The 225,014-nt window shown below is 70.6% G+C and carries 220 protein-coding genes, 1 tRNA gene, 3 pseudogenes and 1 riboswitch (1 of these 225 running past the window's edge); of the genes and pseudogenes, 85 read left to right on the top strand and 139 right to left on the bottom strand.

Features of this window, described 5'->3' with window-relative positions; genetic code table 11:
* The first annotated feature begins 416 nt into the window (after positions 1-416).
* From LPW41_RS00005 to thiD, 4 genes are all read left to right on the top strand, one after another.
* Positions 417-1,082: an SDR family oxidoreductase gene (locus LPW41_RS00005; RefSeq protein WP_230703801.1), complete on the top strand. Its 666-nt coding sequence runs from the start codon at positions 417-419 to the stop codon at positions 1,080-1,082.
* A 150-nt stretch (positions 1,083-1,232) separates the two neighbouring features.
* A riboswitch (TPP riboswitch) is annotated at positions 1,233-1,324 on the top strand.
* Positions 1,316-2,113, top strand: coding sequence for a hydroxyethylthiazole kinase (thiM, locus tag LPW41_RS00010; RefSeq protein WP_230703802.1), 798 nt, complete (start codon positions 1,316-1,318; stop codon positions 2,111-2,113). It overlaps the preceding riboswitch by 9 nt.
* Complete coding sequence (gene thiE / locus LPW41_RS00015) at positions 2,113-2,757, top strand: thiamine phosphate synthase (protein ID WP_230703803.1); 645 nt, start codon at positions 2,113-2,115, stop codon at positions 2,755-2,757. Before thiM ends, thiE begins: the two co-directional genes overlap by 1 nt.
* Entirely contained in the window at positions 2,754-4,193 is a 1,440-nt protein-coding gene (gene thiD, locus LPW41_RS00020) for a bifunctional hydroxymethylpyrimidine kinase/phosphomethylpyrimidine kinase (RefSeq protein WP_230703804.1), read from the top strand. The genes thiE and thiD overlap by 4 nt, the downstream gene beginning before the upstream one ends.
* Before the next feature lie 40 nt (positions 4,194-4,233).
* Here thiD and LPW41_RS00025 read toward each other — a convergent pair whose 3' ends face one another.
* The 5 genes from LPW41_RS00025 to LPW41_RS00045 are packed head-to-tail and all read right to left on the bottom strand — an operon-like array spanning position 4,234 to position 7,978.
* Complete coding sequence (locus LPW41_RS00025) at positions 4,234-4,416, bottom strand: DUF5302 domain-containing protein (protein ID WP_144831654.1); 183 nt, start codon at positions 4,414-4,416, stop codon at positions 4,234-4,236.
* Positions 4,417-4,474: 58 nt separating this feature from the next.
* Positions 4,475-5,413, bottom strand: a complete 939-nt coding sequence (locus tag LPW41_RS00030) for a DnaJ domain-containing protein (protein ID WP_144831651.1) — start codon at positions 5,411-5,413, stop codon at positions 4,475-4,477.
* A gap of 42 nt (positions 5,414-5,455) precedes the next feature.
* Complete coding sequence (locus tag LPW41_RS00035) at positions 5,456-6,061, bottom strand: hypothetical protein (RefSeq protein WP_144831648.1); 606 nt, start codon at positions 6,059-6,061, stop codon at positions 5,456-5,458.
* Positions 6,058-6,900: an LssY C-terminal domain-containing protein gene (locus tag LPW41_RS00040; RefSeq protein ID WP_144831644.1), complete on the bottom strand. Its 843-nt coding sequence runs from the start codon at positions 6,898-6,900 to the stop codon at positions 6,058-6,060. The genes LPW41_RS00035 and LPW41_RS00040 overlap by 4 nt, the downstream gene beginning before the upstream one ends.
* Before the next feature lie 13 nt (positions 6,901-6,913).
* Positions 6,914-7,978: an enoyl-CoA hydratase/isomerase family protein gene (locus LPW41_RS00045; RefSeq protein WP_230703805.1), complete on the bottom strand. Its 1,065-nt coding sequence runs from the start codon at positions 7,976-7,978 to the stop codon at positions 6,914-6,916.
* A gap of 108 nt (positions 7,979-8,086) precedes the next feature.
* On the opposite strand from LPW41_RS00045, the gene LPW41_RS00050 reads away from it, so the two are divergent.
* From LPW41_RS00050 to LPW41_RS00060, 3 genes are all read left to right on the top strand, one after another.
* Positions 8,087-9,319, top strand: coding sequence for an ABC transporter ATP-binding protein (locus tag LPW41_RS00050; RefSeq protein WP_230703806.1), 1,233 nt, complete (start codon positions 8,087-8,089; stop codon positions 9,317-9,319).
* On the top strand, positions 9,316-10,134 hold the full coding sequence (locus tag LPW41_RS00055; RefSeq protein ID WP_144831636.1) for an ABC transporter permease: 819 nt from the start codon (positions 9,316-9,318) through the stop codon (positions 10,132-10,134). The genes LPW41_RS00050 and LPW41_RS00055 overlap by 4 nt, the downstream gene beginning before the upstream one ends.
* A gap of 85 nt (positions 10,135-10,219) precedes the next feature.
* Positions 10,220-11,038 carry a TSUP family transporter gene (locus tag LPW41_RS00060; RefSeq protein WP_144831633.1) on the top strand — a complete coding sequence of 273 codons (819 nt, stop codon included), beginning with the start codon at positions 10,220-10,222 and terminating at the stop codon, positions 11,036-11,038.
* Positions 11,039-11,062: 24 nt separating this feature from the next.
* Here LPW41_RS00060 and LPW41_RS00065 read toward each other — a convergent pair whose 3' ends face one another.
* Complete coding sequence (locus tag LPW41_RS00065) at positions 11,063-11,452, bottom strand: hypothetical protein (RefSeq protein WP_144831630.1); 390 nt, start codon at positions 11,450-11,452, stop codon at positions 11,063-11,065.
* 117 nt (positions 11,453-11,569) lie between these two features.
* Here LPW41_RS00065 and cofG point away from each other — a divergent pair, with 117 nt between their 5' ends.
* The 4 genes from cofG (at position 11,570) to cofC (ending at position 17,169) form a co-directional block, all read left to right on the top strand.
* Entirely contained in the window at positions 11,570-13,924 is a 2,355-nt protein-coding gene (gene cofG / locus LPW41_RS00070; protein WP_230703807.1) for a 7,8-didemethyl-8-hydroxy-5-deazariboflavin synthase CofG, read from the top strand.
* Positions 13,921-15,390: an NAD(P)/FAD-dependent oxidoreductase gene (locus LPW41_RS00075; RefSeq protein ID WP_230703808.1), complete on the top strand. Its 1,470-nt coding sequence runs from the start codon at positions 13,921-13,923 to the stop codon at positions 15,388-15,390. The genes cofG and LPW41_RS00075 overlap by 4 nt, the downstream gene beginning before the upstream one ends.
* Before the next feature lie 44 nt (positions 15,391-15,434).
* On the top strand, positions 15,435-16,445 hold the full coding sequence (gene fgd / locus LPW41_RS00080) for a glucose-6-phosphate dehydrogenase (coenzyme-F420) (RefSeq protein ID WP_144831622.1): 1,011 nt from the start codon (positions 15,435-15,437) through the stop codon (positions 16,443-16,445).
* A gap of 88 nt (positions 16,446-16,533) precedes the next feature.
* Positions 16,534-17,169 carry a 2-phospho-L-lactate guanylyltransferase gene (gene cofC / locus LPW41_RS00085; protein ID WP_144831619.1) on the top strand — a complete coding sequence of 212 codons (636 nt, stop codon included), beginning with the start codon at positions 16,534-16,536 and terminating at the stop codon, positions 17,167-17,169.
* Between the two features lie 13 nt (positions 17,170-17,182).
* Here the strand turns inward: cofC and cofD are convergent, their stop codons facing one another.
* The 11 genes from cofD to hemE form a co-directional block, all read right to left on the bottom strand.
* Entirely contained in the window at positions 17,183-18,148 is a 966-nt protein-coding gene (gene cofD, locus LPW41_RS00090) for a 2-phospho-L-lactate transferase (RefSeq protein WP_230703809.1), read from the bottom strand.
* A 279-nt stretch (positions 18,149-18,427) separates the two neighbouring features.
* Entirely contained in the window at positions 18,428-19,768 is a 1,341-nt protein-coding gene (hemL, locus tag LPW41_RS00095; protein WP_230703810.1) for a glutamate-1-semialdehyde 2,1-aminomutase, read from the bottom strand.
* Between the two features lie 103 nt (positions 19,769-19,871).
* Positions 19,872-20,855: a porphobilinogen synthase gene (gene hemB, locus LPW41_RS00100; protein WP_144831610.1), complete on the bottom strand. Its 984-nt coding sequence runs from the start codon at positions 20,853-20,855 to the stop codon at positions 19,872-19,874.
* The gene (locus LPW41_RS00105) at positions 20,852-21,667 is read right to left on the bottom strand and encodes a uroporphyrinogen-III synthase (RefSeq protein ID WP_144831607.1); all 816 of its coding nucleotides are present in this window, start codon (positions 21,665-21,667) and stop codon (positions 20,852-20,854) included. Before LPW41_RS00105 ends, hemB begins: the two co-directional genes overlap by 4 nt.
* Positions 21,664-22,662: a hydroxymethylbilane synthase gene (hemC, locus tag LPW41_RS00110; protein WP_144831604.1), complete on the bottom strand. Its 999-nt coding sequence runs from the start codon at positions 22,660-22,662 to the stop codon at positions 21,664-21,666. The genes LPW41_RS00105 and hemC overlap by 4 nt, the downstream gene beginning before the upstream one ends.
* Entirely contained in the window at positions 22,659-23,330 is a 672-nt protein-coding gene (gene hemQ / locus LPW41_RS00115; protein WP_230703811.1) for a hydrogen peroxide-dependent heme synthase, read from the bottom strand. The genes hemC and hemQ overlap by 4 nt, the downstream gene beginning before the upstream one ends.
* A 127-nt stretch (positions 23,331-23,457) precedes the next feature.
* Positions 23,458-23,736, bottom strand: a complete 279-nt coding sequence (locus LPW41_RS00120; protein ID WP_154097156.1) for a hypothetical protein — start codon at positions 23,734-23,736, stop codon at positions 23,458-23,460.
* On the bottom strand, positions 23,726-24,136 hold the full coding sequence (locus LPW41_RS00125) for a phage holin family protein (protein WP_144831596.1): 411 nt from the start codon (positions 24,134-24,136) through the stop codon (positions 23,726-23,728). The genes LPW41_RS00120 and LPW41_RS00125 overlap by 11 nt, the downstream gene beginning before the upstream one ends.
* Before the next feature lie 4 nt (positions 24,137-24,140).
* Positions 24,141-24,542 (bottom strand): hypothetical protein, encoded by a 402-nt coding sequence (locus tag LPW41_RS00130; protein WP_144831593.1) that lies wholly within the window; start codon positions 24,540-24,542, stop codon positions 24,141-24,143.
* A 111-nt stretch (positions 24,543-24,653) separates the two neighbouring features.
* A complete protein-coding gene (gene hemG, locus LPW41_RS00135; RefSeq protein WP_230703812.1) occupies positions 24,654-26,159 on the bottom strand; it encodes a protoporphyrinogen oxidase in 1,506 nt (501 codons plus the stop codon).
* The gene (gene hemE / locus LPW41_RS00140) at positions 26,156-27,193 is read right to left on the bottom strand and encodes a uroporphyrinogen decarboxylase (RefSeq protein ID WP_154097153.1); all 1,038 of its coding nucleotides are present in this window, start codon (positions 27,191-27,193) and stop codon (positions 26,156-26,158) included. The genes hemG and hemE overlap by 4 nt, the downstream gene beginning before the upstream one ends.
* 100 nt (positions 27,194-27,293) lie before the next feature.
* Between hemE and LPW41_RS00145 the strand changes: the two genes are divergently transcribed.
* The 3 genes from LPW41_RS00145 to LPW41_RS00155 all read left to right on the top strand — a co-directional run bounded on the left by LPW41_RS00145 (position 27,294) and on the right by LPW41_RS00155 (position 29,721).
* Positions 27,294-28,625: a glutamyl-tRNA reductase gene (locus LPW41_RS00145; protein WP_230703813.1), complete on the top strand. Its 1,332-nt coding sequence runs from the start codon at positions 27,294-27,296 to the stop codon at positions 28,623-28,625.
* Between the two features lie 26 nt (positions 28,626-28,651).
* A complete protein-coding gene (locus LPW41_RS00150) occupies positions 28,652-28,933 on the top strand; it encodes a hypothetical protein (RefSeq protein WP_230703814.1) in 282 nt (93 codons plus the stop codon).
* 212 nt (positions 28,934-29,145) lie between these two features.
* Complete coding sequence (locus tag LPW41_RS00155; protein WP_154097152.1) at positions 29,146-29,721, top strand: HhH-GPD-type base excision DNA repair protein; 576 nt, start codon at positions 29,146-29,148, stop codon at positions 29,719-29,721.
* A gap of 64 nt (positions 29,722-29,785) precedes the next feature.
* Here LPW41_RS00155 and LPW41_RS00160 read toward each other — a convergent pair whose 3' ends face one another.
* From LPW41_RS00160 to menC, 3 genes are all read right to left on the bottom strand, one after another.
* A complete protein-coding gene (locus LPW41_RS00160) occupies positions 29,786-34,429 on the bottom strand; it encodes an SCO7613 C-terminal domain-containing membrane protein (protein ID WP_230704538.1) in 4,644 nt (1,547 codons plus the stop codon).
* 171 nt (positions 34,430-34,600) lie between these two features.
* A complete protein-coding gene (locus tag LPW41_RS00165) occupies positions 34,601-35,989 on the bottom strand; it encodes a glycine--tRNA ligase (RefSeq protein WP_230703815.1) in 1,389 nt (462 codons plus the stop codon).
* Positions 35,990-36,088: 99 nt separating this feature from the next.
* Positions 36,089-37,222: an o-succinylbenzoate synthase gene (gene menC / locus LPW41_RS00170; RefSeq protein WP_230703816.1), complete on the bottom strand. Its 1,134-nt coding sequence runs from the start codon at positions 37,220-37,222 to the stop codon at positions 36,089-36,091.
* Between the two features lie 212 nt (positions 37,223-37,434).
* Here menC and LPW41_RS00175 point away from each other — a divergent pair, with 212 nt between their 5' ends.
* From LPW41_RS00175 to LPW41_RS00185, 3 genes are read left to right on the top strand one after another with little or no spacing between them, the layout of a single operon-like run.
* A complete protein-coding gene (locus tag LPW41_RS00175; RefSeq protein ID WP_230703817.1) occupies positions 37,435-38,250 on the top strand; it encodes an SDR family oxidoreductase in 816 nt (271 codons plus the stop codon).
* Between the two features lie 5 nt (positions 38,251-38,255).
* Positions 38,256-38,465 carry a multidrug transporter gene (locus LPW41_RS00180; protein WP_144831564.1) on the top strand — a complete coding sequence of 70 codons (210 nt, stop codon included), beginning with the start codon at positions 38,256-38,258 and terminating at the stop codon, positions 38,463-38,465.
* 53 nt (positions 38,466-38,518) lie between these two features.
* Complete coding sequence (locus LPW41_RS00185) at positions 38,519-40,195, top strand: FAD-binding dehydrogenase (protein WP_230703818.1); 1,677 nt, start codon at positions 38,519-38,521, stop codon at positions 40,193-40,195.
* A gap of 3 nt (positions 40,196-40,198) precedes the next feature.
* On the opposite strand, the gene LPW41_RS00190 is transcribed toward LPW41_RS00185, so the two are convergent.
* From LPW41_RS00190 to LPW41_RS00200, 3 genes are read right to left on the bottom strand one after another with little or no spacing between them, the layout of a single operon-like run.
* Positions 40,199-40,885 (bottom strand): GNAT family N-acetyltransferase, encoded by a 687-nt coding sequence (locus LPW41_RS00190; RefSeq protein WP_230703819.1) that lies wholly within the window; start codon positions 40,883-40,885, stop codon positions 40,199-40,201.
* A 43-nt stretch (positions 40,886-40,928) separates the two neighbouring features.
* Positions 40,929-42,251 (bottom strand): nitrate/nitrite transporter, encoded by a 1,323-nt coding sequence (locus LPW41_RS00195; protein WP_230703820.1) that lies wholly within the window; start codon positions 42,249-42,251, stop codon positions 40,929-40,931.
* Positions 42,252-42,308: 57 nt separating this feature from the next.
* A complete protein-coding gene (locus LPW41_RS00200; protein WP_230703821.1) occupies positions 42,309-42,869 on the bottom strand; it encodes a TetR family transcriptional regulator in 561 nt (186 codons plus the stop codon).
* 80 nt (positions 42,870-42,949) lie between these two features.
* Between LPW41_RS00200 and LPW41_RS00205 the strand changes: the two genes are divergently transcribed.
* Entirely contained in the window at positions 42,950-44,068 is a 1,119-nt protein-coding gene (locus LPW41_RS00205; RefSeq protein ID WP_230703822.1) for a zinc-binding alcohol dehydrogenase family protein, read from the top strand.
* A gap of 138 nt (positions 44,069-44,206) precedes the next feature.
* Positions 44,207-45,088, top strand: a complete 882-nt coding sequence (purU, locus tag LPW41_RS00210; protein ID WP_144831546.1) for a formyltetrahydrofolate deformylase — start codon at positions 44,207-44,209, stop codon at positions 45,086-45,088.
* A 183-nt stretch (positions 45,089-45,271) separates the two neighbouring features.
* On the opposite strand, the gene LPW41_RS00215 is transcribed toward purU, so the two are convergent.
* On the bottom strand, positions 45,272-46,165 hold the full coding sequence (locus tag LPW41_RS00215; protein WP_230703823.1) for an FHA domain-containing protein: 894 nt from the start codon (positions 46,163-46,165) through the stop codon (positions 45,272-45,274).
* A 14-nt stretch (positions 46,166-46,179) separates the two neighbouring features.
* The gene (locus tag LPW41_RS00220) at positions 46,180-46,455 is read right to left on the bottom strand and encodes a hypothetical protein (protein ID WP_144831543.1); all 276 of its coding nucleotides are present in this window, start codon (positions 46,453-46,455) and stop codon (positions 46,180-46,182) included.
* A 155-nt stretch (positions 46,456-46,610) separates the two neighbouring features.
* Here LPW41_RS00220 and LPW41_RS00225 point away from each other — a divergent pair, with 155 nt between their 5' ends.
* Positions 46,611-47,135: a helix-turn-helix domain-containing protein gene (locus LPW41_RS00225; protein ID WP_144831540.1), complete on the top strand. Its 525-nt coding sequence runs from the start codon at positions 46,611-46,613 to the stop codon at positions 47,133-47,135.
* Positions 47,132-48,337: an MFS transporter gene (locus LPW41_RS00230; protein WP_230703824.1), complete on the top strand. Its 1,206-nt coding sequence runs from the start codon at positions 47,132-47,134 to the stop codon at positions 48,335-48,337. Before LPW41_RS00225 ends, LPW41_RS00230 begins: the two co-directional genes overlap by 4 nt.
* A 3-nt stretch (positions 48,338-48,340) precedes the next feature.
* On the opposite strand, the gene LPW41_RS00235 is transcribed toward LPW41_RS00230, so the two are convergent.
* Both LPW41_RS00235 and LPW41_RS00240 read right to left on the bottom strand, forming a co-directional pair.
* Positions 48,341-49,303: a serine hydrolase gene (locus tag LPW41_RS00235; protein WP_154097203.1), complete on the bottom strand. Its 963-nt coding sequence runs from the start codon at positions 49,301-49,303 to the stop codon at positions 48,341-48,343.
* A 48-nt stretch (positions 49,304-49,351) separates the two neighbouring features.
* A complete protein-coding gene (locus LPW41_RS00240; protein ID WP_230703825.1) occupies positions 49,352-51,331 on the bottom strand; it encodes a M13 family metallopeptidase in 1,980 nt (659 codons plus the stop codon).
* A 105-nt stretch (positions 51,332-51,436) separates the two neighbouring features.
* Between LPW41_RS00240 and LPW41_RS00245 the strand changes: the two genes are divergently transcribed.
* Positions 51,437-52,765 (top strand): MATE family efflux transporter, encoded by a 1,329-nt coding sequence (locus tag LPW41_RS00245; protein WP_154097142.1) that lies wholly within the window; start codon positions 51,437-51,439, stop codon positions 52,763-52,765.
* A gap of 21 nt (positions 52,766-52,786) precedes the next feature.
* On the opposite strand, the gene LPW41_RS00250 is transcribed toward LPW41_RS00245, so the two are convergent.
* Positions 52,787-53,461, bottom strand: coding sequence for an RNA methyltransferase (locus tag LPW41_RS00250; RefSeq protein ID WP_144831528.1), 675 nt, complete (start codon positions 53,459-53,461; stop codon positions 52,787-52,789).
* Between the two features lie 86 nt (positions 53,462-53,547).
* Here LPW41_RS00250 and LPW41_RS00255 point away from each other — a divergent pair, with 86 nt between their 5' ends.
* Together LPW41_RS00255 and LPW41_RS00260 are read left to right on the top strand one after the other, a co-directional pair.
* The gene (locus tag LPW41_RS00255) at positions 53,548-54,879 is read left to right on the top strand and encodes an Nramp family divalent metal transporter (RefSeq protein ID WP_230703826.1); all 1,332 of its coding nucleotides are present in this window, start codon (positions 53,548-53,550) and stop codon (positions 54,877-54,879) included.
* Between the two features lie 9 nt (positions 54,880-54,888).
* Positions 54,889-55,524 carry a metal-dependent transcriptional regulator gene (locus tag LPW41_RS00260; protein ID WP_144831522.1) on the top strand — a complete coding sequence of 212 codons (636 nt, stop codon included), beginning with the start codon at positions 54,889-54,891 and terminating at the stop codon, positions 55,522-55,524.
* Between the two features lie 15 nt (positions 55,525-55,539).
* Here the strand turns inward: LPW41_RS00260 and LPW41_RS00265 are convergent, their stop codons facing one another.
* Complete coding sequence (locus tag LPW41_RS00265; protein WP_144831518.1) at positions 55,540-56,487, bottom strand: SDR family NAD(P)-dependent oxidoreductase; 948 nt, start codon at positions 56,485-56,487, stop codon at positions 55,540-55,542.
* A gap of 192 nt (positions 56,488-56,679) precedes the next feature.
* Between LPW41_RS00265 and LPW41_RS00270 the strand changes: the two genes are divergently transcribed.
* The 3 genes from LPW41_RS00270 to LPW41_RS00280 all read left to right on the top strand — a co-directional run bounded on the left by LPW41_RS00270 (position 56,680) and on the right by LPW41_RS00280 (position 57,946).
* Complete coding sequence (locus LPW41_RS00270) at positions 56,680-56,850, top strand: CsbD family protein (RefSeq protein WP_144831515.1); 171 nt, start codon at positions 56,680-56,682, stop codon at positions 56,848-56,850.
* 97 nt (positions 56,851-56,947) lie between these two features.
* Positions 56,948-57,778 (top strand): HAD-IIA family hydrolase, encoded by an 831-nt coding sequence (locus LPW41_RS00275; RefSeq protein WP_230703827.1) that lies wholly within the window; start codon positions 56,948-56,950, stop codon positions 57,776-57,778.
* Positions 57,779-57,796: 18 nt separating this feature from the next.
* Positions 57,797-57,946 carry a hypothetical protein gene (locus LPW41_RS00280; RefSeq protein ID WP_186325453.1) on the top strand — a complete coding sequence of 50 codons (150 nt, stop codon included), beginning with the start codon at positions 57,797-57,799 and terminating at the stop codon, positions 57,944-57,946.
* Between the two features lie 148 nt (positions 57,947-58,094).
* Here the strand turns inward: LPW41_RS00280 and pyrE are convergent, their stop codons facing one another.
* Entirely contained in the window at positions 58,095-58,673 is a 579-nt protein-coding gene (gene pyrE, locus LPW41_RS00285) for an orotate phosphoribosyltransferase (RefSeq protein ID WP_144831508.1), read from the bottom strand.
* A gap of 83 nt (positions 58,674-58,756) precedes the next feature.
* Between pyrE and LPW41_RS00290 the strand changes: the two genes are divergently transcribed.
* The 4 genes and pseudogenes from LPW41_RS00290 to LPW41_RS00305 all read left to right on the top strand — a co-directional run bounded on the left by LPW41_RS00290 (position 58,757) and on the right by LPW41_RS00305 (position 60,801).
* A complete protein-coding gene (locus LPW41_RS00290) occupies positions 58,757-59,602 on the top strand; it encodes an exodeoxyribonuclease III (RefSeq protein WP_144831505.1) in 846 nt (281 codons plus the stop codon).
* Between the two features lie 240 nt (positions 59,603-59,842).
* Positions 59,843-60,268, top strand: a complete 426-nt coding sequence (locus LPW41_RS00295; RefSeq protein ID WP_154097135.1) for a YciI family protein — start codon at positions 59,843-59,845, stop codon at positions 60,266-60,268.
* Positions 60,269-60,274: 6 nt separating this feature from the next.
* A pseudogene (locus LPW41_RS00300) lies at positions 60,275-60,502 on the top strand (sigma factor); the annotation flags it as partial.
* Between the two features lie 86 nt (positions 60,503-60,588).
* Positions 60,589-60,801, top strand: a complete 213-nt coding sequence (locus LPW41_RS00305; RefSeq protein ID WP_230704539.1) for a hypothetical protein — start codon at positions 60,589-60,591, stop codon at positions 60,799-60,801.
* Between the two features lie 98 nt (positions 60,802-60,899).
* On the opposite strand, the gene LPW41_RS00310 is transcribed toward LPW41_RS00305, so the two are convergent.
* On the bottom strand, positions 60,900-61,472 hold the full coding sequence (locus LPW41_RS00310) for an NADPH-dependent FMN reductase (RefSeq protein ID WP_144831497.1): 573 nt from the start codon (positions 61,470-61,472) through the stop codon (positions 60,900-60,902).
* A 137-nt stretch (positions 61,473-61,609) separates the two neighbouring features.
* On the opposite strand from LPW41_RS00310, the gene LPW41_RS00315 reads away from it, so the two are divergent.
* The 4 genes from LPW41_RS00315 to LPW41_RS00330 all read left to right on the top strand — a co-directional run bounded on the left by LPW41_RS00315 (position 61,610) and on the right by LPW41_RS00330 (position 65,849).
* Positions 61,610-62,869 carry a sensor histidine kinase gene (locus LPW41_RS00315; RefSeq protein WP_230703828.1) on the top strand — a complete coding sequence of 420 codons (1,260 nt, stop codon included), beginning with the start codon at positions 61,610-61,612 and terminating at the stop codon, positions 62,867-62,869.
* Entirely contained in the window at positions 62,862-63,584 is a 723-nt protein-coding gene (locus tag LPW41_RS00320) for a response regulator transcription factor (RefSeq protein ID WP_230703829.1), read from the top strand. The genes LPW41_RS00315 and LPW41_RS00320 overlap by 8 nt, the downstream gene beginning before the upstream one ends.
* Before the next feature lie 238 nt (positions 63,585-63,822).
* Positions 63,823-64,707: an ABC transporter ATP-binding protein gene (locus LPW41_RS00325; protein WP_144831489.1), complete on the top strand. Its 885-nt coding sequence runs from the start codon at positions 63,823-63,825 to the stop codon at positions 64,705-64,707.
* Positions 64,704-65,849 (top strand): ABC transporter permease, encoded by a 1,146-nt coding sequence (locus LPW41_RS00330; protein WP_154097133.1) that lies wholly within the window; start codon positions 64,704-64,706, stop codon positions 65,847-65,849. Before LPW41_RS00325 ends, LPW41_RS00330 begins: the two co-directional genes overlap by 4 nt.
* Positions 65,850-65,922: 73 nt before the next feature.
* Here LPW41_RS00330 and LPW41_RS00335 read toward each other — a convergent pair whose 3' ends face one another.
* The 3 genes from LPW41_RS00335 to LPW41_RS00345 are packed head-to-tail and all read right to left on the bottom strand — an operon-like array spanning position 65,923 to position 68,905.
* Positions 65,923-66,303 carry a VOC family protein gene (locus LPW41_RS00335; RefSeq protein WP_230703830.1) on the bottom strand — a complete coding sequence of 127 codons (381 nt, stop codon included), beginning with the start codon at positions 66,301-66,303 and terminating at the stop codon, positions 65,923-65,925.
* A 46-nt stretch (positions 66,304-66,349) separates the two neighbouring features.
* Positions 66,350-67,108, bottom strand: a complete 759-nt coding sequence (locus tag LPW41_RS00340) for a hypothetical protein (RefSeq protein WP_230703831.1) — start codon at positions 67,106-67,108, stop codon at positions 66,350-66,352.
* A gap of 9 nt (positions 67,109-67,117) precedes the next feature.
* On the bottom strand, positions 67,118-68,905 hold the full coding sequence (locus LPW41_RS00345; RefSeq protein ID WP_230703832.1) for a glycoside hydrolase family 15 protein: 1,788 nt from the start codon (positions 68,903-68,905) through the stop codon (positions 67,118-67,120).
* A 113-nt stretch (positions 68,906-69,018) separates the two neighbouring features.
* Between LPW41_RS00345 and LPW41_RS00350 the strand changes: the two genes are divergently transcribed.
* Both LPW41_RS00350 and LPW41_RS00355 read left to right on the top strand, forming a co-directional pair.
* The gene (locus LPW41_RS00350) at positions 69,019-70,380 is read left to right on the top strand and encodes a glucose-6-phosphate dehydrogenase (RefSeq protein WP_230703833.1); all 1,362 of its coding nucleotides are present in this window, start codon (positions 69,019-69,021) and stop codon (positions 70,378-70,380) included.
* Between the two features lie 157 nt (positions 70,381-70,537).
* Complete coding sequence (locus LPW41_RS00355; protein WP_144831470.1) at positions 70,538-71,122, top strand: nitroreductase family protein; 585 nt, start codon at positions 70,538-70,540, stop codon at positions 71,120-71,122.
* Between the two features lie 100 nt (positions 71,123-71,222).
* Here the strand turns inward: LPW41_RS00355 and LPW41_RS00360 are convergent, their stop codons facing one another.
* Together LPW41_RS00360 and LPW41_RS00365 are read right to left on the bottom strand one after the other, a co-directional pair.
* Positions 71,223-73,439 carry an ATP-dependent Clp protease ATP-binding subunit gene (locus tag LPW41_RS00360; protein ID WP_230703834.1) on the bottom strand — a complete coding sequence of 739 codons (2,217 nt, stop codon included), beginning with the start codon at positions 73,437-73,439 and terminating at the stop codon, positions 71,223-71,225.
* 372 nt (positions 73,440-73,811) lie between these two features.
* Positions 73,812-74,798: a GlxA family transcriptional regulator gene (locus LPW41_RS00365; protein ID WP_154097126.1), complete on the bottom strand. Its 987-nt coding sequence runs from the start codon at positions 74,796-74,798 to the stop codon at positions 73,812-73,814.
* Between the two features lie 87 nt (positions 74,799-74,885).
* Between LPW41_RS00365 and LPW41_RS00370 the strand changes: the two genes are divergently transcribed.
* The gene (locus tag LPW41_RS00370) at positions 74,886-75,110 is read left to right on the top strand and encodes a hypothetical protein (RefSeq protein ID WP_154097125.1); all 225 of its coding nucleotides are present in this window, start codon (positions 74,886-74,888) and stop codon (positions 75,108-75,110) included.
* 57 nt (positions 75,111-75,167) lie between these two features.
* On the opposite strand, the gene LPW41_RS00375 is transcribed toward LPW41_RS00370, so the two are convergent.
* The 4 genes from LPW41_RS00375 to LPW41_RS00390 all read right to left on the bottom strand — a co-directional run bounded on the left by LPW41_RS00375 (position 75,168) and on the right by LPW41_RS00390 (position 82,029).
* The gene (locus tag LPW41_RS00375) at positions 75,168-76,391 is read right to left on the bottom strand and encodes a glycosyltransferase (protein WP_230703835.1); all 1,224 of its coding nucleotides are present in this window, start codon (positions 76,389-76,391) and stop codon (positions 75,168-75,170) included.
* 4 nt (positions 76,392-76,395) lie between these two features.
* Positions 76,396-77,610, bottom strand: a complete 1,215-nt coding sequence (locus LPW41_RS00380) for a glycosyltransferase (RefSeq protein ID WP_230703836.1) — start codon at positions 77,608-77,610, stop codon at positions 76,396-76,398.
* 517 nt (positions 77,611-78,127) lie between these two features.
* Positions 78,128-80,305, bottom strand: a complete 2,178-nt coding sequence (locus tag LPW41_RS00385; protein ID WP_230703837.1) for an ABC transporter ATP-binding protein — start codon at positions 80,303-80,305, stop codon at positions 78,128-78,130.
* Complete coding sequence (locus LPW41_RS00390; RefSeq protein ID WP_144831455.1) at positions 80,302-82,029, bottom strand: ABC transporter ATP-binding protein; 1,728 nt, start codon at positions 82,027-82,029, stop codon at positions 80,302-80,304. Before LPW41_RS00390 ends, LPW41_RS00385 begins: the two co-directional genes overlap by 4 nt.
* A gap of 159 nt (positions 82,030-82,188) precedes the next feature.
* On the opposite strand from LPW41_RS00390, the gene LPW41_RS00395 reads away from it, so the two are divergent.
* Positions 82,189-82,782, top strand: a complete 594-nt coding sequence (locus LPW41_RS00395) for a hypothetical protein (protein WP_144831452.1) — start codon at positions 82,189-82,191, stop codon at positions 82,780-82,782.
* A 144-nt stretch (positions 82,783-82,926) separates the two neighbouring features.
* Here LPW41_RS00395 and LPW41_RS00400 read toward each other — a convergent pair whose 3' ends face one another.
* The 5 genes from LPW41_RS00400 to LPW41_RS00420 all read right to left on the bottom strand — a co-directional run bounded on the left by LPW41_RS00400 (position 82,927) and on the right by LPW41_RS00420 (position 89,333).
* Complete coding sequence (locus LPW41_RS00400) at positions 82,927-83,364, bottom strand: heat shock protein transcriptional repressor HspR (protein ID WP_144783965.1); 438 nt, start codon at positions 83,362-83,364, stop codon at positions 82,927-82,929.
* A 91-nt stretch (positions 83,365-83,455) separates the two neighbouring features.
* Positions 83,456-84,436: a DnaJ C-terminal domain-containing protein gene (locus LPW41_RS00405; RefSeq protein WP_144831449.1), complete on the bottom strand. Its 981-nt coding sequence runs from the start codon at positions 84,434-84,436 to the stop codon at positions 83,456-83,458.
* An 8-nt stretch (positions 84,437-84,444) separates the two neighbouring features.
* Positions 84,445-85,080, bottom strand: coding sequence for a nucleotide exchange factor GrpE (locus tag LPW41_RS00410; RefSeq protein ID WP_144831446.1), 636 nt, complete (start codon positions 85,078-85,080; stop codon positions 84,445-84,447).
* A gap of 9 nt (positions 85,081-85,089) precedes the next feature.
* Positions 85,090-86,961, bottom strand: coding sequence for a molecular chaperone DnaK (gene dnaK / locus LPW41_RS00415; RefSeq protein ID WP_230703838.1), 1,872 nt, complete (start codon positions 86,959-86,961; stop codon positions 85,090-85,092).
* 617 nt (positions 86,962-87,578) lie between these two features.
* Positions 87,579-89,333 (bottom strand): DEAD/DEAH box helicase, encoded by a 1,755-nt coding sequence (locus LPW41_RS00420; RefSeq protein WP_144831440.1) that lies wholly within the window; start codon positions 89,331-89,333, stop codon positions 87,579-87,581.
* A 128-nt stretch (positions 89,334-89,461) separates the two neighbouring features.
* On the opposite strand from LPW41_RS00420, the gene LPW41_RS00425 reads away from it, so the two are divergent.
* Positions 89,462-90,832 carry an MFS transporter gene (locus tag LPW41_RS00425; RefSeq protein ID WP_230704502.1) on the top strand — a complete coding sequence of 457 codons (1,371 nt, stop codon included), beginning with the start codon at positions 89,462-89,464 and terminating at the stop codon, positions 90,830-90,832.
* Between the two features lie 209 nt (positions 90,833-91,041).
* Here the strand turns inward: LPW41_RS00425 and LPW41_RS00430 are convergent, their stop codons facing one another.
* Complete coding sequence (locus LPW41_RS00430; RefSeq protein ID WP_144831438.1) at positions 91,042-91,569, bottom strand: MarR family winged helix-turn-helix transcriptional regulator; 528 nt, start codon at positions 91,567-91,569, stop codon at positions 91,042-91,044.
* A gap of 108 nt (positions 91,570-91,677) precedes the next feature.
* Here LPW41_RS00430 and LPW41_RS00435 point away from each other — a divergent pair, with 108 nt between their 5' ends.
* Positions 91,678-92,628, top strand: coding sequence for a MarR family winged helix-turn-helix transcriptional regulator (locus LPW41_RS00435; RefSeq protein WP_230703839.1), 951 nt, complete (start codon positions 91,678-91,680; stop codon positions 92,626-92,628).
* A gap of 88 nt (positions 92,629-92,716) precedes the next feature.
* Here LPW41_RS00435 and dcd read toward each other — a convergent pair whose 3' ends face one another.
* A complete protein-coding gene (dcd, locus tag LPW41_RS00440; protein ID WP_230703840.1) occupies positions 92,717-93,322 on the bottom strand; it encodes a dCTP deaminase in 606 nt (201 codons plus the stop codon).
* A 257-nt stretch (positions 93,323-93,579) separates the two neighbouring features.
* Here dcd and LPW41_RS00445 point away from each other — a divergent pair.
* Together LPW41_RS00445 and LPW41_RS00450 are read left to right on the top strand one after the other, a co-directional pair.
* Positions 93,580-93,650: transfer RNA gene (locus tag LPW41_RS00445), tRNA-Gly, on the top strand.
* A gap of 282 nt (positions 93,651-93,932) precedes the next feature.
* Positions 93,933-95,870 carry an exo-alpha-sialidase gene (locus tag LPW41_RS00450; RefSeq protein WP_144831430.1) on the top strand — a complete coding sequence of 646 codons (1,938 nt, stop codon included), beginning with the start codon at positions 93,933-93,935 and terminating at the stop codon, positions 95,868-95,870.
* A 55-nt stretch (positions 95,871-95,925) separates the two neighbouring features.
* Here LPW41_RS00450 and LPW41_RS00455 read toward each other — a convergent pair whose 3' ends face one another.
* From LPW41_RS00455 to LPW41_RS00500, 10 genes are all read right to left on the bottom strand, one after another.
* Positions 95,926-97,080, bottom strand: a complete 1,155-nt coding sequence (locus LPW41_RS00455; protein ID WP_154097117.1) for an N-acetylglucosamine-6-phosphate deacetylase — start codon at positions 97,078-97,080, stop codon at positions 95,926-95,928.
* Positions 97,077-98,021 carry a DUF4862 family protein gene (locus tag LPW41_RS00460; protein ID WP_186325451.1) on the bottom strand — a complete coding sequence of 315 codons (945 nt, stop codon included), beginning with the start codon at positions 98,019-98,021 and terminating at the stop codon, positions 97,077-97,079. Before LPW41_RS00460 ends, LPW41_RS00455 begins: the two co-directional genes overlap by 4 nt.
* A complete protein-coding gene (gene nagB, locus LPW41_RS00465) occupies positions 98,018-98,794 on the bottom strand; it encodes a glucosamine-6-phosphate deaminase (protein ID WP_144831421.1) in 777 nt (258 codons plus the stop codon). The genes LPW41_RS00460 and nagB overlap by 4 nt, the downstream gene beginning before the upstream one ends.
* Positions 98,794-99,552, bottom strand: coding sequence for an N-acetylmannosamine-6-phosphate 2-epimerase (locus tag LPW41_RS00470; protein ID WP_230704503.1), 759 nt, complete (start codon positions 99,550-99,552; stop codon positions 98,794-98,796). Before LPW41_RS00470 ends, nagB begins: the two co-directional genes overlap by 1 nt.
* 128 nt (positions 99,553-99,680) lie before the next feature.
* Positions 99,681-100,625, bottom strand: a complete 945-nt coding sequence (locus LPW41_RS00475; protein WP_144831414.1) for an ROK family protein — start codon at positions 100,623-100,625, stop codon at positions 99,681-99,683.
* The gene (locus LPW41_RS00480; protein ID WP_144831411.1) at positions 100,625-101,572 is read right to left on the bottom strand and encodes a dihydrodipicolinate synthase family protein; all 948 of its coding nucleotides are present in this window, start codon (positions 101,570-101,572) and stop codon (positions 100,625-100,627) included. The genes LPW41_RS00475 and LPW41_RS00480 overlap by 1 nt, the downstream gene beginning before the upstream one ends.
* Positions 101,573-101,594: 22 nt before the next feature.
* Entirely contained in the window at positions 101,595-102,386 is a 792-nt protein-coding gene (locus LPW41_RS00485; protein ID WP_144831408.1) for an ABC transporter ATP-binding protein, read from the bottom strand.
* Complete coding sequence (locus LPW41_RS00490) at positions 102,383-104,431, bottom strand: dipeptide/oligopeptide/nickel ABC transporter permease/ATP-binding protein (RefSeq protein WP_230703841.1); 2,049 nt, start codon at positions 104,429-104,431, stop codon at positions 102,383-102,385. The genes LPW41_RS00485 and LPW41_RS00490 overlap by 4 nt, the downstream gene beginning before the upstream one ends.
* A gap of 4 nt (positions 104,432-104,435) precedes the next feature.
* Positions 104,436-105,392: an ABC transporter permease gene (locus tag LPW41_RS00495; protein ID WP_230703842.1), complete on the bottom strand. Its 957-nt coding sequence runs from the start codon at positions 105,390-105,392 to the stop codon at positions 104,436-104,438.
* Between the two features lie 60 nt (positions 105,393-105,452).
* Positions 105,453-107,051, bottom strand: coding sequence for an ABC transporter substrate-binding protein (locus LPW41_RS00500; RefSeq protein WP_230703843.1), 1,599 nt, complete (start codon positions 107,049-107,051; stop codon positions 105,453-105,455).
* A 166-nt stretch (positions 107,052-107,217) separates the two neighbouring features.
* Between LPW41_RS00500 and LPW41_RS00505 the strand changes: the two genes are divergently transcribed.
* Positions 107,218-107,913 (top strand): FadR/GntR family transcriptional regulator, encoded by a 696-nt coding sequence (locus LPW41_RS00505; RefSeq protein WP_154097113.1) that lies wholly within the window; start codon positions 107,218-107,220, stop codon positions 107,911-107,913.
* Positions 107,914-107,918: 5 nt separating this feature from the next.
* Here the strand turns inward: LPW41_RS00505 and LPW41_RS00510 are convergent, their stop codons facing one another.
* The 3 genes from LPW41_RS00510 to LPW41_RS00520 all read right to left on the bottom strand — a co-directional run bounded on the left by LPW41_RS00510 (position 107,919) and on the right by LPW41_RS00520 (position 109,650).
* Positions 107,919-108,467: a cysteine hydrolase family protein gene (locus LPW41_RS00510; protein WP_154097112.1), complete on the bottom strand. Its 549-nt coding sequence runs from the start codon at positions 108,465-108,467 to the stop codon at positions 107,919-107,921.
* Positions 108,468-108,543: 76 nt separating this feature from the next.
* Positions 108,544-108,954 carry an MFS transporter permease gene (locus LPW41_RS00515; protein WP_154097111.1) on the bottom strand — a complete coding sequence of 137 codons (411 nt, stop codon included), beginning with the start codon at positions 108,952-108,954 and terminating at the stop codon, positions 108,544-108,546.
* Positions 108,955-109,164: 210 nt separating this feature from the next.
* Positions 109,165-109,650, bottom strand: coding sequence for an Asp23/Gls24 family envelope stress response protein (locus LPW41_RS00520; RefSeq protein ID WP_230703844.1), 486 nt, complete (start codon positions 109,648-109,650; stop codon positions 109,165-109,167).
* A gap of 318 nt (positions 109,651-109,968) precedes the next feature.
* Here LPW41_RS00520 and aqpZ point away from each other — a divergent pair, with 318 nt between their 5' ends.
* Together aqpZ and LPW41_RS00530 are read left to right on the top strand one after the other, a co-directional pair.
* Positions 109,969-110,787 (top strand): aquaporin Z, encoded by an 819-nt coding sequence (gene aqpZ, locus LPW41_RS00525; RefSeq protein ID WP_154097109.1) that lies wholly within the window; start codon positions 109,969-109,971, stop codon positions 110,785-110,787.
* 126 nt (positions 110,788-110,913) lie between these two features.
* On the top strand, positions 110,914-111,627 hold the full coding sequence (locus LPW41_RS00530) for a TetR/AcrR family transcriptional regulator C-terminal domain-containing protein (RefSeq protein WP_154097108.1): 714 nt from the start codon (positions 110,914-110,916) through the stop codon (positions 111,625-111,627).
* Between the two features lie 3 nt (positions 111,628-111,630).
* Here LPW41_RS00530 and LPW41_RS00535 read toward each other — a convergent pair whose 3' ends face one another.
* From LPW41_RS00535 to LPW41_RS00545, 3 genes are all read right to left on the bottom strand, one after another.
* Complete coding sequence (locus LPW41_RS00535; protein WP_154097107.1) at positions 111,631-112,392, bottom strand: SDR family NAD(P)-dependent oxidoreductase; 762 nt, start codon at positions 112,390-112,392, stop codon at positions 111,631-111,633.
* A 50-nt stretch (positions 112,393-112,442) separates the two neighbouring features.
* Positions 112,443-112,613, bottom strand: a complete 171-nt coding sequence (locus LPW41_RS00540; RefSeq protein ID WP_187358443.1) for a hypothetical protein — start codon at positions 112,611-112,613, stop codon at positions 112,443-112,445.
* Positions 112,614-112,797: 184 nt separating this feature from the next.
* A complete protein-coding gene (locus tag LPW41_RS00545; protein WP_154097106.1) occupies positions 112,798-113,157 on the bottom strand; it encodes a hypothetical protein in 360 nt (119 codons plus the stop codon).
* Between the two features lie 122 nt (positions 113,158-113,279).
* Here LPW41_RS00545 and LPW41_RS00550 point away from each other — a divergent pair, with 122 nt between their 5' ends.
* On the top strand, positions 113,280-113,858 hold the full coding sequence (locus tag LPW41_RS00550; protein WP_230703845.1) for a YdeI family protein: 579 nt from the start codon (positions 113,280-113,282) through the stop codon (positions 113,856-113,858).
* A 38-nt stretch (positions 113,859-113,896) separates the two neighbouring features.
* Complete coding sequence (locus LPW41_RS00555) at positions 113,897-114,601, top strand: SGNH/GDSL hydrolase family protein (RefSeq protein ID WP_230703846.1); 705 nt, start codon at positions 113,897-113,899, stop codon at positions 114,599-114,601.
* Here LPW41_RS00555 and LPW41_RS00560 read toward each other — a convergent pair.
* The 4 genes from LPW41_RS00560 to LPW41_RS00575 form a co-directional block, all read right to left on the bottom strand.
* The gene (locus LPW41_RS00560; RefSeq protein WP_154097104.1) at positions 114,596-115,231 is read right to left on the bottom strand and encodes a Pr6Pr family membrane protein; all 636 of its coding nucleotides are present in this window, start codon (positions 115,229-115,231) and stop codon (positions 114,596-114,598) included. The two genes, LPW41_RS00555 and LPW41_RS00560, sit on opposite strands and share 6 nt — an antisense overlap.
* Before the next feature lie 27 nt (positions 115,232-115,258).
* Positions 115,259-115,696: a BLUF domain-containing protein gene (locus LPW41_RS00565; protein WP_154097103.1), complete on the bottom strand. Its 438-nt coding sequence runs from the start codon at positions 115,694-115,696 to the stop codon at positions 115,259-115,261.
* A complete protein-coding gene (locus tag LPW41_RS00570) occupies positions 115,693-115,977 on the bottom strand; it encodes a hypothetical protein (RefSeq protein WP_187358442.1) in 285 nt (94 codons plus the stop codon). The genes LPW41_RS00565 and LPW41_RS00570 overlap by 4 nt, the downstream gene beginning before the upstream one ends.
* A 121-nt stretch (positions 115,978-116,098) precedes the next feature.
* Positions 116,099-116,488, bottom strand: coding sequence for an ester cyclase (locus LPW41_RS00575; RefSeq protein WP_154097102.1), 390 nt, complete (start codon positions 116,486-116,488; stop codon positions 116,099-116,101).
* A 129-nt stretch (positions 116,489-116,617) separates the two neighbouring features.
* Between LPW41_RS00575 and LPW41_RS00580 the strand changes: the two genes are divergently transcribed.
* Complete coding sequence (locus LPW41_RS00580) at positions 116,618-117,937, top strand: cytochrome P450 (protein ID WP_154097101.1); 1,320 nt, start codon at positions 116,618-116,620, stop codon at positions 117,935-117,937.
* A 174-nt stretch (positions 117,938-118,111) separates the two neighbouring features.
* On the opposite strand, the gene LPW41_RS00585 is transcribed toward LPW41_RS00580, so the two are convergent.
* The 8 genes from LPW41_RS00585 to pcaH all read right to left on the bottom strand — a co-directional run bounded on the left by LPW41_RS00585 (position 118,112) and on the right by pcaH (position 124,681).
* The gene (locus LPW41_RS00585; RefSeq protein ID WP_230703847.1) at positions 118,112-119,278 is read right to left on the bottom strand and encodes a thiolase family protein; all 1,167 of its coding nucleotides are present in this window, start codon (positions 119,276-119,278) and stop codon (positions 118,112-118,114) included.
* A 2-nt stretch (positions 119,279-119,280) separates the two neighbouring features.
* On the bottom strand, positions 119,281-119,928 hold the full coding sequence (locus LPW41_RS00590; protein WP_144831351.1) for a 3-oxoacid CoA-transferase subunit B: 648 nt from the start codon (positions 119,926-119,928) through the stop codon (positions 119,281-119,283).
* On the bottom strand, positions 119,925-120,668 hold the full coding sequence (locus LPW41_RS00595; protein ID WP_144831348.1) for a 3-oxoacid CoA-transferase subunit A: 744 nt from the start codon (positions 120,666-120,668) through the stop codon (positions 119,925-119,927). Before LPW41_RS00595 ends, LPW41_RS00590 begins: the two co-directional genes overlap by 4 nt.
* Positions 120,665-121,081 (bottom strand): 4-carboxymuconolactone decarboxylase, encoded by a 417-nt coding sequence (gene pcaC / locus LPW41_RS00600; RefSeq protein ID WP_144831346.1) that lies wholly within the window; start codon positions 121,079-121,081, stop codon positions 120,665-120,667. Before pcaC ends, LPW41_RS00595 begins: the two co-directional genes overlap by 4 nt.
* On the bottom strand, positions 121,081-121,869 hold the full coding sequence (locus LPW41_RS00605) for an alpha/beta fold hydrolase (protein WP_144831343.1): 789 nt from the start codon (positions 121,867-121,869) through the stop codon (positions 121,081-121,083). Before LPW41_RS00605 ends, pcaC begins: the two co-directional genes overlap by 1 nt.
* Entirely contained in the window at positions 121,866-123,236 is a 1,371-nt protein-coding gene (locus tag LPW41_RS00610; protein ID WP_230703848.1) for a lyase family protein, read from the bottom strand. The genes LPW41_RS00605 and LPW41_RS00610 overlap by 4 nt, the downstream gene beginning before the upstream one ends.
* Positions 123,226-123,783, bottom strand: coding sequence for a protocatechuate 3,4-dioxygenase subunit alpha (pcaG, locus tag LPW41_RS00615; RefSeq protein WP_230703849.1), 558 nt, complete (start codon positions 123,781-123,783; stop codon positions 123,226-123,228). The genes LPW41_RS00610 and pcaG overlap by 11 nt, the downstream gene beginning before the upstream one ends.
* An 88-nt stretch (positions 123,784-123,871) precedes the next feature.
* Positions 123,872-124,681: a protocatechuate 3,4-dioxygenase subunit beta gene (gene pcaH, locus LPW41_RS00620; RefSeq protein ID WP_144831334.1), complete on the bottom strand. Its 810-nt coding sequence runs from the start codon at positions 124,679-124,681 to the stop codon at positions 123,872-123,874.
* Between the two features lie 90 nt (positions 124,682-124,771).
* On the opposite strand from pcaH, the gene LPW41_RS00625 reads away from it, so the two are divergent.
* Both LPW41_RS00625 and LPW41_RS00630 read left to right on the top strand, forming a co-directional pair.
* Positions 124,772-125,524: an IclR family transcriptional regulator gene (locus LPW41_RS00625; protein ID WP_144783919.1), complete on the top strand. Its 753-nt coding sequence runs from the start codon at positions 124,772-124,774 to the stop codon at positions 125,522-125,524.
* A 143-nt stretch (positions 125,525-125,667) separates the two neighbouring features.
* Positions 125,668-126,849, top strand: coding sequence for a 4-hydroxybenzoate 3-monooxygenase (locus LPW41_RS00630; RefSeq protein WP_230703850.1), 1,182 nt, complete (start codon positions 125,668-125,670; stop codon positions 126,847-126,849).
* Positions 126,850-127,012: 163 nt separating this feature from the next.
* Here the strand turns inward: LPW41_RS00630 and LPW41_RS00635 are convergent, their stop codons facing one another.
* The 5 genes from LPW41_RS00635 to LPW41_RS00655 all read right to left on the bottom strand — a co-directional run bounded on the left by LPW41_RS00635 (position 127,013) and on the right by LPW41_RS00655 (position 132,250).
* A complete protein-coding gene (locus LPW41_RS00635) occupies positions 127,013-128,521 on the bottom strand; it encodes an amino acid permease (RefSeq protein WP_154097097.1) in 1,509 nt (502 codons plus the stop codon).
* Positions 128,522-128,581: 60 nt separating this feature from the next.
* A complete protein-coding gene (corA, locus tag LPW41_RS00640; protein WP_144831326.1) occupies positions 128,582-129,580 on the bottom strand; it encodes a magnesium/cobalt transporter CorA in 999 nt (332 codons plus the stop codon).
* 81 nt (positions 129,581-129,661) lie between these two features.
* Positions 129,662-129,991 (bottom strand): DUF3140 domain-containing protein, encoded by a 330-nt coding sequence (locus tag LPW41_RS00645; protein ID WP_144831323.1) that lies wholly within the window; start codon positions 129,989-129,991, stop codon positions 129,662-129,664.
* A gap of 71 nt (positions 129,992-130,062) precedes the next feature.
* Positions 130,063-130,971 (bottom strand): DMT family transporter, encoded by a 909-nt coding sequence (locus LPW41_RS00650; protein WP_154097096.1) that lies wholly within the window; start codon positions 130,969-130,971, stop codon positions 130,063-130,065.
* A gap of 7 nt (positions 130,972-130,978) precedes the next feature.
* The gene (locus LPW41_RS00655) at positions 130,979-132,250 is read right to left on the bottom strand and encodes a serine hydrolase (protein ID WP_144831317.1); all 1,272 of its coding nucleotides are present in this window, start codon (positions 132,248-132,250) and stop codon (positions 130,979-130,981) included.
* 186 nt (positions 132,251-132,436) lie between these two features.
* On the opposite strand from LPW41_RS00655, the gene LPW41_RS00660 reads away from it, so the two are divergent.
* A complete protein-coding gene (locus LPW41_RS00660) occupies positions 132,437-133,090 on the top strand; it encodes a heme oxygenase (biliverdin-producing) (protein ID WP_144831314.1) in 654 nt (217 codons plus the stop codon).
* A 3-nt stretch (positions 133,091-133,093) separates the two neighbouring features.
* On the opposite strand, the gene LPW41_RS00665 is transcribed toward LPW41_RS00660, so the two are convergent.
* A complete protein-coding gene (locus tag LPW41_RS00665; RefSeq protein ID WP_144831311.1) occupies positions 133,094-134,467 on the bottom strand; it encodes an ATP-dependent RecD-like DNA helicase in 1,374 nt (457 codons plus the stop codon).
* A 9-nt stretch (positions 134,468-134,476) separates the two neighbouring features.
* Entirely contained in the window at positions 134,477-134,956 is a 480-nt protein-coding gene (locus LPW41_RS00670; RefSeq protein WP_144831309.1) for a MerR family transcriptional regulator, read from the bottom strand.
* Positions 134,957-135,006: 50 nt separating this feature from the next.
* On the opposite strand from LPW41_RS00670, the gene LPW41_RS00675 reads away from it, so the two are divergent.
* Positions 135,007-135,837, top strand: a complete 831-nt coding sequence (locus LPW41_RS00675; protein ID WP_144831306.1) for an NAD(P)/FAD-dependent oxidoreductase — start codon at positions 135,007-135,009, stop codon at positions 135,835-135,837.
* A 42-nt stretch (positions 135,838-135,879) separates the two neighbouring features.
* Positions 135,880-136,965, top strand: coding sequence for a hypothetical protein (locus LPW41_RS00680; protein ID WP_144831303.1), 1,086 nt, complete (start codon positions 135,880-135,882; stop codon positions 136,963-136,965).
* Positions 136,966-136,971: 6 nt separating this feature from the next.
* Here the strand turns inward: LPW41_RS00680 and LPW41_RS00685 are convergent, their stop codons facing one another.
* Complete coding sequence (locus LPW41_RS00685; protein WP_144831300.1) at positions 136,972-138,957, bottom strand: cytochrome c oxidase assembly protein; 1,986 nt, start codon at positions 138,955-138,957, stop codon at positions 136,972-136,974.
* Between the two features lie 77 nt (positions 138,958-139,034).
* A complete protein-coding gene (locus LPW41_RS00690) occupies positions 139,035-139,322 on the bottom strand; it encodes an HU family DNA-binding protein (RefSeq protein WP_013584778.1) in 288 nt (95 codons plus the stop codon).
* Positions 139,323-139,732: 410 nt separating this feature from the next.
* Here LPW41_RS00690 and LPW41_RS00695 point away from each other — a divergent pair, with 410 nt between their 5' ends.
* On the top strand, positions 139,733-141,190 hold the full coding sequence (locus LPW41_RS00695; RefSeq protein ID WP_154097094.1) for a response regulator transcription factor: 1,458 nt from the start codon (positions 139,733-139,735) through the stop codon (positions 141,188-141,190).
* Between the two features lie 61 nt (positions 141,191-141,251).
* Here LPW41_RS00695 and rpsN read toward each other — a convergent pair whose 3' ends face one another.
* The 11 genes from rpsN to LPW41_RS00750 all read right to left on the bottom strand — a co-directional run bounded on the left by rpsN (position 141,252) and on the right by LPW41_RS00750 (position 149,451).
* Positions 141,252-141,557, bottom strand: coding sequence for a 30S ribosomal protein S14 (gene rpsN / locus LPW41_RS00700; RefSeq protein WP_022878196.1), 306 nt, complete (start codon positions 141,555-141,557; stop codon positions 141,252-141,254).
* 4 nt (positions 141,558-141,561) lie between these two features.
* The gene (rpmG, locus tag LPW41_RS00705) at positions 141,562-141,732 is read right to left on the bottom strand and encodes a 50S ribosomal protein L33 (RefSeq protein ID WP_013584775.1); all 171 of its coding nucleotides are present in this window, start codon (positions 141,730-141,732) and stop codon (positions 141,562-141,564) included.
* Complete coding sequence (rpmB, locus tag LPW41_RS00710) at positions 141,732-141,968, bottom strand: 50S ribosomal protein L28 (protein WP_055832508.1); 237 nt, start codon at positions 141,966-141,968, stop codon at positions 141,732-141,734. Before rpmB ends, rpmG begins: the two co-directional genes overlap by 1 nt.
* Before the next feature lie 352 nt (positions 141,969-142,320).
* Positions 142,321-143,007 (bottom strand): DNA-3-methyladenine glycosylase, encoded by a 687-nt coding sequence (locus tag LPW41_RS00715; protein WP_230703851.1) that lies wholly within the window; start codon positions 143,005-143,007, stop codon positions 142,321-142,323.
* Positions 143,004-144,437 carry a hypothetical protein gene (locus tag LPW41_RS00720; protein ID WP_144831292.1) on the bottom strand — a complete coding sequence of 478 codons (1,434 nt, stop codon included), beginning with the start codon at positions 144,435-144,437 and terminating at the stop codon, positions 143,004-143,006. The genes LPW41_RS00715 and LPW41_RS00720 overlap by 4 nt, the downstream gene beginning before the upstream one ends.
* Positions 144,427-145,284 carry a DUF1980 domain-containing protein gene (locus LPW41_RS00725; protein WP_144831289.1) on the bottom strand — a complete coding sequence of 286 codons (858 nt, stop codon included), beginning with the start codon at positions 145,282-145,284 and terminating at the stop codon, positions 144,427-144,429. Before LPW41_RS00725 ends, LPW41_RS00720 begins: the two co-directional genes overlap by 11 nt.
* Positions 145,277-146,305, bottom strand: a complete 1,029-nt coding sequence (locus LPW41_RS00730) for a permease (RefSeq protein ID WP_144831286.1) — start codon at positions 146,303-146,305, stop codon at positions 145,277-145,279. Before LPW41_RS00730 ends, LPW41_RS00725 begins: the two co-directional genes overlap by 8 nt.
* Positions 146,292-146,705 (bottom strand): Fur family transcriptional regulator, encoded by a 414-nt coding sequence (locus LPW41_RS00735; protein ID WP_144831283.1) that lies wholly within the window; start codon positions 146,703-146,705, stop codon positions 146,292-146,294. The genes LPW41_RS00730 and LPW41_RS00735 overlap by 14 nt, the downstream gene beginning before the upstream one ends.
* A gap of 75 nt (positions 146,706-146,780) precedes the next feature.
* Positions 146,781-147,641 (bottom strand): metal ABC transporter permease, encoded by an 861-nt coding sequence (locus tag LPW41_RS00740; RefSeq protein WP_144831280.1) that lies wholly within the window; start codon positions 147,639-147,641, stop codon positions 146,781-146,783.
* Positions 147,638-148,453, bottom strand: a complete 816-nt coding sequence (locus tag LPW41_RS00745; protein ID WP_144831277.1) for a metal ABC transporter ATP-binding protein — start codon at positions 148,451-148,453, stop codon at positions 147,638-147,640. The genes LPW41_RS00740 and LPW41_RS00745 overlap by 4 nt, the downstream gene beginning before the upstream one ends.
* On the bottom strand, positions 148,450-149,451 hold the full coding sequence (locus LPW41_RS00750; RefSeq protein ID WP_154097089.1) for a metal ABC transporter solute-binding protein, Zn/Mn family: 1,002 nt from the start codon (positions 149,449-149,451) through the stop codon (positions 148,450-148,452). Before LPW41_RS00750 ends, LPW41_RS00745 begins: the two co-directional genes overlap by 4 nt.
* Positions 149,452-149,606: 155 nt before the next feature.
* On the opposite strand from LPW41_RS00750, the gene LPW41_RS00755 reads away from it, so the two are divergent.
* Positions 149,607-151,121: a CoA-acylating methylmalonate-semialdehyde dehydrogenase gene (locus LPW41_RS00755; RefSeq protein WP_230703852.1), complete on the top strand. Its 1,515-nt coding sequence runs from the start codon at positions 149,607-149,609 to the stop codon at positions 151,119-151,121.
* A 315-nt stretch (positions 151,122-151,436) separates the two neighbouring features.
* Here the strand turns inward: LPW41_RS00755 and LPW41_RS00760 are convergent, their stop codons facing one another.
* Positions 151,437-152,942, bottom strand: coding sequence for a PucR family transcriptional regulator (locus tag LPW41_RS00760; RefSeq protein WP_144831262.1), 1,506 nt, complete (start codon positions 152,940-152,942; stop codon positions 151,437-151,439).
* A gap of 84 nt (positions 152,943-153,026) precedes the next feature.
* On the opposite strand from LPW41_RS00760, the gene LPW41_RS00765 reads away from it, so the two are divergent.
* Positions 153,027-154,352 (top strand): aspartate aminotransferase family protein, encoded by a 1,326-nt coding sequence (locus LPW41_RS00765; RefSeq protein ID WP_154097087.1) that lies wholly within the window; start codon positions 153,027-153,029, stop codon positions 154,350-154,352.
* A 126-nt stretch (positions 154,353-154,478) separates the two neighbouring features.
* Here LPW41_RS00765 and LPW41_RS00770 read toward each other — a convergent pair whose 3' ends face one another.
* Complete coding sequence (locus LPW41_RS00770; RefSeq protein WP_144831256.1) at positions 154,479-155,363, bottom strand: 3-hydroxyacyl-CoA dehydrogenase family protein; 885 nt, start codon at positions 155,361-155,363, stop codon at positions 154,479-154,481.
* 97 nt (positions 155,364-155,460) lie between these two features.
* Here LPW41_RS00770 and LPW41_RS00775 point away from each other — a divergent pair, with 97 nt between their 5' ends.
* Together LPW41_RS00775 and LPW41_RS00780 are read left to right on the top strand one after the other, a co-directional pair.
* Complete coding sequence (locus LPW41_RS00775; RefSeq protein WP_144831253.1) at positions 155,461-156,222, top strand: acetoacetate decarboxylase; 762 nt, start codon at positions 155,461-155,463, stop codon at positions 156,220-156,222.
* A gap of 10 nt (positions 156,223-156,232) precedes the next feature.
* Complete coding sequence (locus LPW41_RS00780; RefSeq protein ID WP_230703853.1) at positions 156,233-156,853, top strand: TetR/AcrR family transcriptional regulator; 621 nt, start codon at positions 156,233-156,235, stop codon at positions 156,851-156,853.
* A 144-nt stretch (positions 156,854-156,997) separates the two neighbouring features.
* Here LPW41_RS00780 and LPW41_RS00785 read toward each other — a convergent pair whose 3' ends face one another.
* The 5 genes from LPW41_RS00785 to LPW41_RS00805 all read right to left on the bottom strand — a co-directional run bounded on the left by LPW41_RS00785 (position 156,998) and on the right by LPW41_RS00805 (position 161,691).
* Entirely contained in the window at positions 156,998-158,422 is a 1,425-nt protein-coding gene (locus LPW41_RS00785) for a DUF1524 domain-containing protein (protein WP_154097085.1), read from the bottom strand.
* A 212-nt stretch (positions 158,423-158,634) separates the two neighbouring features.
* Positions 158,635-159,045 (bottom strand): hypothetical protein, encoded by a 411-nt coding sequence (locus LPW41_RS00790; RefSeq protein WP_144831248.1) that lies wholly within the window; start codon positions 159,043-159,045, stop codon positions 158,635-158,637.
* A 65-nt stretch (positions 159,046-159,110) separates the two neighbouring features.
* Positions 159,111-159,770 carry a methionine ABC transporter permease gene (locus tag LPW41_RS00795; RefSeq protein WP_154097084.1) on the bottom strand — a complete coding sequence of 220 codons (660 nt, stop codon included), beginning with the start codon at positions 159,768-159,770 and terminating at the stop codon, positions 159,111-159,113.
* Positions 159,767-160,792 carry a methionine ABC transporter ATP-binding protein gene (locus LPW41_RS00800; RefSeq protein WP_230703854.1) on the bottom strand — a complete coding sequence of 342 codons (1,026 nt, stop codon included), beginning with the start codon at positions 160,790-160,792 and terminating at the stop codon, positions 159,767-159,769. Before LPW41_RS00800 ends, LPW41_RS00795 begins: the two co-directional genes overlap by 4 nt.
* Entirely contained in the window at positions 160,789-161,691 is a 903-nt protein-coding gene (locus LPW41_RS00805; RefSeq protein ID WP_187358441.1) for a MetQ/NlpA family ABC transporter substrate-binding protein, read from the bottom strand. Before LPW41_RS00805 ends, LPW41_RS00800 begins: the two co-directional genes overlap by 4 nt.
* Before the next feature lie 163 nt (positions 161,692-161,854).
* On the opposite strand from LPW41_RS00805, the gene LPW41_RS00810 reads away from it, so the two are divergent.
* Positions 161,855-163,294: an MFS transporter gene (locus LPW41_RS00810; RefSeq protein ID WP_230703855.1), complete on the top strand. Its 1,440-nt coding sequence runs from the start codon at positions 161,855-161,857 to the stop codon at positions 163,292-163,294.
* Between the two features lie 68 nt (positions 163,295-163,362).
* Entirely contained in the window at positions 163,363-163,539 is a 177-nt protein-coding gene (locus tag LPW41_RS00815; protein WP_230703856.1) for a DUF1508 domain-containing protein, read from the top strand.
* An 86-nt stretch (positions 163,540-163,625) separates the two neighbouring features.
* Here the strand turns inward: LPW41_RS00815 and LPW41_RS00820 are convergent, their stop codons facing one another.
* From LPW41_RS00820 to LPW41_RS00845, 6 genes are all read right to left on the bottom strand, one after another.
* Positions 163,626-164,870 carry a type II toxin-antitoxin system HipA family toxin gene (locus LPW41_RS00820; RefSeq protein ID WP_230703857.1) on the bottom strand — a complete coding sequence of 415 codons (1,245 nt, stop codon included), beginning with the start codon at positions 164,868-164,870 and terminating at the stop codon, positions 163,626-163,628.
* Positions 164,854-165,198: a helix-turn-helix transcriptional regulator gene (locus tag LPW41_RS00825; protein ID WP_144783855.1), complete on the bottom strand. Its 345-nt coding sequence runs from the start codon at positions 165,196-165,198 to the stop codon at positions 164,854-164,856. The genes LPW41_RS00820 and LPW41_RS00825 overlap by 17 nt, the downstream gene beginning before the upstream one ends.
* A gap of 69 nt (positions 165,199-165,267) precedes the next feature.
* The gene (locus LPW41_RS00830; protein ID WP_230703858.1) at positions 165,268-166,623 is read right to left on the bottom strand and encodes a dihydrolipoamide acetyltransferase family protein; all 1,356 of its coding nucleotides are present in this window, start codon (positions 166,621-166,623) and stop codon (positions 165,268-165,270) included.
* A 114-nt stretch (positions 166,624-166,737) separates the two neighbouring features.
* Positions 166,738-167,703: an alpha-ketoacid dehydrogenase subunit beta gene (locus LPW41_RS00835; protein ID WP_230704504.1), complete on the bottom strand. Its 966-nt coding sequence runs from the start codon at positions 167,701-167,703 to the stop codon at positions 166,738-166,740.
* Between the two features lie 8 nt (positions 167,704-167,711).
* Complete coding sequence (locus tag LPW41_RS00840; protein ID WP_230703859.1) at positions 167,712-168,842, bottom strand: thiamine pyrophosphate-dependent enzyme; 1,131 nt, start codon at positions 168,840-168,842, stop codon at positions 167,712-167,714.
* A 371-nt stretch (positions 168,843-169,213) separates the two neighbouring features.
* Entirely contained in the window at positions 169,214-170,302 is a 1,089-nt protein-coding gene (locus tag LPW41_RS00845; RefSeq protein ID WP_144831227.1) for a histidinol-phosphate transaminase, read from the bottom strand.
* Between the two features lie 60 nt (positions 170,303-170,362).
* Between LPW41_RS00845 and LPW41_RS00850 the strand changes: the two genes are divergently transcribed.
* The 4 genes from LPW41_RS00850 (at position 170,363) to LPW41_RS00865 (ending at position 173,949) form a co-directional block, all read left to right on the top strand.
* Complete coding sequence (locus tag LPW41_RS00850) at positions 170,363-170,767, top strand: phage holin family protein (RefSeq protein WP_144831224.1); 405 nt, start codon at positions 170,363-170,365, stop codon at positions 170,765-170,767.
* A 34-nt stretch (positions 170,768-170,801) separates the two neighbouring features.
* Positions 170,802-171,308, top strand: coding sequence for a low molecular weight protein-tyrosine-phosphatase (locus LPW41_RS00855; RefSeq protein ID WP_144831221.1), 507 nt, complete (start codon positions 170,802-170,804; stop codon positions 171,306-171,308).
* A gap of 26 nt (positions 171,309-171,334) precedes the next feature.
* Entirely contained in the window at positions 171,335-172,714 is a 1,380-nt protein-coding gene (gene purB, locus LPW41_RS00860) for an adenylosuccinate lyase (RefSeq protein WP_230703860.1), read from the top strand.
* A gap of 194 nt (positions 172,715-172,908) precedes the next feature.
* Entirely contained in the window at positions 172,909-173,949 is a 1,041-nt protein-coding gene (locus tag LPW41_RS00865; protein ID WP_230704505.1) for a zinc-dependent alcohol dehydrogenase family protein, read from the top strand.
* Between the two features lie 12 nt (positions 173,950-173,961).
* Here the strand turns inward: LPW41_RS00865 and LPW41_RS00870 are convergent, their stop codons facing one another.
* Together LPW41_RS00870 and LPW41_RS00875 are read right to left on the bottom strand one after the other, a co-directional pair.
* Positions 173,962-174,342 carry an amino acid transporter gene (locus LPW41_RS00870; RefSeq protein ID WP_144831216.1) on the bottom strand — a complete coding sequence of 127 codons (381 nt, stop codon included), beginning with the start codon at positions 174,340-174,342 and terminating at the stop codon, positions 173,962-173,964.
* Complete coding sequence (locus tag LPW41_RS00875; RefSeq protein WP_187358440.1) at positions 174,339-174,971, bottom strand: acyl-CoA synthetase; 633 nt, start codon at positions 174,969-174,971, stop codon at positions 174,339-174,341. The genes LPW41_RS00870 and LPW41_RS00875 overlap by 4 nt, the downstream gene beginning before the upstream one ends.
* A 115-nt stretch (positions 174,972-175,086) precedes the next feature.
* On the opposite strand from LPW41_RS00875, the gene LPW41_RS00880 reads away from it, so the two are divergent.
* Complete coding sequence (locus LPW41_RS00880; RefSeq protein WP_230703861.1) at positions 175,087-175,494, top strand: NUDIX domain-containing protein; 408 nt, start codon at positions 175,087-175,089, stop codon at positions 175,492-175,494.
* 105 nt (positions 175,495-175,599) lie between these two features.
* On the opposite strand, the gene LPW41_RS00885 is transcribed toward LPW41_RS00880, so the two are convergent.
* The 3 genes from LPW41_RS00885 to LPW41_RS00895 all read right to left on the bottom strand — a co-directional run bounded on the left by LPW41_RS00885 (position 175,600) and on the right by LPW41_RS00895 (position 178,576).
* Positions 175,600-177,099, bottom strand: a complete 1,500-nt coding sequence (locus tag LPW41_RS00885) for an SDR family NAD(P)-dependent oxidoreductase (protein ID WP_144831211.1) — start codon at positions 177,097-177,099, stop codon at positions 175,600-175,602.
* Positions 177,100-177,268: 169 nt separating this feature from the next.
* A complete protein-coding gene (locus LPW41_RS00890) occupies positions 177,269-177,415 on the bottom strand; it encodes a hypothetical protein (protein ID WP_187358439.1) in 147 nt (48 codons plus the stop codon).
* 9 nt (positions 177,416-177,424) lie between these two features.
* Positions 177,425-178,576: an acyltransferase gene (locus LPW41_RS00895; protein ID WP_230703862.1), complete on the bottom strand. Its 1,152-nt coding sequence runs from the start codon at positions 178,574-178,576 to the stop codon at positions 177,425-177,427.
* 230 nt (positions 178,577-178,806) lie between these two features.
* Here LPW41_RS00895 and LPW41_RS00900 point away from each other — a divergent pair, with 230 nt between their 5' ends.
* Entirely contained in the window at positions 178,807-178,980 is a 174-nt protein-coding gene (locus LPW41_RS00900; RefSeq protein ID WP_230703863.1) for a hypothetical protein, read from the top strand.
* A 33-nt stretch (positions 178,981-179,013) separates the two neighbouring features.
* Here the strand turns inward: LPW41_RS00900 and yicI are convergent, their stop codons facing one another.
* The 6 genes from yicI to LPW41_RS00930 form a co-directional block, all read right to left on the bottom strand.
* A complete protein-coding gene (gene yicI / locus LPW41_RS00905; protein ID WP_230703864.1) occupies positions 179,014-181,245 on the bottom strand; it encodes an alpha-xylosidase in 2,232 nt (743 codons plus the stop codon).
* A complete protein-coding gene (locus tag LPW41_RS00910; protein ID WP_144832006.1) occupies positions 181,245-182,072 on the bottom strand; it encodes a carbohydrate ABC transporter permease in 828 nt (275 codons plus the stop codon). Before LPW41_RS00910 ends, yicI begins: the two co-directional genes overlap by 1 nt.
* 80 nt (positions 182,073-182,152) lie before the next feature.
* Complete coding sequence (locus LPW41_RS00915; protein WP_230703865.1) at positions 182,153-183,115, bottom strand: carbohydrate ABC transporter permease; 963 nt, start codon at positions 183,113-183,115, stop codon at positions 182,153-182,155.
* A 55-nt stretch (positions 183,116-183,170) separates the two neighbouring features.
* Positions 183,171-184,496, bottom strand: a complete 1,326-nt coding sequence (locus tag LPW41_RS00920; RefSeq protein WP_154097073.1) for an ABC transporter substrate-binding protein — start codon at positions 184,494-184,496, stop codon at positions 183,171-183,173.
* 147 nt (positions 184,497-184,643) lie between these two features.
* Positions 184,644-185,660 carry a LacI family DNA-binding transcriptional regulator gene (locus tag LPW41_RS00925; protein WP_154097072.1) on the bottom strand — a complete coding sequence of 339 codons (1,017 nt, stop codon included), beginning with the start codon at positions 185,658-185,660 and terminating at the stop codon, positions 184,644-184,646.
* 175 nt (positions 185,661-185,835) lie between these two features.
* The gene (locus tag LPW41_RS00930) at positions 185,836-186,495 is read right to left on the bottom strand and encodes a HEAT repeat domain-containing protein (protein ID WP_230703866.1); all 660 of its coding nucleotides are present in this window, start codon (positions 186,493-186,495) and stop codon (positions 185,836-185,838) included.
* Between the two features lie 138 nt (positions 186,496-186,633).
* Here LPW41_RS00930 and LPW41_RS00935 point away from each other — a divergent pair, with 138 nt between their 5' ends.
* Genes LPW41_RS00935 through LPW41_RS00950 form a run of 4 tightly spaced genes read left to right on the top strand, consistent with a single transcriptional unit; the run spans position 186,634 to position 188,816 of the window.
* Positions 186,634-187,395 (top strand): hypothetical protein, encoded by a 762-nt coding sequence (locus tag LPW41_RS00935; RefSeq protein ID WP_144831189.1) that lies wholly within the window; start codon positions 186,634-186,636, stop codon positions 187,393-187,395.
* Positions 187,396-187,400: 5 nt separating this feature from the next.
* Entirely contained in the window at positions 187,401-187,715 is a 315-nt protein-coding gene (locus LPW41_RS00940; protein WP_144831186.1) for a hypothetical protein, read from the top strand.
* Between the two features lie 10 nt (positions 187,716-187,725).
* The gene (locus tag LPW41_RS00945; protein WP_144831183.1) at positions 187,726-188,430 is read left to right on the top strand and encodes a hypothetical protein; all 705 of its coding nucleotides are present in this window, start codon (positions 187,726-187,728) and stop codon (positions 188,428-188,430) included.
* Positions 188,406-188,816, top strand: coding sequence for a hypothetical protein (locus tag LPW41_RS00950; protein ID WP_230703867.1), 411 nt, complete (start codon positions 188,406-188,408; stop codon positions 188,814-188,816). The genes LPW41_RS00945 and LPW41_RS00950 overlap by 25 nt, the downstream gene beginning before the upstream one ends.
* A 222-nt stretch (positions 188,817-189,038) precedes the next feature.
* Here the strand turns inward: LPW41_RS00950 and LPW41_RS00955 are convergent, their stop codons facing one another.
* Positions 189,039-190,226 (bottom strand): ROK family transcriptional regulator, encoded by a 1,188-nt coding sequence (locus LPW41_RS00955; protein WP_230703868.1) that lies wholly within the window; start codon positions 190,224-190,226, stop codon positions 189,039-189,041.
* A gap of 150 nt (positions 190,227-190,376) precedes the next feature.
* Here LPW41_RS00955 and LPW41_RS00960 point away from each other — a divergent pair, with 150 nt between their 5' ends.
* The 8 genes from LPW41_RS00960 to nagA all read left to right on the top strand — a co-directional run bounded on the left by LPW41_RS00960 (position 190,377) and on the right by nagA (position 198,465).
* Positions 190,377-191,147 carry an amino acid ABC transporter ATP-binding protein gene (locus tag LPW41_RS00960; protein ID WP_230703869.1) on the top strand — a complete coding sequence of 257 codons (771 nt, stop codon included), beginning with the start codon at positions 190,377-190,379 and terminating at the stop codon, positions 191,145-191,147.
* 61 nt (positions 191,148-191,208) lie between these two features.
* Positions 191,209-192,162, top strand: coding sequence for a glutamate ABC transporter substrate-binding protein (locus tag LPW41_RS00965; RefSeq protein WP_230703870.1), 954 nt, complete (start codon positions 191,209-191,211; stop codon positions 192,160-192,162).
* 79 nt (positions 192,163-192,241) lie between these two features.
* Positions 192,242-192,886, top strand: coding sequence for an amino acid ABC transporter permease (locus LPW41_RS00970; RefSeq protein WP_144831171.1), 645 nt, complete (start codon positions 192,242-192,244; stop codon positions 192,884-192,886).
* Positions 192,883-193,749 carry an amino acid ABC transporter permease gene (locus tag LPW41_RS00975; protein WP_230703871.1) on the top strand — a complete coding sequence of 289 codons (867 nt, stop codon included), beginning with the start codon at positions 192,883-192,885 and terminating at the stop codon, positions 193,747-193,749. Before LPW41_RS00970 ends, LPW41_RS00975 begins: the two co-directional genes overlap by 4 nt.
* Before the next feature lie 36 nt (positions 193,750-193,785).
* Positions 193,786-194,793, top strand: coding sequence for an asparaginase (locus tag LPW41_RS00980; protein ID WP_230703872.1), 1,008 nt, complete (start codon positions 193,786-193,788; stop codon positions 194,791-194,793).
* On the top strand, positions 194,757-196,574 hold the full coding sequence (locus LPW41_RS00985) for a copper homeostasis protein CutC (protein WP_230703873.1): 1,818 nt from the start codon (positions 194,757-194,759) through the stop codon (positions 196,572-196,574). Before LPW41_RS00980 ends, LPW41_RS00985 begins: the two co-directional genes overlap by 37 nt.
* Complete coding sequence (locus LPW41_RS00990) at positions 196,571-197,341, top strand: glucosamine-6-phosphate deaminase (protein ID WP_230703874.1); 771 nt, start codon at positions 196,571-196,573, stop codon at positions 197,339-197,341. Before LPW41_RS00985 ends, LPW41_RS00990 begins: the two co-directional genes overlap by 4 nt.
* A complete protein-coding gene (gene nagA, locus LPW41_RS00995) occupies positions 197,338-198,465 on the top strand; it encodes an N-acetylglucosamine-6-phosphate deacetylase (protein ID WP_230703875.1) in 1,128 nt (375 codons plus the stop codon). The genes LPW41_RS00990 and nagA overlap by 4 nt, the downstream gene beginning before the upstream one ends.
* On the opposite strand, the gene LPW41_RS01000 is transcribed toward nagA, so the two are convergent.
* The 3 genes and pseudogenes from LPW41_RS01000 to LPW41_RS01010 form a co-directional block, all read right to left on the bottom strand.
* The gene (locus LPW41_RS01000) at positions 198,452-199,609 is read right to left on the bottom strand and encodes a GTPase family protein (protein WP_230703876.1); all 1,158 of its coding nucleotides are present in this window, start codon (positions 199,607-199,609) and stop codon (positions 198,452-198,454) included. The two genes, nagA and LPW41_RS01000, sit on opposite strands and share 14 nt — an antisense overlap.
* Before the next feature lie 170 nt (positions 199,610-199,779).
* Positions 199,780-200,121 (bottom strand): annotated as a pseudogene (locus LPW41_RS01005) (UBP-type zinc finger domain-containing protein); the annotation flags it as partial.
* Positions 200,121-200,837 (bottom strand): alpha/beta hydrolase, encoded by a 717-nt coding sequence (locus LPW41_RS01010; RefSeq protein ID WP_230703877.1) that lies wholly within the window; start codon positions 200,835-200,837, stop codon positions 200,121-200,123. The pseudogene LPW41_RS01005 and the gene LPW41_RS01010, both read right to left, overlap by 1 nt.
* 185 nt (positions 200,838-201,022) lie before the next feature.
* Between LPW41_RS01010 and LPW41_RS01015 the strand changes: the two genes are divergently transcribed.
* On the top strand, positions 201,023-202,015 hold the full coding sequence (locus LPW41_RS01015) for a GlxA family transcriptional regulator (RefSeq protein WP_230703878.1): 993 nt from the start codon (positions 201,023-201,025) through the stop codon (positions 202,013-202,015).
* Here the strand turns inward: LPW41_RS01015 and LPW41_RS01020 are convergent.
* A complete protein-coding gene (locus LPW41_RS01020) occupies positions 202,012-202,911 on the bottom strand; it encodes a helix-turn-helix domain-containing protein (RefSeq protein ID WP_230703879.1) in 900 nt (299 codons plus the stop codon). The two genes, LPW41_RS01015 and LPW41_RS01020, sit on opposite strands and share 4 nt — an antisense overlap.
* 73 nt (positions 202,912-202,984) lie before the next feature.
* Here LPW41_RS01020 and LPW41_RS01025 point away from each other — a divergent pair, with 73 nt between their 5' ends.
* Complete coding sequence (locus tag LPW41_RS01025; protein ID WP_230703880.1) at positions 202,985-203,575, top strand: TetR/AcrR family transcriptional regulator; 591 nt, start codon at positions 202,985-202,987, stop codon at positions 203,573-203,575.
* A gap of 4 nt (positions 203,576-203,579) precedes the next feature.
* Here LPW41_RS01025 and LPW41_RS01030 read toward each other — a convergent pair whose 3' ends face one another.
* From LPW41_RS01030 to LPW41_RS01060, 7 genes and pseudogenes are all read right to left on the bottom strand, one after another.
* Entirely contained in the window at positions 203,580-204,614 is a 1,035-nt protein-coding gene (locus LPW41_RS01030) for a helix-turn-helix domain-containing protein (protein WP_230703881.1), read from the bottom strand.
* A 150-nt stretch (positions 204,615-204,764) separates the two neighbouring features.
* On the bottom strand, positions 204,765-205,601 hold the full coding sequence (locus LPW41_RS01035; RefSeq protein ID WP_230703882.1) for an alpha/beta fold hydrolase: 837 nt from the start codon (positions 205,599-205,601) through the stop codon (positions 204,765-204,767).
* Between the two features lie 315 nt (positions 205,602-205,916).
* Positions 205,917-206,696, bottom strand: coding sequence for a hypothetical protein (locus LPW41_RS01040; protein ID WP_230703883.1), 780 nt, complete (start codon positions 206,694-206,696; stop codon positions 205,917-205,919).
* 282 nt (positions 206,697-206,978) lie between these two features.
* Positions 206,979-207,827, bottom strand: coding sequence for a shikimate 5-dehydrogenase (locus tag LPW41_RS01045; protein WP_230703884.1), 849 nt, complete (start codon positions 207,825-207,827; stop codon positions 206,979-206,981).
* 112 nt (positions 207,828-207,939) lie between these two features.
* Positions 207,940-208,727 (bottom strand): annotated as a pseudogene (locus tag LPW41_RS01050) (DUF4839 domain-containing protein).
* A 198-nt stretch (positions 208,728-208,925) separates the two neighbouring features.
* Positions 208,926-209,441: a GIY-YIG nuclease family protein gene (locus LPW41_RS01055; RefSeq protein WP_230703886.1), complete on the bottom strand. Its 516-nt coding sequence runs from the start codon at positions 209,439-209,441 to the stop codon at positions 208,926-208,928.
* 435 nt (positions 209,442-209,876) lie between these two features.
* Entirely contained in the window at positions 209,877-211,733 is a 1,857-nt protein-coding gene (locus LPW41_RS01060; protein WP_230703887.1) for a DUF262 domain-containing protein, read from the bottom strand.
* 66 nt (positions 211,734-211,799) lie between these two features.
* Between LPW41_RS01060 and LPW41_RS01065 the strand changes: the two genes are divergently transcribed.
* Entirely contained in the window at positions 211,800-212,237 is a 438-nt protein-coding gene (locus LPW41_RS01065) for a hypothetical protein (RefSeq protein ID WP_230703888.1), read from the top strand.
* An 82-nt stretch (positions 212,238-212,319) separates the two neighbouring features.
* Here LPW41_RS01065 and pdxH read toward each other — a convergent pair whose 3' ends face one another.
* Positions 212,320-212,967, bottom strand: coding sequence for a pyridoxamine 5'-phosphate oxidase (gene pdxH, locus LPW41_RS01070; RefSeq protein ID WP_230703889.1), 648 nt, complete (start codon positions 212,965-212,967; stop codon positions 212,320-212,322).
* 160 nt (positions 212,968-213,127) lie between these two features.
* Here pdxH and LPW41_RS01075 point away from each other — a divergent pair, with 160 nt between their 5' ends.
* A complete protein-coding gene (locus LPW41_RS01075; protein ID WP_230703890.1) occupies positions 213,128-213,733 on the top strand; it encodes a hypothetical protein in 606 nt (201 codons plus the stop codon).
* 79 nt (positions 213,734-213,812) lie between these two features.
* Positions 213,813-214,889 carry an alkene reductase gene (locus tag LPW41_RS01080; protein WP_230703891.1) on the top strand — a complete coding sequence of 359 codons (1,077 nt, stop codon included), beginning with the start codon at positions 213,813-213,815 and terminating at the stop codon, positions 214,887-214,889.
* Between the two features lie 179 nt (positions 214,890-215,068).
* Here the strand turns inward: LPW41_RS01080 and LPW41_RS01085 are convergent, their stop codons facing one another.
* On the bottom strand, positions 215,069-215,656 hold the full coding sequence (locus tag LPW41_RS01085) for a hypothetical protein (RefSeq protein ID WP_230703892.1): 588 nt from the start codon (positions 215,654-215,656) through the stop codon (positions 215,069-215,071).
* 188 nt (positions 215,657-215,844) lie between these two features.
* Positions 215,845-216,408, bottom strand: a complete 564-nt coding sequence (locus LPW41_RS01090) for a dihydrofolate reductase family protein (protein ID WP_230703893.1) — start codon at positions 216,406-216,408, stop codon at positions 215,845-215,847.
* Between the two features lie 127 nt (positions 216,409-216,535).
* Here LPW41_RS01090 and LPW41_RS01095 point away from each other — a divergent pair, with 127 nt between their 5' ends.
* Entirely contained in the window at positions 216,536-217,480 is a 945-nt protein-coding gene (locus LPW41_RS01095; RefSeq protein WP_230703894.1) for a restriction endonuclease, read from the top strand.
* Between the two features lie 234 nt (positions 217,481-217,714).
* Here LPW41_RS01095 and LPW41_RS01100 read toward each other — a convergent pair whose 3' ends face one another.
* From LPW41_RS01100 to LPW41_RS01120, 5 genes are all read right to left on the bottom strand, one after another.
* Positions 217,715-219,133, bottom strand: a complete 1,419-nt coding sequence (locus tag LPW41_RS01100; RefSeq protein WP_230703895.1) for an SPFH domain-containing protein — start codon at positions 219,131-219,133, stop codon at positions 217,715-217,717.
* 158 nt (positions 219,134-219,291) lie between these two features.
* Complete coding sequence (locus LPW41_RS01105; RefSeq protein WP_230703896.1) at positions 219,292-220,230, bottom strand: 5'-nucleotidase; 939 nt, start codon at positions 220,228-220,230, stop codon at positions 219,292-219,294.
* Positions 220,231-220,390: 160 nt separating this feature from the next.
* Positions 220,391-223,594, bottom strand: coding sequence for a type I restriction endonuclease subunit R (locus tag LPW41_RS01110; RefSeq protein ID WP_230704506.1), 3,204 nt, complete (start codon positions 223,592-223,594; stop codon positions 220,391-220,393).
* The gene (locus tag LPW41_RS01115; RefSeq protein WP_230703897.1) at positions 223,591-224,922 is read right to left on the bottom strand and encodes a hypothetical protein; all 1,332 of its coding nucleotides are present in this window, start codon (positions 224,920-224,922) and stop codon (positions 223,591-223,593) included. The genes LPW41_RS01110 and LPW41_RS01115 overlap by 4 nt, the downstream gene beginning before the upstream one ends.
* Before the next feature lie 28 nt (positions 224,923-224,950).
* A protein-coding gene (locus LPW41_RS01120) for a hypothetical protein (RefSeq protein WP_230703898.1) crosses the window boundary here: on the bottom strand, positions 224,951-225,014 show its 3' portion. The gene runs 566 nt beyond the window's last position; 64 of the gene's 630 nt are visible here — the last part of the coding sequence; its start codon lies off the right edge, out of view; its stop codon occupies positions 224,951-224,953.

The raw sequence follows: 225,014 nt of genomic DNA on the forward strand, positions 1-225,014 counted from the left end.
GCACACCCCCACCCTTCTGACACACGCACCACCCCGCACCCACGCCTCCCTGCGCGCGCTCCTCCCCGCGCGCGCTCCTCCCTCCCCGCACGCCTCGAGCAGGCGCACCCGCATCGAACACACGCCCTCGCCTCGAGCAGGCGCACCCGCGCCCGCGCCGATGCGCTCGCCTCGAGCAGACGCGCCCGCGCCCGCGCCCGGCAGGCGCGCCTGCGCTGAGCAGCGGCACCCGCGGCCTCGCGCTCGCCTCGCCATCACACCCGCCAACGCCCGCCCGCATTCGTGCCCGGCAGCTGCGTCAGCGCTGGTGAGCGGCGCCCCCCGCGCTCGCCTCGCCATCGCCCTCGCTCCCCCACGCCCGCACCCGCCCGCACCCGCACCCGCACGCGCACGCGCACGCACCGTACGCTCGACGCATGCCTCTCGCCCTCGTCACCGGCGCCGCACGCGCGAACAGCATCGCGGCCGCGATCGTTCCGCGCCTCCGCGACGAGGGGTGGGATGTCGTCACGAGCGAGCTCGCCTCCGGCGACTACCCGTGCGACCTGGCCGATCCGGCGGCACCGACCGAGCTGATCGAGCGCATCGCCCGCGAGCGTGGCCCCCTGCACGCGCTGGTGCTGAGCCACGCCCACGACATCGAGAGCGGCATCCTCGACACCAGCGCCGAAAGCTTCGACACCCACGTCGCCGTGAACGCCCGGGCGTCTCTGCTGCTCATCGCCGCGTTCGCGCGGCAGGTCGACGAGACGGGCGGTGCCATCGTCGCCTTCACCAGCGACCACACCACCGGCAATCTGCCGTACGGCGCGTCGAAGGGCGCGCTCGATCGCATCGTGATCTCAGCGGCTCGAGAGCTCGGGCCTCGCGGCATCTCCGCGAACGTCGTCAACCCCGGCCCCATCGACACCGGCTGGATGGACGATGAGACCCGCGACGCCCTGACGCCCCATCACGCGCTCGGTCGCATGGGAACCCCGCGCGACATCGCCGGGATCACGGCGTTCCTGCTCTCCCCTCAGGGGCGCTGGATCAGCGGTCAGCTGCTCCACACCGACGGCGGGTTCTCGGCGCGGTTCTGAGGCCCGCGCCCGCTCCCGCGCGGGGCGGCGGTGGCCACGTCGCTCCGTTCCGGGGCGCAGCCGCCCCTGCCCCAGCACGTCCGACCCCTTCGGTATTCCTCACGTTCCGGCGCACGCGATCGCGGCCGCGGCCTTCGTGCTAGCGTCGCCCGCAGTGACACGGGGTGCCCGCCAGGGCTGAGAACACACCCGTCGAACCTGATCTAGTTCGTACTAGCGAAGGGATGTCGCGAATGGTCGTTCGCACGTCGTCGTCTCCGTCCACCCCCGCAGAGGCCCTCGAGGCCGTGCGCCGAGCCGCGCCGCTCACGCAGTGCATCACGAATGCGGTGGTGACGAACTTCACCGCCAACGCACTCCTGGCTCTCGGCGCGGCTCCCGCGATGTGCGACATCCCCGGCGAGGCCGGGATGTTCGCCGGGATCGCCGGGGGCGTGCTGGTGAACCTCGGCACCCCGACTGCCGAGCAGCGCGACGCGGCACGCGAGGCCGTCGTCGCCGGCACTCCCTGGGTGCTGGATCCGGTCGCCGTCGGAGCCCTCCCCGTGCGCACGGCGCTGGCGCACGAGTTGCTCGCGGCGCGACCGGCGATCATCCGCGGCAACGCCTCCGAGATCCTCGCCCTCGCGGGAACAGGGGCGGGCGGCCGCGGAGTCGACGCGACCGACTCCCCCAGCGACGCGCGTGACGCGGCCGTCGCCCTCGCAGGACGCACCGGCGCGACGGTCGCGGTGTCGGGAGAGATCGACCTGATCGTGGATGCCGATCGCGAGGCGCGGATCGTCGGGGGCAGCGCCCTGCTCACCCAGGTCACCGGAGGGGGATGCGCCCTCGGCGCGGCGATGGCCGCGTTCGCCGCCGTCACCGCACCGTTCGAGGCCGCCGTCGCTGCGAGCACCGTATGGGCGGCGGCGTCGGAACGCGCGGCCCGCTCCTCACGGGGGCCCGGCTCGTTCGCGGCGGCGTTCCTCGACGAACTCGCCGCCCTCAGCCCCGACGATCTCGAGGCACGTACCGGAGGCGGTCGATGATGCCCGACCTGCCGCTGCACCTCGTCACCGACCACCGCGTGCCTTTCCCCCGTCTGCGCGACATCGTCGATGCCGCGGTCTCTGCCGGAGTCACGGTCGTGCAGTTGCGCGACAAGATCGCGACGGGCGGCGAGCTCTTCGCCCGCACCCTCGACCTCGCCGACGTCATCGCCGGGCGCTGCGCCTTCGTCGTCGACGACCGCCTCGACGTGGTGCTCGCCGCACGCTCGCGCGGTGCGCAGGTCGACGGTGTCCACCTCGGCCAGAGCGACCTGCCCGTCGACGCCGCGCGAACCCTCCTGGGTCCCGCCGCCCTCATCGGCTGGACCGCCAACACCCCCGCGCACCTCTCGGTGGCACATTCCCTGCCCGCGCGGACCGTCGACTACCTCGGCGTCGGCGTGATCCGCGCCACGCAGACCAAGCCCGACCATCCCACTCCGCTCGGCATCGAGGGATTCGCCGAGATCGCGGCATCCACCCCTCTTCCCTGCGTCGCGATCGGCGGCATCGGCGAGGGCGACGTCGCGGCGCTGCGCGGGGCCGGAGCGGCGGGTGTGGCCGTCGTATCGGCCGTGTGCGCAGCAGACGACCCGGGATCGGTCGTCCGCGCCCTGCGCACCGCGTGGGCGGCCGACGCATGAGCGTGCGTGTGCTGAGCATCGCCGGCACAGACCCGACCGGCGGTGCCGGCGTGCAGGCCGACCTCAAGTCGATCGCCGCGTTCGGCGGATACGGCATGGCCGTGGTCACCGCTCTGGTCGCCCAGAACACCCGCGGCGTGCGTGCGGTGCACGTTCCTCCGACGGAGTTCCTCGAAGCGCAATTGCGAGCGGTGAGCGACGACGTCGAGATCGACGCCGTGAAGATCGGCATGCTCGGCTCGGCTCCGATCGTCGCGGTCGTCGATGCCTGGCTCGCGCAGGTCCGACCGCCCCTCGTCGTTCTCGACCCCGTGATGGTGGCCACCAGCGGCGACCGCCTGCTCGACACCGACGCCGAAGACGCCGTTCGGTCGCTCTGCCGTCGGGCCGATCTCGTCACCCCGAACCTCGCCGAATTGGCCGTGCTCGTGGGCGAGCCCCGCGCGACGACGTGGGACGCCGCCGTCGCTCAGGCCCGATCGTTGGCTGCGAGCGCGCAGACCCGCGTGCTGCTGAAGGGCGGCCATCTCGCGGGGGCCGAGAGTCCGGATGCCATCGTCGACGCGACCGGCGTGCACGAGGTCGCAGGGGTCCGCGTCGCCACCCGCCACACGCACGGCACCGGGTGCTCGCTGTCGTCGGCGATGGCCACTCTCGCCGCGTCCGGCCTGTCGTGGCCGGACGCGCTGACCCGCGCGAAGCGCTGGCTCACGGGTGCGCTCGAGAACGCCGAGCACCTGCACGTCGGACGCGGCAACGGCCCCATCGACCATCTGCACGAGCTGCGTCCGCACATCGACCTCGAGGTGTCGTTCAGCGCCGAGCGGTGGCGGGCGACGGCAGATGTGCGGACCGCTGTCGACGCGTGCGGATTCGTGCGCGGCTTGGCATCCGGATCCCTCGACCGAGACGCCTTCGCCTGGTACCTGGGTCAGGACCTTCTGTACCTGCGCGAGTACTCCCGCGTGCTGGCCCGGGTGGCGGCCCTCGCTCCCACCGTCGACGAACAGCGTTTCTGGGCGACCGCGTCGGTGTCCTGCCTCGACGAGGAGGCGGCACTGCATCAGGCGCATGTCGATCCGCGAGAACTGTCACCCGCGGCGTCGACCCTCGCGTACACCGATCACCTGCACACGGCCTCGACCACGGGCTCCTACGCCGTGCTGGTCGCCGCGATCCTGCCGTGCTTCGCGCTGTACACCGACATCGGGGCGCGCTGGCGCGGCACCTTCGACGCCGATCACGCCTACGCCGATTGGCTCACGGCCTACGGCGACGAGGAGTTCGCGGCCTCATCGGCGCGCGCGTCGACGCTCGTGGATGCCGCCGCACGGTGCGCCTCGCCGGCCGAGCGCGCGGCGATGGCCACGGCCTACGACCGCTCGATGGCGCTCGAGAGGGACTTCTTCGAGGCCCCGCTCTCGCGCGGGAGATGACGGAATCGGCATCCGCCCCCTCCCGCGCCGAGCGTGGTGCTCAGCCGCTCTTGCGTCGGAACTCGCGCTTGGTGACGGCTGCGTGCGTGCCCTGCACGGCCGAGTGGCCGTCGAGGTGCGCCTGACCCGACTGCTGGGCGCCGTTCTTCTTCGCGAGCGCCTCTTTGAACTTTCGCTTCATCTCGTCGGATGCCGAGGCACCCGAGGTCTCGTCGGTACTCATGCCCCCACCCTAGGCATGCCCACGGCGTCGGCGCACCGCCGGGGCCGGGTCGCGACGCTCAGACGTGCCGCACGCGCTGCTGCAGCCGGGTGCGGATGTCGAACAGCTCCGTGCCGCCGACCTCCCGCGCTCCGGTGATGCCGCGGCGCAACAGGGTCGTCAGGGCGCTGCGGGTGACCAGGGCGACGGGGGTGCCGCGCACCTTGCCGAGGTCGGTGACGGCGTCGAGCACGTCGTCGTCGGGCAGCACGATCATCGCCCCGCTGAACCGCACGCCGGCCGACCGGGCGATCACGCGTGCACGAGAGACGAGCTGGGTCACGGGCGAGCCGAACACGTTCGGACCGGTGATCTCGCCGCGACGCACGCCGACCGGGCCGCCGAAGTCCTCGCTCAGCATCGCGTAGAGGCCGCTCGGACCGAGCACGAGGTGGTCGAGCTTCTGCTCGGGATCGCGCCCGTCGCGATCCGCGAACACGTCGTGCCACACGGTGTAGCCCATGCCGAGCTCCGAGACGAGCCGCGCGGTCTCTTCCTCGGCGAGCGCATCGGCCAGGATGTGCCGGATCTCGGGGGGAGCCGAGCGCACGAGCGCGGGATCATACGGATCCGCGATGTCGACCCCGCGGCCCACCCATTCGCGGATCAGATCGAGGTAGCGCTCTCGTCGCCAGCCACCGGGCTGCCCGTGCGACCGCGCGCGCGGGCGGGTGTCGGCGGGGCGCGAGGGGGCGGATGCCGAGGAGCCGGCGCCCCATTCGGTCGCACCCGACCCTGAGCTCGATCCGCGTCCCCGGTCGTACGCATCGCGCGCCTCGGGGGTGCCGATGAGCTCCCAGGCGCGCTGCACCTGCACGAAGAGGGCGGCGTCTCCCCCGGTGTCGGGGTGGGTTTCGCGCAGACGCACCCGGTAGGCGCGGCGCAGTCCTTCGTCGTCGACGTCGGCGGCCACGCGGAGCACCTCGTATGCCGAAAGCGACATGGGGCTGTCGAACACTGGCGTCATCCGTCCTGCCGCACGGGCGCGGCATCCTTCAGGCTATCCCGCCGAGTCTGAGGGAGCCCCGACCGCCCGCCGAGAAGATGGAGTGCGCGACCCATCGCGCCGCCGCTCGCGCCGTCGCCGCCGCAGCCGTCGCGCGTACGCCGCCGCGTCGCGGCTCGACAGGGCGAGCAGCACGAGGATGTCGAGGCTCAGCGTGAGCAGGGTCGTGCGCACGGTGATGTCTTGCCCGAACTCCCACCAGCCGATGAACGACCCGATGATCGACAGCGTCGAGATGACCATGACGACGACGCGCGCGACGTTTCCACCCGCCAGCACGAACGAGCCGAAGACCACCTGCACCAACGCGACGAAGCCGAGCACGCCGAGGAACACCCCGGGCGTCGTGTCGAAGTCGGCGAGGGTGAGGGGGCTCGAGCCGTCGGACGCGTCTCCGGATGCCGCGGCCACCGCCTGCAGCCACGGCGGCAGTTCGAACGCGACGCCGAGCGCCCACAGCATGCCCGCGGCGGCACGCAGGAACACCAGCACCGCCCCGGCGACGGTGGCCGCGGGCCGGTGCATGTCGGAAGCACCCGTGACGGCCGGGGCGAGCGGCTCGAACGCGGCGCGCTTGTGCGGGGCCCGCCGGGCGCTCACGTGCCCGCCTCCGCCGCCGCGACGTCGACCGCCGAGACGCCGACCGCCGAAACATCGACGATCGGCAGATCCCCGTCGGTCGTGATGCTGTCGCCGCCGCCGTTGCGCGAGTGATAGCCGGTCGAGAAGTCGCGGATCACGTCGACCGTCACCCCCGGCACCGCGCGGACCGAGCCGACGATGTGGTCGCGCTCGATGTCGGTGTCGGCGTCGATGCGGTGGGTCACCTGCAGGGTGAACAACGACAGACCGACCGCACGGTCGAAGGTGCCGGCCGCGAGCCAGTCGACCCGACGCCCGCCCGGCAGCAGCCACCCGTCGGGGCACTTCCACAGCCGCACGTGATGGCGCTGGGCCGGCGACCCGGCGACCTCCTGCTGGTAGGCGAGATCCTGCATCCGCCCGAACAGGAACAACGGACTCACCGGAGCCCGCGGGTAACTGCGCCGACGAAGCGTCGACGTGATGATGCGCCACGACGAGCGCAGGCTGACGGGGTCGGCGGCGATCCACCCGGCGGCGGCCATCACCGCCTCGATCGCCTCCCGCTCGCCCTGGAACGCGAGGTTGACGGGATCGCCGAGCAGCCCGTCGGAGGTGCGGGTGCGCCCCATGAAGTAGTCGGGCACGTACACCGCGGTCAGGATGCGATGCAGCCGCGGCAGGACGAGATACGCCAGCAGCACCCAGAAGGCGATCACCATCGCGATCCCCGCCCAGCCGAGCGAGAACGACGCGGTGAAGCTCAGGTAGGCGAGCCAGATGGCGGCGAGGCCGGCGAAGACGAAGAAGAACCCGTCGAGGGCCCGACCGATCGACCAGCGTCGCCGCGCGGTCATGACCGCCCCGGCCTCACCACAGCTCCGGCTCCGGCTGGTACGCGAACGCCTCGGCGACGCGGTCGGCGGGAAGGTCCTCGTGCCGCGCAGGCGACCACGACGGCGAGCGGTCCTTGTCGACCACCTGCGCGCGGATGCCCTCGACGAGATCGGGCTGCGTGAACGCGAACCACAGCACGAGGCCGTACTCCTGAGCGAGCGCCGCGCGCAGCGACGGCAGGGCACGGGCCCGGCGCACCGCCTCGAGCGTGACGGCGAGGGCCGTGGGAGCCGAGGCCGCCAGCAGCTCGGCCGTCTCGTGCGCCTCGGTCTCGGGGCGGGCGCGCAGCCGCTCCACGATTCCCGCGACGTCGTCGGCGGCGAAGGCGTCGTCGATCCACTCGCGCGCGGTCTCGAAGCGCGACGGCTCGGGCGTCTCGTCGAACAGCAGCACGAGTTCGGTGGGGCTCGAGGGGTCGGCGCGATTCTCGAGCGCCTCGTACAGCGCCTCGAGGTGCGCGGTCGGGACCATGTGGTCGGCGAAGCCGGCGTAGAGGGCGTCGGAGGCATCCATCGTCCCCCCGGTGAGGGCGAGGTATTCGCCGAGTCGGCCGGGAGCCCGGGCCAGCAGCCACGATCCGCCTACGTCGGGGGTGAACCCGATGCGCGTCTCGGGCATGGCCAGTCGTGAACGCTCGGTCACGATGCGGATCGCCGCGTGACCGGCGAGACCGATGCCCCCGCCCATGCAGACGCCGTCGGCGATGGCGACCACGGGCTTGGCCGACGTGGCGATGCGGTGGTCGAGCGCGTACTCCTCGCGGAAGAACGCGTGCACCTCGTCGACCCGGCCGCCCACGACCATCTCGTGCAGCGCCCGCACGTCGCCGCCGGCACAGAAGCCCCGGTCACCGGCACCATCGAGCAGGATCACGTCGACGTCGGTGTCGCGCTCCCAGCGGTCCAGCGTCACGTTCAGCGCGCGGATCATGTCGAGATCGAGGGCGTTGATCGCGCGCGGCCGGTTGAGCGTGAGGTGACCGAGGCCGCCACGACCCCCCACGAGGACGCTGTCGTCGTCGGTTCGCTGTGCGTGCACGATGCCACGTTACACAGACCGATCTCGGCGGTCCCGACCCCCGATGACGGTTTTTCCGCCTCCGATCGGGGAAGATGGTCTGAACACCCGCGGAATGAAAGGTGCCGTATGCCCGACGGACAGGTCCTGGAGCTCGCCGGGCTCACCAAACGGTTCGGCGCGGTCTCGGCGGTCGACGACCTCACCGCGCGCATCGAGCCCGGCCAGGTCACCGGCTTCCTCGGCCCCAACGGCGCCGGCAAGACCACCTCGCTGCGCATGCTGCTCGGTCTCTTGCGCCCGACCTCGGGCACCGCGACCATCGGCGGCAAGCGCTACGTCGACCTTGAGAACCCCCTGCAGAGCGTGGGCGCGGCCCTCGAGGCCTCGAGCTTCCACCCCGGCCGTTCCGCCGCCAAGCACCTCACCGCCTACGCGCAGGCCGCCGGGCTCCCCCGCGCCCGCGTCGACGAGGTGCTGGGTCTGGTCGGACTCGCCGACGTCGCCGGGCGCCGCGTCGGCGGCTTCTCGCTCGGCATGCGTCAGCGCCTCGGGCTGGCGACCGCCCTCCTGGGCGACCCGGGCGTGCTCGTGCTCGACGAGCCCTCGAACGGACTCGACCCCGAGGGCATCCGCTGGATGCGCTCGCTGCTGCGCCACCTCGCCGAAGAGGGGCGCACGGTCCTGATCTCGTCGCACCTGCTCGCCGAGGTGCAGCAGACCGTCGACGCGCTGCTGATCATCTCGCGCGGCCGCCTGGTCTTCCAGGGCGGCATCGAAGACCTCGCCGACCCCGACGAGTTCTCGACCGTCGTCGACTCGACCGACCGCCCCGCGCTCTCGCGCGTGCTCGACGAACAGGGCATCGAGTACCAGCTGCTGCGCAACGGCTTCACGATCCGCCACCACGACCCCATCGGAATCGGCGCGCTGGCGGCGTCGAACGGCGTCGCCCTGTCGAACCTGCAGAGCAAGGGTGCGAGCCTCGAAGACATCTTCCTCGAGCTGGTCAGCGGGGTGCGCGTGCACGCGAGTGCCGGCGCACCGACCTCGCAGGACGAGGTTCCGGATGCCGCGACCCCGAACGACCCGTCGGCCGTCACGGAGCCGCCCGTCGCGCAGCCCGTGGTCGCCGAGTCCGCGGCATCCACCCCCTCGGACGACCCCGACGACGCCGACGACCCCCGTCCCTCCACCGCCCTCGTCGCCGTGATGGCCCCGCCGCGCGCGACGACCCGCGTGGCATCCGCGCCCGCTGCCGAGAGCCCCCGGCGCTCGTACGCGGTCGCCTCGACCGGCGTGATCGACATCGTCCCGCGACCCGACGCTCCGGCGCACGAGAACGAGGAGGGGCAGCGATGACGCTCCTGGCATCCACCCGCTCCGAGTACACGAAGCAGTTCTCCACCGCCGGATGGTGGGTGCTCGCGATCGTGCTCGTCGCGTACGTGGCCTTCACGGCGGGTGTGCTCGCCTTCGTCTTCGGCGGCGTCGCATCGGGACAGCTCGGCGGCGCGACCGGCCCGGCCCTCGCCGCCGCGGCCGTCCCGCGCCTCGTCTACAGCTCGGCGACCGCCGTGGGCTACGTCTTCCCCCTTCTCGTCGGCACGCTCATGGTGACCACCGAGTTCCGCCACAAGACGCTCACCCCCACGTTCCTGGCCACCCCTCGGCGCGGCGTCGTGCTCGGCGGCAAGTTCGCCGTGGGCATCGTCGTGGGCCTGCTCTACGGCATCCTGGGCGTCATCGCCTCGGTCGGCGCGGGCGCCGTCGTGCTGGGGATCTTCGGCATCGACACGCAGCTCGGCTCGTCCGACACCTGGGTGCTCGTGGGCCGCATGATCCTGGCGTTCATGCTGTGGGCCCTCGTGGGCATCGGGGTGGGCACGGTCGTGCGCAACCAGGTCGCCGCGATCGTGATCGTGCTGGCCGTGACGCTGTTCATCGAGCCGATCGTCCGCACCGTCGGCGGTGTCGTCGAGGGGTTCGGCGACATCGTCAAGTGGTTCCCGAGCGCGGCGAGCGACGCGTTGGTCGGCGAGACGATCTTCGCCACGATGTCGGCCGCCGGAACCGCGACGCTCGAGTGGTGGGTCGGCGGGCTCGCCCTGCTCGGCTACGCCGTGCTGTTCCTCGTGATCGGGCTCTTCACCACCTGGCGCCGCGACATCGACTGAACCCCGCAGGCTCGCGCCGGTCGAACGTCCGGCCGCGCCGCGCACCCGCATTTGGCAGGCCCGCCGGGGTCGGCGACAATCGAGCGTGCTCGATGGACCGGTGATCGCCGAGTGGCTCCCCGTTTCGGTCGGAGCCCTCGTGCTGCTGCTGGTCGCCGCCGGCGTCGCCGGCTGGGTAGACGCGGTCGTCGGCGGGGGCGGGCTCATCCAGCTCCCCGCACTGGTGATCGCGGTCCCCAAAGACGTTGCGACGCCCTTCATCCTCGGCACGAACAAGCTGTCGTCGTTCTTCGGCACCCTCTCGGCGAGCTGGGTGTACCTGCGCAAGATCAGGGTGCAGCTGGTGCTTCTCGCGCCCCTCGTGATCGGCGCCTTCGCCGGATCGACGGTGGGCGCGGCCCTCTCGCGCTACGTCCCGCGCGAGGTGCTGACACCGATCGTGCTCGTCGCCGTCGTCGCCGTGGGCCTCTACACGCTGTTCAAGCCGAAGATGGGCCTGCACCACGAACCACGCCACACGGCGGCGCGCGCCATCGCCTGGCGCGCCGCGGCCATCGGACTCGCGGTCGGGTTCTACGACGGCATCCTGGGCCCCGGCACCGGGTCGTTCTTCGTCATCCTCATCGTCGGCGTGCTCGGCTACGGCTTCCTGCAGGCGAGCGTCAACGCCAAGATCGCCAACCTCACCACGAACCTCGCCGCCCTCGCGGTGTACGGGGTGCACGGCGAGGTCATCCTCGTGCTGGGCCTCGCGATGGCCGTGCTCAACGTCACGGGCGGCTTCATCGGCGCCCACATGGCCACGCGTCGCGGCAGCGGCTTCGTGCGCATCGTGTTCCTGGTGACGCTGTCGCTGCTCATCGTCAAGCTCGCGTGGGACACGATCGCGCAGTTCACGTCGTAGCTTCCGGCCGGAGCCGGACGGAGGTCAGGCGACGATGTCGGCGACGTCTTCGGGCTCGGATGCCACGTCGAGACGCAGCGCCTTCAGCAGCGCCACGCCGTGCTTGGTGGTGAGTACCAGACGCTCGAATTCGTCGTGACCGACGAGGTCGACGACCACGCTGGGCTTGCGCCCGCGGATGATGACGAAGTCGTTGCCCCCGGCCGACTTCCACGTGCCCGCGCCCACGGCGACCGGCAGGTTGATCCCGGGGTTCGGCACGCCGCGGATCCACGTCCACGCGTCGTCGGTCAGCTGCACGCGGTCGATGCTCTCACGGGGCACGACGATGTTGCTCTTGCGGAAGGAGAGCGCTCGCTCGGTCGCCGACAGCACGACCTCGAGCTGCGTCGAATCGAGCAGCAGGGTCACCATGCATCCATCCTGCCAGCGGTGAGCGCGCCCCATCGGCGTGGCACCTCACAGGAGCACAACGATCACCCGCCCGCACCCCGCGACCCCGATGTCGGAGGTGCGGGATAGCCTTGACCAATGAGCACGGGCAGCGTTGCGCCGCGAGTCGCACCGGCCCGAGGCGCGTCGATCGACGATCTTCTGGCGGCGATCTCCACGGGGTATCGCCCCGATGTCGACGAGACCGAGGCGCTCCTCCACGCCCCGCTCCCCGCGCTCTTCCGCGTGGCCTCGGCACTGCGCGACGAGGGGCTCGAGAACGCCGGTCGTCCCCGCGTCATCACCTACTCGCGCAAGGTGTTCGTGCCGCTCACGACCCTCTGCCGCGACCGCTGCCACTACTGCGTCTTCGTCGACACCCCCGGCCAGCTCAACCTGCTGCGCAAGCCCGCGTACATGAGCCCCGAGCAGGTGCTCACCGTCGTGCGCCAGGGGCAGGCGATGGGCTGCAAAGAAGCACTGCTGACCCTCGGCGACCGCCCCGAAGAGCGCTGGCCCGAAGCCCGCGCGTGGCTCGACGAGCACGGCTTCGCCTCGACCATCGACTACGTCGCGCACATCGCCCGACTCATCACCGCCGAGACGGGCATGCTCGTGCACGCCAACCCCGGCGTCATGCACCCCGATGAGCTCGCCGCCCTGCGACCCGTCTCCCCGTCGATGGGCATGATGCTCGAGACCACCTCGCGCCGCCTGTTCGAAGAGCCCGGCCAGGTGCACTTCGGCTCGCCCGACAAAGACCCCGCACTGCGGCTAAAGGTCATCGACGACGCCGGGGCCGCCGGCATCCCGTTCACCACGGGCATCCTCGTCGGCATCGGCGAAACGGTGCGCGACCGCGCCGAGTCGCTGGTCGCCCTGCGCGAGAGCGACGACCGCCACGGCCACGTGCAAGAGGTCATCGTGCAGAACTTCCGCGCGAAGCCCCGCACCGCCATGCAGGGGGCTCCGGATGCCGACATGCACGACTATCTGGCAGCCGTCGCCGTCGCGCGACTCGTGTTCGGCGCCGACATGCGCATCCAGGTGCCGCCGAACCTCTCCGACCCGCGCGAACTGGGGCTGCTGATCGACGCGGGGATCGACGACTGGGGCGGGGTGTCACCCCTGACCGCCGACCACGTCAACCCCGAGCGCCCGTGGCCGCAGATCGACGACCTCGCCGCGCAGACCGCGGCGCAGGGATACGTCCTTCTCGAGCGCCTGACCGCGCACCCCGAGTACGTGGGCGACGCCGATCGCTGGATCGACCCGGCCCTGCACGCTCCGCTCCGCGCCCTGGCGGATGCCACGGGACTCGCGGCCGATGTGAAGCCCGCGGCCGCACCGGCTGCCGCGGGGGCGCCGGGCGCGAGTGTCGTCGACCCCGGCGTGAAGCGCCTGGCCGAGCGGGCGGCATCCGCCCCTCTCGACCTCGGCGACGACGACTGGGCCAGGCTGCTTCGCGCCACCGGCGCCGAGCTCGACGAGCTCACCGCCGCCGCCGACGACGCGCGCCGGTACACCGTCGGCGAGCCCATCACCCTCGTGCAGAACCGCAACCTCACCTCGAGCGGGTTCCGTCGCGCCGGCCGCACCGGCGCGGGAGAGTTCGACCTCGACGACGCCGCCGAGATCGCACGGGATGCCGCCGACCTCGGTGCGACCGAGATCTGCATCCAGGGGGCGCTCCGACCCGACGAAGACGCCTCGGGCTATCTCGACCTCGTGCGGGCGGTGAAGCGCGGGGCTCCCGGCATCCACGTGCACGCGTACCGACCACTCGACGTGCGCGACCTCGCCGACCGCGGCGGGCTCGGGCTCGACGGCGCGCTCGCAGCCATGCGCGAGGCCGGCGTCGACACCGTCCCCGGCACGGGCGTGAAGATCCTCAGCGAGCGCGTGCGCGCCCTCGTCGCCCCGGGCGACCTCGAGATCGAGCGCTGGGTCGAGGGCATCACCGCCGCCCACCGCGCCGGTTTCCGCTCGACCTCGGTGCTGTTCTACGGGCACGTCGAGACCGCCGCGGAGCGCATCGCGCACCTGCGCCGCCTGCGCGAGATCCAGGCCGAGACCCACGGCTTCGCGGAGTTCGTGCCGATCCCCCTGCCGGGTGGAGACGTCGCCCTCGTCGAGGGTCGCAGCCCCCTCGACGAGCATCGCGCGATGGTCGCCGTGTCGCGCCTCGCGCTGTCGGGGAGCATCTCCCACGTGCAGATCCCGTGGACCCGCGTCGGCCGCGAGGCCGCGGCCGTGCTGCTGCGCTCCGGCGGAGACGACCTCGGCGGCACCCTTTCCGACGGTCGCGTGCGGCCCGACACCGGCATCGAGCAGGGCCTCGAGCTGCCGGTCGCGGCAGCCGAACGCATCGCGCGGAGCCTCATGCGTCCCTTCCGCCTGCGGACCACCGACTACCAGGTCGCCCCCCGACCGGGCGACGGACATCCCGCATGAGGATCATCGACACGGTCGTGGTCGGGGCCGGGTTCGCGGGCCTCGCGATGGCCGGTGCCCTGCGACGATCGGGCCGCGACGACGTGATCGTGCTCGAGCGCGCGACCGACGTCGGCGGCACCTGGCGCGACAACACCTACCCCGGCGTGGCGTGCGACGTGCCCGCGCACCTGTACAGCCTCGCCGCGCACCCCAACGCGGGTTGGTCGCGCACCTTCGCGCCGGGTGGCGAGATCCAGGCCTACCTGCGCGACGTCGCCGCCCGCGAAGGGCTCGGCGACAAGCTGCGACTGCGCACGCCGATGCTCGGCGCCGCGTGGGACGCCGAGACGTCGGTCTGGCGCATCGACACCGGCAGCGAGGAGCTTCTCGCCCGCTCGCTCGTGCTCGCGTGCGGGCGCCTCACCGAGCCGTTCGTCCCCACGATCCCCGGGCTCGAGTCGTTCGCGGGGCCGCTGTTCCACTCCGCGCGGTACGACCACGACGTCGACCTCACGGGCAAGAGGGTCGCCGTCGTCGGCACCGGGGCCAGCGCCGTGCAGCTCGTGCCCGAGCTCGCGCGTCGCGCCGCGCACGTCACGCTCTTCCAGCGCACCCCCGCGTGGATCGTCCCCCGCGGCGGGGGCGACATCCCCCTCGCCGAGCGCGAACGCCTCGCCGACAACCCCGGCGCCCTGGCCCGCCTGCGGGCCGAGCTCTACGCCGAGGGCGAGCAGCGTTTCGCCTCGCGGTCGGGTGACGCCGTGGCATCCGCCGCCGCTCGCGACGCCGCCCTCGCGCACCTGCACGCGCAGGTCGCCGACCCTGCGCTGCGCGCCGCGCTCACCCCCGACTACGCCTTCGGCTGCAAGCGCGTGCTGCTCTCCGACGCGTTCTACCCGGCGGTGGCGTCGGATGCCGTGACCCTCGAACCCACGGAGCTCGCCTCCGTCGAGGGCTCGACGCTGACCGCCGCGAGCGGCGAGCGATACGAGGCCGACGTGCTCGTGCTCGCGACGGGGTTCGCCTCGGCCGAGCAGCCGTACGCCGACCTCGTGCGCGGCGACGACGAGACCCTCGCCGAACACTGGTCGGCGGGTATGACCTCGTTCGGCTCCACCGTCGTCTCCGGCTTCCCCAACCTCTTCGTGCTCAACGGCCCCAATGCGAGCCTCGGCCACAACTCCGCCGTGCTCATGGCCGAAGAGCAGGCCGCCTACGTGGTGCGCGCCCTCTCCGAACGCGATCGCCGCCCCGAGCGGGTGCTGCGCGTGCGCCCCGAGGCCGAAGCGGCCTACACCGTGGAGATCGATGCCGCCGCGGCATCCACTCCCTGGATGACCGGCGGATGCCGCAACTGGTACGTCGACGCCCGCTCGGGCCGGCTCACCCTGCTGTGGCCGGGCACCGTGCAGTCGTTCCGGGAGCGCCTCACCGGCGCCGACGGGTCGGAGTTCGAACCCGCGCACACCCCCGTGCGCAGCTGACCACCTCGCGCACGCCCGTGCGCGCGTCACGCAGAAGGAGACTCATGAGCGTTCCCCTAAGATTCGGCTACAAGGCCTCGAGCGAACAGTTCGGGCCCAACGAGCTGCTCGAGTTCGGCGTGCTGGCCGAGGAGGTCGGCTTCGACTCCGTCTTCCTCTCCGACCACCTGCAGCCGTGGATGCACGACGGCGGTCACGCCCCCAACGCCCTCCCCTGGCTCGGCGCCCTGGGCGCGCGCACCGAGCGCGTCATCATCGGCACGAGCGTTCTCACCCCGACCTTCCGCTACCACCCCGGCGTCATCGCGCAGGTGTTCGCGACCCTCGGCGTGATGTACCCCGGCCGCGTCGTGCTGGGCGTCGGCACCGGCGAGGCGCTCAACGAGGTGACCCTGGGTCTCGAGTGGCCCGAGCCGCCCGAGCGCTTCCAGCGCCTCAAAGAGGCCATCACGATCATCAACGAGCTGTGGGCCGGCGAGCGCGTCACCTACGAGGGCACGTACTACTCGGTCAAGGACGCCACGATCTACGATCGCCCCGAGCAGAAGGTGCCGATCTACATCGGCGCCTCGGGACCCGCGGCCACGCGTCTGGCCGGCCGCATCGCCGAGGGTTACATCACCACGAGCGGCAAAGACCCCGAGCTCTACACCGAGAAGCTGCTGCCCGCCCTCGACGACGGCCTGTCGAAGGCCGGCCGGTCGCGCGACGACGTCGACACCCTCATGGAGGTGAAGGTGTCGTACCACCCCGACCACGACACCGCGATGGAGAAGACCCGCTTCTGGGCCCCCCTCGCGCTCACCGCCGAAGAGAAGATGAGCGTGCACGACCCGATCGAGATGCAGCGCCTCGCGAACGAGCTGCCGATCGAGCGCGCGGCCTCGCGCTTCATCGTCTCGACCGACCCCGACGAGCACGTCGAGCGCATCGCGCGGTACGTCGACCTCGGCTTCCGCCACCTCGTGTTCCACGACCCCGGGCACGACCAGAAGGAGTTCCTGCACATGTACGGCGAGGAGATCCTGCCCCGCCTGCGCAAGCGGTTCGCGTGAGGCGCCGGGGTGGCGCGGGGCTGCACATTTCGCGGCACCCCGCCACCCCCGCACGCGAATGTCGGACGGTCGGCACACAATGGAGCCGATGAGCATTCCTGACACCTCCGGCTGGACGATCGTCGTGCCGGTGAAGCCCGCCGCGGTCGGCAAGACCCGACTCACCGACGTCGGCACCGACCGCGAGACCCTCGCGCGCGCCATCGCGCTCGACACCATCGTCGCCGCGGCCGCCGCCGATCTGGTGTCGCGCGTCATCGTCGTGACCGACGACGAGGGCGTCCGCTCCGAGTTCCGCCGCTCGCGCACCGTCGCCGTGGTGCCCGAGGGCGACACCCGCGGTCTCGACGCCGCCATCGCCCTCGGCGCCGAGGCGGCCGGGGTCGGCGTCCCGCGGGCCGCGCTACTCGGCGACGTCCCCGCCCTGCGCCCCGCTGATCTCGACGCCGCGCTCGAGCTCGCCGCATCCGTCGAACGGGGTCTGGTGACGGATGCCGAGGGCACGGGCTCCACGCTCGTCACCGCCCGCGCCGGGGCGGTGTGGGTCTCGGCCTTCGGCCCCGATTCCGCCGCCCGTCACCGGCTACTCGGCTGCACCGATCTGGCCGTGGAGCGCGACTCGACGCTGCACCGCGACGTCGATACGGCGGCCCAGCTGTCCGAGGCCGTGGCGCTCGGCGTGGGTCCGCGGACGTCGGCGGTGCTGTCTGCGGCTGCGGCCTGACCGGGCCGGAGCCTCAGGCCCCGAGCGCTGCCTCCGCGATCGCGGCCGAGGTCGCCTCGTCGCGCATCCACAGCGGGGTGACGACGGCGCGGATCCCCGCGGCCTCCACCTCGGGTGCCCCCGCCGCGTCCTCCTCAGCCAGCAGCCACGCGTCGAGCACGCCGTCCGCCGACCGCGCGCCGTAGTGCCGGGCGACGGCCGCGGCGGAGGTCTCGACCCCGATCGCGGTCAGGCAGACGTCGGCCATGCCGCGCACGACCCGCCCGCCGATGATCGGCGAGACGCCGACCACCTTCGCCGACGTCTGCCGCACGGCATCCCGGATCCCTGAAACCGCCAGGATCGGACCGATCGACACGACGGGGTTCGACGGTGCGATCAGGACGACATCGGCCGCCGCAATGGCCTCGGCGACGCCCGGCGCGGGCACGGCATCCGCGATCCCGGGGTTCTCGAAGGCACGGGGGGTGAGCTTCGCGCGGTGGCGCGTCCACCACTCCTGGAAGTGCAGGCGCCCGCCGTCGTCGAGCAGCACGTGGGTGTCGACCTCGCTGTCGGTCATGGGGAGCATCCGGATGCCGAGCGGCCACCGCTGCGCCATGCGCGCGAGCACCTCGGTCGGGGCGAGTCCGTCGCGCAGCCACCCCGTGCGCGCCAGGTGCGTGCCGAGGTCGAGATCGCCGAGCGTGAACCACGGCCAGCCCGCGCCCCACGCCTGGAGTTCTTCGTTGACGCGCTCGGTGTCGCCGGCCCGACCCCAGCCGCGCTCCGTGTCGTTGACGCCGGCCAGGGCGTACGTGATCGAATCGACGTCGGGCTGCAGACGCACACCAGACAGCCACAGGTCGTCGCCCGTGTTGACGACGACGGTGGCCTCGGGGGCGTTCAGCCGGCGGAGGGCCGCGCGGACGCCGAGGGTGAACTTCGCCCCCCCGACTCCACCGGCGAGGACGACGACACGGGGCTGGGGAGGAAGCATTGGTTCAGTCTTCCAGCCGCACGGAGGGCGATCGACCGGAACCGGTGTCGCTCAGCTCGACCGGGCATCGACCGCGGCACCACCACGCAGCGGCCGCCACGTCGCGCGACGCCGACGCGGGGCCATCGACGTCGGCCACCACGCCGCGAGCCGCGACAACAGCGACGAGAGGGCGGACGGTGCGGGAGGTGCGGGAAGCATGGTTCCAGCCTCGCCGCACGGCATCCGTCGCACATCATCGCAACGGACGAAACGGGTCCTCCTCGAGGATGATCCCGGCTACTGCGCGAGCAGCGTCGGATCCAGCGCCTCCGCGGCAGCCTTCGCCGCGACCGGCAGCGCCTCGAGCACGCGCTCGAGGGCGACCTCGTCGTGGGCGGCGGTGAGGAACCAGGCTTCGAACACGCTCGGGGGCAGCGAGACCCCGGCATCCAGCATCGCGTGGAAGAAGGGCGCGTACCGGTACGACTGCTGCGTGAGCGCCGTGGCGTAGTCGAGGGGCACCTCGGGCAGGAACGCGACCCCGAACAGCGAGCCCGCCCGCGGCACGGCGTGCACGACGCCCTCGGCCGTCAGCGCCGCGTTCAGCGCATCGGCGACCTGCGTGGCCGCGGCGTCGACCGCGGCGTAGACCTCGGGCGTCGCGAGCCGCAGCGTCGCGAGGCCGGCGGCCACCGACAGCGGGTTCCCCGACAGCGTGCCCGCCTGGTACACGGGGCCGAGGGGCGCGAGGTGGTCCATGATCTCGGCGCGACCGGCGAGGGCCGCCAGCGGCATGCCGCCGCCGATGACCTTGCCGTACGTGAGGATGTCGGGCAGGTAGCGCTCGCCCTGCGAGGCCTGCAGACCCCAGAAACCGGCCGGGTGAACGCGGAATCCGGTGAGCACCTCGTCCATGATCAGCAGGGATCCGTGGCTGTGCGCGATGTCGGCGAGGGCGGCGTTGAAGCCGGGGAGCGGCGGGACGACGCCCATGTTGGCCGAGGCGGCCTCGACGATGATCGCGGCGATGTTCTCGCCGTGCACCTCGAACACCTCGCGCACCGCATCGAGGTCGTTGTAGGGCAGCACGAGCGTCTGCGCGGCGATGGGCGCGGGAACACCGGCCGACCCGGGCAGGGCGAGGGTCGCGACGCCCGATCCGGCGGCGGCCAGCAGGCCGTCGGAGTGGCCGTGGTAGTGCCCGGCGAACTTGATCAGCAGGTCGCGACCGGTCACGCCGCGCGCGAGACGGATCGCCGTCATCGTCGCCTCGGTTCCGGTCGACACCAGACGCACCTTCTCGATCGGCTTCAGGTCTCCGACCTGCACGCGCTGCGCGACGAGATCGGCCAGTTCGACCTCGGCCCCCGTCGGAGCACCGAACGACAGACCGCGGGATGCCGCGGACTGCACCGCCCCGACCACCTCGGGGTGCGCGTGGCCGAGCAGGGCCGGACCCCACGAGGCGACGAGGTCGACGTACTCGCGACCCGCGGCATCCGTGATCCGAGGGCCGGACGCCGACTGCACGAACCGCGGCGTGCCGCCCACGGAGCCGTACGCGCGCACGGGCGAGTTGACTCCGCCCGGAATGACGTCCTTGGCGCGAGCGAACCACTGGTCGTTGAGATCGGTCATGGCATCCATTCTTCCGGGCGCCCCTGAGTGAGGGGTCGAAAAGTGTCGCTTCGACGCCGTCCAGGCGACGAGAAGGGACCCCTCACGTGTGAGAGGAGACAGCTCAGAGCTCGGCGCGGAGCCAGCGGGCGGCCTCGACCGCCCAGTACGTCAGGATCGCGTCGGCGCCGGCGCGACGGATGCCCAGCAGGCTCTCCATGATCGCGCCCTGGCGGTCGATCCAGCCGTGGGCCGCAGCCGCCTCGACCATCGCGTACTCGCCCGACACCTGGTACGCCCACACGGGCACGTCGACCGAGGCCTTCACGTCGGCGAGCACGTCGAGATACGGCAGCGCCGGCTTGACCATGACGACGTCGGCGCCCTCTTCGACGTCGAGCAGCGCTTCGCGGACGCCCTCGCGGCCGTTGCCGGGGTCGAGCTGGTACGAGCGGCGATCGCCCTTCAGCTGCGAGTCGACGGCCTCGCGGAACGGGCCGTAGAACGCCCCCGCGTACTTCGCCGAGTAGGCGAGGATCAACGTGTCGGTGAAGCCCTCGGCGTCGAGCGCCTCGCGCACCGCGCCGACCTGGCCGTCCATCATTCCCGACAGCCCCAGCATCGCCGAGCCCGCGCGCGCCTGGGCGAGGCCCATCGCGGTGTAGCGCTCGAGGGTCGCGTCGTTGTCGACGGCCCCGTCGTCACGGAGGACGCCGCAGTGCCCGTGATCGGTGAACTCGTCGAGGCACAGATCGGTCTGCACAACCACCGCATCGCCAACCTCGGCCACCACGGCCTCGGTGGCGCGGTTCAGGATGCCGTTCGGGTCGTCGGCGCCGGAGCCCACCGCGTCGCGCACCTCGGGCACGCCGAAGAGCATCACCCCGCCGATGCGCTGCTCGGCGGCCTCGGCGACCGCGCGGCGGAGGGAGTCCATCGAGTGCTGCACGATGCCGGGCATCGAACCGATCGGGCTCGGCTCGGTGATGCCCTCGCGCACGAACATCGGCAGCACGAGCTGCGAGGGCACGAGGTGGGTCTCGCGAGCGAGACGACGGACGGCGGGGGTGCGGCGCAGGCGCCGCGGGCGGTGCTCGGGGAAGCTCATGAGGTCGATTCGTCGGAGTGCAGGGGGAAGCGGGCGACGGCTTCGATGAGGGAGTCGACGGTCTGGGTCTCGGCCACCACGTCGACGCTCAGACCGGCGCGCTTGGCGTCTTTGGCGGTGCGGGGGCCGATGGCGGCGATGACGGTGGATGCCGGGATCTCGGGGAACTGGTCGACGACCTGCTCCGCGACCGAGCCACTGGTGACCAGGATGGCGTTGATGCGACCCGAGGTGACGTCGGCCGCGATCTTCTCGGTCACGGGCACGCCCACCGTGCGGTACGCGACGACGCTGCGCACGTTGTGCCCGGCCTCGATGAGCAGGCGCGTGAGCACGGGCTTGGCGATCTCGCTGCGGAGGGTCAGCACGTTGCGCGGCTCGGTCTCGATCGCGATCATCTGCTCGGCCATGCCCTGTGCGGAGTTGTCACGCTCGGGCACGAGGTCGACGTGGTAGCCGACGGCCTGCATCGCCGCGGCCGTGGTCTCGCCCACGACGGCGACCTTGGTCTGCGCGGGGATCACGGCCTTGTAGGCGTAGAGCACGTCGACGGTGGTGGCGCTGGTCAGCGTCAGCCAGTCGAAGGCGCCGTCGGCGAGGTCGGCGAGCGCCTGGTCGAGGGTGGCCTGGTCGTTCGTCGGCGCGAAGTTGATCAGCGGAGCGATGACCGGAACGGCTCCGAGCTGACGCAGGCTGGCGGCGACGCCGTCGCCCCAGGGGCCTCCGCGCGGCACGAGCACGCGTCGACCGGACAGAGGTTTGGGCACGCCGCCCGTCGAGGGGTTCGGCGTGTTCCAGTGGCCTTCATTCATGTGGTCGACTCTCGTGGTACCAGGTCGGCCGCCCCACGTTCGAGCAACCGACGCGCGGCTTCTCGGCCCGCTCGCGCCGCTCGCGCGATCGTTCCCCCGTCGTCGGCAGCATCCGCTCCATTGCCACTGCCCGTTTCCCCACCATACCCCGGCGAGAGACGCACGGTTCGGTCGATGCCGATCCGTTGCGTTCCATCGAGCGCGTAGACCACGGCCCGCAGCCGCAGATCACCCTCGGTGAGCGAGGCGTGCGTGCCGACGGGGGCGCTGCACCCGGCGTCGAGCGCCGAGAGCACCGTGCGTTCCGCGGTGATCGCGACCCGGGTGTCCTCGTCGTCGAGCTGCGCGAGGGCCGCGAGGATCTCGGGGTCGATGTCGGTGCGCGTCTCGACGGCGAGCGATCCCTGGCCGGGAGCCGTGGGCCACTCCGACAGGCCCAGGGCCTCGGCCTCGAGACCGCCGAGGTCTCCCCCGAGCCGCGACAAGCCGGCGGCGGCGAGGATCACGGCATCCAGTTCGCCGTCGCGCACGCGCGCGAGGCGCGAGTCGACGTTGCCGCGGATGTCGCGGATGTCGAGGCGCGGGTTGTGCCGCGAGGCCTGAGCGATGCGGCGGGGCGAACCCGTGCCCACCCGCGCGCCCGGGGCGAGAGAGCCCAGGGGAACACCGTCGCGCGTCACGACGACGTCGCGAGCGTCTTCACGCGTCGGGGTCGCGGCGATCACCAGGCCGTCGGGCTGCTGCGTCGGCAGGTCTTTCAGCGAGTGCACGAGGAAATCGCATCGATCGGCGGCGAGCGCCTCGCGCAGACCGTTGGCGAAGACGCCGCGCCCGCCCAGCTGAGACAGCGACGCGCGATTGACGTCGCCCTCCGACACGATCGGGACCAGTTCGACGGGGCGACCGGATGCCGCGGCCACGGCGTCGGCGACCATCTGCGACTGCGCCATCGCCAGGGTGCTGCGGCGGGTGCCGAGGCGCAGAGGCGCGCTCACTGGAGGATCTCGGGGATCTCGTCGAGGGAGACCAGACGGCCCGTGTAGAACGGCACCTCCTCGCGCACGTGACGACGGGCCTCGGTGTAGCGGAGGTCGCGCATCATGTCGACGAGGTCGGTGAGCACGTCGGCCTCCATCGGCAGGAGCCACTCGTAGTCGCCGAGGGCGAACGAGGCCACCGTGTTGGCGATGACGCCCTTGTAGGCGGAGCCCTTCTTGCCGTGCTCGATGAGCATCTCGCGGCGCTCCGCCTCGGGCAGCAGGTACCACTCGTAGCTGCGCACGAAGGGGTAGAGGCACAGCCACTGCTGCGCCTCGATGCCGCGGAGGAAGCCGGGCACGTGCGAGCGGTTGAACTCGGCGTCGCGGTGCACGCCCATCGCGTTCCACGTGGGCAGGAGGTTCTTCAGCAGCTCGGTGCGGCGCAGGCGGCGCAGATCGCGCTGCAGCGCCTGGGGGTCTTCGCCGTGCAGCCAGACCATGAGGTCGGCGTCGGCGCGCAGGCCGCTGACGTCGTAGAAGCCGCGGACGGCGACGCCGTCGGCCTCGATGAGCGAGACCAGGTCGGCCAGCTCGGTCGCCTCGGAGGCGACGACGGGGTTCTCGGGGTCGCGGCGGAACACGGCCCAGAGCGTGTAGACGGAAGAGCAGCTGTCATCGGACATGCTCCTAGTCTCGTCTCGTCGGGGCAGGGGTCCAAACCCGTTGACTCGGCGGTGAACCACCGCAGGACTCCCCGCGCGAACGCCGAAGCGGCCCGGTCCGGGAGGACACGGGCCGCTTCGAGACGGATCAGCGTGTGTAGGCGCGCACGAGACCCCAGACGGCGAGGCCGACGAGGGCCGCCGCACTGGCGACGGCCGCGATGGCCACCTCGGGGTTCTGCTGCGCCTTGGTGCGGAATTCCTGCACCTTGCGCTCGACGGCTTCGCTCGCGCGACGCGGGGCGTTGGCCTTCACTTCGATCGCTGCCAGGGCCGCGCGGAGTTCGGCGCGAGCCGACTTCACGGGGTCGGTGATGCCCAGCGGGACCGCGGTGCGGGGAACGGGGACGGGGCGATCAATACTCATCGCGGGCCTCCTTCACGATGCGGACGTCTTCGGAGATGGCCGTGCCGGGGTTCTCGCGGTTCGCGAGTTTCTTGAACCGCAGGTATCCGAGCAGAGCGAGGATCGCCGTAATCACGATCATCACCGCGAACACGACGAGCGCCGACAGCCACACCGGCCACCACGACGAGAGCCCGGCGATGACGAAGGCGAAGAACACCGGAATGGCCCAGAACACCACGATGAGGGCGCCCACGAACCAACCGGCGCCGATCCCGGCGTCCTTCGCCGTGCGCTGCGCCCAGGCCTTGGCACCGTTGATCTCGGCGACGACGAGGTTGCGCACGAGCTCAGGGATGTCCCCGATCAGCGTGAACAGGCTGTCGTCGGAACGATCGCGGAATCCGCGGGGAGTGGTCATGCGGTCAGCTCCCGGACGCGCCGGAACCACCCTGAGCGGCCTTGGCGCGCGTGGTGGCGGACTTCTCGGCGCGCTTGGCGTCGTCGACGGAGTCTTCGACCACGTCGGCGACCTCGTGGGCCGACTGCTTCGCGGCGCGACCGGCGCGCTCGGCGCGCTCCTGCACGGTGCCCGAGCCGCTGGCGGCACCGGTCACCGACTTCGCGCCCTTCCACACCACGCCGGGGACGGACTTGAGGGCCGAGACGCCGAACGCCTTGACCTTCTCCACCTGTCCCTGCACGACGGGCTGGTCCCAGACCTTGCCGGCCTGCGTCTTGATCTGCTCATACCGCTGGCGGCCGGCGCGTGCTCCGAGCACGTAGCCCGCCACGAGTCCGACGACGAGTGCTGCTTTGCCCCTCATGGGGTCTCCTCACGCTCGATCGAGTGCTGGTCGACTCTCACAGTAGTCACGTATGCCGCGTCCGGCATCCGCCCTTGACAGCACGACGCCCATGCACGAGGGCGCGGGCGCTCAGGTGCGCCAGAGAGCGGCGCTGCGCACGCGGTCGGCCTCGTCGCGCGCGTCGGGGATGACCTGCGCCAGCCCCGTGCCCGACACCCACGCACCCGTGACACCGAGGCCGTCCACGGCGCGGACCGCGGCGCGCGCGGCCGACGTCGCGGCGGCGCGCCCGATCGTGGCCGCGGGTTGCGACTGCACGTACCGCACCCGGTGGGAGTCGATGAGGGCGGATGCCGGCAGCTCCACCCCCAGCATCGCCGCGGCCTCGGTGCGCGCCAGGTCGGCGGCGGAGGCGTCGTCGAGTGCCGCCGTGGCGGGCTCCTCGCCCTGCGCGCCGAACGAGACGCGCACGACGTGCACGCCGGGCTCGGCCGCGTCGCGCACCCAGTCCCACTTGGCGCTGGAGTGCGTCATCGCCTTGGCGACGTGGCTGCCGGGCACCGTGAGCACTCCGGTTCCGCGCGGAGCGGTGTCGAGCACCGGAGCGTTCACCACCAGCGTCACCACCTCGACGACGGGAGCGATCGGGTCGCCGAGCTCGAGGCCCGTCACGACGGGGGCGAGCAGTTCGCGGGCCGGGCCCTCGGGGAGGGCGACGAGCACGGCGCGCGCCGCGAGCGGCTTCTCGTCGACCGAGGTGACGACCGCCCAGCCGTCGCTCGTGCGCTCGAGCTTCTCGGCGGCCACACCGCGGCGCAGCTCGACCCCGGCCTCTTCGAGCACCTCGACGAGCCGGTCGACCAGGCGCGACATGCCCCCGACGATCCCCTGCACGGCGCCGCCCGGCGCGGGAGCCTTGCCCGCCCCCGTCGCGACGGGCACGTCGGATGCCGGAGCATCGGCCGGGCGCGCGGCGGGGCGGCTCGCGCGGAGCTCGGCCACGGCACCGGTGAGCGACCCGACGCGCGTGAGCGCGGCGTTGAGGCCGGGAGCGGCGAGATCGACGTCGATGTCGTCGGGCCGCGCGGAGTAGACCCCACTGGTGACCGGCGCAACGAGACGGTCGAGCACCCGCGCGCCCAGGCGCGAGCCCACGAGCTTGCCGAGGCTGTGCGTGTGGCCGATCGTGAGCGGCGGACGCAGGCGATCGAGATAGGCGCGCCACGCACCCGGCCAGCCGATCACGCGTCGCACGTCGGGGGCGAAGGGATTGTCCGGGATGCCGAGCACCCCGCCCTTCGGGAGGGGCGCCGCCCCGACCCCGGGCACGCCCGCGACCCACGCACCGGCCGGGTTCGGCGAGACGACCTCGCCCGCGAGACCGAGCTCGTCGAGGAGCCCGCGCACGATCCCGCCGCGCGTCGCGAAGCTCTCGGCACCGACGTCGAGCGTCATTCCACCGACCTCGGCCGAGCGGACGACGCCGCCGAGCACGTCGGTCGCCTCGAGCACCGTCACGCGCAGCCCGACCTTCGCGCACTCGCGCGCGGCGACGAGGCCCGAGACGCCGCCGCCGATCACGACGACGTGCGTGTCGTGGGCCTGACGGACGAGCCGGTCGAGGGACTCGCTCACGCGTCTTCTCCGTGGGCCCGGGCGACGATGCGCGTCAGCACCGTGGGGTCGGTGTCGGGCGGGACGCCGTGACCGAGGTTGAGCACGTGGGCACGGGCCGCACGTCCGCGGGCGAGCACGTCGTCGACGTGGGCGGCCAGCACGGGCCACGGCGCCCCCAGGAGCGCGGGGTCGATGTTGCCCTGCAGCGTCACGTCGGGGCCGACGATCGCGGCCGCTTCGTCGAGCGGCATCCGCCAATCCACGCCGACGGCGTCGGCCAGGCCCCCCAGGCGCATGTCGTCGAGGAAGGCGCCCGTGCCGACGCCGAAGTGGATGCGCGGCACCTCGATGCCCTCGAGCGCCTCGGTGGAGTGCGGCGCGATGAACTCGCGGAAGGTCGCAGTCGAGAGGGATCCCGCCCACGAGTCGAACAGCTGCACCGCCTGGGCGCCGCCGTCGATCTGCGCGTCGAGGAACGCCCGCGACACCTTCGCCAGCCACCCCGCGAGACGGTGCCACGACTGCGGATCGGCGTGCATCATGCCGCGGGCCCGCAGATGCTCCTTCGAGGGACCGCCCTCGACGAGGTACGCGGCCAACGTGAACGGAGCGCCGGCGAAGCCGATGAGCGGCACCTGGTCGCTCAGCTCGGCCGTCACCCGGCGGGCGGCCTCGCGGATCGGGTCGGCCGCGGCGGCGACCTCGGCCGGATCGATCGAGGTGACGCGCTCGACGTCGGCGGCGGTGCGCACGGGATCGGCGAACACCGGACCGCGCCCCGGCTCGATGACCACGTCGACCCCGGCCAGTCGCAACGGCACCACGATGTCGCTGAAGAAGATCGCGGCATCCACGTCATGTCGACGGATCGGCTGCAGCGTGATCTCGGCGGCGAGGTCGGGCGTCAGGCACGCGTCGAGCATGCGCGTGCCCACCCGCAGCTCGCGGTACTCGGGAAGGGAGCGACCCGCCTGGCGCATGAACCACACGGGCTGGCGCTCGGGACGGTCGCCGCGGAGGGCACGGAGAAGGGGCGCGTCGGGTGTGGCCATGGCATCCATCCTCCCATCCGACCCCTGAGCGCGAGGGGGATGCCTTGACGTCGAGAGGCCACCCGGAATACCCCGAGGAGGCCGGGCGTAGAATATCCACGTGTTGTTGTGCGTCAGCGCGAGTCACAAGACCGCGCCCTTCGAGCTCCTCGAGCGGCTCAGCGTACCCAGCACCCCCGTCGCTCCCTTGATCGCCGCGCACGACGATCTCGTGCAGGGTGCGGTCGTCGTCGCGACCTGCAACCGTTTCGAGGCCTACGTCGACATGGACGAGCCCGTCACCGCGGCCGTCGCCCTCGGCATCGACGCCACCCTGAGCGCGATCGAAGCCGCCACCGGCGTGCCCGCGAGCGAGCTCGAGGGGTCATACACCGTGCTCGGTGGTGACGACGTGGCCGAGCACCTGTTCTCGGTGGCATCCGGTCTCGAATCCGTCGTCGTCGGCGAGGGCGAGATCGCCGGTCAGGTGCGTCGCGCACTCACCGAGTCACGTCAGCTCGGCACCACCTCCGCCGAACTCGAGCGCCTGTTCCAGCGCGCCTCCGAGGCGCAGCGCGGCGTGAAGAACCACACCGCGATCGGTCGCGCGGGCCGCTCGCTCGTGCGCCTGGGCCTCGAGCTCGCCGACAGCCGCATCGCCGACTGGTCGACCCTGCGCGTGCTGCTCGTGGGCACCGGCGCCTACGCCGCCGCCACCGTCGCCGCCCTGCGCGACCAGGGCGCCGAAGACATCTCGGTGCACTCCCCCTCGGGCCGCGCCGCGAAGTTCGCCGCGAAGCACGGGCTGCGCGCGATCTCGGCCGAGACCTTCCCCTCGGCCGTCGCGCACGCCGACCTCGTCATCACCTGCACCACGAGCGAGCACCACGTCGTGAGCGCCGCGACCTTCGCCGCCGGACGCGGGGCCTACGAGACCGCCGTCGACGACAGCACCGGCGTATGCCCCGTCGACCACACCGCGCGTCGCCTCGTGATCGACCTGGGCCTGCCCCGCAACGTCGACCCCGACGTGGCCACCGTGCCCGGTGTCGACCTGCTCGACCTCGAGACCATCCGCCTGCACGCCCCGCTCGAGGAGCTCCAGGCCACGGATGCCGCGCGCGACCTCGTTCGCGACGCCGCCCGCCGCTTCACCTCGGTCGGCGAGCGCAAGAACATCACCCCCGCCGTTGTCGCCCTGCGCGCCCACGTCTTCGGGGTGCTCGACACCGAGGTCGCCCGCGTGCGCGCCCGCGGCGACGAGAACGGCCAGACCGAGCAGGCGCTGCGCCACCTCGTCGGCGTGCTGCTGCACACCCCGACCACACGGGCGCACCAGCTCGCCGAGACCGGTCGCGCCGACGAGTACATCGACGCGCTGTCGGCCTTGTTCGGCATCGAGGTGGCCGAGCCCGCCGCTCCCGCGCGCGGCGAGATCGCCGACGCGGGCTGACTCCCCCCTCGGGCAGGATGGATGCCGTGAGCACTCCGGCATCCGAGGTCTACGTCGTCGCGGGCGAACCCCGCCGGGGCAACGCGCTGCGCTGGGTGGCGACGTTCGCCCTGGGCCTGCTGCACATCGAGGACGACGCGCCCTCGGTGACCGAGACGGTCATCCGCCGCGTCGACGGCTCGCTCGTGAAGCGGCTGAAGCCGGGGAGCGTCGCGCACTTCGAGGTGCAGATCAGCGAGGCGACCGAGGATCTGCTCGAGATGGATGCCGTGCCCTTCGCCCGCAAGTGGATCGCGGAACCCGCCTGAGCGCACAACCGGGGGCGCGGGGTGCCGGGTCACGGGAGCGCGAGGTCGCTCAGAGCGCGAGACTGCATTTCGCTGACATCTCCGCTGCAGGCTGACGCCCCCTTTGTCAGCGAGTTGCAGTCTCGGCGATTTCGGGCACAGTCGACTCCCCCCGAGCGCGCCGTCGAGCGCGCGAGCGCCCCGCGCGCTCGGGTGCGCGGGAGAATGAACGCATGAGCCTGCGCATCACCGACGACCCGGCCGCCGACGAGCTGCTGTCGACCAATCCGCTCGCCCTGCTGATCGGCATGCTGCTCGACCAGCAGGTCGCCATGGAGACGGCGTTCGCGGGCCCGCTGAAGATCCAGGAGCGCACGGGGTCGGTCGACGCAGGTGCGATCGCTCATCAGGATCCCGACGAGTTCGCCGCCGCGTTCTCGCAGTCGCCCGCCGTCCACCGCTACCCGGGATCGATGGCGGGGCGCGTGCAGGCGCTCTGCGCGGCGATCGAGCAGGACTGGGACGGCAAGGCCGAGAACCTCTGGACGCGCGACGACCCCGACGGAAAGACCGTCCTGAAGCGCCTGAAGGCCCTGCCGGGCTTCGGCGAGCAGAAGGCGAAGATCTTCCTCGCCCTGCTCGGCAAGCAGCGCGGCTTCGACGGCGCCGGGTGGCGCGAGGCCTCCGCGCCGTACGGCGAAGAAGGGTCGTTCCGCTCGGTGGCCGACATCGTGAGCCCGGAGTCACTGACGAAGGTGCGCGAGCACAAGCGCGCCGCGAAGGCCGCCGCGAAGGAAGCGAAGGGCTGATTCCCTCCCCAGGCGATGAAGCTGCGGTCGACCGATCCGGCTCATTCCTCGGCGGCCCGCCGGCTCAGCGCAGCGACCGGATCGCCAGAGCCACCGCCTTGAGCTCGCGGATGCGCCGTTCGTAAGTGGCCGCCACGAAGATGAGCACGGCTCCGGCGATGCCGATCCAGACCCACAGCAGGCCGGACGCGCTCACGTAGAGAGCCGAGATCCACGGCCACAGCTGCGCGACGGCATGCACGATGAGCACGATGCCGGCGAGCAGCACCGGCGCTTGCCACCGAAGACGCACCCCCGCCAACAGCACCGCGAGGGCCACGACGCCGAGGGCGATTGCGCGCCACAGCGCGTTGTCGGCCGTGAAGTCGAACAGCAACGAGGGCACCAGCAGCAGAACGAGCCCGGGGCCGAGGGCCGGCCAGGTGCGCAGGGCCGGACGGCTTCGAAGCGAACGGATGCCGTGGACGACCAGGGCGATCGCGAGCGGAGCGGTGGCCGTTTCGACGGGGTCGGCGGCACCGATCGCGAACGCCGCGACGGCGAGGACCGCGGCCACGCCGAAGGTCGCCCAGAAGACGAGCGTCGCCGAGGAAGCGCGCCAGCACAGCCCGACGGCGAGCACGGCGGCGAGGGTGACGACCAGCCGCAGCGAACCCTCTCCGGTCGCCGAGAGCCGGAGGACGGAGAGCACGACCGTGACCGCCGGAGCCGCGATGATCAGGGCGGTCGGCACCGTGCGCGTGACATCGGGGCGACGCAGCACGACCAGCACCGCGATTCCCACCAGGGGCACGGTGGCGACGAGCATCCAGACGTCGAAGAGAGGGGTGGTGAGCTCTCGCACGGAGCGCAGGGAGGCCGCGAGGGCGAGGGCGAGTGAACCGACCGCGACGACGGGCACGACGAGCGGCGCGAGAGCGCCGCGCAGCCGCAGCGCCGCGCCGAGAACCGCGACCGCCGCGACGACCACGATGAGGGTGCGCACCAGCGACGAGTCCGCCAGCGCGGCCGAGGGCAGGAGCCCGACGGCGAGGCCCGCCGCTGCCAGCCCGACGAGCACGGGCGGGAGCGGGCGGGAGCGCGACAGCAGCGCACCGGCGACCCACGCCAGGGCGAGGGGCACCGTCATCCACTCGATCGGCCGGACGTCGGCAGCGACGCCGACCAGGGCGACGAGGGCCGCTCCCCCCAGAGCCGCACCGGCGAGCGGAGCCCCCAGCACGGGGCGAGCGAGACGAAGGCAGACGACGCCGAGCGCACCCAGCAGCGCGACGGCACCGACGGCGCGGACGACCGCCCCCTCACCGGCCGCGACCAGCACGGTCTCACCGAGCGCGAAGACGATCACCGCCGTCACCGCTACGGCTCGCGCGAGCCTCGGCGCCCACGCCGACGCGCGGCGGGCGAGCCCCGCAGCGGCGGCCAGGATCGCCGCGGCCGTGACGAGCACGATGAGGTCGACGAGGCCGAGGTCCGGTCGAATCACGGCGTGCCCGATCTGCGAGACCGTGAGCAGCACGAGGGCGAGCGCCCCGGCGGCGCCGACCGCCACGGGGAGCTCGTCGGGAGTGCGCGGCAGCCGCAGCCAGGCTCCGAGCACCAGGACGGCGACCGAGACCAGGGCGATGACGACCGCGCGGGTCGGATCGGCCGGGTCGGCGAGAGCCGTGGGCACGAGGGCCAGCGTCGTACCCGACGCGGCGATGACCGCGGGGACGGCGGCCGAGCGCCCCGCGACGAGGCGCCGCGCGCGTTCGTGTCCCGCCGCGAGGGCGAGCAGCGCGAGGCCGACGGGAAGCGTGTAGAGCTCGACGGGTTCGGCGTCCGCCCAGAACAGGCGCGTCCACAGGGCGACGGCCCCGAAGACGAGCGCGAGCCAGACGAGGTGCCGACGCGCTCCGGGCGAGGTGAAGAGGCCGTCGGCATCCGTCGCCCACAGCACGGCGGTCACGGCGGCCAGCAGCAGCGGAATCCAGCGGACGCCGTCGGAGGGGACGCCGACGATCGAGAGGAGCACCACGATCGCGGTGCCCGCGTCGAGGAAGACGCGCACCGGCCGATCGTCGCGGAGGGCCCGCAGGGCCACCGCCGCCGCGATCACGGCGATCGCCCCCAGCACGACCGCCCGCGCGAGGGGATCCGCGTCGACGAGTCGGAGCACGGCGCCGGCGGCCGTCGCGACCAGCAACGGCACCAGCACGGCGGAGGCGGGGCGGGCCACGCGCCACGACCGATACGGCGGCGAGACCACCACCGCGCACGCCGCAGCCGCGACGGCGGCGGAGGCGAGCAGCCACACGTCGATCGCGCGGGCGGCGGGGACGATGCCGGCGAGATCGAGTCGCCAGTCGTCCGCCGCCGCGACGAAGCGCGTGAGCAGGGCGAGGGCACCCGCCACGACGACGACCGCGAGAGCGGTGAGCGCCCCCGCCTCGCGCTGGGCGGAGTCGAGACCGAGTCGGCGAGCGAGCGGGACCACCCCGATGAGCAGCGCGAGGGTGCCCACGGCGAGGGCGACCGTGAAGGGAGAGGCGCCCTCGATCACCACTCCGGTTCCGGAACGGAGCGCCGTCGGTGCGAACAGAGCGCTGACCGCGGCGAGCAGCACCACGGCGACGGTCGAGGGCACGCGCAGCGTCGGGTGCGCCCCCGCGACGGCGGCGAGCACTCCCAGGGCGACGACCGTTGCGAGGGCCCAGGCGAGAGGAGACGAGAACGACAGCAGCCACCCCGTGCCGAGAGCCAGGGTGCCGACCACTGCCGCGAGGCCGATGTCGCCGCGCCGACGCCGCAGCACGACGACAGCCGTGACCGCGATCGCGAGGTACCAGACCACGACGAGGAGCAGCACGCGCAGCTGCGGCCCCGCGAGCAGCGCGACGGTCGCGGCCATGCCGAGCACGAGGCCGCGACGCTCGGCCCAGCCCCCGAAGATCCGCCACACGAGGATCGCGAGGGCGACCAGCGCCACGAGGGCGATGACGGCGGCGGTCGACGTGGCATCCGGAGCATCGGCCTCGAGGGCGGATCGCCCGAAGATCGCGATGACCCACCGCAGCGGAGCCCCGAACGACAGCAGCGCCCAGCCGAGGGGCACGAGAGCGGCCAGGCCCGCGGCGACGGCGGCCGACAGAGCGGCCGAGTGCAGGGTCGTGCGACCCACACCGGCGGCGCTGCGCCGCGCGGCGACGTCGAGCACGAGCGCCACGGCGCCCGCGACGAGCACGGGCATGGTCGCCGCCAGCGTCGCATCGGCGGCGCGGGCGACGGTGCCGGCGATGCCCACGCCGAGGGCGAGCACGGCCGCGACCGCGGCCAGCGGCGCGAGCCGCGCGGCCCCCTGCCGTGCGAACGACCACGCGTGCACGGCGAGGGCGAGGGCCAGGGCACCCGCGAGGATCACGGGGGTCGCGGTGTTGGCGGGGTCGACGAGCAGCGACATCGCGAGGGCGACTATCGCGCCGAGGGCGGAGAGGCCGCGCACGATCGCCGTCTCGACCGTCAGCGCGATGCGAGGGCGGGCGAGCCGAGGGGCGAAGGGGGCCGCGAGAGCCACGACCACCAGCACCAGTCCCCAGGCCCACCAGCCGAACGCCGCGTCGCGGGTGAGCAGGCCCGCGGCCAGCATCGCAGGACCGACCGCGAGGGCGAAGACCGCGGCCGACAGCGGGGCGCGCAGGCGCGACCGACGCGCCCACCCCACGAACACGACGCCGGCGACCGTCGTCGTGGCGCCCCAGTAGACGGCGGCGTCGACGTCGGCCGTCGCCCCCAGGTCGTTCGCGCGCACGGCCCATACATCGAGCCCGACGAAGGCAATGCCGAGCAGCGCGATGCCCTCGGCGGTTGCGCCGAGTCCGCGCCGCCGCAGGATCGATGCCGTGGCGATCACGCCCGCCGTGACGAGCGCGATGACGATCGAGCGCAGCACGAGGCCGCCGTTGATCCACGCGACCGTCAGGAAGAACGCCGCGGCCACCGCAAGCAGCACGACGCCGACCGAGAGCAGGAACACCTGCACGCCCGAGCGGCGCGGCCGGGCGGGGTCGGAAACGGGGGGTGCCACGCCGGGCGGCGGCACGACCGGCGGTACAGCGGCGGACGGCGGCACGGACCCGGATGCCGCTGCGGCGGGCGCGGCAGCGACGGGCGGCGCGGCGGCGGGCGCAGCAGCGACGGGCGGCGCGGCGGCGGGCGCAGCAGCGACAGGCGGCGCGGAGCCGGGCGCGGCCTCGACAGGCGGCGCGGAGGCCGTGACGACGGTCGGCGGCTCCCACACCGCGGTGGCTGCCGCGGCGGGGAGCACAGGATGCAGCTCCTCCGGCGGCGCGGGCTCGGGCGCGGCCCCGGATGAAGGCCCCGCCCCGGGCGCAGGACCCGCCTCCGGCACCAGCGTGGACGCCGGCGCGAGCGGTATCGACGGGACCGGGGACTCTTCGTCCGCCGCACCCGCAGCAGCCACCGGAACCGCGTCGCGGTGGATCCGCAACAGGGCGTCGGCCCGCTCGTCGACCAGCTCGACGATGCGGCGCGACAGGTCGAGAACGCGCGCGGTGCGCGCATCGGTCAGGTCGAGCTCGCAGCGCGGGCACGGCGAGGTCGTGATGGGTGCGAAGCACGACGGGCAGCGCGAGGTGTCGACGAGCGCCCCCGGCTGCGTGGGCCAGGCGATGCCCGGCAATGCTCCCCCGTGATCGACTTCCGTCATCGTGCCCCCTCGGCGTCGGTCGTCGCCCCAGGCTAGCGAAGACCTCCGACCTGCCCGGGGGTTGTCCGCGGACCGCCATCCGCACCCACGGAAAGAGAAACCGGATGCCGCGACCTCGAGGTCACGGCATCCGGTACATGCTCCGCCGCGAAAGCGGCGTGAAACGGGCGATCAGGCTCCCCGCAGGCGCTCCGCCAGGTAGCCGTGCAGCGCGTCGAGGCCGATGCGCTCCTGGCCCATGGTGTCGCGGTCGCGCACCGTCACGGCGTTGTCGTCGAGCGAGTCGAAGTCGACGGTGACGCAGTAGGGCGTGCCGATCTCGTCCTGACGACGGTAGCGGCGGCCGATCGCACCGGCATCGTCGAAGTCGATGTTCCAGCCGGCCGCGCGCAGCGTGTCGGCGACCTCGCGGGCCAGCGGCGACAGGCGCTCGTTGCGCGAGAGCGGGAGCACGGCGACCTTGACCGGCGCGAGGCGCGGGTCGAGCTTGAGCACCGTGCGGGTGTCGGTGCCGCCCTTGGCGTTGGGCACCTCTTCTTCGCGGTACGCGTCGACGAGGAAGGCCATCATCGCGCGCGTCAGACCGAACGAGGGCTCGATGACGTAGGGCGTGTACTTCTCGCCCGAGGCCTGGTCGAAGAACGTGAGCGACTGGCCCGAGGCCTCGGAGTGGCTCTTCAGGTCGTAGTCGGTGCGGTTGGCGACGCCCATGAGCTCGCCCCACTCCTTGCCCGGGAAGCCGAAGCGGTACTCGACGTCGATCGTGCCGGCGGAGTAGTGCGCGCGGTCGTCTTCGGGCACGTCGAAGCGCTTCATGTTCTCGGGGTCGATGCCGAGCTCGATGAACCAGTTCCAGCACGCCTCGACCCAGTGCTCGAACCACTCGTTCGCCTCGGCCGGCGGGGTGAAATACTCGATCTCCATCTGCTCGAACTCGCGCGTGCGGAAGATGAAGTTTCCGGGGGTGATCTCGTTGCGGAACGCCTTACCGACCTGGCCGACGCCGAACGGGGGCTTGCGACGCGACGCCGTGAGCACGTTCGAGAAGTTCACGAAGATGCCCTGCGCGGTCTCGGGGCGCAGGAAGTACAGGCCCGACTCGTCGTCGACGACGCCGAGGTAGGTCTTCACCAGGCCCGAGAACGACTTGGGCTCGGTGTACTGGCCCTTGGTGCCGCAGTTGGGGCAGGGCACGTCGGCGAGGCCGTTCTCGGCCTTGCGTCCCTTGCGGGCCTCGAAGTCCTCGATGAGGGTGTCGGCGCGGAAGCGCTTGTGGCAGTGCAGGCACTCCACGAGCGGGTCGGTGAAGGTCGCGACGTGACCCGAGGCCTCCCACACCCGCTTGGGGAGGATGATGCTCGAGTCGAGGCCGACCATGTCGCCACGGCCGCGCACGAAGGTCTGCCACCACTGTCGGCGGATGTTCTCTTTGAGCTCGGTGCCGAGGGGGCCGTAGTCCCATGCGGAGCGCGAACCGCCGTAGATCTCACCGGCCTGGAAGACGAATCCGCGATGGCGGGCGAGGGCGATGACCTTGTCGAGGCGGGACTGTTCGGCCACGGTGGCTCCAATGGTCGGAAAAGGTGTGGGGATCGAGCGCGAGAGCGCAGGCACCAGTTTATCGAAGCGGCCCGCGCCCGCCTGGTCGCCCGCCGGGCGTCACCGCGTGATCCGCTCGCGGCGCACGGTGAACGCCTCCAGCGCGGCCTCGTCGATCTCGACACCGAGCCCCGCACCGGTCGGTACGCGCACGTGTCCGTCGTCGATCACCGCGGGCTCGGTCACGATGTCGCGGGTGTAGAAGCGGGCGGATGCCGAGATGTCGCCCGGCAGCGTGAAGCCGGGCAGGGCCGCGAGGGCGGCGTTGGCGGCGCGGCCGATGCCGGTCTCGAGCATGCCGCCGCACCACACGGGGACGCCCGCAGCGAGCGCGCGGTCGTGGATCGCGACGGCCTCGAGATACCCGCCCACCCGACCGGCCTTGATGTTGATGATCGCGGCGGAGCCGAGTGCCAGGGCGTCGGCGGCGGCCTTGTCGCTCACGATCGACTCGTCGAGGCAGACGGGCGTCGACAGGCGCTTCGCGAGGGTCGCGTGATCGACCAGGTCGTCTTCCTGCAGGGGTTGCTCGATGAGCAGCAGGTCGAAGCGGTCCAGTTCGGCGAGGGTGTCGGCATCCGCCAGCGTGTAGGCGGAGTTGGCGTCGACCTGCAGCGGGATGCCGCCGAAGGCCGCGCGCACGGCGGCCGTGTCGGCGATGTCGCGACCGGGCTTGATCTTGATCTTGATGCGCACGTAACCCTCGTCGAGGTAGCCGCTGACGGCTTCGACGAGAGCCTGCGGGTCACTCTGGATGCCGACCGAGACGCCCGAGGGCACCCGATCCTTCTCGGCACCGAGGTACTCGCTGAAGCTGCGGTTCTCGGCGCGCAGGGCCGCGTCGATCACCGCGAGCTCGAGACCGGCCTTGGCCATGCGGTGGCCGACGACGTGGTGCAGCGCTCCGGCGACCTCCTCGGGCGCGACGGTTCGACGCGCGAGCAGCGCCGGAGCGAGGAAGCGGGTGAGCACGTCCCACGCGCCTTGCGTGTACTCGCTGGAGTACGACGGTTCGGACTGCGTCACCACTTCGCCCCAGCCGCGGCCGTCGGGCGTCTCGGCGGTCACGACGATCACCTCGCGCACCGTCTCGGTGCCGAACGAGGTGGTGAAGGGCGACACGAGCGGCATGTGCAGCACGCGCAGTTCCACGGCATCGAGGGTCACGGGCGCGGCGGGGCGGATCAGCGGCATGACGGCAGGCTAGCGCCCGTCTGGGAGGAGGGTGCGGCGTGCACAACTCCGGAGAATCGGGGCCGCACGCTCGTGGACAGCGGAGAACGGGGACGGAATCGGGGCCATTTCCGGAGTTGTGCACGCGAGACGGGCAGCCGCGACCGTAACGCCCCGCTCCAGCCGTGGCAAGGCTGCGGGCCAGCGGGGGGCGCGCGCGTAGCGTCGCCCTCATGAGCGCCGACTTCACCCCCCGCCACGCGATCGTCACCGGCTCCGACTCCGGCATCGGCGCGGCCACCGCCCTCGCCCTCGCCTCCGCCGGCATCGACGTCGCCGTCACCTACCACTCCGACAAGGACGGCGCCGAAGAGACCGCCGCCGCCGTGCGCGAGCGCGGCGCGAAGGCGATCGTCGCGCAGTTCGACGCGACCGATTTCGACGCGGTCCCGGATGCCGTGAATGCCATGGCCGACGAACTCGGCGGCCTCGACGTGTTCGTCAACAACGCCGGAGGCGGCATCGGAGGAAGCTTCCTCGACCTCGACTTCGACACCTGGCGCACCGACATCTCTCTCAACCTCGACGGCGCGTTCCTCGCCCTGCACACCGCGGCCCGCCGCATGGTGACCGCGGGCAACGGCGGACGCCTCATCGTCGTGTCGAGCGTGCACGAGCACCAACCGCGCGTCGGATCGGCCCCCTACGTCGCCGCCAAGCACGGCGTCGGCGGCCTCATCAAGACGATGGCCCTCGAGCTCGGCCAGTACGGCATCACCGCGAACGCCGTCGCCCCGGGCGAGATCGCGACCCCCATCAACGACATGTCGGCCGAAGACGCCGAGCGCATCCACCGCCCCGGCATCCCGCTGGGTCGCCCCGGGAAGCCCGAGGAGGTCGCCGACGTCATCCGCTTCCTCGCGTCGCGCGAGAGCGCCTACGTCACGGGGGCCAGCTGGGTCGTCGACGGCGGAATGCTGCACATGGGCCCGCAGGCGGGCTCGCACATGGAGTCGGACGCGTGGCGTTCGGCCGGCGAGAAGGAGTGACCACCGTGAGCGATGAGAAGAGCTTCGAAGAGAACCGTCACGACCAGTTGACGAGCGCGCCCAAGGCGACCGAAGAAGACGCCGCGCCGCGCTTCGACGTCAGCGAGCACGACGGCGTCACCCGCATCGACGTGCGCGACGACGCCGCGGTGCGCCCGGGGCCGGGCCAGGGCGACCCCGCAGCCGAGAAGGACACCCCCATCTCGGAGCAGTGACCCCCGCGGCTCGATAGCCTTCTCGCGAAGGTCCCGCGAGTCGAGGAGGAGTCGTGGACGCAGACGTCATCGTCGTCGGGGCAGGGCTCGCGGGTCTCGTCGCGTGCGCCGAGCTCGTGCGCGCCGGCAAGAAGGTCGTGCTCCTCGATCAGGAGAACGCCGCCAACCTGGGCGGGCAGGCGTTCTGGTCGTTCGGCGGCATCTTCCTCGTCGACACCCCCATGCAGCGTCGGCTCGGCGTCAAGGACTCTCTCGACCTCGCGTGGCAGGACTGGCAGGGCTCGGCCGGCTGGGACCGCCTCGACGGCGATCACCCCGAAGACGAGTGGGCCGAGAAGTGGGGCCGCGCCTTCGTCGAGTTCGCCGCCGGCGAGGCCCGCCCGTGGCTGAACGAGCAGGGTGTGAGGTTCACCCCCGTCGTCGGGTGGGCCGAGCGCGGCGCCGGATCGGCCGCCGGACACGGCAACTCGGTCCCCCGCTTCCACGTGCCCTGGGGCACCGGCACCGGCATCTCCGAGCCGTTCGCCGACCGGGCGCGCGCGGCGGCGGACGTCCGCGGGCTGACGCTGCGCTTCCGGCACCGCGTCGACCGGCTGGAGTTCACCGACGGTCGTGTGACCGGCGTCTCAGGAGCCGTGCTCGCCCCCGACGAGGCCCCGCGGGGCGTCTCGTCGTCGCGCGATGAGGTCGGCTCCTTCACCCTCCAGGCCCAGGCCGTGGTGATCGCCACGGGTGGCATCGGCGGCGATCACGACCGAGTGCGCCGCTGGTGGCCCGAGCGACTGGGCACTCCGCCGAAGAAGATGGTCACCGGCGTCCCCGCGCACGTCGACGGGCGCATGCTCGACATCGCCGCCGAGCAGGGCGTGCGCCTGGTGAACCGCGACCGCATGTGGCACTACACCGAGGGGCTGCAGAACTGGGATCCCGTGTGGCCGGGGCACGGCATCCGGATCCTCCCCGGCCCCTCGTCGATGTGGCTCGACGCGCGCGGACGACGCCTGCCCGCGCCGGGGCTGCCGGGCTACGACACCCTCGGCACGCTGAAGATCCTGCGCACGACCCCCGACATCGCCGACTACGACTATTCGTGGTTCGTGCTCGACCAGACCATCGTGAAGAAGGAGTTCGCCCTCTCGGGCTCGGAGCAGAACCCCGACATCACGGACCGCGACCTCGGCCTGCTGCTGCGCACGCGCCTGGGCCGCTCCGCCCCCGGCCCCGTGGAAGCCTTCAAGGAGCACGGCGCCGACTTCGTGGTCGCCGACGACCTCGCCGAACTCGTGCGCGGCATGAACGCGCTGAGCGGAGACGACCTGCTCGACGAAGACGGCATCCGGGCCCAGATCGTCGCGCGCGACAACGAGCTCGCGAACCCGTACTCGAAGGACGCCCAGACCATCGGCATCCGCAACAGCCGCCGCTTCCTCGGCGACCGAATCTTCCGCACGGCCACCCCGCACGCCCTGCTCGACCCGAAGCACGGGCCGCTCATCGCGGTGCGCCTGTGGATCGTGACGCGCAAGACGCTCGGCGGCATCCAGACAGACCTGCAGGGCAGGGCGCTGGATGCCGAAGGGCAGCCGATCGAGGGGCTCTACGCCGCGGGCGAGGCGGCGGGCTTCGGCGGCGGCGGCGCGCACGGCTACAACGCGCTCGAGGGGACCTTCCTCGGGCAGTGCATCTTCACCGGCCGGACCGTCGGGCGGGCGCTCGCCGCCGCGCTCTGAGCGTCAGCGGACGAAGAGGTAGCCGCGTCGGTCGAAGCCGCCGATACGGAGTCCGGATGCCAGGTGCTCGCGCATCTCGTCGCGCACGCGCACGCGCCACTCGGCCCCGGCCGCGGGGTCGCTCGCACGCAGGGCCTCGATGTCGTCGGGCACGGCGACGACCGCGGCGACCTCGGCATCGGCCGGCGTCGGCACGGGCGGCTCAGCCAGCGCCCACGACACCATGAGCCGGTCGGACTCGTCGCCGCGATTGACCGCGTCGTCCATCTCGCCGTACTGGTTCACGAGGTAGTCGGTGACGCGCGCGCCGAGCACGGCGAGGTTGAAGTGGGCGTTGCGGCCGACCAGGGGGTCGAAGGTCCACGTGACGTGGCCCACCCCGCGCTGAAGCGCCCAGTCGCGCTGGTGGATCTTGAGCTGGCGTCCGAGACCGCGACCCTGATACTCCGGCAGCACGCCGGTGATGTGCGAGTGCATCGACCGCGCGGAGGGCGGGCCGAAGAACGCCGCCGAGGCGCCGATCATGCGCTCGCCGTCGTACAGGCCGACGACGTAGTTTCCCGCGTGCTCGAGCGCGCGCAGGATGTTCGCCGGCATCGTGCCCTTCTCGCCCCAGACCCGGTCGAGAACCCCGGCGGCCTCGTGGATCGCGTCGACGGTGTCGAGGGTGCGGATGTCGATCTCGCTCATGCCCTCGAGTCTCGCACCGCGGCGTCGCACCGTCGGTGAGGCGTCAGCGCGGCAGCGTGCCCGCGACGTGGCGGATGGTGCGCCCGCGCTCGACGACGATCGCGATGCCGCCGATGAGCCACAGCGGCACCTGCGTCAGGAAGGCGATGCGGAAGGCGTCGAGCGAATAGGTGTCGGGGCTGCCCGCCCCCTGCACGTCCATCGCGATGCCGATGAAGAGGATCGCCAGCAGGGCGGCGAGGAACCCGCCGCCGTTGACGATGCCGGTCGCCGTGCTGAGGCGGTGGCTGGGGGTGAACGTGCGCGCGTGATCGAACGCGATCATCGACGCCGGTCCCCCGGTCGACAGCGCGAACATCAGCACGACCAGCAGCCACACCGGCGCGGGGCCCGGCCACACGATCACGACGATCCACATGACCGCCTGGAACACCACGGTCGGCAGCACGAGCCAGCGCGAACGGCGGGTCGGATGCCGACTCGACAGCGCCCCGATCACGGGGCCGCTCAGAATGCTGAAGAGCACGAGCGAGGTCATCACGAGCGAGGCGGTGCCCGGAGACAGACCCTCGCCGGCGGTGAGGAAGGGGAAGCCCCACAGCAGCATGAACGCCGTACCCGCGAAGGGCGCGGCGAAGTGCGACCAGAAGCCGAGGCGCGTGCCGGGGTGCGCCCACGACTCGCGGAAACCGCGTCGCAGGTCGGGCGCCGACCGCACCACGCGCACGGCGCCGGTCTGCGTGTCGACGGAGGTGTCGACCGGATCGGATCGACGTTCGGGCGGACGGTTGCGGATCACGAGGAAGGTCAGGATCGCGAACAGCACGCCGAGTCCCGCGACGCTGCCGAACGTGACGCTCCAGCTCGTGGCGTGCAGCAGGGCCGCGAGCGGGACGACCGCGACGATCTGGCCGAGCTGGCCGATGATGCCCGTCAGCTGCACGAGCACCGGCGCGCGCTGGGCCGGGAACCACGTGGCGATTACGCGCAGCACGCTCGGGAAGATCGCGGCATCGCCCGCGCCGATCAGCACACGGGCCAGGATGCCGATGCCCACGGCATCCGCGAACGCCATGACGAGCTGGCCGAGCGCCATCAGCACCATGCCGATCGCGATCATGGGGCGAGCGCCGAACCGGTCGAGCAGCAGGCCCACGGGGATCTGCATCGCGCCGTAGACGAAGAGCTGGATGACGGCGAACATCGACAACGCCGAGGCGTCCGCGCCGAAGCGCACGGCGGCATCCACTCCCACCGCCGACAGCGAGGTGCGGTTGATGATCGACACGACGTAGGCGAGCACGCCGACGCCCCACAGCGTCCAGGTGCGCCACCCCGGACGGTCGAGGTGGAGGGCGCTTGTCACGTCTTCAAGGCTATCCCCGGTCACCGACATCGGCGGGCGGGGTGGCGTGGGGGCGCGTCAGGACAGGACGGCCGACATCTCGCGACGGACCCTCTCGAGATGATCCCGCAAGGGCGCGCCCGTGTCGTCGGCCGCCCATTGCTCGAGGGCCGTCTGCAGCAGTTCCACCGCGACCCCCGCGAGCACCCGAGCATGACGGGGCTCGACACCGCGAGCGCGATAGCCCTCGACCAGGGCCGCCCGCAGGTCGGCCTGCTTCTGCAGATCGCGTTCGCGCAGGGCGGGCTCCGACTCGATGAGCCCGCGGGCGGCCACGATCTCGTGCCGACGCGGTTCGAAGCGGTCGGCGGCGAGGGAGAGGAACCCCTCCCACGCGATCGCGAACGGCGGCATGTCGGCGGGCGCGGCGGCGAGCATCTCCGCGGCGAGCCGGGGGATCTCGTCGTCGCCGAAGAACACCTCGCGCTTGTCGCCGAAGTGGCGGAAGAACGTCCTGCGCGTGACCCCGGCGCGTTCGACGATGTCGGGCACGGTCGTCGCGTCGAAGCCACGCTCGGCGAAGAGTTGCATCGCCGCCGTGCGCAGGCGCTCTCGCGTGTCAGGTGCCCATCTGGCCATGCCGAGATCCTATGCGACGACACCCAGTGTCATCGGGTCTAGAGTGAAGACACTCCGTGTCATCACGTGAAAGGCCCCCCATGACATCGCACGCCGCCGCCCTGCTCTCCGCACCCCGTGCCGCGCTGACCCCCGGCACGCTCGACACCCCCGCGCCCGCCGACGACGAAGTGCTCGTGCGCGTGCGCGCGGTGGCGGTCAACCCCGTCGACTGGGTCGTCCAGGGCACCAGCCGCATCACCTACCGATGGCTGCGCACCCCCGCCGTGCTCGGCTCCGACGTCGCGGGCGAGGTGGTGGCGGTCGGCGCCGCCGTCACGCGCTTCCGTGTGGGTCAGCGCGTCTTGGGGCTCGCGACCGGCACCGACCGGGGCCGCGATCCCCTCCGCGAGGGAGCGTTCCAGGAGTACACGACCCTGCTCGAGCGCCTCACCGCCCCCACACCCGACAGCCTCTCCGACGAGGAGGCCGCCGTCTTCCCGCTGGGCCTGTCCACGGCGGCGTGCGCACTGTTCCAATCCCCACACCTCGGACTCCGGATGCCGGGTGACCCGGCGCCCGGCACCGCTCGAGGCGTCGTCGTGATCTGGGGCGGCTCCACGAGCGTGGGTATGAACGCCATCCAACTGGCCCGCGCCGCCGGCTACGACGTCGTGACCACGGCATCCGCCCGCAATGCGGCCACCGTGCGCGACCTCGGAGCAGATGCCGTCGTCGACCACCGTTCGCCCTCCGCCGTGGCGGAGCTCGTCGCGGCGGTCGGCGGACGCCCCGTGGTCGGCGCGGTGGCCCTCGGGGCCGGTTCGACCGACGCGTGCATCGACGTCCTCGCCCGCACCGGCGGAGACCGGCTGGCCATGGCGAGCACGCCGATCGCGCTGGACGCGCTGGTCGGCCGCCGCCGCCTGTTCCCCGCGATGCTGCCGGTCTTCGCGCGCATCGGGCTCGGCACGCTGCGCTCGACGCTGCACGCCCGCCGTCGCGGCATCCGCGCGAACTTCGTCTGGGGCAGCAGCCTGCGCGACGACGAGATGGGGCCCCGCTTGTGGGGCGAGGTCGTCCCGCGCCTGCTCGCCGAGGGCTCTCTGCGCCCCATGCCCGCCCCGCTCGTCGTCGGCGACAGCCTCGACGCCGTGCAGGGCGCCCTCGACCGGCAGCGCGCGGGCGTCTCGGCGCAGAAGATCGTCGTGCGCCTCTGATTCCGGCCGGAGTCGGGCGTCGGCGGGGCGGCAGAAGTGGCCCCGGCGCGACAGACATGGCCCCGGGGCCACGAACGACGCCCCGCAACGGCGCCGCGCGTGGTCGGCGACGCCACCCGCGCACGGAATAATGGTCCGATGGTCTCCGCGAGCCCCCACCTGCAGCCCGATCACGCCTGTCTCATCGTGCACGGCAGTGACACCCCCGGCATCATCGCCGCGGTCTCGGCGCTGATCGCGCGCCAGGGCGGCAACATCGTCGCCTTCGACCAGTACTCCGACGACCCGCGCGGCGGCGCGTACTTCCAGCGCGTGGTGTTCCACCGCCCCGACCTGTCGGCCGCGTTCCCCGAGATCGAAGCCGACCTGGCGAGCACCCTCGGCGACGGGTTCGAGCTCGAGTGGACCCTCACCGACCTCTCGACGCCCAAGCGCATGGCGATCCTCGCCTCGAAGCAGGACCACTGCCTGCTCGATCTGCTGTGGCGTCACCGTCGGGGCGACCTCCCCGTCAGCATCCCGATGGTCGTGTCGAACCACACCACGGCGGCTGAAGACGTGCGCTCGTTCGGCGTGCCCTTCTTCCACGTGCCGTCGACGCCGGGGCCCGACAAGTCGGCATCCGAGGCTCGAATCCTCGAGCTGCTGGTCGGCAACGTCGACTTCATCGTGCTCGCGCGCTACATGCAGATCCTCTCGCCGGAGTTCCTCGACAAGATCGGGGTGCCGGTGATCAACATCCACCACTCGTTCCTGCCGGCCTTCATCGGCGCCGAGCCCTACAAGAAGGCGAAGCAGCGCGGCGTGAAGCTCATCGGGGCGACCTCGCACTACGTCACGAGCGACCTCGACGAGGGTCCGATCATCGAGCAGGACACCGTGCGCGTGACCCACGCCGACTCCTCGGCCGAGCTCGCCCGTCGCGGTGCCGACGTCGAGCGCCAGGTGCTCTCGCGCGCCGTGCTCTGGCACGCCGAAGACCGCGTGATCCGCCACGGCAACCACACGATCGTCTTCTAGATCCCGGATGCCGGGACCCCGGCGGATCCGCGCGGCTCGACGCCGGCGCGGGCCGGTCATGCGCCCTCCGCACCGCGAGACTGCATCTCGCTGACATCCGCGTTGCAGGCTGCAACGGTTTCGTCAGCGAGATGCAGTCTCGGCGCCGAGAGGGCCGCAGGGCGACCCCTCACGTGCGCGTGATCACTCCGGGTCGGTCGCCCGACTGAGCGGGCCGGTACCGCCGCGCGGCGGCTGCTTGCGCTGATCCGACAGCTCGCCGCCCTGGCGGCCGCCGTAGGGGCGTCCGTGGTCGGCGAACTCCGCGCGGAAGTACGCCAGGCGCCAGTCGCCCAGCTCGATGCGCGCGCCGGTGCGCAGGATGCGACCTCCGCGGTCGCGGCCGGGGCCCTGCTCGCGCGCTCCCCCACCGCCGACCTGGTCGAAGCCGTAGAGCACGTACTCGTCGTCGCCCTCGTGCCGGATCTCGGCGTGCAGGGGCGCGAGCCCCGGCAGCTGCAGATCGACGTCGCTGCCCGAGCCGATGGTCGTCTTCGTCGGCAGCAGGTCGAACTCGCGCGGACGCGAGCCGTCCCAGGTCGAATCGCCCACCGCGAAGATGAGGCGCGGTCGCCCCGAGCCGGGCGTGTAGTGCGTCGTGGTGATGTGTCGACGCACCGTGCGGTTGATCGTGGGCACGAGCGGCAGCGGGGTCTCGGGCGGGATCGGGAAGGTCAGCGCCTGGCCCTTGTTGCGCCGGGTCATCAGCGGCGCCACTGCCGAGACCGACCCGAGCCGGATGTGCTTCGAGCCCGTGATGACCCGCTGCAGCGGATTGCTTTTGACCTCGCCGAGCTGCAGGATCGGGCCGTCGGGCCCCTCCAGCTGCACGGAGATGCCGCGGGATGCCAGCGCGTCGGCCACCGTCGACAGCTCGGCGAGCGTGCGTCGGCCGTTGCCGGGAAGACGCGAGGGATCGCTCACGACGATGCGGATCTCGCTCCCCGCGGCCGTGATCGTCCCCTCGAACGGCGGGATGTCGGCATCCGCCCCCTGCTCGGACTCGGAGAAGGCGAGGTCGATGTCGAGGCGCACCATGACGGCGCCGCCTCTCAGTTGCCGCGGTACGGGTCGGACCCGGCCGCGGTGTCGTCGCTCGTGGTGACGCGCAGCGTGCCGTTGAGCTTCCACGTGGCGCGGGGGGCGTCGGGACCGATGTCGCGCGGCACCTCGACGGTCATGTCGACGAACGAGTAGTTGACCGCGGCGCCGCGGCCGGTGAGGTACGACCACATCTCGCGACCGAGGTCGGTCCAGTCGGTGATCGAGTGGCCCTGAGGGCCGCTGTTGTCGGCGAACGGGTCGCTGGTGGGAGTGGTGTCGGACATGGCTTCGGTCCCTTTCTCGGTCAGAGGACCACCAGGGTCCCAGCGGCAAATGGTCGGAACGGAGGGATTGCGTTCCCGGGCCAGAAGGGGGAACATTTCGCCGACCCCCAAAGACTCGTTTGACGGTCGTCACCGGTCCGGGCCACGATGGCCGGATGTCGCGAATCGACGAGCTGCGCGCCACGGCGCACCCCTTGCGGCTCCGCCTGCTCTCCCTGCTCACGGGTGCCGCCCTCAGCGCCGCCGAGGCGGGACGCGAACTCGGCGTCTCGCAGGCGTCGGCGAGCTACCACCTGCGCGTGCTCGAGCGGGCGGGACTGGTCCGCGTCGTCGAGGTCGTGCGACTGCGGGGTGGGGAGGCGAAGCGCTACCGTCACGAATCATCGTCGCGGCGGTACGACCCCGACGCCGCCCTCGGCGAACGCGTGCCCGCGAGCGAGGAGGAGTACGTCGAGGCTCTGATCGACGAACTCCGTCGGCGCGCACGCGCGCGCATCGACGGCCCGGCGATCTCGACGGACGCCGAGCTGTGGGTCGACCCCGCGGTGTGGCGTCGCATCGTGCAGCACGTCGGCGAGGCGTCCGCGCTGTTGCACGCCGCGGCGCGCCCACCGCGCACGCCGGGCACGCAGCCCGTCTCGATGACGGCCGCCCTCTTCCCCGTGAAGCGGGCGCGATGAGGGGTCCGCTGTCGTTCGCTCCGTTCCGCTGGTTGCTGGCCGCCCGCACGACCGCCATCGTCGGCAACGCGGTCGCCCCCATCGCCCTGGCGTTCGCGGTGCTCGATCTCACCGGCTCGGCCGCCGACCTCGGACTCGTGGTGGCCGCCCGCTCGGTCGCGAACGTCGCGATGCTCCTGTTCGGCGGGGTGATCGCCGATCGACTGCCGCGCGGCGCGGTGCTCGTCGGCTCGTCGCTGGCGGCCGCGGCGACCCAGGGGACGATCGCCGCCCTCGTGCTCACGGGCACCGCCGGCATCCCAATCCTCGTGCTGCTCGGGATCGTGAACGGGGCCGTCTCGGCCGTGAGCCTGCCCGCAGCGGCGGCGCTCGTGCCCGACACCGTGCCCGCGACCGCGCTGCGCCCCGCCAACGCGCTGCTGCGCTTGGGGCTGAACGGCGGCAGCATCGTGGGCGCCTCGGTCGGCGCCGTCGTCGTCGCGGCGGTCGGGCCCGGGTGGGGCCTCGCGATCGACGCCGCCGCCTTCGCGGTCGCCGCGCTGCTGTTCGCGCGCCTTCGTCTTCCGGAGCGGGCGGATGCCGCCTCTCCCGGCGAGACTGCCTCGGTGTGGAGCGATCTACGCGTCGGGTGGCGGGAGTTCGCGAGCCGCCGCTGGATCTGGATCGTCGTGCTGCAGTTCGCCGTGCTGAACGCCGCCTTCGTCGGTGCGACGACCGTGCTCGGTCCCCTCGTCGCCGACGAGACCTTCGGGCGGGCCGGGTGGGGTCTCGTCATCGCGGCGCAGACCGCGGGCCTCGCGCTCGGCGCGCTGCTCGCCCTGCGGTGGCGGCCGCGGCGTGCCCTCGGCATCGGCGTCGCCGGCATGGCATCCGTCGGTCTTCCGGTGACCATGCTGGCGCTGCAGCCGACGCTGGCGGTGCTCGTCGTGGCGTTCGCGGTGGGCGGGCTCGCGATCGAGCTGTTCGCGATCGCGTGGGATCAGTCGCTGCAGACGCACGTTCCCCGCGAGACGTTGTCGCGGGTGTACTCGTACGACATGGTCGGCTCGTTCGTCGCGGTGCCGCTCGGCGAGGTGCTCGTGGGGCCGCTCGCGCACGCCGTCGGAACACCTCCCGTGCTGCTCGGATGCGCGGCGGTCATCGTGCTGGCCTCGATCGCCGCGTCGTGCTCGCGCAGCGTGTGGCGCGTGCGCACCACGTGAGCGTCAGTACACGTACTCCATGAGCTCGACTCCCAGCACGCGGAAGGCGTCGTGCGCGCGCAGGCGGTGCGCGATCGAGAGGTCGTCGAAGTTGACGATCAGGGCGTAGGCCACCCCGGCCCGCGGCCCGCCGAGCACCCCCGCCTCGGCGCGCACGCCCGGCGCGCGGCCCGTCTTGTTGACGAACAGCAGCCCGTGCTGGTCGTTCTCGTGCGCGAACGGATCGAGTCCGGTGGCGGATGCCACGAGCGAGAGGTCGTGATTCAGGCTCAGCCACTCGGCGACCTGGGCGCTCACCCCCGGCGAGACGATCGTCGAGTTCACGAGCCCCGCGAAGACCTGAGCCATCTCGCGCGCCGTCGACAGCGCGAGGTGCGGGGCGTCGTCGGGTCCTCGGTCGTCGCGGAAACGGTCGAGCAGCGCGGTGCGGCGCAGCCCCAGCTGCTCGACACGGGCCCGCACCGACTGCAACCCGACGCGGTGCAGCAGCGCGTTGACAGCGAGGGCATCGCCCGACGAGGCAGCGAGCATCGCCACGTCGGTCAGCGGCAGGGCGGGCGCCTTGAGGTGCTGCCACAGGCCTCCGTGCGCGGCCGGCTGCACCGCGGCGCGGTCGATGATCTCGAGGGCGTCGAGGCGCCCCGACTCGAAGGCGGCCGCCGTCTCGATGAGCAGCGGAACGACCCCGAGTCCCCCGACGGGAAGGGTGAGGAAGTCGTCGCCCGCCAGCACCTGCGCGCCGCCGTCGAGGTCGTCGATGCGCACCGACACTCGGGCTCCTGAGGAGGCCAGCTCGTCGAGCGAGCGCAGGGTCGCCGTGAACGACCGGCGCCCCGCGGCCGCGCGCCGCGGCAGACGCTTCGGCCCCTTGCGTCCGGCCCCGCGGAGGGCCGGGGCGTCGCGTCGAGACGACTCCACCGGCCCCCCGATGGGATCGGGCAGGGCGGGCTCGGGAACCGGGGGCATGCCCACGAGCGTGGCTCCTTCCGCGTCAGGAGAGCAACAAACGCGACCTCACCAGATGGTGACGCGCTGGTCGGCGTCGAGCCACAGGGCATCGCCCTCGGTGACGTCGAACGCCTCGTAGAACGCGTCGATGTTACGCACGATCTGGTTGCAGCGGAACTCGTTCGGCGAGTGCGGGTCGATCGTCAGCAGACGGATCGTCTCGGCGTCGCGGCCCTTCTGCTGCCAGATCTGCGCCCAGCTCAGCAGGAGTCGCTGGATGCCGGTGTAGCCGTCGACGACCGGGCCGTCGGGCTCGGTCTCGCCCGATTCCTGCAGGAACAGTCGGTATGCCGCGATCGCGATGCCCAGCCCGCCCAGGTCGCCGATGTTCTCGCCGATGGTCAGGGCGCCGTTGACGTGGTGCTCTTCCGAGAGCCCCTGCGGAACGAGCGCCTCGTACTGGGCGATCAGCGCCTTGGTGCGCTCTTCGAACGCCGAGCGGTCGGCATCCGTCCACCAGTCGCGCAGCGACCCGTCCGCGTCGAAGCGACTGCCCTGGTCGTCGAACCCATGACCGATCTCGTGCCCGATGACCGCGCCGATACCCCCGAAGTTGGCGGCGGCGTCGCGGTCGGCGTCGAAGAACGGGTACTGCAGGATCGCCGCGGGGAACACGATCTCGTTCATGAGCGGGTTGTAGTACGCGTTGACCGTCTGCGGGGTCATGTACCACTCGTCGCGGTCGATCGGCTGGCCGACCTTGGCGAGCTGACGGTCGTGCTCCCACACGTGCGCGCGGCGGACGTTGCCGACGAGGTCGTCGGAGGTGATCTCGAGGTCGGAGTAGTCCTTCCAGCGAACGGGGTAGCCGATCTTCGGCACGAAGGTGTCGAGCTTGGCGAGGGCGCGCTGACGCGTCTCATCGGTCATCCAGGTCAGCTCGCCGATCGAACGGCGGTACGCCTCGATCAGGTTCGCCACCAGGAGGTCCATGGCGTCCTTGGCGTCGGGACGGAAGTGGCGCTCGACGTAGACCTTGCCGATCGCCTCTCCCAGCGCGGCTTCGGCGAGGCTCACTCCGCGCTTCCAGCGCTCGCGGTTGACCGGCACGCCGGTGAGCTGCGTGCCGTAGAAGGCGAAGTTCTCGGCGACGAACGCCTCGGAGAGGAACGCCGCTCCCGCGTGCACGATTTTGAAGCGCAGCCACGCCTTCCAGGCGTCGAGACGCTCCTCGACGAGAAGGGCGCCGAGCGACTCGATGAAGCTCGGCTGGTAGACGACGACCTCGGCGAGCGCGTCCTCGTGCCCGGGCGCGACCCCCGCGCGCCACGGCTCGAGGTCGACGCCCGCGAGCGCGACCGTGTCGTCCCACGACTTCAGGTTGTACGTCTTGATCGAGTCGCGGCTGTCTTCGCGCGACCAGTGATGCGCCGCGAGGTCGGTCTCGAGGGCGAAGACGAGATCGGCGGATGCCGCGGCCTCCGCGACACCGGCGAGCTCGAGGATGCGCTCGATGTGCCCGCGGTACGCGGTGCGGGTGTCGTCGAAGTTGTCGAGGCGGTAGTAGCTCTCGTCGGGCAGCGAGATGCCGCCCTGGTAGACGACGGGCACGTAGCGCGTCGGGTCGCCCGGATCGGGCTCGACGAACAGCGTCACCAGGCCGCTGATACCGTCGCGCTCGAGCTCGCCGATGAGCCGGAGGAGCGAGGGGATGTCGGTCACGCCGTCGACGCGGTCGAGCTGCGGCTTCAGGGGGGCTGCGCCGTCGGCCTCGATGCGCTCGGTGTCCATGAAGCTCGCGAACAGGTCGCCGATCTTGCGTGCTTCGCTGCCCGCCTCGGCGTCCTGCGACTCCTCGACGATGGTGCGCACGTCGGCCTCGGCCTGCTCGGCGATGAGGTGGAACGAGCCCCAGCGGGCCTTGTCGTCGGGGATCTCGGTTCGCTCCAGCCAGCGGCCGTTCACGTGGCGGAACAGGTCGTCCTGCGGGCGGATCTCGTCGCTGAGCTCGTCGAGCGCGAGACCGGAACGGGGGGTGTCGGTCATGCACACAGGATAAGTGCCCCGCATCCATGGCGGCTCGTAACGCCCGCGGTGCGCGGCGGGTGAGGCGCAGCCGGCGGTGTCGGAGGCCCACCCTAGGCTCGGTGTGTGACCGCCCCCGCGCCCGAGACGCTCAATCGCAGCATCGTGCGCCTCGCCCTGCCCGCGCTGGGCGCGCTCGTGGCCGAGCCGCTCTTCCTCATCGTCGACGCGGCGATGGTGGGCCACCTCGGGGTCGCACCGCTGGCGGGCCTCGGCATCGCGAGCGCCGTACTGCAGACGATCGTCGGACTGATGATCTTCCTCGCGTACTCGACCACTCCCGCCGTCGCTCGACGCCTCGGGGCGGGCGAACCGGGGCGGGCGGTGTCGGCGGGTATCGACGGCATGTGGCTCGCGCTCGCCCTCGGCGCGGTGCTGGCCATCGCCGGGTCGCTGACGACCCCCGCCGTCGTCGACCTGTTCGGTGCGGCATCCGACGTCGCCGACAACGCCCGGATCTACCTGTCGATCTCGATGTGGGGTCTGCCGGCGATGCTCGTGGTGTTCGCCGCGACGGGCCTGCTGCGCGGCATGCAAGACACGGTCACGCCGCTCTGGATCGCCGGGCTCGGCTTCGGCGCGAACGCCCTGCTCAACGCCCTGTTCATCTACGGCTTCGGTTGGGGCATCGGCGGGTCGGCCTTCGGCACGGTGATGGCGCAGTGGGGCATGGTCGGCGCCTACGTCGTGGTCGCGCGCCGCCTCGCCCGACGCCATTCCGCGACGCTGCGCCCCCAGCGCGACGGCCTGGGCGGCACCGTGCGTTCGGGCGGGTGGTTGTTCCTGCGCACGGTGAGCCTGCGCATCGCGTTCCTCGCGACCGTCGCCGTCGCGACGGGTCTGGGCTCGGCCGAGCTCGCCGGTTGGCAGATCGCCTTCACGATCTTCTCGACGGCGGCCTTCGCCCTCGACGCCCTGGCGATCGCGGCGCAGGCGCTCATCGGTCGCTCGCTCGGCGCCCGTGACACCGAGACCGTGGGCCGCGTTCTGCGGCGCACGAGCGCCTGGGGCGTCTGGTTCGGGGTCATCGTCGGCGCCGTCGTGGCAGCCGCATCCGGGGTCATCGGGCTGCTCTTCACGGGCGACCCCGAGATCGCCGCGCTCATCCGACCGGCGCTGCTGGTGCTCGCCGTCGCGCAGCCGCTCGCGGGGTTCGTCTTCGTGCTCGACGGCGTGCTCATCGGCGCCGGCGACGCCCGCTATCTCGCGATCGCGGGGGTGCTCAACCTCGTGCCCTACATCCCCGCGCTGCTGCTGGTCGCCGCGCTCGCCGGTGGCGGGGCGTCGGGCCTGGCGTGGCTCGCGGCCGCGTTCTTCGGGGTCTACCTGCTCGCGCGGGCCCTCACGCTCGGCCTGCGCGTGCGCGGTCGGGCATGGATGACCGCGGGCGACTGACCGCGCCCGAGGGAGCAGTGCTCACGCCCAGCGGCGGCACCATTCGTACATGATGACCGCGGCGGCGGAGGCGGCGTTGATCGAGCGCGTCGAGCCGTACTGCGTGATCTCGACGACACCGGTGGCGGCGGCGATCGCCTCTGCCGACAGCCCCGGACCCTCCTGACCGAACAGCAGCACGCACCGCTCGGGCAGCTCGGCGCGATCGACCGGCACCGACCCTTCGACGTTGTCGACGGCGATCACCGGCAGACCCGCCTCGCTCGCCCACGCGGCGAAGGCGGCGACGTCTTCGTGGTGGCGCACGTGCTGGTAGCGGTCGGTCACCATGGCGCCGCGGCGGTTCCACCGGCGTTTGCCCACGATGTGCACCTCGGCGGCGAGGAAAGCATTGGCGCTGCGCACGATCGACCCGATGTTCAGGTCGTGCTGCCAGTTCTCGATCGCGACGTGGAACGGATGCCGCCGGGCATCCAGATCCGCCACGATCGCGTCCATGCTCCAGTAGCGGTACTCGTCGACCACGTTGCGGGTGTCGCCGCCCGCGAGCAGTTCGGGGTCGTAACGGGGGTCGTCGGGCCACTGATCGGGTCCGCCGGGCCACGGGCCGACACCGTGCGTCGGAGGAGCGTCCGCACGCGCCGCGTCGGCGGTGCCGTCAGCGGGCGCCGGCGTGGGCTCGTCGGCATCCGTCACTCCTCCAGGCTACCCGGGCGGGTGCGGCGCGCTCGCGGGCCGGCGACCCACTTTTCGGGCGCCCGAAATCTTGCTAGCTTTTCGGCATGCCGAAAAATTCCGCCGCGGCGACCGAGCGACGCGCGCCCGAACGCGCGCTGTGGCTGCTCGGTCCGGCGATGGTGGCCGGTGTGGCGTACCTCGACCCCGGCAACGTCGCCAGCAACATGACCGCCGGCGCCGCCTTCGGCTACCTGCTGGTGTGGGTCGTGGTGCTCGGCAACGTGATGGCATGGCTCATCCAGTACCTGTCCGCGAAGCTCGGCATCGTCACGGGCGAGAGCCTGCCGCAGGTGCTGGGCCGGCGGATCCAGCGGCCGTGGCTGCGTCGCGCGTACTGGCTGCAGGCCGAGCTCGTGGCGATGGCCACCGACGTGGCCGAGGTGATCGGCGGCGCCGTCGCCCTGCATCTGCTGTTCGGCATCCCGCTCGTCTGGGGAGGAGCGATCACCGGCGTCGTCTCGCTCGCGCTGCTGCTCGTCCAGACCCGACGCGGCGCCCGTGCCTTCGAGACCGTGCTCATCGGCCTGCTCGTCATCATCGCGATCGGCTTCTCGGCCGGGCTGTTCTTCGCCCCACCCGACGCCGCCCGGGTCGTCGGCGGACTCGTGCCGCGCTTCGAGGACTCGACCTCGGTGCTGCTGGCCGCCTCGATCCTCGGCGCCACGATCATGCCGCATGCGATCTACGCGCACTCCGCCCTCGCCCGCGATCGCTTCGCCCCGCCCGCCGCCGACGCTCCGCGCGCGAGGGCCGGGGTCTCGGCATCCGCCCGCCCCTCTTCGCCCCTGGCCCCCGCCGACCTCGAGACGGCCCGCGGCATCTCGACACCGCGCCTGCTGCGCGCCACGCGGTGGGACGTCACGATCGCCCTGGCCGTGGCCGGCACCGTGAACCTCGCGATCCTGCTGCTCGCAGCCGCCAACCTCGCGGGCGTCGACGGCACCGACAGCCTCGAGGGTGCCTACACCGCCCTGCGCGACGGACTCGGGCCACTCGTGGCGACCATGTTCGCGGTGGGCCTGCTCGCGAGCGGCCTCGCCTCCACCTCGGTCGGGGCGTACGCCGGAGCCGAGATCATGCACGGCCTGCTCCACGCCCGCGTGCCCCTCGTCGCGCGTCGTCTCGTCACGCTCGTGCCGGCGCTGGTGATCCTCGCGCTCGGCGTCGACCCCACGCTCGCGCTCGTGCTGAGCCAGGTGGTGCTGTCGTTCGGCATCCCGTTCGCTCTCGTGCCCCTGGTCGTCCTCACCCGGCGCGCCGACGTGCTCGGCGTCTACCGCAACCGCGCCCTCACCACGGCCGCCGGGGTCGCGGCATCCGTCTTCCTCATCGGGCTCAACACCGTGCTCCTGTGGCTGGTGTTCACCGGCGGATAGGCTGACGGCGTGGAATCGCCCGTGTCAGACGACTACCTCAAAGCGATCTACCACCACACCGAGTGGCAGGATTCGGCGATCACGCCGTCGCAGCTCGCTGCCGTGCTCGGCCTGGCCCCCTCGAGCGTGACCGAGATGGTGAAGAAGCTCGCCGCCCAGGGCCTCGTGACCCACCGCCCGTACGGGCCCGTGTCGCTCACCGCCGCGGGCCAGCGCCGCGCGGCCGCCGTGATCCGTCGCCACCGCCTGATCGAGACGTGGCTGGTGCGCGAGTTCGCCTACGCGTGGGACGAAGTGCACGACGAGGCCGAGGTGCTCGAGCACGCGCTGAGCGACCGACTGCTCGAGGGCATCGACGAGCGACTGGGGCGTCCGCGCTTCGATCCCCACGGAGACGCGATCCCGGATGCCGATGGCGCGGTGCACCGCGAGCCCTTCGTGCTGCTGGCCGAGGCGCCCGCCGGGCACGCCGGACGCGTGCTGCGCGTCAGCGACCGCGACCCCGAACTGCTGCGGGCCCTGGTCGAGCGGGGGATCGACGTGGGGCACGAGCTCGAGGTCGTCTCCGACACCGTGGTGCGTGCCGACGGCGTCGAGGTCTCGCTGCCGACCGATGCCGGCACGTCGGTCTGGCTCACGCGCTGACGCGCAGCGCGGCGGTCAGGATGCCGCGCGCCGAGCCCGATCGAAGGGCCACCGCACGTGCGTCGCGGTCTCGCACGCGCGCCACAGGTCGGCGCCGAGATCGCTCGCGCGCGTACGCCGCGCGGGCGTCGCCTTGCGCGGGAGGCCGCGAGCGACCATCGCGGGGCCGTACATCGAGCCGCCCTCGGCGAGGGGATCGACCAGCGCGCGCACCAGCGCCCACGCCCCCTGCTCCTTGGACTGCGTGATCGGCGCCTGCAGGTTGTCGACGAAGCGCGAGAGGCGCGTGGGCTCGTTGACCCCGCGGACGCCGCGCGTGCGTCCGCTCGTCGAGTAGCCGGGGTGCGCGACCAGGCTCTGCACCGGCACACCGTGCGCGCGCAGCAGCTTGTCGGCCTCGAGTGCGAGGGCCGTGGTCGCCGCCTTCGACTGCACGTACGCGCGCCACGGGGTGTACCCCTCGCGCAGCTCGGGGTCGGTGGGAACGTGCCGCCACAGCGAGGTCGACATGCTGCCCACCCACACCATGCGGCCGCGGCCCGTCGACAGGGGCTTGAGCAGTTCGCCGGCGAGTGCGAAGTGGCCCAGCACGTTCGTGGCGAAGACGAGCTCGTGCCCTCCGGCCGTCTCGCGCTGTTTCGGCGGGTGCACGATCCCCGCGTTCAGAAGCAGACCGTCGAGGCGGCCACGGGCGCGAGCCGTCGCGGCGGCGGCGCGCACCGAGCCCATGTTGCTGGTGTCGAGCAGGAGCGTCTCGACCGCGGCATCCGGATGCGACCGCAGGATCGCGGCCTTGGCCGTCGACAGCTTGTGCGGGCTGCGGCCGGTCAGCAGCACGTGGGCGCCCGCGACGGCGAGCTGCTCGCACGCGAAGAAGCCGAGACCGCGGGTCGCGCCGGTCACCAGATAGGTCTTCCCGGAGAGGTCGGGGAGGTTCTCGGGATCCCAGTCTGCGCGCGCCACCCTTCGACCCTAACGAGATCGAGCCCGCACGTCACGGGTGCATTCCGATCCCGGCATATCGACCTCGTCGAGTTTTTTCATGATCCGGCGTGACGAATCTCGACCCCGATACGTCTCCCCTGCGAGCATCCCGCTCCGTCGCGACGACAGACACCCGTCGCAGACGCCGACACAACGAGAAGGAGTCCGATCATGGGTCTCGACGACAAGATCAAGAACGCCGCTCAGGACATCGTGGGCAAGGCGAAGGAAGCCGTCGGCAACGCCACCGACAACGACCGTCTGGCCGCCGAGGGCAAGGCCGACCAGGTCAAGGCCGACGCGAAGAAGGCCGGCGAGAACGTCAAGGACACGTTCAAGTAAGTCGGCGTTCCGCGGACGGGCGGGCCCACGACCTCCGGGTCGGGCCCGCCCGCGCTTTTTTCCGGCGGCGTCGAAACCCGGGTCTAGGCTGGGCCGCATGCGGACGCGTGGCGACATCGAGTGCTGGCTGACCGACATGGACGGCGTTCTCGTCCACGAGAACACCCCCATTGCCGGAGCATCCGAGTTGCTCGCGCAATGGCGGGCCGAGGGCACGCCGTTCCTGGTGCTGACGAACAACTCGATCTACACGCCGCGCGATCTGAGCGCGCGACTGCGGGCCTCGGGGCTCGTGGTGCCCGAGTCGTCGATCTGGACCTCGGCTCTCGCGACCGCCGACTTCCTCAAGTCGCAGATGCCCGGCGGCTCCGCCTTCGTCATCGGCGAGGCGGGACTCACCACCGCCCTGCACGAGGCGGGCTTCATCCTGACCGAGACCGGCCCCGACTACGTCGTCGTGGGCGAGACGCGCAACTACTCGTTCGAGGCCATCACCAAGGCCATCCGCTTCATCAGCGGCGGCGCCCGGTTCATCGCGACGAATCCGGATGCCACGGGGCCCTCGACCGAGGGCGTGCTGCCCGCGACCGGGGCGATCGCCGCGCTGATCACCAAGGCCACGGGCAAAGAGCCCTACATCGTCGGCAAGCCCAACCCGATGATGTTCCGCTCGGCCCTGAACCGCATCGGCGCCCACAGTGAGAACACCGGCATGATCGGCGACCGCATGGACACCGACATCGTCGCCGGCATCGAGGCGGGCCTGCACACCGTGCTCGTGATGACCGGCATCAGCGACCAGCGCGAGATCGAGCGCTATCCGTTCCGCCCCGACGAGATCCTCGCGTCGGTCGCCGAGCTGGTGCGCGACGAACCGATCGAGAGCGACCTGGCCGACGGCGAAGACGGGCTCAGCGAAGGCTTGTGAACCTCAGGGAGACACACCGTGGATGACCGCACGCTCTGGCTGATCGTCGCTTTCTTCATCACCGCCGGCACGCTCGTGGCGTTCATCGTGCAGTGGCGGCGGTCCCGCCGCGGCAGCGGGCGGCGCGACCCCTTCGACGGCCCCGGCCCGGGTGACGACGCGCCCTGACCACGGCTGGTCGCACCGTTCGGGGCGGTGAGGGCTTGGCATCCGGCGCCTGCGCGTCACGAGAACAGGGCATGTCACCAGAACAGGGCGATTCCGGCGAAATCGGCCTGTTTTCGTCGCACCCGCCTGTTCTGGTGACGCGGCGGGCTTACTGCGGGGCGAGGCCCAGGTCGTCGAGGTCGATCGACCCGAGCCACTGCAGGCCCTCGGCCTCGATCGCGGCCTGAGCGCCGGTCTTGCGGTCGACGATCACGGCGACGGCGACGACGTCCGCGCCCTCGCGGCGCAGGGCCTCGACGGCCTTGAGCGCCGACTGGCCCGTGGTCGAGGTGTCTTCGACGACGACGACGCGCTTGCCCTTCACGTCGGCGCCCTCGATCTGGCGGCCGCGGCCGTGGTCCTTGGGCTCCTTGCGTACGACGAACGCATCGAGCGGGCGGCCGGCATGCACCGACTCGTGCATGACGGCGTTGGCGATGGGGTCGGCGCCGAGCGTGAGCCCGCCGACGGCGACGATGCCGTCGAGGTCTTTCACCAGGTCGAGCACGAGGCGGCCAATCGCGGGAGCGGCGCGGTGGTCGAGAGTGAGCTTGCGCATGTCGACGTAGTACGTCGCCTTCTTGCCGCTCGAGAGGGTGAAGTCGCCGTGGAACACCGCCTCGTCCTTGATGAGGCCGATGAGGGCCTGACGGTCGGCTTCGAGCTCGGGAGTGGAGGCGGTGGTCACGGCGTCGAGTTTAGTGCTCCATACGGATGACGCCGGAGTCGCTCTGGCCGCCGATGTCGGCGGCCGAAAGTAGGCTGGATGCCATGCGCCTGGCCACCTGGAACGTCAACTCCATCCGCGCCCGCGTCACCCGCACCGTCGAGTTCTGCGTGCGCGAGCACATCGACGTGCTGGCGATGCAGGAGATCAAGTGCAAGACGGAGCAGTTCCCGTACGCGGCGTTCGAAGAAGCCGGGTACCACGTGGCCGCGCACGGCCTGAACCAGTGGAACGGCGTCGCCATCGCGAGCCGTGAGCCCCTCGAAGACATCGAGATCGGGTTCCCCGGCATGCCCGGGTTCGAGAAGGGCAAAGAGGGTCCCGACCTGCCCCAGGAGGCCCGCGCGATCGGGGCGACCGTCAACGGCGTGCGCGTGTGGAGCCTGTACGTGCCCAACGGTCGCGGACTCGACGACCCGCACTACGTCTACAAGCTCGACTGGCTCGACAAGCTGCGCCAGTACACGGCCGACACCCTCGCGGCCCACCCCGATCTGCCGCTCGCCCTGACCGGCGACTTCAACATCGCGCCGACCGACGACGACAACGGCGACCCCACGGTCGTCGAGGGGGCGACCACCCACGTCTCCCCTCCCGAGCGCGAGGCCTTCCGCGCCTTCGAGGCCGCGGGTCTCACCGACGTCGTGCGCCCGCTGATCCCCACCGGGTACACCTACTGGGACTACAAGCAGCTGCGCTTCCCCCGCAACGAGGGCCTGCGCATCGACTTCATCCTCGGCTCGCAGGCCTTCGCCGACGCGGTGCACGGCGCCGAGATCCACCGCAACGAGCGCAAGGGCGAGGTTCCCAGCGACCACGTGCCCGTCGTCGCCGACCTCGACCTCTCGGGCGCCGACGACGATGACGACCTGCCGATGATCTTCGGCTGAACGCCGGCTCAGGCTCGCGCGAGCCGTCGCGACATCGGATCGCCTCGGGATCGGATGCCGCGGACTCTGCCGTCCGATTCCCGCGCGGCGGGCCGATTCCGGTGAGGCGCCCGCGCCGCGCGGAACCCGAGCCCACGGCATCCGGAATCTTTTCTCCCGCACCCTGTCGATTCCGCTCGGCGTCGTTCGACGCGATAGTAGGGGAACGGTTCCCCCGAGCACCGACGAGAGAAGACGACGATGAAGTACATGCTGATCATGCGCGGCACCGACGAGGCGTACGCGGCGTACAAGAAGATCCCGTTCGAGCAGGTCATCAACCAGATGGGCGCCTACAACGAGTCGATGATCAACGCGGGGGTGCTCGTCGCCGGCGATGGTCTCGCCGAAGACATGAGCAAGAACTTCGTGGTCGAGTTCGGCGGCGAGGAGCCGGTCGTCACCGACGGCCCCTATGGCGAGACGCACGAGCTGTTTAACGGCTTCTGGATCATCGAGGTGTCGAGCAAGGACGAGGCCGTGGAGTGGGCGCGCCGCGCTCCGCTGATCGCGGGCAACACGCTCGAGGTGCGCCGGGTCACCGACGAGACCGACTTCGCGGCCTTCGCCGACAACGAGTACATCCAGAAGGAAGAGGGCTGGCGCGAGGAGCAGGCCGCGCGCTGACCCCACGTGACCGACGACCTCTCGCGACGCGTCGCGGCGATCTGGCGCATCGAAGGCGCCCGCATCGTCGCGACGCTCGCGCGCGTGGTCGGCGACCTCCCCACCGCCGAAGACCTCGCGCACGACGCGCTGCTCGAGGCGCTGGCGCAGTGGCCGCGCGAGGGCGTGCCGCACAATCCCGGAGGGTGGCTCACCGCCGTCGCGAAGCGGCGCGCGATCGACGGCTGGCGTCGGGAGCGGGCGCGAGGCGAGAAGTACCGCCTACCTCATCTTCACCGAGGGCTACGCCGCGAGCGCCGGCGATACTGTGCTGCGCACCCGTGGACGCCCTCGCTGCGGCCGGGGCCCTGCGGGGATCGCACCTCATCCCGTCGGTGCGCGGGGAGCTGCTGTCGCGCCTCGGGCGATCGGCCGAGGCGCGCGCGGAGCTGCTCACCGCCGCCGGGCTCACGCGCAACGACCGCGAGGCCGCGCTGCTCAGGCGGAAGGCCGGGGCGTTGGGGAGCCGTCCCGGGGGAGAGACAGGGGGCTGAGCCACCGGGAACGCTGCGTCCGGTCCCTTCGACAGGCTCAGGGACCTGACTGAGACGGGGCCGGGGGCGAACCCCCGACCCCGTCGTGAAAGCGCGCCTCAGGCCGCGGGGACCTCGGCGGGAGCGGTGCGCTTCGCCAGGGTCACGAGCGCCTCGATGATCGAGCGCAGGAACGCGGCCGTGCCCTCGTCGGTGACGGTGCCGTCCTCTTCGAACAGACCGGGGGTCGACTGGATGTAGCCCTCGGGCTGGCCGAGCACCAGGGCGTTGTAGTGCAGGAGCACGGAGCGCAGGTGCTGCTGGCCGGCCGCGGTGGCGATGCCGCCCTGCGAGGTGCCGATGACGGCGGTGGGCTTGTCGTTGAACGACGCCTCGCCGTACGGGCGGGCCGACCAGTCGAGGGCGTTCTTGAGCACGCCGGGGATCGAGCGGCTGTACTCGGGGGTCACGATGAACATGGCGTCGGTGTCTTCGATCGCCTGCTTGAAGTCGCGCGCGACCGGGGGGAAGTCGCCGTCGTAGTCGGGCGAGTAGAAGGGGAGGTCCTTGATGGGGATCTCCTTGAGCGTCACGCCCTCGGGGGCGACCTTCTCGAGCGCCTTCGCCAGGCGCCGGTTGATGGAGGTGCTGGAGATACTGCCGACGATGTAGCCGATCTCGGTCACGGTGATCCTCTCGGAGAAGACGGGGGCGCCGGGCGCCCGGATTTATTCACGTGCAAGCATCACGACGCATCCTGTATTCCCGCCCCTCTTGACTCCACCCCACGGGGGATGCAGGTGTCGGAGCTCCCCCCTACCGTGGAGGGATGGCCCGGCTCACCCGCACGCAGCAACGCAACGACCTCGTGCTCGCCGCCGTGCTGTTCCTGGGCGGATTGACCAGCGCCGTGCTCTCGTCGGTCTCCGGCATCTACGGCGACCAGCAGGGGTCGCTCGCGGTCGCGCTGGGATACGTCGCCGTGCTCGCGATCCCGATCGCCTTCCGCCGGCGGTGGCCCTCGATCGCCGCGGTCATCGTCACGGTCGCGTACTTCCTCGCGGTGACCTTCCGCATCCCCGAGCTGTACGCCGGCAACATCGCGATGTTCATCGCGCTGTACACGGTGGGCGCGTGGGAGACCAACCGTCGCCGGGCGACGATCGTGCGCATCGCCCTCATCGTGGGCATGTTCGCGTGGCTGTTCGTCGTGATGTTCCAAGAGGCCACGCAGCCGGTCGACCCGAGCGTGGAAGGACCCTTCTCGCGCGCCGGGGCGTTCTCGCCGTTCGTCGCCTACCAACTGCTCAACATCCTCATCAACGCGCTGTACTTCGGCGGCGCGTACTACTTCGGCAACCGCTCGTACCAGCAGATGCGCGAGCGCGCCGCCCTCGAGGAGCGCACGGCCGAACTCGAGACCGAGCGCGAGGTGACCGCCGCCCAGGCCGTGGCCCTCGACCGCGTGCGCATCGCGCGCGAGCTGCACGACGTGGTCGCCCACCACGTATCGCTGATGGGCGTGCAGGCCGGGGTGGCGCGGTCGCTGCTGGATCGTGATCCGGATGCCGCGCGGCAGACCCTCGCGGGCATCGAGGGATCCGCCCGGTCGTCTCTGCACGAACTGCGCCAACTGCTCGAGACCCTGCGCACGCCCGACGGCGACGCCGCCCCCGACACCGCCCCCACCACGCACGGGCTCACCTCGATCGCGGGACTGGTCGACGAGGCGACCGCGGCGGGTCTTCCCACGACCCTCACCGTCATCGGCGAGGCCGCGAGCGATCCCCCGCCGCTCGTGCAGGTCAACCTGTACCGCATCGCGCAGGAGGCGCTCACGAACGCCCGGCGTCACGCCGGCCCCGATGCGTCGGCCGACGTGCGCCTCCGGTTCGATCCGGATGCCGTGGAGCTCGAGGTCGCGAACACCGGACGCCGCGGTTCGTCGACGCCGGGCCTCGGCCAGCTCGGCATGCGCGAGCGCGCGGCCGCGTCGGGCGGGACGATCGAGATCGGTCCCCGCGCGCGCGGCGGCTGGCTGGTGCGCGTGCGGGTGCCCCTGCTGACCCCGGAGGTGTCGCGTGTCTGAGCTGCGGGTGCTGCTGGTCGACGACCACGCCATGATGCGCGCGGGGTTCCGCACGATCCTGTCGCTCGAAGACGACATCACGGTCGTCGGCGAGGCGGCCTCGGGTCGCGCGGCCATCGACGCGGCGCGCGAGCTGCGCCCCGACGTGATCTGCATGGACGTACAGATGCCCGACATGGACGGGCTCGAGGCGACGCGCCTGCTGACGGCCGATCCCGCCTCCGACGCCGCGATCCTCATCGTGACCACCTTCGACCGCGACGACTACCTGTTCGCCGCGCTCGCGGCGGGAGCCAGCGGATTCCTGCTCAAGAACGCCGGCCCTGAAGAGCTCGTCTCGGCGGTGCGGATCGTCGGCGCGGGCGACGCGCTGCTCGCCCCCGAGGTCACCCGCCGGGTCATAGAACGCTTCGCCGCGCAGGGCGCCGGCGACGTGGCATCCGGGAGCTCCTTCGCGAGCCCCGCGCCGACCTCGACAATCACCGAGACCGCCGTCCGCCGCGCCGACACCCTGCACCTCAGCGAGCCGCTGACCGAGCGTGAGAGCGAGGTGCTCGCCCTCGTCGCCGAAGCCCTCAGCAACGCCGAGATCGCCGCGCGCCTGTTCATCGGCGAGGCGACCGTGAAGACGCACGTGTCGAACGTGCTGCAGAAGCTCGGCGCGCGCGACCGCGTGCAGGCCGTGGTGCTCGCGCACCGGCACGGGCTGGCCTGACGGGCGGGGTCCCGCGGGGCCCGGTCCCTTCGACAAGCTCAGGGACCTCGCGGTTCGGGGCCCGGGCCCTTCGACAGGCTCAGGGACCTCGCGGTTCGGGGCCCGGGCCCTTCGACAGGCTCAGGGACCCCCGTCGAGCCCCCTCCCCCTCACGGTGGAGCGCGGGAACCCTTCTCGGGGCGGAGGTGCCGCGGCATCCGCGTCTCTAGCGTGGAGGCATCGAGAGAAGGGATGCACCGTGCTCCAGTTGGACGGCATCACCAAGAGCTACGGCGGACGCCGCGTGCTCGACGAGGTGGGATTCACCGTCGCCCCCGGGCGACTGACCGGCTTCGTCGGCGGCAACGGCGCCGGCAAGACCACGACCATGCGCATCGCCCTCGGCGTGCTCGGGAAAGACGCGGGCAGCGTCGAGCTGAACGGCTCCCCTGTGACCACGGCGGATCGGCGGCGCTTCGGCTACATGCCCGAAGAGCGCGGGCTGTACCCGAAGATGAAGGTCGCCGAGCACATCGCCTACCTCGCGCGGCTGCACGGCTTCGGCAAGGCGGAGGCGAACCAGAAGGCCACCGCCCTGCTCGAGCGGCTCGGACTCGGCGAGCGCCTCGGCGACCTGGTCGAGACGCTCTCGCTCGGCAACCAGCAGCGCGCCCAGATCGCGGCCTCTCTCGTGCACGAGCCCGACGTGCTGATCCTCGACGAGCCGTTCTCGGGCCTCGACCCGCTCGCCGTCGACGTCGTCGCGGGCGTGCTGCAGGAGAAGGCGGCAGCGGGAGCTGCGGTGCTGTTCTCGTCGCACCAGCTCGACGTCGTCGAGCGGCTGTGCGATGACCTCGTGATCATCGCCGGGGGCACGATCCGCGCCGCCGGCACGCGCGACGACCTCCGCGCGCAGCACGCGACCCACCGCTACGAGCTCGTCTCGCGCGCGGATGCCGGGTGGCTGCGCGAAGAGCCCGGCGTGACGGTGCTCGACTTCGACGGCGGATACGCCCTCTTCGACGCCGCCGACGACACCATCGCGCAGCGGGTGCTCCGCGGCGCGGTGGAGCGCGGCGACGTCGCCAGCTTCTCTCCCCAGCGGCCGACCCTGGCCGAGATCTTCAAGGAGGTCATCCAGTGAGCACCTCGACTCCCACCCGCACGCCCTCGCCCGCGCCGACCACTGCGCGCCCCGCCCCCAGCGAGCTGCAGAGCATCTGGCTCGTCGCCGAACGCGAGATCGGCTCCAAGCTGCGGAGCAAGGCCTTCGTCATTTCGACCGCGATCCTGGTGCTCGCGGCCCTCGCCTCGGTGGTGTGGGGCGGCTTCGCCGCCAACAACGCCTCCGACAGCGGCACCCCCGTCGCCGTGACCTCTCAGACCGAGAGCGCTGTGTCGGGGCTCGAGGGTCTCGACGTCACCGTCGCCGACAGCGATGACGCCGCCCGCGCCCTCGTCGAAGACGGGACGGTGGATGCCGCCCTGGTCTCGGGATCGTCGGACGCCGCGTTCGACTACACCGTCGTGGTGAAAGACAGCGTGCCCTCGACGCTGCTGCAGAAGCTGAGCGAGACCCCGCCCGTCGACATGATCGACCCCGGCGCGGGCGCCGCCGATGCGCTGCGCTACCTGATCGCGCTCGGCTTCGGACTCGTCTTCCTCATCGCGGCATCGACCTTCGGCGGCACCATCGCGCAGAGCGTGGTCGAAGAGAAGCAGACGCGCGTGGTCGAGATCCTCATCTCGGCGATCCCCGTGCGGGTGCTGCTGGCCGGAAAGGTGCTCGGCAACACGATCCTCGCGATGGCGCAGATCGTGCTGCTGGCCGCGGTCGCCGTGGTGGGTCTCGCCGTGACCGGTCAGGCGGGCGTGCTCGACACCCTCGGTGCGCCGATCGCCTGGTTCGCGATCTTCTTCCTGTTCGGCTTCGTGCTTCTGGCGTCGCTGTTCGCCGCCGCGGCCGCGATGGTCTCGCGTCAGGAAGACATCGGTGCGACGACGACCCCGATCACGATGCTGATCATGGCGCCGTACTTCCTCGTCATCTTCTTCAACGACAACCCCGTCGTGCTGACGATCATGTCGTACGTGCCGTTCTCGGCCCCCGTCGGCATGCCCCTTCGCATGTACCTCGGCGACGCGCAGTGGTGGGAGCCGGTGCTGTCGCTGATCGTGCTGCTCGTCTCGTGCGTGCTCGCCATCGGCGTCGCCTCGCGCATCTACCGCAACTCGCTGCTGCGCATGGGTGCCCGTGTGAAGCTGGTCGAGGCGCTGAAGGGCTGACGGCCCCGGCGCGGTCTTTCGAGCGGGCGGATGCCGGAGTCTTCGGCATCCGTCCGCTTTCTCTGTGCGCGGGTCATTCCTCCAGCACGGCGAGCACGTTCCCGGCCGGATCGCGGAACCACGCGATGAGCGGTCCGCCCTCGCGCATGATGCCGCGGGAGTCGGTCGGGAAGTTCTCGTCGTCGTAGATCTTCGTGTCGACGCCGCGTGAGCGGAGATCGTCGACGGCCGCCTCGACATCGACGACGGGGAAGTTCAGCACCGTGAACGACGCCGGCTCGTGGTGGGGCTTGCCGTAGACGAGCACGCGCCCGCCGGAGGCGAGGTGCAGCATCAGGAAGCCCGAGCCCTCGAGCACCTCGACGCGGATGCCGAGCGTGTCGGCGTAGAAGCGGTGTGCGGCCTCGAGGTCGTCGACCGCGAGACCCGAGTACGCACCATCGGGGTGGAACATCGTCGTTCTCCTTCGTTCAGCGCGTCACGGGCATCGCGACGCGGGGCTACGGCGCCACGTAGGCCGTGACGCTGTCGGACAGGCGGAGGGGCTCGCCCGCCACCTGGTCGCCGCTGGGCTGACCGATCGCGACCGTGAGGCTCTGATCGATGCCGAAGACCGCGGCGCCGGTCTGCGCTCCGCTGGCGCACCCCGCCGACCACGGGCGGTTGTCGCTCGAGGTGAAGGCGACGATGCAGCGGCCGTCGCCGTCGTCGGGCCGGGCGAGATAGATGCGGAAGTCGTCGATCGTCGCGATGTAGCGCGTGCTCGCGGCGTCGATGCCGCTGTCGCGCATGATGTCGGCCGAGATGACGTCTTCCGTCGTCTGCGGGAACGCCATCTCGGGCAGGTCGGAGACGGCCGGATCAGCGGTCGCCGCGGGCATGGCCATGCTCGACCCGATCGCGATGCCCACGCCGACCAGAGCCGCCGCGCCGACCGCGGTGAGCGTCCAGCGCAGGATGCGGCGGGGCGGGCGGTCTGCGGGGCCGGCGAGCGGGGCGCCCTCGGTCTCGACGGATGGGTTACCCGTCTCGTCGCGGGGCGGGCTCGGCCGGGCGTCCGGTGCCGCGGCATCCGGCTTCGAGACCGGGGTGGACGGGTGCGGCGGGACGTCGTCGGCCGCGGCGGGGCCCCCCGACGGCATCCGGCGCGCATCATCTTCGAGTTCGACGAGACGCGCAATCATCTCGGGGGTCGCACTGCCCCCGTCTGCGCCGTAGACGCGCTCCCGGAGTCTTCCGAGCTCGCCGTCGTCGTCCATGCCGCGACTCTACGACCCGGACGCCCCGCCCGGGGCGGTCTTGTCGAGCGCATCGGCGGCGCCCACGAGGGCGAGGTGCGAGAGTGCCTGCGGGGTGTTGCCCGCCTGTCGACCGGTCACGGGGTCGTACTCCTCGGACAGCAGGCCCAGGTCGTTGGCCACCGAGGTCAGACGGTGCATGAGGGCTTCGGCGTCGTCGCGGCGGCCACTGTGCGCGTACTGACCCACCAGCCAGAACGAGCAGGCGAGGAACGGATGCTCGTCACCGACCAGCCCGTCGACGCCGGTGGTGCGGTACCGCAGCAGCCACCCGTGGGGCATGAGCGTCTCTTCCATGCGGGCCACTGTCGCGAGCATGCGCGGGTCGTCGTAGGCGCAGAAGCCCACCTGCGGCAGCACGAGCAGCGAGGCGTCGACCTCGTCGGTGTCGAAGTGCTGGGTGAACCAGCCGCCCTGGTGCACGCCGCGTGCGTCGATCTCGGCACGCACGCGGTCGCGCATCTGTCGCCACGTGTCGAGTTCGCCGTCGAGGCCCCCCTCTTCGACGGCCCGGATGCCGCGGTCGAAGGCCGCCCAGATCATGGCGCGGGAGTGCGTGAAGAAGTGCGGATCACCCCGCATCTCCCAGATGCCGAGGTCGGGTCGGTCGACCCATTGCACCAGCTGCGCGAGGAGAGCGCGCTGCAGCGCCCACGAGAACTTCGTCTCGGCGACCCCCGCGGTGCGCGCCGCATCGAGGGCGACCATCACCTCGCCGATGACGTCCGCCTGATACTGGTCGACCGCGCCGTTGCCGATACGAACCGGGGCGGCCCCGTCGTACCCGGGCAGGCTCGAGATCTCGCGCTCGGGCAGGTCGCGTTCTCCGGCGATGCCGTACATGATCTGCACGTCGGCCGGGTCGCCGGCGATCGCCCGCAGCAACCAGTCGCGCCAGCGGTGCGCGGCGTCGAGGTAGCCGTGCTCGATGTAGGCGCTGAGGGTGAGGGCGGCGTCGCGCAGCCACACGTAGCGGTAGTCCCAGTTGCGGGAGCCGCCGAAGGCCTCGGGCAGCGAGGTGGTGGCCGCCGCCACGATGCCGCCCGTCTCGGAGTGCGTGAGCGCGCGCAGCACCATGAGCGAACGCGTGACGAGCTCGGGATGGGTGCCGGCCGCCTGCACGCGATCGGCCCACGCCGCCCACCACTCGCGCGTGCGCTCGAGGGCGGCCTCGACGTTGAAGGGCGCCGGGGCCTTCTGCCACGACGGCCCCCACATGAGCACCGAGTCGTCGCTCTCGCCCGCCGCCGTCGTCCAGCGGCCGCGGTGTGCGGTGTCGGTCGCGATCAGGCGCGGGCCGCGGATGATCACGGCGTCGGGACCGGCGACCGCGAGGATCGCGTGCTCGCCGCCCTGGCCGACCTGCTGCACCCACGGGACCGCGCGGGCGTAGTCGAAGCGCAGGCGCACCTCGCTGACGAAGTCGACCGCGCCCGCCACCCCCACGACCCGGCGGACGACGGCCTCGACGCCCTCGTCGACGGGCATGGCGTCGTAGACGTCGGCGATCCCCGTCGACGTCTCCCATCGCGTGACGAGCACGAACGTGTCTCCGTCGTAGCGGCGCGTCGACCGGGCGTCGGGGTCGGCCGGCCGCAGCGACCAGGCGCCGTGCGACTCGTCGCCGAGCAACGCGCCGAACATCGACCCGCTGTCGTACCGCGGCAGGCACAACCAGTCGATACTGCCCTGCGACGAGACGAGGGCGGCGGATCGGCAGTTGCTGAGGAGTGCGTAATCCTCGATCGGAGTCGTCACCCTCGGATTGTGACAGCAACGACCGACATCGTGGCCGAGCGTCGCGCTAGTGGCATTCATGCACCTGCTGCAAGCACCCGGGCGGTGTCGGACGACAGCGCTACGGTGACGGCATGGCCGCGGACACGACTCTGATCATCCTGGGCGCCTCGGGCGACCTCACGTCTCGCCTGCTGCTGCCGGCCCTGGGCCAGCTGCTCACGCGCGAACCCGGCCGGTCGGTGCGCCTGCACGGCGCCGGCATGGACGACTGGACCGGCGAGCACTGGCGCGAGGCGGTGAAGAAGTCATTCGAGACGACGGATGCCGCGGCGGCCTTCGACCAGGTCTCGCAGACCACCTATTCGCAGGCCGACATCACCCAGGCCGCCGACCTGCAGAAGCTCCTCGACGACGCCGAGGGCCGCCCCGCCCTCTACTTCGCCGTTCCCCCGGCGATCGCCGAGAAGGCCTGCCTGGCGCTCAGCGACGTGAAGATCCCCGAGGGCACGGTGCTCGCGCTCGAGAAGCCCTTCGGCACCGACGAGGCGAGCGCGCACCGGCTCAACCAGCAGCTGGCGAAGCTCGTCCCCGAAGACCAGGTCTTCCGCATCGACCACTTCCTCGGTCGCTCGACCGTGCTCAACCTCCTCGGGGCCCGCTTCGCGAACCGCCTCCTCGAGAGCGTGTGGTCGGCCGACGACATCGGCTCCGTCGAGATCGACTATCCCGAACCCCTCGGTCTCGAGGGTCGCGCGGGCTACTACGACGGCGCGGGCGCGCTCGTCGACATGATCCAGAGCCACCTGCTGCAGGTCATGGCCTTCGTGACGATGGAGCCCCCGGCATCCCTCAATCAACTCGATCTGCGCGACGCCACCTCGGCGGTGCTGCGCGCCACCCACGTGCGAGACGACGACCCCGTGCACAACTCCCGTCGCGCCCGCTACACCGCCGGCGACGTCGGCGATCGCCACTTCCCCTCCTACGTCGACGAACCGGGGGTCGACGCGGCGCGCGGCACCGAGACGCTCGCCGAGATGACGGTCGAGGTGCGCAACGCCCGGTGGCAGGGCGTTCCGATCACGCTGCGTTCGGGCAAGGCGCTCAGCTCGGGCCACCGCGCCATCACCGTGACGTTCAAGCCGGTGCGGCACCTGCCCGGAGGCTTCGTCGGCGAGAGCGAGCCGTCGGAGTTGGTCTTCTCTCTCGGGCCCGACACGATGAGCCTCGGCCTGAACGTCAACGGTGCCGACGACCCGCTCGAGCTGGAGCGCGTGACGTTGGCGGCCGACCTCGGCGAGGGCGCACTCAAGGCCTACGGCGAGGTGCTCTCCGGCATACTCGACGGCGATGCGATGCTCGCGGTCCGCGGCGACGCGGCCGAGCAGTGCTGGCGCATCGTGCAGCCGGTCATCGACGCGTGGCGCGCGAACGAGGTGCCGCTCGACGAGTACCCCGCGGGCACCGCAGGTCCCGCGTCGTGGAGCCAGTGACGCGGATGCCGTGAGCCCCATCCGGGCGCTCCCTGCCGCGCGTGCGCGGACTCATCGGCGACGCATAACTTCACACGGGAACACTCGGCGGCCCGTGGGCGTTCACTGGTGCGGGTCAATGGAGTCCCGGCATCGTCCCCGTTCCTCAGGAGTACCCATGTCACTCGTTCTCGACCGCACCGCCCCCACCGACGCCCCGATCCTCGACGTGCTCGCCGAGCGCTGGAGCACCCGCGTCTTCGACGCCGAGACCCCGATCGACGAAGAAGCACTGCGTTCCGCCCTCGAGGCGGCCCGCTGGACCCCCACGGGCATGAACCACCAGCCCTGGCGCATGATCCTCGCCCGCCGCGGCGGCGAGGCCCACGCCAAGGTCGTCTCGGCCCTGATGGGCTTCAACCAGGCGTGGGCGCCCGCCGCCGGTGCGCTGCTGGTCGTGCTCGCCGAGAACGAGACCGCCGAAGGAGACGCTCGCCCCTGGGCTCTCTACGACGCCGGCCAGGCCGCCGCGCACTTCACCGTGCAGGCGCACGCCGAGGGCCTCGCCACCCACCAGATGGGCGGATTCGTCGCCGACGACCTGCGCGCGGCCTTCGACATCGACCCCCGCTTCACCCCCGTGACCGTGATCGCTGTCGGCGCGCTGGGCGACATCGACGCCGCCGAAGAGGGCCTGCGTCAGCGCGAGCTCGCTCCCCGCGAGCGCCGCACCGTCGCGGAGTCGCTGCTCGTCGACGCCTGAGTCCCGGCATCCGGCACGCCTCGCGCTGCGGACTCCGCACGTCACAGGCTCGCACGAACGAAGAGGGGGGATGCCGCCACGGCATCCCCCCTCTTCCGTCTTACTCGACGATCTCGGCCTCGATCACGTCGTCGTCGTTCGGCTCATCCTCGGCGGGGCCGGTGCTCACGAGCATGAGCGAGTCGCCGTCGCTGGCCACGTCGACCCGCACGACGTCTCCATCGCGCACGGTTCCGGCGAGGATCGCCATCGCCAGGCGGTTCTGGATCTCGGTCTGGATCAGACGCCGCAGCGGACGGGCGCCGTACACCGGGTCGTAGCCGCGCTCGGCCAGCCACGACCGGGCGTCGGGGGTGACCGCGAGGCTCAGCCGGCGCTCGCGGAGCCGCTTGTGCAGCGCGTCGACGGCGAGCTCGACGATCTGTGCGAGGTCGTCCTGGCTCAGCGCCTGGAAGATCACGATGTCGTCGAGACGGTTCACGAACTCGGGCTTGAATGCCTGTCGCACGAGCGCCTGCACCTGGTCGCGCTTGGTCTCCATCGACAGGGTGGGGTCGATGAGGATCGGCGAGCCGAGGTTCGAGGTGAGGACAAGGATGACGTTGGTGAAATCGACCGTGCGGCCCTGACCGTCGGTCAGGCGACCGTCGTCCATGACCTGCAGCAGCACGTCGAACACCTCGGGGTGCGCCTTCTCGACCTCGTCGAGCAACACGACCGAGTACGGCCGACGGCGCACGGCCTCGGTCAACTGACCGCCCTGCTCATAGCCGATGTAGCCCGGAGGGGCACCCACCAGGCGCGAGACGGAGTGCTTCTCGCCGTACTCCGACATGTCGATGCGCACCATGGCGTGCTCGTCGTCGAAGAGGAAGTCGGCGAGCGACTTCGCCAGCTCGGTCTTGCCGACACCGGTCGGACCGAGGAAGAGGAACGAACCGACCGGCCGGTGCGGGTCGCTGATGCCCGCGCGGGAGCGCCGCACGGCATCCGACACCGCCTTCACCGCATCGCGCTGGCCGATCAGGCGCTTGCCGAGCTCGCGCTCGAGGTTGAGCAGCTTCTCGGTCTCGCCCTGCAGCAGGCGTCCGACCGGAATGCCCGTCCACGCCGCGATGACGGCCGCGATGTCTTCGTCGGTCACCTGTTCATTGACCATTCGACTCCCACCGGTTGCTGAGCCTGTCGAAGCATCTTCGCGCTCGGCGGTCATCAACTCGCGCTCGAGAGCGGGGATCTCGGCGTAGAGGAGTCGCGACGCGCGCTCGAGGTTGCCCTCGCGCTGCGCGCGCTCGGCATCGACGCGGGCGGCGTCGAGGCGGGTCTTCAGGTCGCCCACGCGGTTGAGCGAGGCGCGCTCGCGCTCCCACCGGGCCTGCAGCTCGTCGAGCTTGGCCTGTTCGGCGCCGAGGGTCTCGCGCAGGGTGGCGAGGCGCTCCTTCGAGGCGGCGTCCTTCTCCTTCTTCAGCGCGAGCTCTTCGAGCTTGAGGCGGTCGACGTGGCGACGCAGTTCGTCGATCTCGAGGGGCGCCGAGTCGATCTCCATGCGCAGGCGCGAGGCCGCTTCGTCGATCAGGTCGATCGCCTTGTCGGGCAGCTGACGCGAGGGGATGTACCGGTTGGAGAGCGAGGCGGCAGCGACCAGCGCGGCATCCGCGATCGCGACCTTGTGGTGCGCCTCGTAGCGCTCCTTGAGGCCGCGCAGGATCGCGACCGTGTCTTCGACCGTGGGCTCGCCGACGTACACCTGCTGGAAGCGGCGCTCGAGCGCGGCGTCCTTCTCGATGAACTCGCGGTACTCGTCGAGCGTCGTGGCGCCGATGAGCCGCAGCTCGCCGCGGGCGAGCATGGGCTTGAGCATGTTCGAGGCCGCGACCGAGCCCTCGCCGCCGCCCGCGCCCATGAGCACGTGCAGCTCGTCGATGAACGTGATGATGCGTCCGTCGGACTCGGTGATCTCTTTGAGGACGCTCTTGAGGCGCTCTTCGAACTGGCCGCGGTACATCGCGCCGGCGACGAGCGCCGAGATGTCGAGCGAGACGAGTTCTTTGTTCTTGAGGCTCTCGGCGACGTCGCCCGCGACGATGCGCTGGGCGAGGCCCTCGACGACGGCGGTCTTGCCGACGCCGGGTTCGCCGATGAGCACGGGGTTGTTCTTGGTGCGCCGGGTGAGCACCTGGCTGACGCGGCGGATCTCGCCGTCGCGCCCGATCACGGGGTCGAGCTTGCCCTGGCGAGCCCGGTCGGTGAGGTTGATGCCGAATTGCTCGAGGGCGCTACGCGCGTCCTCCTGCCCCGGCTGTTGCGTGGCGTTCATGTGGTCTCCTGGAAGTCTGTTCGCAAACTTGAGTTGCGTTGACTCAAGTTTAGCAGTGCGGCGGGCGGAGGGCAATGGATGCCGGGATGACGCCGGATACGACGGAACAGCTGTCGCGCGCGACGCCGCGGCTGTGTGCGTTCCGTCAGGATCGCTGAACGCGCTCCGCTCGCGGTGCACGCTCGAGGGGTGGATGAATCCGACAGTCGCACTATCGCCGCCGCCACCTCCTTCGAGGGGGAGAGCGAGTCGAGCGTGATCCTCGGATACAACTGACGCCGGCGGGCCACCGCCTTTCCACCCCATGCAGAAGGGCGGTGGCCCGCCGGTCACGCGCGACATCCCTCCGCCCCGCTGCGCGCGCGGCGCGACTCAGGCCGGGACGGCTTCCGGCGACACCGCGCGTTCTTCACTGCACGAGAAGCGCGCCCGATAGGCGGTCGGGGTCAGGCCCATCGTCCGGGCGAAGTTCTGCCGCAGCACCGCCGCCGAACCGAAGCCGCACTCCGCCGCGATGCGGTCGAGACCGAGGTCGGTTTCTTCGAGCAGACGCTGCGCGTGCAGCAGGCGCTGGCGAGCGAGCCAGGCCGCCGGGGTCGCGCCGAGGTCGGCCTTGAACCGGCGCGCGAAGGTCCGCGGTGACATGTGGGCGCGAGCGGCGAGCCGGTCGACCGAGAGCTCGGCATCGAGGTTTTGCAGCATCCACTCGGTCACCGGGGCGAGCGAGAGAGACATGTCGATCGGGATGGGCGACGCGATGAACTGCGCCTGTCCCCCGTCGCGCTGGGGGGCGACGACCATGCGGCGGGCGATGCGGTTGGCGAGCTCGGAACCGAGCTCCTGCCGCAGCAGGTGCAGGCACGCGTCGAGGCCCGCGGCGGTGCCGGCGCTCGTGATGATGTTGCCGGACTGCACGTAGAGCACGTCGGGATCGACCTCGATCTCGGGATACATGCGCGCCATCGTGTCGGCGTAGCGCCAGTGCGTGGTGGCCCGTTTGCCATCGAGCACTCCGGATGCCGCGATCACGAACGATCCGCTGCACACGCTCAACAGCCACGAGCCGTGGGCGTGCGCGGCGCGCACCACCTCGATCACCCGCTCGTCGACGGCTTCCCATTGCGACCGCGGGATCGGCGCGAGGACGAGGATGTCGACACCCGCCGCCGCCTCGAGACCGTGCTCGACGTTGATCGAGAAGCCGATGTTCGAGGGCACGACGCCGGGGTCGGGTGCGACGATGCGGAAGTCGAAGTTCGGAATGCCGTCATCGCTGCGGTCGAGGCCGAACGCCTCGCAGGCGAGACCGAATTCGAACGGGGCGAACCCCGGCTGGACGACGACGGCGACCGAGCGCATGCGCACCTCCGGTGTGGCAGGAATCTTACGAACGGCGTCCATCATGCCACTCGCGGGCGCAATTCCTCTAGACGTAGCTTTTCTGCCATGGCATATCTCATCGCTCTCGGCATCCTGTCCCTCATCGGCATCGTCGCGACCGTGTGGGTCGTGCGAACCGACGGCTACGGCCGCATCCCCACCGACCCCTCACGCGCCTCCCGCGCGGAACGCCCCGCCCGCGCCGCGGACCCGGTCGCCTCGGAGCCCGCGGTGAAGCGCGCCGTGGCATCGCCGACCACGGCCCCGCTGCGCGTCGTGCGCGCCGACTGAGGCCCGACGGCATCCGCCATCGGTCCGACGCCCGGGCGCCGCGTGCGTCGGCGCGGGTCAGCGGCCGGCCGCGACCGCCCGCTCGTACACCGCGACCATCGCACCCGTACGCGACGACTGGCGGAAGCGCTCGGCGATCGACGGATTCGGCACGACGGGGGTGCCGGCGGTGATGTCGGACGCCGCGCGGGCCAGCGCCTCGGCGAGGGCCGCGGTCGTGGCATCCGCCACCGTCCACGTTCCCGACCCCAGCTCGGCGGCGATGTCGGGGTCGCTGACGACCGCCGGGGTTCCGAGCGAGGCCGCCTCGAAGACGGTCATCCCCTGCGTTTCGAAGCCGATCGAGGTCTGCACCACCGCATCGGCGGCGGCCAGGCGGGCGAGGGTCTCGGGGTACGACAGGCGCCCGGCGAAGGTCACGGTCGCCCGCGGCGCGGCGCGCTCGATGAGACGCGTCGCCTTGCCGAGTTCGGCACCCCCGCCGACGACCTCGACCTCGGCGTCGATGCCCGATGCCACGACCGCCTCGAGGAAGGGGAGCAGTCGCTTCTCGGGGCTCATGCGCCCGAGCCAGATGAAGCGCGGACGCCCCTCCGCGCGCACGGCGGGCCCGGCGGCGAGGGCGGCGTCGAGCACGTCGTCGTCGATGCCGTTCCAGATCACGTCGACGCGCGAGGCGACGCCGTGGCGCTCGAGACGGCGGGCGAAGTGGCCGGAGGGAGCGGTCACCGCTCGCGACAGGCGCGCGAGCTGGTGGAGGAACGCCCACCCGTCCGTCCGCGAGCGGGCCGAAGAGGTCGAATTCTGCGCTGTGCGCCCCGACGCCGCCCGCGGCAGGGCCCGTCGCGCCCAGGCGTTCAATGCGCGCAGCACGAGGCCGGGGAACGGAGCCGTCGCCTCGATCCCCACGTCGACGCGGTTGTGCATCGTGTGCACCACCGGCAGCGCGTGCCGCGCGGCGTACCGGTGCCCGATGAAGGCTCCCCAGAAGTCGGCCTGCACGTGGACGACGTCGACCGGCAGTCGCGCGCCCATCTCGGCATCCAGGAACCGATCGGTGCGGACACCCGGCCAGGCGAGCGCGTACTCGCGATCGGGAGTGATCGCGATCGAGGGGAGGTCGAGGTACGCGGGATCGTGCGCACCCGGGCGCGGAAGACGCGGGGCGACGACGGTGACGACGTGCCCGGCGCGCTCGAGGAAACGCTTCTGCAGGCGCATCGACACCTGCGCGCCGCCGAGCGACTCCAGGTGCTGGTCGGCGAACATGACGACGTGCACGGGCTTACTCCGGCAGGGGTCGACCGCGGTACAGCGCCTCGAAGGTGTCGAGCGTGCGGGTGATGTCGTGCACGGCGACCGCGTCGAGCGACGCCTGCTGCATGCGCGTGCGCTCGTCCGGGACGGCCGTGAGCACATCGGTCAGACGTGCGGCGAGCTCGTCGGCGTCGCCCGGCTCGAACAGGTAGCCGTTCTCCCCGTCGTGCACGAGGTGCGGAAGCGCCACGGCATTGGCCGCGACGATCGGCAGACCGGATGCCATGGCCTCCATGGTCGCGATCGACTGCAGTTCCGCGATCGAGGCGATGGCGAAGACGCTGGCACGCGAGTACAGCGCGCGCAGGTCTTCTTCGGACGCGTGGCCGTGGAACGTGACCCGCGATGCCACGCCGAGCTGCTGGGCGAGCGCCTCGAGCTTGGCGCGCTGGTCGCCGCCGCCGACGATGTCGAAGCTCGCGTCGAGCGCGGGGTCGAGCTGCGAGAGGGCCTTCAGCACGACGTCAATGTGCTTCTCGGTCGTCAAGCGGCCGACGAAGAGGACGCGGTTCGCATCGCGCGGCGTCAGGTCGGGCGAATAGTTCGAGCGATCGATGCCGCACGAGATGGGGATGACACCCGAGATGTCGATCGTCGACTCGAGGAAGTCGGCGGCCTTGCGCGTCGGAGTCGTCACGGCGCGTGTCATCTTGAAGGTGCGCTCGGCGTCGGCCCACGCGAGCTTGACGAAGATGCGGTCGAGGAAGTCGGGGAGAGTGGTGAAGTCGAGGATGTTCTCGGCCATCACGTGGTTCGTCGCGACGACGGGGATGCCGCGCTTGCGCGCCTCGCGGGCGAGACCACGGCCGATGATGATGTGCGACTGGATGTGCACGACGTCGGGCTTGACCTCGTCGAGCACGACGCGGGCGTAGTGCTTGCCGCGCCACGGCAGCACGAAGGTCAGCCAGTCGTGCGGAAGGAAGCGATAGGCCGGGAGACGGTGCATCACCATCTTCTCGCCCTCGATCACCTCGGTCGCGGTGCCGGCGTTGCCGTGCCCGACGCTCGGCGCGGAGACGTGCACGTCGTGACCGCGGGCCACGAGGCCGGCGGCGAGGCGCTCGGCGAAACGCGCTGCGCCGTTGACGTGCGGCGAGAAGGTGTCGGCACCGATGAGGATGCGCAGAGGACGATCGGCGGCGGGCGCGGGGGTGTCGGCGGGCGTCGCAGGAGTGGTCACGAGGGGTGAGGCCTATCTATGCGGCGGACGGGTCGCACGGTACGGGTGTTGCGCGGTCCACCCTACCGGAGCGGCTTTCGCACTCCCGGGGACCGTCCACAGGGTAGGTCGGCGGGGGCGGAGGTCGGAGCAGCGGGTCGGTGAAGGGGGCGGCGCGGGTCGGCGGGCGAGGCCGGAGTCGGGACCCAGCCCCGGTTTGGGGCGGATTCCGCCGTTCGGGGCGGACGATTCCCGCCCCAACGTGCAGATCCCGCCCCAAACCGAGACCGCGGCAACGCCGCAGCGCGGTGGGGCGCGGCGAAGACCTGCGTGGCCGCAGTGCGGCGGGGTGAGTCCAACCACGGTTTGGGGCGGATTCCGCCGTTCGGGGCGGACAATTCCCGCCCCAACGTGCAGATCCCGCCCCAAACCGAGACCGCGGCAACAGGGCGGCCCCCGCGGCACCGCGCGCCCGAGCACGACGACGCCCGCCCGGCGCGGGGCCGAGCGGGCGTGGTCGTGCTGTGCGGCGGGGCGGTCAGCCCTCGCCGTCGAGGCGTCGGTCGGGCAGGGGTGAGCCCTGTGCCGGGCGCGGCGGGCCGTCGACACCCGCGGCCGCCGGAACCTCGGATGCCGCGACCGCCATCGCCGACACCACCACGGCATCGTCGTTCGCCGGGGCGTGCTGCGGGTCGGCGGCGCGCTGCGCCTCGACCTCGACCTCATCGAGGTCGGATGCCGCCTGCTCGAACTGCGAGCGGTACAGGCGGTAGTACGCGCCCTCGACCGCGATGAGCTCGTCGTGCGTGCCCTTCTCGACGATGTCGCCGTGCTCCATCACGAGGATGAGGTCGGCGTCGCGGATCGTCGACAGGCGGTGCGCGATCACGAACGAGGTGCGTCCCTCGCGCAGCGCCGCCATCGCCTGCTGCAGCAGCAGCTCGGTGCGGGTGTCGACCGACGAGGTGGCCTCGTCGAGGATCAGCACCGAGGGCCGGGCGACGAACGCCCGCGCGATCGTGATCAACTGCTTCTCGCCCGCCGAGACGTTGGCGGCGTCTTCGTCGAGCACGGTGTCGTAGCCCTCGGGCAGCGAGTGCACGAACTGGTCGACGCGCGTGGCGACGGCGGCCTCGACGATCTCGTCGTCGGTCGCGCTCTCGCGCCCGTAGCGGATGTTGTCGCGGATGGACCCCGCGAACAGCCACGGGTCTTGCAGCACCATGCCGGTGCGCGAGCGCACGTCGTCGCGGCGCAGTTCGGCGATGTCCTGCCCGTCGAGCAGGATGCGCCCGCCGTCGAGCTCGTAGAACCGCATGATCAGGTTCACCAGCGTCGTCTTTCCGGCACCGGTGGGTCCCACGATCGCGACCGTCTGGCCGGGCTCGACGCGGAACGACAGGTCGGTGATCAGCGGGCGGTCGGGCGAGTACGAGAACCGCACGTTCTGGAACTCGATGACCCCGCGACCCTCGGTGTGGGTCGGGGCGTCATCGGCATCCGGTTCCTGCTCTTCGGCGTCGAGGAGTGCGAAGACCCGCTCGGCGGAGGCGGTGCCCGATTGGACCACCGCGGCCATGCCACCCAGCTGCGACAGCGGCTGCGTGAACTGCTGCGAGTACTGGATGAAGGCCTGCACGTCGCCGAGGCGGATCTGGCCACCGGCCACCATGAGACCACCGAGCACCGCGATGCCGACGTACGTGAGGTTTCCGACGAACATCATGCCGGGCATGATCATGCCGGAGAGGAACTGCGCCTTGAAGCTGGCCTGGTAGAGCTCCTCGTTCTCGGCCTCGAACTTCTCGCGCGCGTCCTTCTCGCGGCCGTAGACCTTGACCAGCGCGTGGCCCGAGAACGACTCCTCGACGCGGGCGTTGAGGCGGCCGACCTTCTTCCACTGCTCGCCGAACGCCTTCTGCGACTTCGGTCCGATGACGCCGAAGATCACCGCCATGAGCGGCAGCGAGACGAGGGCGACGAGAGCGAGCTGCCACGAGATCGTGAACATCATGATGAGCACACCGACGACGGTGAGCACCGACGTGAGCGCGCTGGAGAGCGACTGCTGCATCGTCTGCGTGATGTTGTCGATGTCGTTGGTGACCCGGGAGATCAGTTCTCCGCGCTGCACGCGGTCGAAGTACGACAGGGGCAGACGGTTGATCTTGGCCTCGACGTCTTCGCGCAGGCGCCACATGGTGCGGACCATGATGACGTTGATGACGTAGCCCTGGATCCACGACAGCAGCGACGAGCCGACGTAGATCGCGAGCACCGTCACGATCACGACGCGCAGGGCGTCGAAGTCGACGCCGGCGCCGACGGAGAAGTTGCCCATCGCGCCGACGATGTTGGCGATGTCGTTCTGCCCCGCGGCCTGCAGGGCGTCGACGACCTCGGCCTGCGAGGTGCCGGCGGGGAACTGCTGAGCGAGTCCCCTCGAGACCACGCCTTCGAAGATGATGTTGGTCGCGTCTCCGAGCACGCGAGGAGCGAGCACGGCGAGCACGACGCCGATCGCGCCGAGGATCGACACGAACACGAAAGCGGCGGCGTACGGCCGGAGGAGGCCGATGAGGCGCCGGAAGCTCGGCCCGAAGTTCGAGGCCTTGCCGGGCGCGACGCTGGCCCAGCTGCCGGAGTTCAGGCGCGCCTGCTCGGCGAGCTCGAGTTCGGCGCGTTCTTCTTCGGTGAGGGCGTCTGCGGTGCTCATGCCTCGACCCCCAGCTGCGACTCGACGATCTCGCGGTAGGTGGCGCTGGTGGCCAGCAGCTCGTCGTGCGTGCCGAGGCCGGCCATGCGGCCGTCTTCGAGCACCATGATGCGGTCGGCGCCCGTGATGGTCGACACGCGCTGCGCGACGACGATCTTCGTCACCTCGGGGAGCTCGCGCCACAGGGCTTGTCGCAATCGAGCGTCGGTGCTCAGGTCGAGCGCCGAGAACGAGTCGTCGAAGACCAGCACGGCCGGCCGGTGGACGATCGCCCGCGCGATGGCGAGGCGCTGGCGCTGGCCGCCCGAGACGTTCGTTCCGCCCTGGGCGATGCGCCCCTCGAGCTTTCCGTCCATCGCTTCGACGAAGTCGCGACCCTGCGCGATCTCGAGGGCGTGCCACAGCTCGTCGTCGGTGGCCTCTTCGCGACCGAAACGCAGGTTGGATGCCACCGTGCCGCTGAACAGGAACGGACGCTGCGGTACGAGACCGATGCTCTTCCACAGCACGTCGAGGTCGGCCTCGCGAACGTCGACTCCGCCGACGCGCACGGCGCCGGAGGTCACGTCGAACAGCCGCGGGATGAGCGAGACGAGGGTCGTCTTGCCGGCGCCGGTCGAGCCGACGATCGCGACGGTCTCGCCGGGGCGCGCCGTGAAGCTGATACCCGAGACGACCGGCGACTCGGCGCCCGGATAGGCGAAGGCGACGTCGTCGAACTCGACCGCACCCGGTTCGGGCAGGCGCTCGACGGGGTTCGCCGGACGCTCGAGAGTCGAGCGGCTGTCGAGCACCTCGCCGATGCGTTCGGCCGAGACCGCGGCGCGAGGAATCATCACCGTCATGAAGCTGGCCATCAGCACGCCGCCGAGGATCTGCGCGACGTACTGGATGAAGGCGAACAGGGTGCCGATCTCGACCCCGCCGGCGTCGACCTGGATGCCCCCGAACCAGATGACGCCCACCACGGTGACGTTGAGCACGAGCATCGCGAGGGGGAACAGCAGCACGAAGAGCGAGCCAACCTTGCGACCGACGACGAGGATGTCGGTGTTGGCCTCTCGGAAGCGCTCTTCTTCGATGCGCTCGCGCACGAAGGCGCGCACGACGCGCACGCCGGTGAGCTGCTCGCGCATGACGCGGTTCACGCCGTCGAGCTTGGTCTGGTAGCTGCGGAACAACGGGACCATGCGCGCGATGATGAGGCCGGCGGCGATGACCAGCACGGGCACGGCCACCGCGATGAGCCAGCTGAGTCCGACGTCTTGCTGCAGCGCCATGATGATGCCGCCGATGGCCAGCAGCGGGGCGCTGACGAGCATGGTGGCGCCCATCATCGCGAGCATCTGCACCTGCTGCACGTCGTTGGTGTTGCGGGTGATCAGCGACCCCGCGCCGAACTGCGACAGCTCGCGCTCGGAGAAGCCGCTGACGCGCTCGAAGACATCGAGGCGGATGTCGCGGCCGGCGGCCATCGCCGCCCGCGCGGCGAAATACGTGGCGATCACGGATGCCACGATCTGCCCGAGCGAGATGACGAGCATGAGCCCGCCGCGCGACCAGATGAAGCCGGTGTCGCCCTGGGCGACGCCGAGGTTGATGATGTCGGCGTTCAGACGCGGCAGGTACAGCGTCGCGACCGCGGACGCGGCCTGGAAGACGAGGATGGCGACCAGCAGCCAGCGATAGCGCGAGAGGTAACGGATGAGGAGTTTGCCGAGCACGAGGCCCTCCGAGAGATCGACGCGGTCGCGATGACCGCGGACTACAGCCTGGCACCGACCTCCGACATCGGCGACCCCTCCAGCCGTGGGAGCGTTCTCCCGTCGCGAACGCGGTCGATCGGCATCCGTCTCCCAGGCCCCGGATCGTAGGCTGAGCGCATGTCTCGACTGCAGGCCGACGCTCCCGCCGACCTCTGGGTGCCCGTGACCGGTTCCCTCGGATTCCGCGGCCGCCGCCACCGTAAGGCGGCGATCGGAATGCTGCTCAGCCAGGCCAATCAGGCCGCCGGCGCTGCGCCCCGCCCCGGCGGCGGGGCTTTCGCGTGGATCCTGAGCCAGGCGGCGCCGCTGCTCATGCGCCGCGCGGGCGGGCGCGTGCTTGTGTGGGTATGGAAGAGCGACCCCGAACTGCTCGTCGTCATGGCGCAGCTGCAGGAGGCCACACCGCAGCTGCGCACGGCGCGGGCGATGATGCCGATGGAGTACGACGACACCGAGTCGTTCCGCAATCCGCACCTCGGCGTCGGCGAGAAGCTCGCGATGCCCCTGCCGAGCGATCCGAAGACGCCGCCGTTCGCCACGTACACGTGGGACACCGGCTCGCACTTCGTGACCGTCACCGCCGTGTGCTCGGACCGCCAGCGCTTCGGCACGGTCATCGACGCGGTGGATGCCGTGGCACGCACGATCCGTGTGGTCGACGATCTTCAGCTAGGCGAGGCGCCGACCGTGCTGCGGATCGATCCGGCCTGACGCGAGAGACGTGGCTGAGCCCGTCGAAGCGCCGCGCGCCCGCGGCATCCGGGTCCCTTCGACAAGCTCAGGGACCTCTACGCGCTCAGGGACCTCTACGCGCTCAGGGACCTCGACCCGTTGAGGGACCTCCGCCGGGTCGGGTCAGTCGTCGTGCATGTCGCGCGGACGCCACAGCACGATGTCGGTGGCACGGCGCACGCGCGCCCCATGGCGCAGCGTGACGACCGAACCGGTGGCGCCGGCCGCGAAGACGCGGGCGCCGGGACGCGACTGGCGCTCGATCGTGAGCTGACGCTCGAGGTCGTTCACGCGGCGCGCGAGCTCGTGAACCCGCTCCTCGAGCGCCAGCAGACGTGCGATGGCGGGAAGGCTCATGCCCTCACCCGACAGGCGCGCGACCTCGCGCAGCTGCTGCACGTGACGGCTCGAGTAACGCCGCGAACCGCCCTGCGTGCGTGCGGGTACGACGAGGCCGAGCCTGTCGTATTGCCGCAGCGTCTGCGGGTGCATGTTCGACAGCTCGGCGGCTGCGGCGATGGCGAAGATCGGGGCGTCTTCGTCGATCTCTCTTTCGGACACGTCTTCACCTCTTCCGTCGTGCCGGGTGCGGTGCCGGGTTCTCGGCATCCTGTCGTATCGGATGCCGAGAACCTCGGCGACTCGCGTGTGTTTATCGCGCCTTCGACATCAGGTCGGCGCGGGGGTTCTCTTTCGGTTCGAGCTCATGGAAACGCTCGAGGGCTTCGCGCGCCGCGTCGTCGAGGTGGGCAGGCACCGCGACCTGGACCTCGGCGAGCAGGTCGCCGGTGCCCTTCGTGGTCGAGATTCCGCGACCCTTGACGCGGAGCACGCGCCCCGACGGGGTGCCGGGGGCCACGCGCAGACGCACGGGGTCTCCCCCGAGCGTCGGCACTTCGATCGTCGCACCCAGTGCCGCCTCGGTGAAGGTGACGGGCACGGTGATGCGCAGGTTGAGTCCGTCACGCGTGAAGACCGGGTGGGGACGCACGGCCACGGTCACGACGATGTCGCCGCTCTCGCCGCCGTCGGGCGACTTGCGCCCGCGGCCCCGCAGCCGGATCTTCTGCCCGTCGGACACACCGGCGGGGATCTTCACCTTGAAGGGCACGTTGTCTTCACCCGCGAGGGTGATGGTCTCTCCCTTTGCCGCGGTGACGAAGTCGATCGTCGTGCGCGCGGTGACGTCGGAGCCCTTCTGAGGCCCGCCGAAGCCGCGGAATCCGCCGGTCGTCTGACCGAACCGGCCGGAACCGAAGCCCCCGCCCTGCTGATCGAACATCGTGAAGAAGTCGTCGAAGCCGCCCGACGGCGCCTGCCGGCCCTGTCCGAACCGACTGAAGACGTCGTCGAAACCGCCACCCGCCCCGGCCCCGGGAGCCGAGAAGCGCGCCCCCGAGCCCATGGCCCGGATCTGGTCGTACTCCTCGCGCTGCTCGGGGTCGTTGAGCACCGAGTAGGCCTCGCTGATCTCCTTGAACTTCGCTTCGGCCTTCGCGTCTCCCGGGTTCGAGTCGGGGTGGTACTGGCGCGCGAGCTTGCGATACGTCTTCTTCAGATCGGCAGCGCTGACGCTCTTGTCGACACCGAGGACTTTGTAGAAGTCCTTGTCGAACCAGTCCTGACTCGCCATAGCTCCCCTTAGGTCCCTGAGCCTGTCGAAGGGTCGGCCGGCACGGCGACGACGACCTTGGCCGGTCGCAGTTCGACCGAACCGAGGCGGTAGCCGACCTCGACGACCTCGAGGATCGTGGTCTCGGTCACGCCGGGAGTCGGGGCCTGGAAGATTGCCTCGTGCTGCTGCGGGTCGAACACGTCGCCCACGGCGCCGTACGACACCACACCGAGGCGCTCGGCCACGGCGCGCACCTTGTCGCCGATCGCGGAGAGGGGGCTGCCCTCGACGAGGTCACCGTGCTTGGCGGCGCGGTCGAGGTCGTCCATGACGGGCAACAGGCCCTTCACGGCCTCGCCCTTGGCGCGCTCGATCTCGCGCTCGCGCTGCTCCTCGGTGCGCCGACGGTAGTTGGCGTACTCGGCCTGCAGACGCTTGAGGTCGATCAGCAGCGAGGCCTCCTTGTCGGAGGCTCCTTCTGCGGCCGCCTCGGGCGTCTGCTCGGCGCCGAGGATGTCGTCGATGGTCAAGCCATCGGCATCCGATTCCGAAGACTCAGGCTGGTCGCCCGACGGCGCGGGGCCGGAGGTGTTCTCCTCCGGCCCCGTCTCGTCAGGACCGGCGCCCGAGCCCGTGGGCTGTTCGTCGTCCTTGTGTGCCATGGTCTCCGCTTACTTCTTCTCGTCGGGGTTCTCGTCGTCGACGACCTCGGCGTCGATGACGTCTTCCTCGGGGTTCGGCGTCTCACCGTTGCCGGGCTGGCCCACGTTGGGGTCGGCGGGCTCGCCGGCGGCCTGCGAAGAGGCGTAGATGGCCTCGCCGAGCTTGCCCTGGCTGGCGTTCAGCTTGTCGAACGCGGTCTTGACCGCGTCGTCGTCGTCACCGGCGAGAGCCGTCTTGAGCGCGTCGACGTCGCCCTGCACCTCGGTCTTGACCTCGGCGGGGAGCTTGTCGTCGTTCTCCTTGATGAGCTTCTCGATCGAGTACGACAAGGTCTCGGCCTGGTTGCGGGTCTCGGCGGACTCGCGGCGCTTCTTGTCGTCGGCCGCGTTCTCTTCGGCCTCGCGCACCATGCGCTCGATGTCCTCCTTGGGCAGCGACGAGCCGCCCGTGATGGTCATCGACTGCTCCTTGCCGGTGCCCTTGTCCTTCGCCGAGACGTGCACGATGCCGTTGGCGTCGATGTCGAAGGTGACCTCCACCTGCGGGATGCCGCGGGGAGCCGGCGCGATGCCGGTGAGCTCGAAGGTGCCGAGCGGCTTGTTGTCGCGGGTGAACTCGCGCTCGCCCTGGAAGACCTGGATCGCGACCGACGGCTGGTTGTCGTCGGCGGTGGTGAAGGTCTCGCTGCGCTTGGTCGGGATGGCCGTGTTGCGCTCGATGAGCTTGGTCATGATGCCGCCCTTGGTCTCGATGCCGAGGCTCAGGGGGGTGACGTCGATGAGCAGGACGTCCTTGCGCTCACCCTTGAGGACACCGGCCTGCAGGGCTGCGCCCACGGCCACGACCTCGTCGGGGTTCACGCCCTTGTTGGCGTCCTTGCCGGTCTCCTTCTTGACCAGCTCGGCGACCGCGGGCATGCGGGTCGAGCCGCCGACGAGCACCACGTGGGCGATGTCGTCGACCTTGACGCCGGCCTCGCGGATGACGTCGGAGAAGGGCTTGCGGGTGCGGTCGAGGAGGTCTTTGGTGAGGTCCTCGAACTTGGCGCGCGTGAGGGTCTCGCTGAGCGAGACGGGGCCCGTGTCGGTGAGCGACAGGTACGGCAGGTTGATGCTGGTCGAGGTCGAGCTCGACAGCTCCTTCTTGGCCTGCTCGGCCGCTTCCTTCAGACGCTGCAGGGCGATCTTGTCGGCCGAGACGTCGACGCCGGTCGTGTCCTTGAACTGCTTGATGAGGTAGTCGACGACGCGCTGGTCCCAGTCGTCTCCACCGAGGCGGTTGTCACCCGAGGTGGCGCGCACCTGGATCGTGGAGAAGTCGTCGTCCTTGCCCACCTCGAGCAGCGAGACGTCGAAGGTTCCACCACCGAGGTCGAAGACGAGGATGAGCTCGTCTTCCTTGCCCTTGTCGAGGCCGTACGCGAGGGCCGCGGCGGTGGGCTCGTTGATGATGCGCAGCACGTTGAGGCCCGCGATCTCACCGGCCTCCTTGGTGGCCTGACGCTCGGCGTCGTTGAAGTACGCGGGGACGGTGATGACCGCGTCGGTCACGCTGTCGCCGAGGTACTCCTCGGCGTCGCGCTTGAGCTTCTGCAGGATGCGGGCCGAGATCTCCTGCGGCGTCCACTTCTTGCCGTCGACGTCGAAGCTCCAGGTGGTGCCCATGTGGCGCTTCACGCTGGAGATGGTGCGGTCGACGTTGGTGACGGCCTGGCGCTTGGCGGTCTCGCCGACGAGCACCTCGCCGTCCTTCGTGTACGCGACGACCGAGGGGGTCGTACGGAAACCCTCGGCGTTGGCGATGACCTTGGGCTCGCCACCCTCGAGCACGCTCACGACGGAGTTGGTCGTACCGAGGTCGATTCCCACTGCACGGGGCATATGTGTCTCCTTGCTTGTGAGCACGGCCGTTGCCGCACTCGGGGTTCTGGTGAAAGTCTCTGCGCGGGTTGAGCCGCGATGACTCAAGGTTATCCGACCCCCTCCGCGAGGTCAAGGCGACTTGATATGAATTGGCTCAACTTCCGGATGCCGATGGGCGCGGTCACCCTGCGCGTCCAGCCCCGCGCGGCCCAGGCGATCCCGGGCGGCCCCGCGCTGCCCCGGTGTTTCGGCATCCCTCCACCCATGTCCCGATCTGTGCAGACCATGTCCCGATCTACGCAAACCATGTCCCAAAAATGGCGGCCCGAGCGGCCCCCAGGCAGCCAAAAGTGGGACATGGTCGGAAAAGACCGGAGCGGTCACCCCCGCCCACCCATGTCCCCATCTGGGCAGACCACGTCCCAAAAATGGCGGCTCAGGCGGCCCCCAGGTAACCAAAAGTGGGACATGGCTCGCGCAAAACGCACCCGCCACCACACCCGCGCTCGCACCCCCACCACGCACGACGCCCCCGCACCCTCAACGGGGTACGGGGGCGTCGAACGGATGCTGTGACTCAGTCGCGGTTTCGACCGCGAACGTGACTCAGTCGCGGTCTCGACCGCGAACGCGGCTCAGTCGCGGTCGCGATCGCGGCGCTGCGGCCGGTCGCTGCGCTTGGCCGAGCGACCGCCGGCGTCGAGGCGCAGGTCGATGAGCTGGCCCGAGATGCGAGTGTCGGCGAGGCGGTCGATCGTGTCGTTCGACAGGTCGACGGGCAGTTCGACGAGCGAGAAGTCCTGACGGATCTGGATCGCACCGAAGTCGTTGCGACGCAGGCCGCCCTCGTTGGCGAGGGCGCCGACGATCTGACGGGGCTCGACGCGCTGACGACGACCCACCGCGATGCGGTACGTCGCGAAGCGACCGGAGGTGTCGCGGCGCGGGCCGGCGTCGCGGGATCCGCCGTCGCGCGAACCGCCGTCGCGGGCGGGACGCTCGGTGTCGAAGCGCTGCTGGCGGAAGGCCTCGGCCTCGAGCAGCAGCGGAGTGTCACCCTGCGCGACCACGGCGAGAGCTGCGGCCACGTCGGCCTCGGGCACGTCGTGGTGCGCCACGTAGTGCGCGACGACGTCGCGGAACGTCGCGATCGCGGCGGTGTCTTCGAGGGCCGTGGTGATGGCGTCGTCGAAGCGCGTCAGGCGCGTGGCGTTGACGTCGTCGACGCTCGGCAGCGACATCTCGGTCAGCGGCTGGCGCGTCGCCTTCTCGATCGCGGTGAGCATGCGGCGCTCGCGCGGGGTGACGAAGCTGATCGCGTCACCGGTGCGGCCGGCGCGGCCCGTGCGGCCGATGCGGTGCACGTACGACTCGGTGTCGATCGGCAGGTCGTAGTTGACGACGTGACTGATGCGGTCGACGTCGAGACCGCGCGCGGCCACGTCGGTGGCGACGAGGATGTCGAGCTTGCCGCTCTTGAGCTGGTTGACCGTGCGCTCGCGCTGCACCTGGGCGACATCGCCGTTGATCGCGGCGGCGGTGTAGCCGCGGGCGCGCAGCTTCTCGGCGACGGTCTCGGTCTCGTTCTTGGTGCGGGTGAAGACGATCATGCCCTCGAAGTTCTCGACCTCGAGGATGCGCGTGAGGGCGTCGATCTTCTGCTGGTACGACACGATCAGGTAGCGCTGGGTGATGTTCGTCGAAGTCGCGGTCTTGGTCTTGACCGTGATCTCTTCGGGGTTGTTCAGGTACTGCGCCGAGATGCGGCGGATCTGCGCCGGCATCGTGGCCGAGAACAGCGCGACCTGCTTCGTGGCGGGGGTGTCGGCGAGGATCGTCTCGACGTCTTCGGCGAAGCCCATCTTGAGCATCTCGTCGGCCTCGTCGAGCACGAGGTACTTCAGCTCGCTCAGGTCGAGGGTGCCCTTGTCGAGGTGGTCCATGATGCGACCGGGGGTACCGACGACGATGTCGACGCCGCGGCGCAGGGCCGACAGCTGCTGGCCGTAGCCCTGGCCGCCGTAGACGGGCAGCACCGAGACGCCCTTGATGTGCGCGGCGTACTTCTCGAACGCCTCGCACACCTGCAGCGCGAGCTCGCGGGTCGGCGCGAGCACAAGGGCCTGCGGGTTCTTGTGGCCGGTCTCCATCTGCGACAGCACCGGCAGCGCGAACGCCGCGGTCTTGCCGGTACCGGTCTGGGCGAGGCCGACGACGTCGCGGCCCTGCAGCAGCACGGGGATCGTGGCGGCCTGGATCGCGGACGGGGTCTCGTAGCCCACGTCCTTCAGGGCCTTGAGCACAGCGGCATCCAGTCCCAGGTCGGCGAAGGTGAGCTTTTCGGGAGTGGTCTCGGCCTCAGCGGAGTCGACGGGGGTTTCGGATGCCATGACTCCACGGTAGTCTCCTCCGCGCTCGCGCGCGGGCCGAGGTCTAGCCTGAGGGCGTGCGCCGACGATGGCGCGGCTGCCTCGCCCGCCGAACCGGGCGTTCACCGAAGGACCCCAGCGTGACCGACATGTCCTCCTCCGGCACCACCGGAGCCCCCACCACCCCTCGGCGACCGGTGATCGCCTGGGCCCTCTGGGACTGGGGTTCGGCGGCTTTCAACGCCGTGGTCACGACGTTCGTCTTCAGCACCTATCTCGCCAGTCAGCTGTTCGTCGACCCGGCGATCGTGGCGGCGGCGAACGGCGACGACAAGAACCCGGCCCTCGTGCGCGCTCTCGCCGACAACGCGACCCTGGTGGGCGTGGCGCTGATGATCGCCGGAATCGTGGTGGCCCTGGTGGCCCCGGTGCTCGGCCAGAGATCCGACGGCACCGGACGCCGCAAGCTCTGGCTCGGCATCAACACCGGCCTGGTCGTGCTCGCGATGGCGGCGATGGTGTTCGTCGAGGGGACGCCGTCGTTCCTTGTGCTGGGGGCTGCGCTCATCGCGGTCGGCAACGTCTTCTTCGAGTTCGCAAGCGTCAACTACTACGCGATGCTCACGCAGGTCTCCACTCGCGAGAACATCGGCCGGGTCTCGGGCTTCGGCTGGGGCATGGGTTACGTCGGCGGCATCGTGCTCTTGCTGCTGTTGCTCGTGCTGTTCATCCAGAGCTTCGGAGACCCCGGTGCCGGCGGGCTCCTGGCCGTGACAAAGGAGGGCGGGTGGAACATCCGCCTCGCCGTCTTGGCATCCGCCGTCTGGTTCGGCGCTTTCGCGATCCCGGTGCTGCTGCGCGTTCCGGAGATCCCCGCCCGCCGTCGCCAGGTGCGCGTGGGTTTCTTCCGCTCCTACGTGGTGCTGTGGGGAACACTGCGCGCGCTCTGGCGCGACAGCCGTCAGGTCCTGCTCTTCCTCGTGGCCAGCGCGGTCTTCCGCGACGGCCTCGCCGGGGTCTTCACCTTTGGCGCGATCATCGCCGCGCAGGTGTTCGGTTTCAGCTCCACCCTGGTGCTGTACTTCGCTGTGGCCGCGAACGTGGTCGCCGGCGTGAGCACCTTCATCGCCGGACGTTTCGACGACAGATTCGGCCCGAAGCGGGTCATCGTCGTCTCGCTGATCGGACTCATCGTGCTCGGCGGGGCCGTGCTGTTCATCGGAACGTCGCAGACCGCGTTCTGGATCACCGGCCTCGGCCTGTGCGCCTTCGTCGGCCCGGTGCAGTCGGCGAGCCGGTCCTTCCTGGCCCGTGTCGCCCCCGAGGGGCGCGAGGGCGAGATCTTCGGCCTCTACGCCACGACCGGTCGCGCCGTGTCGTTCCTCGCCCCCGGCCTGTTCGCCCTCTTCGTCGGCATCACGGGCGACACGCGGCTCGGCATCCTGGGCATCGTGCTGATCCTGGGTGCGGGATTGCTGCTGCTGCTCCCGGTGAAGGCGAAGCCCGCCGTCATCGTCTGAGCCGGCGGCATCCGGAACCGCCGGCCGCGGGTCCATCCGCCCCCTCGCCGTACACAACTCCGGCAGATCCGTCGGCCACACGGGGCGCGGCCCCGGAATCACGCGGATGCAGACCCCGGCGCGCACCGAATTTCAGGAGTTGTGCACGCGGGCCGAGACGCCCGGTGCGCGGCATCCGGATGCCGGGAACCCGGCCGGAGCTCCGGCGATCAGTCGCGCGGCCAGGCGTCGGCGAATTTCGCCAGCAGGCGGGCGAATTCGGTGCGCTCGGCGTCGGTGAACGACTCCAGGGCGGACCGCACCGCGTCACGGCGGCGCCCGCGGAATCCGGAGACGAGGCGCTCTCCCTGCGCGGTGAGGCGCACGCGGGTGCGGCGGGCGTCTTCGGGGTCGGGCTCGCGTTCGACGAGACCCATCTGCACGGCCTGCTGCACGAGGCGTGACGCGCGCGGCTGATCGACGCCGACCGCCTCGGCGATCTCGCTAACCGAGAGCGATCCGGATGCCGCGATGAGGGCGTCGAGCATGCGGAGCCGCGCGGGTCCGGCGAAGCGGCCCGCGGCGGCGTCTGCCCACGGCGGACCGCCGTGACCCCAGGGTCCGCCGCGTCCTCCGTGCCCTGCGCCGTGGCCCGCTCCGTGGTGGTGCGGCGCCTCGGGCGGGAACGGCGGACGTGGTCGGCGGCCGCGCAGTCGGGAGAGGGCGGCCGCGATCTCGTCGGCGGGGTCGGATGCCATGCCGCGATTTTACATGTCGCTTGACAAGTATCGGGAATACATGTCACAGTACATCCGTTGTCACATGACATGCATCGGCGGAACTCCCGCCCACGAAAGGACACCCTGATGAACACCTCCACACCTCTGGATCCCCGCAGCCTCGCCCATCGCCTCACGACGGTCGGTCACGCGCTGCATCACCGCTTGTTCGCGCAGCTGCGCGACAGCGACCTGCACCCCAAGACCGTCTTCCTCCTGCGGGCCATCGACGGCCGCATCGACGCCCCCTGGGTCGCCGAGCGCCTCGCCCGCGGAGGCAAGCGCGTCTCCGCCCTCGCCGATCGCGGATGGATCACCTCCACCGACGACGGCTGGGCGCTCACCGACGAGGGCCGCGCGGTCCTCGACCGGCTGGACGCCGACCGTTCGGCGCTGCTCGCCGACGTCCCGGCCGACGACCTCGAGCGTCTCGTCGCAGCCCTCGACACCATCGAAGGTGCACTGGGCCTCGACGCGGAGTCGGGTGACGACCGCGGGCCCCGTGGCTTCGGCCCCGGGTTCGGTCCGCGCGGCGGCTTCGGTCCGGCGTTCGGTCCCGGATTCGGCCCGCGCGGCGGCTTCGGACCCTTCGGTCCGGGCATGCGCCGCGGCTTCGACCCCGACGCGCGCGGTTTCGACCGCGATGCTGACGGCGAGGGCCGTCGCGGACACGGCGGACCCCGCGCGCACGACGGCGACGCCGAGCACGCCCGCGGCGAGCGCGGCCCCCGCTACGGCTACGGCTTCGGCCCCGACTTCGGTCACGGCCACGGGCGCGGGCACGGCGAGCGCGGTCACGGCTTCGGCCCCGACTTCGGTCACGGCCACGGGCGCGGGCACGGCGAGCGCGGTCACGGGTTCGGCCCGGGCTTCGGCCACGGTCGCGGACACGGCGACGGCGAGCGCGGTCACGGCCGCGGACACCGGGCGGCTCAGCGCGCCTACGAGCGCGGCTTCGACGCCGGGTTCAGCCGCGGGCGCGAGTCCACGGCATCCGGCACCCCCTCCGACACGGAGCGCGGCCCGGTCGCGGAGTGATCCGCGAGAAACCGCTCAGGCGGGTGAGACACGGCGAGAGAGGCCGGGTCTCACCCGCCTCGGCGCGTCTGGGGACGGATGCCGGCGCTCAGCGTCCCGCGGATCCGGCGTCGGTCGAGCCGACGTCGGTGCGGTGGAAGTTGAGCGCCGAGCGCGACGCGGTCGGACCGCGCTGACCCTGGTAGCGGTTGCCGTAGGGACCCGAGCCGTACGGGTTCTCGGCCGGCGAGGTGAGGCGGAAGTAGCAGACCTGGCCGATCTTCATTCCGGGCCACAGCTTGATCGGCAGGGTCGCGACGTTCGACAGCTCGAGGGTGACGTGTCCCGAGAAGCCGGGGTCGATGAAGCCCGCGGTCGAGTGGGTCAGAAGGCCCAGCCGCCCGAGCGACGACTTGCCCTCGAGGCGGGCGGCGATGTCGTCGGGCAGCGTCACGCGCTCGAAGGTCGATCCGAGTGCGAACTCCCCGGGGTGAAGGATGAACGGCTCGTCCGGGTCGACCTCGATCAGACGGGTGAGCTCGGGCTGATCCTCGGCCGGATCGATGAAGGGGTACTTGTGGTTGTCGAACAACCGGAAGTGGCGGTCGAGCCGTACGTCGACGCTCGAGGGCTGGACCATGGCCGGGTCGAAGGGCTCGAGGCCGAGGCGCTTCGCGTCGAGTTCGGTCCGGATGTCGCGATCGGAGAGCAGCACGCCCACAGCCTACGGGCGGGGCCCGCGCTCGCGCTGTCGGGTTTCACCCCGCTTGCGCCGCATCGACATGACCGGCATTCGTCTCGCGTGTGGCGCGCGAGGACGTATCCGTTCGCCGAGAACGCATGCCTTTGCACGCAAGGGAATGCGCGCTCGACGAACGGGTGCGGTTTCGCCGGCGGAGGCGGTTTCGGGGGCGGATGCCGAGGGATGCGACCACGACGCTGTTATGCTGGCCGGGCTGCCGCAAGGCGCACGGGGCTGTAGTTCAATGGCAGAACTTCTGCTTCCCAAGCAGATAGCGCGGGTTCGATTCCCGTCAGCCCCTCAGAAGGCCCGACTCACCGCCATCGGCGGTGTGGCGGGCCTTTCGCGTGGGTGCCGTAGGAACCGGAACCGCAGCGGGTGGGCCCACGCCGCCAGAGGCTCCGCGCGCTGCGCAGCGGCGCGTGGAGAGGCGGTGGGGACGATTCCCGTCAGCCCCTTCGAAGCCGTCACGCGAGACAGCGACGAGCGCGATTCGCGCCGATCCCTTGCCCCGGCATCTACGATCCGCCTATCTTTGGACATCTGACCTCTGATGTCAGTTCCCCAACGAAAGGCGTCGACGATGAAGCCCGCCCTCCTCCCCCTCCTTCGCACCCGCAGAGCCCTCTGCATCGGCGCCACGATCGGCGCGCTGCTGGCCGCAGCGTTCGTGGCGCCGGCGCACGCGGCATCCGGAAACCCGACCGACCCCACGGCGGCACCGGGGTCGTACAGCGCCCAGAACCTCGCCGCCGACCGCACCTCGGCGAACTTCTTCTACCGGATCCCCGCGCTCACGCACCTCGGGGACGGTGTCGTCCTCGCCGCGTGGGACGCGCGTCCGGGCAGCGCGGCGGACGCTCCGAACCCCAACTCGATCGTGCAGCGGCGCTCCACCGACAACGGCGCGACCTGGGGCCCGCAGACGGTCATCGCCGCGGGCAAGGCGGCAGACGCGTCAGGGCCGAAGTTCGGGTACTCCGACCCCAGCTACGTGACCGACCGCGAGACCGGCCGGGTCTTCGCGTTCTTCGTGTACTCGAAGGACGTGAGCTTCCAGAGCAGCGGCTACGGCAACAACGACAGCGACCGCAACATCCTGAGCTCCGCCGTCGCGCACTCCGACGACGGCGGGGTCACCTGGAGCGCCCCGCGACTCATCACGAACGTGACCAAGCCCGCGGTCGGCGGCTCCTCCAGCCCTGTCGCCGGTGACATCAAGGGCACGTTCGCGACCTCGGGCGAGGGCATCCAGCTGCGGTACGGGTCGCACGCGGGCCGCCTGATCCAGCAGTACGCCGGCACTGTGCTGCAGTCGAACGGATCGACCGCGATCCAGGCTTACTCGGTGTACTCCGACGACCACGGAGCGAGCTGGATCAAGGGCGCGAACGTCGGCACGGGCATGGACGAGAACAAGGTCGTCGAACTCTCGGACGGCCGCGTGATGCTCAACTCGCGCGACAGCGCGAACGGGCGCCTGCGCAAGACCGCGATCTCGACCGACGGCGGCGCCACGTTCGGTGCGGTGACGGCTGACGCCGAACTGCCCGACCCGACCAACAATGCCTCGATCATCCGGCTGCACCCCGACGCCCCGGCGGGTTCGGCCGACGCGAAGAAGCTCGTCTTCACGAACGCGAACAACGGCGCGAACGGAGACCGCGTGAACGGCGCGGTACGGGTGTCGTGCGACGACGGCCAGACGTGGCCCGGCCTGCGCAGCCTCACGACCGGGTTCTTCGCCTACTCGAGCGCCACGGTCCTCGACGCCGGACGACTCGGCGTGCTGTGGGAGCGCAGCTACACCAACGACATGCAGCTGTCGACGTTCGACGAGGCCTGGCTGAACTACGCGTGCGCTCCCCTGTCGGCACCCGCGCAGACGGTGCAGCCGGGGCAGACCCTGCAGGTACCGGTCACGGTGACGAACCAGGAGTCCACGGCGCTGTCGGGGACCGTGACCCTCACTCCGCCGAGCGGGTGGACGGCCGGCAGCACCGCCGTGTCGACCCTGGCCGCGGGCGCGTCGCGGACGGTGAACGTCAGCCTCACCGCGGCATCCGGCGCCGCGGGGGCGCAGAGCATCCCCGCCGTGTTCACCGCGAGCGACGGCCGGGTGAGCCAGACCGCCGTCTCCGTCACCGCCCCGGCCGCCGCGCTGACCGCCACGATCACGGGCGCCCGCGCCGACGGCTCGCGCAACCTCGCGACCTCGCCGTATCAGGTGGGCGAGCAGGTGCCCTACACGTTCCGCGTGCAGAACACGTCGTCGGCGACGATCACCGTCACCCCGACCAGCGGGGACTTCTCGCCGTTCCTGCCGCCGAACGCGGGCAACTGCCGCTGGACGAACCTCGCCGCGAACGCCGCCTACAGCTGCACCACCCCGCGGCACACCGTGACGCAAGCCGACCTCGACCGCGGCTACTTCGTCGCCGACACCGTCTGGTCGCTGTCGGCCTCGGGAGCGACCACGCGCTCGATCTCGGTGACGGGCGGACAGGTCGCCGTCCGCTGACGCGCATACGCGAATCGCCCCCGGCGCTGGTCGGGGGCGATTCGTCGTCTCGGAGTCAGGAGAGGCGGATGCCGTCGCGCCAGACGGCGACCGGCTCGAGGTCCTCGCTCCACAGCACGGCGTCGCCGCGGCATCCGGGCTGCAAGAGCCCCAGGTCGTCGCGCCCGATCGCGCCCGCGGGCACGCGGGTCGCCGCGGCGACGGCGTCGACGAGGGGGACGCCCGCTGCCACGACGCCACGCACCGCGCGGTCGAGGGTGAGGGTCGAACCGGCGATCGTGTCGGTGTCGCGCAGGCGCGCGATCCCGCCCGAGACGGTCACCGCGAGGTCGCCGAGCCGGTAGTCGCCGTCGGGGGAACCGGCGGCCGCCATGGCGTCGCTGACGAGGGCGATGCGGCCGGGGGCCGCGCGGAAGAGCGGGGCGAATAGCGACGGGTCGACGTGGGTGCCGTCGGCGATGAGCTCGAGGGTCATGGCCTCGTCGGCGAGGGCGGCACCCACCGGCCCCGGGGCGCGATGGTGCAACGGCGGCATGGCGTTGAACGCGTGCGTGAGCAGGGTCGCCCCGGCCGCGATCGCCCGGCGGGTCGTCGCGGTGTCGGCTCCCGTGTGCCCGACCGCGACGCGCACCCCCGCCGCGACGAACGCCCGGATGAGGTCGAGGGCGCCCGGAAGCTCGGGCGCGATCGTGATCTGCACGAGGGTCCCGGCGGCGGTCAGGCGCTCGACGTCGAGGGAGGCCGGATTCCGCAGCGCCCAGGGGGCGTGCGCGCCGCGGTGGTCGACGTCGAGACAGGGGCCCTCGAGATGGATGCCGAGGAGCCCGGGCCGGGCGGCGGCGCTCAGCCCACCGATGGTGTGCTCGAGGGCGAGCGGCGCTGCGCTCACGAGCGAGGCGACCACCCGCGTGACGCCGTGAGCCGCGTGCACCCCGAGGATGCGGTCGACCGCGGCCGCGGCATCCGGATCCTCGAAGGCGGAGCCGCCCCCACCGTGGGCGTGGATGTCGACGAGGCCGGGGGTCACGAGAGCCCCGGGACCGGCCACCTCTCGGGCGTCGACGACGTCGGCGGCTGCCGAGACCACCGCGGGCGGCGGATCCCCCGCCCCGGCCTCGTGTACGAGGCCGTCGGCGAGGTGCACCCAGCCACGGTCGATCTCGGCGGAGGCACCGGTGACGACGCGGGCGTCGCGCAGGAGCAGGCTCATGCCGCGGTCGGCGTGGGGGCGGATGCCGCGGTCCGGAGCATCGCGCCCAGGTTCGCCGCGACCGTGCCGAGCACGTCGACGGAATTGCGGTCGTCGGGGTGACGGCTCACCTTGAGGCCGAGGCGGTCGACCGCGCCGGCGGCGCCCAGGGCGTCGACCGCGGCGGGGCAGGTCAGCAGCGACCGCGAGGAGGGATCGACCTCAGCGAAGGGAAGGTGCGCGTCGGCCCAGGCGGCTCCGTACGGCCCGTCGACGGCTGCGGCTCCCGACAGGGAGAGCCCCGCCAGCAGGCCCGATGACTCCGCCCGCGCGATCTGCGCGCTGACCGCCGCGGGGTCGCGGGTCTCGATGAGCGACCGACCCCAGTTCATCCACACCCCGACGGGGGCGCCGCTCGCGCGGATCGCGTCGATCTCGGCATCCACCGACAAGAAGCCCTTCTCGAAGGGGTGCACCCCGGTGTCGGCGTCGCAGTGCTCGATCACGAGCCGGGCGCCCGCGAAATCCCACGCGGCGAGCTCGTCGAGCGCGGATCTCAGGGCCTCCACCGAGCCGCCCCCGCGCGGCGCGGAGTGGAGCATGACGGTGGTAACCCGCGCGCGGCTGCGCTCCGCGAGTCGATGGACGTCGCCGCGGACGCGCTGGAGGTCGTTGAGGGCAGCCCGCCGACCGGCGTCGTCGGGCGAGGCCAGACCGTACCCGGGCATGGCGGCGCAGCGGCCCATCACCCAGGGCAGGGGCGTGACCGCCAGCTCGATCGCCGGCAGCTCGCGCAGGAACCACTCCTCGTCGTGGGGATGGATGCCGCCGAGCCACGGCACCTCGAGACCGGAGACCTCGGGCAGGGCGCACAGCCCCGCCATGAGCTCGCCCTCGAGGTGCGGGTCCCACGCGCGGAACGCCGGGGATGCCGCGTAGGCGCTGACCAGGACGGGGGTCACTGGACCAGCGACCGGTGCGCGCGGGTGTCGCGGTAGTAGTCGGAGAGCTCGAGCTGCGATGCGGCCGCCTCGTCGACGAACACCGTCACGTCCGGGTGGTGCTGCAGCACGGTGCCTGGCCAGCGCGCCGACACGGCGCCCTCGACGAGCTGGGCGACGGCCGGCGCCTTCGCCTCTCCCGTCGCCACGAGCACGATGCGTCGCGCCTCGAGGATCGTGCCGAGTCCCTGCGTGAGGCAGTGGCGAGGCACGGCGTCGAGGTCGCCGTCGAAGAACCGCGCGTTGTCGAGACGCGTCTGCGCGGTGAGGGTCTTCACGCGGGTGCGCGAGGCGAGCGAGGATCCGGGCTCGTTGAAGGCGATGTGCCCGTCGGTGCCGATGCCGAGGATCTGCAGGTCGATGCCGCCGGCATCGCGCATCTCGTGCTCGTACCGCCGACACGCCGCGTCGAGGTCGTCGGCGTCGCCGTCGGGTCCGCGGACGGCCGCGGGGTCGATGTCGACGCGGGCGACGAATTCCTCGCGGATCACGGCGTCGTAGCGCGCCGGGTGTCCGGCGGGCAGGCCGACGTACTCGTCGAGGGTGAAGGCACGCGCTCGAGCGAGCGAGAGCTCGCCCGCGGAGACCCGGCGGCCCAGGGCTTCGTAGACCCGCAGGGGGCTCGAGCCGGTCGCGACACCGAGGACGGTCTCGGGGGCGGATGCCACGAGGGCGGCGATCTCGTCGGCGATGAGGTCGCCGATCTCGTCGGGGGTGGTGATGACGACTTCCATCAGTTCTTCTTCTCTCTCGCGGAGACATCGCGCTCGGAGACATCGCGCTCGGAGACATCGCGCACGGAGGTGTCGCGCGCCGGGGTCCCGCCCGCCGGGGCGCCGAGCGCCTGGACGAACCACGAGGTCAGGGTGGAGGGGTGGGTGATCGCGGTGCCGACGCACACGGCGAAGGCTCCGGCATGCTTCGCGCGGCGGGCGTCGGCCGGGGTGTGGATGCGCCCCTCGGCGACGACGGGTCGCGTGCAGGCGGCCACCACGGCGGCGATCAGGTCGATGTCGGGGCCCGCGGTCTTCGGACGCTCGCCCGTGTACCCCGACAGGGTGGTGCCGAGGAGGTCGGCTCCCGCAGCCTCCGCGGCGAGCGCGTCGTCGAGCGAGCCGCAGTCGGCCATCACGAGCACGTCGTGCGCGGCCTTGAGCTCGGCGATCGTCTCGGCCAGGGTGCGCCCGTCGGGCCGGGTGCGGCGCGTGCCGTCGATCGCGACGATGTGCGCTCCGGCCTCGGCGACGGCGCGCGCGTGAGCGAGGGTCGGGGTGATGAACACGTCGTCATCGCCGTCCTTCCACAGACCCACGACGGGCACGCCGACGTCGCTCGCCGCACGGATGTCGTCCAGGCCCTGCAGGCGCACGCCCGCGGCGCCGCCGACGACCGCCGCGCGGGCGATCTGCGCCATCGTGCGGGGGTCGCGCATCGGCTCGCCGGGGTAGGCCTGGCACGACACGATCAGCCCGTCGCGCAGGGTCTCGAGCAGGCCGGTCGTGCCGAGCTCGGCGCGCGAGCCGCCGCGCGGGTCGGTGCTGCGCGGGTCGGTGCCGCGGGAGTCGGTGCTGTGCGGGTCGGTGCTGCGCGGGCCCGTGGCGTGCGCTTCGGTGCCGGCGCTCATGCCGCCACCGCCACGTCGGCCCACGCGGAGGCCGCGGCCCCGCGCAGGGGAGCGTCGGCGCCCAGCGCGCCGGGGCGCACCGGAACGGCCGCGAGCGCGTCGATGACGCTCGCGCGGAACGCGGCCTCCATCGGGTGCCACCACACCGGACCGATGTCGGCGACCCCGCCAGTGACCACGATGACTTCGGGGTCGAGCAGGGTCGCCGCCCCCGCGAGAGCCCGGCCCACGGCCGCGGCCGCATCGGCGATCGCGCGACCTGCGGTGAGATCGTCGGCCGCACGGGCCGCGACCGCACGGGTGTCGGCGACGGCGGGGTCACCCCCGAGCCAGCGGTAGTGCCGCAGCAGGCCGAGGCCTCCGCCGATCGCCTCGAGGTGCCCCATCCGCCCGCAGGGGCAGCGCAGGTGCTCGGCTCCCGGGGTGGGCATGTGGGCGATCTCGCCCGCGACGTGGTGCGCGCCGTTCCAGGACCGGCCGTCGATGACGACTCCGCCGCCGACCCCGGTGCCCACGGCGACCGTCAGCAGGCTCGACGCCTCGCGGCCGGCGCCGAAACGGTACTCGCCCAGCGCGTGCGCATCGACGTCGTTCTGCACCGAGATGGGAGCCGACGCTTCGAGGTGATCGCCGAGGGCTGCGCGCAGGGCGGAGCGCAGCGGCATCCCGACCCATCCCCTCAGGGTGTCGGTGGCCGAGACGATCGTGCCGGTCGAGGTGTCGACCACGCCGGCCGTGCCCACGCCGACGCCGCGGAGCGAGGCGCCGTGCCGTTCGGCGAGAGACGTGGCCAAAGCCGCCACGAGGCCGACGATCGCCGCCCCGCCCACGCGGCCGGGGGTCGTCGCCGTCGCCCGGTCGACGATCTCGCCGCGGGGGTCGACGAGGGCGACGGTCGTCTTCGTTCCGCCGATGTCGACGGCGGCGACGGCGTCGGCCATCACGCGACCGCGACGGGGAGGACTCCGGCGCGTGAGAGCACCTCGCGCACGGATGCCACGGCGTCGGCGTCGAGGCTCTCGACGGTGTCGGCCATGAAGGCCTCGTCGATCAGCCCGCGCGCGGCCATCGCGGCCTTGAACGCGCCCACGCCGGTGGCGTCGCCCGAGAGCCCGCGCGGCTGGAACACGATGTCGAAGATGCGGTTGAGGCGCTCCTGCTCGGCACGGGCGGTGTCCCAGTCGCCGCGCTCGGCGGCATCCCACAGGCGTACGTATCCCTCCGCCTCGACGTTCGCCAGACCCGGCACGACGCCGTCGGCACCCGCGAGGGCCATCGCGTCGACGACCACCTCGTGGCCGGTGAGCAGCTGCAGGGGGCGACCGACCTCGGCGTTGGCGGCGACCAGGCGGCGGAAGCCCACGTCATCGCCCGAGGAGTCCTTCACACCGTGCACGACGCCGTCGGCGGCGAGCTCGAGCAGCAGGGCGAGGGGCAGCTTCGTGTGCACGCGCACGGGCACGTCGTAGGCCCACAGCGGCGCGTCGATCTTCGCGGCGATCGCGCGGAAGTGACCGGCGATCTCGGTCGGAGAGTTCAGCGTGTACAGCGGGGCGGTCGTGACGATCGCGTCGACGCCCTCGGCGGTGAGCCGGCGGGCGGTCTCGGTGATGCGCGGAGCGGTGAGCTCGATCGCGCCCGCGATGATCGGCACGCGACCGGCGGTGGCGCTGACGATCGTGCGGACGATCTCGACGCGCTGGTCGTCGGTGAAGTAGGCGGTCTCGCCCGTCGAGCCGAGGGCGAACAGGCCGCGGACGCCGGCGGAGATGAGGTGGTCGACGAGACGCTCGAGCGAGGCGTGGTCGATCGAGCGATCGGCGCGCAGGGGGGTGGCGACGGGAGGGACGACGCCGGAGAAGCGGGTCGTGGAGGACGAGTGGCTCATGAGGGGATCCGTGTTTCTGTGGTCAGGCGAGCAGCGAAGGCGCGGCGCCCAGCAGCGAGCGGGTGTAGGGGTCGGCGGGGGCGTCGAAGACGTCGGCGGCGGAGCCGAACTCGACGACGCGGCCCTTGTGCATGACGGCGATCTCGTCGGAGAGGTAGCGCACCGTCTGGATGTCGTGCGAGATGAAGACCATGCCCAGGCCCAGATCGCGCTTGAGGTCGGTGAGCAGGTTGAGGATCTGTGCGCGCACCGACACGTCGAGCGCCGAGGTGGGCTCGTCGGCGACGATCACCTGCGGGTTGAGGGCGAGGGCGCGGGCGATCGCGACGCGCTGGCGCTGACCGCCCGAGAGCTGGCCGGGCAGGGCGTCGAGCGCCGAGGTGGGCAGCCCGACCAGGCCGATCAGCTCCTTCACGCGCTTCTGCCGCTCGTTCGGGCTGCCGATGCGGTGCACCTGCATGGGATCGAGCAGCGCATCGCGCACGGTCATGCGGGCGTTCAAAGCCGTCGCCGGGTCTTGGAAGACCACCGACAGGATGCCGCCGAGCTCGCGCCGCACCCGGGTGGAGAAGTCGCGCACCGGTCGACCGGCGAACACCACCTCTCCCGAGGTCGGCTTCTCGAGGCCGATCAGCACCTTCGCGGCCGTGGACTTGCCCGAGCCCGACTCGCCGACGATGCCGAGGGTCGATCCGCGGTGCACCGCGAGGGAGACGCCGGCGAGGGCGTCGACGTAGCTCTTGCGGAACAGTCCCGACTGACGGGTCGAGAAGCGCACGTGCACGTCTCTCAGTTCGATGACGGGATCGGTCATCGCACACCTCCTACGGGGGCGACGGGCGCATCGTCGGGATGCGCGGCGTAGTAGTGGTCGGTACCGTCCACCCGGCGGCGCACGGGGCTGACGCCGCGACCGCGCTCCGGATTCGACGACCGCGGGGCGAAGCGGTCGCCCTTCGGGAAGTCGCGCGGCGAGGGCACGGTGCCCGGCACCTGGTGCAGACGGTCGGAGCCGGACTCGATCGAGAGCACCGATCCGAGCAGTCCCCGGGTGTACTCGTGCAGGGGCTGCACGAGCAGATCGTGCGTGGGCGCCTGCTCGACCACCTGGCCGGCGTACATGACGGTGATGCGGTGCGCGAGCTCGGCCACCAGGGCCAGGTCGTGCGAGACGAACACCATCGCGAAGCCGAGCTCTTCGCGCAGCCGGTTCAGCAGCTCGACGACCTGCGCCTGCACCGTGACGTCGAGCGCGGTGGTCGGCTCGTCGGCGATCACGAGGCGCGGGTTGCGGGTGAGCGCCATCGCGATGAGCACGCGCTGACGTTGACCGCCCGAGAGCTCGTGCGGGTACGACGCGAGCGTACGCTCGGGGTCGAGTCCCACCAGTCGCAGCAGGTCTTCGGCGCTGCGGGTGCCGCCGCGCGAGGTGAGCTGCTTCATCTGCGAGCGGATGAGCATCGCCGGGTTCAGCGAGCTGAGCGCGTCCTGGTAGATCATCGCGATGTCGTGGCCGCGTAGAGCGTTGCGCTCGCCCGGCGTCATCGTCAGCAGGTCCTTGCCGTCGAAGAGGATCTGACCCGCGATGCGCGCCTTCGGGTCGAGCAGACCCATGATCGCGAGCGAGGTGATCGACTTGCCGCAGCCCGACTCGCCCACCAGCGCCATCGTCTCTCCGGGGCGGACCGTGAACGACACGTCGTCGACGACGTTCACGTCGCCGTGACGGGGGAATCCGATCGAGAGGTTCCGCACCTCGAGCAGGGGCGCGGCGTCGGAGTGGTAGGGCATCCGCTCCCCGCGGGCGAGTTCGCGGTCGCGCAGGTCGTCGAGACGCTGAGCGAGCGATGCCGCCTGCGCCGCTCCTGCGGGCGCGAGCACGGCGTCGCGTTCGTACGCGGTGCCGTTGGCGATCCGCGCCGCGCTGTCGTTCTCGCCGGTGGGGACCTCCACCTTCTCGAGGTCGGTGGTCGCCTCGTCGGTCGAGGCGGCGTCGGCGGTGACCTTGCGGGCCTTCGGCGACACCATGGCATCCGTCAGCCCTTCGGACACGATGTTGAGGCACAGCACCGTCAGCATGATCAGGATGCCGGGGAAGAACGTCGCCCACCAGGCACCTGCCATCAGCAGGTTGCGGCCGGCCGCGATCACGTTGCCCCACGAGGGCTCGGGGTCGGGGACGCCCGCCTGCAGGAACGACAGAGAGGCCTCGAAGACGATCGCGTCGGCCACGAGGACGGTGGCGAACACCAGGACGGGGGCCAGTGTGTTGCGGGCGACGTGCTTGACGATGATGCGCGGGGTCGACGAGCCGATCACGCGGACGGCCGAGACGTAGTCCTCGCCGTACTGGTCGAGGATGTTGGCGCGCACGATGCGCGTCAGCTGCGGCACGTAGAGGAACGCGATTGTGAGGATCAGCACCGGCAGCGAGCGGCCGAACACGGCTACAAAGACCGCGGCGAGTGCGATGCCGGGGAACGACATGATGACGTCCATGACGCGCATGAGGGTCTCGGCGATGAGGCGCGGAGCGGTGGCGGCGATCGTGCCGAGCACCGCGGCGGCGATCAATGCCGCGATGGTGGCGCCGAGTCCGATCGAGAGCGAGTAGCGGGCGCCGTAGACGAGGCGCGAGAAGATGTCGCGGCCCTGGCGGTCGGTGCCGAACCAGTGCTCGGGTCCGGGAGGCTGCACCGCGGGACCCGAGGCGAGAGGGTCGTAGGGCGCGATGAGCGGGGCGAACACCGCCACCAGCGCGACGATCGCGATAAGGGCGAGGCAGATGGTGGTGCCGATCGGGAGGCGCCCGAACCGCAGCCCGGGGAGCGACAGGCGCTCGGTCAATGTGCGTCGCATGGGGTTACACCGCCCGGATTCGGGGATTGATGAGGACGTAGAGCAGGTCGACGACGATGTTGATGACGACGAACGCGAGGGCGACGGCCAGGGTCACGCCCTGGACGAGGTTCGGCTCGTTGTTGGTCACGCCGTTGAGGATGAGGGTTCCCATGCCGGGGATGGCGAAGATGACCTCGATCACCACGGCCCCGCCGAGCAGGTAGCCGATGCGGAGCCCGAGCACGGTCACGGGAGTGATGAGGGCGTTGCGCAGCACGTTCCGCGCGACCACAATGACGCGCGGGATGCCGGCGCCGAGCGCGGTGCGGACGTAGTCGCGGTCGAGCTCTTCGACCATCGAGGTGCGCACGACGCGCGACAGCTGTCCGATGACGGGGATAGCCAGAGCGACGGCGGGCAGGGTCATGCGGGCGACCCATCCCCCTGGATCGTCGAAGAAGTTCGGGAGGGGGCCGGATGCCGGCAGCAGACGCAGCTGCAGGGTGAACAGCTGGATCATGAGGATGGCCAGCCAGAAGGACGGCGTGGATAGGGCCGAGACGCTGATCACGCGGATGAGCTGGTCGGGCCACCGGTCGCGGTAGACGGCTGCGAGCACCCCGAGCACGAACGCCAGCACGACGGCGATGGCGAGTCCGAAGAAGGTCAGCGACAGCGTCACGGGGAAGGCACGGGCCACTTCGTCGCCCACGGGCAGCGAGCGCGCGGAGTACGTGCCGAGGTCGCCGCGCAGCAGGCCAAGGAGGAACGCGACGTAGCGCACGAACAACGGGTCGTTCAGGCCGTTCGCGTTCCGGTAGGCCTCGAGGGCCTCGGGCGAGGCGGTCTCTCCCAGCGCGTTGCGCGCAGGATCGACCGGGGAGAACGACATCACGAAGAACACCAGGAACGTGATGCCGAGGATCATCAGCGGCAGCTGCAGCAGCCGGCGGCCGACGAGGCGGAGCGTGTGCGACACGGACCGCTCCTTCCTGAGCGGATGGGATGGGGGCGCGCGGGCGGCGCGCCCCCACCGGGGTTACTGGGCGGCGACGCCCACGTCGAGGAACGACAGGCCGGTCGTGGGGACCGGCTCGAAGCCGACGAGCTGCTGACCGTTCCAGGCGGTGGGGAGCTTGCGGTGGAACAGCGGGTACAGCACGGCCTGGTCGGCGAGCAGGTCGAACGCCTTGTTCCACGTCTGCTGCTGCTCGTCGCCGGTCTGCTGCACGGCCTGGTCGAGAAGGCCCTGGAGCTCGGCGTATTCGGGCTGGTCGGCGAAGTGCGTGCGCTTCTGCGTCCAGACGTTGGCGCCGTACCACCAGTTCATGAGCAGGTCGGGGTCGTTGCCGAAGACCGAGGGGTCGCCGGGCGCGATCATGGCGGTGTACTCGCCGGCGTCGACCTTCGCGTACTGCGCGGAGGACTGACCGATGTCGAGCGTGACGTTCACGCCCACGGCATCCAGCGACTCCTTGATCAGGGGCGCGACCTCCTTGACCCAGCCGGTGTCGGTCGACAGCAGGGTGATCGAGAGGTTCTGAGCGCCGGCCTCGGCGAGCAGCTCCTTCGCTTTGTCGGGGTCGTAGGAGTAGACGGTCGAGGCCTCGTGGTAGTTCGCGTAGCCCTCGGGGAGGAACGACGTCGCCGCGGTGGCGTTGCCCAGCATGCCGGTCGAGATGATCTTGTCCATGTCGAGCGCGTAGTGGAACGCCTGGCGCACGCGGACGTCGTCGAACGGTGCCGCCTGGGTGTTGAACATCATGAACAGCAGGCCGAACGACTGGACGCTCTCGACGTCGGCGGTGGATGCGAGGCCGTCGGCGTCGATGTAGGGCACGTCCTCCATAGCCTGGATCGTGCCGGACGACATCGCCGTCACACGCGCGGCGGAGTCGGAGAGCAGGTTCCAGTTCATGCCGGCGGCCTTCGCGGGACGAGGGCCGTTGTAGGCGTCGTACTTCGCGAAGACGATCTTGTCTTCGGGCACGGCCGAGACGAGGGAGTAGGGGCCGGAGCCGACGGGGGTCTTGCCGAACGCCTCGGCACCCTCGCTCTCGACGAGCGCCTTGGGCACGATCTTGACGATGCCGAGACGTTCGTTCAGCAGCGAGAAGGGGTACTTCGTGGTGATCTCGACCGTGTCGGTGTCGACCGCGGTGACGGACTGGATGAAGTCGACGTACGAGGTGAACAGTGACCCGTTCGCCGGGTCGAGCACCCGCTGGTAGCTGAAGACGACGTCGTCGGCGGTCACGGGCTCGCCGTTCTGGAACGTCGCGCCCTCGCGCAGGTCGATGTCGTAGGTCGTGTCGTCCTTCTGCACCGGCAGGTCGGCCGCGAGCGCGGCGTACGGCTGCTTGGTGACCGGGTCGAGGTCGACGAGACCTTCGAAGATGTGCCAGTTGGCGGCGACCGTGACGGCGCCCGAGGCGACCATCGGGTCGAAACTGCCGTTGAGCGAGTACGAGATGCCCGCTTCGATCGTGGCGTTCGGGTCGATCGGGGCGTCGCTGGCGGGGTCGGAGGCGGTGGTGCCGCCCGCACCGCAACCGGCGAGCGCAACGCTCGCGACGAGGGCACCGGCGACGATCGCGGTGGCCCGGCGCGGGCGTCGGCGCAGGGGGTTTCGGAACATGGTCACTCCTGTGTGGATGATTCGGGCGTCGTGAGGACATCTGACGTCTGACGCACTATACTCACGAATGTCGGCGAAACACAAAGCCGAATCGCGAACCGCGCCGAGCGCGGATTTCAGGGGGATGGAGCACCGAATGGTCATGGCCGACCGACAGGCGTCGCGCATGCGACGATCCACGACAGCGGATCAGATCAAGCAACTGATCCTGACCCGAGACCTCAAGCCCGGCGATCTGCTGCCCACCGAGGCCGAGCTCTGCGAGACCCTCGGCGTCTCGCGCTCATCGGTCCGTGAGGCCATGCGCACGCTCGCGACACTCGACATCGTGGAGGTGCGCTACGGCCACGGCACCTTCGTCGGCGGGATGTCGCTCGACCCCATGGTCGAAGCGCTCGTCTTCCGCGGCGTGCTCTCGCCCGACGGGTCGATGGACGCCCTGCGGGAGGTCGTCGAGGTGCGAGTCGCCCTCGACCTCGCCCTCGCCGAGCTCGTGGTCGAACGCGCCCACGCGGGAGACGCGGATGCCGATGCACTCCGAGCCCTGGTCGCCGAGATGGTTCGCCGCGCCGAGCGTGGCGAGAGCTTCCTCGAAGCGGACCGCGCCTTCCATACGAAGCTGTTCGCCGCGACCGGGAACCGCCTCGCCGAGCAGTTGGTGGGGGCGTTCTGGGACGTGCACACGGCGGTCATCCCGCTGCTCGAGATCCCGATGCCCGATGACATCCGCCTGACCGCGGCCGCGCACGGCGAGATGCTCGACGCCGCCCTCGCGGGTGATGTGGAGGCCTACCGCCGCGCGGTCGTGGCCCACTACGAACCGCTGCAGCGCTCTCTCGCGGCGGAGGCCTCTCGGCGCTGAGCGACTCAGGCCGGGGCCGCGACGACGTCCGCGCTCGTCACGACCGTCGCCCCCGCGCCCGACAGCGCGGCGAGGAACGCCGCGTGCACGCTCGCCCCGTCGACGGCGGCTCCGCCGTATGACAGCTCCGGCGCGGCACACGCGTCGGCCACCACCGACACGTCGTGTCCGAGGTCGAGGGCGGCGCGGACGGTGGCGTCCACGCACGTGCTCGTCATCATGCCGACCACGAGCAGCGGACGCCGGCCCAGCTCCTGCAGCCGCTCGCGCAGGTCGGTGCCGACGAAGGAGTTCGGAGAGTGCTTGACGATCACGACCTCATCGCCGGCGGGGGCGACGCGGTCGTCGATCTCGGCGCCATCCGTTCCGACCTCGAGGAAGCCCCCACCCGCGGGGCTCTCGTGACGCACGTGGATCACCGGGCCACCCTGGGCACGCTGATGCGCGAGCACGGCCGAGGCCGCGTCCGCCGCGGCATCCGGATCCACGAGCGGATGCCGGCCGTCGGGGAAGTAATCGCGCTGGATGTCGATGATGACGAGCACGGGGTGCATGGGTCACGCCTCTCCGCGCCGTCGCGGCGCGAAATCCAGTCGATCACCCGGCACGGCGGGCGTCAATCCACCCGGGTCATGAGGGGAGCAGACCCGACAGCCGACCCCACAGATCACCGATGATCGGGCCGATGTCGGCGGCGCGGTCAGCCGAACCGACGGCGACGGCGACGATCGGGAAGACCGTCACCGCGAACGAGATCAGGACCGCCAGCACCGCCCACACCCAGGCGGCGGCGGGGCGACGGCGGGTGAGCGCGAGCAGCAGCGCACCCGCGACGAGCACGAGGCCGAGCAGCGTCACGCCGGTGACGCTCAGCACGGGGAACGGCACGAGTCCCGCCGTACTGGCGGTCGTCGCGGCCAGGAATCCGGTCAGCGGCAGGAACAGGCCCAGCGCGATCAGCACCACGATGACGAGGCCGACGCCCGTGGCGATGTAGACGCCGCGCGGGCGACGGACAAAAGCCCGACTCGACGTCTTCACGACAGGCCTCCTCGATGGCTCGCCTGGCGCACGGAGCGCGCGGGGCGCGCGGTCGCGGCATCCGGGATCAGAAGCGACGGGAAGGACGGGTCGATCATGTCGAGTCCTTTCGATCGGCGAGGTCGGTGGAGGGTGCGGAGCGCGCACCGCGAAGAGGGAGGGGGCGGATGCCGTGGCCGCACGGCCGCGCGGCGCTCCGCCCCCGAGGGGTCAGTGAACGCGCGACTCGTCGTCGTCGTGGTCGTCGTCACCCGGCACGTGCACGTCGTTCACATCGACATTCACCTCGACCACGTCGAGCCCCACGAAGCGCTCGATCGCGCCGGCGACGCGAGCGCGCACCTGGTCGGCGACCTCCTGGATCTGCGCGCCGTATTCGATGACGACCGTCACGTCGGCCGCGGCCTGCGTCTCGCCGACCTCGACCTTGACGCCCTGCGTCAGGTCGGTGGCGTTGATCGCGTCACGGATCGCGCCGAACGCGCGAGCGCCTCCGCCTCCCAGCGCGTACACCCCGGCGACCTCGCGGGCTGCGATGCCGGCGACCTTGGCGACCACGCCGTCGGCGATCGTCGTCTTGCCCTCGGCGTGCGCCTCGGGGCCGCGCCCTCCGAGAGGGCGGTTGATGCGGGATGCTGCCTGCGAGACATTTCGCGCAGCGGGAGTGTCGGTGGTGACGGGAGCGTTCTCAGCCATTTCGGTTCCTCTCGAGCGCGGTACCCGGTCGGTTCCGGGGCGGCGAATTCGCCTACACAGAACAGACGTACCGGGCGGCCGTTCCGTCACGCGGGGGTTGAAAAGCGCCGCGCGATATGTATGAGAACGCATAGGCTTACGCCGTATATCCCAGTGATCGCGGGCCGGTCAAGACCGCGCGCAGAGGGCGCGCGACGGCCATCGTGGTGTCGTGGCGGTCACCTGATCGAAGAAAGTCGCGCGTGACGAATGCGCCCGCGGCGACGTCCACATCGCGACGCCGGCACTTGGTCGGCCACGAAAGGAGCGCTCACCGCCATGGGGAAGAAGAAGAACGAAAAGCGCAATGAACCGGTCGCCGTGCAGGACTCGACGGTCGAACAGCAGGCCCAGAATGCGCCGCAGTGGTCATCGCTCGCGCGCTACGCGGCCGAGTTCTTCGGCACGTTCTTGCTCGTCCTGGGCGGCGTCGGAACCGCTCTCTTCGCTGCCAACTTCCCCAGCGCCGACGACAACCAGGCCGGTGTCGGGTTCCTCGGCGTCGCACTCGCGTTCGGGCTGACGCTCGTCGCCGGCATCGCCGCCGTCGGCCACGTCTCGGGCGGCCACTTCAACCCCGCGGTCACACTCGGTCTGCTCGCCGCCGGCCGCACCGACGCCCGCCACGTGCCGGGTTACCTGCTCGCGCAGATCCTCGGCGGCGTGGTCGCCACGAGCGTGCTCGCCCTGGTGCTGTCGGGCAAAGACGGAGCCCTGGCCGCCGCCGAATCGACCGGCTTCGCCTCGAACGGATTCGGCGAGGGCAGCCCCGGCGGGTTCGGTCTTGCCGCCGTGTTCGTCACCGAGGCGGTGCTCACCGGTGTCTTCATCGCCGTCATCCTCTCGATCACCGCGAAGAAGGAGTACGTCACCTTCACCCCCATCGGCATCGGCCTGACGCTCACGCTGATCCACCTCATCAGCATCCCGGCCTCGAACACCTCGGTGAACCCGGCGCGCTCGATCGCGACGGCCGTGTACGGCGGCGCGCTGCCCGTGTCGCAGCTGTGGGTGTTCATCGTCGCGCCGATCGTCGGTGCAGCGGTGGCAGGCCTCATCGTGCGCGTGCTCGGGCGACGGGTCGTCCAGGCCGCGTGAGCCGGATGACGACTCTGAACACGGCGGTAGGCTCGGGACTAGCCCACGGATGCGGCATCGCGCAAGCAGACCCGAGCCTGCCCCCTCGACGCGTCACCATGGACACCCACACCATCGGGAAGCCACATGATCCGCCACACACGAGATATCACCGACTCGGCCACGCCCCGGCTGAGCCGCGAGGCCATCATCGCGTGCGCTCTGGAGCGGATCGACGACGACGGCCTGGCCGGACTGTCGATGCGCAACCTCGCCAAAGCCTTGGACGTTGAAGCCATGTCGCTCTACCGCTACGTGAACGGGCGCGAAGATCTGCTCGAAGGCGTGGTCGACGTGCTCATGACGGGGCTCACGGCGGCGTTGCGCGACGCCCGGGGCGACAGCTGGCAGCGGTTCATGCAGGTGACCGCGCACGAGGTGCGCCGCGTCGCGGTCGAGCACCCGCGAGCCTTCCCGCTCATCGCGACGCGCCACCCCGCCGCGCCGTGGTTGCGTCCGCCGCTGCGCAGCGTCGAGGTGGTCGAGATCTTCCTCGCGTCGCTGATCGACTTCGGTTTCAGCGACCAGCAGGCCGTCGACGCCTACCGCGCGTTCAGCAGCTTCCTCCTGGGCCAGCTACTGCTCGAGGCGGCCGTGCGCGGTGCCGAGACCGGGCCGGTGGAAGAACCCCTGGACGAGGGTGGCGCCGACGTGCCGCAGAGCGACGGCGAGCGCGAGGTCGACGACCTGCCGCAGGTCATGCGCCTGCGTTCCCTGCTCAGCGAGGATCGCGCCGACGAGGAGTTCGAGGTCGCCCTCGAGTCCCTGCTGGACCGCCTCGATCGGGAGATGTCGCAGTAGCACTCACGTGCGCAGGTGCGACGCCCCGTTCAGGTCGAGGATCGCTCCTGACGCCCACTGCGACTGCGGCGAACTGAGGTAGACCACGGCATCCGCCACCTCTGCCGGCTCCGCAACGCGACCGAAGGGGCTCTGGGACCGGATGCCGTCGCCGACCTCCCCCGTCAGCTTCTGCTGCTGCCGGTCGGTGCCGACGAAGCCCGGCGCGACAGTGGTGACCGAAATGCCGTGAGGCGCGAGGGCGACCGCGAGCGATTGCCCCATCGCGTGCAATCCCGCCTTCGCCGCGCCGTACGCGGGGAACTCGGGTTCTCCGCGGAACGCTCCGCGCGAGCCGACGTTGACGATCGCGCCCTCGATGCCGCGGTCGATCATCGACCGCGCGACGAGGAAGGCAACGTTCGCCGGGGCCAGCAGGTCGACGGCCACCATCCGCTCCCACACGCGGTGCCAGGCCTCGTACGCGGTCGTGGCGATCGGGTGCGACGTCTCGGCGTTCGGCGCGATCGCGGCGTTGTTGACGAGCACGTCGATGCGCCCGAGCCCCGACAGTGCCTCGTCGACGACCCGCGCGGCCACCGCCGGGTCGGACAGGTCTCCGGTCACGAGCACGTGCCCCTCGCCGTGCAGTTGCGCGAGCGTCTCCTCGGCGGCGTCGCGGTCGCTGGCGTAGTGCACGGCCACGCGGTCGCCGCGCGTGCTGAGGGCGATGGCGATGGCGCGACCGATTCCGCGCGAGGCGCCGGTGACGAGGGAGTGCTGCATGGGTCCATCCTGACCGACGCGAACGTCGACCGGAGAGGGTGCGGGCCGGGTCAGGACGAGTAAGGTTTCAGGTCGGCGGGCGAGAAGTAGTTCTGCGTCACCCCGCCGAAGCGCACGAGGTACGTGCCGCGCTTCTCGTCGAGGTAGACGACAGTGCCGACGTTGCCGGACATGACGGGTCCGGAGATCTCGACGGTGTCTCCGATCGCGAACGCGTTCATGGGCGGCTTCCTGTCCGATCTCGAGCGAGCGTCCGGGCGGTACCGCGAAACGGCTGCACCACCCGGACTGTCCGGGGCTCCGCCGCCGGGACGATGAACCGGTCGCCTCCGACGTGGATGCCTCACGCTACGGCTGAGCCCGGCGCCCGAGGCGGGCTTGACGAGCTCCCCCGGCAGATGCGTGTCAGGCGCGGGTGAAGCCCTCGAGGTCGGGGTCCCAGAAGGCGTCGGGGTTCTCGTCCGCGTCGGGCTGTTCGACGGCGACGGCGGGCGCCTGGGGGAAGCGCTTGTGCTGGCGCAGCTCGTGCGCGGCCCACGAGAAGTCCGGCTCTTCGCCGTCCCAGGAGGCCGGAGCGCTGAGCACGTCGTTGCCGACGCCGATCACCAGCTCGGCTTCTTCGTGATCTCCGCGCGCGGTGACGATCGGGATGCTCACGGCCTCGGCCTGCCCCTCTGCGGCGATCGATGCGGTGAGCTGCACGAGCGCCTCCGCCACGTCGTCGGTCGTGGTCACGGTCTCGCCGGCATAGGTCACACATCGCATTCCCACATGCTCGTCGTTCCGGGGCGCGGCGGGGGGCCGGTTGCCCGGGCGACCGCACTCCGATAGGGCGATGTCGGAGGCGACCGCTAGTGTCCGACGAAGAGGCGCACGAAGGAGCGATCATGGCCGAGGCACCCGAGCTCACCGTCGACGACGCCGCCGCGTGGCGCGCGTGGCTCGACGCGCACGAGGGCACCAGCGACGGCGTGTGGCTCGTGCTCGCCAAGAAGGGCACCGTCGAGCCCACCACCCTGACCTACGCGCAGGCGCTCGACGAAGCCCTGTGCAGCGGCTGGATCGACGGGCGCAAGCAGTCCCGGGATGCCGCGACCTTCCGCCAGCACTTCACTCCCCGCCGCGCGCGGTCGATGTGGTCGAAGCGCAACGTCGACATCGTCGCCCGTTTGGCCGACGAAGGCCGCATGCGACCCCGCGGCGCCGACGAGATCGCCCGCGCGCAGGCCGACGGGCGATGGGACCGCGCGTACGCCGGCTCGGCCGACATCGAGGTGCCACCCGAGCTGCAACAGGCCCTCGACGCCTCCCCCGCGGCCGCCCGCGCGTTCGCCGCACTCACGAAGGCGGAGCGCTACTCGGTGCTGCACCCGGTCGTCACCGCCGCGACCGACACGACGCGGGCCGCGCGCATCGCGAAGCACGTGGCCGCACTCGAGGGCGGGGGCGGTCCGCAGCCGAGCTGAAAGGCCCCGCGGCCGTCGGCGCCGACGAGAATGGGCACATGCGCACCAGACTCCTGCGGAACGTCGCTCTGACGGCATCCGTCATGCTCGGTCTGGTCGCGTGCGCCCCCGCCGCGCCCTCCGCCGAGGTGCCGGCGTATACGACGCCCACCGACGGACCGGTCGTGTCGTTCTACGGCGACTCGTACACCCGCGGCACCGGCGCCACTTCATCGAACGAACGGTGGTCGACGATCATCTCCGTCGACCGGGGCTGGCGCGAGATCAACCACAGCGAGAACGGCCTCGGCTTCGTGAACCTCCGCGCGCGCCTGCGCAACGGTCTCGACGACGTCCCCGCGCTCGTGATCGCCGACCACCCCGACATCGTCTTCGTCACGATGGGCCTGAACGACAACTTCAGCTACGACGAGCGCGCCGACGAGATCCACGCCACCATCGACAGCGACCTGCATCGGCTGCGCGACGCCCTGCCCGCGGCACGCATCGTCGTCATCGAACCGTTCTGGTACACCGCCGACCGGCCGGCCTCGCTCGAGGTCATCTCGGGGTGGGTCGAAGACGCCGCCGCGCGCATCGGGGCCGATCACATCGACGGAGCCAGCCGATGGCTCGACGGCCACTACGCCGACGACCCCGACAGCTGGATGGCCGGCGACGGCCTGCACCCCAACGACACCGGCTACGCCCACATGGCGGAGCAGATGGATGCCGCGCTCCGCGCCCTCGACCCGCCGCTATGACGACAGCGGTCGCGACGATCCCCGCCGACCGAGCGCCCAGACGCCCGCCGCGGCGAGGAGCAGCAGCGTCAGGATGCCGCCCACGTGCAGGACGAGCGACGCGAGGCCGCGCTCGGGCAGAAGGAAGCCGTAGGGAACCCATCCGTCGGTGGCCCCTCGCACGACGACGACGGTGATCCACGCGAGCGGGTAGGGCAGAACCCACCAGAGCTGGCGCCACGCGAGCCGGGGCCGATCGGGAGCCGTCGCGACGTCGGCCACGACGAGCACGGGGAACACGACGTGCAGCGTCACGCTCACCCACGGCGGCGCCGAGCCCGTGCCCGGCACGAGCCCGTTGTAGACGACCGCGACGACCACGAGGCATGCCGCGCCGATCGCCCACGCCAGCGTCACGACCCGCGGAACGGAGCGGCGAGCGAGCCCCAGACCGCCCACGACGATCAGCACGAGAGCCGTCAGAGCGCTCGTCTGATTGGTGAAGTAGCCGAAGAAGTCGAAGGGGTTGCCGTCGTCGGCGACGATGCGCAGCGCGTACGAGTACGCCACCACGGCGACGACGAGAACGCCGACCACGATCCGGGCCAGGGCACGCGAGCGCCCTCCGCTGCGGGTGGTGTCGAGGCTCACCCCGCGACCATAACGCGAGAGAGAAGCTCAGGCCTCTTCGGTCGTCCGCGCTCGGAACCACACCGTCAGCTCGCGCACGGCGCGGATCGCGTCGTCTTCGTCGTCGGACTCGAGGTCGTCGAACGTGTCGCGGAAGCCCTCGGGCGCCGGGGTGGAGGGAACGCCGATCGGCTCGTAGCCCATTGTCCATTCCGAGAAGCGGCGCTCGTCGATCTCTTCGGACAGCAGCACCCGCACCTCGGCGTGCCGCGGGTCGCGACGGATCTTCGTCATGAGCTCGTCCACGGCATCCGTCGACCCTTCCAAAACCTGGAAGAAGCGGCCCCGGCGATACAGCAGCATGCCGGTCAGGTCGTGCTCGTGGTTCGAGCGGCGGCTCTGCGCGAGCAGCTCGGCCAGGCGGTCGTCGTCGAACGGTTCGGTCGCCGTGCTGACGTACGAGACGGAGACCAGTGGTTCGCTCATGCGTCACCCCCGCCATTGATGGATCGCGGCGCGGGCACGCGCACCTCGGACAGGGTGATTTCGGCGTCTTGGGGAGGTTGGCCATTCGTGACGGCGGCCATGGCGGCGGTGAGGGCGCGGAAGCTGCCGACGAGACGGGAGCGACCGTCGTAGGCGAGGAAGGTGCCGCCGGGCTGACGATCGATGTAGCCGAGGAAGACGCCCTTGCGGCTACCGACGTGGAAACCCTCTTCGACACGAGCCCACACGACTCCGGCGCCGGGGCGGTCTGGAGACCCCATGGTCACCGCTCCTTTCGCCCGAGGATGGAAACCGGGCACGAGCGACCGTACCTGGCACCTCGGACACTGAGCGGGCCTTGACAGATCGCTCATCCGACCCCTGTCGCGATGTGCGAATCGCTCACGAGATGGCGGCTCGAAGCTGCTCCGCGTCGTCGGTTCCGGTCGCCTCGACGATGAGTCCCCGCTCGACGCGGTACATCGCGAACGAGGCGAGGTTCACCCGCCGACGCGTGGCCGGCAGGTGCGCGAAGGTGCCCGTGTGCGTGCCGCCCGCGCGCAGGTGCACGGCGAGGCGGTCGTCTTCGACGATCAGCTGGATGCGCTTGGCCTGCCAGTCGGGAAACCCGTGCAGCAGTTCGGCGTAGTCGGCGATCCAGGCCTCGGCCCCCGCCGGCAGGTGAGCGCGGCGCACAGCCGGGTGGAGGAAGCCGCGCACGGCCTCGATGTCGTGACGGTTGTACGCGTCGAGGAAGTCGGCGAACCACTCGCGCGTCTCCCAGGCCTCCACCCCTCCATTATCGAGCGGATGCCGCGGTGTCGGCACTACAGAGCGCTCGAATACGACCCCTCGCTATCACAGGGCGTTTCAGAACGCCGCCCCCTCGGCCGCCCGGAATCCTCGTGGAACCGTGGGGACATGGCATCCCCCCTCGCCCTCTTCCGTGACGACTCCCTCTCGCTGCTGGTGCGCGGCTACGGCTTCGGTTCGCGCCTGTGGCGCCGCGCGGACCGCGGCGCGCGCGCCGTGCCGTTCCGTCTGCTCGGGCGCGAGGCGCTGTTCGTCCGAGGTGAGGAGGGCGTGGATCTTTTCTACGACGAGTCGCGCATCCGTCGCCACGGCGCCATGCCCGCCTTCATCCAGGAGTCGCTCTTCGGCCACGGCTCGGTGCACAGCCTCGACGGCACCGAGCACCGCCACCGCAAGGCGGCCTTCGTCGACGTGCTGTACGACGACGCCGAGGTGCAGCGGCTGCTTCCCGAGCTCGATCGGCAGTGGCAGGGGGAGCGCGAAGCCTGGATCGCCGGCGGCGAGCGGTCGGCGTACGACGCCGCCGTGGGAGCCCTCGGTCGCGCGATCATGCGCTGGGCGGGGATCCCCGGCACCGCTGCCGCGCAGACCCGCTGGGCGAAGCGGCAGGCGCAGATCGTCGACGGGTTCGGCGTCCCCTACTCGCCCGAGTTCGCGCTCGCGCTGCTGAACCGCCGCTGGTCGGACCGCCACGCCGCCGAGCTGATCGACGCGGTGCGTGCAGGCACCCTGCACCCCGCGGAGAACACGGCCCTGCACGCCTGGGCGCACCATCGCGACGAAGACGGCGAGCTCCTGCCCGCGAAGACCGCGGGGATCGAGCTGCAGAACAGCTTCCGCCCGATGATCGCGGTGTCGCGCTTCGTCGCCTTCGCTGCGAAAGAGCTGCACGACCGGCCCGAGTGGCGTGAGCGCATCGCCGCCGAGACGGCCGAACGCGGGACGCTCGTGGGCGGAGAGCTCGCGACGGCCTTCGCGCAGGAGATCCGTCGCACCGCCCCCTTCGTGCCGATGCTGCCCGCGTGGGCCGAGACCGACATCGAGCTCGACGGTCAGCGCGTGCCCGCCGGCGGGCGGGTCGTGCTCGACATCCTCGGCACCGACACCGACACCCGCGAGTGGGAGCGCCCCTCCGATTTCGCTCCCGAGCGCTTCGTCGGCGTCGACGACTACGAGGCGCTGAAGGCGTTCGTCCCCCACGGCGGTGCCGACGTGCGCACCGGTCACCGCTGCCCCGGCGAGAAGCTCGCGATCGCCGGGCTCGCAGCATCCATCGCCGTCCTCAGCGACCCGCGCCTGCGCATCAGCGGCCGCGGACTCGAGGTGAACAGGAGACGGATGCCGACCAAGCCGCGTTCCGGAGGTCGCGTGCGCCGCGCCGACGCGCCGTCGTCGTGCCCGTTCCACTTCGGACTGGGCTCGAAATGACACGCGTGTAGTTTCGAAGGTTGGTCCGTAGCGGCGGTTTTCCACAACCTGGATGCACAGAGAACCGGGCTTTCTCCACAACGATCCACAGAGTTATCCACAGGTAGGGACGATCACCTTCGTAAGCGCGTCCGTGCAGCGCGGGCGCTCGACAGTGGCGCCGGCGCCCCGCCGTCAGCGCTCGAGCACCACCGCGAGCCCCTGCCCCACACCGATGCAGATCGCCGCGACCGCGACGCCCCCGCCGCGGCGCTTCAGCTCGTGGGCCGCGCGCGCGATGATGCGGCCGCCCGAGGCGCCGAGGGGGTGACCGATCGCGATCGCTCCCCCGTTCTCGTTGAGACGGGCGGGGTCGAGCTCGGTCCACAGCTTCGCGCACGCCAGGGTCTGCGACGCGAACGCCTCGTTGAGCTCGACGAACGACACGTCGCCCCACGTCTTGCCGGCGCGGGCGAGAGCGCGGTTCGCCGCCTCGACGGGAGCGACGCCGAACACGTCGGGGTCGTTGCCGAACGCGGCCCGGCCGGCGATGCGGGCCAAGGGCTCGGCATCCAGTGCCCCCTCCGCGCCCAGCAGCACCGCCGACGCGCCGTCGTTGATGGGCGAGGAATTGCCCGCGGTGACCGACCCGCCCTGCCGGAAGGCCGAGCGCAGGCCCGCCAGCACCTCGGCGGTGGAGTCGTCGCGGATGCCTTCGTCGCGCGCGAGCGCGTGCCCCTCGACCTGCACGATCTCGTCGTCGAAGCGCCCCTCGGCCCACGCGGCCGCGGCGAGGCGGTGGCTGCGGGCGGCGAATTCGTCCTGCTCCTCGCGGGAGATGTCGTAGATCTCGGCGAGCTTCTCGGCGCTCTCGCCGTTGGAGATCGTCCAGTCCTTCCGCAGGCGCGGGTTCGTCATGCGCCAGCCGATCGAGGTGTTCCACATCGTCTGGTTGGCGGCGGGGAAGGGCCGCGGGCTCTTCTCGACCACGAACGGGGCCCGCGTCATCGACTCGACGCCGCCCGCGAGGATCACCTCGGCATCGCCCGCCTCGATCGCGCGCGAGCCCTGGATCACGGCATCCAGCGACGATCCGCACAGGCGGTTGATGGTCGTGCCGGGCACCGACGAGGGGAAGCCCGCGAGCAGCGCGCCGAAGCGCGCGACGTTGCGGTTGTCTTCGCCGGCTTGGTTCGCATCGCCGAAGATGACGTCTTCGATGCGCGCGGGGTCGAGGCCGGTGCGTTCGACGACGGATGCCATGACGGTGGCGGCCAGATCATCGGGGCGCACATCGGCGAAGGCCTTCGCGTGGCGGGCGAAGGGGGTGCGGACGGCGTCGTACACGAACGAAGCGGGCATGGTCAGCTCTCCGGGTCGAGAAGGGTCAGACCGAGGAGGTGCTCGATCTCGGCGTGGGTGTTGTCGCCGAACAGTTCGCGCACGCGGAAACCGTCGGGCGTGACGTCGAAGACGCCGTGGTCGGTGTAGACCCGCGAGACGCAGCCCACCCCGGTCAGCGGGTAGGTGCAGGCGGCGACGAGCTTGGGCTCGCCGCCCTTGGTGAGCAGATCGGTCATGACGTAGACGTCTTTCGCGCCGATCGCGAGGTCCATCGCCCCGCCGACGGCCGGGATCGCGCCGGGCTCGCCGGTCGACCAGTTGGCGAGGTCGCCGCCGGCCGACACCTGGAACGCACCGAGCACGCACACGTCGAGGTGCCCGCCGCGCATCATGGCGAACGAGTCGGCGTGGTGGAAGTAGGCGGCCCCCGCGAGCGCGGTGACGGGCTGCTTGCCCGCGTTGATGAGGTCGGGGTCGACCCGGCCGCACTTGGGGGCGGGGCCCATGCCGAGCATGCCGTTCTCGGTGTGCAGAACGATCTCGAGCCCCGCGGGCAGGTAGTCGGCGACGAGGGTCGGCGCTCCGATGCCGAGGTTGACGACGGCGCCCTCGGGGATGTCGGATGCCACGCGGGCGGCGAGATCGCGCCGCGAGATGCGGGTGGTCATGCTTCCTCCTCAGGGGCCAGGGCCCGGCCCTCGATGTCGACGCCGCCGACGAAGGCGCCGTCGCGCAGCCACGCCCGCTCGCCGACCGCGACGACGCGATCGACGTACAGGCCGGGGGTCACGACGGCCTCGGGGTCGAGGGAGCCGAGTGGCACGATCTCGTCGACCTGCACGACGGTGGTCGTGGCGGCGGCGGCCATGATGGGCCCGAAGTTGCGGGCGGTCTCGCGGTAGACGAGGTTGCCCCAGCGGTCGGCGGCGCGGGCGCTCACGAGCGCGACGTCGGCGTGGATGGGGTATTCGAGCACGTAGTCGCGGCCGTCGATACGCCGCGTCTCCTTGCCCTCGGCGAGCTGCGTCCCGAAGCCGGTGGGGGTGAAGAACCCGCCGATGCCGGCGCCCGCGGCGCGGATGCGCTCGGCGAGGTTGCCCTGCGGCACGAGCTCGAGTTCGACCTTGCCGTCGCGGTACAGGCCGTCGAACACCCACGAGTCGCTCTGGCGCGGGAACGAGCAGATCATCTTGCGCACCTGACCGGCGGCGAGCAGGGCCGCGAGTCCGGTGTCGCCGTTGCCGGCGTTGTTGTTGACGACGGTGAGGTCGCCGGCCCCGTGAGCGATCAGCGCGTCGATCAGCTCGACGGGCTGCCCGGCGCGACCGAAGCCGCCGATCATCACGGTGGCCCCGTCGGCGATGCCGGCGACGGCGGCCGCGACGTCGGGAACGGTCTTGTCGATCACGGCGCGGCCTCCTCGTTCGTCTCCGACGGAGCCGGTTCGGGCGTCGCGAAGACCTCCGACGCGATGCGGAAGGCCGAGTTGGCCGCCGGCACGCCGGAGTAGATCGCCGACTGCAGGATGACCTCGCGGATCTCCTCGACGCTCAGGCCGTTGCGCAGCGCCGCGCGCAGGTGCATCGCGAGCTCCTCATGGTGGCCGTGTGCGATGAGCGAGCTCAGCACCGCGATCGAGCGCGAGCGGCGGTCGAGGTCGGGCCGTGACCACACGTCTCCCCATGCGACGCGCGTGATGAAGTCCTGCCAGTCGGCGGTGAGGTCGGTGGTCGCGGCGATCGAGCGATCGACGTGCGCGTCGCTCAGCACGGCCCGGCGCACGGTCATGCCCTGGTCGTGGCGTTCCTGATCGGTGGGCATCAGGCGTCCTTTCGGGAAGACGAGGTCGTCGAGACGGAGGCGAAGAACGACCGCAGCAGAGCCGCGACGGCCTCGGGCTGTTCGGCCGGGGGAAGGTGGCCGGCGTCGTCGATGCGCGCGACGCTCCCGCGCTGCACGCCCTCGGCGATCTCGACGGCCTTGGATTCGGGGGCGACCTGGTCGAACGCTCCCCACGCGGCGAGCACGGGAACCGCCATCTCGCCCAGCGTGGAGCGCACGTCGTACGCGGCGAGCGCCTCGCAGCACCGGGCGTAGCTGTCGTCGTCGGCGTCCTGCAGCGCGTGCAGCAGGCGGCCGCTCAGCTCGGGGCGGCGGGCCATCGACTCGGGCGCGAACCAGCGCTGGGCCGAGCCGACGATGAGGCTCGAGGTGCTCTGCGACCGTGCCTGGGCGGCTCGCTCGGTCCACGATGCGGCATCTCCGAGCACGGCTCCGGATGCCACGATGGCGGCGCCCCGCAGCCGGGTGCCGTGACGCCGGGCGAGCTCGAGGCCCGTCGCCCCGCCGAGGGAGACCCCGGCGTAGAGGAACGTGTCATCAGGGATCGTGGCGGCCACGGCATCCGCGAGATCCGCGACCGTGAACGCCTCGCGCGCGATCGGGCCGGCCCCGTGGCCGGGGAGGTCCCACGCGGCGACGCGATAGTCGTCGGCGAGCAGGGGCACGACGTCGTCCCACAGGATGGTCGAGGTGCCGAGCGACGGCCCGAGCACGACGAGGGGTGCGTCGACCGGTCCGACGGGCTCGGTCAGGGCGATGAGGCTCATGCGTCGGCTCCTTCGTCGTGCGCGGTGCCTCCGCCGGCGTGGCCGGTGCCGCGGGCGAGGCGGGGCGCGAGGCCGACGTAGGCGGCCGGATCGAGTAGCGCGTCGATGTCGAGGTCGGCCGCCTCGGGCAGCGCCCGCAGGCGCGGGGCGAGGTCGTCGTCGCCGTCGAGCAGGGCCGCGAAACGCTCGGCGCCGATGAGCGGCACGAGCACGCCCCGCAGACGCTCGCTGACGAGGCGCCCGCCGGTCAGACCAGCGTTGGCCGTCGCGGCTCTGGCGTCGACGCGCAGGTGAGCGAGCAACGACGACCCGTGCGCCGCGGCGCCGACCGCCAGGCGCAGGAGCTCGCGCAGCGTCGGCCATTCGGCGTGCCAGGCGCCGTCGGGGCGCTCGTCGACCGCGAGGGCCGAGGCCAGGTGCAGGGTCGCGCCCAGCTGGGGGGCGCGCAGGGCGGCCGAGCGGATGAGCACCGCCTCGGCGGGGTTCTGCTTCTGGGGCATGGCCGACGATCCGCCGCCCACGCCCTCCGACACCTCGCCGATCTCGGTGCGGCTGAGGGTCGCGACGTCGGCGGCCGTCTTGCCGAGCGCATCGATGGCCTGCACGAGGGCGTCGCCGATCTCGGTCACGGGCCAGCGCGTCACGTGCCAAGGTGCGTCGGGGGCGTCGAGCTCGAGCGCCCGGGCGAAGGCCGCGGGCAGGGCGTCGGCGGCATCCGTCGATCCGGTGATCTCGACGAACGACGCGAGCGTTCCGCCCGCCCCCGCGAGCTGCGCGGGGAAGACCAGGGCGTCGAGCCGCACGACGGCCCGCTCGAGTCCGCGCGCCCAGGTCGCGGCGCGCGCCCCGACCGTGGTGGGCACCGCGTGCTGCGTGAGGGTGCGCGCTGCGGCGACCTCGTCGGCGTGCGCGGTGGCGAGCTGTCGGGCCCAGACGGCGGCGTTGGCGACCGAGCGGCGCGTCTGCTCGACCGCGCGGCGGGCGACCACCATGAGCGCGGTGTCGAGCACGTCTTGGCTCGTCGCCCCGCGGTGGATCCACCCGCGGTGCTCGGCCGGCACCTGGGCCTTGAGCGCACCCACGAGGGGGATCACGGGGTTTCCCCCGGCGACCGCGTCGCGCACGAGCGCATCGACGTCGAGAGCCCGCACGGGCGAGGCGTACTTCTCGTCGATTCCGAAGACGTGATCGATCTCCGCGCGCGCCTCACGCGGGGCGGCCCCCACCGCGACGTAGGCCGCGACCAGCGCGCACTCGACACGGATCATCGTGGTCAGCACGAACTCGTCGGACAGCAAGGCGTCGTGACCGACGCTCACGGGCGAGAGCAGCCCGAGGTCGATGCGCGGGAGAGGCTCAGAAGGCAAGGAACACCGTCTCGTTCTCGCCCTGCAACCGGATGTCGTGCGACAGGTACCCGTCGGGCGTCCGGGTCGCGACGAGGCTAGCGCGCTCCTGCGACGTCAGCGCGGACAGCAACGGATCGGCGGCGAGAGCGTCGTCGTCGGCGGGCGAGTAGATGCGCGTGTGCAGCTTGTCGGGGAGCCCGCGCGCGAACACGATGGCCGCGAAGAACCCCGCACGACCCCGGATGCCGCCCGGCTCGCGCGTCCAGAACGAGTAGCGCCCCTCGTCGTCGGTGAAGGCGCGTCCGAACCCGGTGAAGGTGTGGTCGTCACGGCGGAACGCGCCGCGCGCGCGGGGCACGGAGCCGTCGGCATCCGCCCCGAAGATCTCCACGAGGGCGTCGGGGATCGGCGCTCCCGCCCCGTCGTACACCGTGCCCGAGAGCACGATCGCGCCGGGCGAGTGCGGGAAGACGACCTCGTGCTGCTTCGGGAACTCCAGGCCGTAGGCGAAGAACGGCCCGACCGTCTGGCCGGGGGTGGCGCGGTGCGTCTTGGCGGGGATCACTCGTCGCCCTCCTGCTCGTCCTTCGACAGGCTCAGGAACCCCATCGACAGGCTCAGGGACCACGTCGTGCGTCGGTGTCGTCGTCATGTCACTCGTCCTCTGCCTCGAAGTAGGTCGCGTCCGGTCCGTCGACCACGATGTCGAAGCGGTACCCCGTCGCCCACTCGGGCGAGGTGAGGTCGTGGTCGTAGACGCCCACGAGGGCGTCGCGGTCCTTCTGGCGGTGGATGGAGTTGTAGATCGGGTCGAGCGCGAACAGCGGGTCGCCCGGGAAGTACATCTGCGTCACCAGCCGCTGCGTGAACGACGACCCGAACACCGAGAAGTGGATGTGCGCCGGACGCCACGCGTTGCGGTGGTTCTTCCAGGGGTAGGGGCCGGGCTTGATGGTCGTGAAGCGGTACTCACCGTTGTCGTTCGTGACCGCGCGGCCGGCGCCCGTGAAGTTCGGGTCGAGGGGCGCGGGGTGCTGGTCCCGCTGGTGGATGTAACGACCGGCCGAGTTCGCCTGCCAGATCTCGATGAGCTGGTTCGCCACCGGGCGCCCCCACGAATCGAGCAGCCGCCCCTGCACCGTCATGCGCTCGCCCAGCGGCTCCCCCGCGTGCTGCAGGGTGAGGTCCGACTCGATGGCCGCGACGTCGCGCTGGCCGAACGCGGGCGAGAACAGCTCGATGGTCTCGGGGTCGACGAGCTTCGGATTCTTGGTCGGATGCCGCAGCACGCTCGACCGGTAGGCCGGAAAGTCGTGCGCGGTCGCGGCGACGCGCTCGCCCGTGGCGTCGAGAGCGTCGAGCTGGGCATGGCGGGCCTGGATCTCGCGGACGATCTCGTCTTGCGTCGCCTGGTCGGGAGCGGCCAGCAGCGATTCGGGGGCCGCGGCGGGGGCGTTCGTCATGGGGTCTCCTTCGACCCCTCCATGCTCCGTCACCGCCCCGCATCGTGGCCAGGCGTTCCCGCTGAATGGGAGTCGTGCCAGGGTGGAGGCGTGGCGAACTCCCCCTCCGGCGATTCGGTGACCGATCGACTCGTGCGCATCCTCGAGACCTTCACCCCCACGCGCACCGCGCAGACCACGGCCGACATCGGTCGTCGGGCGGGCCTGCCGAGCTCGTCGGCGCACCGGATCGTGAACGAGCTGGTGGATGCCGGTCTGCTCGAGCGCGACGACGAACGTCGCGTGCGCGTGGGCATGCGGCTGTGGGAGCTGGCGACCCGCTCGTCGCACGCGCTGCGCCTGCGCCAGGCGGCCCTGCCCTATATGGAACGCGTGCAGCAGCGCGTGCGCGAGCACACTCAGCTCGCGATCCTCGAGCAGGATGAGGCGCTGTTCCTCGAACGACTGAGCGCTCCCGACTCCGGCGCGAACATCACCCGCGTCGCCGGGCGCCTTCCCCTGCACGCGTCGTCGTCGGGACTCGTCCTGCTCGCCTTCGCCCCGCACGACCTGCAGGAGCGCGTGCTCGCCGGCCCTCTCGCGCGGGTCACGGCCGACACGATCGTCGACCCCGCGGCGCTTCGCCGCACCCTCGCCGAGATCCGCACCCTCGGCCGGGTCGTCGCCCCCGGTTACGTCGACGAGGTCTCGACGGGCGTCGCGGTGCCCGTGCGCGATGAGACCGGGGCGGTCATCGCCGCCCTCTCGGCCGTGCTCCCGCGCGACGCCGAGACCCAGTTCGCCCTCGTCGAGCTGCACCGCGCGGCCCGTGACACCGAGCGCGCTCTGGGCTACCGCCGCTGACCCACCGCCTCCGCGCGCGCGCTCCACCTCCCCGTTGAGCGCCCAGGGAGGTGGACTCGCGACGTCCCGATGAATGGGAGTGATGGAGCGAGCCGACCCCTGCAGCGCGCACGATCGACACAGCCACCGTCGAAGGAGACGCCATGACCACCACCGTCCGCACCCGGGTCGCCATCATCGGCGCCGGCCCCGCGGGGCTCCTGCTCTCGCACCTTCTCGACGAGGCCGGCATCGCCTCGGTCGTGATCGACCAGCGCTCCCGCGACGAGATCGAGAGCACCATCCGCGCCGGAATCCTCGAGCAGGGCACCGTCGAACTGCTCGACACCCTCGGTGCGCACTCGCGCGCCCGCACCGTGGGCCACCGTCACGACGGCATCGAGCTGCGCTTCGAGGGAGAGGGCCACCGCATCGACTTCGCGGCATCCGTCGGCCGCGCCGTGTGGCTGTACCCGCAGCACGAGGTGCTGAAAGACCTGGTCGCCGCGCGCCTCGCGGCCGGTCAGGACCTGCGTTTCGGCGTCACCGCCGAGGGCATCGCGGATGCCGAGACCTCGAGCCCGCGCGTGATCGCCCGCGACGCCGACGGGCAGCCGTTCGAGATCGAGGCGGAGTTCGTCGTGGGCTCCGACGGGTCGCGGAGCATCGCCCGGGCCACCGTGTCGGGATCGAGCCAGGGCGGGTTCTTCCGCGAGTACCCGTTCGCGTGGTTCGGCATTCTGTGCGAAGCGCCGCCGAGCGCCGACGAGCTCATCTACAGCAACTCGCCCGACGGCTTCGCGCTGGTCAGCCAGCGCTCCGACACCGTGCAGCGCATGTACTTCCAGTGCGCCCCCGACACCGACACGGCGGCCTTCAGCGAGGAGCAGCTGTGGGACGAACTGCAGAAGCGCGTGCCCGGAACGACGCTGAAGCAGGGGCCGATCTTCCAGCGCGACGTGCTGCGCTTCCGTAGCTTCGTCGCGCACGAGCTGCGCCGCGGCCGCGTCACCCTCGTCGGAGACGCCGCGCACACCGTGCCGCCCACCGGCGCGAAGGGGATGAATCTCGCCATCGCCGACGTGCGCCTGCTCGCCGACGCCCTGCGGCGCCTGCTGCTCGAGGGCGATGAGCGGGGCCTCGACACCTACCCCGAGAAGGCCCTGCGGCGCATCTGGAAGGCCCAGCACTTCTCGTGGTGGATGACGAGCCTGCTGCACGTGGCTCCGGATGCCACCGACTTCGACCGCCGACGACAGGTCGGCGAACTGCGCACCGTCGTGGAGTCGGAGCACGGCCGCGCCTTCCTCGCCGAGGCCTACTGCGGCTGGCCCTTCACCGACTGACCCGCGCGCCGCCCCGGGCGCCCCACCACCCCCTGTTGAGGGTCCAAGAAACGCCGCAGAGCTCGAGCCCCGGCGGCGCGTTCTGGACACTCAACACACGCCTCACCCACGTGAGTGCGGCGCCCGAGCCGAAGTCCGAGCGCCGCACCGAGAACCCGCGGGCTCAGTCCTTTGTGTCGCGCGCCGTCGGGAAGGGGCTCGGCACCACCGGCACCGTGCCCGTGAAGCCCTCGCGCTCGGCGGCGAGCGCCGCGATGCGCTTGCGGCAGGCGAACCAGCCGATCGTGATGGCGATGCTCGCGAGCACCGCGACCAGCAGGGTCGGCGGGGAGTCGACGAACACCAGCACGAGCACGACCGCGAGGAACAGCAGGGTCGCGTATCCCGTGTACGGCGCCCAGAACAGCCGGAAGGCCGGGCGCACCAGCTCGCCGCGGTCGGTGAGGCGCTTGAACTTCATCTGGCAGAGCATGATGGTCGCCCAGGTGACCAGGATGCCCACGGCGGCGACGTTCAGCACCGTCTCGAACGCGTCGCTCGGTGCCACGAAGTTGATCACCACGCCGAACAGGGCGACGAACGCCGTGATCGCGATGCCGCCGTAGGGCACGCCCGCCTTGTTCATGCGCGCGGCGAACTTGGGGGCCGAGCCCGCGACCGCCATCGAGCGCAGGATGCGGCCGGTGGAGTACAGCCCCGCGTTCAGCGACGACAGCGCGGCCGTCAGCACGACGAGGTTCATGATCACGTCGACGCCCGGCACCCCGATCGAGCCGAAGAACGTCACGAACGGGCTCTCGTCCTTCGTGTACGCGGTGTACGGCAGCAGCAGGGCCAGCAGCAGCACCGAGCCGACGTAGAAGATCGCGACGCGGAAGATCACCGAGTTGATCGCGCGGGGCATGACCTTCTCGGGGTTCTTGGTCTCGCCGGCGGCGGTGCCGACCAGCTCGATCGAGGCGTACGCGAACACCACGCCCTGCATGAGGATGATCGCGGGCAGGATGCCGTTGGGGAAGAACCCGCCGTTGTCGGCGATCAGCGAGAACCCGGTGGGGGCGCCCGTGGGGGTGCCGAATACGACGAAGTAGATGCCCACGAGCAGGAACGCCACGAGGGCGGCGACCTTGATGAGCGCGAACCAGAACTCCAGCTCGCCGAACACCTTGACCGACACGAGGTTGACGGCCAGCACGGTGACGAGGGCGGCGAGGGCCCACACCCACTGCGGAACGGCCCCGATCCAGGGCACGTACTTGCCGAAGAAGTTCATGTAGAGCGCCGCGGCGGTGATGTCGACCATCGTCGTGGTCGCCCAGTTGATCCAGTAGAACCAGCCCGACACGAACGCTGCCTTCTCGCCGAAGAACTCGCGCGCGTACGAGACGAACGAGCCCGACGTCGGGCGGTGCAGCACCAGCTCGCCGAGCGCGCGGAGGATGAAGAACGCGAACAGTCCGCAGACCGCGTACGAGAGGACGATCGCGGGGCCGGCCTGCGCGAGGCGGCCGCCGGCGCCGAGGAACAGGCCCGTTCCGATGGCACCGCCGATGGCGATCATCTGCACCTGTCGCGACGTCAGGCGCTTGTGGTAGCCGCTGTCCTCGAGCTGCACGGTCGAGGTGGTCGTCGGCTCGACGGGGTCGCCGGGGCGCGAGGGGGTGTCGTTCATGCCACCCATCGAACCACTCGATTCGCGCAACGGGCTATCCGACAAGCGCGGGTCGGGCGATCAGAGCCAGTGCTTGCGCTTGAACGTGAGCCAGAGCCCGAACGAGGTCGCCGCCATCAGGGCGAGCGCCATCGGGTAGCCGAAGGTCCAGTCGAGCTCGGGCATGTTCTTGAAGTTCATGCCGTAGATCCCGCCCACCAGCGACGGACCGAACAGGATCGCCGCCCACCCCGAGATCTTCTTGACCTGTTCGTTCTGCTCGAGGGCGGTGTCGGTCTGGCGCTGCGTGACGAGCGTGGCGTTGACGGTGAGCGCGTTGTCGAGGATCGCGCGCAACGCCGTGAGCTTCTCGCACTGACGCAGCACGTGGTCGAGCACGTCGCGCAGCGAGCGCTGCAGCTCGATGTCGACGCCGTACTTGTCGGAGCCGCGCAGGAGCGCCTCGAGCATGTCGCGCAGCGGCTCGGTGGCCCGCTGGAAGTGGATGACCTCGCGGGCGAGCTGGTAGATGCGCTGCGTGAGGTCGGCGCCGCCCGAGCTGAACAGGCCGTCTTCGATCTCGTCGACGTCATTCTGCAGACCGCGCGCCACGGGGTCGTACTGGTCGACGACCTCGTCGAGGATCGCGTACAGCACCGCTTCGGGACCGCGTTTGAGCAGGTCGGGGTTGTGCTCGAGCCGCTTGCGCACCTGCGAGAGGTCGGGGACCTCGGCGTGACGCACCGTCACGACGTAGTCGGAGCCGATGAATACGTGCAGCTCGCCGAAGTCGATCGTCTCGGTCTCGTCGAGGTAGCGCGCGGGCCGCAGCACCGCGAAGAGGTTGCCGCCGTAGCGCTCGAGCTTGGCGCGCTGGTGCCCGGCGAGCGCGTCCTCGACGGCGAGCGGGTGCAGCGAAAATTCGGCCGCGACGCGCTCGAGCTCTTCGGGCGAGGGACGCAGCAGCCCGATCCAGGCCATGCCCCCGTGCGCCTCCATGTATTCGAAGGTCTGGTCGAGGCTCGCCGGGTTCTCGATGCGGTGACCGTCGACGTAGACGGCGCTGTCGATGATGGGCATGAGTCCGTTGTACCCCGGATGCCTATGCGCACGGCCCCCGTGGCGCCGGTCCTCACGATCTCCCTACGGCCTGCGCCGCGCTCACTTCTTCGGGTCGCTGCCCCAGTTCATGAGCGAGTACCGCCAGTCGGTGTCGGTGATGTCGCCGTCGGGCTTCTGCGCGCTGTGCCGTTTGACGTAGCCGACGACCTTGCGCATGTGCGCGTAGTCGTCGTCGGTGAGGTCGGCCTTCTTCTTCTCGAGGATGCGCACGATGTGCCGCCCGCTCTCGTGCCCGGTCGACTCCCCGCCGTTCTTCTTCTGCCCGACGGATTTCGATTCGTCGGTGTCGAGCCATCTCTTCAGCTCGCTCGCGGTCATGTTGACCGCCTCGTCGAAGTCCTTCTTCGTCTGGTCGTCGTCGTCGCTCATGGCGTCATCCTCGCCAGCCGGCCTCGACGCGAACGCCCCCTTGCGCGGGTCGCCCGGGGCGTGGCATCCGCTCAGCCGACGGGCTCGCTCAGCGGCTCATCGGCATCGGGTCCCGGATGCCGTGCCCCGGCGCTGCGGCGCGCGGCGGCGAGCACCGCGCCGATGCTGGCGACGATGACGAGGGCGATCCCGACGATCTCGAGCCACGACAGGTGCTGGCCGAGCAGCAGGAAGCCGGCGACCGAGGCCGTGGCGGGGCCGAGGCTCATGAGGATCGCGAAGGCGGATGCCGCGAGCCGGCGCAGCGCGATGAGCTCGAGGGCGTAGGGGATGGTCGACGACAGCAGCGCGACGGCCGCGCCGAGGGCGAGGATGTCGACGCGCAGCAGGGATGCGCCGGCCTGGACGATGCCGAACGGGAGCGCGATCAGCGCACCGACCGTCATCGCGATGGCCAGGCCGTCGAGGCGGGGGAACTGCCGGCCCACGCGGGCCGAGGCGAGGATGTACAGCGCCCAGCTGACGGCGGCCCCGAGGGCGAACACCACTCCGAGCGCGTCGAGCCGGTCCCACCCTCCGGCGCCGAGGGCGACCACGCCCGCCAGCGCGAGCCCCGCCCACAGCCAGCGCGCGGCGCCGGTGGCCGTGAGGATCGACAGGGTCAGCGGACCGAGCACCTCGATCGTGACGGTGACTCCGAGCGGCAGGCGTTCGAGCGCGAGGTAGAAGAGACCGTTCATGGCGGCGAGCACGACGCCGAAGCCGACGACCGAGCGCCAGGCGAATCCCGTGTGCCCGCGCCACCGCGGCCGGGCGATGAGCAGCAGCAGGAGCGCCGAGAACACCAGGCGCAGCATGACGATGCCGAGCGGCCCCGTGTCGGGGAACAGCATGACGGCGAAGGAGGCGCCGACCTCTTGGCAGGCGAGGCCCGCGAACACCAGCGCCGCGGCCGACCCCTGGCCGCCGCGTGCGGTCATGTCGAGGTCATCCGGCGGGAGGGGCGCAGATGGCGTTGCCGGCGATGTTGTCGCGCATCTGCTGCGCGGTCCACGGCAGGCCCGCCTCGGGGGCGGTCTGCCCCTGGGCCGCCGGGGCCTTCGAGGCGATCGCCGCGAGCTCCCACGCGAGCCAGGCACCGAAGTTCTTGCCACCGCCGGAGTTGTTCAGCACGACCGCGACCGACATTCCGGTCTTCGGGTCGGCGAAGGCTCCGACGATGTAGCCCGGGGTCGCGCCGTACTGTCCGATCAGCGAGCCGGCCTGGTAGGCGCCGCCGGCGGCGGTGAACCAGGTGGGGCTGTCGGGGGTGACGGCGTAGGGGGTGGCGAAGCGGTCGTCACCGGCCGGCAGGAGCGACCCTGCGGCGAGCGCCTGGGCGTAGCGCCCGAGATCGGTGATGTCGGTCACCGCGCCCGAGTTGGCTCCGCCGAAGCTCGACGACAGCACCGTGTAATCGGCCGGGTCGGTGCAGGTGAATGCGCCCTCGGCGTTGCGCTGCGACCAGTAGCCCTCGAGCGCGTTCGTCCCCGGTGCGGCAGGTGCGGGCGCGGGCAGACCGGTGGCGCTCAGCCCCAGCGGTCCGGTGACGCGCTCGGCGATGGCCTCCGTCAGCGACTGACCCGTCGCGCGCTCGACGGCGAGGCCGGCGAGGACGTAGTTGGTGTCGACGTCGGCGAACGTGGCGCCGGGCTCGTTCAGGCGCGGCCCGGCGATGCCGTAGGCCATCAGCTCGCGGGGGTTCCACACGCGATCGGGGTTGTTCGCGAGCAGGCCCTGCAGCACCGGCGTGTAGGCGTTCAGGCCCGACGTGCTGTCGCACAGCTGACGCAGGGTGATGTCTTCGTAGCCCGGAACGCCGCTCACCCACGTGGTGACCGGGTCGCTCATGTTCAGCGTGCCGTCGGCGGCGAGGCGGTAGAGCACGTCGCAGGTCATCGCGCGTGTGACGTCGGTGGCGCGGAACTCCATGTCGGAGGTCACCGCGGCACCGCCCGGCCCCTGCGTGCCCAGACCGGCGACCCAGGTGCCGCTCCACGGCGCCCACACGCCGACGATCGCGCCGGTGGAGCCGGTCGCGGTCATCGCGGCGTTCACCGCGTCTTGCAGTTCGGAGACCGTCGCGTCGGGCAGCGCGGCCTCGACCTGGGCGGGAACGTCGATCGACACGGATCCCTGCGCGGTGCAGCCGCTGAGCAGGGCGGCGAGCGCGCTCGCGCCCACGATCGCGATGGCCGCAGGACGACGCCATCCCCGCATGTGTACCCCCAGGACTTCCGCGCACGACGAAGCGCGTACTCCCTCGATTCAAACACACGGCACCTGGGCGAATCGGGCCCTTGCGCTCCTGGGCCGTCACGTCTGCATCACGAACGGGCCGTGACCGGGGCGACTCCCGGCGAAATCAGGGTTAGGCGAACCTAACCCTGTGCGTATGATGGCCGCATGAACGCCGTCGCCCCGTTCTCCGCCGCCCTGCGCGAGCGCTCCAGCGGCGCGCACTCCACCCGCGAGTGCGACGGATTCGTGACCGAGCTGCTCACCGGGTCGGGAACGCGCGACGACTACATCGCGCTGATCGCGCAGCACTGGTTCATCTACGCCGCGCTCGAAGAGGCCGCGATTCACCTGCGGACCGACCCTGTGGCATCCGTGTTCCTCACCGGGACCCACTCGCGACTGCCCGCGCTCGAGGCCGACCTGGCCTTCCTCCTCGGCCCCGACTGGCGCGACCGCATCGCCCCCTTGCCGACCACGCAGGCCTACGTCTCGCGCATCCGTCGCGTCGCGGCGACCTGGCCGGGCGGCTTCGTCGCGCACCACTACACGCGCTTCGTCGGCGACCTCTCGGGCGGGCCGTCGATCGGGCGTCTCATGCAGCGGCGGTTCGGGTTCGAGACCAACGGCATCGGCTTCCTGCTCTTCGGCGACATCGCCGATCCCAAGGCCTTCAAGAGCGTCTACCGGGAGCAGCTCGACGCGGCACCCTGGGACGACGACGAGAAGGAGCGCGTGATCGCCGAGGTGCTGGTCGCGTACCGCTTCACGACCGAGCTGTTCGCCGACCTCACGCGCGCGAAGCGCTCGCGCGTCGCCTGAGGCTCACGCCTTCGCGGCGTCCTGCCGCGCCAGCCACGCCTGCTTCATGAAGCGGCGCACGTCTTCGTCGACGCGGATGTCGCTCGGGCGCAGCGGGCGCGTGAGGTAGAGCCCCTCGAGCGAGGTCAGCCGGCTGAGCGCGACGTAGGTCTGCCCGGGCGCGAAGGCCCCCGCACCGAGATCGACGACGGCGCGGTCGTAGGTCTTGCCCTGCGACTTGTGGATGGTCACGGCCCAGGCCAGGCGCAGCGGGAACTGGGTGAACTCGGCGACGATCTCACGCGAGAGGTTCTTCGTTCCGGGGTCGTAGGCGTACCGGTACCTCTCCCACACGGCCGGTTCGACGTCGTGCTCGATGCCGTCGACCTCGACCCGCACGCTGTCGCCCGCGATGCGCGTGACCGTGCCGATCGTGCCGTTCACCCAGCGCGGCGCCTCGCCGAACTGCGCCGCGTCGTTGCGCAGGAACATCACCTGCGCGCCGACCTTGAGCGTCAGCTCCATCTCGGCCGGGTAGTTGGCCTCGCCCCGGCCGAAGTCGCCCGAGATCTCGGCGTTGGCGGTCTGCGTGCGGCCGATGAGCTCGTCGAGGTGCTTGCGGTTGATGGTGTTGACCCGGTCGTTGCGGGTCGCGAGCGTGATGATCGGGTGCTCGCCGTCGGCCGGATGCGGAGGGGTGCGGGCTCCGGCGGTGTTCAGGATGCCGGCCATCTCGGCCGTCACCCGCCCGTACCGCACGGCGTTGAGCAGCTGCTTGAACCCCGGGTCGGACTGCCGGTGGATCTCGACGAGCTCGTTGACGTGCAGGTCTGCGCCGTGCCGGCCGATGTCGATGAGGCCGTCGCTGGCCGACTCCCCCGACCACACCTTGGCGTCGAAGAACCAGAACGAGCGGTAGTGGTCCTGGATGTAGCGCATCTCGTCGCCCCGCGGCGGGACCGGGGCGAGCTGGTACGGGTCGCCGAACATGACGATCTGCGTGCCGCCGAACGGCTCGGCACGGCGCCCTCGCGCCTGCCGCAGCGAGCGGTCGATAGCGTCCATGAGGTCGGCGTTGACCATCGAGATCTCGTCGATCACGAGGGTGTCGATGGCGTTGAGGAGCTTGCGGGTCGCGTCGTTCTGGTCGATGTCGCCGTTGGCGATGAGCCCGATCGGCAGGCGGAACAGCGAGTGGATCGTCTGGCCCTCGACGTTGAGGGCGGCGACGCCGGTGGGCGCGCACACGGCGATCTGCTTCTTGGTGTTCCACGCCAGGTGCTGCAGCAGCGTCGACTTGCCCGTGCCCGCGCGGCCCGTGACGAAGACGTGCTCGCGCGTGTCCTCGATCAGCCGGAACAGCGCCTGCTGCTCGGCGGAGAGGGGCGGCGTGGTCACCGGTTCATGCTAGTTCGCGCGCGTCGCCTCGGTCGGCGGGCTGGGGATGGGCCCGCCCATCGGCTCGGTCGTGGCCAACAACCACCGGGCCTCGCCCGACAGCACGTCGGCGACGTGGCTGCGGAAGCGCGGGCACGCGGTGATGTCGTGCGCGCGGCAGCGCAGCGCGTGTTCGGTCATCGCGCGGGCCTGTGCGATGTCGGCGGCGCGGCGGTCGAGCTCGGCCACGTGCTCCTCGAGCACGCGGTGCCGGTCGTGCGCCCCCTCGTCGAGCAGCACGCGGATCTGCTCGAGCGACATGCCCGCCGCCTTGTTGCGCAAGATCACCGCCACGCGCACGCTGTCGTCGTCGCCGTAGCGCCGCCGGCCGGCCGCGTCGCGGACGGGACGGAGCAGCCCTTCGTCCTCCCAGTGCCGCAGCACGTGCGTCTCGAGGCCGAACCTCGCCGCCGTCTCTCCGATGGACTCGACCGCCGCGCTTGACTTCATGTCGACATGAAGTCACACGATGGAGGCGAACGCAAGCGGAAGGACTCCTCATGTACGACGCGATCATCATCGGCGGCGGCCCCGCCGGGCTGCAGGCGGCTCTCACCCTCGGCCGCATGCACCGGCGCACCCTGCTGCTCGACGCGGGCACGTACCGCAACTCCACCGTGCGCCACGCGCACAACCTCCTCACCAACGACGGACGCGACCCTGCCGAGCTCCGGCGCATCGCCCGCGCCGAGATCGCCGCGTACGACACGGTCGAGATCCGGGATGCCGCGGCCGCCGCCGTCGCGCGCGACGAGGGCTCCCTCACGGTCACCGTCGGCGACGAGCGTCTCCGTACGCACGCGGTGATCCTCGCCACGGGGGTGACCGACGAGCTCCCGCCGATCCCCGGTCTCGCGGAGCACTGGGGAGATACCGTCGCCAACTGCCCCTTCTGCCACGGCCACGAGTTCGCCGGGCGCCCGGTCGCGGTGATCAACGCGACGGCCCACGCGGGCATGCTGGCGCGCATGCTCGAGCCCGTGGCATCCGCGGTGCACGTCATCGATCCCGCCGAGGTGCGCGAGGTCGAGGGCTCCGACGACGGTCTCGTGCTGCACCTGACCGACCGTGCCCTCGAGGTCGCCGGCGCCTTCGTGGCCCCCGTATGGCGCTCGCGCAGCGACCTGCTCGATGCCCTGGGGGTCGAGCGACAAGAGTCGGGGGCGGCCCGTACCGATCCGTTCGGACGCACCAGCGTCGAGGGCGTGTACGCCGTGGGCGACATCGCGCACCCCGATCACCTGCCCGGTCCCCTGTTCTCGCTCGCCGCGGCCATTGCGGGCGGGCAGCTCGCCGCGGTCGCGGTGGTGCAGTCCCTCGTCATGGACTGACGCGCGGGGCACCTTCGCAGGAGGGCTTTCTACACTGGGACCGTGGACAACGCAGGCGGGGGCCCCGCGACGCCCGAGGGCGTTCGGGGTGCGCGCGTGCGCCATCGGCTCGAGATCCCCGCGATGGTCCTCATCGGCGTGCTGTTGGTCGCCGCCCTCGGGGCGGGAGCAGCGTCCCTGTACCGCGACTTCTACAGCCCCCGGGCGTTCGTGCTGCACTACCTCGAACTGCTGCAGGAGCACCGCACCCCCGAGGCGCTGGCCGTACCCGGCGTCGTGGTCGATTCCGCCGAGCTCGAGGCGGCGGGGCTTCCGGCCACGTCATCCGAGGCGCTGCTGCGCCCCGACGTGCTGACGACGTTGACGGATGCCGAGATCACCGGCGAAGAAGTCGACGGAGACGACACGCTCGTGACGGTGTCGTACTCCGCCGGCGGCTACACCGGTACGACCACCTTCACCGTCGCCCACGACACCGGATCGAGCCTCCTGCCGCGGTGGCGCTTCGCCCGCAGCCCCCTGTCGGTCATGAACCTGTCGGTGCAGGGGTCGATGCGCTTCTCGGTGAACGGCTTCGAGGTCGACAAGCGGCAGGTGTCGATCGACGGTGCCGACGCCGACCCCTCGGCATCCCTCCCCCTGCTCGTCTTCTCGCCGGGGCTGTACTCGGTCGCCGTCGACACCGCGATCTCGTCGACCCCGGGTGTCGCCGTGCTCGCCGACGCGCCGCTGGCCGGCATCCCGGTGTCGGTGCAGGCGCAGCCCACCGAACAGTTCATCGACGTGGTGCAGCAGCGGGTCGAAGACTTCCTCTCGGCCTGCACGCAGCAGCAGGTGCTGCAGCCCACCGGCTGCCCGTTCGGTTACACGGTGCGCAACCGCATCGACGACGCACCCACCTGGTCGATCGTGCAGCAGCCCGTCGTGACGGTCGTGCCCGACGGCGCGGGCTGGCGCATCCCCTCGGCCAAGGCAGTGGCGCACATCGACGTCGACGTGCGCTCGATCTTCGACGGCTCGGTGCGCACGGTCAGCGAAGACATCGCCTTCCGCGTCGACGGGCAGATCAGCGTGCTGCCCGACGGGTCGGCGTCGATCCTCGTCGGAGGCGGAACCGGGTCGGACTGACCCCGCTCAGCTGCCGCCGCGGGCGGCGACGCGGGCGTCGCGGGCGGCCAGCCGCGCGAGCTCCTCGTTGTACTGGTCGAGCTCGACGTCGCCCACGCGGTCGACGTGGCGGTCACGGCGCTTCTGGTGGCGCTCGTCGCTGCGGCTCCACTGGATCGCGACGGTGATCGCGAGGACGAGCGTGGGGATCTCGCCGACCGACCACGCGACTCCACCGCCGACGTATTGATCCTCCAGCGGTGTGGCGCCCCATGTGCGGCCCATCGCGCCGAACCACTCCGCGACCATGAGGCCGGAGTTCATCATGATCGCGATGCCGAAGAAGGCGTGCATCGCCATGATCGCGATGAGCACGAGCAGGCGCATCGGGTACGGCAGGCGGTACGGCACCGGGTCGATGCCGATCAGGCTCAGCACGAACAGGTATCCCGTGATGAGGAAGTGCGCGACCATCCAGATGTGGCCGACGTGGTCGTACAGCGACCAGCGGAAGAGGTCGGTGTAGTAGAAGCCCCACAGCGAGCCGATGAACAGGCCTGCGGCGACGTAGGGGTTGGTCAGCACCTTGGCGACCGGGTTGTGCACGGCCCAGAGGATCCACTCGCGACCGCCGCGGGATCCGTCGTCGCGCTTGCGGATCGCCCGCGCCGCGAGCGACACCGGGGCACCCGCCACGAGCATGAGCGGGATCGCCATCGACAGCAGCATGTGCCCGATCATGTGCATGCTGAACAGGTAGTCCTGGTACACGTTGATCGGACCCGAGGTCACCCAGAACACCGAGAGCATGCCCAGGCACCACAGCACCGTGCGGTGGATGGGCCAGCGGTCGCCGCGGCGCAGCAGACGCCAAACGCCGGCGAGGTAGAAGAACAGCGCGAACGCCACGACGAATGTCCACAGCAGATCGACGTTCCACGCCGTGAACCAGCGCTCGAGGGTCAGCTCGGGCGGCAGCGGGGCGCCGGTGAGCACCTCGGCGGGCGTCTGCCCGACCAGCGGCGCCTCGACCGGCGGGGGCGTGCGGGCGAGAGCGGCGGCCACACCGCTGGCGATGCCCATGAACACCAACTCGAGCGAGACGACGCCCCAGAAGCGGCGCGAGCCGTTCTCATCCGCCATGCGCGAGATCAGGCGGCGGCGGTACCAGGCGCCCAGCACGCCCATCGCGACGAGGGCGAAGACCTTCACCAGCACGAGCACGCCGTACGCCGACCAGAGATTCTGCAGCCCCAGCAGCCCGATCGAGGCGCGCACGGTGCCCGACACGGCGACCACGACGAAGGCGACCAGCGCGAGCGAGGAGTAGCGCAGCATCGTCGTCTGCAGCTGCGTGCGCGACATCGCGGGGCGAACGATCACGAGCAGCACCAGGCCACCGAGCCAGACGGCCGCGGCCATCAGGTGCAGCACGAGCGAGATGACGGCGGCGTCGTGGCTGGCCTCATCGCCCGCGTGGCCCTGCGTGCCCATCGGCACCAGCGCGGCGAGAGAGAGGATCGCGACCAGCAGGGTCGGAACCCACGACCGCACGGCGAAGGTCAGCACGGTCAGCACCGCGCCGGCGATCGTGGTGAGCAGCCACGCCTGCCCGAGCGGACTCTCGACCAGGAAGCGACCGAGCTGCTGCCCGAAGACGGCGTCGAGGGTGGGCTTGGCGTTGAGGACGTTGAGGAACGTCATGTAGCCCGTTGCGGCCGCGGCGACGGTGAAGACGGCGGCTCCGATGGATGCCGTGTCGAGGGCGATCTCGAACGGTCGCTCCCCCGCAGGCAGGGCGAAGAGCGCCAGCACGAGCGAGCCGACGAGTGTCGCGGCCGACAGATTGACCACGACGGTGGCAATGGGGAGCCCCCAGCGCACCACCGGACCCGGGTCGGCGAGTTGGGGTGCGGCGGCTCCACCGCCGTAGGCGAGTCCCGCGACGACGGCGATGAGCGAGACCGCGATCAGGATGACGGGTCCCGCGACACGGAGAAGCCGGGGATTCACCTGTCCAGCCTACGTCGCCCGGGGACGACGAAGGGGGGATGCCGTGTGGCATCCCCCCTCGACGACTCGCGGTCGAATTACTTGACGGCGGCCTTGAGCTTGGAGCCAGCGGTCACCTTGACGCGCTTGCCGGCGGGGATGGAGATCTCCTCACCCGTCTGCGGGTTGCGGCCGGTGCGCGCCGAGGTCGCGACCTGCTCGAAGGCGATCCAACCGGGGATCGAGACCTTGCTGCCCTTGGCGACCGCCTCGGAGACGGTGGAGAAGAGGGAGTCGAGCACGCCCGACACGGCGGACTGGCTCTGCCCGGTCGCGCTGGCGATGCTCGCGACGAGCTCGGTCTTGGTGATGGACTTGTCGGCCATGTGGTTTGTCCTCCAGACGACCACGCGGGTCGCCTCTCGTTACGCGGACGGGGAGGAAAACCTCCCCGTTGGTCGGGAGACCGCCTCGACAGTATCAACCGAACCGCGGAATTACGCGGAACTTGACGGATTTCACGCCATTCTCAACGGCGTGTCGCGGTGAGGGAGGGGCTGACGGGGCGCGAGAGGCCCGTGCGCGACGGCCTTTCCCCATCCCGCCACTCGCGAGAGGTGAAAGCCCAGGCGCCCGCGGGCGATCCGACGGGTGTCCTGTCGAGGTCGGAGCGCGCCGCGGGGGATGGGGCCGAAGCCGACCGAGAGCATGCGACATATGATTTCGGGCATCTCATCCGCGAGGAGACGACCGCGTAGCGACCCGACCCCGCGGGGGCTGATCCTTTGGAGTCGTCATGCCCGGAACCCCGTCTTCCGTCGACGCGCGCGCGGCGTTCCGCGCCGCGGCACTGTCGACCGCCCAGCGCCTGGCGCCGGGCCACGGCGTCCCCCTGTCGCGGCACCTCGCCCTGCTCGCCGAGGCGGACTTCCCCGAGCCCCCGCCGGTCTGGACCGACGAGCGCGCCCTGACCGTCGCCGCCCTCCTGTCGGCTCACGCGCGCCGCGACGCCCTCGCCGAGGGGACCACGGTGGTGCGCCGGTACTTCGACGACGTGCGCCTGCTGCGCCCCGCCGCCCTGTCATCGGGAGCCCGCGCCCTGCTGTACACCAGCGTCGGCGAATACTGCGCGGCGCTCGGCTGGCCCCAGGTCGCGACGCGCTTCGGCGCCGAGGCGCTGCTGTTCGCCGACGCTCCGGCGCTGCGCTACCGGGCGCTGACGGTGATGTCGCTCGGGCACGCCATCAACGGCGAGTTCGAGGCGGCGGAGTCGTCTCGACAGGCCGCCGATCGGCTCTTCGCCGAGCACGGCTGGCCGCGTCAGGAGCAGGCGTACATTCTGCTGCTGGCCGAGATCCTCACCTCGGCCGCGAGCCTCGACATCGAGCGGCTCGCGCGCATCCCGCGGGTGCTCGACGAGGCCTTCGCCGACAACCCGTACGCGGTCTACACCGCACGGGCGGCCGAGATCATGGTGCAGCTGCTTCGTCGCGACTTCGGCGGCGCACGCGCCGGAGCGCGGCAGCTGCTGCACTCGAGCGGCAGCCACGAGAGCCACCGCATGGTGCGGTCGTTCGTCGTCAGCATCCTGTCGGATATCTACGTCGCCCAGGGCGACCCCCTGCAGGCCCTCGCCATCCTCGAGCCGTACCGCAACCCGCAGGGCCACGGCGTCTGCTTCTCGATGCAGCGCTCCGCGGCCCTGCTGCAACTGGGTCGCGAGCGCGATCTGCTGCGCGAGACCGACGCCTGCGTGGCATCCGAGACCGATCACTGCCTGCGCACCCTCATGCCCGTGCTGCTGGGTCGGGCCCTCGCGTGGAACCGTCTCGGCGACGACCGTCGCGCGCGCCAGAGCGTCGAGGCGGCGCTGCTGATCATGGCGCAGACGGGCACCTGGGCGACGACGTTCTCGATGCTCCCGCGCGACGAGACGATGGAGTTGGTCGAGGCCGTGGCGGGGGCGCGGCCCGACCTCGCCGCGATGCTGCCGGAGCTCACGCGCACCATCGCACTCGTGGCGGCCCCCGGCGACGACGGCACCGACCGCCCCCTCGATCCGCCTCTGCGCCTGACCCCCACCGAGCGCGACCTGGTCTCGCAGTTGCACTCCTCGCTGAGCCTCGCCGAGATCGCGCACGCCAGAGGGGTGTCGGTGAACACCGTGAAGAGCCAGGTGCGCTCGATCTACCTCAAGCTCGGCGTGAGCGGACGCACCGAGGCGATCGAGCAGCTCTCGGGCGTCCGCGCCTGAGAACGCCGAAGGGCGGAGGCCCCTTTCGGGAACCCCCGCCCTTCGGACAGGTGTCTGGTGCTTACCAGGACGACTTGGTCACACCGGGCAGCTCGCCACGGTGGGCCATGTCACGGAAGCGGACGCGCGAGACGCCGAACTTCGTGAGGACGCCACGGGGGCGGCCGTCGATGACGTCGCGACTGCGCACGCGCGCGGGCGACGCGTTGCGGGGGAGCTTCTGCAGACCCACGCGGGCGGCCTCGCGGGCCTCGTCGGTCGCGTTGGGGTCGACCAGGGTCTTCTTCAGCTCGGCGCGCTTCGCGGCGTAGCGCTCGACGACGACCTTGCGCTGCTCGTTGCGCGCGATCTTGCTCTTCTTAGCCATGTGCTTAGCGCTCCTCTCGGAAGTCGACGTGCTTGCGGACCACGGGGTCGTACTTCTTGAGCACGATGCGGTCGGGGTTGTTGCGGCGGTTCTTGCGCGTCACGTAGGTGTACCCCGTGCCCGCGGTCGAACGCAGCTTGATGATCGGACGAACGTCCTGAGCCTTCTTCGCCATTACAGCTTCACGCCCTTCGCCTGCAGGTCACGGACGACGGACTCGATGCCGCGAGCGTCGATGACCTTGATGCCCTTCGCCGAAACGTTGAGCTTGATGTTGCGACCCAGCGACGGAACGAAGTAGGTCTTCTTCTGCACGTTCGGGTCGAAGCGGCGCTTCGTCCGGCGGTGCGAGTGCGAGATGTTGTGACCGAAGCCGGGAACCGCTCCAGTCACCTGGCACACTGCTGCCATGGTGATGTCTCCTTCTGTACCGTGACACCGGACGGTGCCACCCAAGATCCCTTGTCTGCACCCCGTCCGAGCACGGCGGAAGGCCGGGATCGGGAAGAGGGATGCGAACTGCGTGCTGGAGTGCGCGCAGACAAGGGGTCAGTCTAGCACGGGCGGTGTGCCCGCCCTGAGCCTGTCGAGGGACCGGGGGCTTCGACAAGCTCAGCCACCTCACCCCACCCGCCGAGGTCGCTGAGCGAACGCGAGGTCGCTGAGCGAACGCGAGGTCCCTGAGCGAACGCGAGGTCCCTGAGCGAACGCGAGGTCCCTGAGCCTGTCGAAGGGACCGGGGGCTTCGACACCCTCAGCCCCCTCACCCCCCACCCGCCTCCGCGGCGCCCCGGCCCCAGCGGAACGCCGAGACCGTGGCATCCCCCTCGATCCAGAAGCGCCACGGGAACGCCGCCGTCCCCGCGATGCCCGCCACACCGACCCGCGGGCCCGTCGCCACGCGGGCGATCGGCTCGACCGGAAGCAGCAGGCGCGATCGCGCTCCCGCGTGCTCCGCACCGGTCACCGCGTCGATCCCGTCGTGCACCGGATGCCGCAGGCCCACCGCGTCGCCGAGCCGGCCGGGTCCGCGGGCGAGGTCGCGCGCGCTGCGCACCGCACCGCGGCGTTCGAGTCGTCGACGCTCGGCCACCGCCTCGCCCTCGGTCACCTCGGCGCCGCGCAGGAGCACACCGCCGGCGACCCCCTCGGGTCCGCACACGACATTGACGCACGAGTGGATGCCGTGGCTCAGGTACACGTAGAGGTGGCCGGGCTCGCCCCACATCGTGGCGTTGCGCGCCGTCGGGCCCATGCGGGCGTGCGAGCCCGGGTCGGGCCGGTCGCCGGTGCCGAGCCCGTGGTAGGCCTCGACCTCGGTCAGACGCACGACCACCCGCTCGCCCGCGACCACCGTCTCGAGCAGCGCGCCGAGCAGCAGCGGGGCGACCTCGACGGGCAGGGCCGACAGCTCGTCGCGCGACGCGGGTCGGGTCGCGGCCGGGGTCACTGCGGCGGCACCTGGCACCACGACAGGTCGAAGCCCTGCAGGGCGACGACCTCCTGCCCCGTGTCGATTTCGACGAGGTGCGTGAGCAGGCGCTCGGGAAGCGGCAGCTGATACCGGTCGTAGGGGTTGTCGACCGCGCGCGGTGCCACGAGCACGGCGGCGTAGCGACCGCTGGGCGAGACGCACGTCTGCAGCACGGTGTCGGCGCCGGGCACCTCGACCAGCGGGTCGACGGTGCCGTCGGTGGCCACGTGGGCCACGATCGTCGAGCGCGAGACCCCGTCGGAGCTGATGTCGGCGAACGAGCGGATGGTGCCCGCGTCGGTCCCCGGCACCGGCGTCGCGCGACCCGCGAGCCCCGGCGGATCGACGGGCTCGACGAGCCCCTGCTCGGACCCGTCGGTGAGGTTGATCTCGCGGATGCCCTCGAGACGTTCCACTACCGCCACCGACGACCCGCGGGCGATGCCGTCGATCGACACGGCGCTGCCGAGCGGAGCCGCATTGCCGCCCTGGGCGTCGGTGAGCAGCAGACGCGAGTCGAAGGTGAGCACGAGCATGCTGTCGGTGTCGGGCACGAAGCGGTAGTCGGCGATGCGCACGTCGCCGCCGTTCAGCCCCACCTCGGTGGGCGGAGCATCGTCGGCGGCCGACGCCGTGAACAGACGGCTCTCGCGTCCTCCGGCGGCACTGAGGTCGGCATCCGAGAACGTGAATCCGATCCGCTCTCCGCGGTCGGCCGACTGCAGGTTCGAGACGAATCCCGGTCCCGGCAGGGCGATGTCGCGCTGGTTCTTGCCGTCGAGGTCGGTCACGATGACGCGGGCGGTCTCGCCGTCGCGCACCGAGATGACCAGGTGATTGGCGGTGGCGCGGAAGTCCTCGATGTGCGGGTGCACGAAGACGGGGAGCCCGGCCTCGCCCTTCAGGTCGGTGCGGAAGATCGTGTCGCCCTCGGGCGTGCCGCGCTGCATGAGGAAGGCCTGCAGCGGCGGCGTGCGGAAGCTCTCGGTGAGGGTCGACGAGGGTCCCGCGCCGAGGCCCTTCACGCCGTTGACGGTGATGCGGTAGTCGGTGTCGTCGCGCAGCGGCAGGGTGAAGCGCACGCCCACGCTGCGGCCGGCGGTGTCGACGGTGAAGGGAGCGGCGGGCTCGACCACGACCTGCGAGGGGTCGACCGTCTCGAGCGACTGCGTCGTGGTGAGGATCACGCGCGACCCCGATGCCGCCACCGCGGCCGCGGGGTCGACCTGCACGTCGGTCACGCGCGGGCCCTGGGCGACCGCCACGACACCGCCGAGACCGCCGATCACGACGAGGCCGACGAGCACCACGGCGAAGGCCATCGCGAAGCCGCGGCCGCGGCGCTTGCGCGAACGGGCACGCCGCGACGAACCGGCACCCGCGGCGCGGCGGCTGTCAGTACTCATACGGGTCCGCCGGCTCGTCGATCGAGGCCACCTGATCGGCGTGCACCTCGAGCTTGCCGTCGCCGCTGGAGCGCACCGTACCCGTGACCGTCACCCACTGCCCCGTCGAGGGGGCGTCGACGGTGGCGGCGATGGGCAGGCGGGCGGTCTGCGCATCGATCACGCAGTGCGTGATCACGAGGCGGGTCAGGTCGAAGGTCGAGCCGTCGGCGGCCGGCGTGATGAAGCCCGTGAGGGTGACGGGTTTGCCGTCGAAGGTCTCGGGGTTGGTGGCGTGCGCGAACACCGCCGACCAGTCGCCGATGCCGAAGGTCGAGGTGTCGCCCGAGGCGGCGAGCGTGATGACGTCGGACCCGGCGAACAGCGGCGGGGCCCCCACGTCGCGCGAGACGGCGAGCTCGGTCGACAGCGAGGCCGCCGGCGTCAGCAGCACCGCGATCACGGCGCCCGAGGCCAGCACTCCCCCGGTGAAGGCGGCGATGCCGCCGGGGGTCAGTCGCGGCCTCGCCGCCAGATGCTCGTGCGCCACGCGGTCGTGGTCGTCCATGGCGTCCGCGTGCTCGTGATCGGCGTGCGCGAACGCCTCGCGCCGGGCCGATGCCGAGGCCGGCGCGTGGCCGTGCTCGTGGTCATGGCCGTGATCGGCTTCGGCGCCGAGCGGCAGGGCGAACGACGCGATCGCGCCGATCAGCGCCACCACCGACATGCCGACCGCGAACCAGGCCGAGTCGGGGTTGATGTACAGCGACATGCGGCCGGTGAGCCATAGCGTGATCGTCGTGATCGACAGGCACGCGGTGAGCCCCACCCCGAGCCAGCGCGTGGCGAGTGCGGATGCCTTAGACAATCAGGTTCACCACCGTTCCGAGCGCGAAGGCGAACAACACCACGACGACCGTCATGCCCGCGAGCACGCGGGTGGTGAAGGTCGTGCGCAGCAGCGCCATCATCTTGAGGTCGATGATCGGGCCGACCACGAGGAAGGCGACGATCGAGCCGGGCGTGAAGGTCGACGCGAACGACAGGGCGAAGAACGCATCGACGTTGGAGCACAGCGACACCACGATCGCGAGCACCATCATCGCCGCGATCGACAGGGCCGGGTCGGAGCCGATCGCCAGCAGGGCGCTGCGCGGCACGAGCACCTGCACCGCGCCGGCCAGGAGCGATCCGATGATCAGCGCCGGCATGACCGAGCGCAGCTCGACCACCAGCTGGGCGAGGGTGCGCCGACCCCGGTCGCCGCGCTCCTGCACGACGATCTCGCACGTCTCGAGGAAGCGTTCGGTGAGCAGCTTGTCGGGATCGGGATGCCGGCTGTACAGCCACCCGAGCAGGTTCGCGACCAGGAAGCCGCCGATCAGGCGCGCCACGAGGATGCCGTCGCTGAAGCCGAACGCCGCGTGCGTGGAGATGATGACGATCGGGTTCACGATGGGCGCTGCGACCAGGAACGTCAGGGTGTCGCTCACCCCGAACCCGCGCATCATGAGCCCGCGCGCGAAGGGGACGTTGCCGCACTCGCAGACCGGGATGAACATGCCCAGCAGCGACAGCACGGCTCGGCGCGCCCACGGCGCGCGCGGCATCCACCGCTCGATCGCCCCCGGCGGCACCCACACCTGCACGAGGATCGACAGCACGACACCGAGCACCACGAACGGCAGCGATTCGATCAGCACGCTCAGGGCGAGCGTGAGTCCGTCCTGCGCGCGCGTGGGCAGCGGCTGGGCGAAGAAGGTCGGCGCGAAGGCGTCGACGAGGAACAGCGCGGTGACCACGAGCACACCCAGGCCGAGCGCGACGAGGGTGCGGGAGGACCCCGACCGCTGCGGCGCGGGGGCCGTGGTGCGACTACTCGTCGCCACGCTCGCGAGCCCGTGCGAGGGCGCAGTCGGTGCACAGGCCGAAGATGTCGACCACGTGCTCGGCTTCGATGAACCCGTTCTGGGCGGCGGTGCGCTGGGCCCACTCCTCGACGTCGGTCGCGGCGATCTCGACGGCCTTGCCGCACGAGCGGCAGATGAGGTGGTGGTGGTGACCGCGGCTCTCGCACGCGCGGAAGAGGTTCTCGCCCTCGGGGCTCTGCAGCGAGTCGGCGTCGCCGCGGGCGGCGAGACCGGCGAGCGTGCGATACACGGTCGCGAGGCCGATGCCGGTGTTCTCGTCGCGCAGGGTGGCGTGCAGCGACTGCGCGCTGACGAAGCCTCCCGCTCCGGAGAGGGCTTCGCGCACGCGCTCGCGCTGCCACGTGTTGCGCTGGACCATGGCCGGGAGTCTATCGACGGGTTCGGTGAATGCGCTGGGGGTTACCGCGCCGTGCCCGGCCCGCCTCTGCAGGATTCACAGAGCCCGCGTGGTGCGATCGCGCCGGGCGCCGATGAGGCGGCACACCAGGTAGATCGCGAACGAGATGGTCGTGATGTACGGGCTCACGGGCAGCGTTCCGGCCACCGCGAGCAGCACACCGCCCACCGCCGAGACGAAACCGAAGAGCGCGGCCAGCACGGGGACCGAGAGGGGTCCGGATGCCACGCGCATCGCGGCCGCGGCCGGGGTGACCAGCAGCGCCATCACCAGCAGCGCGCCGATGATGTGCACGGCCACGGCGACGATCAGGCCGAGCAGCAGCATGAACGCCAGCGAGACCGCCGTGGTGGGCACTCCGCGCGCGGCCGCCGACTGCGGGTCGAGGGAGTCGAAGCGCAGCGGGCGCCAGATGAGCAGCAGGGCGACGAGCACCACGACGCCGATCACGACGAGCCAGCCCAGCTGCCCGCTCTGCACCGACACGATCTGCCCGGTCAGCAGGCTGAAACGCGTGGCGCTGCGCCCGTTGTAGAGCGACAGGCACAGGATGCCGACGCCCAGGCCGAACGGCATGAGCACGCCGATGATCGAGTTGCGGTCGCGCGCACGGGCGCCGAGCACCCCGATGAGGGCGGCGGCGATGAGCGAGCCCACGATCGAGCCCGACACGACGTCGGCGCCGATGAGAAGGGCGACCGCGGCACCCGCGAACGACAGCTCGCTGATGCCGTGGACGGCGAAGGCCATGTCGCGCTGCATCACGAAGACGCCGATCAGACCGCCGACGAGCCCGAGCACCGCTCCGGCGTACACGGAGTTCTGCACCAGGTCGAGGATCGCGCCGTACTGGCTCACCCCGCCGAACAGCGCGTCGCCGACGTCGGACCAGTTCATTCGTCGTCCTCGCCGTGGTGATGGTGGTGGTGGTCCTCGGCATCCGGAGCACCGACGACGATCAGCTGGTCGCCCGCGCGCACGACGAAGACGGGGGCGCCGTACAGCGCCGACAGGGTCTCGGTCGTGAGCACCTCGTCGGGGGTGCCGAGGGTGAAGCGGCCGTTCGCGATGTAGAGGATGCGGTCGACGCGCGACAGCACGGGGTTGATGTCGTGGGTGACCAGCAGCACGGCGGCGTTGCGCTCGCGGCGATGGCGGTCGATCAGGCGCACGACAGCCTGCTGGTTGGCGAGGTCGAGGCTCGTCAGCGGCTCGTCGCACAGCAGCAGAGCGGGGTCGTCGGCGAGGGCCTGGCCCACGCGCAGGCGCTGCTGCTCGCCGCCCGAGAGCAGCCCCACCGGTCGGTCGCCGAACGCCGTCGCCCCGACCGCCTCGAGCAGCTCGTCGATGCGGGCGCGGTCTTTCTTGCGCGACAGCGGCAGACCGAGTCGGTGCCCGTCGACGCCGAGGCCGATGATGTCGCGCCCGCGCAGCGGGGTCTCGCGCGGAAGCGGACGCTGCTGGGGGATGTAGCCGATGCGGCGGTTTCCCGCCCGGCGCACCGGGGCGCCGAGGGCCTCGACGGAGCCGGCGCTGACCCGCTCGAGTCCGAGGATCGCGCGCAGCAGCGTCGTCTTGCCCGAGCCGCTGGGCCCGAGCACGGCGACGAGCTCGCCGGGCTGCACCTCGAGATCGAGCCCCGACCACAGTTCGCGACCGCCGCGTTCGAGCGCGGCGCCGCGGATGCGCAGCGGTACCGCCGCGCTCACGCCGCCAGCGCGTCGGTCAGCGCCGTGATGTTGCTCTGCATCCACGAGATGTAAGTCTGTCCCTCGGGGAGCGTTTCGGTGAATTCGATCACCGGGATGTTCTTCGCCTTGGCCTCGTCTTCGACCTGCGTCACCTCGGCGCCACCGGTCTGCGGGTTGACGATCATGACGCGGATGTCGCCCGAGTCGATCAGCTTCAGCGACTCCAGAAGCGTCGCGGGCGGCACGTCCTGGCCCTCCTCGACGGCCTCGCTGAACTCGTTCGGCGTCGCGTTGTCGAGCCCCGCGGCGGTGGTCAGGTACACGGGCACCGGCTCGGTCACGAACACCTTCGCACCGGCGTCCGTCGCCTCGATCTTCGCGAGCGAGTCCTCGAGTCCCGCGACCTGCTGCGTGAACGCGGCGGCATTGGCGTTGAAGTCGGCGACGTGGTCGGGGGCCAGTTCGCCCAGGTGCTCGGCGATGTCGCCGGCGAGGTCTTCGACCGTGTGCGGGTCGTACCAGACGTGCTCGTTGAAGCCCTCGATGTGGTCGTGTCCGTCGCCCTCGGCGTGGTCGTGGTCGTCGGTACTCTCGCCGGCCGCGGGCGTGGCCGCGTCGTCGTGCGACTCCGCACCGGGGTAGTCGTGGTTGAACTCCACGGCGGTGATCACCGGGGCGGTGGTGCCGCTGGCCTCGATGAGCGACTCCATGAAGGCGTCGTAGCCGGCGCCGTTCTCGATGACGAGGCCGGCGTTCTTGAGGGTGAGCTGGTCTTGCGCGCTCGCCTCGTACTCGTGCGGGTCCTGCGAAGGCGAGGTGATGATCGACTGCACGTCGACGAAGTCGCCGCCGACAGCCTCGGCGATCGAGCCGTAGACGTCGGTGGATGCCACGACCGTCACCTTGCCGTCGGCGTTCCCGGTCGCGCCTGTCGAGGTCGACGTGCCCGCGCATCCGGCGAGCGCGAGGACGGAGACGGCACCGAGGACGACGGGGGCGAGGATGCGATGGGTCATGCGTTCAGACTAACGCTGCTGATAATCGTTCTCAAACTCAGCAGGGCGTTCATCGGCTGCTCCCAGGCTCATCGCTGCCGTTCTGTCCCTCACCCTGGGAGCCGCGCGACGGATTGGCAGCGGCGCCGCGCGGGCGACGGCCCTTTACTGGGGGCATGACCGACCACGACCTCCCCGTCATTGCGCACTGGATCGACGGCGCCGAAAGCGCCCCGACGGGCGGACGCACCGCCCCCGTGTACAACCCCGCCACCGGCGCGGTGCAGGCGCACGTCGCCCTGGCCGACGAGGCCGACATCCAGGCCGCGATCGCCTCGGCCTCCCGCGGCTTCGCCGAGTGGAGCGGCTACTCCATCGCCAAGCGCCAGAGCGTGCTGTTCGCGTTCCGCGAGCTGCTCAACGCGCGCAAGGGCGAACTGGCCGCGATCCTCACCGCCGAGCACGGCAAGGTGCTCTCCGACGCGATGGGCGAGATCGCCCGCGGGCAGGAGGTCGTCGAGCTCGCGACCGGCTTCCCGCACCTCATCAAGGGCGCCTACAGCGAGAACGCCTCCAGCGGCGTCGACGTGTACTCGCTCAAGCAGCCGCTCGGCGTCGTCGGCATCATCAGCCCCTTCAACTTCCCCGCCATGGTGCCGATGTGGTTCTTCCCCATCGCCCTGGCCGCCGGCAACGCCGTCGTGCTCAAGCCGAGCGAGAAGGACCCCTCCGCCTCGCTCTGGCTCGCGCGCCTGTGGAAGGAGGCCGGTCTTCCCGCCGGCGCCTTCACGGTGCTGCAGGGCGACAAGGTCGCCGTCGACGGTCTGCTCGAGGCGCCCGAGGTGCAGTCGATCTCGTTCGTCGGCTCGACCCCCATCGCGCAGTACATCTACGAGACCGCGTCGAAGAACGGCAAGCGCGTGCAGGCCCTGGGCGGCGCGAAGAACCACATGCTGGTGCTCCCCGACGCCGACCTCGACCTCGTGGCCGACTCCGCCGTCAACGCCGGCTTCGGCGCCGCGGGCGAGCGCTGCATGGCCGTCTCGGTCGTGCTGGCCGTCGACCCCGTCGCCGACGAGCTGATCGCCAAGGTCACCGAGCGCATCGCGAAGCTCCGCATCGGAAACGGCGCGGATGCCAACGAGCCCGACATGGGCCCGCTCATCTCGGGCGCGCACCGCGACAAGGTGTCGTCGTACGTCGACATCGCCGAGGCCGACGGCGCGAGGATCGTCGTCGACGGCCGCGGCTTCTCGGTCGACGGGCACGAGGAGGGCTTCTTCTTCGGACCCACCCTGCTCGACGAGGTGCCGACCAGCTCGCGCGCCTACACCGAGGAGATCTTCGGCCCCGTGCTCTCGGTCGTGCGCGTGAAGACCTACGAAGAAGGCCTCGCCCTCATCAACAGCGGCGAGTTCGGCAACGGAACGGCGATCTTCACCAACGACGGCGGAGCCGCCCGCCGCTTCCAGCACGAGGTGCAGGTCGGCATGATCGGCATCAACGTGCCGATCCCCGTGCCCGTCGCCTACCACTCGTTCGGCGGGTGGAAGAAGAGCCTGTTCGGCGACGCCAAGGCCTACGGCGTGCACGGCTTCGACTTCTTCACCCGCGAGAAGGCCGTCACGAGCCGCTGGCTCGACCCCGCCACCCACGGCGGCATCAACCTCGGCTTCCCCCAGAACAGCTGAGTCGTCGGCACCGGATGCCGCGGCTCCGGGGCTTTTTGCAGCCTCGTGGTCGCGGCATCCGTCGTTCTTCCGCCGTCGCCCCGGTTGCCCGTGTCGTCGCCCGCCGTCGTGCGGACTCGAACCCCGACACACCGCCCCACGACCACCCGACACCGGCGCGTCGGGCCCACCATCCGCAGGACGGCGCCGCGGCACCACCCCGCCGTCGTGCGGACCCGAACCCCGACACACCGCCCCACGGCCACCCGGCACCGGCGCGTCGGGCCCACCATCCGCAGGACGGCGCCGCGGCGAGCGGATCGCGCGACGGACTCGTCAGCCGCCGAGCTCCAGCGCCGCCCACAGCTCGGCCCGCGCGGCGAAGCTCGACAGGTCGATCTCGAGCACCTGCTCCAGCTGCGCCATGCGCGCCCTCAGGGTGTGGCGGTGGATGCCGAGACTCCGCGCCGCGGGATCCCAGGCGCCGTTCGCGTCGAGCCAGACCCGCGCCGAGGCGAGCAGCCGCTCCCGCTCGACCGCCGGGAGGGCCTCGAGCGGGCGGAGGAGGGAGCGCGCGAGCACCTCGCCGCCGCGGTCGCGCAGCGCCCCCACCAGCCCGCGTCCCGCGAGCTCGTCATACGCGCGCACCGCGCCGGTCTCGGCATCGCGCGCAGCGTGCGACGCCCGCCGCAGATCCTCGGCGAGGTCGTCGCCCGCCTCGTGACGGGCGGTGCCGACGCACAGTCCCCGCCGCTCGGCGAGGGCGGCGAGCGCGGATGCCGCTCTGTCGGCCGCGAGCACGATGACATCGTCGCCACGCTCGGCCGAGAACATGCGCGTCGGATCGCTGGAGACGAGGTCGAGTTCGTCGAGCAGTCCGGGCAGCGCCCCGGCCCCGCGCACGACCCCGACGAGGTACGGCTCCACGGGCAGACCACCGAACGCCGACTCGGCCACCCGCCGCGCCGTGTCGCCGTGTCCGTCGACCAGCAGGTCGATGACGCCCGCGCGCACGCCGCGCAGGGCCGACTGCAGTCCGCGCTGCTGCTCCAGCGCGATGCTGGCGAGAGCCACGACGGAGGCGACGAGATCCCGACCCGCGGGGTCGAGCGGCTCGGGCCCGCCCACCGCGAGCACGCCGCGCAGCCGTCCGCTCTGCCCGATCGTCTGCACGAGCGCGTGACCGGCCGACGGCACGACGAGGCTCGCCGCGGTGCGTCGCTCGAGCAGGCGCCGCACGTCGCGGCCGACCTCCGCCTCGACCTCGGCCGGCGCCGCACGCAGGCCCGGCGACGACAGGCGGCCCCCGACGGCGTCGTACAGCTCGACCCACGCGTCGAGCAGGCGCGAGAGGGTCGCGAGGATCTCGCGCAGGCCGTCGTCGCGCACCGCGGCACGCGCCACCGCGCGCTGGGCGTCGAGCAGCCACGACAGGCGCGCGGCGCCTTCTGCGGCGATGATGTCGGCGACGAAGCGGATGATCCGGATGAACGGCGCGCGATCCGCGATCTCGACGATCGGCAGGTCGGCGGCCTCCCCCGCGCGCACCACGGCCTCGGGCACGCGGTCGTGGATGATGTCGGTCGCGAAGCCCAGGCCCGCGACCCCGAGCGCGCGCAAGCGGCGGCAGTAGGCCAGTGCCTCATCGGCATCCGGATCCGCAGAGAACTGCGCCCCGTTGGTCAGCAGCAGATTGCCCGCCTCGAGGTACGGCGTGGGGTCGAGCAGGTCGGAGCTGTGCACCCACGACAGGGGGCGGTCGAGTGCCTCGTCGTCGGGCCGCGTCAGCACGCGCAGGGGGAACGACTGGTCGTCGAGAAGGGTGCGGAGGGTCGCGGGCATGGCGGGCCAAACTGTCGATCGTCCGTCGAGATTACCGACAGATCGTCGCTCCCCGGCGCGGCGCGGCGCGCCCACACTGGTGGCATGTCGACTCCTCTCACCACGACCCGCAACGCCGAGATCAGCGAGCGCGACCGCACGAGCGTCTTCCACTCGTGGTCGGCCCAGCGCACCCTCGCCCCGCTCCCCCTCGCGGGCGGCTCGGGCGTCGAGGTGTGGGACGCCGACGGCCGCCGGTACCTCGACTTCTCGAGCCAGCTCGTCAACGTCAACATCGGCCACCAGCATCCGCGGGTCGTCGCCGCGATCCAGGAGCAGGCGGCACAGCTGACCACCGTCGCCCCCGCGCACGCCAACGAGACGCGCGCGCACGCGGCCGAACTGATCCTCGAGCGGACCCCCGAGGGGTTCTCGAAGGTCTTCTTCACCAATGGCGGGGCGGATGCCAACGAGAACGCCATCCGCATGGCCCGCCTGACCACGGGCCGCGACAAGGTCGTGTCGCACTACCGCTCGTACCACGGCAACACCGGGTCGGCGATCGTGGCGACCGGCGACTGGCGCCGCATTCCGAACGAGTACTCGCGCGGCCACGTGCACGTGTTCGGCCCCTACCTCTACCGGTCGGAGTTCTGGGCTGAGACCCCCGAGCAGGAGTGCGAGCGCGCTCTGCGCCACCTCGAGCGCACCGTGCAGGCCGAGGGTCCCGACACGATCGCGGCGTTCCTGTTCGAGACGATCCCCGGCACCGCCGGTGTGCTCGTGCCGCCGCCCGGATACCTCGAGGGCGTCCGCGCGATCGCCGACCGCTACGGCATCCTGCTCATCCTCGACGAGGTGATGGCCGGCTTCGCCCGCACGGGTGAGTGGTTCGCGTTCGACGCGTTCGACGTGCGGCCCGACCTGATCACCTTCGCGAAGGGCGTGAACTCGGGGTACGTCCCCGTGGGGGGAGTGGCGATCTCGGATGCCGTGGCCTCGACGTTCGACGACCGCGTGTTCCCCGGTGGCTTGACGTACTCGGGTCACCCGCTGGCTGCGGCCTCCATCGTCGCCGCCCAGCAGGCGATGGCCGACGAGGGCGTGATCGAGAACGCCCGCCGCATCGGCGAGGAGGTCATCGGCCCGCGCCTGCGGCAGCTCGCCGAAGACTCACCGCTGGTGGGCGAAGTGCGCGGCCGCGGCGTGTTCTGGGCCGTCGAGCTCGTCGCCGACCAGGCCACGCGCGAGCCGCTGCCCGCCGCGCGCATCGGGGCGATCAAGGCCGCGATGCTCGAGAAGGGCGTGCTCGGCTTCACCGCCGACAACCGCGTGCACGTCGTGCCGCCCGCCGTGATCGGCGATGCCGACGCCCACCGCGGCCTCGACGTGCTGGTCGAGGTGCTGCAGGCCGAGGCCGCGCGCGGCTGACGCCCCGCTCGGGCACCCGGCACGTCGCGCCGGGCCCGCGCACCCACACTGAGTGTCCAAAACACCCGGACGGATTCGAAAATCGTCCGGGTGTCTTGGCACTCGAGGGGGAAAGTGGGGCGCGGATCAGGCGGCGACCGCGGCGGGCTCCTCGCTGTAGTCGTAGAAACCGCGACCCGACTTCACGCCGAGGTTCCCGGCATCCACGTAGCCCTTCAACAGCTCGCGCGGACCCTCGGGCAGGTGCGGGTTCTCGTCGGCGTAGTGCTGCTCGATGTCGAGCACGACGTCGAGGCCGACCTGGTCCATCATCTGGAACGGGCCCGCCGGGGCGCCGGAGTTGACCCGCCACATCGCGTCGACGTCTTCGGGGGTCGAGACGCCGTCGGCGACGACAGCGAGGGCCTCGCGCTTGATGGCCGCCCAGATGCGGTTGAAGATGAAGCCGGTCGACTCCTGGCGGGCGACGAACGGGAAGACCCCGAAGTGCGGGAGCTGCTCCTGCAGGAAGGCGATGGCCTCCGGCGCGGTCTGGCCGTCGCTCATGAGGTCGACCGCGTTCTGCTGCGGCGGCATGTAGAAGTGCATGTTGAGCACGCGCTCGGGCGTCGAGACCCGGTCGATCATCAGGCGTGACGCGAACGACGACGAGTTGCTGGCGAGGATGGCATCCGCCGGCGCGAGGCGGTCGAGGTCGCCGAACACCGACGTCTTCAGCTCGATGCGCTCGGGTACGGCCTCGACGACGAGCCAGGCGTCGGAGACGGCGGATGCCAACTCATCGGCGCCCTGCACGGTGCCGGCGACGGCCCCCTTGCGGGCGGCCACCACCGAGGGCAGCGTCTCTTCGACGTAGGCGACGGCGGCGGAGCGCACGGCATCCGCGAGATCGAAGATGCGCACGTCGGCCCCTCCGCTGGCGAACATCAGCGCGATGCGACGACCGAGCGTGCCACCCCCGATCACGGTGACGGGTCGGGTGTCAATGTTCTGGGGCAGCTGGACGCTCATGTCGTTTCCTCTCGTGGAGCAGAGGGTCGCCTTGCGGATGCGAACCTCTCGATACACACTGTACTCAATACACTTCGTACTGAACAGGTGATGACCGATGAACCCCCTCGAGATGCTCCGCCGCGGCACCACGCCGCTGACCGCCCCCGTCTACCCGCTGCGGGTCACGCGCTTCATCGACCGCGAGTACTTCAACGTCGTCTATCGAACGGATGCCGACGCGTTGCGCGCCGTGGTTCCGGAGCCCCTCGAGATCGACGAGCCGCTCGTGCGCTTCGAGGTCATGAAGATGGGCGAGGTCGACGGCTACGGCCCGTACGTCGAGTCGGGTCAGGCGATCCCCGTCACCCTCGACGGAGAGCGCGGCGAGTACCTGCACGCGATGTACCTCGACAACTTCGCCGCCACCGTGTCGGGGCGTGAGCTCAGCGCCTACCCGAAGGTGACCGGCACCCCCGACCTGCGCGTCGACCAGGGCGCCCTCGTCGGCACCCTCGATCGCGGCAGCGAGCGCGTGGCTACGGCCACCATGGGCTACAAGTGGGAGCCGCTCGACCTCGACGAGGCGAAGGCGCAGATCACCGTGCCGACCTTCATGGTCAAGCTCGTGCCCGACGTCTTCACCCAGGGCATGCGCGCGGCCCACCTCGTGCGCACCGAGATCACCGACATCGTCGTGAAGGAGGCGTGGACCGGACCCGCCCGCCTGCAGCTGTTCGAGCACGCGCTCGCACCGATGGCCGACCTCCCCGTGCGCGAGATCGTCAGCGCCTCGCACATCGTCACCGACCTGACGCTCGCCCCCGTCCGCCCGGTCTTCGACTACCTCGACGAGGTGAACCGCGCCGCTGCTGCGTAACGTGGAGCCCGTGACGACCACCCCCGCTGAGGCGCCGAAGCCCGTGCGACGCCGCAGCAGCACCCGCAGGGCGCTGATCGCGGCCGCCGAGGCGATCTTCGACGAGACCGGCAGCACGTCGGTGAGCGTCGAGGCCATCACGCGGCGCGCGGGATACACCCGCGGGGCGTTCTACTCGAACTTCCGCTCGGTCGACGAGGTGTTCTTCGCGGTCTACGAGCAGCAGGCCGAGCTGGTCTTCGAGCTGCTCAGCGACATGCTCGGCGACGCCCGCAGCAGCGACGAGCCGACCCTCGACGACATCGTGCGCGGCGTCGTCGAGGGGCTCCCGCCCGAGGAGAAGTGGTACGCGATTCGCTCGGTGCTCATCACGCGGGCACGTCACGACGAGGAAGTCCGGATGCTGCTCACCGCGCACACCGACCACTTCCACGACACGCTGCAGCCGCTGCTGGTCGAGTGCCTCGCGCGGATCGGCCTGCACCCCGTGATCGACCCCGCGCTCTTCACACGCGCGGTCGTCGCCGCCCACGTCGGGGCGGTGAGCCAGAGCGTGCTGCACGCCGACACCCAGCGGGTGCGCGTCGCCGCGGTCGAGGGCTGCATCCTCGGGCTGACGCGCGCGGGCTGAGGGCCGGGCTCGCGCGGCCCGTCTCTGCGCGCGGGGCCGAGGTGTCGGCATCCGCCCGCCCTCTTGTCGAGTGTCCAGAACACGCCGCGTCCTTGCGGAGGGAGCGGCGTGTTCTGGACGCTCAACGGGCGAGCGGCGGGTGCGTCACTCGCAGGCGACTCCGTCGCCGTCGCGGTCGAGCTTGCGGCTGTAGCCGGGCTGACCCTCGTAGATCGGGTCGGCGCCTGCCGCGCGCACGGCCGTGCAGTTCTCGTAGTACACGTTCTCGACCGGAGCCGGAGCCGGCGCCTGCTCGACCGGCGCCGGAGCGGGTGCGGGCTCGGCGGGAGCGGGCTGCGCAGGAGCGGGGGCCGGCGCGGGCTCGACGGCGACCGGCTCGACGACCGGGGCGGGCTCGGGCGCCGCAACGGGTGCGGGCGCTGCGAAGGCCGAGGTGGGCACGACCTGGTCGGGGCAGCTCTCGAGCACGCGCTTCATGGCGTCGCGCTCGGCCTCGGTCACCCACAGGCCGTAGGTCGCCTTCACCGCGATCTGCGCCGCGACGTACGTGCAGCGGTACGACTTCTGGGCCGGGAGCCAGGTCGCGGCATCGCCGTCGCCCTTCTGCGCGTTGGCGGATCCGTCGACCGCGAGCAGGTTGAGCGGGTCGTTCGCGAAGCTCGCGCGCTGGTCGGCGGTGAGCTGCTGCGCCCCCTTCTGCCAGGCGTCCGACAGCGCCACGACGTGATCGATCTGCACGAGCTCGGAGGTTCCCTGACCCCGCACGAACGCGATGCTCGTGCCCGTGTACGGGTCGGCGAGGGTGCCGCCGGTCACGCGGCAGGCGCCGGAGCGCACGGCGTCGGTCAGGTCGCGGCCGAGGATGTCGTTGCGGGTGTCGCATCCGTTGCGGTCGACGTCGAGCCACCGCTGGCCGAACTGGTCGCGGTCGTAGCCGGTCTTGGGCGCGCGGCCCTTCACGGCGAGCGTATCGAGCACCGCGAGCGCGGCCTTGTCGGTGGTGGCCGAGGCGTCGGCGACGGTTCCCGCCTGCCCCGCGAACGCGGCGAGTGCGGCCTGGTCGTCGGCGAACGGGGTGGCGGATGCCGTGGGCGTGGCCGACGGCGACGGCTCCTGCGATGCCGCGGCGACGGGCTCCGCCTGGGCGACCGGGGTCGCGGCCTTGGGCGAGGTGGCCGTGGTGATGCCGCCCGCGACGGCGAAGGCGACGACGGCGGCGACGGTCCAGATCGCGGCGCTCGAGCGCGAACGGAAGCGCAGCCAGGTCGGGGTGTTGCGCGCGAGCGCGACGATGCCGGTGATGAGCACGACGAGGGCGACCATCGCGACGAAGGGGGCGAGCAGCCAGAGGGCCACGATCAGCACGACACCGGCGACGATCCAGCCCCACGTGGGGACGCGCGAGATCCAGCCGCGCGCTTCGCGTCGGGTCGCCGGCGGGGGCGTCGTGGTCACGGTGGGAGCGGGCGGCAGCGGCGTGAAATCGTTCGTCCACTGGCGGCCGTCCCACCAGCGCAGGCGACCGGGGGTCTCGGTGTCGGGGTACCAGCCCGGGGTCGCGTCGGTCATGCGGGCACCGCCGCGTTCGCGTGGATCATTGCGTTTCGGAATCGCATGGATTCCCCTTCCCCCGTTAAGACAACCTCGCGAGTCTATTCAGGGGAATGCAGGTCGCTCGGCACGCGCCGAATGCACCTGGACGGATTACGAATGCAGCATGCGTGGGCGGGAAATGTCGAGACGAAATCGATACCGGGCGCGCGCGGGAGGTGGGACGCGACTCAGCGGGCTCGACGTCGCGTGCGCCATGCCTTCCACGCTCCGGTCGACCAGAGCGCCCAGACGACCAGCAGGGGCTGGAAGAGCAGGCGGATGCCGCGCGCGAGGTCGGTGTCGAGGCCGAAGGCGTCGGTGCCCCGCACGAACTGCTCGATGTTGCCGGGGAAGATCGCGACGAAGAAGGCCGCGACGATCCAGCCGACGGCGACGCGCCAGCGGCCGAGGAAGAGGAGGGCGAGTCCCAGCGCGATCTCGACGACGCCGGATGCCACGACCGTGACGTCGACTGGAAGCGGAAGCCACGACGGCACCTGAGCGACGAAGTCGTCGCGGGCGAACGTCAGGTGCGCGGTGCCGGTGAAGACGAGTGCGGCACCGAGCAGCCAGCGGGCGAAGGTGCGGGGGAGGCTCATCCTCCGAGGGTAGGCGGGCTGCGGGGGCGCGCGGCCCGCCCGTGCCACCCCCGCTCGCGCCGCCGTCAGCGGCGCAGGATGCGGTGCGCCAGAGCGTTGCCGATCAGCTGGCCGACCTGCACGATGACGACGATGATGGCGACCGTCACCCACGTCGCCTGCTGGTTGAACTGCTGGTAGCCGTAGATGATCGCGAAGTTGCCGAGCCCGCCGCCGCCGATGTATCCGGCCATCGCCGACATGTCGACGACAGCGATGAACATGAACGTGTAGCCGAGGATCAGCGGGGCGAGCGCCTCGGGGATGACGACGCCGAACAGCACGCCGATGCGGCGCGCGCCCACGGCCCGTGCCGCTTCGACGGTTCCCGGGTCGACGGCCACGAGGTTCTGTTCGACGACGCGGGCGATCACGACCGTGGCCATGATCGTGATGGGCACGATCGCGGCATCCGTCCCCAGGGTCGATCCCGTCACGGCACGGGTGACCGGGGCGACCGCGGTGAGGAAGATGATGAACGGGATCGGCCGGATGAGGTTGATCACCAGGTTCGCGACGAAGAACACGGCGCGGTTGGCGAAGAGGTTGCCCGGCCGCGTGGCGTACAGCAGCGCCCCGATCGCGAGGCCCGCGACGCCGGAGATGGCCAGCGAGACGGCGACCATGTAGACGGTCTCGCCGATCGACTGCACCAGCACCGGGGTGAGGGTGTCCCACTTGTTCACGCGGTCACCTCCCGAACAGGCACGGTGACGTCGGTGTGCGCACGCAGCTCCGACACGACGGCCGGGAGGTCGTCGGTGTGCACGCGGTAGGTGAGAGTGCCGAGCTGCCGGCCCAGCACGTCGGTCACCCCGCCGTAGACGACCGAGTGGCGCACGCCGTGGCGGTGGAACACGGCGGAAACGTCTTCGCTGGAGAACTCGTTGATCTCGACGCTCACCAGGTCGCCGCCGCCCGCGGCGAGCGCCGTCAGCGCCTCGCCCGAGGGGACGCCCTGGGTGACGGCCGCCACGAATCGCTTCGTGAGCTCGGCGCGCGGGTGCGCGAACACGCGGTAGCTGTCGCCGCTGTCGACGACGCGGCCGCCGTCCATCACGACGACCTGATCGCACAGTTCGTGCACGATCGAGATCTGGTGCGTGATGACGACGATCGTGATGCCCAGGCGCCGGTTGATCTCGCGCAGCAGGTCGAGCACCTCGGCCGTGGTCTGCGGGTCGAGGGCACTGGTCGCCTCGTCGGCGAGCAGGATGCGCGGGTCGGTCGCGATCGCCCGCGCGATGCCCACGCGCTGCTTCTGCCCGCCCGACAGGCGCCGCGGGTACTGCTTGGCCTTGTCGCCGATCCCCACGAAGTCGAGCAGCTCGGCCACGCGCTTGTCGCGGTCGACCTTCTTCCACCCCGCCACCTTCAGCGGGTACGCAACGTTGGCCGCGACCGTGCGCGAGGTGAAGAGGTTGAACTGCTGGAAGATCATGCCCACGCGGCGCCGCAGGTCGCGCAGCGTCGACTCGCTGGCATCCCCCACATCCACGCCAAGCACCTCGACGGTGCCCGACGTCGGCTGCTCGAGCCCGTTGAGCAGCCGCACGAGCGTCGATTTGCCCGCCCCGGAGTACCCGATGATCCCGACGATCGACCCCTCCTCCACCGTCAGCGACACGTCGTCGACGGCGGTGGTGGAGGTGCGGCGATCGGTGCGGAAGCTTTTGGTGACCCCCCGCAGCTCGATGACCGCGGTCATCCGTTCTGCGCCTTGACGGCATCCTCGAGGCTGGTGAGCTCCTCGGTCAGCTGCGCGCCGGTCCACTCGGTCTTGAACTGCAGGTTGCCCTGGTTGAGCTCGGTGACCGCGGCCTCGACCTCGGGCGAGTGATACGCCTCGACGAGCTTCGCCCAGCGGGGGTCGTCCTTCTTGTCGCCGCGCGTGACGAAGGCGTTGATGTACGGGGCGAGCTGCGGGTTGTCGAGGTCTTCCTTGAAGATGATGAGCTCGTCGCCGAGCCCGCCCTTCTGCGCCTGCGTGTTGTTGACGATCGCGGCCTGGGCGCTGCCGTCCTTGAGCGCGGTCACCGTCTGATTCGTGTCGACGGGCAGCAGCTTCACCTTCGTCGACTCGATGTCGGCCGGGGTCGAGAGGGCATTGCCGCCGTCCTTGAGGGTGAGCAGCCCCGCCGTCTGCAGGTTGAGCAGGCCGCGCGCGAGATTGGTGGCGTTGTTGGGGATCGCCACGGTCGCGCCCTCGGGCAGGTCTTTCACGTCGCGGTACTGCTCCGAGTACAGCGCGAGCGGGTACACCGCGGTCGCGCCGACCGGCACGAGCGAGCCGTTGTTCTCGACGTTGAACTGCGACAGGTAGATGAGGTGCTGGAAGAGGTTCACGTCGAGCTCGCCGTCTTGCACGCCCTGGTTGAGCTGCACGCCGTCGTTGATGGTGCGCACCTCGAGGTCGATGCCCTCGTCGGCCAGCTTCTGCTTCAGCACGGTCCAGTGCGCCTCGGTGCCGTCGTCGGCTCCGAGCACGATGCGGGAGGAGTCGTCTCCGGATGCCGCTCCCCCGGCGCAACCGGTCAGGGTCAGCATGAGGGCGGCGGCGGAAGCACTGAGGATCGTGGCCAGGCGTGCGGTGCGGCGTGAAGTCATGAGACCACGTCAGCACGCGGCATCCGGGATCCGAATTCGACGCGTTACGGCCGGTAACGGGCTGTCACGCGGGGTAATCGATTGGGCGGATGCCGGCGCATCGGCGATGATCGCACGCCTTACCGAACCGCGGGCTCACAGCGAAGGCGTAGCCTGGACAGCGATGTCACGGGATGAAAACGCGCGTAAGAGATTGTCCCGGAACAGCCCCCAGGGTCTGGTCGTCGCGATCCTGGCCCTCGCCGGCCTGTGTTCGTCGTTCATGTTCACCCTCGTGGTGCCGATCCAGTCGCAGCTGCCGCAGCTGCTGAACGCCTCACGTGACGACACCGCCTGGGTCGTGACCTCGACGCTGCTGGCCGCGGCCGTCATCACCCCCATCGCGGGCCGCCTCGGCGACATGTACGGCAAGCGCCGCATCGTGCTCGTGCTGCTGGTCGTGATGATGCTCGGCTCAGTCGTGGCGGCTCTGTCGACCGGGATCATCGGCATGATCATCGGTCGCGCGCTGCAGGGCGCCGTGGTCGGCGTGGTGCCGCTGGGCATCTCGATCATGCGCGACGTGCTGCACGAGAACCGCGTCGACAGCGCGATCGCCCTCATGAGTGCGACGCTCGGCGTCGGCGGCGCCCTGGGGCTGCCGATCAGCGCGCTCGTGGCCGAGAACACCGACTGGCACTGGCTGTTCTGGATCGCCGGAGCCCTCGGCGCGATCGTCTTCGTCTTGATCCTCTGGATCGTCCCCGTCAGCGTGCTTCGCACCGCCGGGCGCTTCGACTACCTCGGTGCCGTCGGCCTCGCGATCGGTCTGATCGGCGTGCTCCTCGCCGTCTCGCGCGGCAACTCCTGGGGCTGGACGTCGCCGCTGACGCTCGGCCTCGCCATCGGCGGCATCCTCGTCCTGCTCGTGTGGGGCTGGTACGAGCTGCGCGTCGACAATCCGCTGCTCGACCTCCGCGTCGCCGCGCGCCGCCCGGTGCTGCTCACCAACCTGGCATCCGTCGCGATGGGCTTCGCCCTCTTCACCTCGAACGTCGCGTACCCGCAGATGCTCGAGCTGCCCGTCGCCACCGGCGTCGGCCTCGGCCTGTCGCTGTTGGCCGCGAGCCTCGTGGTCATGCCGTCGGGCCTGGTGATGATGGTGCTCTCGCCGATCTCGGGCACTCTCGCCCGCACGATCGGCCCGCGCGTGCTGCTGATCGCCGGCTCGATCTCGCTGATCCTCGCCTACGGCTTCAGCCTGATCTTCTCGACCGAGGTCTGGCACTTCGTCGTGGCGAACATCCTCATCGGTTTCGGCATCGGCTTCGGCTACGCCGCCATGCCCATGCTCATCATGCGCGCCGTTCCGCCGAGCGAGACCGGCGCCTCGAACGGCCTCAACGCCCTCGCCCGTTCGCTGGGCACGAGCACCGCCGCCGCGATCGTCGGCGTCGTGCTCGCGACGCTGACGACCGGTTCGGGTGACACGCGCGTCCCGACCTCGCAGGCATTCCAGGTGTCGTTCCTCATGGGCATCGGGGCTGCGGCGATCGCGCTGGTGCTGGCGTTGCTGATCCCCACGCGGTCGACGCCGGTCGAAAAGCACCCCTCGCTGCCCTGAGCCCTCCACCCCTCTTGCGGGGGAATGCACGCGGGATGATGATGTTCCCGTCTAGCAAAGGAGCTGACATGGCGGGCAAATTCGAGCTCTACAAATCCCCGAACGGCCAATTCCGGTTTCGCCTGAAAGCAACGAACGGCGAGATCATCGCGAGTTCCGAGGCCTATACGACCAAAGCGGCGGCGGCCAACGGCATTGAGTCGGTGAAGAAGAATGCGGATTCGGCGATCGTCGATCTGACCTGAGGCCCACACCTCGCGCGAGCAACCGCGCAAGCGCGCCTGATCGGCGTGGTTGAGCGCTGCCTCGATCCCTCTGTCGTACGCGCCGATCAGTAGTCGCGAAAGCCGTACAGAGTTCCCGGGTTGAGGAACTGCCTCCCCCAGAGCAGATGCCGCTCGCCCTCCGTCAGCAGTCCATGATCCGCCGCCTCCTCCCAGTTAGTCCGGATGGCGTCGTCGATCCGAGCGACGATCGCCTCGGCGTCGGACGCGGTGAGGTCGTAGAGGTGACGCGCGGCGAGGAGGTCTGTGAAGCTGTTCCGCTTCGATCCCGTGCGGTCGTAGGCGATCGCCTGCGACGCGGTCTCGCCGCTGCGACTCATCGGCGAGAGGTCGTACGCGGGGCTGAGGCGCGCGCTCACCCCGTCCCAGAGAGCCGCATGATTTCGCAGATGGTCGTCTGAGTTGGAGATGGCCATGTTGAAAGCGACTCGCGCGAAGAGCTCTTCAGCGGTGCCCGCCGGAGCCCCCCAGCGACGGAGGGCGTCGAGGAAGTCGACGTAGGTGCCACTACGAGCCTGGAGTTCGTCCAGCCCGGTCAGAGTCAGTGCGCTCGACGCGAGGATCCGACCGCCGACGGCGGTGCGATCGAAGCGCCCGACGAGGAGGACCGTCCGCCCGAGCGCGCGCACGACACGGGTCGATGCGACGTCCAGTCCGGCCTTCTTCGCGAGGAACATGCTCGTTGCTTCGGCACCGACGACGGGGAAGTGGTCATTGGATGCCGTGAACTTCGCGATGTACTGCCGTCCGCCCTCCTCGATCACGGTCTTGGGACGTGCGCCTCCCATCGCCGTTCCACTCAGCAGAGCGCGCTCGAGCTCGAACGGCAGCTCACCACCGCCCTCCACGATGTCGGCCGCGTCGAGGAGCTCGGAGAGAGACGCCGATGCCGCCTCCCGTGGGACGTACGCGCTCGACGACGCCTGGAAGTCGATGGCACCGAAGCGGTTTGACGCCGAGTGCAGCAGATACGTGCGCTCGTCCAGATCGCCGGTGTCGACCTGATCTCCCCGCTCACCCGTGACCTGGTACTGGACGACGCGTCTCCCCCAGGCGTCCGGCGAGGCGTCCCTCAGCGCCCCCGGCAATCCCATCGACCCGGTGGGGGCGAAACTCTCCGACGACAGAGGAAGGGTGGGCGCAAGCGAGACGGCCCGGTCACGTTCGAGGTAGCGGCGGCCGTAGTCGAACCAGAACTGCCCCGACTTCCGCTCTCGGAGCCGTCCGGCCGGCACCGGATCGGTCTCTCCCGGCAGCCATACCCAGACGAAGACGTCAGAAGTCGAGACCATCGTCATCGCCTTCTCGCGGCGGGGTCACGCGGCGCGGCAGCAGTGCGAGCCGTTCCTCTCCGCGGCGCCGAAGCGCCAGGAGCTCGCTCGGATCATCGACGCCGAAGAGGGGGACTCCGACGATCGACGCGACCTTGAAGACGTTGCCGATGCTTGCTGCGGCACTGCCGTTCTCGATCGCGGTCAGTGTCTTGCGCGAGACCCCGGCGGACCCCGCCAGGTGTTCCGCTGTCATCCCCCGCGCCAGACGAGCGAGACGGATCTGTTGCCCGAGCACGGCGACCGCGTCTTCCGCGACACGCGTCATGCCGATTTGTTGACGCCCCATGGGTAATACTCTACCCGAGGAGCATCCTTGCGGGTAAAGTATTGCCCTTTACCGCGTGGAGCGGGTCTGTCAGTCCAGCAGCAGCGCCGGCTCCTCGAGCACGGATGCCACGTCGGCGATGAACCGCGAGATCCCGTCGCCGTCGACCACGCGGTGATCGAACGAGCCCGACACCGTGGTCACCCAGCGGGGACGCACCTCGCCGTCGACGACCCACGGCTTCTGACGGATCGCGCCGAGCGCGATGATGCCGGCCTCACCCGGGTTGATGATCGGGGTGCCGGCATCCACTCCGAACACACCGATGTTCGTGATCGTGAACGTGCCGCCGGTCTGGTCGGCGGGGCTTGTCTTGCCCTCGCGCGCGGTGAGCGTGAGGTTCTCGAGCGCCTTGGCGAGCTCGCGCGTGTTCATCGACTGCGCGTCCTTGATGTTCGGCACGAGCAGGCCGCGGGGGGTCGCGGCGGCGATGCCGAGGTTGACGTAGTGGCGCACCGAGATCTGCGCGCCGTCTTCGGTGTCGACCCACGCGGCGTTGATCATCGGCGTGCGGCGCAGAGCCCAGATCACGGCGCGCGCCATGATCAGCAGCGGCGAGATCTTCACGTCGGCGAAGTCGGGCGAGGCCTTCAGGCGCTTGACGAGCTCCATCGTGCGCGAGGCGTCGACGTCGACCCACACCGACACGTGCGGCGCCGAGTACGCGCTCGAAGTCATCGCGTTGGCGGTCGCCTTGCGCACGCCGCGGACGGGGATCGACTCCTCGCGGGCATCGGCGGCCGGGGCGGGGGCGGATGCCGCGGGGGCGGGCGCTGCGGGAGCGGCCACCGCGATCGTCTCCTCGCGCACGGCGCCCCACTCGGGCGTCTCGATGTTGCGGAAAACGCTGGCCTGCTCGGCGTGCTTCACGACGTCGTCGCGGGTCACCTCACCGGCGGGTCCGCTGGGCGTGACGGCCGACAAGTCGACGCCGAGGTCGCGGGCGAGCTTGCGGATCGGGGGTTTGGCGACGACACCGACGGATGCCTTGACCGGGCGCTCGGCGGACGGTCCCTGAGCCTGTCGAAGGGTTCGACGCCGAGACGACACCGCTCCACCCGTGCCGTAGCCGACGAGCACGGCCCCGCCGGGGTCGCTGGGCTCGGGGACGCTCACCGGTTCTGCGGGGGCCGGGGTGCCGGCATCCGTCGATCCGATCGTGATGATCGGGGCGCCGACCTCGACGGTGGAACCCTCGGATGCCAGGAGCTCGCCGACCGTGCCCGAGTAGGGCGACGGCAGCTCGACGAGCGACTTTGCCGTCTCGATCTCGACGATCACGTCGTTGACGGCGACGGAGTCACCGGGCGCCACGCGCCACTGCACGATCTCGGCCTCGGTGAGGCCTTCTCCGACGTCGGGGAGAACGAAGGTCTGCTCGGTCACGGTGGTGTCCTTTGCTCGCGAGACTTCATCTCGCTGACGAAACGGTGACAGGCTGTCGCGGATTCGTCGGCGAATTGCAGTCTCGCGGTTCATGGCGGGGAGAGGAAGAGCGGGTCAGTACGCCAGAGACCGGTCGACGGCCTCGAGGATGCGGTCGGCGTCGGGCAGGTAGGTGCCTTCGAGCTTCGCGGGCGGGAAGGGCACGTCGAAGCCCGAGACCCGCAGCACGGGCGCCTCGAGCGCGAAGAAGGCCTTCTCCATGACGGTCGCGGCGATCTCGGAGCCGAGCGAGGTGAAGCCCGGCGCCTCCTGCGCGTAGACCATGCGGCCGGTGCGGCGCACCGAGTCGAGCAGGGGGCCGTAGTCGACCGGCGAGAGCGATCGCAGGTCGATGACCTCGCAGCTCGTCCCCTCGCTCTCGGCAAGGGCTGCCGCCTGCAGCAGGGTCGTCACCATCGCCCCGTGACCGACGAGCGTGACGTCGGTGCCGCGGCGCACGATGCGGCTCGCGTGCAGCGGCAGCGCGGGGGCCTCGAGGTCGACCTCGCCCTTCTGCCAGTACTTGGCCTTGGGCTCGAGGAAGACGATGGGGTCGGGCGAGGCGATCGCCTGCTGCATCATCCAGTAGGAGTCGTTCGCGTTCGAGGGGCTCACCACGCGCAGACCCGGGGTGTGCGTGAAATACGCCTCCGGGCTCTCCTGGTGGTGCTCGACCGCGCCGATGTGTCCGCCGTAGGGGATGCGGATGACGACGGGCATGCGCACCCCGCCCTCGTGGCGGTTCGTGATCTTCGCCAGCTGCGAGGTGATCTGGTCGAAGGCGGGGAAGACGAAGCCGTCGAACTGGATCTCGAGCACCGGCTTGAAGCCGCCCATCGCGAGACCGATCGCCGTGCCGACGATGCCCGACTCCGCGAGCGGGGAGTCGATGACCCGGCGCGGACCGAAGTCTTTCTGCAGGCCCTCGGTCACGCGGAAGACGCCGCCGAGCGGGCCGATGTCCTCTCCCATGAGCAGCACGCGGTCGTCGGTCTCGAGCGCACGACGGAGTCCGGCGTTCAACGCGCGGCTGATCGGCATGTTGTCGGTCACTGCGCGCCCCCTTCCATCGAGATCTCGTAGTCGTCGAGCCAGCGCTGCTCCTCGGCGATCACCGCGTGGGCCTCGGAGTAGACGCTCTCGAACATGTGCACGCGCGGAAGGCCGCCGAGCTCGTTCGTGCGCACGCGCACGTCGTCGGCGAGGGCCGCGCCCTCGGCATCCGCGTCGTCGAAGAACTGCTGCGGGGCGCCGCGTCCTTCGAGGTAGGCGCGCATGCGGGCGATCGGGTCGCGCTGCGCCCACGCCTTCTCTTCGTCAGAGGTGCGGTACTTGGTGGGGTCGTCGCTCGTGGTGTGCGCGCCCATGCGGTAGGTCATCGCCTCGATCGAGCGGGGACCGCCACCGGCGCGCGCCTCGTCGAGGGCGAGCTTCGACACGGCGTAGCTCGCGAGCACGTCGTTGCCGTCGACCTGCAGGCTCGGGATGCCGTAGCCCTCACCGCGCTTGTACAGCGGCGAGCGCGACTGCGTCGCGACCGGCACCGAGATGGCCCACTGGTTGTTCTGCAGGAAGAACACCTCAGGGGTCTGGAAGCTCGCGGCGAAGACCATGGCCTCGTGCACGTCGCCCTGGCTCGAGGCGCCGTCGCCGTAATAGACGATCACGGCCTCGTCGCGCTCGGGGTCTCCGCTGCCGCTCTTGCCGTCGAACACCAGGCCCATGGCCAGGCCCGTGGCGTGCAGCGTCTGCGCACCGAGCACGAGCGTGTAGATGTGCGTGTTGCCGTTCTTGGGGTCCGTCGGGTCCCACCCGCCGTGGGTGAGTCCGCGCATGAGGCGGATGATGTCGAGCGGGTCGACGCCGCGGATGCGGGTGACGACGTGCTCGCGGTACGAGGGGAAGACGTGGTCCTGCGCGCGGGCCGCGCGAGCGGAGCCGACCTGCGCTGCCTCTTGCCCGAAGGACGGCGGCCACAGGGCGAGCTGCCCCTGGCGCTGCAGGTTGGTGGCCTGCACGTCGAACGCGCGGATCGAGACCATGTCGCGATAGAAGGTCTCGAGTTCGGCATCGGTCAGGGCGTCGATGAGCGGCAGGTAGCGCTCGGCGGCGGGCGTGGGCGCCAGCGTGCCGTCGGCTGCCAGAACGCGCACGAGAGCGGGGTCGTCGAGCGGGGTCATGAACCCACGCTAACGCGCGACCCATGCGCGAGACCGCATGAGGTGCACAACGGATGCCGCGATTCGGCATTCGTTTTCGACAAAGAGACGCCGTGCTGTGTCGCCGAGGCGGGGCCCGGGCCCTTCGACAAGCTCAGGGACCTGCGCAGCGCCAGGTGGCTGAGCCTGTCGAAGCCACCGGGGCCACCGCGGGTCCCCGGCCCTTCGACAAGCTCAGGAACCTGTGCAGCGCCAGGTGGCTGAGCCTGTCGAAGCCACCGGGGCCACAGCTGGTCCCGGGCCCTTCGACAAGCTCAGGGACCTCGGAGCGCCAGGTGGCTGAGCCTGTCGAAGCCACCGGGACGCAGCAGGCCTCCGGCCCTTCGACAAGCTCAGGGACCTGTGCGGCGCGGGGCCGTCGCGGCGGCGACCTCGACCACGCGGTCGAGCGACTCTTCTTCGCCGATCGAGATGCGGATGCCGTCTCCCGCGAACGGGCGCACGATCAGGCCCGCCTCCTCGAACGCCGCGGCGACCTCGAGCGTGCGCTCGCCCGCCGCGAGCCAGACGAAGTTGCCCTGTGCGTCGGGGACGCCCCAGCCGCTCTCGCGCAGGCGGTCGACCAGTCGGTCGCGGCGCTCGGCGATGACCGAGACGCGGTGCAGCAGCTCGCTCTCGGCGTCGAGGCTGGCCAGCGCCGCCGCCTCGCCCGCCGCGGTGACCGACAGCGGAATGGCGGTGCTGCGCGCGGCGTCGAGCACGCGCGTGTGGCCGATCGCGTAGCCGACGCGCAGGCCCGCCAGCCCGTAGGCCTTCGAGAAGGTGCGGAGCATCACGATGTTGGGCCGGGCGAGCACCGCGCGCACGCGACCGCCTTCGACCGAGGCCGCGTCGGTGACGAACTCGGCGTACGCCTCGTCGAGCACGATCAACACGTCGCGCGGCACCGCGTCGACGAACGCGGCGAACTCGTCGTAGCCGACGGTCGGACCCGTGGGGTTGTTGGGGCTGCAGACGATCACCAGACGCGTGCGGTCGGTGATCGCGGCGGCCATCGCGGGAAGGTCGTGACGCGCGTCGGCGGTCAGCGGCACCTGCACGCTCGTCGCCCCCGACACCGCAACGAGCGAGGGATAGGCCTCGAACGAGCGCCAGGCGTAGACGACCTCGTCGCCGGGACCCGAGGTGGCCAGCAGCAGCTGGGCGAGGATCGACACGCTGCCGGCGGCGACGTGCACCTCGTCGGGCGAGACGCCGTACCGCGCGGCGAGACGCTCGCGAAGGCGCGAGGCCGTGGCATCCGGATACCGATTGAAGGCCCCCGTGGCCCGCACCGCGTCGAGAACGCCGGGGAGCGGTTCGAAGGGGTTCTCGTTGCTCGAGAGCTTGAACGCGTCGGGGCTCGCCTGGCGGCCCTGCCGGTACGCGGGCAGCGCGGCGATCTCGGGGCGGATGCGGGGCAGAACCGACTCTTCACTCACATCCGCGAGCCTAACCGGGCGGGGGCTGCCGATGTCAGGGGTGCGTGCCACGATGGGGCCATGCGCTTCGTCGTCCGCGTCGCCGTCAACGCCTTCGCCATCTGGATCGTCACGCTGCTGCCCGCCCTGCAGGTGCGGCTCATCCCGTTCGCCCCGGGCGAGTGGCTGCAGGTGCTGCTCACCCTGCTGCTGGTCGGGCTCATCTTCGCCCTGGTCAATACCATCGTCGGCACGGTGGTGAAGATCGTCGCGTTCCCGCTCTACATCCTCACGCTCGGGCTCATCTCGCTCGTCATCAACGGCTTCCTGCTGTGGCTGACGGCGATCATCACCGAGAACTGGGACTGGGGCCTGCGCACCGGGGAGTTCTGGCTCACGGTCGTCGCCGCGCTGCTGATCGGCATCATCAACGCGCTGCTGGGCGGCCTGTTCCGGCCGCGGCGCGAAGAGCGCGACCGCCGCTGATGCGCTGGGGGCGCATCCCCGCCATGATGGAGGGATGACTGCGAATCCCGACGCGCCCTTCCGCGTCGTGTTCGTCTGCAGCGGCAACATCTGCCGCTCCCCCATGGCCGAAGTCGTCTTCCGTCGGATCGCGGATGCCACGGGCCTCGGCTCGCACGTGGTCTCGAGCTCCGCGGGCACCGGCGACTGGCACGTGGGCGAGCGCGCCGACCATCGCACGCTCGCCGCCCTCGACCGCCTCGGGTACGACGGATCCGCGCACCGCGCGCGGCAGTTCCAGTACTCCGACTTCGAGCGCAACGACCTCGTCGTCGCCCTCGACCGCAGTCACGAACGCGTTCTGCGCGGGTGGGCGCGCGACGACGACGACGCCGACAAGATCGCTCTGCTGCAGTCGTTCCTCCCCGACGCCGAGACCCTCGACGTGCCCGACCCCTACTACGCCGGGCCGCCGATGTTCGACGAGGTGCTCGGTATGATCGAACGCGCCAGCAGGGCCCTGTTCCGGCAGCTCGAGCCCGCCATCCGTTCCGCGAGCTGACCGCTCGCGCGACCACCGGGAGACCCGTGTCCTCTCTGCCCCCGCAGCCCCTCAGCCCGCTCGACGGCCGCTACTTCGCCACCGTCGCAGAACTCGGCGACTACCTGTCGGAGGCCGGACTCAACCGCGCCCGCGTCGAGGTCGAGGTCGAGTGGCTGCTCGCCCTCACCGACCGCTCGCTCTTCGGCACCTCCCCCGTCTCCGACGCCGACCGTGCGCGCCTGCGCGCCCTGTACGAGGAGTTCGGCGCCGACGAGATCGCTTGGCTGAAAGAGAAAGAGGCGGTCACCCGCCACGACGTCAAGGCCGTCGAGTACCTCGTGCGCGACCGCCTCGACACCCTGGGCCTCACCGCCCTCGCCGAGCTGACCCACTTCGCCTGCACGAGCGAAGACATCAACTCCACCGCCTACGCCCTGACCGTGCAGCGCGCGGTCGAGCGCGTGTGGCTGCCGAAGCTCCGCTCGGTCACCGCCGCCCTCGCCGAGCTCGCGAAGCAGCACCGCGACGCCGCGATGCTCTCGCGCACGCACGGCCAGCCCGCCACGCCCACCACCATGGGCAAGGAGATCGGCGTGTTCGCGTGGCGCCTCGAGCGCGTCATGCGTCAGCTCGACGCCGGGGAGTACCTCGCGAAGTTCTCGGGTGCCACCGGCACCTGGTCGGCGCACGTCGCCGCCGAGCCCGACGTCGACTGGCCGGAACTGACGCGGACGTTCATCGAGTCGCTGGGCCTGGGCTTCAACCCGGTCACGACGCAGATCGAATCGCACGACTGGCAGGTCGAGCTGTACGACCGCGCGCGTCACGCCGGCGGCATCCTGCACAACCTCGCCACCGACATCTGGACCTACATCTCGCTCGGGTACTTCACCCAGATCCCCGTCGCGGGAGCCACCGGTTCGTCGACGATGCCGCACAAGATCAACCCGATCCGCTTCGAGAACGCCGAGGCGAATCTCGAGATCGCGGGCGGGTTGTTCGGCACCCTGGCATCCACCCTCGTCACCAGCCGCATGCAGCGCGACCTCACCGACTCGACGACCCAGCGCAACATCGGCGTCGCCTTCGGCCACTCGCTGCTCGCGCTCGACAACCTGCAGCGCGGCCTGACCGAGATCTCGCTCGCCGAAGAGGTGCTGCTGGCCGACCTCGACGTGAATTGGGAAGTGCTCGCCGAGGCGATCCAGACCGTCGTGCGCGCCGAGATCGCCGCGGGCCGCTCGCAGATCACCGACCCGTACGCGCTGCTGAAAGACCTCACGCGCGGACGCCGCGTCGGCGGGCCCGAGCTCGCGGAGTTCGTGCGCGGCCTCGACATCGGCGACGCCGCGAAAGAGCGCCTGCTCGCGCTGACCCCCGCCGCCTACGCGGGCCTGGCGTCGCAGGTGGTCGACGCGCTGTAATCCGCCCCTTGCGTGCCGGGCGCCAGGCCCTGTCGAGTGTTCACGACACGCCGCACGCTCGCGGGTGGTGCGGCGTGCCGTGGACATTCAACGGGTAACGGCGACCTGGCGCTCGCCTTCGCGCTGACAGCCTGTCGAGACGCACACCCGGGGCACGCGGATGCCGCGGAAGCGGACGCGGCAGAATGGATGCCGTGCGCGCGATGATCATGGACGCCCTGGCCGAACCGCTCGAGGTGCGGGAGGTCGAGGCCCCGACGGCGCCCGACGGCGGTGTCGTGGTCGAGGTGCACGCGACGGGCCTGTGCAAGAGCGACTGGCACGCCTGGGTCGGGCACGACGACGTGACCCTGCCCCACGTTCCGGGGCACGAACTGGCCGGACTGATCGTCGAGGTCGGCGCGGGCGTTCAGCGCTGGAGCGTCGGCGACCGTGTGACGGTGCCGTTCGTCATGGGGTGCGGGGCGTGCGAGTGGTGCCTGAGCGGCAACGCGCAGGTGTGCCCCGACCAGCAGCAACCCGGCTTCACGCAGTGGGGCAGCTTCGCCGAGCGCGTGGTGCTGCGCGCCGCCGACACGAACGTCGTGCGGATTCCGGATGACGTGTCGTTCGAGGCCGCCGCGGCCCTCGGCTGCCGCTTCGCCACGGCGTACCGCGCGCTGACCGGACGCGCGCGCGTGCAGGCCGGCGAGTGGATCACGGTGGTCGGCGCCGGCGGGGTGGGCCTCAGTGCCGTGATGATCGGCGTCGCGCTCGGCGCGCGCGTCATCGCCGTCGACCGCACGCCCGCGGCCCTCGAGGCTGCGAAACGACTTGGCGCAGAGCACGTCGTGGTGGCGGATGGCGCCGACATCCCCGCCGCCGTGCACGAGATCACCGGCGGCGGTGGCCACGTGTCAGTCGACGCGGTCGGCAGCGCCCAGACCGCGCGCGACGCCGTGCTGAGCCTGCGCCGCCGCGGCCGTCACGTGCAGATCGGCCTCCTGCCCACCGACGACGGAATGACCCGCATGCCGATGGCCCGCGTCATCGCGTGGGAGCTCGACCTGCTCGGCAGCCACGGCATGGCCGCCGCAGACTACCCCGAGATGCTGTCGCTCATCGAGAGCGGCGCCCTGCGCCCGCAGGAGCTCATCGAACGCGTCGTCGGACTCGGCGAAGCGGCCGACCTGCTGCCCACGATGGACTCGGCGTCGCCCGCGGGCATGACGATGATCGACCCGCGCCGCGCGTAGCGGCGGTCGGGGTCAGGCCTTCGGCGCCTCGGGGGTGCCGTCGGTCGTCGCGGTGGGCTTCGCCGGGGCCTCGGGCGTGGTGGAGGCGCCGGGTGCCGCGGCATCCGGAGCGTCCTTCGGAAGCAGCAGCGGACGATCGACCGTCGCGGTCACCTTCGAGGGGTCGACGGCGAGCAGCAGCAGCGCGAGCGAGACGAGCGTGATGATGAACGTCGCGCCGGCGGCGACGAGGCCGACGACGAGGGCGCGCTGGATCTCGTCGGCGGGACGCGTCTGGAAGAAGCCCATCGACATCAGCGTGACGAAACCCGCGAACAGCGCCGCGATGAAGGCGAGGCCGAGAAGCTGAACGGGCTTCATCAGGTCGCGACGGGTGGTGGGCTTGTCGGTCACGACGCTGCCTCCTCGGGGGATGCGGCCGGAACGGGTTCGGGGCGACGCGGCGAGAAGCCGGCGATCGCGAGGAACACGGCGACGACCGCCGCGTACCCGCCGAAGAGTCCTACGGCGATGGTGATGCCGGTCAGGGTGAACGACCCCGCGCCGGCGATGCTGTAGTCGAGTGCGTACTGCTGGAACGGCAGCAGAAGCGCCGCCCCCAGCACGAGGGTCACGATGCCGATGAGCACGCCGTCGCGCACGCCCGCGGTGCGGCCCGCCTTGCGGTCGCGGATCGCACCGATCAGTTCGATCAGCCCGGATAGCAGCGCCCAGGCGACCACGACACCGAAGAACAGGCCCGTCGACCGCCACGTGGTGACGCTGGCCACCAGGCCCGCGAGCACCGACACGACAGCGAGGAGCACGGGGGTGACGCGTTGCCCGGCCGGCGAGACGAGCCAGGCCGAGAGCCCGAAGACCAGGCCGGTCGCGAGCGCGAAGCCCGAGAAGACGCTCAGGCCGAGCGGCGCGGAGTGGTCTCCCGAGAACGTGATCATCGCCGCCGCGAGCGCCGCGAAAAGGGCGCGCGCCAATTGCACGTGTCGCGCGTCGAACGCGCGAGCGGAAGAAGGAGTGGTCACGGAGGGCCCCGAAGAGACGGTGTCGATGCCGCCCAGTCTATTCCTCGGCACCTGTGGCGATTATGTGGACGCTCGACGTCGAGATGCCTCGCCCCGGTCCTGCTAGCGTGCGGGGGTGAATCCAGATGCCACCGCCCCTCGCCGCATCAGAGTCTCGGCCGCGGTGATCACCGACGCCGACGGCCGTCTTCTGGTCGTGCGCAAGGCCGGCACCACGGCGTTCATGCAGCCCGGAGGCAAGCCCGAAGCGGGCGAAACGCCGGCCGAGACCCTCGCGCGCGAACTCGCCGAAGAGGTGGGACTGCGGGTGAGCCCCGACGCCCTCGAGGCGCTCGGAGAGTTCTCCGCCAGCGCCGCGAACGAGCCGGGCTTCGAGGTGGTCGCCGACGTGTTCCGGGTGGACATCGGCGATCAGGAGCCGGTTCCGGATGCCGAGATCGCCGAGCTCCGCTGGGTCACCGCCGCCACGGCATCCGGGATAGAGATCGCCCCGCTCGCCCGCGAGTTCTTCCTGCCGGCGTGATGCGTGGCGGAGCCGGGAGCAGTTGAGCCCATCGCGGCTCCCGGACCCTTCGACGAGCTCAGGGACCTCGCGCTCACACGGAGCTTCGGGGCCTGAGCCTCGCGCTCACCAGGAGCTCTTGCTGTAGTCCTTCAAGAAGATGCCGAACAGGTCTTCGCCGGCCTCGCCGCGCACGATCGGGTCGTACACGCGGGCCGCACCGTCGACGAGGTCGAGCGGAGCGTGGAAGCCCTCCTCGGCCAGGCGCACCTTGGTGAAGTGCGGGCGCTCGTCGGTGATCCAGCCGGTGTCGACGGCGGTCATCAGGATGCCGTCGGTCTCGAACATCTCGCGGGCGCTCGTGCGCGTCAGCATGTTCAGCGCGGCCTTGGCCATATTGGTGTGGGGGTGGCCGGGGCCCTTGTATCCGCGGCCGAACACGCCCTCCATCGCCGAGACGTTGACGATGTACTTCCGCTTCGCCGCGGATGCCGCCATCGCCGGCCGCAGGCGGCTGACGAGCAGGAACGGCGCGGTCATGTTGGCCAACTGCACCTCGAGCATCTCGAGGGGCTCGACCTGGTCGACGTGCTGCGTCCAGCTGTTGATGCGGTCTTCATCGGGGATGAGGCCGCCCGCGTCGATCGCGGTTCCGGTGAGCAGGCGCTCGAGCGAGGAGGATCCCGCGGCCATGGCCTCGGCGGTCAGTTCGTCGGCGGTGCGCGCGGCCGAGGCGAGGATCGGGTGCGCCGACACCGACTGCGCCAGCGCCAACGGGTGCGCATCGTTGGTGTGGCCGAAGGTGAGCAGCTCAGGCAGGGGGCCGTCGGGCAGCGGCGCGAGCTCGGCGTCGACGAGCGGCTTGTAGGCGCCGGGCGAGCGGCGCACGGTCTGCGCCGCGTTGTTGATGAGGATGTCGAGGGGGCCGTCGGCCTCCACCGACTCGGCGAGTCCGATCACCTGGGCGGGGTCGCGCAGGTCGATGCCGACGACCTTGAGGCGGTGCAGCCAGTCGGCGCTGTCGGGCAGCGACGAGAAGCGGCGCACCGCGTCGCGCGGGAAGCGCGTGGTGATGGTGGTGTGGGCGCCGTCGCGCAGCAGGCGCAGGGCGATGTACATGCCGATCTTGGCGCGGCCGCCGGTGAGCAGAGCGCGCTTACCGGTGAGGTCGGTACGCGCGTCGCGCTTCTCGTGGCTCATCGCCGCGCAGTCGGGGCAGAGCTGGTGGTAGAACGCGTCGACGAGCGTGTAGTCCTGCTTGCAGATGTAGCAGGCGCGGGCCTTGATCAGCTCGCCCGCGAACGGCATCTCCGTGCGGGCCTGCAGCGGGATGCCGCGGGTCTCGTCATCGATGCGGTCGGCGGCGCCGGTCGCGGTGGCGGCGACGACGGCACGGTCGGCATCCGCGATGCGCTGGCGCTTCTCTTTGCGTGACTGGCGCTTGACGTCTTTGTAGAGCTTGCCGGTCTGGCGGCGCAGCGCGATGTAGGCGGGGTCTTCGGGGTCGAGCGACGAGGCGGCGTCGATGACGCGCAGCGCGATCTCGAGCTCGTCGGGGTCGATCGCGGTCGACTGCGACGTCGCGGGCGACGTGTCGCGGTCGGGGTTCAGCGGTGTTTCGGGCACAGGGAAGTGTACCGAGGCCTTGCTGAACGGGCCATGGACCCGGGTGCGACGGGTCCATGGCCGTCCGTCTGTCACCAGGACAGGAGAAGTCACGAGAACAGGGCGATCCGTCGCGGATCGGCCTGTTCTCGTCGCGCTTCCTGTTCTCGTAACCGCCGCCGCCGTGGCGTCAGCGCTGCCCGCCCTCGACCCAGCGCGTGTGCGCCTTCAGCGCGTGCAGCACCGCGAGGCGCACCACGACGTACAGGGCAGCGCCGATCACGACGAGGCCGAGGCCCCACCAGAGCAGAAGGACGAGTGCGTGGGCGCCGTACATGCCGCGAGCCTAACGAACGGCCTCCGCCGCTCCAACCGAGGGGGCGTTCGCCCGCCGCGCCGGGTCGTACCGCAGCAGCCAGCGCTGCGCGGGGATCTCGACCCACTTGTGCATCGCGAACGCGAGCCCCAGCGCGATGCCGAACGCGGCGAGCGCGAGCGTCACGGCCTGGCGCCAGGGCAGTTCGGGGTGCCCGTCGGGCCACGCCGACGACACCGACGCGATCACCAGCAGGTGCACGAGGTAGAAGGCGAACGACACGCGGCCGAGCTCCTGCCACAGCGGGCGGGCGAGGAAGGTCGAGCGTCCCCGGGCGTCCGCGACGGCGAGCGAGGCGACCAGCAGGGCGTAGAAGCCGACGGTCGCGGCGAGCCCCGGGTGAACGTCGGTGCCGGGCACGGCGGGGGCCTCCGACAGGGCGTAGCCGACGACGGCCAGCGGCACGGTGTAGCGCAGCCGCAGCGGCATCCAGGCCCCGCTCTTCACGAGCAGCGCGAGGGTGACGCCGAGCACGAACTCGGGCAGGCGGAGCAGGGGGGTGGATGCCGACGACATCGGTACCGGCGACAGGGCCGCGATCTGCGGCGCCAGGGCGACGAGCGCGAGGGCCACGCCGACCGTGACGGCCTTGGCGCGGTTCGTCAGGCGCACGAGGGGGCGGATGAGGAACGGGAAGCTGAGGTAGAAGAACGCCTCGCACACCAGCGACCAGCTCGCGGGGTTGCCGGCCTGCCACCAGTCGGGCACCCAGCCGTTGACCAGCAGCAGGTTGGACGCGAGCGGGGCGGCGCCGTCGGTGCGGATCTCGGGCACGAGGGTCGCCGCGGCGATCAGCGCGAGCACGACGCCGACGACGTGCAGGGGGTAGATGCGGGCGAAGCGGTGCCACCAGAACGATCCGGCGCTCTGCTGCGGCTTGAACCCCCACGCCAGCACGAAGCCCGAGAGGATGAAGAAGAGCGTCACCCCGGTCTTGCCGGCCTCGAAGACGAAGGCCCACACCGTTCCCGCGGGTCCGCCGAAGTACTCGACCGCCATGAGGTGGTGCCCGAAGATGAGCATCGCCGTCGCCCAGCGGAGCCCCGTCAGCGACGGGAGGTTCCGCACGTGGGCGAAGGGGGCGGATGCCGCGACCCGAGCGGTCGACACAGGAGCGGTCATGGTGCTGATGGTCGTCGCCTCCGTGTCGTCTCTCGCGCCGACGATCGACGACCCGTGCGGGGCGCACGAGTCCACGCCGACCCGGGAGAAGTTACTCGTCGAGTGTCAAGAAATGCCTGAAAGGTCCGGGGCTTGACGTCGTCGACTTCCCCTCTCGTGGACGGGGATCGGGCCCCATCGGTAGCCTGACGATTCCGCGCCGATCCGCGCGGCACCGGGGGGGAAAGGACATGGCCACGCGTTCGACCTCCCCGATTCCGGCCGTGAAGCTCGCCCGCCGCGCGCGGGTCTTCGCGTTCGTGCTGGCGCCGATCTTCGCCGTCGTCGCCGTCATGTACCTGCGGATCGGTCAGGACCAGCGCCCCGCACTGACGACGCGTTCGACCACCCCGGAGCGGCGCTGACGGGGATCGCTCCCCGCCACCGCCGCATCCGCTCTACTCGGTGACCTCCGCGCGATCCACGCGGAACGTCTCGGCGCGGCCGTCGGGGGCGGTCACCGTGACCTCGGCCTGCCCGGAGCCGCCGGGGAACACCCGCAGCGTCAGCCCGTCGAGGTAGTCGTAGTCGGGGCGGTCCTCCCGCGCACCCCAGGGGATCACCGCTCCGGGCCGCACGTACAGCGGCAGCGAGTCGAATCCGTGCCGCTCGGTGCGCCACCCGCCGCCGACCACCCGCTCACCGGTCAGCAGGTGGGTCCACTCCCCCGCCGGCAGGTAGAACGAGACGTCTCCGGATGCCGAGAACACCGGCGCCACGAGCAGGTCGGGCCCGAGCATGTACTGGCGGTCGAGGTGCGCGGTGCCGGGATCGTCGGGGAACTCCATCAGCATCGGACGCATCAGCGGCGTCCCGCTGACCGTGGCTTCGCGCGCGGCGGCATAGAGGTACGGCATGAGCCGCAGCTTCAGCCGCGAGAACTGCCGCGTGACCTCGACCGCCTCGTCGTCGAACGCCCACGGCACTCGGTACGAGTCGGAGCCGTGGAAGCGGCTGTGCGACGACAGCATGCCGTAGGCGATCCACCGCTTGAACACCGCCGCGTCGGGCGTGCCCTCGAAGCCGCCGATGTCGTGGCTCCAGAACGCGAACCCGCTCCACGCGAGCGAGAGCCCTCCGCGCAGCGTCTCGGCCATCGACGCGAAGGTCGAGGAGTTGTCACCGCCCCAGTGCACGGGCATGGTCTGCCCGCCCGCGGTCGCCGAGCGGGCGAACAGCACGGCCTCACCCACGCCGCGCTCGGCGACGAGCACCTCGTGCACGGCCTGGTTGTACAGCTGCGCGTAGAGGTTGTGCATGCGCTCGGGGTCGGTGCCGTCGTGCCAGACGACGTTGGTGGGGATGCGCTCGCCGAAGTCGGTCTTGAAGCAGTCGACGCCCTGAGCGATCAGGCGGCGCAGGTACGACTGGTACCAGCGCACGGCCTCGGGGTTGGTGAAGTCGACGAGCGCCATGCCCGGCACCCACAGGTCCCACTGCCACGGCGACCCGTCGGGCCGGCGCACGAAGTATCCGCCCGCGACGCCCTCCTCGAACAGCGGCGAGCGCTGGGCGATGTAGGGGTTGATCCACACCGACACGCGCAGGTCGCGCTCGTGCAGGCGCTGGAGCATGGCATCCGGATCGGGGAACACCCGCTCGTCCCACGTGAAGTCGCACCAGGTGAACTCGCGCATCCAGAAGCAGTCGAAGTGGAACACCGACAGCGGCAGGTCGCGCTCGGCCATGCCCTCGATGAACGAGGTGACGGTCTGCTCGTCGTAGTCGGTGGTGAACGAGGTGGTCAGCCACGTGCCGAACGACCACGCGGGCACGACCGGCGGGCGGCCGGTGAGCGCGGTGTAGCGCGAGACGACGTCTTTCGGGGTGGGGCCGGCGATGACGAAGTACTCCAGCACCTCGCCCGAGACCGAGAACTGCACGCGCTCGACGTTCTCGGATGCGACCTCGAACGATACGTGGCCGGGGTCGTTCACGAGCACGCCGTAGCCGCCGGATGAGACGTAGAACGGCACGCTCTTGTAGGCCTGCTCGCTCGAGGTACCGCCGTCGGCGTTCCAGATGTCGACGGTCTGCCCGTTCTTCACCACCGGACCGAAGCGCTCGCCCAGGCCGTAGACGGTCTCGCCCACGCCGAGTTCGAGCTGCTCGTGCAGGTAGTGACGGGCCGCGGGCACGCCCGTGTCGGCGCTGGCGTTGCCGATCACGCCGGTCTCGACGTCGGCTCCCTCGGCGAGGCTCACGCGTCCGAGCGAACGGATGCCGCTTCCCGTGACGCGCTGTCCGTCGACCTCGAACGAGAGGTCCCACGGTGCCCCGGTGCTGACGCGGGCGACCAGGCCACCGGTGGTGAGCGTGGCCCCGGACGCGTCGATCGCGAGGGCGCCGGCATCCGGAACCGCCCCCGGCAGGGCGAATCCGCGGGGGCTGCCGGCTCCGTCGTGATGGGCCACGCGCACCCGCACGACCCCCTCGAGCGGAGACGACAGCGTCACCGTGAGCACCGCGCGGTTGAGCACGTCTCCGCGCTTGGCGATCACCCGCGTCGGCGCGAGCACGGTGAGGCCCGGGCCGTCGGCGGTGTCGGTCCGCTCGATGTCGTAGGCCTCGGCCGCGTAGTCGACGGAGACGCCCGGCCGCATGAGCCAGAAACCATCGGTGAACTTCATTACTTGACTGCTCCTGCCGTGATGCCGCGTGTCAGCGTGCGCTGGAAGATGAGGAAGAAGATGAGCGTGGGGATGATGCCCAGGAGGGCCGACGCGCTGATCGTGGTGACGTCCATGAGCCGGTCGCCCTGCAGCACGCTGATCGCCACGGGAACCGTCTGGTTGTCGTTCGAGGCGAGGAAGGTCAGCGGGATGAGGAACTCGTTCCACGTCCAGATGAAGAAGAAGATCACCAGCACCGACAGGGTCGGTCGGCTGATCGGGAAGACCACGCGCCACAGGATCTGCCAGCGGCTCGCGCCGTCGATCGCCGCGGCCTCGAGGATCTCGCGGGGGAACGTGCCGTACACCGACGACAGCAGGTAGGTGCCGAACGCGGCCTGGATCACCGTGAACACGATGATCACCGACAGCAGGTTGTCGTAGAGGCCGACCGATTTGAACATGTAGTACAGCGGGTACAGCAGGGCCTCCTGCGGCAGCAGGTTGGCCATGAGGAACAGCAGCACGATGCCCGTGCGCCCGCGGACGCGGCCGATGCCGATCGCGAAGGCGTTGAGCATCGAGATGCCCACGGCCAGCACCGCCACGACGCCCGAGATGAGCACCGAGTTGAGCACCTTGCGGGGGAAGTCGACGCGGTTCCAGAAGTCGACGATGCCGCCGAAGTCGAGAGCGCTCGGCAGGGCCAGCGGACCCGAGGTGGCGTAGTCGACCGGCGACTTGAACGAGTTGACGAGCACGAGGTAGAACGGCGCGAGCACGAGCAGCGCGCCGACCACGACGAGCGCGAGCAGCAGCCAGTCGACGCCGCGACGACGGGTCATGCCCCCGCGGGCTCCGCGCCGGCGGGGCGGGCGACCGCCGGTGGTGATGACGGCGGTGGTGGTGAGGGTGGATGCCGCGGTCACAGTCCGGCCCTTTCCTTGCGTTCGAGCGAGTTCTGCACGCGCACGAAGACGATCGAGACGATGACGACGAGGATCGTCAGCACCGTCGCGATGGTCGCGCCGTAGCCGACGTTGCGCTTGGTGAAGAACTCCAGATAGGCGTAATAGGCCGGCACGATCGTGGAACCGGCGGGGCCGCCCTGCGTGATGACGTAGACCGGGCCGAAGACCTTCAGGGCGGCGATCGTGCACGTGAGGGTGACCACGAAGATCTCGGGGCGGATGATGCTGACCGTGATCGCGGTGAAGCGCTGGAACCAGTTGGCGCCGTCGAGCTCGGCGGCCTCGTACAGCTCGGGGTCGACGCGCTGCAGGGCGGCCATGAACACCACGACCGGGTAGCCGATCTGCACCCACACCAGCACGACCATCAGCACGATGAGCGCCGAGGGCATCTGGCCGAGCCAGTCGTACGAGGGCAGTCCGAGACCGGCGAGGATCTGGTTCAGCGCCCCGGTCTCTCCCGGGCGGACGATCCAGCCGATCACGATGCCGGCCACCGCGATCGGCAGGATCTGCGGCAGGTAGTAGGTGGCGCGCAGGAAGCTGCCGACCTTGCCGCCGAACTTGCGGCCGACGACATCGAACAGCAGGGCGGCCACGGCCAGGCCGACCACGGTGGGCACGACCACCATGGCCACGACCATCCACACCGAGTTGACGAACGAGGTCCAGAAGTCTTCGTCGGCGAGCAGCTTGGTCCAGTTGTCGAGGCCGATGAACTCGGGGGCGCCGACACCGCGCCACTTGGTGAAGGTGAGCAGCACGTTCCACACCAGCGGCACGATCACGATGACCAGCAGCAGCACGAAGCCGGGCAGCAGGTAGAGCCAGTAGCCGCCGGTGCCCCCGCGGCGCTGCGGGATGGCCGGCTGGTCGGGTGGAAGGGCCACCCGCTCCGGACGGGTCAGAAGAGCCATGTGCGATCTCCAGATCGGATGGACGGGGCGGCCCTGGGGCCGCCCCGTCGCGGGGTCAGCGGAAGTCCGCCGTGCCCTCGTCGTACTTCTTGCCGAGATTGGCGTCGGTGGTCGCGGCATCCTGGCTGCCGGTCACGAGTCCCTGCAGCTCCTGCACGAGCACGTCGTAGAAGCCGGGCGCGGGCCAGTCGGGGTAGAACGACAGCCCGTCGTCGGCGAGCACGCCGTTGAAGGTGTCGATGAGCTGCTTGCTCTTGGCATCTGTGATGTCGGCGGTGTCGGCCGCGACCGGCACACCGCCGGAGTTGCCGATGATGGCCTGGATCTCGGGGCTCATCGTGACGTCGATGAACTCGTACGCGAGGTCTTTGTTCTTCGAGCGCTCGGGCACGACCCACAGGTTGCCCGAGGAGCCGGGCGACAGCTTCGATCCGGGGAACGCCGCGAGCGACCAGTCGAAACCGGCTTCCTCGGCGAAGCGGCCGTACCACCACGAGCCCGAGACGAAGATGGGCGAGGTGCCGTTGATGAACGACACACCCGCGTCTTCGGCCTTGACCGACGAGACGTCCTTGGCGATGTAGCCCTTGGACACGTAGTCGGAGAGCGTCTTCGAGGCGTAGTCGACCTCGGACCCGTTCCAGTCGACGGGGTTCTTGTACAGCTGGTAGTCGTCGACCCACGAGCGGTCGGCCTTGCTCAGCGCGAGCTGGTACCAGAGCTGGCCGAGCGGGTACTCGGCGCCGGCCTCGGCGAGCGGGGTGACGCCCTTCGCGACGAACGCGTCGAGCACCTTCACGAACTCGTCGTAGGTGGTCGGCACCTCCAAGCCCGCGGCCTTGAAGGCGTCGAGGTTGTAGTAGACGCCGACGAACTCGCCGTAGTTCGGCACGCCGTACCAGGTGTCGCCGCCCATGACGCCGTCGGAGGAGTACTTCGCCGTGGTCTGGAGCGAGGGGGCGAGCTTCGCGTCCCACCCGTACTGCGTGACGGCGTCGCTGATGTCGGCGATCAGGCCGGTGCTGGCGAGGAAGCCGGCCGTCGCGTTGCCCTTGTTGAACTCCATGAGGTCGGGGGCGGCGTCGGTGTCGAGCACCTGGCTGGCGGTCTTCTGGATCTGCTCGAAGGACTTCTCCTCGATCTTCACCGTCGCCCCGGTCTTTTCTTCGAAGATCGGCACGGCGGCGTTCCAGGCCTTCGCCATGGCGCTGTCGTCTCCCTCGTAGTGCCAGAGGGTGAGGGTCTTGCCTTCTCCGTCGGTGGAGCCGGCGTCGCCTCCTCCGCCGCCGCTGCACGCGGCGAGGGTGAGGGCGGCGACGGCGATCGAGCCGACGGCCGCGAGGGCTCGGGTCGCGCGTCGGTGGGAGGGGGTGCGTGCCATCGTCGGCACTCCTTTCACTGTGTCCGCTGGGTCATCGGTGTCCGCTAGCGGTGGCGGTGTCGCGCCCGGGTCGGAGTGCTGTCGAAATAGGGTCGAAGCGCTTCGATGATGGGCGGCGAAAGAGCGATATGCGGTTGTGGGTGTGGGTTACGGAAGCGGACGAACGGCCACGGAGCCGCGGTCCAGATAGGTCGGAGAGATGAGGTGCAGGCCGGATGCCACGGGGCGGCCGGCGACCAGCTCGATCGCCAGGTCGACGGCGCGCTCGCACGAGCTCTGCGGCACGAGCGGGATCGAGTCGATGGGCGTGGGAAGGGTGTCGGTGTCGAAGCTGCTGCCGACCGACACGATCGAGACGTCGTCGGGCATGCGCCGGCCGAGGGCCTCGAGTTCGACGAGCACGACCTGCGCCACCTCTTCGGGGGCGTGCAGCACGATGCCGGTGACCCCGTCGTCGACGAACCGGCGCACCGCCTGGCGCACGAGGGCGCGGTCGGTCACGATCTCGCCGGATGCCACGGCGGTGGCCGTCGCTCCCCGCTCGGCCGCCCGTGTCACGACGGTGTCGCGCACGCGGGGCGGGAAGTTCGATTTCTCGTACGCCCGCCGCGAGCCGCCGATGAGACCGATCCGCTCGTGGCCGGCGTCGACCAGACGGTCGACCGCCTGGGTCGCCGCGCTCTCGAAGTCGAGGTCGACGCACACGAGGTCGCCGTGGTCGTCGGGGATGCCGACGAACACCGTCGGCGTCGCGCTCGCGCGGGCGATGGCCACACGCGGGTCGTCGGGGGCGACGTCGAGCACGAGCACCGCGTCGACCAGGCCGCTCGCGGCGACGCGCTTCATGCCGGCCGAGGCGTCTTCATCGGTGAGCAGCAGCATGTCGTACTCGCGGCGACGCGCGGCCACGGTCATCGCGTGCATGAACGCCATGTGGCTGGGCGCGTGGCTGTCGGCGCGCAGCGGCTCCGACAGGGCGAAGATGTTCGTCTGGCTTCCGGCGAGCATGCGGGCGCCGGCGTTGGGGCTGTAGCCCAGTTCGCGCACCGCGAGCTCGATGCGCTGACGCGTCGCCGCCGACACCGGGCGCTTGCCGCTGAGGGCGTACGAGACGGTGCTGATCGATACGCCCGCGACGCGGGCGACCTCATCGATCTTGGCCATGGCGACTCCTTCGTCGTTGTCGAAGCGCATCCGGGAAGCGCTTCGACGATCGAAGGTAAGCCAAGGCGCGTCGAGAGCGCAAGAGGCAAGTTGGCCGCGGCAACAATTCGTCGACGGGGCACCGATGCCGCTGGCGGGGGCGTTGACCGGGGCCGGCTCGCGTCCCGCCTGGCGCCTACTCCGCGACCGGCAGCGCGCGCTGCGCGACGAGACGCCGGGCCTGGACGGCAGCCTCGGCGAAATCGGCATCCGGATCATCCATCACGATCGCGGTCGCCCGCGCGTGCGCACTGACCACGTCGTAGGGCGAGGCCGCGGCGCGCTCGACCGCCGACTCGGCCCGTGGTCCGATTGCCGCGAACGCGCGGCTCAGGCTGCGCTGGGTGTCGTGGTCGCCGCGGCCGAACTGGGTCGAGAGCTCGTCGGCGAGGGCCTCGTGCGCGTCGTCGGGAACGAGTCCGGATGCCGTGCGCCAGGCCGCCCGCGCCACCTCGGGGTGCCGATCGCGCAGCACGGCGGGGGTGATCGCGGCATAGGCCGCGGGGTCGCCGATCTTCGACAGCGTATGCAGCGACTGGCTCCGCGCCTGCGGGATCTCGGAGGTCACCTCGGGGAGCAGAGCCTCCACGACCCGCGCAGGGTCATGGCGGGTGAGCGCCCACGTGAGCATGTCGCGCACGAAGAAGTCCGACTCCACGGCGCAGCGGGCGACGAGCTCGGCGACGTAGCTGTCGTCGGGCCGGGTGCCGGCGGCGAGCGCAGTCTGCAGCCGGGCCGACGGGTCGGACAGTGCGAGGGCGGCGCGCAGGCGGTCGGCAGGCGTGGAGTCGGTCATTGTGGGCCCCCTTCGCATCCAGCGTTTCACGAGAGGGGACGATCAGGGCCGCCTGCCAGGGGTTGATCCGCCTCCGGTCGGGCCTTTAAGGTCGGGGGCGCGGTACTCGCCCCACTCTTTTCCCCCGGAAGAAGCGCAATGACGGACGACACGGAACGCCTGTACGAACTCCGCGACGGCATCGACGCCGACGCCCAACGCTTCGAAGCCGGAGCCGCCGCGGCGACCGCGCAGTCGGCCGGCGATGATTCGGGGAGCATCGAGGTCGAGGTCGTCGCCGACACGCCGACGATCACCGTGACCGACGGCTGGCGACGCTCCTACGAGCCGAACGCGCTCGGCCCCGCGATCATGCAGGTGCTGACCACTCTCGCGACCCGCCGGCTCGAGCAGTTCGCCGACGCCGCCGAGCAGGCCACTCCGCGCAACCGCCCCACCCCGCCGCTGGGGGACACCCCGGTCGGCCAGGCGCAGATCGAGCTCGAGCGCGCGGGCGACGACCTCGACGGCACAGCGATGCTCAACCGCTTGACGGCGATGCTCGACACGATGGTCGGCGGAATCGACGAGACCGTGCAGACCATCGCCGCGCGCAGCTCGGCCCCGCACTCCGGCACCAGCGTCCCCGAGCACGTGCGCGCGACCATGCGCGGGCGCACGCTGGTGGACCTCACGCTCGACGAGCGGTGGCTCGAGTACGCCGGGCCGAGCGAGATCTCGCGCGAGGTCAACGAGGCCATCTCCGCCGCCTCCGCGCAGGCCACCTCACTGCTGCCGACCAACCCCTTCCAGGGCACGCCGCTGGCGGGCATCGGACGTATGCTCGACGACCCGTCGGCGCTCGGCCGTTACCTGGCGGGCCACGACGACCCCTTCATCACCGATCCGCGAGGAGCGTGACCGTCATGAATGACCAGATCAACGTCGCCTACGAGGCGCTCGGGTCGGATGCGACCCGGTGGGACTCCATCGCCACGAGCATCAACGGCGCCCACACCAAGGTGGCCGGCATCGACATCTACCGCGGCGCGTTCTCGTTCGCGGGCCTCGACGCGGGTGACGTGTACCTCGAGGCGCACGCGAAGGTGCTGACACTGCTGGCGGATGCCGAGACGCAGGCCACCGGTACGGCGAACGCGCTGCGCGCCATCAAGAACGACTTCGAGACGAACGAGACCCAGACCCAGAGCGATCTCGCGGGCATCTGGGAAGAGAAGTAAGGGGAGAACGATGGATGCCGCTGCCGACATCAGCCAGCAGATCAACGACCTGCTCCGTCGCATGGAAGACGGAGTGCAGCGCCTCACCGACGCGGTGAACCGCGTGCTCTCGCACGTACCCGAGGTGTTCTCGTGGGTGGTGGACCGCGTGCAGACGCTGTGGAACCAATTCCTGGAGAAGATGCAGGAGTTCTGGAACTGGTTCACCGACAAGCTCTCGTACGTCGGCAACCCGTTCATGCTCGACGGGGCCGCGGGTGGCTGGCGCGAAGTGGGCGGCGTGATGATGAACCAGACGCGCGAGATCGACGACAGCGACCTGCGGGTCGACGACACCTGGGCGGGCTCGGGTGCCGACCAGTATCGACAGTCGATGCCGTCGCAGCGCGACGCCATGAAGTCGATCGACACCGACTACGCGAGCAACATCGCCGCGGCGTTGGTGACGATGCGCAACGCCATCGCGATCTTCTGGGGAGCCGTGGGCTTCGCGATCATCGCCGCCATCGCCGGTGTCGCTCTCGCCACCGGCGAGGCCATCTCGATCCTGGGCCTGCCGGCCGTTCCCCCCACCGCGATCGGTGCGATCGTCACGGGACTCGTCGCCATCGGGGCGGCCACCGTGAACCTGTACGCCCAGACGGCGAGCGCGCGCGACACCATGCAGAAGTCGTTCTCGGGAGTGCAGACGTGGCCCGAGATCGTCACGGGCTGAGCGTGTCGGCAGCCGGGGCCGCGCCCGTCGACCGCTCCGGCCGGGCGCGCGTGTTCGCGTACATCGTCATGCCGATCGTGGCGCTCCTGGGTATCGGTTTCCTGGTGCTCGGGGCCTCGACGGCGGTGTTCCTCGTCGCGGGCGCGACGCTCGTCGTCCTCGCGATCCTGGGGCTCATCGCGGCCCGGGGCGCGCGAGCGGGGCGCCTCGGGACCCTCGTCGTCGCGGCCGTCGGAATCGTGGTCACGCTGATCGTGGGGGCGTCGACCACGTCGGCGACCGGTGACACCGAGCTGATGAGCGCGGCGGCTCTCGCCTTCTCGATCGCCGCTGCCGCCCTTGCGGTGTTCTTGATCGGTCAGGCCGCGGCAACCCGTCGGGGCTGAGGGGGCGGATGCCGCCGGCGCGGCGATCGCGCGCGTGCGGGGGCGGCTGAGCTCGTCGAAGCCACCGGACCCTGCGAGGGTCCCGGTCCCTTCGACAGGCTCAGGGACCTGGGGCAGGCTCAGGGACCTGGAGCAGGCTCAGGGACCTGGGGCAGGCTCAGGGACCTGGGGCAGGCTCAGGGACCTGAGGCAGGCTCAGGGACCGGGGAACGGCCCCGTCGGTCAGTGCGACGCGAGCCGCAGCGCCGTACGCGCCGACTCCGCGCCGAACGCGGCGTCGAGGAACAGGCGCGAGGCGCCGAGGATGCCGCCGACGCGCGGGTGGCGGGGAACGGCGACCTCGAGGTTCTCGGTGGCCATGGGCAGGCAGTCGGCCCACAGCTTCGACTTGATCGCGGCGATGAACACGTCGGACGCACTGAGCGAGCCGCCGACCACGAGCCGGTCGGGGGTGAAGAAGTTGACGATCGTGGCGAGAACGCCGCCGGTCATGCTCCCGGCCTCGCGCAGCAGGCCCGTGGCGAGCGCGTCGCCGGTGCGGGCGAGGTCGATCACGGTCTCGACGTCCGACACGTCGCGCCCCGCGTCCTGCGCGGCGCGGGTGAGGGCCGACCCGCTGGCGACGGCGTCGAGGCAGCCGACGCGTCCGCACGAACACGGCACGGGGGCGGCCCCCGGCACGGTGACGTGGCTGATGTCGCCGGCGGCGCCGCTGCGGCCGGTGTAGAGCTGTCCGTCGGCGATCACGCCCGAACCGATGCCCGTGCCCGCCTTGATGAAGACCTGGTTGCGGGCGTCGGGGTCTCCCCCGACGAGCTCGCCGACGGCCATGCAGTTGGCGTCGTTGCCGGCGATCGCGGGAACACCGAGGGTGGCGGCGAGAAGCGCCGCGACGTCGGCGTCGTGCCACCCGGGCATGCGCGAGGGGGCGACGAGTCGGCCGGTCTCGGCCGACACCGGGCCGGGCAGAGCGATCGCGGCGCCCGTCAGAGGGGGCGTGCCCTTCGCCTGCACCAGCGCGGCGAGTTCGTCGGCGACGCGGCGGAGCACGGCATCCGGGCCCTCCGCCAGATCCAGGACGAGGTGGCGGTGCGCGAGAGCGGTGCCGGCGTAGTCGACGAGGCCGATCGTGCTGCGCTCGACGCCGAGGTCGATGCTGCCGACCGTGCCGAGTCCGCCGCGAACGGCCAGGCGGCGGGGGCGACGGCCGCCCCTCGAGTCGTCGGAGCCGTCTTCGACGACGACGCCCGCGGCGATGAGCGGGTCGATGCGCGCGGTCACGGTCGAGGGCGAGAGGCCGGTGTGCGCGGCGAGCTCGGCGCGCGAGCGGGCCGCTCCCGTGCGCAGGGGGGTCAGCACCGCGAGGGTCTGCGGGCTGAACGACGGCAGGGCGACGGGATGAGACTGCACACCCCCACCTTAGTCCAAAGTTGGAGTATCTGTGTCGAATTATCTCTGTAACATGGCCTCGTTAGTTTGATTTCACCAACGACGCGGAAATCACCTCCCCGCGTCGGCTGTACCGACATCGCGGCGAGTCCGCGGGAAGGATCCACGCCCGTGTCGACGCCCGCGTCCCCCGCAGCCCCCGTCTCCGCACCCCTCGTCGCGGTCCGCGAGGTGCAGAAGCACTTCGGCGACCACCACGTGCTCAAAGACATCGACCTCGACATCGCCCGCGGCGAGGTCGTCGTCATCGTCGGCCCCTCGGGCTCGGGCAAGTCCACGCTGTGCCGCTGCCTCAACCGCCTCGAGACCATCACCTCGGGCACCATCACCATCGACGGCGTCCCGCTGCCGAGCGAGGGTCGGGCCCTCGCGAACCTCCGCGCCGAGGTGGGAATGGTGTTCCAGTCGTTCAACCTCTTCGCGCACCGCACCGTGCTCGACAACGTCGCCCTCGCCCCGCGCATCGTGTCGAAGGTGTCGCAGAAGAAGGCTCGCGACGAGGGTCTCGCCCTGCTCGAGCGCGTCGGCATCGCCGACAAGGCCGACCGCTTCCCCGGCGAGCTCAGCGGCGGTCAGCAGCAGCGCGCCGCGATCGCCCGCGCGCTGGCGATGAAGCCCAAGCTCATGCTGTTCGACGAGCCGACCTCGGCCCTCGACCCCGAGATGGTCAGCGAGGTGCTCGACGTGATCACCGCGCTCGCCGAAGAGGGCATGACGATGGTCGTCGTCACGCACGAGATGGGCTTCGCCCGCCGCGCCGCCGACCGCGTCATCTTCATGGACGACGGCCGCATCGTCGAAGACACCACCCCCGAGCGCTTCTTCACCCACGCCGAGAGCGATCGCGCTCGGGCGTTCCTGTCGAAGATCCTCGCCCACTGACATCCTCCCCACCCCCGACGCGGCTCGTTCCGCACGCACCAGCAAACGAAAGGCAGTACCCGTGATCTCCTCTCGCTCGATCCTTCGCCGAGGCCTCGTCCTCTTGGCGTCCGCGGCCACGGTCGCATCCCTTGCCGCGTGCTCGTCCGGCACCGCAGCCGTCCCCGGTTCCGACCCGAGCGCCTCGGCCAACGCCAGCAGCCTCGACGAGGTCTACTCCAACGCGCCCGTCGCCGACGCCGCCGCCCTCATCCCCGACTCGACCATGGCGAAGATCAAGGAGCGCGGAAAGCTCATCGTCGCCGAGGCTCTCGACGCTCCGCTGCTCTCGCAGCAGGACCCGACCAACCCCGACGACGTCGAGGGCTTCGACGCCGACCTGGCCAAGATGCTCGCGATCTACATCCTCGGAAAGCCCAGCGTCGAGATCGTGCCGCCGGCCTCCGAGACCCGCGAGGCCCTCCTCGCCAACGGCACCGTCGACGTCGTGTTCAACACCTACACGATCACCGAGCAGCGCGCCGAGCAGGTCGACTTCGCCGGCCCCTACCTCGAGTCGGGTCTGGCCGTCGCCGTGCGCAGCGACAACACCGACATCAACGGCATCGACGACCTCGGCGGCAAGACCGTCATCGTCGGCGCGAACACCCCCGCGGTCACGGCCGTGCCCGAGAAGCAGCCGACCGCGAACATCGTGAGCTTCGCCACCGACCCGCAGGCCCTGCAGGCCCTCACCCAGGGCCGCGGCGACGCGTACGTGCAGGACTTCACGCTGCTGGCCAGCCACGCGATCGACGACAAGAGCATCAAGGTCGTCGGCCAGCCCTTCACCACCGAGGCCTACGGCATCGGCCTGAAGAAGGACGACGCGCAGTTCAAGTCGTTCATCAACGACTGGCTGACCAAGATCCAGGACGACGGCTCGTGGGCCAAGATCTGGGAGGCCACGCTCGGCGAGGCCGTCGAGTCGAACGCTCCGACTCCCCCCGCGATCGGCAGCGTCCCCGGCTCCTGAGCCGTTGACCGACCGGCGCTCGTCCCGCACATGGCGGGCGCCGGTCTCCTTCTCGTTCATCCGCTGACCCGAGGACCCCATGGACTTCTTCGCCTCCAGCGCCGGGCCGATCGCGCAAGCGCTCGGAACGACGATCCTGCTCGCCGTGTCGGCGGGTGTCGGGTCGATCGTGCTCGGCACGCTCGTCACCGCGGCGCGCATCAGCCCCGTGCCGGTGCTGCGCTGGGCGGCGTTCGCCTACGTGCAGTTCTTCGTCAACGTCCCGCTGCTGGTGCTGCTCGTGCTCGCCGTGTTCGCGTTGCCGGATGCCGGGTTCTTGCTGCCCCTGACGCCGACGGCGATCATCGTGCTCACGCTGTACGAAGCGGCGTACGTCGCCGAGGCCGTGCGCAGCGGGGTGAACACCGTGAGCCGGGGCGAGATCGAGGCCAGCCGGGCGCTGGGCTTCTCGCTTGGTCAGACCCTGCGCGTGCTGGTGATCCCCCAGTCGCTCCGCGCGGCGATCCAGCCGATCGGCAACGTCATGATCGCCCTCACCATGAACACCGCCCTCGCCGCGGCCGTCGGCGTGGTCGAGCTGACGAGCGCCGCGAACAAGCTCAATCTCGTGCAGGCCCAACCCATCCTGATCTTCACCGCGGCGGGTCTGATCTACATGGTGCTCGCCCTCGCGATCGGGCTCTCCGCCGGCCGTCTCGAGAAGAAGTTGAGGATCCGCCGATGACCGCCACCCTCTCGCTCTACGACGAGCCCGGGCCCCGCGCCCGGCGCCGCATCCTGCTCTGGTCGATTGTCAGCGCCGTCGTCATCGTGGGCCTGATCGTGCTCGCGCTGATGCAGTTCGCCTCGAAGGGCCAGCTCGACGGCGACCGCTGGGCGCCCTTCCTCGACGTCGCGATCTGGGAGTACCTCGGCGTCGGCCTGCTCGGCACGCTGCAGGCCGCGGCCCTGACGGCGGTGCTCGGCTTCGTGCTGGGTCTGCTGCTCGCGCTCGGCCGCCTCAGTCGCGTCGGCTGGGTCAGCTGGTTCTGCACCGCCTACATCGAGATCGCCCGCACGGTCCCCGTGCTGCTGCTGATCTACCTCATGCTCTTCGGCCTGCCTCAGCTCGGGCTCAACTTCCCGGTGCTGTGGAAGCTCGTCATCCCGCTGACCCTGGCCAACTCGGCCGCGTTCGCCGAGATCATCCGCGCCGGGGTGCTCGCCCTCCCCCGCGGCCAGGCCGAGGCCGGTCTCAGCCTCGGCATGACCCGCTGGCAGGTCGACCGCAAGGTCGTGCTGCCGCAGGCGCTGCGTTTCGTCGCGCCCTCGCTGGTCGTGCAGCTGGTGAGCCTGTTGAAGGACACTTCGCTCGGCTACATCGTCGCCTTCACCGAGCTGCTCTACCGCGGCCAGGTGCTGTCGACCTTCAACGGCCTGCTCATCCAGACGTTCGTGGTCGTCACCGCGATCTTCCTCGCCCTCAACGGCAGCCTGTCGGGTCTCGCGGCCCGCCTGCAGAAGCGCCCCGGTCGCCGCAGTCTCGCGGCTCCCGCCAAGGTCGCCCCCGCGGGGCTCACCACCCCGAACGCTCCCGTCGACCGCTGATCCGCCCGTTTCCACCCGGCACCGAAAGAACTCCCCGTGACTTCCCTTCCCCCCGTTCCCGCTCCGTTGGCCGACCTGGCCGTCGTCATCCGCTCGGGTGTCGTCGAGAGCCGTCACCTCGGCTCGATCGCGGCCCTGGCCGCCGACGGCTCCGTCGCGTGGCAGACCGGCAGCGGCGAGCAGATCCTGCCCCGCTCCACGGTCAAGCCGGTTCAGGCGCTCGCGTGCCTGATCGCCGGGGCCGACATCGACGGCGCCGAGCTCGCGATCGCCGCGGGCAGCCACACCGGCGAAGACGTGCACGTCGAGGTGGTGCGCGAGATGCTCACGCGCGCGGGTCTCGACGACGCGGCCCTCGGCTGCCCCGTCGACTGGCCCGAAGACGAGCCGACGCGCGAGCGTCTGATCCGCGACGGCGAGCAGCGCTCCCGCGTGCGCATGAACTGCTCGGGCAAGCACGCCGCGATGCTGCTGGCCTGCGCGGTCAACGGGTGGGACACCGCGACCTACCTCGACCCCGCCCATCCCCTGCAGCAGCTGGTGCGTGCGACGCTCGAGCGCCTGTCGGGCGAGACGGTCGCGCACGACGCGGTCGACGGCTGCGGCGCTCCGCTGTTCAGCGTCTCGCCCCTCGGGATCGCCCGCGTCTTCCGCGCCCTAGTCACGGCCGAGCCCGGCACGCCGGAGCGGAAGGTGGCGGATGCCATGCGCACCCACCCCCGCTTCGTCGGTGGCGATCATCACGCCAACACCGACGCGATGCTGCGGGTTCCGGGTCTGCTGTCGAAGGGCGGCGCCGAGGGCGTCATCGGCATGGCGACCGCCGACGGGGCGGCCGTGTCGATGAAGATCCTCGACGGAAACCCGCGTGCCACCACCCTCGTCGCCCTCACGGTGCTCGAGGCGCTCGGCGCCGACATCTCGAACGCGGGCGACCTGGTCGACCTGCCGATCCTCGGCGGCGGTGTCCCGGTCGGCTCGATCCAGGTGGGCGGCGACGTGCGCGCGTGGCTCGACGCCCCCGCCGCGAGCGCCGCACCGTGATCATGGCCGCCGAGTCGGCATCCGTCATCGAGAACACCCCGGCCGGGGCCCGCGCCCTTGTCGAGATCTGCGTCGACGACCTCGCCGGAGTCCTCGCCGCCGAGCGGGCGGGGGCCGATCGCGTCGAACTCTGCGCCGATCTGCTCGAGGGCGGAACGACGCCCAGCCTGGGAATGATCCAGGCGGTGCTCGCCTCGGTGCAGCGCGTGGGCGTGCAGATCATGGTGCGCTCGCGCGGCGGCGACTTCGTCTACTCGGCCGACGAGCTGCGCGTGATGGCTGCCGATGCCGCCGCCATCGCGGCCCTCGCCCGCGAGAGCAGCGTGCCGGTGGGCATCGTGTTCGGCGCCCTCACCGCCGACGGGCGCATCGACGAGCAGGCGCTCGATGCGATCCGCGCGGCCGCCGGCGACGTGCCGATCACCTTCCACAAGGCCTTCGACGACACCGCCGACCTGTTCGAGGCGTACGAGACGCTCGCCCACCACGGCGTCGTGCGCGTGCTGACCTCGGGTGGGGCGGCGACCGCGCGCGAGGGCGCCGACGTGCTGACGGCCCTGCGCGCCCGGTCGGAGGGGTCGCGGATGCCGACGGTGCTCGCCGGCGGCTCGGTCCGGGCCCACAACGTCGCGGCGCTGCTCGACAGCACGGGCGCCCGCGAGGTGCACCTGCGCGCGCAGGTCGCGACTGACCGCGGATTCCTCGAGACCGACGAGTCGCTGATCCGCGACACCGTCCGCGCCGTGGCCGACCGCTCGCGCGCGACGCTCCCCGCCGCGATCGCCGTCGACATCGGCGGTACCTCGGCCAAGGGCGCGCTCGTCGACGCCGACGGGCGGGTGCTGCACAGCTCGTCCGTCGCGACCGGCTCGGGCGCCGAGACCGTCTCGCGCATCGCCGACCTGCTGCGCGATCTCGTCGCCGCGGCTTCGGCCGAGGGCCGCGCGGTCGTGGGGGCGGGCGTCGTGAGCCCCGGCCTCATCGACACCGCCACCGGCACCGTCCACTACGCCTCGAGCCTCGGCTGGAGAGATGTTCCCCTCGCGCAGATCCTGTCCGACGCGGTCGGCATCCCCGTCGCCGTCGACCACGACGTGCGCGCGGCGGGAGCGGCCGAGTCGGCGTTCGGCGCCGCCGCCGGCTCGCGCGACGTCGTGTTCGCCGCGATCGGCACGGGGGTCGCTGCGGCGATGACCTCCGACGGCCGCGCCCTCGAGGGGGCCATCGCGGGAGCAGGCGAACTGGGCCACATCCCGGTCGTCCCCGGCGGCGAGCTCTGCACGTGCGGCCAGCGCGGATGCCTCGAGGTCTACTTCTCGGGAGCCGGCCTCGCCCGTCGCTACGCCGCAGCGAGCGCCGAGGTGGGCGACGAGATGCTCGTCGAGACCCCGGATGCCGCGGCCATCATCGCCCGCATCGACACCGACCCGATCGCCGCGCGCGTGTGGGCCGAGGGCCTGGACGCCCTCGCGACGGGCTTGGCGACCCTCACGCTGCTCGTCGATCCCGAGGTGATCGTGCTCGGTGGGGGCGTCGCGCAGGCCGGGGCCGCGTTCGTCGAGCCCCTGCGCGAGCGCCTCGCGGCCGCCCTCGTGTGGCGTCCGGTCCCGCGTCTCGAGACCGCCGCCCTCGGCACCCACGCCGGGCGCATCGGGGCCGCCATGCTCGCGTTCGACGCCGCGCAGCGCGCCGAGGTCACCCGTTCGTGGGTCGCGCCTGTCATCCTGGCTGAGCCCGCGGCATCCGGAACCGCCCCGACCGCAGAGGAGGCCCGTGCATGACCGAGATCGCGATCGTGAAGACGCAAGCCGAGGCCGGCCGAATCGCCGCCGACCTCATCGTCGCCGCGCTGGCGAAGCGCGACGAGCCGACGCTGGGCCTCGCGACCGGCTCGACCCCGCTGCCGGTCTGGTCGGCGCTGGCCGAGCGCTCGCTCGATCTGTCGGCGGTGCGCGGCTTCGCCCTCGACGAGTACGTGGGCCTGCCCGCCGGGCACCCCGAGAGCTATCGCGCCGTGGTCGATCGCGACATCGTCGCGCCCCTCGGCCTCGACCCTCAGCGCGTGCGCGTGCCCGGCGATGACGAGGGTCCGCTGGCCGAAGCCGGCGAGCGCTACGAGGCCGCGATCGCCGACGCCGGCGGGATCGACCTGCAGATCCTCGGCATCGGCCGCACCGGGCACATCGGCTTCAACGAGCCGGGCTCCTCGCTCGCCTCGCGCACGCGTCTCAAGGCGCTCACACCCGCGACCCGGGCCGACAACGCGCGGTTCTTCCCGGGCATCGACGACGTTCCCACGCACTGCCTCACGCAGGGGATCGGCACGATCCTCGACGCGCGGGTGCTCGTGCTGCTCGCGTTCGGCGAGACGAAGGCCCCCGCCGTCGCCGCGGCGGTCGAGGGTCCGCTGACCTCGTCGTGCCCGGCATCCGCCATTCAGCTGCACCGCCGGGCCGTGGTCATCGTCGACGAGGCCGCAGCCGCCCGGCTCGAGCACCGCGACTACTACCGCTTCGCCTGGAATCACCGCGAGATCGCGACGGCATGACCACCGACCTGCTGCTCACCGGCGCCCGGGTGGTCGACGCCCGGCGCGACCTGCCGGGTGCGTGGGTGCAGGTGCGCGACGGGCTGATCGCCGCGGTGGGCTCGGGGCGGGCCCCGCACGCCGAGGATCACATCGACCTCGCTGGGGCGACGCTCACCCCCGGCCTGATCGACCTGCACGTGCACGGCGGCGGCGGGCACGCCTTCGATGACGGGGCGGATGTCATCGCGGCCGGCGTCGCCGCCCACCGTCGCCACGGCACCACGGCCACGCTCGTGAGCCTCGTCTCGTCCCCCCTCGAGGTCCTGCGGCGTCAGCTCGACGGGGTCGAGGTCGCGCGCCGGTCCGATCCCGGCATCCTCGGCGCTCACCTCGAGGGCCCCTGCCTCTCGCCCGCGCGGCGCGGCGCGCACGACCCCGCCGCCCTCGCCCTGCCCGACGAGCGCTTCGTCGACCTCGTGCTCTCCGCCGAACCCGGCCTGATCCGCCAGGTCACGCTCGCACCCGAATTGCCCGGGGCGCTGGACGCGATCGCGGAGCTCGCCGCCCGCGGCATCCGCGTCGCCCTCGGCCACACCGAGGCCGATTTCGCCCTCACGAGCGAGGCGATCGCCCGCGGGGCGACCCTGCTCACGCACGCGCTGAACGCGATGCCCGGGATCGGCCACCGCCTGCCCGGTCCCGTGCCCGCCGCCCTGGCCGACGAGCGCGTCACGCTCGAGCTGATCCTCGACGGGGTGCACGTGCATCCCGCGGTCGCCCACATGCTGCTGACCGCGGCGCCGCAGCGGGTGGCGTTGATCACGGATGCCATGGCCGCCGCCGCCCACGCCGATGGCGACTACCGCCTGGGCGACCTCGACGTCCGGGTGGTCGGGGGCCGCGCGCTGCTCGACGACGGCGTCACGATCGCCGGCTCCACCCTCACGCTCGATCGCGCGGTCCGCGCGGCCGTCGTCGACCTGGGACTCAGCGCGTCAGATGCCGTGGGCGCGGCGACGGCCGTTCCCGCCGCCGCGTTGGGCGAGACGACCCGCGGGCTCCTCGAACCCGGAATGCGCGCCGACCTCGTCGCGTGGACCGCCGACTGGCAGCCGCAGCGAGTGTGGCTCAGCGCTTCGTGACGCGCCGCTCGAGCAGCTTCTTCGCGACGTCCATGAAGTTGGGGGCGTACTTTGCCCACTCCTGATCGAGCTTGCGCACGTCGATCTTGCCGGTGTGCAGCAGTTCGCAGATCTTCAGCCAGCTCTCGCCCGTCGCCGCCGTCAGGGCACCCGCGACAGCGGCGTTCACGACGATTCCCGCGCCGGGGATGAGCTTGAGGAAGCTCGTCGCGAGCGCTCGGCCCGCCACCTGCACGCCGAACTGCGCGAGCGCTCCCGCCGACAGCATCGTCTTGACCTCGAGGTCGTAGATCGCGGCGATGCGGCCCATCATCGTGAGCTGAATCGGCGCCAGAGTGAGCGCATCAGAGACGGGAAGCGGAACCGTCGCCGCTCCCGCGGCCGCTGCAGCCGCCGCGGCGATGATCGGCCGCGCCATCTCCCTCTTCCACGGGAGGTTGAGCCGCTGTGCGATGCGAAAGGCGTCCTTGTCGCGTTCGGGCGCGAGTTCGAGCGTCTCCGTGACAAGGTCACCGAGGCCGTGCCCCTTTCCCTTCCCGTTCTTGTCGCGGGTGGAGGTGAGGATGACCTGCCGGTACGGGATGCGCAGCCGCTCGCCGGTGTTCGGATCCACCGGGTCGTTGAGCCAGCCGACGAACGCCTCCAGGTCCTTCGCGACGCCCTGGTGACCGGTGATCGGGTTCTTGATCCAGTCGACCTTCGTGAGCACGAGGATCACCGGCAGCCCCCGCGCGTCGAGCTCGCGGATCATCGCGATGTCGGCCGGAGTCAGCCTGTCGTCGGCGGCCCGCACGCAGTACCAGACGACCGAGATCTGGTGGTCGCCGGGGTGAGCGGCGATGGCGTCGAGGTGGTTGCGCAGCTGCTGGTCGGGCGGGACCGGCGAGCCGATCTCGAACCCTTCGACGTCCCAGATGCCGAGCGAGTCGTCGCTGTAGAAGTGCACGCCGCGGGTGACCGGCAGGCCGCGCCCGACCTTCGCCCAGTCGCGGCCGAACACGGCGTTGACCAGCGACGACTTGCCCACGCCCGAGGCGCCGACGATCGCGAGGTTGAACCGGCCATACCGCGACTTGGCCGCGGAGCTCGCCTCGATGAACGCCTTGTCGTCGAGGTCGGGCCTGTCGGCGTTCTTCTTCGCCATGGTGTCGTCGTCTCCCCGCAGATGACTCAGCTCGCGACCCGCGGATGCGGATGGATCGAATCTACGTGCCGGGGCGGCGCGGGGCGCGTTCGGGCGTGGCCCTTGTGCGGGGGCGGATGCCGTGGGAGGAGGTCCGGCGAATCAGCCCCCCCCTCTCCCCGCGCCACCGCGAGCTGCTGCTCCCAATCCGCGGGCAGGCGCTCGGCCGGGCCAGGGACGCTCTGCTCCTCGGGGTGGGTCGTCGGCGGCGCCAGCGGGGGTCCGTGCACCTCGGTCGACGCCTCATAGTCCCACCACCACGTCTCGCCCGGTTCGAAGCTCTGGATGTACCGGTGCCCGCTCGAGCGGAAGTGCGCGGTCGCGTGACGGTTCAGCGACGAGTCGCAGCACCCGACGTACCCGCACGCGGCGCACCGGCGCAGGTGCACCCACCAGCTTCCCGTGGCGTCGCACTCCTGGCACCCGGTGCCGCTCGGGCCGACCGTCCGATCGATCTGCTCCTCCGTCGACATCAGGAGAGGTCGGCGATCGCGTCGGTGATGACCTTCGCGACCTCGGCGGGGTGGCTCTGCATCACCAGGTGCGGAGCGTCGAGCTCGATGATGGTGCGCAGTCCCGCCCGCTGGTAGCCGAAGCGCTCCACGTCGGGGTTGATGGTGTGGTCGGCGCTCGAGACGATGCCCCACGCCGGCTTCGTCTTCCAGGCGGCGACGGGCGCGTTCTCGCCGAATGCGAGGGCGGCAAGGGGCCGTTGCGACACCGCGAGCACCTCGGCCCGCTCGAGCGGAACCCCGTGCGCGAACACCTCGGGGAACGCCGCGATCTCGACCGAGACGTCGGTCCCGGGCTCTCCGCCCTCGACCGGGAACGGCGTGTAGACGAGGTGCTGGGCGAGGTCGGAGTCGGGGAAGCCGCCCTGCAGCTGCCCGAGGCTCTCGCCTTCTTCGAGCGCGTAGCCCGAGACGTAGACGAGTCCCACGACGTTGTCGGCGACGCCCGCGACGGTGATCACGGCACCGCCGTACGAGTGCCCGGCGAGCAGCACGGGTCCCTCAATCTGTCCGACGACCGAGCGGATGTAGGCCGCGTCGCCGAGCAGGCTGCGGTTCGGCACGGCGGGAACCCGCACCGTGTAGCCCTGGTCGAGCAGGGTGCGCGTGACGGGGGCCCAGCTCGCGGCGTCCGCGAAGGCGCCGTGCACGAGGACGATCGTGGGTGATTCGGACATCGGATGCCATCCCTCTCGGTCGCGACGACGGTCGCCGCTCATGGGGGCTCACGCTAGAGACGACGGATGCCGAGCGGCAGAAGCATCTGTCGAAATCTGCTCTCGACGAATGTCGAACCCGTTCCCCGGGTGAAGCGAAGGGTGACAGGCTGGCCACAACCACCTCGCTCGCGGAAAGGAGACCCATGTCGGAGCGCCGCCGCATCGGCATCCTGTTGTTCGACGGAGTCAAAGCCCTCGATTTCGTCGGCCCCGCCGAGGTGTTCTCCGAGACCAACCTCACGACCGACGCGTACGAGCTGCGGTTCTTCTCCCCCACCGGCGCCGACGTCACCGCGTTCATGGGGCTGCGCATCGGCGTCGACGGCGCGGCCGCCGACAGCGGACCCCTCGACACCGTGATCATCCCCGGCAGCGAGCTGGCGCCGAACGTGTTCGACGATCGAGCCGTGCGCGAGGCCATCACGACGCTGGCGAAACGGTCGCGCCGCATCGCGTCGATCTGCAGCGGGGCGTTCGGCCTCGCCGCGACAGGACTGCTCGACGGCCACCCCGCCACGACGCACTGGAAGTTCGCCGACGTGCTGGCCAGCCGCTACCCGGCGATCCGGGTGGACTCCGAGCGCATCTTCACCAAGCAGGGCGACATCTACACCTCGGCGGGGGTCGCGGCCGGCATCGACCTCGCGCTCTCGCTCGTCGAAGAAGACCTCGGGCCCGAGGTGGCCCGCAGCGTCGCCCAGCACCTCCTGGTCTACATGCGGCGCTCGGGCGGGCAGTCGCAGTTCTCGGCGGCGCTCAAGATGCCCGCGCCGCGCACGAGCATCGCGCGGGCCGTGGCGGAGTACGTCGGCGACGATCCCGCGCGTCCGACGAGCGTCGCCGAGCTCGCCGCGCACGTGAACGTCAGCCCCCGCCATCTCACGCGGGTCATCCGCGACGAGCTCGGCGTCACGCCGGCGGCCTATATCGCCTCGCTTCGACTGGAGTTGGCGGTCAACCTGCTCGAATCGGGCGAGACGGTGGCGCAGTCGGCATCCGGTGCGGGTTTCGCCTCTCCCGCCGCGCTGCGCCGCGCCTTCCTCGCGCGTTACCGTGTGACGCCCTCGGGGTATCAGGCCCGGTTCCGCTCCACGGCGTCGGAGCCCGCCGACGAGGCGACGGTGCTGTCGGCTTAGTCGCCCGTCTCGCGGGCGCGGCGCACGAGGTCGCGCAGCGCCGCCACCCCCGGGGTGTTCGGCTCGGCGAAGAAGAGGGTCATCGTGCAGCCTCGGGATGCCGGGATCGCCAGGGTCTCGCTGCGCAGCCCCACCCATCCGTGCGACTCGATGTGCACGAGGGGCCACGAACTGGAGTGCGGGCGCACCAGGCACTGCTGCCACAGCTCGACGAAACGCGGGTCGCTCTTCGAGAGGGTGTCGACGATGTGCCGCAGCCGGGGGCTGCGCGGGTCGGCGTAGTAGCGCAGCGAGGCGACGACGTTCTCGGCGGTGCGCCGCCAATGCGCCTCGGAGTGCGGCTCGGGGTAGTGCTCGAACACCGACAGCACGAGATTCAGACCCACCCGCAGGCCCCCGGGGGTGAGAAGGCGGCCCGGTTCGTTCACGCCGATGACGTCGAGCGTGCCGTTCGAGAGGTAGGCGGGTGTATCGGGATGCAGGTCGAGCAGGCTGCGCACCCCGTCAGGCACGTCGTCGCTCACCGCCGGCGCCTCGTGGCCCGCCGACAGACCGGCGACGCGGTGCAGGTGCTCGTCGCCGTACTCGTCGAGCTTCAGCGCCCGGCTCAGGGCCGACAGCACCTCGGCCGAGGGGCGATGCCCGCGGCCCTGCTCGATGCGCAGGTAGTAGTTGGCGCTGATGCCGGCGAGCTCGGCCACCTCGGTGCGTCGCAGGCCCCGCACCCGGCGTCGCGACGACGACGGCAGCCCCACCTGAGCGGGCGTCAGCGACTCGCGGCGGTCGCGGAGGAACTCCGCGAGCGGGCTGATCGAGGTCGTCACGCGCATCCCCCCGGGCGAGTAGTGGAACGGTGCCTCCAATTCTCCGGCGACGAGCGCAGACGGGTGATGCACAAACGGACACGATTGCGTGAGATGCGGACGCACCCGTTGAGGGGCCCGGGGGGTCACCGGATACGGTGCAGGGGTGGGTCGACCGAGGCGTTATGAAGAAGACACTCTGCTCGACGCTGCCCAGGAGCTGTTCTGGGCACGCGGCTACGACCGCACATCGATGGAAGACGTCGCCGGGGCATCCGGCGTCGGCACCAGCAGCCTGTACGCGGCGTACTCCAGCAAGCTCGGCCTCTTCCTCTGCGTGTTCCGCCGGTACTGCGAGGGGCGGGTCGAGTTCGTGAGCGAAGCGACGGCTGCGCCCAGCCCGGATCTCGAGGCGGCGGCGGCCCAGTTCCTGCAGCGCGTCGTCGACGAATGCGGCTCGGCCGAGGACCGTCGCGGATGCCTCATGCTCAACAGCATCGTCGAGCTGAGCGAGCGCTTTCCCGACGTGCTCGAGACCGCCACCGCGACCACCACCCGTATGGAAGACGTGCTCACCGCGAAGTTCGTCCGCACCGCGCGGGCCACCGGCATCGAGCTCGGCGAGCGCGATGCCCGCGAGCACGCCGAACGCACTGTTCTCGCCTCTCAGGGGCTCATCCAGCTGAGTCGCCTGCACGTCCCGCGCGAGCGCCTCGCACTGCTCGCCGAGCGGGCCGCGGTCGCCCGCGCCTCCTGACCCGTCAGGCCAGCAGCCGCTCCGGCTGACGCGTATGCCGCAGCGGGATCGGGTCCCCCTGCTCATCCCACAGTCGCAGCAGCTTCAGCGCGAGGTGCAGGGTGCTGCGCTGCAGGCCGTCGGCGAGCGCCGTGCGCACCGTCGGGGGCAGGTGGTCGAGTCGGTAGTACAGGGTCGTGCGGTGGATGTGCAGGCGCTCGCACGCCGCGGGCACCCGCCCGGCCGCGTCGAGATAGGCCTCGACGGTCTCGCGGGGCGTGGGGTCATCGCCGGCGATGAGGTCGAACGCGGCGGGACACGCCTGAGCGAGCAGGGCGCGCGAGCGCGGCAGGGTCTGCATGAGCGCCCACCCGCCCAGATCCTCGGCCCGCATCGACGCCACCTGGTCGGGCAGGGCCGCCCGCAGGCGCGCCGACGCGAGGGCGCCGTCCACGGCGTCGTCCAGCTCGAGCGCAGTGGGCGCGCACGCGGCCATCCCCACCCCCCGCGCGACCACCGCGTGCATCGCGGCCGTTCGGGCCACGGCATCCGTCAGCTCGTCCACATCGCGAACGGGGGCCGCCACGAACACGGCGGCTCCCTCACGGATGCCGATGACGTGCAGCGATCCGTGGGTGGTGACGGCGAGGTGTCGGGCGAAGGCGGTGATGGCGAGCGCGCGCGCGGGATCCAGAAGGATCACGAGCACGTCGAGGTCGTCCCCGCGTCCGTCGACCCATCCCCGCGCGCGCACCTCGGCCAGCGCTGAGCGTCGGGCCGGCCGCTCGGTGTGCAGCAGCCGCGACAACATGGTGTCGCGCGCCGTCGCGAGGCCCGCGCCCAGATCGAGCAGAAAGGCCGCCGCGTCGACCACGGCCCACTCGTAGGGGCCGAGGTCGCTCTGCACCGCATCGGCGATGCGCAGGGCTGCGGCATCCCGGTGGAACGGCACGTCGACGCAGCGGACGTCGCGATCGGCGGCGCTCGACGGCCGCTCTCGCACGCTCACCCGCCGGCCGAGAAGGGTCGACAGCTGGTCGATGATCTGGGGAGGATGCATCCCGACTCCTCGCGTGCAGTCCGGTGGGGATGCACACACGATAGGTCGGCACAGGGCTCGGCAGCGTGGCCCTCTCGCACACACGGTACCGCTCCCACGACAGGCGGAGGCGCACCCCGGCCACCCCGGAATGCGCCTCTCGTCAGGGGGTCACGACTGGATGAACGCGAGGATGTCGGGATTGATCACGTCGGCGTACGTGGTGAGCATGCCGTGCGGGTACCCCTCGTAGATCTTCAGCGTCGAGTTCGCCAGCAGCTCGTGCTGGCGCAGAGCCGCCGCCTTGTAGGGGACGACCTGGTCGTCGTCGCCCTGCAGCACCAGCACGGGAACGGTGATGGCCCTCAGGTCGTCGGTCTGGTCGGTCTCGGAGAACGCCTTGATGCCCTCGTAGTGCGCGACCGCGCTGCCGGTCATCCCCTGGCGCCACCAGTTGTCGATGACGGGCTGCGAGGGGGTGACGCCTTCGCGGTTGAAGCCGTAGAAGGGTCCGGATGCCACGGCCTCGAAGAACTCCGCACGGTTGGCGGCGAGCGCCTCGCGGAACCCGTCGAACACCGACAGCGGAGTGCCCTCGGGGTTGTCGTCGCGCTGGAGCATGATCGGCGGCACGGCCGCGACGAGCACGGCCTTCGCGACGCGCCCCTGCGGCTCGCCGTGCTTCGCGACGTAGCGCGCGACCTGGCCGCCGCCCGTCGAGTGGCCGATGTGGATCGCGTTGTGCAGATCGAGGTGCTCGACCACGGCGCTGACGTCGCTGGCGTAGTGGTCCATGTCGTGGCCGGTGCCGACCTGCGACGAGCGCCCGTGTCCGCGACGGTCGCTTGCGATCACGCGGAAGCCCTTACCCAGGAAGTAGAGCATCTGAGCGTCCCAGTCGTCGGACGACAGGGGCCAGCCGTGATGGAACACGATCGGCTGCGCGTCGGGGTTGCCCCAGTCCTTGTAGTAGATCTCTGCGCCATCTTCGGTGGTCACGAATGCCATGACGTCTCCCGTTTCCTTGTCTCGACGAGTGCCCGGCGCCACGATCGTGGCGAGGCTCGTCTCACTCAACCGCTGGGAGGGCGGTCGAGCATCAGACGTTCGTCGAGAACCGGGGGCGCTCTAACGCTCTCGCCGCATACGTCGTGGGTACGCAATCAGCGTCCGCCGAGACGAACTGATCGCGGGATTACTAGTCCGCTCGGCAGCCGCTCGAGTCCCTGGCGAAGGCGGGGATGGTGCGGGCGCCTCTGTCGGTGTACTTATCAGACAGAGCGGCGCTGCCTGGCGTCCGGGCGATCTTTGGACGAGCTCAGCTCAATTGCCCAACATGTGCACCGAGTGCTTGCCGACGTGTAGTCGACCCGTTGCTCGCGATTTTCGATACGTTCCGATGAATCCGAGTTGACGATTGAAGACATCTATCCGCCAGTTGCTCGGGGCTACCTCAGGGAGTTCAGACCATCGGTTCGTCAAGTCTTCGTAAAAGCCCTCTTCACCTGTGAGGAATACGCCGCGGCGTGTTCGAGAGTCCGTGATTGTCAGCACCGATTGATGGCCCGCGTCTCGGATGGACGTGGTTTCATCAAGCGCGCTGCCAAGATGAGGCGGGTTGCCCCCTCCCGTGAGCAACTCCAGGTCGCGACGGTCTTGGATACCGCGAGCCCAGCGCTGCCACACCTCCGACGGCGCCCGCGACGGTTTTCCCGGCTCGAGATTACTCACGTGCTCGTGATTGAGAGTTGCCCAAGCCAGGTAGATATCGAGAGTCTTGTCGGCACCCCATACAGACGAGATGAAGTCCAACGTCGGATCACCCTCGGGGCGCCCCTGGTCGTACCAGGCTCGCAAACCGCTGCCAGGGTCTTTCCACCCCAGCCGAGCGACAGCGAGGAAATGCAGCCCGTGCCAGTAGGCCAAGTACTGGCCATGATCAATCGACATCCCATCCGGTGTCGGCAAAACAGGTGCGCGACTTCCCGCTAGCGCCCGGAGAACGAGTTCGATCCCCCAGGAATCACCCGAGGTACCGGTCAACTGGGAATCAACAAGCCGAAACCGGTCCATCTTCCGTGGGTCGAAGAACGAAAGGCTCATTCACATCCTCATCAATGGGAGAGCAGGACTCGCGAGGTACTCGGCAGTGAAATATAACAGCTCACGTTGCCCCGATATCTTCACCGCAACGAGCCTGCCGCAGCCCGCATGAATGCGCCTCTCGGTGCTGCCGCACGGCTCCCGCACCGACCCGTGGACACAATCCCGGACGTGCAGCCCGACAGACTCCTTTGTCAGATCTCGATCTGGTGTGACTCGACCCGGTATCGGCTTCAGTGCGGCGAACTCAGCACCGGCTCGTCGCACGGACCAAGCGTCGCGTTAGCCCGCCGCCATGGTCTCCCGCGAGTACTTCGCCGCCCGCGCGACCTGCTCGGCCGTCGGCACGACGCCCGTGTAGGCGACGAACTGCCGCGCCGCCTGCAACGCGATGACGGCGCCGCCGCCGATCACCTCAGCACCTGCCTCGCGAGCCGCCGCCAGCAGCGGGGTCTCGGCGGGGAAGGCGACGACATCCATCACCACGGGAGCCGCCCGGATGTGATCGAGCGGAAAGGCGAGGGCGTCGGCGTGCGGCCCGTTCATGCCGATGGGCGTCGCGTTGATGAGCGTCGCTTCCGCGACAGCCGGCAGCTCGGATGCCGCGGCGAACCCGTACTGACGGGCGAGTGCCGACCCGGTGTCGACGTTGCGCGAGAGCACCGTGACCTGGTCGGCACCGCGAGCGTGCAGCACCGCGGCGATGGCCTTCGCCATGCCTCCCGAGCCGTGCAGGATGACGGGGCGCGTGAGGTCGACGTTGTGGTCGGCGATGAGCTCGTCGATCGCGAGGTAGTCGGTGTTCGACGCGGTCAGCACGCCGTCGTCGTTCACGATCGTGTTGACACTGCCGATCGCCGCGGCCGACGGTTCGAGGGTGTCGACGAGCGGAATGACGGTCTCTTTGTGAGGCATCGATACGGAGCATCCCCGGATGCCGAGGGCCCGCACCCCCGCGATGGAGCCGGCGATGTCGGTCGTGCGGAACGCCTTGTAGACGAAGTTCAGCCCGAGCTCGGCGAAGAGGTAGTTGTGGAAGCGGGTGCCGATGCTGGTGGGGCGGGCCGACACGGAGATGCAGACCGTGGTCTGTGCGTCGATGCGGTGGGGTGCGAGGTTCGTCTCGGTCATCGGCTTCTGCTTTCCAGTGCGCGGGCTCGTGCGTCCATCTTCTTATGGAGCGTGAGTACGTCGTGCCCCGGTCGACCGAGTCGATGACCAGCGCGATCAGAGCCAGCGCGGCTCAGCGCGCTGCGGTCGCCACCGGATCGAGCAGGAAAAGGCACGAGCTCTGTTCGTACTCGATGATCGTGGCCGTGATGCTGAGGTTCGTGCCGACGCCGATCGAGTCCGGGTCGTTCCCGTCCACTTGAGATCGTTGGTCGCGTTGACGTCACGAAACTGGAAAGCAGGTCCGGCATCCGACGTTTCCCTGAAGTCCCCGGCACCGATCAGGAAGTCATACCGAGTCTTCGCCGAGCCGTGGGGTGCCATCGCCCCGACATAACCGGGGAAAGCGACCGTCTCGCCGCGATGAGCCGCAGCGAATGCTGCAATGTCCGGCGAGCAGTAGTCGGTCAGCGCCACAAGAGATTCGAGTTCCGGGTTGGTCTCCGGGGTGAGCACGGCACTGCCAGGCTCGGACTCGGCAGGCGCCGCACTCTCTGTCGGTGCCGAGGAGGCCATCGTGGGGCGCGCCGAGGGCTGGGTGGGAGCCGGCGACGCCGCGCTGCTGGGCGCGCTTGTCGCTTTGGCACTCGCGGCTGTCTCCGCGTTCCGTTCGCTGATGGTGCCGATTGTGATGACGGTTGCAAGCAGGAGCGCCAGTGCGCTGCCGCCGATGATCCACAGCAGTCGGTGCGACTTGGGTTTCGGACGCCGGAAAGTCAGCTCAGTCTTCACGCGGCCCTGAGTCTGACCAACGAGTTTCCACCCGTCGGTTTCCCACTTCTTGATGGTTCGGGATTCCATCCCGCGAATAGTGCGGACGGTTTGCGTTTCGTACGCGACGTCAGCATCCGTCGTCACCATTCAGAACCCCCAGGCGCACGCCGGCGAATAGACCGGACACGCGAGCCTATCGAAGCGCAGAGCTGCAAGTGCTCATGCGTGTCCGGTGTCAACATCGCGGATAGGCCCGTCGCTCTGTCCTGAGGTGCCACCGCTTAGGACCGCTCCGTGGGTTGCACCGTCGCCGTCTACCTCGTCGCGCAAGCGCGGATGCGCCCGCTACTCGCTGCCGGCAAAAGCAGCCGCCTCCGCCGCCATTTCCCTTCTGGCCCGGGAGAGACGAGCAAGCTTCTTGGGATTCTTCGCGATGTTGAGTGGCGGCCCGAACTGCTGAATGACGAGCGTCTCGACCTGGTCAAGCAGAGCCGGCCTTCTTGCAGGCGCCACCCACACAGCGAGACTCAACCGCGAATGCATCCACGCGGTAAGACGTTCGTCGCCGTCGGCCGCGAGGCCGTAGTTAGCAAAACGCTCCGGCTTCGCGATGTTCCGCGGTACTGCGTGGAGGTCGAGTGAGAACCTAAGCAGGGCGGCGAAGGACCGACGCACGGTGGAACTCCCCGTGCGAGCCGAGTATCGCGGATCCGACGCGAAGTGCCCGCGGAGTTCGCGCGCGACGAGACTATCCTCAGCTTTGCCGATGTAGAGCGGACTTGAGCTGCTGAGTTCGAGGCCGAGATCGGTCAACGCTTCGTCATCGCCGTAGATAGCGTAAAGGCCGGGAAGCGCAGGCACGTGGTTCGGCGCCTCAACGATTCCCCATCGTGGTCCGGTCAACGCTGTCGCCGCGTCCGCGGCAAGTGCAGGCAGGGAATGCTGATGTGTTGTCACGCCGACCGCCCGCGCAAGTGAGCGCGAACGTCTTCAGCCTGCTCGGCAGTCAGTTCCCAACGCGCATTCTTGAGGTGATTGGGACAGCGCTTCCGAAGATACCGACGCACCGTGATTCCAGGGCGGTTCCCGTCGTTGTGACCGAACTTTTTGCCGAGCTGCACAGGGGTGATGAGATGCGAAATGTTGCTCATTCCGCAATCCTGCATCATGTCCTTTTTGACCGCATTCCCCCGAATGTTCGAGGATGTGCCGCGACGCGAAGGTTTCGCCGCTACTGGCCGGGCAGAACCGGCCGCCGATCTCGGCCCCCGTCGAATCCCATGCTTCGAGGCAAAGTCAGTCGTCAAGATCACCTTCGCCGAGCTCCACGTCTATGTCGTTGGCACTCAGAGTCATCGGAGTGGGCGCCCGGCGGGTCTGGGTGCCCAGCTTCTCCGCAATGCGCGTGACGAGCATTTTGCGGCGTTCCTCGTAGAAGCTCAGAAAGTCTGTGGGGCCGTGAGGCAAGGCACCGGGAAGAGCATTTGCTTTCAAGAACGACGCCTGTTCGTCGCTCCCCGGGTAGTGATCGATCACCCAAGCATCTGGGGCGGTGTCAGACTTGCCGATATTTTCCGGGCCCGGCAGCAGCTCCAAGTTTGGTAGCAGGTCGCGCTTCTCCTGGAGCTCCTGGATGAGCTCATCGCTATAGAGGCGAGTACCCTCCGGTGTCTTCGCGAGCTTAAGAGACCGCGCGTCGAGCTGGGCCTGGGGGAAGACGTGGTCAACGTGGTACTGCATACGCGTATCCACATGGTCGAAAAGGGTGGCCAGCACAGCCCATGTGCGGCCGCCCCCGTACCCGAGCGCGAGCAGATCCTCAACCAGCGCATCAGTGACCTCGAGGGACTTTCCTCGGCGAGCCATCACTTGCTCTACCACGCCCAGTGGGAAAGCCTCGGCACCATCGTTCCGAATCACCTCGCGCAGATCTCGCAAGAGGGTGTCGAGAGCAGAACCCCAGATGCCGCGGACGATGAGCGATCGCAACACCCATGAACGAAGCGCTGCACGATCCTCACGGTCCTTTTTTTTGTCCGACACCCGGTACGAGGGCTCGAGACCGCGACGGTGAACGTAATAGGCGACCGGGATCAGGACACTGTCCGCCGTCAGGGTGCCACCTGAGAGCCCGAAGTCGGCAAGCAACTCGGCAGCCACCCGAAGCGACTTGCTGATCCCGTCCCACTCCGACTCGAGCAGCGCCATGTTGGTGGTCGTGAAGTTCTTGACCTTGAAACCGACATCGCCCACGTCGGCAAGAACGAGCCCGGATTTGAGGACGGTGTCCTGTGAGAAATTGAAGCCCTGGCCCGTCGCATTGAGGGCGTCCACGAGTTCGTGGACAGCCGAGCGCGCATCCTTTTCCTTCCACTGAGCCGTCGCAATTGACATCAGTAGATCGCTGTACGACAGCACGGTGCCGCCCGAATTGACGCGGACGAAGATGTCGAGAACTCGTTCGATATCTTGATCAGTTTCTTCGTAAAAATGCAGGCTCTGATTATGATGAACCTCTTGCCAGAGCAGGCTGATCACCTCGACAGCTTTGGCGTCATTTCCGACCCCGTACTTCACAGGAATCTGCGCCATCTGGAATGCTTCGGGTGCGTCGAAGATCTCGCTGACGGGGAACCAAGTTTTTGAATCCTCCTCCTGAGACTGCGTCACCTGCTCCTTCGTCAGGAACGCAAGGTGATATTTGAGGCCCGCCTCGTTCTCGGGCGCCTCCTCGCGCAGGTTCAAGAAGAGTTTCCGCTCCGGGTACGACCAGGCCTTGTTGGCCCAGCCGCGAGGGTTACGGTACGCGTAAGTGCCACGAAGCCCGATGTTGAGCGACGTCAATCGCTGCTGGCCGTCCAGCACCGCTATGACCTCACGGTCGGTCGGGATGTCGACCACTGGATTGTGCTTCTTATCGAACCCGCTGTACTCCCTAAGGAACCCGTAAAACTTGAATGCCCCGACCGTTTCGGGCATGACCTTCCAGGACAGGAAACTCCCGACCGGGTACCCGCGCAGCACAGAGTCGAAGATCTTGACCACCTGGGATGGCTTCCACACGTACTCTCGTTGTATTGCCGGAAGGATTAGCTCGCTCTTCTGGATGAGCTTTAGCGCCGTCGCTATCGTCATCGGTTCCTTGTGCCCCATACCGGAACACTATCGGCGCAGTTCGCGATAGGGATGCGCCGGCGCTGAATCGCTAACCTTGCACCTATGCGAGAAGCGCTCGGATCAACGGCAGCCCTGGTGCTGATCATGCTACTGGCGGGGTGTGCGGGTTCAGAGGCATCCGCAAGCGGTGCTTCCGACACGCCAACCAGTGCGGCGGCGGTCGATGCGAATACAGCGGCGTGCGCGGAGGTGCGCGCACTTTGGGAGAACGTGAACGTTTGGGGGACGACCCCAGGGAACACGGACGCATCCGGTGCGCCCACCGCCGATGGTTACTCAGATGCTCCTAACTACCGGCTGATGCTGGATGAAATCCGCCAGCGGGCGGACGGATCGATAAGAACGGCGATGGACGAGTACTTCGACGCGGTTCCAACAGCGGGAGCATGGTGGTTCGCGAACGGCGCTCACGAGTACGGGCTTGCCCATGGTGTTGCCGACGCCTGCCAGAGCACGGGAAAGCCGATCAACACGTTCTGAGAAGCACAGACGCAGCCGCGCCGCTGTAAACAGGCAATCAAGAATCACCGAGCGGACGGCGCCCCCCCCCTGGCCGGATCAATCACGGCTGCCGCCGCATCCCCACCCACTCGTCCGCCGCGCCGTCCCGCGTGAACACGATCCGGTCGTGCAGCCGCGACGGACGCCCCTGCCAGAACTCGATCTCGCGCGGCTCGACCCGATACCCGCCCCAGTGCGGCGGCCTGGGCACGACCGCGTCGTCGGCGAAGCGCGCCGACACCTCGGCCATCTGCTCCTCGAGCTCTGCACGCGATGCCACGGGCTGCGACTGGTGGCTCGCCCAGGCCGACAGCTGCGATCCGCGCGGACGTGACGCGAAGTACGCGTCGTCGCGCTCGGGCGGCAGCGGTGTGGCCGTGCCGAGAACGATCACCTGACGCTGCAGCGCGTACCAGGGGAACAGGATCGACACCGCCGGATTCCCCGTCAGCGCCTGCCCCTTCCGCGAGTCCCGGTTGGTGAAGAACCAGAGCGCGCCGTCGTCGTCGACCCCGCGCAGCAGCACGGTGCGCGAGGTGGGCCGCCCTTCGCCGTCGACCGTCGACACGACCATCGCGTTCGGTTCCGGCAGGTCCGCGGCATCCGTCAACCACTGCTGCAGCAGCGCGCGGGGCGAAGCCGACAGGGCATCGTCGTCGAGCTCGGCGAGCGTGTAGTCGAGGCGGTGGGCGAGCGGGTTCTCGGTCATCGCGGTCCTCCGGTGGGTGGCTGGGCCACCAGCGTAGGGCGGTGAGCGCGCGGAGGGGCGGGGCTGGCATCCGGACCATTCGCGCACACTCCGCACCCGCTCGCGCCGTCCGACCCGCCCTGGTCGTGGATCCCGGATGCCACTGTGCGAGCCATATCGCATGAAGCGCGCCGCGAAGATCACCCTCGCCGTCTCGGCGGTCGCTGTTGCGGGCGTCTGCGTGCTCGCGATCTGGGGCTTCCCCCGATCCGAGGCGCCGCCCCTCATCGATCAGGCGGCGGCCCCGCTCTCCGCAGCGCCGACCCCCACCGCGACCCCGCCGATCACCGAGCTCCCCGCCTGGGCGCAGGAGTCCCGCCCGTGGATTATCTACCCCGAGGGCTTCCGCTGCCAGGGCACCGAGGGGTGTCCGAACAGCTTCCGCTCGGCCTTCGGCGAACCGGGCGACGTGCTGCCGGACGGCGTGGAGTACTACGACCCCGCGAAGCACGACTATGACCCCACTGACCGGACGAACAGGTTCATCGTGATGCCGGCCCCCGCAGACGGCGTGGACCTCGGCCGTCGGACCGGCGCGGAGGGAAACCCGTTCGTCTCCGGTGCCGACACCAGCCGCGTGTCGGCGTACATGGTGTGGTCCGGCGACTCGCTCGGCGCCATCGGCGAGCGCTTCACGGTCCATCCCGCCCAGCTGACGAAGAACGGCGAGCCGGTCATCCCCGGCGAGACGCAGATCGACCTGGGCGATCTTCTCGTCTTCCCGTGAACCCGCGCATCCCGGAATAGACCCACGCCCACGACCGTTGCGACCTCTCGGCCTATAAACGAACGAGAGGACCCCCTTCGTGAGCCTTTTCAGCCCCACCACCGTCGGCAGTGTCGGCGTCCGCAACCGTGTGTCGCTCGCCCCGATGACGCGCCTGCGCTCCGGCGCCGACGGCGTTCCCGGACCCATCGTCGCGAAGTACTACGAGCAGCGCGCCGGCATCGGACTCCTCGTCACCGAGGGCGTGTTCCCGAGTGCGGAGTCGAAGGCCTACCCCGGCCAGCCCGGAATCGTGACCGACGAGCAGGCCGCCGGATGGGCGAAGGTCGCGGATGCCGTTCACGCCGAGCGCGGCGTCGTCTTCATGCAGCTGATGAACGGTGGACGCGTCACCCACACCGACATCACCGGAACCGACCGCATCGTCGCTCCCTCCGCGATCGCGATCGAGGGCGACACGCGCCTGGCCGACGGCACGAAGGTCGCGTACCCCGTGCCGCACGCGCTCGAGACCGAGGAGCTCGCCACCGTCCGCGACGAGTTCGTCGCCGCCGCACGCAGGGCGGTGGATGCCGGCCTCGACGGCGTCGAGCTGCACTCCGCCAACGGATACCTCCTCCACGAGTTCCTCTCCCCCGCCTCCAACCAGCGCACCGACGGCTACGGCGGATCCCCCGAGGCCCGCGCCCGCTTCGTCATCGAGGTCGCCCGCGCCGTCGTCGCCGAGGTCGGGGCCGATCGCGTCGGCATCCGCATCTCGCCCGCCCACAACATCCAGGACGTCTGGGAGAAGGACGAAGCCGAGACCCGCGCCACCTACGAGGCGCTCGTGTCGGGCCTCGCTCCCCTGGGCCTTGCGTACCTGAGCGTGCTGCACGCCGACCCCGCGAGCGACCTGATCCAGGACCTCCGTCGCACCTTCGGCGGCACGTTCATCGTCAACTCCGGCTTCTCGCGCATGACCACGCGCGACGAGGCCGTCACCGCCGTCGACGAGAACATCGCCGACCTGGTCGCCGTCGGTCGCCCCGCGATCGCGAACCCCGACCTCGTCACCCGCTGGCAGAAGGGCGCCGACGAGAACGAGGTCGACCAGGCCTCTGTCTACGGCGGCGGCGAGACCGGATACACCGACTACCCGTTCCTCCAGGACTGAGTTCCGGATGCCAGGGCCTCGCGCGACCAGTTCGCGCGGGGCCCTTTCCTTTGCGACGGGCCGGTAGCGCTGCACGATCGCGCCCGAGCGGAAGGCACGCTGCTCGACCAGCTCGAGGTGGATCTGATCCCGGATGCCATCGAACTCGGGAAGCATGCCTCCCCAGCACACTCAGTGAACTACTTGCGTCGGCGGCCCGCGGCTGATTGATCTATGTGGACGTCCGAATAGTCCTTTAGCGCATACGCAGCGTCTAATCCCATTTCCAGGATCTCCTGAGTAATCTCGACGTGCATCGATTCCATACGCTGCCGGAGCGTGCGCAAGTGCCGCCGGCACAGCTGTCGAAACCCTTCAGCAGAGTGCCGATCCATCCGACTCAGCGCGTTGTGAACGTGACCAATTCCGGCTATTGCAGGCTTTGAGAAGGACGAGGCTGTCAAAAACGCAACGACATCGACGCTCTCAAATCCATTGACTGAATGCGCAAGGTACTTGTTTCGAACGTCGAGCACATATTCGTGCATCCTTTCCTCATCTGGGGACGCATCCTTGAGTTCGGGCTTAGCGGTGTGGCGGACACCATTCGCGAAGGCACGAGCGTAAAAAATCACGGCGGTCATCCACATCGCATCGAGGGGCGACGAGTATCGCTCGTCACCTTCGATGTCACCCGCAAGATAGTGGTCGAGATACGCCTCCGCGAGCTCAAAATCTCGGGCCAGGCTCGCGAGATCTCGCAGTTGTTTCGCGGACTCCGTTGTCACAACCACCGCTCGCTCGCCCGGTCGCGCGTACGGGCCGCTCCGTCTCCCTCGCGCGGTCCCTTCCGACGTTTCGCTGCTCACTCGCCAAAAGTAGCGCGATCGGCGGAAAGTAGATCGTGCTTCAGCCCCCGGCACACCGACGACCTGTTTCTCCCGCACCAAACGGCTCGCTCGCCCGTGGAGCTCTCCTAGACGACGAGCCGGTAGCGCTGCACCACCACGCCCGAACGGAACACGCACTGCTCGACAAGCTGAAGGTGGATCTGATCCTGGATGCCATCTAGCAGCCGCGGTCCGCGCCCTGCGACGACCGGATGCACCACGAAGGTGTACTCGTCGATGAGACCATGCGCCGCGAGCGTCGCGGGGAGCTTCACGCCACCCATCGCGATGCCTCGGCCCGAGTGCTCCTTGAGTCGTCGGACGGCGTCGACGAGGTCACCCCGGATGAGTTCGGCGTTCCAGTCGACGGCGTCGAGGGTCCCGGATGCCACGACCTTCCGCATCGGATCCATCACCTCCGAGAACGCGACCTCACTGTCGTCCATCCAGTCGGGCCAATCCCCCGACTCCGGCCGGCGCCACGCGGCTTCCATCAGCTCGTAGGTGACGCGGCCGTAAAGCAGGGTGTCGGAGCGGCGGAGTTCGTCGGTCCAGAACGCCATGGACTCGGCGTCGGGCGGGAGGCCCGCTTCGTGGTGGCAGCAGCCGTCGAGGGTGGTGTTGATCGCGTAGCGGAGGGGCTGGGTCATGCTCATTCACCCTTTCAGTAACCCTCAGGATCCCGCATGCACTCACCATTGCGAACTACCAATCGGAAGTCCGCTCTACCGGCAACGTTGATGGCGCACGTGGCCGAGGATGCGGCACAGTGAATGCATGAGTTCCCCCGGCGAATCCGCATCATCGGCCGTTCCAATCTGGCCTGCACTTGTCATCCCTGTGCTGCAGGCACTGAAGGACGGCGATGTCCTTCACCGAAAAGACATCGCGGATCGAGCTGCGGAGCTCGCGTCCGTTAGGCCGGAGGCACGGTCGGAAACGCTGCTTTCCGGGGGGAAAAGATACGAGCAACGCTTCGGCTGGGCTCTCAGCAATCTCACCAAGGCCTCCTGGGTCGACAGGGCTTCGCGCGGCCACTATCGGATAAACGAGAGGGGTCTCGCTGCCCTGGCCGAACATAACGGGGGCTTCACCTACGCGCAGGCGCGCGAAACCTTTGCGCCCTTCTGGCCTGATTCATCCGCCGGGAACTCGGGCAGCAAAGACGACCTCGGAGCCAGCGCACTGGAGCAGGAAGTTGAGGTCATCGACCCGATCGAACAGATCGAGGACGGTATCCGCCGCATAGATGCAGAGGTAGGGGGAGAGCTCCTAGACCGACTTCGTGAAAGCCACCCCGACTTCTTCGAACAAGCAGTCGTCAACCTGCTGCTAGCGATGGGATACGGCGGAGTGGAGCAACGCGGGCGGCGCATCGGGGGCACCGGCGACGAAGGAATCGACGGCATTATCGACCAGGACGCTCTCGGCCTCGACCAGGTCTATGTACAGGCCAAGCGATACAAAGCGGGCAACAACATTGGAAGGGAAACAATTCAAGCGTTCGTTGGGGCGTTACATGGCTTCGGCGCGAGCCGCGGGGTCTTTCTTACGACATCGGCGTTCACGTCGGGTGCCACCACCTACGCGAACAATGTCCCCTCGCGCGTCGTACTCATCGACGGCGACCGACTTGTGAGCTTGATGATCAAGTACCGCGTCGGGGTTCAGGTTCGAGAAACCTATGCCGCCGTGGAGATCGACGCCGACTTCTTCGACTGACACGAGACCTCCGGAGCACAAGGACAGTCGCGCGCGACCCTCCGAGCGTCGAAGGGTCGGCCCTGCATAGCGAAGTACAGCTCCTCGCCATGCCGCAGCGAAGCCCTCCGCCTGCGCCGCGAACGCTTCCGCCGCCTTCCCGGGGCGACCGCCTCCACCGCGCCCTCAAACCGCTCGTACGACGCCGCGAGCGAAAGCCGCGAACATGAACCAAGTACAAGCTAGGTCAGTCGCTCACCGCGTCTCGGAGTGCGCCTCCTGCGACGACGCCACGCCTCGCCCGAACGCCTGCCCCTGCAGAATCGCACCCAGGTCCACGCCCGTCGCCGACTTCACGCTGTCGAACGTCGCAGCCAGACCCGCAGCCTGCTCGCGAGCGATGTGCGTGCCCGCGGTATCGCCACCGACGAGGGTGACGTTGCCGACGTTCTGGTACCCCTTGGCGAACTCCGCCATCAGCGCAGGCAACTGCCCGATAAGTTCGCGACCCAGGATGGCCTCCTGGTTCTCGCGAAGCGCCTCCGCCTCGGCCTGGATGGCCGCGGCACTCGCCTCACCTTTCGCGCGGATGGCCTCTGCCTCAGCGTTGGCCTGGGCGCGCAGCGCCTCCGCCTCGGCGCTGGACTTCGCGCGGAGTGCCTCGGCTTCCGCCTCAGCACGCGCGCGCACGGCGGCGGCTTCCGCCGCGGCCGACGCCTGCCGGGCCTCGGCCTGCCGCTGCACTGCGTAAGCCTCGGCGTCCGATTCCTGCTGCGCGACCTGGCGGTCAGTCTCGGCCTTCTTCTGGCGCCCGTACGCCTCCGCGTCCGCTTCTGTCTGCTTGCGGTACTTCTCCGCGTCTGCGACGCGCTTGACGTCGGCGTCGAGCTCGGCCTGACGGTTCTCAGCACGCTGCACGAGCACGGCCTGTTCACGCTCCGCGCGAGCGAGGTTTTCGGCCTGCTCCGCCTCGGCGTTGGCGCGGCCGACCTCCGACTTCGATGCCGCAGTGTTCTTATCGAACGCGGTCTGCTCGATGAGGTTCGCTTCCTCCGTAGACAGCTGACGCGCCTTGACCTCGCGCGCCGCTTCGATGCGAGCGACCTCGGCCTCGCGCTTGACGCGCTCGACCTCCTGCGCTCCTAGAGCCTCGATGTAGCCGTTGCGGTCGGTGACGCCCTGAATGGCGAACGAGTCGAGAACGAGACCCTGGGCGAGCAGGTCGCCCTTGATGCCCTCCGCGATCTCGTCACCCAGCTTCTGCCGGTCCTGCATGACCTCTTCGACGTTCAGCTTCGCGACGACACCACGCAGGGCACCCTCGAGCTGCTCGGTGGTGAAGACGTCGATTGCCTGGTCCTGCGAGGCGAAGCGCTCGGCGGCGGCGCGCACTTGGTCGGGCAATGATGCAATCTTCACGAGCGCGACGCCGGCCAGGTGAATGGTCACGCCGTTCTTCGTCTGTGCGACGGGCTCCATCTTGATCTGCCGCGAACGAAGCGAGATGCGATCCGAACGCTGCGTCAGCTTGTTCACGAATGCACCGCCGCCGGTGATGACCGTCATGTTCGACGTCAGGCCGTCTTCCCCGCGCTGCTTCTTACCGACGATGACGATCGCCTCATCCGCCTGCGGCACCTGATACCAGGCGCGGAAGATGAAGAATCCGATCAACAGAATCAGTAGCACCGCCCCCACAGCCAGCGCTATACCGATAATCCAAAACAGGTCACTATTCACGACAGGCCCCCCGGGCTCCGAATTGACGGATTCTGTGCCCACGCTACCGGTGGGAATCTGTAGAGCTCCGCTGGACACCACTCACTCGGCCGTCAGGGTAACACTGCCTCGTTGATAATCCCGAACGGTACGTGCACGCTTGGAACCTCATCCGCAGCGACCTCCAGATGCTTGAGTTGGTCGTCGAAGAAAATGTGGGGCCTGAGAATACGGAGAACTTTCGCTTTCTCGATACCGCCGAGGAAGAATGCGTCGTTGACCCGGACTCCCCACGACTGGAGTGTTCGAATCACACGCTCGTGCGACGGGGCATTTCTAGCGGTGACGATCGCCACGTGAACGCGCCGATTGTACGCGGCATCCACAGCGGACCGTCGCTCTTCAATGTCCTGGATACGATTTACGCCTCGCAAGAATTCCGACAGCTTGCCTTCGGGCAACGGTTCCTCGAGGTGCTCAGTCTCGTGCGCGTGGAACGCTGGCAGTCCGTCAGACTGCATGACGCGTTCGGACGAGTCATCCGCCAGCACGCCGTCGAAGTCGAAAGCAATACGCAAGTCGGAGCCATTCGGATCCGCGGCCGGGGAGCCGACCACCTGGCCTGCAGCGAACCCCATCTCCAGGGCGACCCGCACGTCGCGTTCATTCTGGGACAGAAAGAGCGACATGTTCAGCGCACCCATGTACGCATAGGGCGACCGCCCCTGCATGAAGATTGCCCTCGAGATGCCCAGCCCATGGTGCGCGATAGATCTCATGACTCGTAGACCCGTTTCCGGGTCATTCCGCGACAGCACAATCACCTCAACTAAAGGCGTACCGTCTTCAGACAGGTCGTTGAGCGAAAGAAGGCGTTGGATGAATGCGAAGGCTACGCCCGGTTCAAGCGGATCAGCGATGTGCTCCTCTTGATACTCGCGATAACGACCCTCGCCGTCCTTCTTGAAAACCGCGTCCGCGGCCGTGAGATCGAAGAGTGCGCTCGAAGCGACCCCTACAACCAGCATCTTCTCAAGGTCATACCCTGCCACGCTTATCCCCCATATCTCTTCAACACGGTCGCCGCAAGAAGAATCGGTTGAGCTACTAACCAGACCGTCCGGTCGGCCAACTGCTTCCGATGGGAAGGGCAGCTGCGGTTCGCCCGTACACGTTGCGCATAATCGAGTAAGGCACGATCCCAGAGCCGAGTCAGTAGGCCTCGGGAGCGTTCCGCTCCTGGCGCTCATCCGCGTACCGCGACGCCATCGACTCCATCTGATCCATAACCAGCTTGATCGCCTCCGGCTGCTTGTCCGGCGGGTACTTGTACTTCACCAGCAGCCGCTTGATCGACGAGCGCAGCTTGGCCCGAACGTCGTCGCGCACCGTCCAATCCGTCCGCACGTCCCGTCGCATCACTGCGACCAATTCGCGCGCGATCTGCGCGAGCACATCCTCGCCCTGAACATCGACGGCGGACTCGTTTGTCGAGACGGCGTCGTAGAACGCGAGCTCGTCGCTCGACAGCGGCGGCGTGAAGTTCTCTCCTCGAGCGGCTTCAGCCGCGACGTCTTTGGCCATCGCAATAAGTTCGGCGATCACCTCAGCGGCGGTCAGCTGCTGGTTCGTGTACCGGTTCATGATCTCGGCTATGCGCTCCGAGAAGGCGCGCTGACGGACGAGGTTGCCACGCGTCGCGCTCGCTCCGGCATCTACCAACGAGGCGCGTAGCGCCTCTATGGCGAGATGGGGATTCGGGGCCGCCTGCGCCCGAGCGAGGAACTCCGGCCCGAGGTTGTCGAGCGACAGTCGGGGCAAGCCCGCGGCGTCGTAGATGTTGAGCACCTCACCGGGGGCGATCGCCTCGGCGACCAGCCCGCTGAGCAGCCGCGAGATCTCCTCCGGGATCGGTTCGTCGCGTGCCTGCCGGTCCCTTGCGTCGAACTTCGCCATCCAGACCCGCACTTCTTCGTAGAAGGCGATCTCTTGGTGGAGCTCGGCGAGTCCTTCGTGACCGGATGCCAGAGCCCACGCTCGCGCCAGCTGACCCGTCGCGCTGCGGTAACGGACCGAAAGCCGCTCATTCTCGAGGTCAGGAGCGTTCAGGGGGTTCGCGGAGTCGCGCAGGTAATTCGTCGTCGTCGTGGCGGCGGTCCGCCATGCACGAGGACCGCCGTTCGCCACAATCGCACGCCAGTCGCAGCCGACGAGCATTTCCTGAATATGTGCCACCAGTTCGGTCGCGATCGTCACGGCCTCTTCGATGCCGCGACCGATGGGCCGATTCTCCTGATCGGAGCTGGTGTACTCCGCGAGGGCATTCGCGAGGTTCTCGGCGAGCGGCGCGTACGCCACCAAGAGGCCATCCTCCTTGCCACGGAACGTCCGATTCACGCGTGCGAGGGTCTGCATCAGCAGGGCGCCCTTCAGCGGACGGTCGAGGTAGAGGGTGTGCAGCGGGGGCGCGTCGAAACCCGTGAGCATCATGTCCTTGACGATTACCAGCTCGAGTTCGTCGTCAGCATCCTTCAGACGGGCCTTGATGGCCTTGTTCTCGGACTCGCGCCGCACGTGGTCGCTTACCGGAGGCTGGTCGGTCGCCGAACCCGAGTACACGACCTTGATGCGCCCGGAGTCAAGGGCGGACGAGTGCCAGTCCGGGCGCAGCGCGACGATCGCCGAGTAGAGGCGGGCGCAGATCTCGCGCGTACCGCCGACGATCATCGCCTTTCCCGGCGACTCGATGAAAGGCTTCATCCGTTGACGGCGCTCTTCCCAGTGCTGCACGATGTCGGCCGCGAGGGTGTCGATCCGCTCGGGCGCGCCATACACGGCGTTGACGACCGCGACGGATGCCTCGAGCCGGGCGCGTTCGGTGTCGTCCAGGCCGACCGTGTATTCGTCCGCGGCCCGGTCGATGTCATCCTGGCTGGCACCTTCGGCGAAAGCAACTTTCACCAGTCGGGGCTCGAAGTAGACGGGGACGGTCGCGCCGTCGTCAACGGCGCGGGACAGGTCGTAGATGTCGATGTAGTCGCCGAACACCGCTCGGGTGTCGCGCTCGGAGGAGGAGATCGGCGTTCCCGTGAACGCGATGAGCGTCGCGTGCGGAAGGGCGTCGCGCAGGTGGCGGGCGTAGCCGTCGAGGTCGTCGTAGTGACTGCGGTGGGCCTCGTCGACGACCACGATGACGTTGCGGCGATCCGTCAGGAGCGGGTGCGCGGTACCCGAGACCTTCTCGGCTTCGGTGAGTCCGAACTTCTGCAGCGTCGTGAAGTAGATGCCGCCCGTGTTGCGGTTGCGCAGTTCGTCGCGTAGCTGAGCGCGCTCGCGCACCTGAATGGGCTTCTCGGCGAGCAGCAGGCTCTGATCGAACGTTTGGAAGAGCTGGCCGTCGAGCTCGGTGCGGTCGGTGACGACAATGACGGTGGGATTGCGGAGCTTCCAGTGCCGCGACACCAGGTTGGCGTAGAGCTCCATTTCCATCGACTTGCCCGAGCCCTGCGTGTGCCAGACGACGCCAGCCTTGCCGTTCGTCTCGACCGCCTGCACCGTCCGGCCCACGGCCTTGGTCACGGCGAAGTACTGGTGCGGCTTGGCAATGCGCTTGGCCAAGCCGTCGGCGTTCTCATCGAAAGCCGTGAAGTTCCGGACGAGCTGCAGAAACCGCTCCTGGTTGAACAGTCCGTCGAGTGCGTCGTCGATCGGCTCGACGGAGGCGCCGTTCTCGATCCGCGGTTGGGACAACGGGTTGCCGTCGTCATCGACGTTCCACGGCGCGAAGTGGTTCAGCGGGGTGAAGGGGGTGCCGTACTTGGCATCCAGTCCGTCGCTGGCGAGCGTGAGCACGCAAAAGCGGAAGGCCATCGGGAACTCGCGCAGGTACGTCCGCAGCTGGTCGTGCGCGTCCGCGACTCCGGCGGACTCGGCGCCCGCGCGCTTGAGCTCGATGATGCTCAGCGGCATCCCGTTGACGTACAGCACGATGTCGAAACGGCGATGTGCGTCGCCCTGCCGCACGGTGACCTGGTTGACCGCGAGCCAGTCGTTGTCCGACGGCTCGGAGCCCAGCAGACGGAGGCGTGGGTTCTGCTCGCGACCATCCGTGTCGATGTAGCTGAGCGGGTATCCGCCCACCAGGTACTGGTGGATTCGGTAGTTCTCCGTCAGCGCGTCCTGCGATTTCGGGGACGCGATCTCGGCGACCGCCTGACGGAGGTATTCGGCCGGGATGCCAGGATTCAAGCGTTGCAGCGCGTCCAGCAGGCGCGGGCGGATGAGGGGGTCGTCCCACGTGTCGCGCTCGCCGCTTCCGGGCGCGATCAATTCCCCGCGCATCGGCCGCCAGCCCAGCGGCTCGGAGAGCCGCTCGATGGCGTCCTGCTCCCAGGTGGATTCGGCGAGGAGTTTCATTGCTCGGGACCTTCCTCCGTGTGTGATCCGGGCGCGTCCGCGTGGTCCCCGGAGCGCTGCAGGCGGTGCGCGATTCTCTCGGCGAGACGGCCGGTGGATTGCCGAGCGTTCTCGATCGTGTCGCCGCTGAAACGCCCGAGCGTCTCGAGACCTCCCTTGCCCGCATCGAGGACGTCGTCGCGGACATCGGCGACAGCCGCAGACCACCGCCGCGCTTCCAGAGCCGTCTGCTGATTGCTGAGGCCCAGAGTGGCGTGGAGGTCGGTCACGTCGGAGGCGACGGTGTTGCGTGCGCCGACGACGACCTTGGTCGACTTCGGGTTGAGCAGCACCTTCGCGTTGGCTCGTATCGCGGCCGCATCCATCCGGGCGACGAGATGAGCGGTCGTCGATCCGATGAGGTCTCGTCTGCGCTGACGCGCTGTCTGGAGTGCAGTCCGGTGACGATCGAGCTCCTCTGCGGACGAGTCCAACACCCTGTCGAGCTCCAGGACGCTCATCCCCTCCTGAAGCTGGAAACACCGCGCGAGGACGGCGAGCCATTCGCCGACCTCGGTCTGCGCCGCCTTGGAGAGATCGGCCAGTTCGCCGATCTTCGCTTCGCGTTCGAGCTTGTCCGCCAGACTCTGGAGCTGACGGAGGGCATACGCCTGGGTCCGCGCGACCGTGGCGGCCGACCCCTGGATCTTCGACCACGTGACCTCGGACACACGCCCGACCTCGGCGCGGACGACCATCGCCTCATCGAGCATCATCTCGACGCCGATCATGTCGGCGAGGACCGCGTCCTTCTGAGAGCGAAGAACATCGTCGACCTTGGCGTCGATCTTCGCCAGGTAGTCGGTAATCTCCTCCATCTGCTTCTGCATCGCGTATTGCGCCATCAGTCCGCCGACGCCGGCGAGCACAGCTGGGTTGGTGAGCATCGCGCCGGGCTTGGCGACGAACTGCAGATTCTTCGTGAACTGTCCGTTCGCGCCGCGGGTGGTGGCCTGGATGAATGCCCCGCCGGAGCGCTGTACGAACGTTGCACCGTGGGCCGCGCGAGCGGACTCTTCAGTGAGTTTCATCCAGCGCCCCGCATTCGCGGAGACCCCGGACGCGACCTGCAGTGCGCTTCCCGCGCCCGCTGCCAGCCGGTCGAAGTCCAGGGGGATGGAGGTCACACCCGCCGACAGTGTGAACTCCGCGACGGCCGCGGGCGCGCCCAGGACGACCAGACCCTCCCCATCGGTGATCAGCTCGATGTCTTCACCGGCGGCCCCAGGGAGCATCTCACCTGATGGGCTGGAGGTGTCTTCAGCAGTGGATTCGGCGTCCGAGGTCATGGTGTGTCGCTTCCGTGGGATGGGTGGGTCAGCCGGCGAACTCGAACGTGAGTTCCGCGTCGGGGTCGATGCTGCGGGCGAGTTTGGTGAAG

The sequence above is a fragment of the Microbacterium sp. JC 701 genome, from assembly GCF_021026215.1.
GTDB classification, from domain to species: Bacteria; Actinomycetota; Actinomycetes; order Actinomycetales; family Microbacteriaceae; genus Microbacterium; species Microbacterium algihabitans.

Coding starts and splice junctions, on each gene's coding strand:
- LPW41_RS00005 (WP_230703801.1), top strand. CDS start 417: ATGCCTCTCGCCCTCGTCACCGGCGCCGCACGCGCGAACAGCATCGCG.
- thiM (WP_230703802.1), top strand. CDS start 1,316: ATGGTCGTTCGCACGTCGTCGTCTCCGTCCACCCCCGCAGAGGCCCTC.
- thiE (WP_230703803.1), top strand. CDS start 2,113: ATGCCCGACCTGCCGCTGCACCTCGTCACCGACCACCGCGTGCCTTTC.
- thiD (WP_230703804.1), top strand. CDS start 2,754: ATGAGCGTGCGTGTGCTGAGCATCGCCGGCACAGACCCGACCGGCGGT.
- LPW41_RS00025 (WP_144831654.1), bottom strand. CDS start 4,416: ATGAGTACCGACGAGACCTCGGGTGCCTCGGCATCCGACGAGATGAAG.
- LPW41_RS00040 (WP_144831644.1), bottom strand. CDS start 6,900: ATGACCGCGCGGCGACGCTGGTCGATCGGTCGGGCCCTCGACGGGTTC.
- LPW41_RS00050 (WP_230703806.1), top strand. CDS start 8,087: ATGCCCGACGGACAGGTCCTGGAGCTCGCCGGGCTCACCAAACGGTTC.
- LPW41_RS00055 (WP_144831636.1), top strand. CDS start 9,316: ATGACGCTCCTGGCATCCACCCGCTCCGAGTACACGAAGCAGTTCTCC.
- LPW41_RS00065 (WP_144831630.1), bottom strand. CDS start 11,452: ATGGTGACCCTGCTGCTCGATTCGACGCAGCTCGAGGTCGTGCTGTCG.
- cofG (WP_230703807.1), top strand. CDS start 11,570: ATGAGCACGGGCAGCGTTGCGCCGCGAGTCGCACCGGCCCGAGGCGCG.
- LPW41_RS00075 (WP_230703808.1), top strand. CDS start 13,921: ATGAGGATCATCGACACGGTCGTGGTCGGGGCCGGGTTCGCGGGCCTC.
- fgd (WP_144831622.1), top strand. CDS start 15,435: ATGAGCGTTCCCCTAAGATTCGGCTACAAGGCCTCGAGCGAACAGTTC.
- cofC (WP_144831619.1), top strand. CDS start 16,534: ATGAGCATTCCTGACACCTCCGGCTGGACGATCGTCGTGCCGGTGAAG.
- cofD (WP_230703809.1), bottom strand. CDS start 18,148: ATGCTTCCTCCCCAGCCCCGTGTCGTCGTCCTCGCCGGTGGAGTCGGG.
- hemL (WP_230703810.1), bottom strand. CDS start 19,768: ATGACCGATCTCAACGACCAGTGGTTCGCTCGCGCCAAGGACGTCATT.
- hemB (WP_144831610.1), bottom strand. CDS start 20,855: ATGAGCTTCCCCGAGCACCGCCCGCGGCGCCTGCGCCGCACCCCCGCC.
- LPW41_RS00105 (WP_144831607.1), bottom strand. CDS start 21,667: ATGAATGAAGGCCACTGGAACACGCCGAACCCCTCGACGGGCGGCGTG.
- hemQ (WP_230703811.1), bottom strand. CDS start 23,330: ATGTCCGATGACAGCTGCTCTTCCGTCTACACGCTCTGGGCCGTGTTC.
- LPW41_RS00120 (WP_154097156.1), bottom strand. CDS start 23,736: ATGAGTATTGATCGCCCCGTCCCCGTTCCCCGCACCGCGGTCCCGCTG.
- LPW41_RS00125 (WP_144831596.1), bottom strand. CDS start 24,136: ATGACCACTCCCCGCGGATTCCGCGATCGTTCCGACGACAGCCTGTTC.
- LPW41_RS00130 (WP_144831593.1), bottom strand. CDS start 24,542: ATGAGGGGCAAAGCAGCACTCGTCGTCGGACTCGTGGCGGGCTACGTG.
- hemE (WP_154097153.1), bottom strand. CDS start 27,193: ATGGCCACACCCGACGCGCCCCTTCTCCGTGCCCTCCGCGGCGACCGT.
- LPW41_RS00155 (WP_154097152.1), top strand. CDS start 29,146: ATGAGCCTGCGCATCACCGACGACCCGGCCGCCGACGAGCTGCTGTCG.
- LPW41_RS00160 (WP_230704538.1), bottom strand. CDS start 34,429: ATGACGGAAGTCGATCACGGGGGAGCATTGCCGGGCATCGCCTGGCCC.
- menC (WP_230703816.1), bottom strand. CDS start 37,222: ATGCCGCTGATCCGCCCCGCCGCGCCCGTGACCCTCGATGCCGTGGAA.
- LPW41_RS00175 (WP_230703817.1), top strand. CDS start 37,435: ATGAGCGCCGACTTCACCCCCCGCCACGCGATCGTCACCGGCTCCGAC.
- LPW41_RS00190 (WP_230703819.1), bottom strand. CDS start 40,885: ATGAGCGAGATCGACATCCGCACCCTCGACACCGTCGACGCGATCCAC.
- LPW41_RS00200 (WP_230703821.1), bottom strand. CDS start 42,869: ATGGCCAGATGGGCACCTGACACGCGAGAGCGCCTGCGCACGGCGGCG.
- LPW41_RS00205 (WP_230703822.1), top strand. CDS start 42,950: ATGACATCGCACGCCGCCGCCCTGCTCTCCGCACCCCGTGCCGCGCTG.
- purU (WP_144831546.1), top strand. CDS start 44,207: ATGGTCTCCGCGAGCCCCCACCTGCAGCCCGATCACGCCTGTCTCATC.
- LPW41_RS00215 (WP_230703823.1), bottom strand. CDS start 46,165: ATGGTGCGCCTCGACATCGACCTCGCCTTCTCCGAGTCCGAGCAGGGG.
- LPW41_RS00220 (WP_144831543.1), bottom strand. CDS start 46,455: ATGTCCGACACCACTCCCACCAGCGACCCGTTCGCCGACAACAGCGGC.
- LPW41_RS00225 (WP_144831540.1), top strand. CDS start 46,611: ATGTCGCGAATCGACGAGCTGCGCGCCACGGCGCACCCCTTGCGGCTC.
- LPW41_RS00230 (WP_230703824.1), top strand. CDS start 47,132: ATGAGGGGTCCGCTGTCGTTCGCTCCGTTCCGCTGGTTGCTGGCCGCC.
- LPW41_RS00235 (WP_154097203.1), bottom strand. CDS start 49,303: ATGCCCCCGGTTCCCGAGCCCGCCCTGCCCGATCCCATCGGGGGGCCG.
- LPW41_RS00240 (WP_230703825.1), bottom strand. CDS start 51,331: ATGACCGACACCCCCCGTTCCGGTCTCGCGCTCGACGAGCTCAGCGAC.
- LPW41_RS00255 (WP_230703826.1), top strand. CDS start 53,548: ATGCCGAAAAATTCCGCCGCGGCGACCGAGCGACGCGCGCCCGAACGC.
- LPW41_RS00270 (WP_144831515.1), top strand. CDS start 56,680: ATGGGTCTCGACGACAAGATCAAGAACGCCGCTCAGGACATCGTGGGC.
- LPW41_RS00275 (WP_230703827.1), top strand. CDS start 56,948: ATGCGGACGCGTGGCGACATCGAGTGCTGGCTGACCGACATGGACGGC.
- LPW41_RS00290 (WP_144831505.1), top strand. CDS start 58,757: ATGCGCCTGGCCACCTGGAACGTCAACTCCATCCGCGCCCGCGTCACC.
- LPW41_RS00295 (WP_154097135.1), top strand. CDS start 59,843: ATGAAGTACATGCTGATCATGCGCGGCACCGACGAGGCGTACGCGGCG.
- LPW41_RS00315 (WP_230703828.1), top strand. CDS start 61,610: ATGGCCCGGCTCACCCGCACGCAGCAACGCAACGACCTCGTGCTCGCC.
- LPW41_RS00335 (WP_230703830.1), bottom strand. CDS start 66,303: ATGTTCCACCCCGATGGTGCGTACTCGGGTCTCGCGGTCGACGACCTC.
- LPW41_RS00340 (WP_230703831.1), bottom strand. CDS start 67,108: ATGGACGACGACGGCGAGCTCGGAAGACTCCGGGAGCGCGTCTACGGC.
- LPW41_RS00350 (WP_230703833.1), top strand. CDS start 69,019: ATGGCCGCGGACACGACTCTGATCATCCTGGGCGCCTCGGGCGACCTC.
- LPW41_RS00355 (WP_144831470.1), top strand. CDS start 70,538: ATGTCACTCGTTCTCGACCGCACCGCCCCCACCGACGCCCCGATCCTC.
- LPW41_RS00360 (WP_230703834.1), bottom strand. CDS start 73,439: ATGAACGCCACGCAACAGCCGGGGCAGGAGGACGCGCGTAGCGCCCTC.
- LPW41_RS00365 (WP_154097126.1), bottom strand. CDS start 74,798: ATGCGCTCGGTCGCCGTCGTCGTCCAGCCGGGGTTCGCCCCGTTCGAA.
- LPW41_RS00370 (WP_154097125.1), top strand. CDS start 74,886: ATGGCATATCTCATCGCTCTCGGCATCCTGTCCCTCATCGGCATCGTC.
- LPW41_RS00385 (WP_230703837.1), bottom strand. CDS start 80,305: ATGAGCACCGCAGACGCCCTCACCGAAGAAGAACGCGCCGAACTCGAG.
- LPW41_RS00395 (WP_144831452.1), top strand. CDS start 82,189: ATGTCTCGACTGCAGGCCGACGCTCCCGCCGACCTCTGGGTGCCCGTG.
- LPW41_RS00405 (WP_144831449.1), bottom strand. CDS start 84,436: ATGGCGAGTCAGGACTGGTTCGACAAGGACTTCTACAAAGTCCTCGGT.
- LPW41_RS00410 (WP_144831446.1), bottom strand. CDS start 85,080: ATGGCACACAAGGACGACGAACAGCCCACGGGCTCGGGCGCCGGTCCT.
- dnaK (WP_230703838.1), bottom strand. CDS start 86,961: ATGCCCCGTGCAGTGGGAATCGACCTCGGTACGACCAACTCCGTCGTG.
- LPW41_RS00420 (WP_144831440.1), bottom strand. CDS start 89,333: ATGGCATCCGAAACCCCCGTCGACTCCGCTGAGGCCGAGACCACTCCC.
- LPW41_RS00425 (WP_230704502.1), top strand. CDS start 89,462: ATGTCCTCCTCCGGCACCACCGGAGCCCCCACCACCCCTCGGCGACCG.
- LPW41_RS00430 (WP_144831438.1), bottom strand. CDS start 91,569: ATGGCATCCGACCCCGCCGACGAGATCGCGGCCGCCCTCTCCCGACTG.
- LPW41_RS00435 (WP_230703839.1), top strand. CDS start 91,678: ATGAACACCTCCACACCTCTGGATCCCCGCAGCCTCGCCCATCGCCTC.
- LPW41_RS00450 (WP_144831430.1), top strand. CDS start 93,933: ATGAAGCCCGCCCTCCTCCCCCTCCTTCGCACCCGCAGAGCCCTCTGC.
- LPW41_RS00455 (WP_154097117.1), bottom strand. CDS start 97,080: ATGAGCCTGCTCCTGCGCGACGCCCGCGTCGTCACCGGTGCCTCCGCC.
- nagB (WP_144831421.1), bottom strand. CDS start 98,794: ATGGAAGTCGTCATCACCACCCCCGACGAGATCGGCGACCTCATCGCC.
- LPW41_RS00475 (WP_144831414.1), bottom strand. CDS start 100,625: ATGGCCGACGCCGTCGCCGCCGTCGACATCGGCGGAACGAAGACGACC.
- LPW41_RS00480 (WP_144831411.1), bottom strand. CDS start 101,572: ATGAGCCACTCGTCCTCCACGACCCGCTTCTCCGGCGTCGTCCCTCCC.
- LPW41_RS00485 (WP_144831408.1), bottom strand. CDS start 102,386: ATGACCGATCCCGTCATCGAACTGAGAGACGTGCACGTGCGCTTCTCG.
- LPW41_RS00490 (WP_230703841.1), bottom strand. CDS start 104,431: ATGCGACGCACATTGACCGAGCGCCTGTCGCTCCCCGGGCTGCGGTTC.
- LPW41_RS00500 (WP_230703843.1), bottom strand. CDS start 107,051: ATGTTCCGAAACCCCCTGCGCCGACGCCCGCGCCGGGCCACCGCGATC.
- LPW41_RS00505 (WP_154097113.1), top strand. CDS start 107,218: ATGCGACGATCCACGACAGCGGATCAGATCAAGCAACTGATCCTGACC.
- LPW41_RS00510 (WP_154097112.1), bottom strand. CDS start 108,467: ATGCACCCCGTGCTCGTCATCATCGACATCCAGCGCGATTACTTCCCC.
- LPW41_RS00520 (WP_230703844.1), bottom strand. CDS start 109,650: ATGGCTGAGAACGCTCCCGTCACCACCGACACTCCCGCTGCGCGAAAT.
- aqpZ (WP_154097109.1), top strand. CDS start 109,969: ATGGGGAAGAAGAAGAACGAAAAGCGCAATGAACCGGTCGCCGTGCAG.
- LPW41_RS00530 (WP_154097108.1), top strand. CDS start 110,914: ATGATCCGCCACACACGAGATATCACCGACTCGGCCACGCCCCGGCTG.
- LPW41_RS00535 (WP_154097107.1), bottom strand. CDS start 112,392: ATGCAGCACTCCCTCGTCACCGGCGCCTCGCGCGGAATCGGTCGCGCC.
- LPW41_RS00540 (WP_187358443.1), bottom strand. CDS start 112,613: ATGAACGCGTTCGCGATCGGAGACACCGTCGAGATCTCCGGACCCGTC.
- LPW41_RS00545 (WP_154097106.1), bottom strand. CDS start 113,157: ATGCGATGTGTGACCTATGCCGGCGAGACCGTGACCACGACCGACGAC.
- LPW41_RS00550 (WP_230703845.1), top strand. CDS start 113,280: ATGGCCGAGGCACCCGAGCTCACCGTCGACGACGCCGCCGCGTGGCGC.
- LPW41_RS00555 (WP_230703846.1), top strand. CDS start 113,897: ATGCGCACCAGACTCCTGCGGAACGTCGCTCTGACGGCATCCGTCATG.
- LPW41_RS00565 (WP_154097103.1), bottom strand. CDS start 115,696: ATGAGCGAACCACTGGTCTCCGTCTCGTACGTCAGCACGGCGACCGAA.
- LPW41_RS00570 (WP_187358442.1), bottom strand. CDS start 115,977: ATGGGGTCTCCAGACCGCCCCGGCGCCGGAGTCGTGTGGGCTCGTGTC.
- LPW41_RS00580 (WP_154097101.1), top strand. CDS start 116,618: ATGGCATCCCCCCTCGCCCTCTTCCGTGACGACTCCCTCTCGCTGCTG.
- LPW41_RS00585 (WP_230703847.1), bottom strand. CDS start 119,278: ATGCCCGCTTCGTTCGTGTACGACGCCGTCCGCACCCCCTTCGCCCGC.
- LPW41_RS00590 (WP_144831351.1), bottom strand. CDS start 119,928: ATGACCACCCGCATCTCGCGGCGCGATCTCGCCGCCCGCGTGGCATCC.
- pcaC (WP_144831346.1), bottom strand. CDS start 121,081: ATGCCCACCGATCAGGAACGCCACGACCAGGGCATGACCGTGCGCCGG.
- LPW41_RS00605 (WP_144831343.1), bottom strand. CDS start 121,869: ATGAGCCTCATCGCCCTGACCGAGCCCGTCGGACCGGTCGACGCACCC.
- pcaH (WP_144831334.1), bottom strand. CDS start 124,681: ATGACGAACGCCCCCGCCGCGGCCCCCGAATCGCTGCTGGCCGCTCCC.
- LPW41_RS00630 (WP_230703850.1), top strand. CDS start 125,668: ATGACCACCACCGTCCGCACCCGGGTCGCCATCATCGGCGCCGGCCCC.
- LPW41_RS00635 (WP_154097097.1), bottom strand. CDS start 128,521: ATGAACGACACCCCCTCGCGCCCCGGCGACCCCGTCGAGCCGACGACC.
- corA (WP_144831326.1), bottom strand. CDS start 129,580: ATGCCCATCATCGACAGCGCCGTCTACGTCGACGGTCACCGCATCGAG.
- LPW41_RS00645 (WP_144831323.1), bottom strand. CDS start 129,991: ATGAGCGACGACGACGACCAGACGAAGAAGGACTTCGACGAGGCGGTC.
- LPW41_RS00650 (WP_154097096.1), bottom strand. CDS start 130,971: ATGACCGCACGCGGCGGCCAGGGGTCGGCCGCGGCGCTGGTGTTCGCG.
- LPW41_RS00655 (WP_144831317.1), bottom strand. CDS start 132,250: ATGCGGGGATGGCGTCGTCCTGCGGCCATCGCGATCGTGGGCGCGAGC.
- LPW41_RS00660 (WP_144831314.1), top strand. CDS start 132,437: ATGAACGCCGTCGCCCCGTTCTCCGCCGCCCTGCGCGAGCGCTCCAGC.
- LPW41_RS00670 (WP_144831309.1), bottom strand. CDS start 134,956: ATGAAGTCAAGCGCGGCGGTCGAGTCCATCGGAGAGACGGCGGCGAGG.
- LPW41_RS00675 (WP_144831306.1), top strand. CDS start 135,007: ATGTACGACGCGATCATCATCGGCGGCGGCCCCGCCGGGCTGCAGGCG.
- LPW41_RS00690 (WP_013584778.1), bottom strand. CDS start 139,322: ATGGCCGACAAGTCCATCACCAAGACCGAGCTCGTCGCGAGCATCGCC.
- LPW41_RS00695 (WP_154097094.1), top strand. CDS start 139,733: ATGCCCGGAACCCCGTCTTCCGTCGACGCGCGCGCGGCGTTCCGCGCC.
- rpsN (WP_022878196.1), bottom strand. CDS start 141,557: ATGGCTAAGAAGAGCAAGATCGCGCGCAACGAGCAGCGCAAGGTCGTC.
- rpmG (WP_013584775.1), bottom strand. CDS start 141,732: ATGGCGAAGAAGGCTCAGGACGTTCGTCCGATCATCAAGCTGCGTTCG.
- rpmB (WP_055832508.1), bottom strand. CDS start 141,968: ATGGCAGCAGTGTGCCAGGTGACTGGAGCGGTTCCCGGCTTCGGTCAC.
- LPW41_RS00720 (WP_144831292.1), bottom strand. CDS start 144,437: ATGAGTACTGACAGCCGCCGCGCCGCGGGTGCCGGTTCGTCGCGGCGT.
- LPW41_RS00735 (WP_144831283.1), bottom strand. CDS start 146,705: ATGGTCCAGCGCAACACGTGGCAGCGCGAGCGCGTGCGCGAAGCCCTC.
- LPW41_RS00740 (WP_144831280.1), bottom strand. CDS start 147,641: ATGAACTGGTCCGACGTCGGCGACGCGCTGTTCGGCGGGGTGAGCCAG.
- LPW41_RS00750 (WP_154097089.1), bottom strand. CDS start 149,451: ATGACCCATCGCATCCTCGCCCCCGTCGTCCTCGGTGCCGTCTCCGTC.
- LPW41_RS00755 (WP_230703852.1), top strand. CDS start 149,607: ATGACCGACCACGACCTCCCCGTCATTGCGCACTGGATCGACGGCGCC.
- LPW41_RS00760 (WP_144831262.1), bottom strand. CDS start 152,942: ATGCCCGCGACCCTCCGCACCCTTCTCGACGACCAGTCGTTCCCCCTG.
- LPW41_RS00765 (WP_154097087.1), top strand. CDS start 153,027: ATGTCGACTCCTCTCACCACGACCCGCAACGCCGAGATCAGCGAGCGC.
- LPW41_RS00770 (WP_144831256.1), bottom strand. CDS start 155,363: ATGAGCGTCCAGCTGCCCCAGAACATTGACACCCGACCCGTCACCGTG.
- LPW41_RS00775 (WP_144831253.1), top strand. CDS start 155,461: ATGAACCCCCTCGAGATGCTCCGCCGCGGCACCACGCCGCTGACCGCC.
- LPW41_RS00785 (WP_154097085.1), bottom strand. CDS start 158,422: ATGACCGACGCGACCCCGGGCTGGTACCCCGACACCGAGACCCCCGGT.
- LPW41_RS00790 (WP_144831248.1), bottom strand. CDS start 159,045: ATGAGCCTCCCCCGCACCTTCGCCCGCTGGCTGCTCGGTGCCGCACTC.
- LPW41_RS00800 (WP_230703854.1), bottom strand. CDS start 160,792: ATGACCGCGGTCATCGAGCTGCGGGGGGTCACCAAAAGCTTCCGCACC.
- LPW41_RS00805 (WP_187358441.1), bottom strand. CDS start 161,691: ATGACTTCACGCCGCACCGCACGCCTGGCCACGATCCTCAGTGCTTCC.
- LPW41_RS00810 (WP_230703855.1), top strand. CDS start 161,855: ATGTCACGGGATGAAAACGCGCGTAAGAGATTGTCCCGGAACAGCCCC.
- LPW41_RS00815 (WP_230703856.1), top strand. CDS start 163,363: ATGGCGGGCAAATTCGAGCTCTACAAATCCCCGAACGGCCAATTCCGG.
- LPW41_RS00820 (WP_230703857.1), bottom strand. CDS start 164,870: ATGGTCTCGACTTCTGACGTCTTCGTCTGGGTATGGCTGCCGGGAGAG.
- LPW41_RS00825 (WP_144783855.1), bottom strand. CDS start 165,198: ATGGGGCGTCAACAAATCGGCATGACGCGTGTCGCGGAAGACGCGGTC.
- LPW41_RS00835 (WP_230704504.1), bottom strand. CDS start 167,703: ATGCCGATCAGCCGCGCGTTGAACGCCGGACTCCGTCGTGCGCTCGAG.
- LPW41_RS00840 (WP_230703859.1), bottom strand. CDS start 168,842: ATGACCCCGCTCGACGACCCCGCTCTCGTGCGCGTTCTGGCAGCCGAC.
- LPW41_RS00850 (WP_144831224.1), top strand. CDS start 170,363: ATGCGCTTCGTCGTCCGCGTCGCCGTCAACGCCTTCGCCATCTGGATC.
- LPW41_RS00855 (WP_144831221.1), top strand. CDS start 170,802: ATGACTGCGAATCCCGACGCGCCCTTCCGCGTCGTGTTCGTCTGCAGC.
- LPW41_RS00890 (WP_187358439.1), bottom strand. CDS start 177,415: ATGTACGGCGCCCACGCACTCGTCCTTCTGCTCTGGTGGGGCCTCGGC.
- LPW41_RS00895 (WP_230703862.1), bottom strand. CDS start 178,576: ATGACCGCTCCTGTGTCGACCGCTCGGGTCGCGGCATCCGCCCCCTTC.
- LPW41_RS00900 (WP_230703863.1), top strand. CDS start 178,807: ATGGCCACGCGTTCGACCTCCCCGATTCCGGCCGTGAAGCTCGCCCGC.
- yicI (WP_230703864.1), bottom strand. CDS start 181,245: ATGAAGTTCACCGATGGTTTCTGGCTCATGCGGCCGGGCGTCTCCGTC.
- LPW41_RS00910 (WP_144832006.1), bottom strand. CDS start 182,072: ATGACCCGTCGTCGCGGCGTCGACTGGCTGCTGCTCGCGCTCGTCGTG.
- LPW41_RS00915 (WP_230703865.1), bottom strand. CDS start 183,115: ATGGCTCTTCTGACCCGTCCGGAGCGGGTGGCCCTTCCACCCGACCAG.
- LPW41_RS00920 (WP_154097073.1), bottom strand. CDS start 184,496: ATGGCACGCACCCCCTCCCACCGACGCGCGACCCGAGCCCTCGCGGCC.
- LPW41_RS00925 (WP_154097072.1), bottom strand. CDS start 185,660: ATGGCCAAGATCGATGAGGTCGCCCGCGTCGCGGGCGTATCGATCAGC.
- LPW41_RS00930 (WP_230703866.1), bottom strand. CDS start 186,495: ATGACCGACTCCACGCCTGCCGACCGCCTGCGCGCCGCCCTCGCACTG.
- LPW41_RS00935 (WP_144831189.1), top strand. CDS start 186,634: ATGACGGACGACACGGAACGCCTGTACGAACTCCGCGACGGCATCGAC.
- LPW41_RS00940 (WP_144831186.1), top strand. CDS start 187,401: ATGAATGACCAGATCAACGTCGCCTACGAGGCGCTCGGGTCGGATGCG.
- LPW41_RS00945 (WP_144831183.1), top strand. CDS start 187,726: ATGGATGCCGCTGCCGACATCAGCCAGCAGATCAACGACCTGCTCCGT.
- LPW41_RS00970 (WP_144831171.1), top strand. CDS start 192,242: ATGGACTTCTTCGCCTCCAGCGCCGGGCCGATCGCGCAAGCGCTCGGA.
- LPW41_RS00975 (WP_230703871.1), top strand. CDS start 192,883: ATGACCGCCACCCTCTCGCTCTACGACGAGCCCGGGCCCCGCGCCCGG.
- LPW41_RS00990 (WP_230703874.1), top strand. CDS start 196,571: ATGACCGAGATCGCGATCGTGAAGACGCAAGCCGAGGCCGGCCGAATC.
- nagA (WP_230703875.1), top strand. CDS start 197,338: ATGACCACCGACCTGCTGCTCACCGGCGCCCGGGTGGTCGACGCCCGG.
- LPW41_RS01000 (WP_230703876.1), bottom strand. CDS start 199,609: ATGGCGAAGAAGAACGCCGACAGGCCCGACCTCGACGACAAGGCGTTC.
- LPW41_RS01010 (WP_230703877.1), bottom strand. CDS start 200,837: ATGTCCGAATCACCCACGATCGTCCTCGTGCACGGCGCCTTCGCGGAC.
- LPW41_RS01015 (WP_230703878.1), top strand. CDS start 201,023: ATGTCGGAGCGCCGCCGCATCGGCATCCTGTTGTTCGACGGAGTCAAA.
- LPW41_RS01030 (WP_230703881.1), bottom strand. CDS start 204,614: ATGCATCCTCCCCAGATCATCGACCAGCTGTCGACCCTTCTCGGCCGG.
- LPW41_RS01035 (WP_230703882.1), bottom strand. CDS start 205,601: ATGGCATTCGTGACCACCGAAGATGGCGCAGAGATCTACTACAAGGAC.
- LPW41_RS01040 (WP_230703883.1), bottom strand. CDS start 206,696: ATGAGCCTTTCGTTCTTCGACCCACGGAAGATGGACCGGTTTCGGCTT.
- LPW41_RS01045 (WP_230703884.1), bottom strand. CDS start 207,827: ATGACCGAGACGAACCTCGCACCCCACCGCATCGACGCACAGACCACG.
- LPW41_RS01060 (WP_230703887.1), bottom strand. CDS start 211,733: ATGGGGCACAAGGAACCGATGACGATAGCGACGGCGCTAAAGCTCATC.
- LPW41_RS01065 (WP_230703888.1), top strand. CDS start 211,800: ATGCGAGAAGCGCTCGGATCAACGGCAGCCCTGGTGCTGATCATGCTA.
- pdxH (WP_230703889.1), bottom strand. CDS start 212,967: ATGACCGAGAACCCGCTCGCCCACCGCCTCGACTACACGCTCGCCGAG.
- LPW41_RS01075 (WP_230703890.1), top strand. CDS start 213,128: ATGAAGCGCGCCGCGAAGATCACCCTCGCCGTCTCGGCGGTCGCTGTT.
- LPW41_RS01090 (WP_230703893.1), bottom strand. CDS start 216,408: ATGACCCAGCCCCTCCGCTACGCGATCAACACCACCCTCGACGGCTGC.
- LPW41_RS01095 (WP_230703894.1), top strand. CDS start 216,536: ATGAGTTCCCCCGGCGAATCCGCATCATCGGCCGTTCCAATCTGGCCT.
- LPW41_RS01110 (WP_230704506.1), bottom strand. CDS start 223,594: ATGAAACTCCTCGCCGAATCCACCTGGGAGCAGGACGCCATCGAGCGG.
- LPW41_RS01115 (WP_230703897.1), bottom strand. CDS start 224,922: ATGACCTCGGACGCCGAATCCACTGCTGAAGACACCTCCAGCCCATCA.